A 224,149-nucleotide genomic window follows, 5' to 3' on the forward strand; every position below is an offset into this window, starting at 1 on the left:
GTGGCCGGCGGCGCCGTGCCCGCGCCCCGGCACGCCCCGGCCGCGGCCCCCGCGCCGCGGCACGCGGCGCCGCCCGCCCCCGGTCCCGGCCCGGCGGTGGCCGCCGTACCGTCCCGTACGGCGGGCCTGGCGCGCCTCGACGCGCGGGGCACGGCGCTGGCCCTGCCGGTGCCGCTGGTGGACCCGGCCGACCCCAACGCCGGGTTCCTGGCCGGCCTGCTCGCCTCCGCCCCGGCCGACCTGCTGGGCGCGCTGGGCTCGGCGCCCGCCGACTCGGCCGAGCTGCGGCTGCGCGAGCTGCGGGCCCGGCTGGAGCTGGGCGAGCTCCCGGCCGCCGGGAGCACGCTGGCGGAGCTGGAGGACCGGCACCCGGACGACTGGCGGGTGGTGTGGGCGCGCGGCATCGCCTCGCTGGCCGCCGGTGACGACGAGGTCGCGGCCCTGTCCTTCGACGCGATCTACGACGCCTTCCCGGGCGAGCCCGCTCCGAAGCTCGCCCTCGGGCTCTGCGCCGAGGTGCTCGGGCAGCTCGACAACGCCGCCGAGTACTACCGGCTCGTCTGGATCACCGACCCCGGGTTCGTGAGCGCGGCCTTCGGGCTGGCCCGGGTCCAGCTGGCCGCCGGAGACCGGGACGCGGCCGTGCACACGCTGGAGTCCGTGCCGGAGGCGTCCATCCACTACACCGCCGCGCGGGTGGCGGCCGTACGCGCACGTCTGCGCGACCGGTCGCCGCAGGAGCCGCTGCTGGCCGATCTGCGGGCCGCCTCCGACCAGGTGGAGGCGCTGCGGCGGTTCGGGCTGGACCCGGAACGGCAGGAGCGGCTGGCGACCGAGGTTCTGGGCTCGGCCCTGGACTGGGTACTGTCGGGTGGCCGGGGTTCCGACCCCGGCCGGACCTCGCTGCTCGGCAGTCAACTCGACGAGCGCGGACTGCGCTTCGGACTGGAGCGCTCGTACCGCGTCCTCGCCCGGCTGGCACAGCGGGGCGAGGAGAGGATCGAACTGGTGGAGCGGGCAAACCGTTTCCGTCCCCGGACGTGGGTGTGATTGATGTCGATGCATCGGCTGTCGGGCTGCCCCGGCTGCGCGGAACCCCTGGAGGACGGTGACCGCTTCTGCGGCGTCTGCGGCTACGCCGTCACCGCCCCTCCCCCGGCTCCGGCCGCGGACCACCCCACCGTTCCCCTCCCGCCGCCACCGGGAGCCGCGCCGGCGCCCGTGCCGGCTGCGGCTCCGGCCGCCGCACCCGCACCCGCTCCGGCTCCGGCTCCGCCCGGCGACGGCCACGGCGCGCCCGGACCGGCGCCCGGCTGGGGCAGCGCGGCCTCGGCCGCGCCGACCCTCGTCGGCGACCCCGCGGGCTGGACCGGCGCCCCGCCGGAGCCGGGCGCCGCGTACGGCACCGGCGGCGAACCGGCCTACGCCACCCCGCCCGCGGCCACCGCGCCCCCCGCGGCCCCGCCCGCCCCCGGCCCCGCACCCGCGGCCCGGTACGACCACCCCGGCAGACCTGCCGGGGACACCGGTCCGGAGCCCGGCGCCGACCCGGCGCGGGAGCACCACCGGTACGACGGCCCCCGGTCCGCCCCGCAGGGCGCGACCTCCGGGCACGAGGGCTCGTACGCCGCCCCGCAGGGGACGGCCCCGGGCCACGGCGACCCGTACGGCACCCCGCAGGCCGGCAACGGCACGCCGCCCGGGGGGACGCCCGCCGCCGGGAGGACCTGCGTCGCCTGCCGGGCGGGACACGTGGACACCGACGGGTACTGCGAGCACTGCGGGCACGCCCAGCCCCGGGAGCGGGACCACCAGGAGGAGGAGCTCGGCAGCGTCGCCGCCGTCAGCGACCGGGGGCTGCGCCACCACCGCAACGAGGACTCGTTCGCCGTGGCGGCCACCGCCCTGCCCGACGGCTCCGCCGCCACCGTGGCAATCGTCTGCGACGGCGTCTCCTCCGCGAGCCGCCCCGACGAGGCGTCGGCCGCGGCCGCCGCCGCCGCGAACGAGGCGCTGCTCGACGCGCTCCCCCGCGGCGCGCACCCCCAGGAGGCCATGCACGAGGCGATCCTGGCCGCCGCCACCGCGGTGAACGCGCTGGCCCCGGAGACCCCCGGCGCGCAGAACGCCCCCGCCTGCACCCTGGTCGGCGCGGTCGTCAGCAGCGGGCTGCTGACCATCGGCTGGGTGGGCGACAGCCGCGCGTACTGGGTCCCGGACGACCGGGCCGCCCTGCCCCGGCGCCTCACCGAGGACGACTCGTGGGCGGCGCAGATGGTCGCGGCCGGCCTGATGGGCGAGGCCGAGGCCTACGCCGACGTGCGCGCCCACGCCATCACCGGCTGGCTCGGCGCCGACATGTACGACCTCGAACCGCACACCGCCACCTTCAAGCCGGACCACCCCGGCGTGGTCGTCGTCTGCACCGACGGCCTCTGGAACTACGCCGAGTCCGCCCGGGACATGGCCCGGGTGCTCCCCGCGGACGCCGCCGTCCGCCCCCTGCACAGTGCGCAGGTCCTGGTGGGGCACGCGCTGGACGGCGGCGGCCACGACAACGTCACCGTGGCCGTCGTGCCGTTCGCGGCGCAGCCCGATCCCCGACCGGAACCGGGAGCCGGACCCGAAGCGGAACCGGAACCGCGCCCGCAGGCCTGACCCGCCTGCCCGAGCCTTCTAGGAGACCGACCGATGGCGAACTTCGCCAAGCCGAGCGCCCCGCGCTTCACGCTGGAGGTGTACCAGAACGAGTTCCTCCCCGAGGGCGGGCGGGACGTCCACGCGATCGTGACGGCCACCTCCACCGGCGGGGCCACGGCCACCCGGGCGGCGGCCCTCCAGGGCACGGCAGCCGTCGTGATCATGGTCGACTGCTCGGGGTCGATGGAGTACCCGCCCGAGAAGATGCGCGGGGCCCGCGAGGCCACGGCCGCCGCCGTGGACACGCTGCGCGACGGCACCTCCTTCGCGGTGATCGCCGGAACCCACGTGGCCAAGGAGGTGTACCCGGGCCAGGGCCGCCTCGCCGTCGCCGGGCCGGCGACCCGCGCCGAGGCCAAGGAGGCGCTGCGGGGCCTGCGCTCGGGCGGCGGCACCGCCATCGGCACCTGGCTGCGGCTGGCCGACGGCCTGCTGCGCCAGTCCGCCGCGGTCATCCGGCACGGCATCCTGCTGACCGACGGCCGCAACGAGCACGAGGAGCCGGCCGTGCTGCGCGCCACCCTCGACGCCTGCGCGGGCCGCTTCACCTGCGACGCCCGCGGGGTGGGCACCGACTGGGAGGTCAAGGAGGTCACCGGGATCGCGAGCGCGCTGCTCGGCTCGGCCGACATCGTGGCCGACCCCGCGCACCTCGCCGGGGACTTCACGCACATGATGGAGAACGTCATGGGCAAGGAGGTCGCGGACGTGGCGCTGCGCCTGTGGACCCCGGTCGGCGTGGAGATCCAGTACGTCAAGCAGGTGGCGCCCGCCGTGCAGGACCTGACGGACCGCCGCACCGAGGCGGGCCCGCGGGCCGGCGACTACCCGACCGGCTCCTGGGGCGACGAGTCCCGCGAGTACCACGTGTGCGTGCGCGTCCCGAGCGCCTCGGTCGGCCAGGAGATGCTCGCGGCCCGCGCCACGCTCGTCCTGCCGGGGGCGGCCGGCGAGCCGGCGTCCGTCCTGGCCCAGGGACTGGTCCGCGCGGTGTGGACGGACGACCTCGCCTCGTCGACCGCGATCAACCCGCAAGTCGCCCACTACACCGGGCAGGCGGAGCTCGCGCAGGCTATCCAGCAGGGTCTGGAAGCCCGCAAAATGGGCGACGTCGACGGCGCCACGGCCAAGCTGGGCCGGGCGGTGCAACTGGCGAACGTGTCCGGAAACTCCGACACCGCGAAGCTTCTGTCGAAGGTGGTGGATGTCGTGGATGCGGCGGCGGGTACTGTGCGGCTGAAAGCCAGGGTCACCGACGCCGACGAGATGACTCTCGAAACCCGGTCGATTCAGACCGTCCGAGTGAAGAAGACCTGAGAAGACCTGACGTGATGACGCAGGGAGAAGAAGGGGGAAGCGCCGCCATGCCGACCTGCCCGAACGGGCACCAGTCCGCCTCCGACGACTGGTGCGAGGTCTGCGGCCACCGCATGGCTGCCCGGGAGAGCGCCCCCGCCGCGCCCTCCTACGGCTACGGCTACCCCCCGACCTCCGGTGAGCCGACCACCCAGGCCGAGCTCTGCCCGCAGTGCCGGACCCCGCGCGAGGCCATGGCCCCGTTCTGCGAGGAGTGCCGGTACAACTTCCTGACCCGTACGCCGACTTCGTACGCGCCGCCGGCCACCCCGGACCAGGGGCAGCAGGGCCAGGGCGCGCACGGCCAGGGCCAGGGGTCGCACGGCCAGGGTCAGGGTCAGGGTCCGCAGGGTCAGGGGCCGCACGGCCAGGGCCAGGGCCAGGCTCCGCAGGGCGGCCGGCTCCCGCAGGGCAGCACCCCCGGTCCCGGCGTCACTCCCCTCCCCCCGCCGACGCCGCCCGCGCAGAACCCCGGCACGTACGCCCAGGACCACTTCGAGTACCAGGGCTCGCGGCCCTCCCGGGTGAACCGCGGGGCCGAGCCGCTCCAGCGCGAGGACGACTGGCTGCTCCCGCCTCCCGCGCACGAACCGCAGCAGGAGTACCAGCAGCCTCAGCAGCAGCACCAGTATCAGCAGCAGCCCCCGCAGCAGGAGTACCAGGAGTACGCGCAGCACCAGCACCAGCCGTCGTACCAGCAGCACCAGCCCCACCCGCCACAGTCCTTCGCGCCCCAGGGCGGCGGCTCGTGGTCGGCGACGATCGGCCCGGACCGCTCGTACTTCATGGCGATGATGCAGCGCAGCGGCCCGGAGGCGGCCGCGCTCAACCTGCCCGCGTACTCCCCGGAGCAGCACCTGCCGCTGTCCGGCGGCCAGATCACCATCGGCCGCCGCCGCGCCTCCACGGGCGAGTCCCCGGACATCGACCTGTCGGTGCCCCCGGAGGACCCGGGCGTCTCCCACCAGCACGCGGTCCTGGTCCAGCAGCCGGACCTCAGCTGGGCGGTGGTGGACCAGAACTCCACCAACGGCACCACGATCAACGGCGGCGAGGAGCCGATCCAGCCCTACGTCCCGGTCCCCCTGGCCGACGGCGACCGCGTCCACGTGGGCGCCTGGACCACGATCACCCTCCGCCGCTCCTGACCCCCGCGCCCGGTCCGCCGGGGCCGCTCGCCGGCCCCGGCAGGCCCGTGTGTCCCATCCACCGGGCCGGTCGACCGGCCTTACCCACTACGCTGCGGTGGTGCAGCGCCTCGCTCTCTTCGACCTCGACGACACGCTGATCGACCGTCGCCGCACCCTCAGCGCGGTGATCGCCCGGTTCGCGTGCCGTCACGGTCTCGACGACATCGACCGGGCAACGGTCCTGGACCGCCTGGCCGAGCGTGCCCGTCCCGAGGACTTCTCCGCGATCCGCAGCGCCTACGGTCTGGCCTCCCCCTCAGAGGACCTGTGGCGGGTCTACGTCGAAGACACGGCCGAGCTGACATCGTGCCCCCGAGACGTGCTGGAGGGCCTGGACACGCTGAGGGAGAGCGGCTGGCGCGTGGGCGTCGCGACGAACGGATCCGCTGACATCCAATGGGCCAAACTGCACGCCACCGGCATCGCGGGCCACGTCGACGCGGTGTGCGTATCCGGGGAAATCGGCGTGCGGAAGCCGGACCGAGGGCTGTTCGCGGCCGCCGCCGAACTCTGCGGGATGTCCGTGGAAGACGGTGGATGGATGGTGGGCGACGACCCGGTCAAGGACATCGCGGGCGGCAGATCCGCCGGTCTTCGCACCGTCTGGATCGGCAGCCTCTCCCACTGGCCCACCGCCCACGCCCCGCCCGACCGGGCTGCGCCCACCGCTGCGGCAGCACTGGAGCTGCTCGTGGAACACTCCCGATCGAGGAGGATCTGATGCCGGCCGCCGACATCACCGTGGGGCTGCTGCACCCCGGCAGCATGGGGGCGGCCTTCGGCGCCCAGCTCCGCGCGAAGGGGACGACCGTGCTGTGGTGCCCAGCGGGTCGCAGCGACGCGACGCGAAACCGGGCCGAAGCTGCCGGAATCGAACCGGTGGCCCTTCCGGAACTGCTGGACCGGTCCGACACCGTCCTCGCCCTCTGCCCGCCCGCCGCAGCCGAGGAGACCGCTGCCAAGGTCCATGCGTACGGCTTCGCCGACCGGACGTACATCGAGGCCAATGCGATCGCACCGGAGCGGATGCGACGCATCGCGGAACTCCTCGCCGGGGCGCACGTCGTCGACGCGGCGGTGATCGGGTCCCCTCCCGTCGGCGGCAAGAAGCCGGTCCTCTACTTGTCCGGATCAGAGGTCCACACCCAATGGGCCGCCCGTCTCTTCGACGGCACCGACATCGGCGCACGGGACCTGGAGAGGGAGATCGGCGCCGCATCCGCTCTGAAACTCTCATACTCCAGCTATCAGAAGGCCTCTCGTGTCCTGGCTGCCCTCGCCTATGCCGCCGCCCGGACACACGGTGTGGGCGAAGAACTCGTCTCCATCGCGGCCAAGCGCGCCGGCAGCTATCTCACGGAGACCGACTACATCCCCAAAACCGCCTCTCGGGCATGGCGTTGGGGGCCCGAACTCGCCGATGCCGGTGACCTGCTCAGGGACGCGGGCCTGCCCGACAACTTGATGCGGGCGGCTGCACGCACTCTGGAACACTGGGACGCCGCACGCGACAGTTCCTTGAGCGTCGAAGAGGCACTGGCCCTTCTGACATCGGACCCCCGTCAGAGCTGACGGTCCTCATCGCACGAGCTTGCGGATGACGATGCCGACGGTCAGCGTGGTGAAGAGCAGCCCGCCTCCGGTGCAGCCCACCGCCAGTGCGGTCCAGGCATGCGTCTTCAACTCGGACGGGGCGCCCACTCCGATGTTGAGCCAGAGGGCGCAGGCCAAGGTGAGGGCCTTGCCCGCGGCGACCGCGTCAAGCAGTCCACCGCCTGCTGAGCTGCCCCCCAAACCGGACAGATGCAGTACGGCGCCTGTGGACAGCATTGCGCCGCCGAGCGTGCGCGCCGGGTTGCGGGCCCGGACGCCCCAGCCCAGGACTCCGCCGAGCAGGCCGCGCCCGACGAGGCGATGGAGCAGGGTCCCGTCCTGCGCCTCCCGCTGGCGGGTGAAGTAGTAGAGCTGGTCGCCCTCCGACATCCGGCGCCGCTGCTGCAGAGTCGTGCGTACAGCCTCCAGCGCGCCCGGGCTCACGCGGGTGAAGACTCGTTCGAGGAACCCGGTGACCTGCTCGTCGTTGCGGAAGACCGCATCCCCGAGATCGACTTCTCGGATGCTGCTCGTTCCGGCCAGCCGGAACCGCGCCGGTCCGCTGGGCAGTGCGAGCGACTGCACCGCGCTGTCCGCCAGCTCCACCACCAGTGGAGAGACCTCGTCCGCCCCGGCGCGGAGCCGGGCGATGCTCGATGAGCGGATGGCCAGTTCTGCCGTACCGACCGTAGCGGCGGGCTCCGCTGTCCCGGGTTCGCGACGCTGCGCGGGAACGGTGGCCACATGGCGCAGCCCCCTCACCTCGGCGGTTCCCCGGACCTCGCTGTCCGAGAGGGCACTCGCCTCCCCCGGGACCACCATGCCGTTGATGCGGAGCCCGTCCCTGCAGCGCACTCCGGTGCCGCGGAAGGGGGCGTCCACACGGACGCGCCGGAGCAACAGAGTCGATACATCGACCTCGTCCAGCGTGAGACCGGCCAGCCAGAGGTCATCGAGCGAGATCGTCTCGGTGATGTTCAGGTTCTCCAGGGCAACCGTCGGGCGACGACGCCGTCCGACGGCCGCCTGACTTCGCAGGGTCACCGTCGCCGCCCGCAATCGCTTGAGGTGGACGGGGCCCCGCATGGCCACGATCTGGACCGAGTCCGTCACCCGTACGCCTTCGAACCGCGTCAGGCCGCACGAATGCACGTCCAGGACCTCGAGGGTCGATTCGCTGACGTCGATCTCACAGTTCAGCGGGGTGTTGCGGATGATCAGCCGGCCGATGCGCGAGTTGCTGACGAGCAGGGCGTCGGCCGTGCAGTGGTCGATGATCAGCTCTTCGACGACGCAGGAGCGTACGGCGATGATTCCGTCCGTGCTGACCCGGGTCAGAGCCAGCCGCCCTGCGGTCAGCGAGTCCAGGACGAGGGAGTCGTCGATGTCCCGCTGGCTGATCGCCAGGTTCCGCTCCCCGCCCGTCGGCACCTCCACGCGCGCGACCCGCGCCAGCGCGTCCAGCGTGCTGATCGCCCCCACCACTCCCCCTCCGTCCCGGCACGTGAGCGTCCGCCGGGCGATTCCCCCAAGGACTTCACGGGTGGACCGTGACGGTCCCTCCAAGCAGCTCGGTCAGCGCCCCGGGCCGCGCGTACTCCCACCCGGGTCGCGCGAAGGCCGTCTCCACCAGCTCGGCGACGCGCTCCGGATCGGATTGATCGGAACGCACCAAGAGGTGGAAGAGCCGCTCGCCCTCGGGCACTGCGGCGAGATCGGCCAGGGCTTCGTCCCAGGCCGCGAGGCGGTCGGCCGTATCGCGGTCGCCCCGTCCCAGGGACCTCTCACCGCACACCAAGCGAGGCACCCACAGCAGCACGCACAGCCAGGGTTCGTCGACGGCGGCGGTGAAGGAGCGCAGGTGGTCGACGCTCCCCATGTGCACCACGGGGATGCCCCCGCCTTCACGCATCGCTTCCATGTCGGCACGGTCGATGGCGTAGGTATTGCCGTAACGCTCCGTCTCCAGGACCACCCGTCCTGCGGAGCGGAGGGATACGAGCTCGTCCCGGTCGGCCATCCGGTACCCGGCGGTGCGCCCCGATCCGACCTTCACCTTCCGCAGTTGACCGAACCGTGCGTCGCGCCGCGCCAGGGCAGCGCTGATCGTGTCCTTCCCCGCTGCCGGCGGACCGAAGAGGACGACCCCTCCGCCCGTGGTGCCGATACGTCCGGCATCTTCCCCGTGTCCTGGTGCCACGGTCACTCGCCGGCCTCCTCGTAGCGATCGGCCAGCACCGCGGCAACCGATTCCACCTGTTCCGCGAGCGGAGTCATCGCGGTGACACGATTGTCGACCAGGTGGAAATCGCCGACGGGGCGCTGCTCCGATGGAATCGACGCCGCGTACTGCCGCCAGTTCGTGAGCTTCCACGTATCCCGTGAGGCATTGCGCGAGGTGAGCCGTTCCCGCATCGAGGACGCGTCACTGTCCACCCACACCATCTCCAGACCCGCGCCCAGTCGAGAACAGTGCCGACGAGTACGGCTGACCCATTGCGGGTCGGTGACCTCTCCCAGGAACGGCGCCACCGCGACGACGGTCACCCCGCATTCGAGGTTCTCCCAGCAGGCCTTCATCAGGGCCTCGTACTCGAGCGGCCGCACGGTCTCGACGTACAGGCGGCTCTGCCGGTCGTCGGGATCACCGTTGAGCTGTCTCAGCAACGACTCCGTCAGGGGCCTGGTCAGCGTGTCCTTGTCCAGCAGGGGCCAGCCGGTCGCCTGCGACATCATTTTCCCCGCCTCCGACTTCCCGGACCCGGCGTATCCGGTGACCAGGACGAGGGCGACCGTCCGACGGGACGGGACCGAACCAGTACTCAACGAGACTCCCCCAAGCGTGACCGTTGCACTCAGCGCACTCTAGTACCCAACCTCGTTGACCGGCGCGAGAGTTGACTGCCACCCATGGTGTCGAGCCGCGACAGCACCGCATGTCAGGGAGCGGGACGGCCTTCAGCGCACCGGCTCTCCCAGTGGCCACACGTACGGGCCCCCGGGGTCGTCGAGCCAGGACCACTGGCCTTCGGCGGTGACCGTGACGCCGAAGCGTTCGCGGGCCGGGCGGTCCTCGCGGCGCCACAGGTCCAGGGCTTCGCGGGGGTGCAGCACGCCCGCCGTGAGCACCAGCAGGAACTCGAACCGCTCGTTGTCCACGAGGTCGTACGGGTCCCCGTACGAGGTCCCGGCCCGCCCGGCCGGCGCCGCCGTGGCGCCGCGCAGCGGGACGAAGTAGGCCGGGGTCTGCAGGAAGCCGCCCTCGGCGAATTCCGCGTCGCGGATGGTGAGGGCGATCAGGCCGGTCGCCAGCGGGGCCAGGATCCGCGCCCCCGGCCGGCACTGGCCGAGCCAGGCGTACGGGACCAGCGGGAGCGTGCAGGTGGCCATGATCCGGTCGAAGGGGGCCCGGGACGGGCATCCGCGGGCTCCGTCGCCGGTGACCACGGCGGGCCGGTAGCCGAGCCGGGCCAGGTGGGAGCGCGCGGACTCGGTGATCTCCTCGTCGAGGTCCACGGTCGTCACGAGGTCCTGGCCGAGCCGGTGGCAGAGCAGGGCGGCGTTGTATCCGGTGCCCGCGCCGATCTCCAGCACGCGGTCGCCGTCGCGCACCCCGAGCGCCTCCAGCATCCTCGCCATCAGGGAGGGCTGGCTGCTGGAGGAGAGCAGCTCGCCGTCGCGCAGCCGGGTCGCCAGCGGGGCGTCGGCGTAGACCCCGCGCAGCCAGCGGGCCCGCCGCTCGGGGTCGGGGTCCTCGGACCAGAGGCGTTCGTGGCCCGCGCCCCGGCCGGTCCAGAAGTAGGGGACGAACACGTGCCGGGGCACCGCGGTGAACGCCGCCCGCCAGTGCGGATCGTCCAGCGCCCCGGCGGCGGACAGCTCGCGGACCTGGGCGGCGTGCGCGGCCTCCCGCAGATCGCGGGCCCCGGTGCCTGCGGTGTGTGCGGCCATGCCTCCACTGTCCTGCGCGGGGCGCGTGCGTGCGACCGCTCGGGGGCTCCTCGGGGCGCCGTCGCGGCTTCCGTCGGGAGGTCCTAGGACCCGGGACCTCCGTCCGGGCGTCTGAGACGATGGTCGGGTGAATGAGATTCCGCGGGGCACGCTTCAGGAGCAGACCTTTTACGAGCAGGTCGGCGGCGAGGAGACCTTCCGCCGTCTCGTCCGGCGCTTCTACCAGGGGGTCGCGGAGGACCCGCTGCTGCGCCCGATGTACCCGGAGGAGGACCTGGGTCCCGCCGAGGAGCGGTTCGCCCTGTTCCTGATGCAGTACTGGGGCGGCCCGACCACCTACAGCCAGCACCGCGGGCACCCGCGCCTGCGCATGCGGCACGCCCCGTTCCAGGTGGACGCGGCGGCGCACGACGCCTGGCTGAAGCACATGCGGGTCGCGCTGGACGAGCTGGGGCTGGCGCCGGAGCACGAGGCGCAGCTGTGGAAGTACCTGACGTACGCGGCCGCGTCGATGATCAACACCGCCGGCTGAATCGGCACCGCCGGCCGAGGCGCACTCCGTACGGGGAGCCCCGGACCGCGTACGGGGCGGGCTAGACCGGCCGTACCCCGAGCGCGCCGAGGCCGCCCGCGGCGCCCGGGCGGCGCAGGGCGACGGAGCCGTACGGGGTCCGCAGCCGCAGCCAGTTCCCGGCGGCGAGCAACGCCACGGGGGCGGGCGCGGGGGCGGAAGCGGACGCGGGGGCCGGGCCGGAAACGGAGGCGGGGGCAGCGGGCACCGGAACCCGTGCCGCCCGCAGGAAGCCCAGCGCCTGCGCGGCGTGCACGGCGCGCATCGGGAGCTCGGTGTCGCCCAGCGGGCGGGACCAGATCTCGCGGCCTATGCGGTCGCGCTCGGACCGGGTCCGGTGCTGCGGGGGCAGCGCCGCGTCCCGCGTGCGGAACTCGGCGACGGCGGCCGCCACGGCCGCCCGTACGGCCTCGGGGCCGGGCAGCCCGTCCAGCTGCCGCCAGCCGCCGCGGGGCGGGAGCACACCGGTCCAGGGCGGGCCGGTGACCGGCCCGGGGACCGCGGCCGAGGCGGAGGCCTCGTCCACGTGCTCCAGCAGCTCGCCGGCGGACACGGTCACGTCCAGCGGGGTGGTGACGGGTCCGGCGAGCCGGACCGTGCGGACGGCCAGCACGTCGAAGGAGGGCGGCCGCCCGAAGACGGCGACCGCGCCGCCGCCCGCCTGGAGGCGGACCGCGGCGGCGCGGTCGTAGTGCACCAGCCGGCCCAGGAAGGCGGCGAGGTCCGCCGCCTCCCCGGGATCGGCGAAGCGCAGCTGCCCGCTCATGCCGCGAGGCGCCCTTCGGCACGCTTCGGCGCCTCGGACCGGTCGAGGTACTCCTCCAGGAAGAGCTTCTCCTCGGCCGTGATGCGGCGGGGCCGCCCCTCGGCGAGGTTGTACGGCACGACCACGGTCTCGGCGCGCACGTAGACCGTCTCGGGCCGCTCGTCGGTCGCCTCGTCCTTGACCTCGTAGCGGATGGTCAGGGACGCGGCACCTATCCGGGTCACCCAGGACTCGATGAGCACCGGCTCGTGGCGGTGCACGAGGGGCAGCTTGTAGTCGATCTCGTGACGGGCCACGACGGAACCGCCCGTGAAGGACTCACTGCCCTCCCCCGGCGCCAGGCGGAACATGAAGTCGATGCGCGCCTCCTCCAGGTAGCGGAGGAAGACGACGTTGTTGACGTGCCCGAAGGCATCCATGTCCGCCCAGCGGAGGGGGCACCTGTAGTGGTGTCTGGCCATGGTCTTCGACCTCAGCCCCGGGTCAGCTTCTTGTAGGTGGCGCGGTGCGGGCGGGCCGCGTCCGCACCGAGGCGCTCGATCTTGTTCTTCTCGTACGACTCGAAGTTGCCCTCGAACCAGTACCACTTGGACTCGCCCTCGTACGCCAGGATGTGCGTGGCGACCCGGTCGAGGAACCAGCGGTCGTGGGAGATGACCACGGCCGCACCGGGGAATTCGAGGAGCGCGTTCTCGAGCGAGGACAGGGTCTCGACGTCGAGGTCGTTGGTGGGCTCGTCGAGGAGCAGCAGGTTGCCGCCCTCCTTGAGCGTCAGCGCCAGGTTGAGGCGGTTGCGCTCACCACCGGACAGGACGCCGGCCGGCTTCTGCTGGTCCGGGCCCTTGAAGCCGAAGGCGCTGACGTACGCGCGGGACGGCATCTCGACCTGGCCCACGTTGATGTAGTCCAGCTCGTCCGACACGACCGCCCAGAGGGTCTTCTTGGGGTCGATGTTGGCGCGGCTCTGGTCGACGTAGCTGATCTTGACCGTGTCGCCGACCTTGATGGCGCCGGAGTCCGGCGTCTCCAGGCCCTGGATCATCTTGAAGAGCGTGGTCTTGCCGGCGCCGTTGGGGCCGATGATGCCGACGATGCCGTTGCGCGGCAGCGTGAACGACAGGTCGTCGATGAGGACCTTGTCACCGAACGCCTTGGAGAGGTTGTTGACCTCGACCACGATCGAACCGAGACGCGGGCCCGGCGGGATCTGGATCTCCTCGAAGTCCAGCTTCCGCATCTTGTCGGCCTCGGCCGCCATCTCCTCGTAACGGGCGAGACGGGCCTTGGACTTGGTCTGACGCCCCTTGGCGTTGGACCGCACCCACTCCAGCTCTTCCTTGAGGCGCTTCTGGCGCTTCTCGTCCTTGCGGCCCTCGACCTTGAGGCGGGTCGCCTTCTTCTCCAGGTACGTGGAGTAGTTGCCCTCGTAGGGCAGGGCGCGACCGCGGTCGAGTTCGAGGATCCACTCGGCGACGTTGTTCAGGAAGTACCGGTCGTGGGTCACGGCCACCACGGCGCCCGCGTACTTCGAGAGGTGCTGCTCCAGCCAGTTCACCGACTCGGCGTCGAGGTGGTTGGTGGGCTCGTCGAGGAGGAGCAGGTCCGGGGCCTCGATCAGCAGCTTGCAGAGCGCCACGCGGCGCTTCTCGCCACCGGAGAGGTTGGTGACGGGCCAGTCGCCGGGCGGGCAGCCCAGGGCGTCCATGGCCTGCTCCAGCTGGGCGTCGAGGTCCCAGGCGTTGGAGTGGTCCAGGTCTTCCTGGAGCTTGCCCATCTCGTCGAGGAGGGCGTCCGTGTAGTCGGTCGCCATGAGCTCGGCGACCTCGTTGAAGCGGTGCAGCTTCTTCATGGTGTCGGCGGCGCCGTCCTGGACGTTCTCCAGGACGGTCTTCGACTCGTCGAGCTTGGGCTCCTGCATGAGGATGCCGACGGTGAAGCCGGGCGAGAGGTACGCCTCGCCGTTGGACGGCTGCTCCAGGCCCGCCATGATCTTCAGAACGGTGGACTTACCGGCACCGTTCGGGCCGACCACACCGATCTTCGCGCCGGGCAGGAAGTTCAGGGTGACGTCATCAAGAATCACCTTGTCGCCGTGCGCCTTGCGCGTCTTGCGCATGGTGTAGATGAACTCAGCCAAGAGAAACCGTCCGGCAGATCGATGGTGGGCAGATACACCCCATCTTGCCAGCCGTCCATACCTGCGGGCGAATGGGTAGGTCAGACCCCCTGAGCTGGGGCGAGACCACCCCCGAGTCTCACCCCCTGGTCACCACCCCCGGCTGTCCGGGCCGCCCGGACCCCATCGGGGTGTGTACGGAGGGGCGGGCCGACGACGCGCGGCCAAGGAGCCCCAGCCCCTGGCCCGGCTTGTTCGGATGCGGATGCGGATGCGGATGCGGATCCGGTCCGGATGCGGATCCGGTCCGGATGCGGGAAAGACCGGCCGCTCCGTCGGCTCGCCCGCCAGGATGGCGCTGAATCACCGCCGCACCGCTCGGAGGAACCGTGGACAGCACTCTGCTCGCGCTCGCCGGCACGACGATCGCCGTGGCAGGCACCCTCCTGGCGCCTGTCCTGTCGCAGCGCCTTCTCACACGCGCCCAGTCGGAACACTCCGAGCGCCAGGAACGTGCGGCCGATGCCCAGTGGGTGCGCGAGCAGCAGGTCATCGAGCTGGGCAAACGGCGCGATTGCTACGTGACGGCGAACGCCGCCTATCGCCGGTACCGCGTCGAGCTCATGAACTACCTGTGGCTCGTCCACAAGGCGGAGGTCACCCCGACCGGGCGAACGGCCCTGGAGGACGCGCGCCACGCGATGCACGCCTCGTTCGCCGAGGCGCAGATGGTCGCGTCCGATGCCGTACTGGACGAGCTGGACTCCATGGCCCAGACCCTCGCACGCATCTACAACCGGGTCATGCGGCTGGAGGAGGGCAATGCGGCGGCCGACGGCTCATTCGAGGAGATACAGGGCCGTCTCATGCGCGCCAATGACCGCTGGGTCGGCATGCGGAGCGCCATGCGGGCCGACCTGGGGGTGGACGTACGCCCCGCAGGCCCCTCCTCGATCGGCCCCGGCGCCCGTAGCGCGGCCGCCGACGGGTCTCAGGCGCCTACGGAGAGCTGAGGCGGACCCCGTGCCCGTTACCCCGGTACGTACGAACGGGCGTGCCCCGTGGGGCGCCGCCGGTGGGCGGCGCCCCCACGGGGCGGAGCGGGGCGGAGTGCGGGGTGTGTCAGGCGTCGGAGCCCTGGCGGCGCAGGCGGGTGGCGAGCACGAGGCCCGCGCCGGCCACGAGCGCGGTGCCCGCGCCGGTGGCGGCCCAGGTGGCCGCGGCGTCGGTGCCCGTGGAGGCCAGGGAGCTGCCCCGGCCGGCCAGGGCGGTCACGCTGCCGTTGCCGGTGGCTGCGGTGTCCGCGGTGCTGACGGTGCCGGTGCCGGTGCCGGACCCGGTGGTGACGACCTGCTGCGGGCCGGTGCCGGTGCCCGTGCTGCCCGTGGTGCCCGTCGCCGTGGTCGTGCCGGTGGTCCCCGCGGTCTTGTCCTTGGCCCGTGCCTCGTACTGCCCGGTCGTGAGGAACGCGGCACGGTCCTGCGCGGACCCCTTGAGGGCGGCGTTGCCCGCCTTCACCACTTCGGGACCGCCGTCGGCGACGATCTTCGCGATGCGCAGGCGGTTGTCCTCGTCGCGCAGCTCGAACCGGGTCACCTCGAGGAACCGGCGCAGTTCCTCCAGGGTCGCGTTGCCCCGCAGCAGCTCGCCGATCGCCTTGGAGAGGACCGGACCGTCCTCGGCATCGTCGATCCGGGCCAGCTCGACGCGGTAGTCGTCGGCCTGCGCCCGGGACCAGCCCGTCTTGAGGAACTCGGCACGGTCCTGCGGGGAGCCCTTGAGGGCGGTCTTGGCGGCCTCCTTCACCCCGGGGGTGGCGCCGGCGACGATCCGCGAGATGCGGACCCGGTTGTCGTCGTCGCGCAGCTCGTGCTGGGTGACCTCCAGGAAGCGGCGCATCTCGGCGGGAGAGGCGCTGCGGAACAGCAGGGCGTCCGCCGCGTCGCCCACGGCCCAGCCCTTCTCGCTCTCGGCGATCCCGGCGAGCAGGACGCTGTCATCGGAGGCGCGGGCCACGTGCTGACCGGTCTCCAGGAAGGCGCGGAGGTCGGCCGGCGTGCCGTTCAGTGCGTTCTGGGCCTCCTCGTACACCTCGGAGCCGCGCTTCGCGAGCGAGAGGATCCGCAGGACCGCGATCCGGTCGTCGGTGATGCGCGCCTGGAACTGGCCGGTCTCCAGGAAGGCGCGCATCGCGGCCGGGCCGCCGTCGATGGCCTTGCTGCCCTGCTCCCGGACGACCGATCCCGGCTCGGAGGCCGCCATGATCCGCAGGATGGCCATCCGGTCCGCCACGATCGGATCATCCTCGTCGCCGGACGTCTCGGCGAGCTTCCGAGCGGGCTCGCCGGCAGGCTCGTCGGCGGCCTTGGCCGCGAGCTTGGCCGCGGGCTTCTCGCCCTCGCCGCCCGCCGCACCCGTCCCGGCGGTCTTCTCCGCGGCCCGCTCGGCTGCGGGCCTCACCGCCGGCCGCACCGGTCCGGCGACGGCCTCCGCGGCCGGCTCCACCGGCGGCTTCACGGCAGCCTTCTCCACCGGCTTGCCCACCGGCTCCACGACCGGCTTCAGGACGGGGGCGTCCTCGGCAGCTCCGGCCGGAGCCAGGTCGGGAGCGGACGGCGACGACGGCGCCCCCGTCCCCGCCCCCGTTCCCGCGAAGGCGGCGTCGGCGGCGGAAGCCGGCGACGCGAGCAGTACGGCCGGAGCAATGGCGGCAGCGGCGACCACTGCGGCGATCCGGGACAACTTCACAGACAGACCCCATATGTCGGCATTACAAGATCTAAAGATCTTGATTTCGGGGTCACTGTAGACGGTTTGCCACCCAGAATCGAACGGGTTCAAACGGAGGAGTCACGTCCGCGGCCGGTACACCGTGAGCGCGTCCGGCAGCTCCTCCAGCACCAGCGCGGCCGGCGCCTCCGCGTACTCCCCGTCGTACGCCAGCGGGGTGCCGGCCGGGATGTCCCCGATGCGCAGGCTGCGCAGCCGGGTCGCCGTGTGGACGGGCGAGCGGCTCAGCGGGCCCGCGAACGCCGCGGCCAGCAGGCGGGGACCGGGCCGGCCGCCGCCGTAGACGAGACGGAGGTCGAGGAGGCCCTCGCCGAGGTTGTCGCGGCGGCGCGGCGTGGGGCCGGTGCCGTGGTAGGTGCCGTTGCCCGCGAAGAGCAGCCACACGCTCCGGGGCCGCCCGGCCAGCCGCAGCCGTACGGGCCGCTGGGCGCGCAGCACCTTCCAGGCCGCCAGCAGCGCGGCCGGGCCGCCGCCGATCCGCGGGGCCCAGCGGAGGCGGTGGCCGAGCAGTTCGGGGTACGCGCCGATGCTGAAGTTGTTCAGGAAGTAGCCGGAATCGCCGCCCCCGGGCCCGGGGGTGAACCGGCCCACCCCGATGTGCACGGCCTCGCCCGCGGCGACCGCGGCGCAGGTGTCCGCGGATCCGGCGAGACCGAGGTCGAGCGCGAAGTGGTTGAGGGTGCCGCCCGGGAACACCGCCAGCGGTACCCCGGCCCGCAGGGCGGCGGAGGCGGCGGCGTTGATGGTGCCGTCGCCGCCGCACACCCCGAGCACGGTCGCCCGCGAGGCCGCCGCGGCCAGCACGGCGGTCAGCTCGGCGGCGCCGCACTCCACCACCTCGGCCTTGGGGAGCCGGGAGCGCAGTACGTCGAGCCCCGCGGCGGCGGCCGTGCCCGAACCGGTGTTGACCACCACCGTGAGCCCCTCCCCGTCGGGCAGGGCCGGCGCGCCGGCGGCGGTCCGTTCGTCACCCGGCACGACCCGGGCCTCCTGCGCGTCCCGCGCGAGCCGCCGTACGACGAACCCCGCGGCCACTCCCAGCGCGGCGCCCGCGACGACGTCGGAGGGGTAGTGCACCCCCGTGTACACCCGGGAGAACGCGACCGAAGCCGCGACCGGGGCCACCACCGCGCCCCAGCCGGGGGACTCCAGGGCCAGCCCGGCGGCGAAGGCGAAGGCGGAGGCCGAGTGCCCGGAGGGGAACGAGGTGGTCTGCGGCTGCGTCGACAGCTGCCGTACGGCGGGCACGCCGTCCAGCCGCGGCCGGGCGCGGCGCACGGACCACTTGCCGACGGTGTTGATGGTCGCGGAGGCCAGCGCCAGGGAGGCCATTCCCCGGACGGCGGCCTTGCGCGCTCCGGCCGACCCGAACACGGCGATCGCCGCCGCGGTCCCGCCCCACAGCACCCCGTGGTTCGCGGCCCGTCCGAGTCTCGGCAGGACCCGGTCGGCTCCGGGCCAGTGCCGCCGGGCCACCATGTCGAACAGTCCGCGGTCCCACTGTGCGACCGCGCCTTGCCAGGTCAGTTCCTGATCAACCATCTCCCGCCCCTACCCCCGGCCGGCGGTCCGAAATCGGCCGGACAGGTGGCAGATCGGACAGGCGGCGGGCCCGGCCCCGTCGCCCCGCGGGGCGACGGGCGGCCGACCTGGGCGGCGAGGGGCCGACGGGGCCGGGTCAGGCCTGGTCCTCGCCCTCCAGCGGGCGCTTGCGGAGCACCAGGACGACCAGACCGCCGAGGACCACGAGCCCCACCGCCAGGGAGGCGATGACCGGGGTCGCCGCCGAGCTCCCGCTGGCGGCCAGCCGCTCCCCGTCCGGGGAGTCCGGCGAGAGCGCGTCCGACTGCGTGCCCAGGGTCATCGCCGACGGCCCGGAGCCCGTACCGGTGCTCGCCCCGGAGACGGTTCCGGCGCTCGCTCCGGAGGCCGTTGCGGCACCCGTCCCCGCGCCCGGCCCGGAGCCCGTGCCGGAGGTCGTGGCGGCCGTGGTCCCCGCCAGGGCCGGGTCGGCGGCGGGAACGGCCGGCCACATCGCCGAGGCCGTCGCCCTCGCCGCCGACTCGCTGGAGCCGGCCACGATCTGCGCCTGCGCCGGCACCCCGCTGGTGAAGACCCGCCCGACCGGCACCTTCGTCGCGCCCTGCACCGTGACCGAGGCGAACCCGTCGGGAGTGCCCGCGGGCACCTCGAAGTAGAGCCGGGTCCCGTTCGCGGCGCTCTCCAGCGGCTTCCCCTCGGCGTCCACCACCCGCACCCCCATCTCCACGGCCGCCGCGTCCGGGATCACCGACACGCTGCGCGCCCCGGTCCGCACGGTCACCGGGCCGAGCCGCGTGCCCACCGGCCCGGAGACGTCACCCGGATCCAGCGCGAGCGAGGCGGGCGGCTCCGGCAGCAGGCCCGCCGCCCGCTGGAGGTAGTCGGCCAGCTTCTCGGCCTCGGGGTCCGCGGCCTCCACCCGGGCGCCGTCGGCCAGGCGCCAGATCGCCACCTGGGTCCCCGCCGCGGCGCTCTCCGCGGTGAGCCCCGCGGCTCCGGCGGCCTTGGCGAGCCCCGCCAGGTCGTTCAGCTGGGGGTAGGAGTGCTCCAGGACCCAGCGGATCCGGCCCGCCTCGCCCTTGGCCGCCAGCGGGCTGCCGCTCCAGCCGCTCTCGGTGTACCGGGCCTGGGGCTGTGCGTTGCCCTCGACCCCGACCCCGTACGTCTGGAGCATGCCGCCGCCGTCGACCCGCATCTCGTAGAGCCCGGCCGGGATGCGGCGCACCGATCCGTCCCCGGAGTGCAGGACCGCCTGCCCGTACGTCTTCAGCCCGTCCAGGACGGCGCTCGCGCCCTCCGGTGTCCGGGAGCCCACCGGATCGGAGTCGGCCGCCGCCTGTGCGGCGGGGGCGCCGGCGAGGGCCGCGGCCAGCAGGGCCACCGCCAGCGGACGCCGCGCGCCGGACCGGGCGACCCCGGTCGCGGACGCGGCGGCAGAACACACCGCGGAGGCAGCGGAACCGGCCGGTGGAAGACCGCCGGGACGTGACGGAGCGGAATCAGGAGCGGAGGATGCGGGAACGGCAATCGACACAGTCTTCCCCTTCGGGCCGAAGGCCCAGGTGCCCGTGAGTACCGGGGAATCCTATCCACCTCGAACACTCAACCCACCGCCGCCCTCTGATTGACCATCAGGGGAGTGTCCGTCGTGACCACCCTGCGGAACGCCGCGGTACCGCGGTTCAGGTCGTGTCCGACGGCGGTCGCCTCGATGTCCGCCGAGAACCAGCGGTTGCCCTCCCCGTCGGGCGGGTCCTCCCGCACCCTCAGCCTGCCGTGCACCACCAGCGGTTCGCCGACCGACACCGACCCGGCGAGGTTCAGGGCGAGCGTCCGCCGCGCCCACACGGTGTAGAAGCTGGTCGCCCCGTCGGCCCAGAGCTCCTTGCGCCGGTCGAAGTACCGCGGCGTCACCGCGAAGCGGAACCTCGCCGACGGACCGTTCGGCGTCTCCTTGTAGTCGATCTGCGTGGCCACGTGGCCCACCAGCGTCACCAGGGTGTCGTTCATCCCGGCCGCCCTCCCCCGCGTTCCCCGCCGTGCGGACCGTCCGCACGGGGTGTGGGAACCATGCTGGGGGCGGCCGCCGCATCCTGCCGGAGCCTGTGGACTACTGACGGGTTGTGGACAACCGGCTCCCCCCTGCGGCCACCGTCGCGTACTGCTCGCGCACCTCCCGGTAGCGCAGCAGTTCCGCCGCCACCGGCTCCAGCACCCGGGCCCGGCCGCAGCCGGCCGCCGCCTGCCGCAGCCTGCGCTCCGCGTCCTGCCCGTACCGCCGGGCCGGTCCGCGCGCGGCGAGGGAGCAGGCCCACTCCACCAGCGGCCCGCCGATGATGCCCGCCACCATCAGCAGCACCGGCGGCATCAGCCGCGGTTCCAGGACCCCGACGATCTGACCGACCAGCCACAGCCCGCCGAAGATCTGCAGCAGGGTCATGGCCGCCTGCCCCAGCACGGCCGCCGGCCACCACGCGGGCCGCGGCGGCTTCACGCCGGGTACCGCGAGCGCCGCCCCGAGGGTCACGGCGATCTCGTCCAGCGCCTCCGGGAGGTGTTCGGCTCCGCGCACCGCCGTCTCGCGCACCGCCTGCGCCCACGGGTCGGGCAGACCGGTGACCGCCTCGTCGGCGACGACCCGTACGGCCTGCTCCACGCGCTGGCGCGCGGTCACCTCCTCCTCGACCGGCGCCTCCGGGGTCACCGGGCCCCGGCCCCCGATCGCCGCGAGGGCGGCCAGGCCCGCCAGGGTGCGCGGGGCGCGGCGGCCCTCGTACCAGCGCCACAGCCGCAGCCACGGGGTCCCGCACGCCTTTCCGGCGTTGCGCCGCCAGGCGCGCTCGGCCGCGAGCCCGGCCGCGTACGCGCCCACCGCCTCGGCGAGCCGGTCCTCGAACTCGGCGCGGGCCGTCTCGCCGATCTCGGGCCCGGGGTGGCCGTCGGCGACGTACAGCGGGCGCAGGCGCACGGCCGCACGGTCGACGTCGGCGGAGATGCGCCGGGTCGCGGCGCCCTTCTCCTGGGTGAACTGTCCGAGGAGTTCGCGCAGTTCCCCGACGCCCTCGCCGGTCAGCGCGGACAGGCCGAGGACCGTGGCGCCGGGCTCGTCGTGTTCGCCGAGCGCGATGCCGTCCTCGTCGAGGAGGCGCCGCAGGTCGTCCAGGACGAGGTCGGCGGACTCCCCGGGCAGCCGGTCCACCTGGTTCAGCACCACGAAGGTGACTTCCGCGTGCCCGGCCAGCGGCCGCAGATAGCGCTCGTGCAGGACGGCGTCCGCGTACTTCTCCGGGTCCACCACCCACACCACCGCGTCGACCAGCGCCAGCACCCGGTCGACGTGGTCGCGGTGCGCGCCGACCGCGGAGTCCAGGTCGGGCAGGTCGACGAGGACCATGCCGCGCAGCGCCTCGGCCTCCGAGGTCTCGCGGGGCCGGCGCCGCAGCCGTCCGGGGATCTCCAGCCGGTCGAGCAGGCCCGCCGCCCCGTCCGACCAGCTGCACGCGATGGGCGCGGCGGTCGTCGGCCGGCGCAGCCCCGTCTCGGAGATCTGTACCCCGGCGAGTGAGTTGAAGAGGGTGGACTTGCCGCTTCCGGTGGCCCCGGCGATCGCGACGACCGTGTGCTGCGGCGAGAGGCCGCGCCGTGCGGCCGCCTCGTCGAGCACCCGGCCGGCTTCGGCGAGGGTCTTGCCGTCGAGCCGGGTCCGGGACAGTCCGACCAGCTGGCGCAGCGCGTCGAGGCGCAGCCGCAGCGCCTGCCCCTCGGGGCTGAGCGGGGGCGAGGGTGCCTTGCCGCCGTCGCTTCCGGCGCCGGAGAGGGCCCGTACGAGCGCGTCGTCGCCCTCGTCGGCGCCCTCCCCCGGTTCGGAGCCGTTCTCCGGCCGGTCCACCGGTCGGGGGCGCGAGCGGGCGATGAGTCCGTCGTCCCAGCGGTCGTCGGTCCGGTCGGTCAGGGCGGTCACCGCGTCACCTCTCCTTCTGCAGTACGGACAGCGCGGCGATCAGCTCGGCCTGTGGTTCCGGGGTCACTTCGAGCGCCTCCAGCGGGGCGAGCCGCCGGTCGCGTTCGGCGCGCAGCACCTGGTCGAGGTGGTCGCCGACCAGCTCTCCGCCCCGGTCGCGCAGCCGTACGGCGGCTTGTACGCCGATGCGTTCGGCGAGCTTCTCCCCCGCGGGGCGGGCCCGCTTGCCGCCGAGGAGGGCGGCGACGAGGAGGGCGGCGACGCCGTCGGGGTCGGGCGCCGGCTGCTTGTCGAGCCGTGCCACCTCCTCCTCGGCGAGTTCCTCCAGGACGCGCCGCCAGCGCCTGACGGCCATGCCGATGCGCTCCCCCGCCTCCCGGTCGGGCGCGGGCAGCGGTACCGCTCCGGCGGCCGGCTCGCGCCGCCAGGCGTCGGCGATCCGTTCGTCGGCGGCGGCGACGGCGCACTGGAGCAGTGCGGTGAGGGACTCGGCGAGCGAGTCGAGGAGTTCGTCGGCGCTCGTGTCGAGCGGGTAGCCGCGCCACCGCGTGAGCGCGTCCCCGGCCAGCACGGCGCCGCGGTCGAGGCGGTTGCGCACCCGCTTGCCCTCCCGCTTGTACGCGTCCTCCACGGCCGACGTCAGCCGTACGGCGGCGGCGTGCTGGGCGGCGACGGCCGAGGCGAGCTCCGGCATCCGCCGCGCGAGGGAGTCCAGCGCGCCGAGCGCGGTCCGCCCGACGGCGTACTGCCGGGCGGCCGGGTCCTGCGCGTGGTGGGCGAGCCAGGCAAACAGCGGCGCGACGGCGCTGGCCGGCAGCAGCCCGCCCCCGCCGGTCGACTCGGGCAGTTCCGGCACCGTGAACCGCGGTACGTCGCCCAGCCCGGCCCGCGTGAGCAGCGCTCCGTACTGCCGGGAGACCTCGGCGAGCACCTGGTGCGGGACCCGGTCGAGGACGGTGACGAGGGTGGCCTTGTACTGCTTGGCGGTGCGCAGCAGGTGCCAGGGGACGGCGTCGGCGTACCGCGAGGCGGTGGTGACCATCACCCAGACGTCCGCCGCGCAGATGAGTTCGGCGGCGAGCGTGCGGTTCTCGACGACGAGGGAGTCGATGTCGGGGGCGTCGAGGATGGCGAGGCCGCGGGGGATGGCGGAGATGGTCTCGACCCGCAGCTCGCGGGTCGCGTGCGTGTCCCTGCGGCCGCGGTCGGGGAGCCGGGACGCGCCCACCGGGACGGCCTCCTCCTCCCCGTGCGGAACCCAGACCCGCATCAGGTCGGGGAGGATCCGCATCCCGGCGAACCAGTGGTGGTCATCCGGGTGGCAGACGAGCACCGGGGTGCGCGTGGTCGGGCGCAGCACGCCGGCTTCGCTGACCTGCCGTCCGACGAGGGAGTTGACGAGGGTGGACTTGCCGGCCCCGGTGGACCCGCCGACAACGGCGAGCAGCGGCGCCTCGGGCGCCTTCAGCCGGGGTACGAGGTAGTCGTCGAGCTGCGCGAGCAGCTCGGCTCTGGTCTGGCGGGCGCGCGGAGCGCCGGGCAGGGGCAGCGGCAGACGCACGGACGCGACCCGGTCGCGCAGGGCGGACAGGGCATCGAGCAGCTGAGGCCGAACATCCAAGGTCACCACATGCGAAGAATGCCCAATTTAGGACCATTTTTGAAGCTTATACGTCCCCTGCGCGCCGAGCGCCACCCCGGGAGGGACATCACGGGACACGAAGGACGAGTGGGGCGCAGGCATAACGAGTGCACAACACCCGGGGCGCCGCGGCGCAAAAGCGATGCGAGAATCGCACCTGCCTGCGATTATCGGGACCGCTTCACCGAACCTCCACATCGTGGCACGCGGGTGAAGCAACCGGGACAAGGCAACCGGAGCCCTATCCTTGACCCGGCACGGACCGCAGCCCCACCCCCACCAGGGGCTCCAGGCCCACCACGGCCACCTTCCGGCCCCCGTAGCTCAGTGGATAGAGCAGGTGCCTTCTAAGCACTTGGCCGCAGGTTCGAGTCCTGCCGGGGGCACCACTTCTCCACCCTTCGAAGCCCTCCCTCCGGGAGGGCTTTCGTGCAGGTCAGAGGCACCCTAGCGGGCCCGGTGTAGCACCGCCGTAAGCCCCGGGGCCGGTCGGCGGGAGCCGGAGTCCGACCGCCGGCGACCGGCGTCGGCCGGACCGGCCCCGGCGCACCCGTGCGGGATTTCGCGGCTGCGGCCGATCCGGTTCCGGCATCCCGGGGCCGGCCTCCGCCACCTCCCGCCGCCCCATCGGAGCCGCGACCTCCGAAGAGACACATCGGGCATAGCGGTCAGTAGGGCGGGAGCTCGGTCTCCCGCCCGGCCTCGGATCCGCACGGCCGGAACCCCGCCATTCGGCCAGTTCTCGGGCGCGCCTTCCGACGGGACGCGCCAGGCGCTCGCCGGACGGGGCATCAGGGGTCGTGCCGGGTCCGTCAGGTGCCCGTCTCCGCCACTCCGCACGGGGGATCACCGGGCTGCCCGGCGCGGGCCTAGGAGATGCCGAAGAGCCTGACGGCCTGGTAGTACGTCCACGCCGTGCCGTCGCAGGAGCCCTTGCGGGTGCCGGAGTACCGGGCGCAGACCCGGCTGAGGTCGGCGTGGAACGCCTGGTCCAGGCGGGCCTTGGCGGCCGGGAACAGACCCGCCGCCTTGTGGTTGCGGTAGCCGAAGTCGTGGCGGGCGCAGGCGTCGCCGAACGGGAAGCCGAGGGGGTTGTCCGGGGAGGACGTGCAGAGGTCCGTGGACCAGTCGAATCCGTACGCCGCCCAAGTGGACCGGTGCGCGCGCGCCTCGGCCCACGCCTCGTAGCTGGCGGCGCCGGTCTGGGTCCAGCGTTCGAGCACCAGGGGCTTGTCCGCGGGGACGGCCGCGGCTGCCGACGCGGGCGGGGCGAGGGCGAGCAGGGCGGCCGCGACAGCCGAGGCGAGGGCGGGGACGAGGCGACGGCGGCGCATGGGCATTCCTCGGGGCAGTGGGAGCGGGGCGGGGAGGTGGTCCGCACCCCCGCCAACTGCCGTGGGGGCCATGGGGTTACTGCACCGGCCGGCCGGCGGCCGCAGCTCTCAGGTATGACGCGTATGAGACTTCCGGCAGAGTCGGGATTCGTCCTGGGGAGGGACGCGCGCGTGGGGGTGGCCCGCCGAGACTGGAGGGCATGAACCGCCGTCCGCTCGTCATCGCCGCCGCCACCGTGGGAGTCCTCGCCATCGGCGCCTTCGCGCTGCCCAACCTCCCGCCCAACCCCGTGACCGACGTCGTCAACGACCGTGTGTTCCACGAGAAGGGCAGGCAGTTCGCGACCGCCGCGGACGCTCCCAGGCAGCGGGGCCGCAAGGAGAAGGAGTTCGACCTTCCGTCCTGGATACCCAAGGACGCCACGCACGTACGGATGAAGGTGCGCACCAGCGGCGAGACCCGTCTGATCCGGTTCACGCTCGGCAAGACCCCGCTGGACGGGCCGCAGTGCGCCTCGGGCACACCGGGGAAGGTCCAGGACCCGGATCTGGCGGCCCGCTGGTGGCCGGACGGCATACGGGCCGAGGCGCGGCCCGAGTGCCGGGACCTGCGTCAGTATCAGGTCGCCGTGCGCGGCAAGCGGGTCTACGCCTGGACCGACGGCACGCTCTCCCCCGGCGTGAAGGCCCAGCCCCGCGCCTCCGCCGGCGCCCCGGCCGGGACGTGGGCCGTGCACCCGGGCCGCTAGGCAGTGCCATCGTGGCGGGGCAGGTGCGTCAGGCGGAGGCCAGTGCCGTCGCCGTGGCGCGGGCGAAGGCCTCCGGGTTGTCGAGCATGATGTTGTGCCCGCAGTCGGCGACGGCCACCACCACGACCCCCGCGGCCTCCAGGGCTTCGGCGCCCGGGAGCGGGCCGTCGGCCTCGGGCAGCAGACAGGTGCGCGGGACCTTCAGCTCCAGCAGCAGCTCCCGCATGGTGGGAACCGTGCCGGTGACCACGCCAACGGCACTGCGGTACAAGGCGGTCCGCCCGGCGAGCCGCATCGTGGCCCACCAGTGGGCGCCGGCCCGGTCCCGCACCTCGGCCCAGCCGTCGGCCAGGAACTCGGCCTCCGTGTACGCGGCGATCCCGCTGCTCCCGGCCGCGCCCGGAGTCGACGGCAGCGGGTCGAGGTTGGCGTCGACGAGCACCAGCCGCGAGACCAGGCGGGGGTGCCGGGCGGCGAGCACGATGGCGACGGCGCCGCCCATGCTGTGCGCGATCACCTCGGCGCCCTCGACCGAGGCCTCCGCGAGGGCGGCCGCCAGCGCGTCGGCGTGCGCTTCGAGCGTGTAGGCGAAGTCCCCGGGCCGGTCGCTGTGCCCGTGGCCCAGCAGGTCGACCAGCAGCGACCGGTGGCCCGCGAGCAGCGGGTGCGCGGCGGCCGCCGCGAAGTAGGCGGGCGAGGTGGCGCCGAGCCCGTGCACGTACACGCGGGCCGGTTCCGTTCCGGGCAGCTCCGCCCAGCGGATGCGGTCGCCTTCCGCTGTGACCACGGCACTCTGCACGCTGCGCTCCCCCTGTGGGTCGGAAAGGAACGAGGGTAGCCAGTCAACCCCGCCGCCTCCTGGACTACCCTCGTCAGGTGATCGAGCACGTGAACCAACTCGGCAGTGACGCACCCCAGATCGGGGGGCTCCCCCGGGGCCGCGCCGTGGCCGTGTGGTCCCTGGACACCACGCTCGCCCGGGTCGCCGGCCGCCCGGTCGAGCGGGCGGGCGAAATCCTGGACGCGGGCGAACGGGACCGGGCCGCCCGGCTGGTGCGCCCCGGGGACCGGCTCCGCTACGTCGCCTCCCACCTGGGGCTGCGGGTGTTGCTCGGCGGCTACCTGGGGCTGGCGCCGGAACAGGTCGGGCTGGTCCGGGAGGACTGCCCGTGCTGCGGCGGCCCCCACGGGCGTCCCGCCGTGGCCGGGGGTGCGGTGCACTTCTCCCTCTCGCACAGCGGCGACCTGGCCTACTACGCCTTCGCCCGGCTGCCGGTCGGCATCGACGTGGAGCAGGTGCCGGACGCGAAGACGCTGGCCAGCGTGGTGAACAGCCTGCACCCGACGGAGACCGCCGAGCTGGCCGCGCTGCCCGGGTCCGCCCGGGAGATCGCCTTCGCCCGGCTCTGGTCCCGCAAGGAGGCCTACCTCAAGGGCACCGGTGCGGGCCTGGCGCTCGGGCTGGTCGACCCGTACATCGGCTCCGCTCCCGCCCCGGCGCCCCTGCCCGGCTGGACCCTGACGGACCTCGCCGCCCCGGCGGGCTACGCGGCGGCCGTGGCTGTCGCCGCCCCGGGCGGCGGCGGCGCCGCAGATGCCGTCGCGGCCGGGTCCGGATCCGCCGTCGGCGACCACCCGGCCTAGGCCGGTCGCGCTGTACGCCCCCGGCAGAGCGGGCGCGGGCGGGCTCCGTGCGTGTCCCGCCGCGCGTGTCCCGGGGCTTGGGCGGGGGCGCGGGCGGCGCTCAGGCGCCGGGGAGCAGCCGCCGGTCGCGGGCTTCGGCCCCGGCGTGGAGGCCCGGCCAGATGCCGTCGAGCCACTCCTCCACCGAGCGGTCCGTCGGCAGGCCCGGCGCCACCCGGTCGTACAGCGCCGCCGTCTCCGGCTCGGCGGTGCGCTGCCGCGTCAGGATCTCCGGCTCGCCCGGGCCCGCCGACGCCACCGACACGCTCCGCAGGAACATCACGTTCGCCGCCAGCAGCCACACCGCCTCGCCCAGCGCCTCCGCGCCCGACGCACCTGACGCACCACCCGAACCGTTCGTGCCCCGCGAGCCGCCCGCCGCTCCCGAGACGCCCGGCGCGCCGTTCGCCAGGGCAGCCCACGGGTCCGGGGCCAGGTACCGCACCGTGCCGACCCCCGTGAACCCCGCCGCGGCCGCGCACATCCCGCACGGCTCCTGCGTGCTCCACAGCACCGCCCCGCCGAGGTCCCAGCCGGTCCGGGCGGCGCCGAGCGCGTTCAGCTCGGCGTGGGCCAGCGGCGTACCGCGCAGCGGGCCCCTCCCCGGCCCCTCCTCGTACGCCTCGTTGCGTCCCTCGCACAGCACCGTGCCCGCCGCGTCCGTCAGCACCGCCCCCACCGCCAGGCCGCCCGCGGTCAGCGCCTCGTAGGCGAGCGCGAGCGATCTCCGTACCGCCGCCGGGGCCGTCCGCCACGCCGCGCCGAAATTCAACTGCCCTTGTGCCATGCGGCCATTATCGTCAGCCCCCATGGACATCCGCCGTGCCCTCTCCCCCGCCGAGCTCACCGCCGCCGAGGCCCTGTTCGACGGCCCCGCCCGCACGGACTGGTCGGAGCGCTTCCTCGCTGCCCCGGGCCACGTGCTGCTGATCGCCTATGTCGACGGCGTGCCCGCGGGCATGGTCTCCGGCGTCGAGATGACCCATCCCGACAAGGGCACCGAGATGTGCCTGTACGAGCTCTCCGTGGACGAGGGCCACCGGCGCCGCGGGATCGGGCGCGCCCTGACCCTGGCCCTGGCCGAGGAGGCCCGGGCCCGCGGCTGCTACGGCATGTGGGTGGGCGTGGACACCGACAACGAGGCCGCCCTGGCCACCTACGGCTCCGCCGGCGCGATCGACGAGGGCGTGTTCACGGTGCGCGGCTGGCCGCTGGCCCCGTAGCCGCCGCCCGCCACGAGCCGCCGCCGGGCCCCCGTGGCCGCCGCAGGCTCCGTAACCGCCGCCGGACCCCCGGCAGTAGCCCTCCCGGCGGCGTGTCGTGCGCCCAGTCGGCGCACCCTCCGCGCGCCCGCTCCCCCGTGCGCCGAGCATCGGCCGCATGACCGCACTGACGTCACCGACCGTGCTCCTCCCCGCCACCGCCGCTCTCCTCGCCGCGCTCACCACGGGCGCCGCGCCTCCGCAGACCGCCGGAGCCGCCTCCGGCGGTGCTCCCACCGCCCCCTACGTCGTCGTCCTCAAGGACACCACCCCCCGCGCGCCGACCCGTGCCCTGGCGGCCGAGGCGGCCGAGTCGGGGGACGCGGTCGGGTCCGTCTACGACACCGCCCTGAACGGCTTCGCCGTCCGCACCACCGCCGCCCGGGCCGCGGCCCTCGCCGCCGATCCACGGGTGGCCTCCGTGGAGCCGGACGCGGAGTTCCGCACCGCCGACACCCAGCCGCTGGCCCCCTGGCCGCTGGACCGGATCGACCAGCGCGAGCTGCCGCTCGACGGCGCGTACGCGTACGCCTCCACAGCCGAGGGCGTCACCGTCTACGTCGTGGACACCGGGATCAACGTCCGCCACCAGGAGTTCGGCGGCCGGGCCCGCGCCGGGTACAACGCGCTGTGGCTGGAGACCTCCGGCGACTGCAACGGCCACGGCACGCACGTCGCGGCGACCGTGGGCGGGACGACGTACGGGGTCGCCAAGGGCGTCTCGCTGGTCGGGGTGAAGGTGGCGAACTGCCGTGGATCCGGGCGGCTGTCGGGCATCCTGCGCGGTCTGGAGTGGCTGGTGAAGGACGCCGCGGCCGCGCCCGCCACCCCGGCGGTGGCGAACATGAGCATGGGCGGCACCCCCAGTTACGCCCTCGACGCCGCGGTGACGCGCGCCGTCGCCGGCGGGATCACCTTCACGGCGGCCGCCGGGAACGCGGGCGAGGACGCCTGCGCCGGCTCACCGGCCCGGGTCCCGCAGGCGCTCACCGTCGGCGCGACCGACGCCGCGGACCGGCGCGCGGGCTTCTCCAACCACGGTCCCTGCGTGGACCTCTCGGCGCCGGGGGTGGGCGTGGTGTCGGCCTGGAAGGGGTCCACCACCGCCACGGCCCGCGCCTCGGGCACGTCCATGGCCGCCCCGCACGTGGCGGGCGTCGCGGCGCTGGTCCTGGCGGGCGGTACGGCGCGCACCCCGGCGGAGGTCTCCCGCGCCCTGCTGAGCGGCGCCGTTCCCGACCGGATCGCCGCCCTGCCGGCCGGCACGCCGAACCTGCTGCTGCACGCGCCGACCGCCCGCTGACCCCGACCACGCACGCCGACCGCCCGCTGACCCCGCCCGCGCACCCGGCCGCACACCCGCCCGCACATCTGGCCGTTTCCAGCGGTTCCGGATCGCCCCACCGGCCGGAACCGCTGCCTCCGCGCGCTCCGGCGGGAACTCCTCCGCCGGACCCGACCTGATGGGACATCAATGTGTGTGTCCTTCGGGCGAAAGCAAGCCATTGACTTCTCATCACGGCGACGCGACCTTGTCGGCCACCGCACCGGCTCGGCCTCCCCCACACAGCGGGTGGGGGGAGGGGTTCGTCATGACGAAGGAGTCGCGACCCAGTGAGTACGAGAATGCTCAGACGAAGAGTGCTGGCCGGGGCGGGAGCCCTATCCCTGGCCCTGACGGGTGGGGCGGTGGGCCTCGCGGGCTCGGCGCAGGCCGCGACCAAGACCACCGCCGTCTTCGAGAACTGCGACGCCCCGGCGCCGCAGCCGGACGGCTCGGGCAACCAGAACTTCACGGTGACGCTGCCCGACGGCGCCAAGGCCGGTGACGTCGTCCCGATCACCATCGATCCGGGCGCGAGCCCGCTGATCCCCGGCTTCTCCGTCACCACGGTGAACACCTCGAAGATCACCCTCAAGGTCGGGACGACCACCCAGGTGGTCACCAGCCCGCCCGAGACCGTCAGCGTCGTGGCCGGGCAGCCGCTCGACCCCAAGGCGTTCTCCGGAACCATCAAGATCCCGGACGGCACCGAGGGCACCACCGTCAACGTGGCCCTCGACCTGGCGGTGACGGACGCGGACCTCTCCGGTTCCGTCTTCACCACGACGTGCACCCCGGCCCCCCGGCCGAGCGCCTCCCTCGGTTCCGTCGCGGTGGAGGCCCTGCCCAAGGACCCGATCACGACCAAGCTGACGCCCAACAGCGGCAAGGCCGGCACCGCGGTCGCCGTCACCGGCGCCAACTTCGCCCCCGGGGCGGTCACCTGTTCCGCCCTCCTGAACGACGTCCCCACCGGTGACACCGGCACCGGCACGGCCGCGGCGAACGGCGTCGCCGACTGCAGCGTCACCGTCACCAAGAAGGCCGACAAGATCCGCATCGACGGGGCGATCAAGCCGTACAAGGACTTCGTCTTCGTCGAGGACCAGCCCGGCGTGAAGAACCCGGTCGACGTCGAGGTCCTGCCCGGTCCGCTGGCGATCGGTCCGCAGGGCGGCAACCCTGCCGTCGACTTCGGCAAGGTGACCATCAACGGCAAGTCCCAGTCGGTCGTGGGCCAGTTCACGGCGATGTCCGTCCAGGACTTCCGCGGCGGCACCCTCGGCTGGGACGTCACGGCGACCCGTACCCCGTTCCTGAACGAGACCACGGGCCACTCGATGACCAAGGCGCAGCTCGGCATCCAGCCGTCCTGCACCGTGACCAACGCGGACAGCCCGAGCACCTGCTCGGCCGGTACGCCGGGTGCGATCTCCGACACCCCGATGAAGATCGCCTCCCAGGCGGCCGGCGGGGACGAGCTGACCGGCGGCGAGTTCGCGGTCGGCGGCGCGGGGATGATCCAGCTCCCGCCGTTCATGTTCGCCGACACCTACCAGTCGGTGGTCACCTTCTCCATCGCCTGACCCGTACGGCCCGCTCGCTCCAGGGTGGTGGGGGGGGGCGGGGCCGCCCCCCCCCGGCCCCCCCCCCCCCCCGCGGGGGCCCCCCCGGGCCCCCCCCCCCCCCCCCCCCCCCCCGCCCCCCCGGGGGGGGGGGGGCCCCCCCCCCCCCCACCACCTTCGCCCTGTCCGCCGCGACTGGAGACCCGCCCATGCGCACCCGCACCCGCACCCCTCTGTACGGTCTGCTCGTCGGCCTGCTCCTGCTGGGCGCGGGCCTGTTCCTCCCCGCCTCCGCCGCGAGCGCGGCGGACAACGGCACCTGGGGGGTCTTCCCGACCCCGCCGGCCGGTGCGGCCATGACCGACCGTGCGTACTTCTACCACCAGGGCGCGGCCGGGACGACCGTCGCCGACAGTGCGACGATCATCAACTCCTCCGACCGGGACCTGACGTTCCAGGTCTTCGCCACGGACGCCATGAACACCCCGGCGGGCGGCGCCTTCGCGCTGCTGCCCGTGGAGACGAAGCCCCGGGACGTCGGCACCTGGATCGCCCTTCCGCCGGAGACGGCGGGCACGGTGACGGTGCCCGCCAAGGGCCGCAAGGACGTTCCGTTCACCGTGAGGGTGCCGGCGGACGCGACGCCCGGCGACCACGTCGGCGGCATCGTGGTCCTGAACACCGCCGTGGAGGGCGTGCAGAAGGAGGGCAAGGTCCAGGTCGGGGTGAAGCGCTCGGTGGGCGCCCGGCTCTACTTCCGGGTCCCCGGGCCGGTGGCCGCGGGGCTGAGCGTGGAGGACGTACGGGTCAGCCGGTCCGCGCCGCTGCTGCCGTGGCTCCAGGACGCCCGCGCCACCATCACGTACGCCCTGGTCAACCGGGGGAACGTGGTCGTCGAGCCGCGCGTCACGGTCTCCGCCGAGGGTCTGTTCGGGCGCCAGGTGCTGGACCGGCCGGCCCGCGAGCTGAAGCTCGTCCTGCTGCCGGGGCAGCGCGTGGAGCTGACGGAGCCCTGGCCGGACGCGCCGCAGTCCGACTGGGTGACGGTCCGCGTCGCCGCGGGCGCGGCGGCCCACCCCGACCTGGCCACGGCGGCCGAGGCGGACTTCGTCGCCGTGCCGTGGCCGGCGGCGGGCGCGCTCCTGGTGCTCGCCGGAGCCGGCACCGCCCTGTGGGCGCTGCGCCGCCGCCGGGCCGCCCGCGCAGCGGAACTCCCCGCCTCCGCACCGGACCCGGTCCGGGTGCACTGACGGGGTCGGGGAGGGGGCAGCGGAAACCCCCGGCCGGTGAGGGTGGGCCGGGGGTCCGCGGTTCGGGGTGTCGGTGAGGCGCCCGGGTGGGCCGCGTCAGTGGTTGCGGGGGAAGCCCAGGTCGACGCCCGCCGGGGCGTCCGAGGGGTCCGGCCAGCGGGTGGTGACGACCTTGCCGCGGGTGTAGAAGTGGATGCCGTCGTTGCCGTAGATGTGGTGGTCGCCGAAGAGCGAGTCCTTCCAGCCCCCGAAGGAGTGGTAGCCCACCGGCACCGGGATCGGCACGTTGACGCCGACCATGCCCGCCTCGACCTCCAGCTGGAAGCGGCGGGCGGCGCCGCCGTCGCGGGTGAAGATCGCGGTGCCGTTGCCGAACGGCGAGGCGTTGATGAGGGCGACGCCCTCCTCGTACGTCTCGGTGCGCAGGACGCACAGGACCGGGCCGAAGATCTCGTCGCGGTAGGCGTCGGAGTCGGTCCTGACGTTGTCGAGCAGGGAGAGGCCGATCCAGTGGCCGTTCTCGTTGCCCTCCACCGTGTAGCCGGTGCCGTCCAGGATCACGTCCGCGCCCTGGGCGGCCGCGCCCTCGACGTACGAGGCGACCTTGTCGCGGTGGGCGGCGGTGATCAGCGGGCCCATCTCGGAGGCCGGGTCGTTGCCGGGGCCGATCTTGATCTTCTCGGCGCGCTCGCGGATCTTCTCGACGAGGGTGTCGGCGATGGATCCGACGGCCACGACCGCGGAGATCGCCATGCAGCGCTCGCCGGCCGAGCCGTACGCGGCGGAGACCGCCGCGTCGGCGGCCGCGTCCAGGTCGGCGTCCGGGAGGACGAGCATGTGGTTCTTGGCGCCGCCCAGCGCCTGGACGCGCTTGCCGTTGGCGGAGGCCGTCGTGTGGATGTGGCGGGCGATCGGGGTGGACCCGACGAAGGAGACGGCCGAGATGCCCGGGTGGGCGAGGAGCGCGTCGACGGCGACCTTGTCACCGTGGACGACGTTGAGGACGCCCGCCGGCAGACCGGCCTCGGTCGCCAGCTCGGCCAGCTTGTTCGCGGCCGACGGGTCCTTCTCGCTCGGCTTGAGGATGAAGGTGTTTCCGCAGGCCACGGCCAGCGGGAACATCCACATCGGCACCATCGCCGGGAAGTTGAAGGGGGTGATGCCCGCGACGACGCCCAGCGGCTGGCGGATCGAGGAGACGTCCACGCGGTTGGACACGGACGTCGACAGCTCGCCCTTGAGCTGCGTGGTGATGCCGCACGCCAGCTCGACGATCTCCAGGCCGCGGGCCACCTCGCCCAGCGCGTCCGAGTGGACCTTGCCGTGCTCGGCGGTGATCAGCTCGGCGATCGCGTCGCGGTTGGCGTCGAGCAGCGCACGGTAGGCGAACAGCACCTTGGTGCGGGCGGCCAGCGAGGACTGGCCCCAGGACGCGAACGCCTCCCGGGCGACCCGTACCGCCGCGTCGACCTCGTCGGCGGAGGCCAGCGCGACCTGCGTCGTGACCTCGCCGGTCGCCGGGTCGGTGACCGGGCCGTAGTTGCCCGACGCGCCCTCGACGGTCTTGCCACCGATCCAGTGGTTGACGGTCTTCATGCCTTGCTCCTTCACAGATGGCGACGTCGCTGCGCGGCTTGCCGGTCGTACGCTTCACGGGCTTCGACCGCCGCCTTGCGGGTCGCGGTCTCGGCCACAGGAACATCCCACCACGCCTGTGCCGGGGGTGGGCCCGACACAGTGTCGGGCGTTCGGGTCTGTACGTAGACACATGTGGGACGCGTCGCCGAACGCGCCTCGGCGAGGGCTTCGCGCAGGTCACGCACGGTGCGGGCACGGATGACGGCCATCCCGAGGGAGGCCGCGTTCGCCGCGAGGTCCACCGGAAGGGGGTCCCCCGTGTACGAGGCGTCGGGCGCCCGGAAGCGGTACGCGGTGCCGAAGCCCTCGCCGCCGACGGCCCCCGACAGGCCGCCGATGGAGGCGTAGCCGTGGTTGTCGAGGATCACCACCTTGACGGGGACGCCCTCCTGCACGGCGGTGACGAGCTCGGTCGGGTTCATCAGGTACGTGCCGTCGCCGACCAGCGCCCACACGGGCCGGCCGGGCGCGGCGAGGGCCACGCCGAGGGCGGCGGGGATCTCGTAGCCCATGCAGGAGTACCCGTACTCGACGTGGTACTGGTCCGCCGAGCGGGTCCGCCACAGCTTGTGCAGGTCGCCGGGGAGCGAGCCGGCCGCGTTGACCAGGATGTCCGTGCCGTCGACGAGGGCGTCGAGCAGCCCGAGCACCTGGGTCTGGGTGGGCGGGAGGTCCTCGTCCGCGGCGGGTACGGCGTAGGCCCCGTCGACGCGCGCCTCCCACCGGGCCCGGGCCCCCCGGTACGCCTCCTCGTACGCGGGGGCGACGCGGTGGCCGGACAGCGCCTCCCGGAGCTCGTCGAGGCCCTCGCGGGCGTCGGCGACCAGCGGCCGGGCGGCGAGCTTGTGGGCGTCGTACGGGTCCAGGTTGAGGCCGACGAACCGGACGGCCGGGTTCTGGAAGAGCGTCGCCGAAGCGGTGGTGAAGTCCGTCAGCCGGGTACCGGCGGCGATCACCAGGTCGGCCTCCCGGGCGAGGTCGGCGGCGGCCGCCGCGCCCGTGTGCCCGATGCCGCCCACGTCGGCGGGGTGGCCGTGCGGGAGGGCTCCCTTGCCCGCCTGGGTGGCGGCGACCGGGATGCCGGTGGCCTCGGCGAACGCGGCGAGGGCTGCCCGGGCGGCGCTGTGGCGGATGCCGCCGCCGGCGACGATCAGGGGGCGCGCGGAGCCCCGTACGGCAGCGGCGGCAGCGGCGAGCTCGGACCGGTCGGGCCGGGGCCGGCGCACGCGCCAGACCCGCTCGGCGAAGAACTCCTCGGGCCAGTCGTACGCCTGCGCCTGCACGTCCTGCGGCAGCGCGAGGGTGACGGCGCCGGTCTGCACGGGGTCGGTGAGCACCCGTACGGCCTGCAGGGCCGCCGGGATCAGCGCCTCGGGCCGGGTGACGCGGTCGAAGTGGCGCGAGACGGGCCGCAGGGCGTCGTTGACGGTGACGTCGCCCGCGTACGGCACCTCCAGCTGCTGCAGCACCGGATCGGCGGGGCGGGTCGCGAAGGTGTCCCCGGGCAGCAGGAGCACCGGGATCCGGTTGATCGTGGCGAGGGCGGCCCCGGTGACGAGGTTGGTGGCGCCGGGCCCGATCGAGGTGGTGACGGCGTGCGCGGAGAGCCGCCCGCACTGGCGGGCGTAGCCGACGGCGGCGTGCACCATGGCCTGCTCGTTGCGTCCCTGGAGGAAGGGCATGGCCTGCGGTCCGGCCTCCAGCAGCGCCTGCCCGATGCCGGCGACGTTGCCGTGGCCGAAGATCCCCCAGGTGGCGGCGATCAGCCGGTGGCGCTGCCCGTCGCGTTCGGTGTACTGGCGGGCGAGGAAGCGGACGAGGGCCTGCGCGACGGTGAGTCTCATCGGGGGGCCTCCGCGTCGGGGAAGGCCGCGTCGGGGAAGGCCGCCCCGGGGAAGGGCAGCCTGGGGTCGGTCTCCGCGCCCGGCCAGGTGGCGCGGATCCAGCCGTGGTCGGGGTGGTCCCGGATGAGCCACTCCCGGGTGCGGCCGGGGCCGGCCATCACGTTCAGGTAGTACATGTCGTGCCCGGGGGCGGCGATGGACGGGCCGTGCCAGCCGTCCGGGATGAGCACCGCGTCACCGGTGCGCACCTCGGTGAGGACGTCGGTCTTCCCGGCCGGGGAGGGGCTGACCCGCTGGTACCCGAGGCCCGGGGTGTCGCCGTGGGGGGCGATCTCGAACCAGTAGATCTCCTCCAGCCGGGACTCCTCGCCGGGACGGTCCTCGTCGTGCTTGTGGGGCGGGTACGAGGACCAGTTGCCGCCGGGGGTGAGCACCTCGACGGCGATGAGCCGGTCGCACGCGAAGGAGTCGGCGGCGGCGAAGTTGTTGACCTGCCGGGAGCAGTTGCCTGCGCCCCGCAGCTCGACGGGGACGTCCGCGGCCGGACCGTACCGGGCGGGCAGGCGGCGGTCGCAGCGCGCCCCGGCGAGCGCGAAGCGGCCGCCCGCGGCGGAGGTGACGGTGGCGTGCGCGTCCCGGGGCAGGTACGCGAAGTCGGTGGGCCCGGCGAACACCCCGGGACGGCCGCGCAGTTCGAAGGCGTACACCCCCTCGTCGGGGGCGGGGACGGCGCCCGGGACCTCGACCGGGTCGCGGCCGGGGCCGGGGACGGCGCCCGGGTCGCGGCCGGGGCCGGGGACGGCGCCCGGGTCCCGGCCCTCGACCCGGCAGGCCCCGGACAGCGGGAGCACGATCCACTCCGCCTCCCCGCACGGATGCGCGTACGTCTCACCCGGTTCAAGGGCGAGCACGAGCAGCCTCGTCCACTCCATCCGCCACTCAGACACCACCGGCACGGCCGAGCACCTCCTCCACCTCGTCGGGAAACGGCATCGCGGTGGAACAGGCCAGCCGCGCGGCAACGATGGCCCCGGCCGCGTTCGCGAACCGCACCGTCCGCTCCAGGTCCCATCCGGCGAGCAGCCCGTGGCACAGCGCGCCGCCGAACGCATCGCCCGCGCCGAGGCCGTTGACCACGTCCACCGGTACGGGCGGGACGTCGGCCACCGTGCCGTCCCGGTGGACCGCCAGCACGCCGTCCGGTCCCCGTTTGACGACCGCCAGCTCCACGCCGGCGTCGAGGAGCGCCCGCGCCGCCGCGTACGGCTCGGACGCGCCGGTGGCGATCTCGCACTCCTCCTGGTTGCCGACGGCCACCGTGGCCAGGGCCAGGGCCCGTTCGTAGTGCGCCTCCGGCTTCTCCCGCCACAGCGTCGGCCGCCAGTCCAGGTCGAAGACCGTCGTACGGGCGCGGCCGCGGGCCTCCAGCGCGGCGAGGGTGGCGGAACGGCTCGGCTCCTCGCTCAGGCCCGTCCCCGTCATCCAGAACACCCGGGCCGCCCGGACCGCCTCCAGGTCCAGCTCACCGGCGTCGATCTCCAGGTCGGGTGCCTTCGGCACGCGGTAGAAGTAGAGCGGGAAGCGGTCGGGCGGGAAGATCTCGCAGAAGGTGAGCGGGGTGGGGAGCCCCTGGACCTCGGACACCCACCGGTCGTCCACGCCGAGGCGGCGCAGCTCCGCGCGCAGGTACGCGCCGAAGGGGTCCGCGCCGGTACGGGTGACCACCGCCGTGCGGCGGCCGAGCCGGGCGGCCGCGACGGCCACGTTGGTCGGGGAGCCGCCGAGGAACTTGCCGAAGGTCTCGGCCTCGGCCAGCGGCACGCCGGTCGTCAGCGGGTAGAGGTCCACCCCGATCCGCCCCATCGTGATCAGGTCGAAGCCCGACGGGCCGCCCGTGACCGCCGGTCCTCCTCCTCGCTCGTGCACCTCGTCCACGCCGCCCACGCCGCCCACACCGTCCACCTCGTCGCCTTCCCTTCCGGTCACCTGCGCGCCCTCTCCCCCGTGTGCCCGCCCCGTGCGCCGTGCCGTGCGCGCCCTACGCCACCCCGCGCTCCGCCCCACGCCGTTCTGCGCACCGCCTTCACCGTCCTCTTCGCCGCCCCGTCGAGCCTCGCACCCTAAGGTGGCCGCTATGACGTCCTCCCCGCCCGCGTTGACCCGTATCCGCATCGGTTCGGCTCCGGACTCCTGGGGTGTCTGGTTCCCCGAGGACCCCCGCCAGACCCCCTGGGAGCGGTTCCTCGACGAGGTCTCCGACGCCGGGTACGAGTGGATCGAACTCGGCCCGTACGGCTACCTGCCCACCGATCCCGCCCGCCTCACCGAGGAGACGGCCCGGCGCGGGCTGCGGGTCTCGGCGGGAACCGTCTTCACCGGACTCCATCACGGGCCCGCCGTGTGGGAGGACACCTGGGAGCACGTGTCGCGGATCGCCGCGCTCACGCAGGCCGTGGGCGCGTCCCACCTCGTGGTCATCCCCTCCTTCTGGCGGGACGACAAGACCGGGGAGGTGCGCGAGGACCGCACCCTCACCGCCGGCCAGTGGCGCGACCTGACCTCCCAGACCGAGCGGCTGGGCCGCGAGGTCCGGGACCGGTACGGGCTGCGGATCGTCGTGCACCCACACGCCGACACCCACGTCGACACCCCGGAGAACGTGGCCCGCTTCCTGGACGCCACCGACCCCGAGCTGGTCTCCCTCTGCCTGGACACCGGGCACTACGCGTACTGCGGCGGCGACAGCGTCCGTGCCGTCGAGACCTTCGCGGAGCGGATCGGCTACCTCCACCTCAAGCAGGTCGATCCGCGCGTCCTCGCCGAAGTCGTCGCCGACGGCGTCCCCTTCGGTCCGGCCGTGGCCCGCGGGGTGATGTGCGAACCTCCGTCGGGAGTGCCGGACCTGGAACCGGTGCTGGCGGCGGCCCAGCGGCTCGGCGTGGACCTGTTCGCGATCGTGGAGCAGGACATGTACCCCTGCCCGCCCGACCGGCCCCTGCCGATCGCCCGGCGGACCCGGGCCTACCTGCGCTCCTGCGGCGCCCGCTGACCTTCCGGAAGGGACCTCAACGACATGAGCACGCTCGGCATCGCCGTCATCGGCACCGGGAAGATGGGCGCGGACCACGTCGGCCGGATCGGCCGGACCGTCGGCGGGGCCAGGGTGGTGGCCCTGGCGGATCCGGACGGGGACCGGGTCAAGGAGCTGGCGGGCACCCTGGACGGGGCGGCCGCGTACACCGACGCGGCGGCGGCGATAGCTGCGCCCGGGGTGGACGCGGTGCTGATCGCCTCGCCGGGACCGGCCCACGAGGAGGCCGTCCTGCGGGCGCTGGAGCGGGGGTTGCCGGTGCTGTGCGAGAAGCCGCTGACCCCGGACCCGGCGGGCGCCGTGCGGATCATGGAGGCCGAACAGCGGTTGGGGCGGCGCCTGGTGCAGGTCGGCTTCATGCGGCGGTACGACGCCGAGTACGAGCGGCTGAAGGAGCTGCTGGACGCGGGCGGGATCGGCCGGCCGCTCTTCCTCCACTGCCGGCACCGCAACGCGGCCTCCCCCTCCTTCTTCACCAGCGACATGCTGATCACGGACTCCGTGGTGCACGAGGTGGACGCGGCGCGCTGGCTGCTGGGTCAGGAGGTCACGGCGGTGTCCGTGCTCTCCCCCACGCCCTCCTCGGCGGCGCCGGAGGGACTGCGCGATCCCCGGCTGGTGCTGCTGGAGACCTCCGGCGGGGCCGTCGTCGACGTGGAGATCTTCGTCAACTGCGGTGTCGGGTACCAGGTGCGGTGCGAGGCGGTCGGCGAGTCGGGCAGTGCCCTGATCGGCGACGGGCACGCGATGGTCGTCCAGGCGGCGGGCCGGTGGGGCGGTGAGATCGCGCAGGACTTCACGGTGCGGTTCGCGGACGCCTACGACCGCCAGCTGCGGAGCTGGGTGGCCGCGGCCGCGCGCGGCCGGGTGACCGGGCCGGACGCCTGGGACGGGTACGCGGCGTCGGCCGTCTCGGAGGCCGGCCTGGCAGCGGCGCGCAGCGGCGTACGGACCCCGGTCGAACTGGTGGAACGCCCGCCCCTGTACCGCTGATCCCCCGCTCCGCCGCCCCGCGCGTGCCGGAGGCCGCGACCTCCCGACGCCCGCCCCGACCCGTCCCGGCCCCGCCCCGACCCGTCCCGGCCCCACCCCGCCCCGACCCGGCCCCGACCCGGCCCCTCGGCAACCGCCAGAGCCGGGGGGCCGGTGTGTCGCATCTGTCACAGGCGTCCCGCTTGTGTCACGCATATCCGCATTACGCGGGTTTTCCGTCACAGGCGGTCGACAGCCCCTCCCCTGCCCTCACCCTGCGTCGTTCCCCGGGCACAACTCGAGTGATCGTCAGTGTCCACGCGCCGGCTCCCCCGACGGCCTCCCGGCCGGCCCCGCGGCGTGGACAAGGAGGTGTCGTGCATGAGCGACCGACAGCTGTGGTCGTACAAGGAGATCGCCGCCCACATCCGGGTCCAGCCGGACACCGTCCGCTCCTACCGCAAGCACGGGCTGCTCCCCGCACCCGACCACGTGGAGGGCGGCAAGCCCTACTGGTACGCCGACACCATCCGCACCTGGGTGGCCCGCCGCCCCGGCAACCGGGGCCGCCGCGAGGACTGACCGCCCACCCCGGCCGTCCCCCCCGCCGTCCGCCCACCCCGGGCGGCCGGACCCGCCCCGGCCCCGCCGCCGGGGCGGGCGGCCCGCGCCGCCCCCGCCACCCTCGCGGCCCCCGCGGCCCGGGCTACCGGGCCCCGGCCGGTATCCGCTCCGCCTCTCCGGCCCCCGCCTCCGGTCCCGGATCCGTCTGCGGTTCCGGGCCCGCCTGCTGGCCCGTGCCCGGACCGGGCGCCGGAGCGGCGGCCCCGCCCTCGCTCAGCCCGAACCGCTCGTACAGCCGGCGCAGCGGCCCGGGCGCCCACCACGTGGCCTTCCCGGTCAGCTTCATGACCGCGGGGACCAGCAGGCTCCGTACGACCATGGCGTCCATCAGGACCGCCAGGGCGATCCCGAGCCCCAGCATCTTGGTGTTGGTCACCCGCGAGGTGCCGATGGCCACCATCACCACCGCCAGGATCACGGCCGCCGCGGTGATCAGTCCGCCCGTGCGGGCCAGTCCGGCGCGCACCGCCCCCTCGTGGTCCCCGGTCCGGTCGTACTCCTCCTTGATCCGCGATATGAGGAACACCCCGTAGTCCATGGAGAGTCCGAAGGCGATGCAGAACATCAGCACCGGCAGGGTGGTCTCGATGTCGCCGGTCGAGGTGAAGGAGAGCAGGCCCGAGAGGTTGCCCTCCTGGAAGACCCACACCACCGCCCCGAACATCGCGGTCAGGCTCAGCGCGTTGAGCAGGATGGCCTTTACCGGGATCAGGACGCTCCCGGTGAGCAGGAACACCAGCAGCAGTGTGGCCAGCACCACCAGGGCCAGGGCCGCGGGCAGTTCCTCCGCTATGGCGTCCTGGGCGTCCACGAGGACCGCCGCCTGTCCGGTCACGGACGTCTCGAAGGGCGCGTCCACCTTCCGCACCTCCCCGACGAGGTCCTGCGCCTGCGGCCCCACGGCCTCCCCCTCGGCGGCGACCGAGAAGTAGGCGTACGGCGAGCCGGGTCCCGCGCTCACCGGGCCGTCGATCCGGACCACGCCGGGCAGGGCGTCCACCCGGCCCCGGTACGCGGTCAGGTCCGCGGGTCCCGCCGCCCCCTCGGCGAGCACGATCAGCCCGCCCCCGGGGCTGCCGGGGAAGCCGTCCCGGATCTGCTGCTGGACCACGTGCGACTCGGCGGTGGCCGGCAGCTGCCGGTCGTCCACGGTGCCGAACTTCACCCCGAGGAACGGCAGGCCGAGCAGCAGCAGACCCGCCGTGGTGGCCACCGCGAACAGCGGGGCCCGCCGCATCACCAGCGCGGTGGTCCGCGCCCAGCCCCGGCCGGGCTCCCCGGCCCGCGGCGCCCCGTCGGCGCTCCGGCCCCGGCGCCACAGCGCCCGCAGGTCCAGGGAGTTGACCCGGTGGCCGAGCAGCACCAGGGCCGCGGGCAGCAGGATCAGCGCGGCGGCCGCCGCCAGCAGGACCACCGCGACCCCGGCGTAGGCGAAGGACCGCAGGAAGTACATCGGGAAGAAGAGCATCGCCGAGAGCGAGACGGCGACGGTCAGCGCCGAGAACAGCACGGTGCGGCCCGCGGTGCGCAGGGTGGCTCCGACGGCGCCGACCGGGTCGCGGCCCGCGGCGAGCTCCTCGCGGAACCTCCGCACGATGAACAGGGCGTAGTCGATGGCGAGTCCGAGCCCGAGGGCCGTGGTCAGGTTCTGGGCGAAGACGGAGACGTCGGTGAACTCGGTGAGCCCGCGCAGCACCGCGTTCGTCCCGAGGACGGCCACGATGCCGACGCCGAGCGGCAGCAGGGCGGCCACCGCGCTGCCGAAGACGAGGACGAGCAGGACGAGCGTCACCGGCAGGGCGATCAGCTCGGCCCGCAGCAGGTCCTCCTGGATCGTGGCGGTCACCTCCCGCTGGACGGCGGCCTGCCCGCCGAGCGAGACCCTGACCGGCCCGTGGTCCCCCTGGTAGTGCGGGGCGATCCGGTCGAGCACGCGGGTGGCGGTCTTCTCGTCGCCCGTGACCCGGGCGGCGATCAGTGCCCGCCCGCCGTCCTCGGAGCGCAGCGCGGGCAGGGGCGTGCGCCAGTAGGAGCCGACGCCGGCGACCCCCTGCTCGGCGGCGAGGCGGACCGTGAGCCGCTCCGCCTCGGCGGCGACGGCGGGATCGTCGACCCCGGCGCCGCCGTTGCGGACGTCGACGAGCAGCAGCAGGTTGGGCTGGGAGCCGGGGAACTCGCGTTCCAGCACGGTGGCCGCACGGGTGGACTGCGCGTCCGGGTCCTCCCAGCCGCCGCTGCCCATCCGCTCGGCGACACCTCCTCCGGCGAACACGGCCAGCGCCGTCACGACCAGGGCCAGCAGCAGCGAGAGCCGCGGCCGGGCCGTGACGATCCGGGTCCACCGGCCGCTCTCCCCGGGCGGCGGCGGATTCTTGACTTCGGACATGACTCGGTGTCCCCTTCACCTGATTGCCAGGCCGAATACACTGGCAAATACGAGCAGTCGCTCGCGTTCTCTCAGAATGCGAGCGATCCCTCGCGTTTGTCAATCACCCACGGGAAGCAAGGGATTGGACATGCCGGGGACACCCCAGGACAAAACGGCAGAAGAAGCAGGAGAGCCGGCGGAATCCGACCGGGCCGTGGCCGCGGCCGCCGCCCCCCGGCGCCGCCAGGCCCGCGGGGAGCGGCGGATCAGCCAGCTCCTGGCGGCCGCCTCGGGCGTGTTCTGCCGTACCGGATACGCCGCGGCCAGCACCAACGCGATCGCGCGCGAGGCCGGCGTCTCACCGGGCACGCTCTACCAGTTCTTCCCGAACAAGGAGGCCATCGCGATCGAGCTGGGCGGCCGGCTGCTCCAGCGCGCGCACGAGATGCACGGCCGGGCGTTCCTGCCCGAGAACCTGGACCGCCCCCTGCCGGAGCTGCTGGACGCCGTCCTGGACCCGGTCATCGCCTTCAACTGCGAGAACCCGGCGTTCTGGGCGCTGATGCACGGCTCCGGCGTCCCGGGGATCACGCAGGAGCACGAGGAGCTGCACTGCAACCTGCTCACCCGCATCGAGGCGATCCTGCACGGCTTCGCCCCCGCCGCCACGCCGGCCGAGCTCACCCACACCTCGAACATGATCCTGGGCATCTTCAAGTCGGCACTGGACCTGATCCTGGCCCACGAGGGCCCCGAGCGCGCCGCGTACGTGGCCGAGCTGAAGACCGTCCTGCTCCGCTACCTGGAGCCCCTGGTCACCACGGCTCGCTCCCGCTGACCCGGTCCGGGCTCCGGCCGTCCGGCCCCGGCCCCGGCCCCTTCCCCGCCCCCTCCCCGGAGCGGGCCCGCAGCCGCAGTCCCACCAGCGGGAACACCAGTACGGACAGCATCCCCGCACCCACCAGCGCCGCCGCCTCCCCCGGCTCGACCTTCCCGTCCTGCACCCCCATCGTGGTGATGGCGACGACCAGCGGCAGCGCGGTGGAGCCGAACAGCACCAGCGCCGAGCGGTCGCGCCGCCCCAGGTCCCGCGGGGCCAGCAGCCACATCGGCAGCCCGCGCACCACCAGGAAGAGCACCAGGAACACGGGGAGCAGCAGCAGGACCCCTCCGCCGCCGAGCAGGGCCGCCAGGTCGAACTCGATGCCGGTGACCACGAAGAACAGCGGCACCAGGAAGCCGAAGCCGATGGCCTCGACCTTCGACAGCACCGTCCCGCTACTCTCCGGCGCCGCCCCGTGCAGCACCAGCCGGGTGATCAGTCCGGCGGCGAAGGCGCCGAGCAGGATGTCGAGCCCCATCGCCTGGGCCAGCGCCAGCATTCCCACCAGCATCAGCATCACCAGCCGTACCGCGAACTGCGCACTGCTGTGCAGGGTCTTGGCGATGACGCGGGAGAACCACGGCGGCCTGGGCCGCAGCGCCCAGAACACCGCGGCCGCCGTCAGTACGCCGAAGGCCACGAGCAGCGCCGCCGAGCGGGCCGGCGCCCGCCCGCTCAGCAGCAGCGCCATGGCGATGATCGGCCCGAACTCGCCGACCGACCCCATCGCCATCATCACCGTCCCGAACCGGCTCTTGAGGTCCCCGGCGTCCCTGAGCACCGGCAGGATGGCGCCGAGCGCGGTGCTGGTGAGCGCGGTACCGATGTAGACGCCCTTGTCGAAGCCGCCCCCGCCGGAGAGCAGGATCCCCGCCCCCAGCCCCAGCGCGAGCGTGATCGCCCAGGCCCACACCGACCGCTTGAGGGTGTCCCCCTTGATCCGGTCGAACTCGACCTCGTAGCCCGCCAGGAAGATCAGCATGGCCAGCCCGAGCTGGCTCAGGACATCGATCACCTGTCCCGAGCTCGCCCATCCGAGCACGTCGGGGCCCATGAGGATGCCGAGCAGGATCTCGAAGATGACGAGCGGCACGGCCAGCCAGCGCGAGAACCCGTACGCGAGCAGCGGGGCGAGCACGGCGGCGGCCATGATCAGAACGAGGGTTCCCGGTTGATCCATATCCGCCATTTACATACAGCTCGCCCGTATCGTCCACCTCAAAAGAACGGGCGCGCATCCTCGCTTCGATACCCCCTAGGGGTATAGTCTCGACATGTCGGAGGAACAGGCTGGAGAAATCCACCGCCCCCGCGACCGGACCCACCCCTCATGAGGAGAACGACATGACCGCCGAGACGGACACCCAGACCACCACCGTCTACCGCGTGACCGGCATGACCTGCGGGCACTGCGAGGGCGCGGTGACCGCGGAGCTCTCCGCCCTGCCCGGCGTCAGCTCGGTCAAGGCCGTCGCCGCGACCGGCGAGGTCACCGTGGTCTCCGCCGCCCCGCTCGCCGACGAGGACGTGCGCGCGGCCGTGGACGAGGCGGGCTACGCGTTCGCCGGCCCCGCCCAGCCGTAACCGGCCCGGCGCCCACCGCCCCCCGCCCCGGGCTGCACCCTGCCCGCGCTGGAACCCGCAGAACCCGAAGCACCCCGCAGCACCCCGCCGGGCGGTACCGGCCGGCTCATACCGGTTCCGTGCCGCCCGGCCCTCCCCCTGGAGCACCGGAACATGACGAGCACAGTGCACGACGGACCCATAGCGGCGGTCGAGCTCACGATCGGCGGAATGACCTGCGCCTCCTGCGCGGCCCGCATCGAGAAGAAGCTGAACCGGATGGACGGGGTCACCGCGACGGTGAACTACGCCACCGAGAAGGCGAAGGTCTCGTACGCGGGTGACGTCCGGGTCGCCGATCTGATCGCGACCGTCGTGAAGACCGGGTACACCGCCGCGGAACCCCCGCCGCCGCAACCGCGGCCGGAGTCCGCGCCGGGCACGCCGGCCAACCCGGGAGCCGAAGCGGACGGGGCCCCGGAGGGGGCCGACCCCGAGTCGGCCGCGCTCCGCACCCGCCTGCTCGTCTCGACCGTCCTCGCCGCCCCCGTCGTCCTGCTCGCGATGGTCCCGGCGCTCCAGTTCGACAACTGGCAGTGGCTCTCCCTGACGCTCGCCTCCCCCGTCGTCGTCTGGGGCGCCCTCCCCTTCCACCGGGCCGCCTGGACCAACGCCCGGCACGGCGCCGCCACCATGGACACCCTGGTCTCGGTCGGCACGCTCGCCGCCTTCGCCTGGTCCCTGTGGGCGCTGTTCTTCGGCCACGCGGGCATGCCCGGCATGCGGCACGGCTTCGACCTCACGATCTCGCGGACCGACGGCTCCTCCGCCCTCTACCTGGAGGTCGCGGCCGGAGTCGTCACCTTCATCCTGCTCGGCCGCTACCTGGAGGCGCGCGCCAAGCGGAAGTCGGGCGCGGCCCTCAAGGCCCTGCTGCGGCTGGGCGCCAAGGACGTCGCCGTCCTGCGCGGCGGCGCCGAGGTCCGCGTCCCGGTGGGCACGCTCCGGACCGGCGACCGGTTCGTCGTCCGCCCCGGCGAGAAGATCGCCACCGACGGGACCGTCGTCGAGGGCGAGTCCGCCGTGGACGCCTCCATGCTGACGGGCGAGTCCGTGCCGGTCGAGGTGACCCCGGGGGACGCCGTCACCGGCGCCACCGTCAACACCTCGGGGCGCCTCGTCGTCGAGGCCACCCGGGTCGGTTCCGACACCCAGCTGGCCCGGATCGCGCGGCTCGTCGAGGACGCCCAGAACGGCAAGGCCGAGGTGCAGCGCCTCGCCGACCGGATCTCCGCCGTCTTCGTCCCCGTCGTCCTCCTCCTCGCGCTCGGCACCTGGGTCGGCTGGCTGCTCGCCACCGACAACCCCACCGCCGCCTTCACGGCCGCCGTGGCCGTCCTGATCATCGCCTGCCCCTGCGCCCTGGGCCTGGCCACCCCGACCGCGCTCATGGTCGGCACCGGCCGGGGAGCGCAGCTCGGCATCCTGATCAAGGGCCCCGAGGTGCTGGAGTCCACCCGCCGCGTGGACACCGTCGTCCTGGACAAGACCGGTACGGTCACCACCGGCCGGATGGCGCTGACCGGCGTCCACCCCGCCGAGGGCGTCGACCCCTCGCAGCTGCTCCGCATCGCCGGTTCGCTGGAGCACGCCTCCGAACACCCGATCGCCCGGGCCGTCGCGGCGGGCGCCGCCGACCTCCCCGGAGGGCTGTCGGTGCCGGAGGGCTTCGAGAACCTCGCCGGGCTGGGCGTGCGCGGTTCGGTCGACGGCCACGCCGTCCTGGTGGGCCGCGCCCGGCTGCTGGCCGAGCGCGCGATCGAGCTGCCCGCAGTGCTGGCGGCGGTCCTGGCCGACGCCGAGGCCGCGGGCGACACCGCCGTCCTGGTGGCCTGGGACGGGGCGGCGCGCGGGGTGCTGACCGTCGCCGACGCGGTCAAGGAGACCAGTGCCGAAGCGGTCGCCCGGCTGCGCGCGCTGGGCCTGACGCCGGTGCTGCTGACCGGTGACAACAAGGCCGTGGCCGAGACGGTGGCCCGCGCGGTGGGCATCGACGAGGTGATCGCGGAGGTGCTGCCGCAGGACAAGGTCGACGTGGTCAAGCGGCTCCAGGCCGAGGGCCGTACGGTCGCCATGGTCGGCGACGGGGTCAACGACGCGGCCGCGCTGGCCCAGGCGGACCTGGGCCTGGCCATGGGCACCGGCACCGACGCGGCGATCGAGGCGGCCGATCTGACCCTCGTACGGGGCGACCTCAGGGTGGCGGCGGACGCGATCCGGCTGTCCCGGCGGACCCTGTCCACGATCAAGGGCAACCTGTTCTGGGCCTTCGGTTACAACGTGGCGGCCCTGCCGCTGGCCGCCGCCGGACTGCTCAACCCGATGATCGCGGGGGCCGCCATGGCCTTCTCCTCGGTCTTCGTGGTGACCAACAGCCTCCGGTTGCGGTCGTTCCGCTAGTGGATCACCTTCGCATCCCCGCCACGATTCCTTCACACGAGACGCAGATCACAGTGATCGCGACGTAACCATCCGGGGTCGTCGTGGGTCTAATGGTGCGGTGCCAGGGATGTCTTGGGGGACGTCTCACGGACGTCTTGGGGGATGTCCGAGGCACCGGCCGGCCGGGACGCGTGCCCGCGGGAAGCTTTGAGCGGCCCACCCGACCCGAACGGGTCCCGGCAGACACCGACGCCCCGGTCGGATCCCGTGGGGGGAATCCGTACCGGGGAAAGGAAAGCGCCCCGACCGTCGACCCGTGGGGGGATCGACGGCGGGGCGCTTCTCCCTGCCTGTACGTCCTGCATGTGCGTGTGCGTCGCCGCTCCGCGCCCGGATGCCGCCGCGGCCCGTGGGCCCCGGTTCAGCGGTTCGCCGTGATCAGCGGTTCTCCACGGGGACGAAGTCGCGCAGGACCTCGCCGGTGTAGATCTGGCGCGGGCGGCCGATGCGGGAACCCGGCTCCTTGATCATCTCGTGCCACTGGGCGATCCAGCCGGGAAGGCGGCCGATCGCGAAGAGCACGGTGAACATCTCGGTCGGGAAGCCCATGGCCCGGTAGATGAGACCGGTGTAGAAGTCCACGTTCGGGTAGAGGTTGCGCGAGACGAAGTACTCGTCGGCCAGCGCGTGCTCTTCCAGCTTGAGCGCGATGTCGAGCAGCTCGTCGTTCTTGCCGAGCGCCGAGAGGACGTCGTGCGCCGCGGCCTTGATGATCTTCGCCCGGGGGTCGAAGCTCTTGTAGACGCGGTGTCCGAAGCCCATGAGGCGGACGCCGTCTTCCTTGTTCTTCACCTTGCGGATGAAGGCGTCGACGTCGCCGCCGTCGTTCTTGATGCCTTCCAGCATCTCGAGGACGGACTGGTTGGCGCCACCGTGCAGCGGGCCCCACAGGGCGGAGATGCCGGCGGAGATCGAGGCGAACATGTTCGCCTGCGAGGAGCCGACCAGACGCACGGTGGAGGTCGAACAGTTCTGCTCGTGGTCCGCGTGCAGGATCAGCAGCTTGTCGAGCGCCGAGACCACGACCGGGTCCAGGTCGTACTCCTGGGCCGGCACGGAGAACGTCATGCGCAGGAAGTTCTCGACGTAGCCGAGGTCGTTGCGCGGGTAGACCACCGGGTGGCCGACCGATTTCTTGTACGCGTAGGCCGCGATCGTCGGCAGCTTGGCCAGCAGGCGGATCGTCGAGAGGTGGCGCTGCTTCTCGTCGAACGGGTTGTGGCTGTCCTGGTAGAACGTCGACAGCGCGCTGACCACGGAGGACAGCATCGCCATCGGGTGCGCGTCGCGCGGGAAGCCGTCGTAGAAGCGCTTCACGTCCTCGTGCAGCAGCGTGTGCTGGGTGATCTCGTTGCGGAACGACGCGAGCTGGTCGACGGTCGGCAGCTCCCCGTTGATCAGCAGGTAGGCGACCTCGATGAAGGTCGAACGCTCGGCCAGCTGCTCGATCGGGTATCCGCGGTAACGCAGGATCCCCTGCTCGCCGTCGAGGTAGGTAATCGCGGACTTGTACGCCGCGGTGTTGCCGTAGCCACTGTCCAGCGTGACGAGCCCGGTCTGGGCCCGCAGCTTCGAGATGTCGAAGCCCTGGTCACCGACGGTGCTCTCGACCACCGGGTAGGTGTATTCACCGTCCGCGTACCGGAGTACTACAGAGTTGTCGCTCACGTCATCCCTCACCGACGTAGTGCCTCTTCTTCGAGGTGCCCTGACTGCCTCTACCTTCCCCCATTTGGCGCAGGAGAGTGCACTCGGGGTCGGCATTTGGGCTTTTCGACGGCACTGAGTGCCGCCAAGCTGCTCATCCTGCCCCTTCACGCGGGCGCCGGGAACCCCAAATGATCGATCATTTAGGTGATGTTTCCCACCGGTATCCGGCCGGACAGCCTCGGGGCGACCGCCGTGTACCTCCTGCCTGCGGAAACGGTACGCACGGCCTGCGCGAGAGCCTTGCGTGACCCGACGAGGACGACCAGTTTCTTCGCCCTGGTCACCGCCGTGTAGAGCAGGTTCCGCTGGAGCATCATCCAAGCCCCGGTGGTGACCGGGATCACCACGGCCGGATATTCACTCCCCTGGGAGCGGTGGATGGTGACGGCGTACGCGTGGGCCAGCTCGTCGAGTTCGGCGAACTCGTACACGATCTCCTCGTCCTCGTCCGTCCGTACGGTCAGGCGCTGTTCGTCCGCGTCGAGGGCGGTGACCACGCCGAGCGTCCCGTTGAAGACGCCGTTGGCGCCCTTCTCGTAGTTGTTCCTGATCTGGGTGACCTTGTCGCCCACCCGGAAGACGCGGCCGCCGAACCGCTTCTCCGGCAGGTTCGGCCGGGCCGGCGTGATGGCCTGCTGGAGCAGGGCGTTGAGGTTCCCGGCGCCGGCGGGCCCGCGGTGCATCGGGGCGAGCACCTGGACGTCCCGGCGCGGGTCGAGCCCGAACCGGGCGGGAATCCTGCGGGCCGCCACGTCCACGGCCAGCACCCCGGCCGCCTCCGTGTCCTCCTCGGGGAAGAGGAAGAAGTCCGGCAGCCCCTCGGTGATCGGCGGCAGGCCGGTGTTGATCCGGTGGGCGTTGGTGACCACCCCGGACTGCTGCGCCTGCCGGAAGATGCGGGTCAGCCGTACGGCGGGCACCGGGCCGCCCTCGGCCAGCAGGTCCCGGAGCACCTCCCCCGCGCCGACCGAGGGGAGCTGGTCGACGTCCCCGACCAGCAGCAGGTGCGCCCCCGGCGCCACCGCCTTGACCAGCTTGTTGGCCAGCAGCAGGTCCAGCATCGAGGCCTCGTCGACCACGACCAGGTCCGCGTCCAGCGGGCGGTCCCGGTCGTACGCCGCGTCCCCGCCCGGCTTGAGCTCCAGCAGCCGGTGCACGGTGGAGGCCTCGGCCCCGGTGAGCTCCGAGAGCCGCTTGGCGGCCCGCCCGGTGGGCGCGGCGAGCACGACCTTGGCCTTCTTCGCCCGGGCCAGCTCGACGATCGAGCGCACGGTGAAGGACTTGCCGCAGCCCGGCCCGCCGGTCAGGACGGCGACCCGCCGGGTGAGGGCCAGCTTCACCGCGTCCCGCTGCTCGGGGGCGAGCGCGGCCCCGGTCCGGTCGGCGAGCCAGCCCAGGGCCTTGTCCCAGTCCACGTCCCGGAAGCCGGGCATCCGGTCGTTCTCGGCGTTCAGCAGCCGGCGCACCTGCCCGACCAGCGACAGCTCCGCGCGGTGGAAGGGCACCAGGTACACGGCGGTCAGCGGGTCCGGCCCGCCCTGCGGATCGGGTACGGGCTCCCGTACGACGCCCTCCGGGTCGGAGGCGAGCTCGGCGAGGCAGTCGATGACCAGACCGGTGTCCACCTGGAGCAGCTTGACCCCGTCGGCGATGAGCCGCTCCTCCGGCAGGAAGCAGTGCCCCTGGTCGGTGGACTGCGACAGGGCGTACTGGAGACCGGCCTTGACCCGTTCGGGGCTGTCGTGCGGGATGCCGACGGCCTGGGCGATGCGGTCGGCGGTGAGGAACCCGATGCCCCAGACGTCGGCGGCGAGCCGGTAGGGCTGGTTCTTCACCACCGAGATGGACGCGTCGGCGTACTTCTTGTAGATGCGCACGGCGATGGAGGTGGAGACGCCGACCCCCTGGAGGAAGACCATGACCTCCTTGATGGCCTTCTGCTCCTCCCAGGCGGCGCCGATCAGCTTGGTCCGCTTGGGGCCGAGGCCCGGCACCTCGACGAGCCGCTTCGGCTCGTCCTCGATCACGTCGAGGGTGTCGGTGCCGAAGTGCTCCACGATCCGGTCGGCGATCTTCGGTCCGATGCCCTTGATCAGGCCGGAGCCGAGGTAGCGCCGGATGCCCTGGATGGTGGCGGGCAGCACGGTGCGGTAGTTCTCCACCGTGAACTGCCGGCCGTACTGCGGGTGGGAGCCCCACCGGCCCTCCATCCGGAGGGACTCGCCGGGCTGCGCGCCGAGGAGCGAGCCGACCACGGTCAGGAGGTCGCCGCTGCCGCGGCCCGTGTCGACGCGGGCGACCGTGTACCCGGTGTCCTCGTTGGCGTAGGTGATGCGTTCGAGCACCCCGTCGACCACCGCCAGTTGTACCGCCGCCGCCCCGTCCGCTGCCATGGACCGAAAGCTACCGTCCGGCGCCGACAGTGCGGCGCGCCTGTGGAGAACCGGGGGCGGAGCGGGCCCGGGACACCAGAAGGGGGTCCGGCCTCGCGGCCGGACCCCCTCACGGTTACCCCTCCCGTGTCGGACTTCCCGATCCCCCCAGATCCCCTCCCGAAAGTCCCGACGCACCATACGACCCGCGATTCCCGCGCGGGGTTGCACCGGGATCCGGAGCTTTATCGTTCCGTTACCCAATGCGGGTCCGAGGTGCCGTCAAATCACCGCAGAAGTAGCGTTTCCCGCATGAGCGAACCTTCATTCCAGGACGACGTGCTCCACGAACTCGGCGACGAGAAGCTGACCGAGATCGCCGGTCTCCTCGGCACGGACACCAACGGCGCCCGCGACACCGTCGCGGAGACGGTCGGCGCCATGACCGGCGGTCTGCAGGAGAAGGCGGCGGCCGACGACGACGACGGCGTCGAGGTGCGCCAGGCCTTCGCCGAGGTGGCGGAGCCCCCGCTGCAGGGCGTGTCCACCCTGGGCGGCGGCCTGGGCGGCCTGCTGTCCGGCGGGATGATGGCCGGGGTGCTCGCCAAGGTCAGCAAGCCGGTGGCCGGCGCCGTGTCGAAGAAGACCGGCATCCCCGCACCCACCATCAGCCGCGTCATCGAGATGCTGATCCCGGTGCTGCTCGCGGTCTTCGCCAAGCGCGCGGCCTCCGGCAAGGCGGGCGGGACCCCCGCGGCCGGCGGCGCCCCGGCCCCCGGCGCGGCCCCCGCGGCGGGCGGCGGACTCGGCGACCTGCTGGGCCAGATCCTCGGCGGCGGCAAGAAGTGACCCGTACGGCGTAGCACCCGCCGACGGGTGGCGCGATCACCCGGAGGGCGGTCCCGGGCGGCAGGAGCCGCACGGGACCGCCCTCCGGGTACATCCCCCCGCCACCGCCGCCGCGCTATCCTCGGGCGCCATGGACACGCCCGAGAAGGCACCCGTACGGCTGCGGTCCCCCGAGCCCGGCGACCTGGGCTGGATCGTGCAGCGGCACGGCGCGCTGTACGCCGCGGAGTACGGCTGGAACACCGAGTTCGAGGGCCTGGTGGCCCGGATCGTGGCCGGCTTCGCCGAGGACCACGACCCGTACCTGGAACGGGTCTGGATCGCCGAACTGGACGGCCGCCCGGTCGGTTCGGTGATGTGCGTCCGCGAGGACGCCGCGCCCGGCACCGCGCGGCTGCGGCTGCTCCTGGTGGAGCCCGCCGGCCGCGGCCACGGCGTCGGCACCCTCCTCGTCGACGCCGTCGTGGCCTTCGCCCGCTCGGTCGGCTACCGGGAGCTCGTCCTGTGGACCAACGACGTGCTGACCTCCGCGCGCTCCCTCTACCTGCGCGCGGGCTTCACCCTGGTCGCCGAGCGCCCGCACCGCTCGTACGGGGTCGCCCTCACGGGACAGGACTGGCGACTGCCGCTCCAGGAGGGCTCCCCGCGCTGACGTCCGGACCGACCCCCGTACGGTCCGGACGCCGCGCGGGCGTCAGCGAGGTCAGCGCCACCCCGCCGACCAGGAGCACCGCCGCCAGCCAGCGCGTTCCGGAGACGGCCTCGTCCAGCACCAGCGCGGCCGAGGACATCCCGAAGACCGGGACCAGCAGCGAGAAGGGCGCCACCGAGGAGGCCGGGTAGCGCCGCAGCAGGTAGCCCCAGGCGCCGAAGCCGAAGACGGTGGACACCCACGCGACGTACCCGATGACGGCGGCCCCGGACCAGTCCAGCGCCCGCAGCGCGGCCAGGTCCCGCTCCGGCCCCTCCAGCAGCAGCGAGAGCGCGAACAGCGGCAGCACCGGAACGGCGCACACCCAGACCATGAAGTTCAGGGCGTCGGGCGGCGAGGCCCTGCGGGTCAGCACGTTGGAGACGCCCCAGCAGGCGGCGGCCGCGACGACCAGGACGAAGCCGAGCACCGGCCCCGAGGTCCCCCCGTCGACGGCGGCGACGGCGATCCCGGCGAGCGCGACGCCCATGCCGGCCAGCCGCACCCGGCCGGGCCGCTCGCGCAGGACGACGGAGGCGAGGACCGCGGTGAACACGGCCTGGATCTGGAGCACCAGCGAGGACAGCCCGGCCGGCATCCCGGCGGCCATCCCGGTGAAGAGCAGGCCGAACTTGGCGATGCCCAGGGCCGCCCCGACCCCGAGGATCCACTTCCAGGCGACCTTGGGCCGGCCGACGAAGAACACGGCGGGCAGGGCGGCGGCGAGGAAGCGCAGGGCGGACAGGAGCAGCGGCGGAAAGTGGCCGAGTCCGATCTCGATGACGACGAAGTTGACGCCCCAGACGGCGGCGACGAGCACGGCGAGCGCGGTGTGTACGGGACGCATGGTCCGAGCATCGGCGCCCGGAGGATGTAGCACCAGCGCGAGTTCCTTCCGCCATGGATGAAGCATTGCTACCGAATGCCCGTGGTGCCACGATGGGGGCATGCTCGATCTCGCCCGGCTCCGCGCCCTGCACGCCGTCTCCGTCCACGGCTCGGTCGCGGGCGCGGCGGCCGCCCTCGGCTACACCCCCTCGGCGGTCTCGCAGCAGATCGCCAAGCTGGAGCGGGAGACCCGCACCACGCTGCTGGAGCGCCGCGGGCGCGGCGTCGCCCTCACCGAGGAGGCCCGCCACCTGGCCGACACGGCGCAGGAGTTGCTGGCGATCGTGGAGCGGGCCGAGACGACCCTGGAGGAGCGCCGCGGGCAGCCCGGCGGGCTGCTGACGGTGGCCGCGTTCGCCTCGGCGGCGCGCGGGCTGCTGCCGGGGGTGCTGGCCGACCTGGCCGTCCGGCACCCGGCGCTCGACGTGCGCCTCACCGAGGTGGATCCCCACCTGTCGGTCGACCTGGTGGTCCGGGGCGTCACCGATCTGGCGGTGGCCCACGACTGGGACATCGCCCCGCTGCCGGCGCCCGAGGGGGTCGAACAGGCGGTGATCGGCGACGACCGCTGCGACCTGGTGGTCCCGGCCGGACACCCCTTCACCCGGCGCGGGGCGGTCCTGCGCGCGGACCTGGGCGGGGAGCGCTGGATCTGCCAGCCGCCCGGGCGGGTCTGCCACGACTGGCTGGTGCGGACCCTGCGGACGGCCGGCTTCGAGCCCGACATCGCGCACGTCGCCGAGGAGAACCACACGATCGTCGCGCTGGTCGCGGCCGGGCTCGGCGTGGCCGTCGTCCCCCGCCTGGGCACGGGCGCCCTGCCGCCGGGCGCGGTGGCCGTACCGCTGGAGCCCGGGCCCGTGCGCCGGCTGTACGCCCTGTGGCGGACCGGGGCCGCCCGCCGGCCCGCCATCACCGAGGCCGTACGGACCCTGCGGGACCACTGGGCGGTGGCCGCGGCCCGTCCGGGGGACCTCCCGAGTGTCCGTCACTCCCCGGCCCCGGCCCGGCAGTAGGGTCCGGCGCGTGCCGAACCACGCCTCCCGCCGGACCCTGCTCGCCGCGGCCGCCCTGGCCGCCGTCACGGTGGCCGGGGCCGCCTCCGCCACCGCGGGGGCCCGCCGCGTCCCGGACGATCCGCGCTCCCCGGACCGCGCCCCGGGCGGGCCGCCGGGCGGCCGGCCCGACCCGGCCCGGCTGCGCGGGCTGGTGGAGGGGATGAGCCTCGCCGAGAAGGTCGGGCAGCTGTTCGTGTCCCGGGCGTACGGCCACTCGGCGACCGACCCCGACCCGGCGGACGCCGAGCAGAACCTGGCGCTGTTCGGGGTCCGCACCGCGGCCGAGCTGGTCTCCCGCTACCACCTGGGCGGGATCGTCTACTTCGCGTGGGCCCACAACACCCGCGACCCGGGGCAGATCGCGGAGCTCTCCGGCGGCCTCCAGCGGGCCGCCCTGGGCAGCGGCGCGCGGATCCCGCTGCTGCTCTCCACCGACCAGGAGCACGGGGCGGTCGCCCGCATCGGCCGGCCCGCGACCCTGCTGCCGGGGGCGATGGCGCTCGGCGCGGGCGGCTCCCCGGCCGACGCCCGCCGGGCCGCGCGGATCTCGGGCACCGAGCTGGCGGCCATGGGCATTCGCCAGGACTATGCGCCGGTGGCCGACGTCAACGTCAACCCGGCGAACCCGGTGATCGGCGTACGGTCCTTCGGCTCCGATCCGCGCGCCGTGGCCGCCCTGGTGGCCGCACAGGTCCGGGGCTACCAGGGCGCCGGGGTGGCCGCCACCGCCAAGCACTTCCCCGGCCACGGGGACACCGAGACCGACAGCCACGTCGGGCTGCCCGTGATGCGGCACACCCGGGCCGTCTGGGAGGAGCTCGACGAGCCGCCCTTCCGGGCGGCCGTGGAGGCGGGCGTGGACGCGATCATGACGGCGCACATCATGTTCCCCGCGCTCGACCCCTCCGGGGACCCCGCGACCCTCTCGCGCCCCATCGTCACCGGCATCCTGCGCGAACGCCTGGGCTTCCGCGGGGTCGTGGTCACCGACGCCCTGGACATGGCCGGGGTCCGCCAGAAGTACGGCGACGACCGGGTGCCGGTCCTGGCCCTGCTCGCGGGCTGCGACCAGCTGCTGAACCCGCCGGACCTGGGACTCGCGCACCGCAGCGTGCTGGCGGCCGTCGAGGCGGGCGAGCTGACCGAGGCACGGATCGACGCGTCGGTGCTGCGCATCCTGGAACTCAAGGCCCGGCGCGGCCTGTTCGGGGCGCCCCGGGCGACCGCAGCCCTCGCGGGTTCCGTCGTCGGCTCCCCCGAACACCTGGCGGCGGCCGACGAGATCGCGGCCGGCACGACCACCCTGCTGGCCAATCCCGTCGGGCTGCTGCCGCTCGACGCCGCGGCCGCGCCCCGGCTGCTGGTCACCGGGGCCGACCCGGTCTCCCCCACCGGCACCACGGGGCCCCCGACGGCCGTCCTGGCACGGGAGCTGACCGCGCTGGGCTGCCGGGCCTCCGCGGTGGCTCCCGAGCGGGCCGCGGCCGCGGCGCCGGGCCATGCGGCGGTGCTGGTGTGCACGTACAACGTCCCCGAGGGGGACGGTCCTCAGCGCGCGCTGGTGGCGGAACTCGTCGCGTCCGGGGTGCCGGTGATCGCGGTGGCGGTCCGCAACCCGTACGACGCGGCCCGGCTGCCGGCGTGCGCGGCGGAGCTGGCGACGTACTGCTGGACGGACGTGGAGATGCGCGCGGCGGCCCGGGTGATCACCGGTGCGGTACGCCCCGGTGGCCGCCTCCCGGTCCCGGTTCCGGGCCGCTACCCGCTGGGCCACGGACTGGCGTACCCCTGACGGCGGCGGCCCGGCGCCGATCGGCGCCCCGCGGGCCGCGCACGGCGCCGCGGGGGTTCACAGGCTTCCGGGACGGGTGAGGGCGTGTCCGCACCGTGTGCGGACACGCCCCGGGTTCACCTGACGGGTTACGGCCGCAGCTGCGGCTCGCGCTCCAGGTCGCGCTGGTCGAGCTGCGCGTCCGGCGCCGCCAGCGGCGCCGCCTTGCCCGTGTCGGCGAGCGCGGCGGCCGGGGCCACCCCGGCCCACTGGAGGATCTTCGCGGTGGCCAGCGTCCGCTCGCCGTCCAGGAGCTTGGCGACGTTGGCCCCGTGGTTGGCGCCGGGGGCGGTCATCACGTAGCTGTCGCGCACCCCGTAGCCGAGGCGGAACGGTTCGGCGCCCCACGGGTCGTTCTGCCCGTACACGAACAGCATCTGGTTCGCGTGCATGCGGACCCACTGGTCCACGTCCGCCATGGCCCCCGGCTGGAAGGTCATCGGGATCGAACGGGGGACGAAGTTGCGCGGCGGCTGGTAGCCGTAGCGGCTCAGACCCTTGAGGTGGGGCTGCTTGATGTCGGGAGAGCCCAGCTGGGTGCCCGCCTGGTAGTAGTACGGCGTGTACGTCTCCAGGCCCTGGTCGGCGTAGGCCGAGAAGCCGGAGATCGCGTCGATGCTGTCCCAGATCTCCTGGTCCGAAGCGGTCGCGGCGGCCGGGACCGTGGAGCAGTCGGCGAGCAGGCTGTACTGCCAGAAGGCCCACACGTAGTCGAGGACGACGGCCTCGTAGGCCTTGTCGAGGGTGCCGACGGTGGTGAAGGTCCAGCCGTTCTCGGCGGCGGCGGCCGCGTACTTGGCCTCCAGCGGCTCGCGGCGCACCAGCGCCTCGCGCTGCACGGCGTTCAGCCGGTCGCGGCACTCCTTGGTGCCGACCTTGTTGAAGAACCGGTCGTAGGCCGAGTCCTCCTTGTTGACGACGTCGTTGGGCGCGACGTACGCGACGATGCCGTCCATGTCGCGCGGGTAGAAGCGCTCGTAGTACGTGGCGGTCATGCCGCCCTTGCTGCCGCCCGTGGCGAGCCAGTTCTTCTTGTAGGTCTTCTTCAGCGCGGCGAAGAGGCGGTGCTGGTCACTGGCGGCCTGCCAGATGTCCAGGTTGGCCCAGTTGGCCGGGTCGGGCCGCGAGGGGGTGAAGAATCGATACTCCAGCGACACCTGGTTGCCGTCGACGATGGTCGTCGGCTCGCTCCGGCGCGGGCTGGTGTTGACGTTGTATCCGGAGGTGAAGAACACCGTGGGCCGGGAGACGTCCTTGTGGAGCAGGGTCAGGCGCTGCTTGAAGGTGCCCTTCCACGGCTGCCGGTGGTCGACCGGCTGCTCGTAGTTCAGTACGAAGAAGCGGTAACCGGGGTACGGCTTCTCCTCGATCAGGCTCATCCCCGGGATGCCGAGGATCTGGTCCTTGATGTCCGTGGCGGCGGCCGGCTCCGCGGCGGTGGCCGCTTGTGCCGTGGAGCCCGCAACACCCATGGTGCCGATCAGCACCACGAGTGACAGCAGCCATCCGAGCGTCTTGCGCATGCACCCTCCCCTTGAGTTCACTTCGGTCGCCGTGAACCTAGCCGGGCGAACGCGCGTCTGACCAGACCCAGTTGGGTCGGTCCGTCAGCACAGGATCCAGCCGGAATCGACGGATCCGGCCCCCACGCTCCCCCTTACGTACACGCAGCGGCTGATCGCACCGACCGTGACGGGCCCGGCGTACCGGGTGAACCGGCCCGCGTCGCGGACCGGAGCCCCGCCCCGCGGCTGGATGCTGACCTCCATCGGCCGGCGCTCGCCGGGAACGCGGGCCACCGCCATCGCGCAGGCCTGGGTGCGGCTCTTGTAGATCCGCACCTCACCCGTCGAGAAGGGCAGCGTCCGCGCCAGCCGGCCGCCGCAGCCCTCGCTCGCGGCCCGGACCTTCCCGGCCCGCACGGCCCCGGGCTGCGCCGACCCGGCCCGCTCCGCCCCGGCGGGCGCGGGTCCGGCGCCCCCGGTCCGGGCCTGCCAGGGCTGCACGGCCGCGGACCGGGCGGTCCCTGCCTCCGCGGGCGTCGCCGTGACCAGTCCGCCGGCGCACAGCGACAGCGCCGCCGCGAACACGACCGGCACGACGGCCCACCCTCCGCGTCCCCTCCGCACCTGCACCACCCAGTCCCCCGATCGGTCGTACGTACACCGCGCGCACGCACGTACGACGTTCCGGCCGCCCGGAAGGTTGCAACGCACAAGCATCCGCGGCACGGTGGCCGGTTCGCGCCCGTCCGAACCATGGCGAACCGCCAGATCACCCGCATGTCCGGCGCGCCGGGTCCGGCCACCGGATCCGCAGGTTCCGGGTCTGCGGGGCACACATCCCGCTCCCTCGTACGAGTGCATCAACAACTTCCCAGCGGCAGAGCGGGAGTTCACGATCACGGAGGAGATTACGCTAGGCGACCGGACGACCGCCCACCGTAGCCACGAAAGGCCACCCCCGTGACGAACGACCTGCTCGACCGCAAGCTGGAGCGCGCCTTCACGCACCTGGACGTCAACGACGACCGGGTCATCGACGAGCACGACATCATCGGGCTCGGCTCCCGCCTGCTGACGGCCCTCGACGAGCCGGCCGACTCGCCCAAGGCGGCGAAGGTCATGGGCGGCCTGGTCGACTTCTGGGTCGAGCTGTTCAAGGAGCTGGACGTCGACAAGGACCACAAGCTCACGCAGGCGGAGTACAAGCAGGGCATGACGCGCCTCTTCCAGGACGACGGCGCGGCGTACGACAGGTCCTTCCGCCCGATGGTCCAGGCGATCCTGACCGTCGTCGACACCAACGGCGACGGGCACATCAGCCCGGAGGAGTTCCACAAGGCCCAGCTGGCCTTCGACACGAAGCTGGACCCCGCCGACGCGGACGCGCTCTTCGCGAAGATCGACAAGAACCACGACGGGTACCTGACCGTGGACGAACTCCTCGACGCCGTGCGCGACTACTACACCGGTACGGACGAGGACGCCCCCGGGAACCTGCTGTTCGGCGAGCTCTGAGCCCGGACGGCGGCGGGCCGGGCTCCGGGTGCCGCCACCCCGAGCCCGGCCCGGCCGGAGCCTTGGCCCCGTGCCCCTGTCGTGGCCGCCTCGTCGGCCGCCTAGGCGGCGGCCGGCTCGTCCTCCCCGACGAAGGTGCGCCACAGGTCGGCGTACCGCCCGCCGCGGCCCAGGAGTTCGGCGTGGGTGCCGTCCTCCACCACCCGGCCGCGGTCCATGACCACGACCCGGTCGGCGCGGGCCGCGGTGGTCAGCCGGTGGGCCACCACCAGGGTGGTGCGCTTGCCCGCGAGCCGGTCGGTGGCCCGGTTGACCTGGGCCTCGGTGGCGAGGTCGAGGGCGGCGGTCGCCTCGTCGAGCAGCAGGACCTCCGGGTCGACGAGCTCGGCGCGGGCCAGCGCGATCAGCTGGCGCTGCCCGGCGGAGAGGTTGCGGCCGCGCTCGGAGACGGTGTGCAGGTAGCCGCCGTCGAGGGTCGCGATCATGGCGTGGGCGCCGACCGCGCGGGCGGCGGCCTCCACCTCGGCGTCGCTCGCGGCGGGCCGCCCGTAGGCGATGGCGTCGCGGACGGTCCCCGGGAAGAGGTACGGCTCCTGGGGGACGACGCCGAGCCGGTGGCGGTACGCCGTCAGATCGAGCTCCCGCAGGTCGGCGCCGTCGGCGGTGATCCGGCCGGAGGTCGGGTCGTAGAACCGGGCCACCATCTTGACCAGCGTGGACTTGCCCGCTCCGGTCTCGCCCACGAAGGCCACGGTCTGCCCGGCGGGGATCCGCAGGCTGATTCCGGCCAGCGCCTCCCCCTTCTCGCCCCGCTCCTCGGCCGTGCCGTACGTGAAGCGGACGTCCTCGAAGGCGATCTCCCCGCGCAGCTCCGGCACCTCGCGGGGGTCGGTCGGCCTCGGGGTGGAGGTGGGCTCCCGCAGCAGTCCCTGGATCCGGCCGAGCGAGACGGTGGCCTGCTGGTAGCCGTCGAAGACCTGGGAGAGCTGCTGGACCGGGGCGAAGAACAGGTCGATGTAGAGCAGGTACGCCACCAGCGCGCCGAGCGTGAGCGTGCCGGCGTCCACCCGGCCCGCGCCGACGATGAGCACGGCGGCCGCCGCGCCCGAGGACAGCAGCTGCACGAACGGGAAGTAGATCGATATCAGCCACTGGCCGCGGACCCGGGCCTCGCGGTACGCGTCGCTGCGCTCGGCGAACCGGGCGGCGCCGGCGCCCTCGCGGCGGAAGGCCTGGACGATGCGCAGCCCGGAGACGGACTCCTGGAGGTCGGCGTTGACCAGGCTGACCCGGTCGCGGGCGAGCTCGTACGCGGCGACCGACTTGCGGCGGAAGTAGACCGTGCCCACCACCAGCAGGGGCAGGGTCGCGAAGACGATCAGCGCCAGCTCGACGTCGAGGACGAGCAGGGCGACGAGGATGCCGAAGAAGGTGAAGACGGAGACGACGGCGGTGACGAGCCCGGTCTGCAGGAACGTGGACAGGGCGTCGACGTCCGTGGTCATCCGGGTCATGATCTTGCCGGTCAGCTCGCGCTCGTAGTAGTCGAGGCCGAGGCGCTGGAGCTGGGCGAAGATCTTGACGCGCAGGGCGTACAGCACGCGCTCGCCGGTACGGCCCGTCATCCGGGTCTCGGCGAACTGCGCGGCCCACTGGGCGATGACGATCACGAGGGCGAGTGCGGCGGCCACCCAGACGGCGCCCAGGGCGGCCTGCTCGACGCCCTGGTCGATGCCGTGGCGGATGAGGATGGGCAGCAGCAGTCCGGCGCCCGCGTCGACGGCCACGAGGCCGAGGCTGATGGCGAGCGGCGCCCAGAAGCCCTTGAGGAGGCGGCGCAGGCCGTAGCTCTCCTCGGCGGCCGCGGCCCGGGTCTCGTCCACGTCGGGCTCGTCGTCGGCGGGCGGCAGCGCGGCCACCTGTGCGAGCAGCTCGGGGGTCGCGGGCATCCCGGCCACCGCTCCGGCCATGGAGTGCCCGGCCCCGGGGGCGCGGATCCCGGCGGAGGCGGCGGGCGCGGCGGCGGAGGCGTTGTCCGCCTCCTCCTGGCGCCGCCACAGCTCGGGGGTGATCCCGCCCGCGACCCGGCGCTTGGCGTTGACGGGCTCGGAGTCGATCTCCGCTTCGAGCTCGATGCCCCGCTCCAGGTCGCCGTCCCGGTCCAGGTCGCGCTCGAACTCGGCCATCGGCGTGTCGGCGGGCGTGCGCGGCGAGCCGGCGCCGAGGGCGTCGGGGTCGGTGAGGAGCCGGCGGTAGAGGGCGGAGCGGCGTTCCAGCTCCTCGTGCGTACCGAGGTCGGCGAGCCGGCCGCGGTCGAGCACGGCGATCCGGTCGGCGAGCGCCAGGGTGGAGCGGCGGTGGGCGATCAGCAGGGTGGTCCGGCCGGCCATGACGGCGCGCAGCGCCTCGTGGATCTCGTGCTCGACGCGGGCGTCCACGGCGGAGGTGGCGTCGTCGAGAAGCAGCAGCCGGGGGTCGGTGAGGATGGCGCGGGCGAGCGCGATGCGCTGGCGCTGGCCGCCGGAGAGGGTGAGTCCCTGCTCGCCGACCTTGGTGTCGTAGCCGGCGGGGAGGGCCTCGATGAAGCCCTCGGCCTGGGCGGCGCGGGCGGCGGCGCGGATCTGCTCGTCGCCGGCCTCGGGGTGCCCGTAGGCGATGTTCGCGCGGATGGTGTCGGAGAAGAGGAAGGAGTCCTCGGGCACCAGGCCGATCGCCGACCGGAGGGACGCGTACGTCAGGTCGCGGACGTCGTGGCCGCCGACGCGGACGGTGCCGCGGTCGGCGTCGTAGAAGCGGGGCAGGAGGAGCGAGACGGTGGACTTGCCGCTGCCGGAGGCTCCGACGAGGGCGATGGTCTCCCCCTCGGCGAGCGAGAGCGAGAACCCGTCGAGCACGGGCCGCTCGCGGTCGTACCCGAAGGCGACGCCGTCGAACTCGACGGTGGCGGGCGCGTCGGCGGGCAGCTCGGTGGCGCCCTCCCGGATCTCGGGTTCGGTGTCGATGAGCTCGAAGACCCGCTCGGCGCCGGCGCGGGCCTGCTGGCCGACGGTGAGCACCATGGCGAGCATGCGGACGGGGCCGACGAGCTGGGCGAGGTAGGTGGAGAAGGCGACGAAGGTGCCGAGGGTGACCTGGCCGTTGGTGGCCATCCAGCCGCCGAGGGCCAGCATGGCGACCTGTGCGAGGGCCGGTACGGCCTGGAGCGCCGGGGTGTAGCGGGAGTTCAGCCGGATGGTGCGCATCCGGCCGGCGAACAGCCGGCGGCCGGCGGCGCGCAGCTTGCCGGTCTCCTGGTCCTCCTGGCCGAAGCCCTTCACGACGCGGACGCCGGTCACGGCTCCGTCGACGACGCCCGCGACGGCGGCGGCCTGCCCCTGGGCCCACCAGGTGGCGGGGAAGAGCTTCCTGCGGCTGCGCTTGGCGATGAACCAGAGGGCGGGGGCCATGAGAAGGGCGACGAGGGTCAGCAGCGGGGACAGCCACAGCATGATGCCGAGGGATATCCCGAAGAGGAGGAAGTTCCCGATGGTCATCGGGAGCATGAAGAGCAGGCCCTGGATCAGCTGGAGGTCGCTGGTGGCCCGCCCGATCACCTGGCCGGTGGACAGCTCGTCCTGCCGCCGGCCGTCGAGGCGGGCGATGGTGTCGTACATGTCGGTGCGCAGGTCGTGCTGCACGTCGAGGGCGAGGCGGCCGCCGTAGTAGCGGCGGATGTAGGTGAGCACGTAGACGAGGAGGGCGGCGGCTATGAGCATGCCGGCCCAGGGCGCCATGTCCTTGGTCTTGTCCCCGATGACGTCGTCGATGATCACCTTGGTGACCAGCGGTACGACCGCCATGACGGCCATGCCGCCCAGCGAGGATCCGAGCGCGAGGAGCACGTTCGCCTTGTAGCGCCAGGTGTAGGCGGTCAGCCTCCTGGCCCAGCCCTGTTTTTCCCCGCCCGCCGTCTTCGCCGCCGTCACGTCATGCCTCCCCGTAGCTCCTGCCCTGCCGCCTCCCCCAACGCGCCGACCGGCGGATTTCATCCCGCCGCAACAATCGAACGGGTTTACGCGCTGTTCGGCGAGCCGTCCTGAGCCGTACGGGTCACGGGGGCAGCGGGAGGCGCCGGGCGGCGCCCGGCCATACTCAGCCCATGACGATCAAGGACACCGAAGCCGACCCGGCCCCGTGGGTCCGCGCCTCGCACCCGTCGGCCGCGGCCCGGCCCCGGCCCGAGCGCCCCCGGGGCACGGAGGCGCACGCGGGCGCCGACACGGCCCGCGAACCGGACCGCGACGAGGACGACCTCCTCCTGTCGGGCTGGTTCGCCCCGGCGTAGGCCGCATCCGCCCCTAGCGGGCGTCGAACTCGTACTCCAGGACGTAGGCGGCTGAGTCGAGGACCATCTCGTTCACCTCGACCGCCTTCCCCTCGGCGGTGTAGGCCGTACGGCAGACCAGCACCACCGGGGTCCCCGCGGCCAGCCCGAGCCGGGCGGCCTCGTCCGGGCCCGGCATCCGCGACCGGATCTCCTCCCGGAACCGCGCGGGCCCGTACCCCAGCTCGGCGAGGCGGGCGTAGATCCCGCCGGGCCCGCTGTCGGGCTCCGCGACGGGCGTACCGGCCACGAGGGCGGCGTCGAGGTAGGAGGTGGCGAGCATGACGGGCTTCCCGTCGAGAAGGAACCGCCGCCGGCGCACGCAGGCCGTGGCCTCCTTGCCGAGCCCGAGCACGGCGGCGACGGGGTCCGGCGCCGGCTCCTCCGTGACACCGAGGATCTCTACGACGGGCTCGCGCCCCTTTCCGTCCACGTCCCAGATGGATCCCCCGGCACCCCACACCTCCACGGCCAACCGCTGGATCCCGCGGCGCCGGATGACGACCTGGTACTCCCGCACGAAGACCCCGGCACCCTTGCGCGCCTCGGCCAGGCCCTCCGCTTGAAGGACCCCGAAGGCCTGCCGTGCGGTCATCCGGGCCACGCCGTACCGGCTCATCAGGTCGCTCTCGCCAGGCAGCCGTGCGCCAGGACCGTACTCACCGGCCGCAATCGCGTCTTTCAGCTCAGCAGCAATGCGCTGGTACTTGGGCTGCCGCCCCACGACGTCCTTCGCCATACCGCCCTCTCCGATCATCTCCGAGCAGCCTAGGGGCGCGTCGGCACAGAACGGCGCTCCTCGCTCAACACCCGCCAGCATCGAACATATCTAGACATCTACTGGCGGAGCGGGGCGCCGGCCCGCTTCACTGATCGCAGGTAGGTATCTAGATAAGTGAGGCTCCCATGGCAGAGAACCCCGCTGACGAGGTCTTCTGGGTCGTGCCGCGCGGCCCCCGCGCCCCCGGTCGGGCCCGAATGCTGCTACGCGCGCAGCTCGCTGCCTGGAAGGTCGACGCGGGGCCCGCAGGAACGGCCGAGCTGGTCCTGTCCGAGCTGGTCACCAACGCCGTGCGCCACGCCCGCGCCCCACACGGCCGGGACATCGGGGTACGGCTGGTCCGCCGCCGAGGCACGCTGCGCGTAGAGGTGGCGGACGCGGGTTCCCCCGTCGAGCTCGCCGCGCGGGAGGCGGCCGAGGGGGACGAGCGGGGGCGCGGCCTCGCCATCGTGGAAGCGCTCTCCACACGGTGGGGCTGCCACCCCCGGCCCCACGGCATCGGCAAGGCCGTCTGGGCCGAGGTGGGCCTCAGGGGGTAGGCAGCGGCTTCACGACGGGGGGCGCGGCGAGGGGCTTGTTCTCGCAGCCGAGGGCGTCGGTGACCCGGCGGGCCATCAGGTACGTGAGAGTCATCCGCCGGTCTTTGGCCGCTTGATCCACGACCGGCCCATCCGGCCGGTCGAACATCGCGTCCGCCGAGAGCCGCACGTTTCGCGACGGTCCCCCGAGCTCACCGGGCAGGTCGCACTGGACGAGCAGGGTGGACTGGCCGGCGCTCGCCACGCCTCCCGCACCGTTCAACTCGTACGACGCGCCGTTGTGGGACGGGGACACCTCGGACGCCGCCCGGGGGGACCAGCCGAACGAAAAGATCGCGTATCCACGATGCGGCCGGTCATCCTCGTACCGGCACGCGGTGTTGAAGTACGAATCCTTGCCCGGCCGCATGTGCTGCAACGCCGCTTCCATCTTGTCCACCAGCTCGCTCGTGGACTTGTAGGCCTTCGTCTCGTAGCCCTCGGTGACGAGGATCTCCCGCACGAGCGCCTCCTCCTCCGAGGAGGCGATCCCGCACAGGTTTGCAGCCTTTCCCTCGGAGTCGCCCGAAGAGCACGACGTCAGCGTCAGCACGCAGACGAGCGCAGCCGTCGCACTTCCGAGGGCCTTGATCACATTACGGCTTGAGATGTGCACGAGCAGCGTCCCGTCCCGAGGTGTATCCCTCGCCCGCCTCGTTCTTGGCATGATCGAACGCAGGATCATTGCTGATCTTCCACTCGCGTCCCCACGCATCCAACAGGCCGGTGGTGCCCTCGACACCAGCCGCGTAGTTGTTGCTGGAATCCTTCTTGCTCTGCTCCTCGGCCGCCTCTTTGACTCCCTCGACCCACTCGTACTTGGCCGAGTCGATCAGTGAGCCGCCGACCGTGCCGACGACGGGGATTTCACCGATGAGCCCGTTCGCGACGGCTGCCGTGTGCTCGGACACGCCTTCCGCCCACGTGACCCGGTCCTCTTCCTTGTCCTTGTAGACGTCGGCCCCGATGCCGTTCAGGGCGCCCGTTGCGGCCCCTATGTCGTGCGCACGGTTGTCCCAGTCAGCGCTCACGGCATGCGGGGAGTCGGCCTTGAACGGGGCGGCGGTCGCCAGCTGTTCCGCCGAGTAGGCACGCTCCGCTTCGACCAACAGCGCGTAGGCCGGGCCGTCGTCCGCGATGCCGCGCATCACGCGGACCAGGCTGCCCTGGCCCACCGCGATCTGGGCCTGATCGCCCGAACCGTGGATGGAGTCCTTGCCGCTGACCTGGCCGAGGTCGCTCTCCTGACCTCCCAGGATGAGATGGGTGTCCGCCACGTAGTCGACCATGGCCTTGGCCATCGGCTGGCGGAACTTCTCCAGTTCCTCCGGGAATTCGTCGCCGCCCATCTCGTCGTCGAGGAGACGGATGGCGTGGTGCATGACGCGCGCCTGGCCCTCGGTGTGCGTGCCCGCCGGGCCCATCTTCTCCCCGGGCGCGTCGCCGGTGGCCGCCGCGTGGAAGGCCGCTGCGAAGCCGTCCATCTTGTGCGGGTTCTCCATCTCCATCGGAGGTCCGTACGGCCCCGACATCCACTGGTCGTGCCACTTGCGGTCGGTGAGCAGGTGGTCCAGGTGGTCGTTCTTGTTACCGGGCGCGTCCGGGTCGAGGAAGTAGGTGGCCGTGTCCGGGTCCTTGGCCATGATGCCCAGGATCGCGTCCAGCGGGTCCGAGACCAGATTGGGCCGCTGGGAGTCGTACGCGTGGGAGTACATGTTCGGCTTGGCCTTCTCGGCCTCGATGATGCCGTGCCCGACATCGTTGAGGAACTGCTTGCCGTAGCCGTCGCCGTGGCCCATGAGCGTCAGGAGCGCCTGGTAGCCGTGCGTGGGCCGCAGGCCCTTCGCGACCAGTTCCGGGCCCTGTTCCTTGAGGCCGTTGACGAACGGCTGGTAGGCGTAGCTTCCCGGATCCTTCGTGCCCGAGGCGATCGTCCCGGCGAGGCCGGAGTTGATCGACTCGTAGAGCTTCCTGTCGGCCGCCGACGCGCCGCGTTCGTTGGACGCCAGGTTCATCTGGTCGGCGAGCTGGAGCGTGTCCTTCGCGCCCAGCGCGTGCAGGTACGCCTCGCCGAAGTGCGGGTCCTTGGAGTTCTGCCGCAGGATCTCGTCGTAGTGCCGCAGTTCCTCCGGCGAGGCCTTGCCGTCACGGATCTTCGAGGTGAGCGCGAGCGCTTCGACGGCCTCGACGTCGTTGACCGGCTTGGAGTTGAAGCCGAACATCGCCGTGCCGTCCGCGCCGGACGCGTTCAGCAGGGCGACCTTCACGTCGGCGTCGAAGTCCGTGACCGCCTTGACCGTCTCGGCGATCCTGCGCGTCCAGGAGCGTTCGACCTCCGGGAGGTCGGGGTCGTGGCGGATCGCGTTCGCGGCGGCCGGGTCGGTCTTGCCGAAGTCGTAGCTGGCCACGCCCGAGTCCGAGACCTTCATGCCGGCGGCGACCGCGTCCGCGACGGCGGAGGTGACCCGCGACTTGAGGTTCACGAACTGGGCGTGCGCGTCGCGGAGCAGCGACTCCATGGCGAGCGCCTCGGTCTGGGCCGCGTCGAACTCCCCCCGCGTGATGCCGGAGTTCGTGCTCGCCACCTGGGCGCTGGAGCCCAGCCAGCCGTTGCCCGTGGAGACGCTCTGGACTTCCTTCTCGTACACGTCCTCCATGGTCTTGAACTGCTTCGCCATGGCCTTCCAGCCGTCGGCGGCCGTGGTGAGCGCGGAGAGGTCCGTCTGCAGGATCTGCTGGTAGGTCGGCACGTCTCCCTACACCCCCGAGATGTTGGACTTCACCGGCTGGAAGCCGCGGCCGGTGAGCTGGTCGTTCCCGGTGAACAGGTTCGACGCCCCGCGCAGTGCCGTCTTCTCGGAGTCCAGGCGGGACATCAGCCGCTTCACCTGGTCGTCCCAGTGGGTGTGCGCCTTGGTCAAGCCAGCTGCCGTGTCCCAGCCGTTGAAGGCGGTGACGGCGCCCTTCGTCGGTTCGTCGGCCGCGTCCGCGGCCTTCTTCGTACCGGGCTGGAGGACGTTCTCGATGGTGTTGGCCGCCTTCTTCTTGGCCGGCGGGGCGGTCGCCAGGACGCCCGGACCGCCGCCCCCCGGTTCGGCAGGAGCCTGGTTCAGCCGCATCTGCGGTGACGGGCCGGCGGCTGCGGCCTGCTTCTGCGCGGCCCACTCCTGCTCGAACGACACTGCTCCCCCTACCGAATGCCGGTACCTGATCACCACCACCCTAACCAGGGGCCCGGGCGGCCCTAAATGTGCGTCGGGGCGAACATCCTGAGGGTCGTCGGGAGGACCAGGACCGAGGGGCCCGGTTCCGCCAGGGACGTGGCGAGGTCCGCGCGCAGGGTCTCCGGGGTGGTCGTGGCCGCCGGGACGCCGAAGGACGCCGCCAGGGCCACGAAGTCGGGGCGGGTCAGCTCCGTGCCCGTGGCCCGGCCGAAGGACGCCGTCATGTACTCCCGCAGGATGCCGTAGCCGCCGTCGTCCACGATCAGCCACGTCACGTCGAGGTCGTGCTGGCGGGCCGTGGCCAGGTCCGCGAGCGAGTACATCGCGCCGCCGTCGCCGGACACGGCCAGCACCGGCGTGCCCGGTTCCGCGACGCAGGCGCCCAGGGCCGCGGGGAACGCGTAGCCGAGGCCGCCCGCGCCCTGCGCCGAGTGCATGGTGTTGGGGTGCTTCGGGTCGAAGGCGGACCACGCCCAGTAGGACAGCATCGTCATGTCCCAGAAGGACGGGGAGCGCGCCGGCAGCGCCGAGCGGACGGACCGCAGGAGGCCTTGTTCCAGGCCGACGTCCTGGGTGGACAGCCGGGCCGCGATGTCCGCCAGGACCATGCGGACGCGCTCGGGGGCGCCCGGGTCCTCGCGGGCGGGAACGGTCTCCAGCAGGGCCTGGAGCGCGAGCCGGGCGTCCGCGTGGATGCCGAGGGCCGCGTGGTTGGACTCCAGCTTGCCGAGGTCCGCCTCGATCTGGACGACCCGGCCCGTGGGGAAGAACGTGTGGTAGTTCGACGAGAGTTCGCCGAGGCCCGAGCCGACGACCAGCAGGACGTCGGCGTCCTCCAGGAAGTCGGTCATGTGGCGGTCCTCCAGCCAGGACTGGAGGGAGAGCGGGTGCGTCCAGGGGAAGGCGCCCTTGCCGCCGAAGGTGGTGACGACGGGCGCGTCGAGCCGCTCCGCCAGCTGCCTGAGCTTGCCCGCGGCGTCCGAGCGGATGACGCCGCCGCCCGCGACGATCACCGGGCGCTCGGCCCGCGCCAGCCAGTGGGCCGCCAGCGCCGTCAGCTCGGGGCGCGGGACCAGCTCGTGCGGGGTCGCGTCCATGCCCGTGACCTGCGGGACGATCGTTTCGGCGCGGAGCACGTCCTCCGGGATCTCCACCCAGACCGGGCCGTGCGGGGTGGTCAGGGCCGATTCCCAGGCCTCGGCCACCACCGACGGGATCTGGGAGGGGGTGCGCGCGGTGTGCACGGACTTCACCACGTCCCGGAAGGACGCGGACTGGTCGCGCAGCTCGTGCAGGTGGCCGTGCCGGCCACCGCCCAGTCCCGCGGCCGGCACCTGCGAGGAGATCGCCAGGACCGGGGCGGACGCGGCCGCCGCCTCCGCGAGGGCGGGCAGGGCCATGAGCGCGCCCGGCCCCGTGGAGAGCAGCAGCGGGACCGCCTCCCCGGTGATCCGGCCGTACGCGTCGGCGGCGAAGGCGGCGTTGTTCTCCGTACGGAGGCCGATCAGCCGCAGGTCGGAGCGGCCGACGGCGTCGAAGAGGCCCAGCGCGTGCTGGCCGGGCAGTCCGAAGACGGTCGTCGCGCCGAGCGAGCGCAGCGTCTCCACGACCAGGTCCCCGCCCGTGCGCCCCGGCGGCGGTGCGAGGGCGGCGGCCGTCTGGGCCTCGGTGGGACGGAGTACCAGGTCGTGGTCGTGCGTCACGTGCTCAGTTGCCCTTCGCCTTCGCCGCAGCGATCTGCCGGCTCATGATCGTGGTCAGCTCGTACGCGGTGTGCGAGGCCGCGACCGAGGTGATCTCCGCGTGATCGTACGCCGGGGCGACCTCGACGACGTCGGCGGAAACGAGGTTGCAGGAGGACAGGCCGCGGATGATCTCCAGCAGCTCGCGGGAGGTCATGCCGCCCGCCTCCGGGGTGCCGGTGCCGGGGGCGTGCGCCGGGTCGAGCACGTCGATGTCGATGGAGATGTAGAGCGGACGGTCGCCGATGCGCTGGCGCAGCTGGTCGGCGACCTCGTCGGCGCCGCGCCGGTAGACGTCGGCCGAGGTGACGATGCCGAAGCCCATCTTGGCGTCGTCCGTCAGGTCCTGCTTGCCGTACAGCGGGCCGCGGGTGCCGACGTGGGAGAGCGCCTCGGTGTCGAGGATGCCCTCCTCGACGGCGCGGCGGAACGGGGTTCCGTGGGTGTACTCGGCCCCGAAGTAGGTGTCCCAGGTGTCCAGGTGCGCGTCGAAGTGCAGCAGCGCGACCGGGCCGTGCTTCTTGGCGACCGAGCGCAGCAGCGGGAGCGCGATGGTGTGGTCGCCGCCGAGGGTCATCAGGCGGGAGCCGGCGCCGAGGAGCTCGTCGGCCGCGGCCTCGACCTGGTCGACGGCCTCGTTGATGTTGAAGGGGTTCACCGCGATGTCACCGGCGTCCGCGACCTGCGCGAGGGCGAACGGGGAGGCGTCCTGGGCGGGGTTGTACGGGCGCAGCAGGCGCGAGGCCTCGCGGATGGCGTTGCCGCCGAAGCGGGCGCCGGGGCGGTAGGAGACGCCGGAGTCGAAGGGCACGCCCACGACGGCCACGTCGGCGGCGCCGACCTCGTCCAGGCGGGGCAGCCGGGCGAAGGTGGCCGGGCCCGCGTAGCGCGGGATGCGGGAGGAGTCGACGGGTCCGCGCGGCTGCGTGCTCATGGGGGGTGCCCTTCTGGAGGTCCTGCTGGTGCGGTGATTCGAGCGTAAGCGGACACCTGCGACGGGCGAAGTGTACGTTTCATCCACTAAGGCCCCCCGATGTGTACGGAGTATCCATGGAAGCCGCCCCTCCGACCCCGCCGGTCGCCCTGGCGCGGCTCCTCGCCGACCCCGAGCTGGGTCTGCGGCTGCTGGCCGGGCCCGCCGGGGCCGAGGTGCACGGGGTGCACGCCTCCGAGATGGCGGACCCGTCGCCGTACCTGCTGGGCGGGGAGCTGCTGCTGACGGCGGGCGCCGAGCTGGGGGCGGATCCCGACCGGTACGCGGCCCGGCTCGTCGCGGCGGGCGCGGCGGCGCTCGGCTTCGGCGTGGCGCCCGTGCACGAGGCGGTGCCGCCCGGCCTCGCCGAGGCGTGCGGCCGGCACGGGCTGCCGCTGCTGGAGGTCCCGCCGGGGACCCCCTTCACGGCGGTGGCCCGTACGGTGTGGCGGCTGATGGAGCAGGCCCGTACGGGGGAGCTGCGCCGGGTCACCGAAGCCCAGCAGTCCCTCGCGGCGGCGGCCGCCCGGCCCGACCCCGTCCCGGCGGTGCTGCGGCGGCTCGCGGCGAGCCTCGGCGGCCGCGTCGAGCTGGCCCCGGACGGGCGGGCGGCGGGCGGGCCGGTGCCCGCCGTTGCCGCCGGGGCGCTGGCCGCGCTGCTGGCCCGGGTCGGGCGGGCGGGCGGCCCGGCCACGGCCACCGACGAGGCCGGGGGCTGGCACCTCGCGGCGTACGCCCTGTCCCGGCACCCGGAACCGCCGCCGAACCCCGCGCTGCCGGGCCCCGCGACGCCCGGCGCCCCGGACCCCGGACCCGCGCCCGCCGGAGCGGCGAAGCCCGACCCGGCGACGCGCGGCCCCGCCTCCGCCGGAGCGGCCGGAGCCGCCGCCGACCCGCCCGGAAGCCCGGGCCCGCCCGCACCCGGAACCCCCGCCCGGGCCCTCGGGACCGCCACGCCCGCGCGGGCCCCCGGCGACCACACGATCGCCTCGGTCGCGGCGGTCCTGCTGGCGCTGCTCACGGCCGGCCGGCCCGCCGGGGACGAGGCCGCCGCGCTGACCCGTCTGCTGCTCGGCGGCTCCCCCGCCGGCTCGCTGGCCGGGCCGGGGCCCTGGTACGCCGTCCACGCCCGGAGCACCGGCGGCGGCGACCCCCGGGCCCTCGCCGCGGCGCTGGGCACCGTACTGCTGGACCCACGCGGGGAGGCCGTACGCCTGCTCGCCGACCGGGAGCCCGGCCCGCAGCCGGGGTGGCGGCTGGGGGTCAGCGCGCCGGCGGCGGCCGAGGGGCTCACGACCGCCGACGCGCAGGCCCGGCGGGCCCTGGAGCGCGCCGAGGCCGCCCGGACCCCCCTCGCCCGGCACACGGCAGGGGGCCTGGGGGCCCTCCTCGACCCCGCCGAGGCCCGCGCGCACGCCGAGGCCCTGCTGGCCCCGCTGGACGGGGCCCGGACCGCCACCCTGCGCGCGTGGCTGGCCCACCACGGCAGCTGGGACCGGACCGCCGCCGCCCTCGGCGTGCACCGCAACACGGTCCGCCAGCGCATCGCCCGGGCCGCCGCGCTCCTGGAGCGGGACCTGGACGACGCGGACACGCGGATGGAGCTGTGGTTTGCGCTACGCGCTCTGGACATCGGCGACAACTCGCCGGTAACTTAGTCTGAGCAAGCGCTTAGGCATACGCCACCAATCGAGCAACGACGACGGCGCGCAACCACCTCCGCGAGAGCGGCGGCGGTTTAGCCGCATAAGGGAGGGCCGGCCGTGCGCCGTACCGTTTTCAACGAGGACCACGAGGCGTTCCGCGAGACCATCCGCGCCTTCATCGAGGCCGAGGTGGTCCCCGTCTACGACGAGTGGTTCCAGGCCGGCCAGGCGCCCCGCGACTTCTACTACAAGCTCGGCGAGCTGGGCGTCTTCGGCATCAACGTCCCCGAGGAGTTCGGCGGCGCGGGCCTGGACACGCACAAGTTCGAGGCCGTCCTCTACGAGGAGACCTCCCGCGCGGGCGTGAACTTCGGCGGCTCCGGCGTGCACGTGCTGCTCGCCCTCCCGTACATCAAGATGCTCTCCACCGACGAGCAGAAGAAGCGCTACCTGCCGAAGTTCGTCACCGGCGAGGAGATGTGGGCGCTCGCCATGACCGAGCCGGGCACCGGCTCCGACGTCGCGGGCATGAAGACCACCGCCAAGCTCTCCGAGGACGGCACCCACTACGTCCTCAACGGCTCCAAGACCTTCATCACCGGCGGCGTGCACGCCGACCGGGTGATCGTCTGCGCCCGCACCTCCGCCCCGCGCGAGGACGACCGCCGCTTCGGCATCTCCCTCTTCGCCGTGGACACCAAGTCCGAGGGCTACTCGATCGGCCGCAAGCTCGACAAGCTCGGCCTGCGCACCTCCGACACCGCCGAGCTGGCGTTCGTCGACGTGAAGGTCCCGGTCGAGGACCTGATGGGCGAGGAGAACAAGGGCTTCTACTACCTGGGCGCCAACCTGCCCTCCGAGCGCTGGGGCATCGCCTTCGGCGCCTACGCCCAGGCCAAGGCCGCCGTCCGGTTCGCCCAGCAGTACGTGACGGACCGCACCGTCTTCGGCAAGCCGGTCGCGCACTTCCAGAACACCAAGTTCGAACTGGCCGCCTGCCAGGCCGAGGTGGACGCGGCCGAGGCCGTCGCCGACCGCGCCCTGGAGGCCCTGGACGCCGGTGAGCTGACCGCGGCCGAGGCCGCGTCCGCGAAGCTCTTCACGACCGAGGTCGCGCACCGCGTCATCGACAAGTGCCTCCAGCTGCACGGCGGCTACGGCTACATGAACGAGTACCCGATCGCCCGCCTGTACGCCGACAACCGCGTGAACCGCATCTACGGCGGCACCAGCGAGGTCATGAAGTCCATCATCGCCAAGTCCATGGGCCTGTAAGGGATTCGGGACACCTACCCTTCCCCCATGAACGAGGCACTGACGACGCTCCTCGACCTGCTCGACCTGGAGCAGATCGAGGAGAACATCTTCCGCGGTACCAGCCGTTCGGCGCTGGTACCGCGCGTGTTCGGCGGCCAGGTCGCGGCCCAGGCCCTGGTCGCGGCCGGCCGGACCGTTCCCGAGGACCGCGCCGCGCACTCGCTGCACTCGTACTTCCTGCGCGCCGGGGACCCGGGCGCGCCCATCGTGTACTCGGTCGACCGGATCCGCGACGGACGCTCCTTCACCACGCGCCGGGTCGTCGCCGTCCAGCACGGCCAGCCGATCTTCCACCTCTCCGCGTCGTTCCAGACGTACGAGGACGGGCTGGACCACCAGGCCGCCATGCCGGCCGCCCCGGACCCGGAGACCCTGCCGACCGCCGCCGAGGCGCTGCCCGCCCACCGGTCGGCCTTCCGGGACCCGGGCACGGTGGAGCGGCTGATCGACGCCCGCGCCGCCGTGGACCTGCGCTACGCGACGGTCCCGCCGTGGGGCAGCGTCGGCGAGCCGGTGGAGCCCCGGTCGCAGGTGTGGTTCCGTACCGCCGGGAAGCTGGAGAGCGACGACCCCCTGCTGCACACCTGCCTGGCCACGTACGTCTCGGACATGACGCTGCTGGACTCGGTGCTGCTCGCCCACGGGCGGGGCGGCTGGGCGGTCGGCGACGTGGTGGGGGCCTCGCTGGACCACGCCATGTGGTTCCACCGGCCGTTCCGCGCGGACGAGTGGCTGCTGTACGACCAGGAGTCGCCGTCGGCGGCCGCCGGGCGGGGCCTGGGGCAGGCCCGGATCTGGACCCAGGACGGGCGCCTGGCCGTGACGGTCATCCAGGAGGGCGTCGTCCGCGTGCCGCGTGCGTGACGGGCACCCCGGCGGGCCGCCCCGGTGGCCTCAGTCCCACCAGAAGCCCCAGTGGTGGACACCGGTGACGCCCTCGTCCGCGTAGGCCCGGATGCTGCCGGAGCCCTGCCAGACGTTGTCGGGGCAGAACGCGAAGTGCTCCGCCGCGACGGGGAGCGCCCGGGCGGTCGTGCGCGGCGGGGCCGCCACGGAGACCTGGAGCTCGTCGAAGCCGAGGGCGACGACCCGGGCGCCGAAGCGGTCCTCCCAGGAGCGCAGGACCGCGCCGATGCGGGCGGTGTCGTTCTCGTGGTTCGTCGGTCCGCACCAGCCCGCCGCGGCGGGTACGTCGGCCGGGCGGCCCGCGGGGACCAGCGCGAGCCGCGGGCTCGGCAGGAACCCGCTCGCGATCAGCTCGTCGGCGAGCTCGCAGGCGGCGGCCTCCGCCTCGGCCTCGTCCGGCACGCCCTCCGGCCCCGGCTGCGCGAGGCCCGGCCAGTCCCTGCCGAACGGGGCGATCAGCTCCGCGCCCTCCGCCCCCTCCTCGGGATCGGGGACCGCCCCGGCCCAGAACGCGCGCAGCACCGGCTCGACGTGGTGGTCGTCGGGGTCGGACATCCGCTGCGGCGCGAACTCCCGTTCGTGCCACCACCGCTCCAGCCCCCGGCGGCCTTGGAACAGCACGGCCTGGAGCCCGGCGGAGGCCGTCGCGGCGTTGCGGTACGCGGCGAGCCCGCCGGCGCCCACGGGCTCGTCGGAGACCCACAGGAGCGGCTCGGGAGCCCTGCCCCACCTGCGCGGGCCGGGCGTGTCGACGACCGTGCCGGCGGGCAGTTCCAGCCCCAGGGAGCGCCCCCGGGGGTCGTCGGCGAGGGCGGACAGCGGGTTGCGGGCGCGCGGCGGCTTCGGCATGGGGGCGACCGTAGCGGCGGCCACTGACAGCCGGCGCCGGGCAGCGACGCCCGGACGGCCGCGGCCGCGGACCCCGGGGCAGCCCTAGGGGGTGTCGTCGAAGTCGACGACACGCCCTACGCCTCCAGCAGGCCCGCCGCGTCCAGCAGGTACGCCACCATCGGGTCGTAGTAGCGCGGGTCGCGCACGTGGTCGTCCAGGGGGATCGCCACCTGGAGCGTGCCCTCGGCCTCGGCGAGGAAGAGCGCCGGGTCGTTGCAGTCGGCGTACCCCACGGCGTCCAGGCCCCGCTGGGCCGCGCACCCCGCCCAGCCGTGGTCGGCGACGACGAGGTCCGGCTGCGGACGGTTCGACGCCGCCAGCCCGTCCAGGATCGCGGCCATCGGTTCCGGCGAATGGGTGTGCCACAGCGTCGCGCCCCGCTCCAGGACGGCGACGTCGGCGAACTGCCACACCGAGCCCTCGTCGGCGTGCAGCCCGGCCGGGACGACCACGATCTCGCAGCCCGCCGCCCGCAGCGCGGCCGCCGTCGCCCGGTGGACGTCCAGCAGTCCGCCCGGGTGCCCGGTGGCCAGGAGCACGCTCTGCCGGTCCAGGGCGGCCTTGCGCAGCCGCGCCGCCAGCCGGTCCAGGCCGGCCACGGTCAGCTCCGGGTCGATGGTGTCCTGCCCGTACCGGTGCTCGGCGTCGTCCACGACCCCGCAGCGCTCCGCCATCACCGCGAGGACGTCCTGCTCGTCGGTCCAGCGGTCGCCCAGCTCCAGGCCGAGCCAGTAGTGCCGGTCGCCGTTGGCGAGCTTGCGGTAGTGGGAGAGGTTGTTCTCTCGCGGCGTCGCGACCTGCCCCGCGATGCGGGTGCGCACCAGGTGGTCGACGAGCTCGGCTCGGCTCGGCGGTTCGACGGATCGGTCGGGCGTCTCTATCGGCTTCGGCATGCGCCCCATTCTGCCGCCGCCCGGGCGGAGGCGTCCCGTCCATCTCGGCCGCCGGACGCGCCCGCTCATGCGGACAGCGCCCCGAACGCCCCGTGGGCGAGCCGGCGCAGCAGCGACTCCGTCGCCTCCCGGCCCAGCGCGGCCAGGTGCGGGGTGGAGTTCAGCAGGCCGAAGACGGCGTGCACGGAGACCCGCACCTCGGCCTCGCCCACCTCGGGGTGCAGTTCGCGTACGACGTCGACCCACAGCTCGACGTACTGGCGCTGGAGCTGGCGCACGAGCTTGCGGTCGGCGTCCCGGAGCCGGTCGAGCTCCCGGTCGTGGACGGTGATCAGCGCCCGGTCGTCGAGCGCGAAGTCGATGTGCCCGTCGATGAGGGAGGACAGGACCCCCGGCGGGTCGCCGGCCGCCTCCGCCACCCGGTGGCGGCCGCCGGTGAGCAGCCGCTCGCTGATGCCCACGAGGAGCTCGGCGAGCATCGCGTCCTTGCCCGCGAAGTGCCGGTACAGGCCGGGACCGCTGATGCCCACCGCGGCCCCTATCTCGTCGACGCCGACCCCGTGGAACCCACGCGCGGCGAAGAGACGAGCGGCCTCACTGAGGATCTGCTCGCGACGGGTGGGGGCGGCCGCTCTGGTGCTCATGGGAAACCATTCTAGACAGGGCCGTTAGCGGTCGTTAACCTAAGTCCCACAAGCGTTAACGCTCATTAACACCGTGCACCGAGCAAGGGAGCTCGACCGATGCAGCAGGCACCAGTGCTGACGAGCGCCGCGGACCCGGCGGCCGAGGCCTGGCGGGCCAACGAGGCCGCCCACCGCGAGCTGGCCGAGGGCCTGCGCGCCCGGCTGGAGACAGCCCGGCTCGGCGGCGGCGAGAAGGCCCGCGCCCGCCACACCGCGCGCGGCAAGCTCCTCCCGCGCGACCGCGTGGACGCCCTCCTGGACCCCGGCTCGCCGTTCCTGGAGCTGGCCCCGCTGGCCGCCGAGGGCATGTACGGGGGCTCGGCCCCCGCCGCCGGCGTCATCGCGGGCATCGGCCGGGTCAGCGGCCGCGAGTGCGTGATCGTCGCGAACGACGCCACCGTCAAGGGCGGCACCTACTACCCGATGACCGTCAAGAAGCACCTGCGCGCCCAGGAGGTGGCCCTGGAGAACCGTCTCCCCTGCCTCTACCTGGTCGACTCGGGCGGCGCCTTCCTCCCCATGCAGGACGAGGTCTTCCCCGACCGGGAGCACTTCGGCCGCATCTTCTACAACCAGGCGCGCATGTCGGGGGCCGGCATCCCGCAGATCGCCGCCGTCCTCGGCTCGTGCACGGCCGGCGGCGCGTACGTGCCGGCGATGAGCGACGAGGCCGTCATCGTCCGCGGCCAGGGCACGATCTTCCTCGGCGGCCCGCCGCTGGTGAAGGCCGCCACCGGCGAGGTCGTCACGGCCGAGGAGCTCGGCGGCGGCGAGGTGCACTCCCGCGTCTCCGGGGTGACCGACCACCTCGCCGAGGACGACGCGCACGCGCTGCGGATCGTACGGAACATCGTGGCGACCCTGCCCGAACGCGGGGCCCTGCCCTGGTCGGTGGAGGCTCCCGAGGAGCCGAAGGTGGACCCGTACGGGCTGTACGGCGCGGTCCCCGTCGACTCCCGCACCCCGTACGACGCGCGCGAGATCATCGCCCGGGTCGTGGACGGCTCCCGCTTCCAGGAGTTCAAGGCCGAGTTCGGGCAGACCCTGGTCACCGGATTCGCCCGGATCCACGGCCACCCGGTCGGGATCATCGCCAACAACGGCATCCTCTTCTCCGAGTCCGCCCAGAAGGGCGCCCACTTCATCGAGCTGTGCGACCGGCGCGGGATCCCGCTGCTGTTCCTGCAGAACATCTCGGGCTTCATGGTCGGCCGCGACTACGAGGCGGGCGGCATCGCCAAGCACGGCGCCAAGATGGTCACGGCCGTGGCCTGCGCCCGGGTGCCGAAGCTGACCGTGGTCGTCGGCGGCTCGTACGGCGCGGGCAACTACTCGATGTGCGGGCGCGCCTACTCGCCCCGCTTCCTGTGGATGTGGCCGAACGCCAAGATCTCCGTGATGGGCGGCGAACAGGCCGCGTCCGTGCTGGCCACCGTCAAGCGGGACCAGATCGAGGGCGCCGGACAGGACTGGCCGGCCGAGGACGAGGAGGCCTTCAAGGCCCCGGTCCGCGCCCAGTACGAGGAGCAGGGCAACGCGTACTACGCGACCGCCCGGCTGTGGGACGACGGGGTCATCGACCCCATGGAGACCCGGCAGGTGCTGGGACTGGCCCTGACCGCGTGCGCGAACGCCCCCCTGGGCGACTCCGCTTTCGGCATCTTCCGTATGTGACGTGATGTGACGTGAGGACCTCTTCGATGTTCAGCACTGTTCTGGTCGCGAACCGGGGCGAGATCGCGGTACGGGTCATCCGCACGCTGCGGCAGCTCGGCATCCGCTCCGTGGCCGTCTTCAGCGACGCGGACGCGGACGCCCGGCACGTACGGGAGGCCGACACGGCCGTCCGGATCGGTCCGGCGGCGGCCGCGGAGAGCTACCTGTCGGTGGAGCGGCTGCTGGAGGCGGCCCGCCGCACCGGCGCCGAGGCCGTCCACCCCGGCTACGGCTTCCTCGCGGAGAACGCGGCCTTCGCCGCCGCGTGCGCCGACGCCGGACTGGCCTTCATCGGGCCGCCCGCCTCGGCGATCTCCCTCATGGGCGACAAGATCCGCGCCAAGGAGACGGTGAAGGCGGCCGGCGTCCCGGTCGTCCCGGGCTCCTCGGGCAGCGGGCTCTCGGACGCCGAGCTGGTCGCCGCGTCGCGCGAGATCGGCATGCCCGTACTGCTCAAGCCCTCGGCGGGCGGCGGCGGCAAGGGCATGCGGCTGGTGCGCGACGAGGCGGTGCTGGCCGAGGAGATCGCGGCCGCCCGCCGCGAGGCCCGCTCCTCCTTCGGCGACGACACCCTGCTGGTCGAGCGGTGGATCGACCGGCCGCGGCACATCGAGATCCAGGTGCTGGCGGACTCCCACGGGAACGTGGTCCACCTCGGCGAGCGGGAGTGCTCCCTCCAGCGGCGCCACCAGAAGGTCATCGAGGAGGCCCCGTCGGTCCTGCTGACGCCCCGGCTGCGGGCGTCGATGGGCGCGGCGGCCGTGGAGGCCGCCCGCTCGTGCGGGTACGTCGGCGCGGGGACGGTGGAGTTCATCGTCCCGGGCGGGGACCCGTCCTCGTACTACTTCATGGAGATGAACACCCGGCTCCAGGTCGAGCACCCGGTGACCGAGCTGGTCACCGGCCTGGACCTGGTGGAACAGCAGCTGCGGGTCGCGGCGGGCGGCGTCCTGGGCCTCGCCCAGGACGACGTCGTGCTGACCGGCCACGCGATCGAGGCCCGCGTCTGCGCCGAGGACCCCGCGCGCGGGTTCCTGCCGTCGGGCGGTACGGTCCTGGCCCTCGCGGAGCCGTCGGGCGGCCCGGTCCGCACGGACTCCGGCCTGCTGGCGGGCGTCCCGGTGGGCTCCGCGTACGACCCGATGCTGTCCAAGGTCATCGCGTACGGCCCGGACCGGGCGACGGCCCTGCGGGTGCTGCGCGGCGCCCTCGCCGACACCGTGATCCTGGGCGTCCAGACGAACACCGGGTTCCTGCGGCGGCTCCTCGCCCACCCGGACGTCGTCGCGGGCGACCTGGACACGGGCCTGGTCGAGCGGGACCTGGCCGGACTCCTGCCGGAGGGCGTCCCGCAGGAGGTGTACGCGGCTGCGGCGCTGCTCTCCCTGCCCCCCGCACCCGCGGGCGGCGGCTGGAGCGACCCCTTCGACGCGCCGAACGGCTGGCGCCTGGGCGGCACCCCGGCCTGGACCGTGCACCACTTCCGGCTGCCGGGCCAGGACCCGGTCACGGTCCGCGCCCGCCGCCGGGGCTCCGACACGGAACTCCTCCTCCCGGCCGCCGGCGATGGCGCCGACACCGGCAGCGGCCGGATCGTCGGCCGCACCCCCGACACCCTCACCCTCGAACTCGACGGCGTCACCCACCGGTTCAGCCACGCCGCCTCCCCGGAGGGGACCTGGCTGGGCCGCGACGGCGACAGCTGGCACGTCCAGGACCACGACCCCGTGGCGGCGGCGCTCGGCGGCCGGGGCCAGGGCGGCGCCGGAACCCTCGCCGCGCCCATGCCCGGCACCGTCACCGTCGTCAAGGTGGCCGTCGGGGACGAGGTCGTGGCCGGTCAGAGCCTGCTCGTGGTGGAGGCGATGAAGATGGAGCACGTCATCTCCGCCCCGCACGCCGGCACCGTCACCGAACTCGACGTCACCCCCGGCAGCACCGTCGCCATGGACCAGGTCCTGGCCGTGGTGACCCCGGACGAGGAGGAGGGCCGGTGACCGGGCTCCCGATGAAGGTCCCCGCCCCCGGCCTCCCGGCCCGGGTGCGCGTCCACGAGGTGGGTGCCCGCGACGGCCTGCAGAACGAGAAGACGGCCGTACCCACCGCCGTCAAGGCGGAGTTCGTCCACCGCCTCGCCGCGGCCGGCCTGACCACCATCGAGGCCACCAGCTTCGTGCACCCCAAGTGGGTGCCCCAGCTCGCCGACGCCGAGGAGCTCTTCCCGCTGCTGGCCGACGTGGACGCGGCGCTCCCCGTCCTGGTCCCCAACGAGCGCGGGCTGGACCGCGCGCTCGCCCTCGGGGCCACCCGCATCGCGGTGTTCGGCTCGGCCACCGAGACCTTCGCGTCCCGCAACCTCAACCGCACGGTCGCCGAGTCCCTCGCCATGTTCGGGCCCGTCGTGGCCCGGGCCCGGCAGGACGGCGCCCACGTCCGCGGCTACCTCTCGATGTGCTTCGGCGACCCGTGGGAGGGGCCGGTCCCGCTCCCCCAGGTCGTCTCCGTCGCCAAGGCCCTGCTGGACCTCGGCTGCGACGAGCTCAGCCTCGGCGACACCATCGGCGTCGCCACCCCGGGCCACGTCCAGGCCCTGCTGGAGGGCCTGAACGACGCGGGCGTCACCACCGACCGGATCGGCGTGCACTTCCACGACACGTACGGCCAGGCCCTGTCCAACACCCTCGCCGCGCTCCGGCACGGCGTGACCACCGTCGACGCGTCCGCCGGGGGCCTCGGCGGATGCCCGTACGCGAAGAGCGCCACCGGGAACCTCGCCACCGAGGACCTGGTGTGGATGCTCGACGGCCTCGGCATCGAAACCGGGGTCGATCTGGCCGCCCTCACCGCCACGAGCGTGTGGATGGCCGAACAGCTGGGCCGGCCCAGTCCCTCCCGCACCGTCCGCGCCCTCTCCCACAAGGAGTAGTCACACCATGCCCCTCGACCACCGGCTCACCCCCGAGCACGAGGAACTCCGCCGCACCGTCGAGGCGTTCGCGCACGACGTGATCGCGCCCAAGATCGGCGACCTGTACGAGCGCCACGAGTTCCCGTACGAGATCGTCGCCGAGATGGGCCGCATGGGCCTGTTCGGCCTGCCCTTCCCGGAGGAGTACGGCGGCATGGGCGGCGACTACCTCGCCCTCGGCATCGCCCTGGAGGAGCTCGCCCGCGTCGACTCCTCCGTCGCCATCACCCTGGAGGCCGGGGTCTCCCTGGGCGCCATGCCCCTCTACCTCTTCGGCTCCGAGGAGCAGAAGAGGGAGTGGCTGCCGAAGCTGTGCTCCGGCGAGGTCCTGGGCGCCTTCGGCCTGACCGAGCCGGGTGCGGGCAGCGACGCGGGCGGCACCCGCACCACGGCGGTGCGCGACGGCGACGAGTGGGTGATCAACGGCTCCAAGTGCTTCATCACCAACTCCGGTACGGACATCACGGGCCTGGTCACCGTCACGGCCGTGACCGGCCGCAAGGCGGACGGCCGCCCCGAGATCTCCTCGATCATCGTCCCGTCCGGCACCCCGGGCTTCACCGTCGCCGCCCCGTACTCCAAGGTCGGCTGGAACTGCTCGGACACCCGCGAGCTGTCGTTCGCCGACGTGCGGGTGCCCCTGGCCAACCTGGTCGGCGCGGAGGGCCGCGGCTACGCGCAGTTCCTGCGGATCCTCGACGAGGGCCGCATCGCCATCTCCGCCCTGGCGACGGGCCTCGCCCAGGGCTGCGTGGACGAGTCGGTGAAGTACGCCAGGGAACGGCACGCCTTCGGCAAGGCCATCGGCGACAACCAGGCCGTCCAGTTCAAGCTCGCGGACATGGAGATGCGCGCCCACATGGCCCGCGTCGGCTGGCGCGACGCGGCCTCCCGCCTGGTGGCGGGCGAGCCGTTCAAGAAGGAGGCGGCCATCGCGAAGCTGTACTCCTCGACGGTGGCCGTCGACAACGCCCGCGAGGCCACCCAGATCCACGGCGGCTACGGCTTCATGAACGAGTACCCGGTGGCCCGCATGTGGCGCGACTCCAAGATCCTGGAGATCGGCGAGGGCACCAGCGAGGTCCAGCGCATGCTGATCGCCCGCGAACTGGGCTTCTCCGCCTGACGGCACCCCGGCCCGCCCTCTCCCCCGGTCCGCCCGCGGCCCGGGGGAGAGCCGTTTCGGGACCCGCGACGGGTCGTTTCCCGCGCCGCTCGCCCGGCCTCGGCCGAGCCGCCGCGCCCGGCGGGAGACCCGCCCCTCTTAACCCTTTAGGCAAAGGTTAGGCTAACCTTCCCTCCAAACGGCCAGCGGCCGCCCTGACGTACGAAAGCGGACATCGACATGCCCAAGTCGCGGACCTCCCCCCTCACCCGTCGCGGCTTCATCGCCGTCGGCGGCGCCCTCGGCCTCGTCGCGGCGCTCGCCGCGTGCGGTGGCAACGACTCGGCGAAGGGCGACGGCGGCAAGGACAAGGGCGCGGCCGCCTCGGGCCCCTGGACGTTCAAGGACGACCTCGGCGTCGACGTGAGCACCAAGGCCACGCCGAAGAACATCGTCGCCTTCACCGGCACCGCCGCCGCGCTCCACGACTACGGCGTCCCGGTCAAGGGCGTCTTCGGCCCGACCAAGACCGCCGACGGCAAGCCGGACGTCCAGGCGGGCTCGCTGGACATATCCAAGGTCGAGATCCTCGGCAACGTCTACGACCAGTTCAACGTCGAGAAGTACGCCTCCCTCCAGCCCGACCTCCTCGTCACCAACACCTGGGACGGCAGCTACTGGTACGTCCCGGAGGCCTCCAAGGACAAGATCCTGAAGCTGGCCCCGGCCGCCGCGATCAGCGTCGGCAAGGACGCCACGATGGACAAGGCCCTCCAGCGCACCGCCGACCTCGCCAAGTCCCTCGGCGCGGACCTGGAGGCCAAGAAGACGGTCGACGCGAAGGCCCGCTTCGAGGCCGCCGCCGAGAAGGTCCGCCAGGCCACCAAGGCCAACCCGGGCATCAAGGTCCTCGTCGGTTCCGGCTCCCCGGAGGTCTTCTACGCCTCCAACCCGAAGACCTCCGCCGACCTGAGCTACTTCCAGCAGCTCGGCGTCGAGTTCATCACGCCGGACAAGCTGGACGAGGGCGACTTCTTCGAGAGCCTCAGCTGGGAGAACGCCGGCAAGTACAAGGCCGACCTCATCCTGCTCGACAACCGCAGCAGCGCCCTGCAGCCCGAGACCCTGAGCAAGGAGAAGCCCACCTGGGCCGAGCTCCCCGCGGTCAAGGCCGGCCAGGTCACCCCCCGCGTGACCGAGCCGATCTACTCGTACGACAAGTGCGCCCAGATCCTGGAGGACCTCGCGAAGTCCCTCCAGAGCGCCAAGAAGGTCGGCTGACCTTCCTTCCGTCCGGGCCGGTTCCGGCCGACGTCCCGGCCGGCGCTCCGGCCGAACCCCAGGGGGCCCTCCGCATGACCGCCGACGCGTCCGGCATCCCGGCCGCCGCCCACTTCCGGTTCTTCGAGCTCGAAGTGGTGCGCACCCTCCGGCTCGGGCACTCGTTCCTGCGCGTCACGTTCGGCGGGGCGGCCCTCGCGGGCTTGCGCTCGGGCGGCTTCGACCAGAGCCTGTCGCTGTTCCTGCCGCCCGCGCACCGGGAGCACACCGTGCTCCCGTCCACCGGCGAGGACACCTGGTACGCCGCCTGGCGCGGAATGCCGGACGAGGAGCGCCCGGCCATGCGCTCGTACACCGTGCGCGGGCAACGCCGTACGCCCGGCGGTGCGGACGAGGTCGACGTAGACTTCGTGCTGCACGACGCCGGGCCGCCGGCCGGTGGCCCGGCGGACTCGCCCGCGTCCCGCTGGGCGGCCCGCGCGGTCGCCGGCCGGCGGATCCTGGCGATCGGCCCGGCCGTCGCGGAGAACAAGTCCGTACGGTTCCGGCCCCCGGCCGGCGCCGACGCGTTCTTCCTGTACGCGGACGAGACCGCACTCCCCGCGGCGGCCGCGATCCTGGAGCGGCTTCCCGCGGGCCCGCCGGTACGGGCCTGGTTCGAGGTGCCGCACGCGGACGACCGGATCGACCTGCGGGCTCCCGCCGGTACGGAGGTCACCTGGATCGTGCGCGGGGACGCGGCACGGGAGCGGGCCGGGGCGGTGCCGGAGGCGCTGCGGTCGGCGCCGCTCCCGGAAGCGGCCGCCCCGTACGTGTGGGTGGCGGGCGAGGCCGGCACGGTCCGCGCGGTGCGCCGGCACTTCGTGCGGGACCGCGCGATCGACCGGCGCTCGGTCGGCTTCACCGGGTACTGGCGGCTCGGCGCCAGCGAGGAGCAGCTGCTCGCCGAGGCCGCAGCGGGCGCGGCGCCCGCCGAGGATCCGGCGTCCGAGCTGTAGTCAGCGGCCATCGGCCGTGGAAAAGTGTCGAGTTGGGCCCCGGTTCCGCACCGGGGCCCTTCGGTATTGCGCGCCAATTAAGGTTAGGCTAACCTAAGCATCGCACCGCCGGGGCGGGTGGTCGTCGATACGGTCCCTCGACGTCCCGCCCGCCCCTCAGCACCACGGCGCGGTCGCGAAGACCCCAGCGGCCCTCTTCGCGACCGCGCCGCCGCACGTTCACCCGCGGGCCCGCCGGCGCCCGCCGCCCTCAGGTCCAGGGCACGCCCGGCGCCCGGTGGAAGTTCACGTCCTGTGCGTCCAGCCGGGGCCCCTGCGCCGCGAGCCGCCGCCGGTAGCCGTCCCAGCCGAGCGCCCCGGCCTGCGACCACCCCAGCTCGGCCAGCCCGAGCACCCGCGGGAACGCCATGTACTCCCAGTCGGCCCGGGTCGCGATGGTCTCCGTCCAGAGCGGGGCCTCCACCCCCAGCACCGCGGACTCCGGCACCCCGGCCAGGTAGGTGCCCGGATTCCAGGAGTAGGCCCGCTCGACCGGCACGTGCCCCGCCCACGCCAGACCCGGCTTGGTCGTGGCGTCGTACTTCATGTCCAGGTACAGCCGGTCCGCCGGCGACAGGATCACCGGGTGGCCCGCCTTCGCGGCCGCCACCACCCCCGCCTTCTCCGCGGCCGGCGTCCTGTCGTGGCCCCAGTACTGGATGACCGCGCCCTCGGCGGGCCGGGCCGCCGCCAGCTGGTGCCAGGCGACCACCGTCTTTCCGTGCTTGGCGACCACGGCCTGGGCCCGGTCCATGAAGGCCGCGTAGTCCGCCGCCGGCGTCGTGTGCGCCTCGTCGCCGCCGATGTGCAGGTAGCGCCCGGGTGTCAGCTCCGCCAGCTCGCCGAGCACCTCGTCGACGAACTCGTACGTCCGCTCCCGGGCCACGCACAGCGAGCTGAAGCCGACCTTGATCCCGGTGTACCGCTCGGGAGCCTTCCCGTCGCAGTTCAGCTCCGGGTAGGAGGACAGCGCCGCGTTCACGTGGCCCGGCATGTCGATCTCCGGGACCACGTCCACGTACCGCTCCGCCGCGTACGCCACCAGCTCGCGGTACTCCTCCTTGGTCCAGTGGCCGCCGGGTCCGCCGCCGACCTCGCTGCCGCCGCCGTGCTCCGCGAGCCGCGGCCAGGAGTCGACCGCCAGGCGCCACCCCTGATCGTCGGTCAGGTGCACGTGCAGGGTGTTGACCTTGTACTGGGCGAGCTGGTCGAGGTACCGCTTCACCTGCTCCACCGTGAAGAAGTGCCGCGCGATGTCGATCATGGCTCCGCGGTACGCGAACCTCGGCCGGTCCTCGACCGTCCCGCCCGGCACCGTGCCGGGCCCGGCCACCGGGACCAGCTGACGCAGCGTCTGCCCCGCGTGGAACAGCCCGGCGGGCGTCCGCGCGGTGAGGGTGACGCCGTCGGGAGCGGACTCCAGGCGGTAGCCCTCGTCCCCCACCCCCTGCGCCTCCTCGTCGAGCCGGAGCCGGATGCCGTCCCCGGCCGCGCCGTCGACCACGGGCAGCGGCAGCCCGCTCGGGCCGCGCAGCTGCTCCGCGAGGAGCTCGCCGAGCTGCCGCACCTCCTCACCGGCGGCCGGGCCGGTACGGATCACCGTGCCGGCCCCGAAGGCGTACCCGGGGCCTTCGGCGCGGGCGGAGGCGGGCGCGGGCAGCAGCCGGTCGAAGGGGGCGAGGGCGGCGGGGGGATCGTCGCCGGGCCGGGCGTCGTCACCGTGGGCGGCGGTGCAGGAGACCGCGGCGCCGAACGTGCCGAGGACGAGGAGGGTGCCGAGCGTGCGTCGCAGGACTCTCATGCAGCCAGGTATAGACCAAGTGGACCGCGTCGGCCGGTGCGAGAATCGTCGGATGGCGGAAATCATCCAGAAGGACGGCACTTGGACCTTCGACGGGGACACGGTGCGCATCGTTCCGGGCCGCGACAAGGGGGTGGGGCTGCTGCGCCAGACCCTCGGCGAAGTCGTCGTCCCGCTGCGCGCGGTGGCCGGGATCAGCTACGAACCGGGCCGCCGCTCGGGGCGGCTCCGGCTGCGGCTGCGTGACGGCGCCGATCCCCTGCTGCAGGTGACGGGCGGGCGGCTGCCGGACGCCTCCGACCCGTACCGGCTCACCGTGGACTCGGACCGCAGCGGGGTCGCGGAGTACGTCGTGGACGAGGTGCGCAACGCCCTGCTGCTGGAGCAGGTGGAGTCGGGCCCGGCGGACTCCTACCTGCTGGCCGGCCCCTCGGTGCCGATCACCGTGGGCGCGGGCGACGGAACGGTCGCCTTCGACGGTGACCGCGTCACCCTGGAGTGGAACTGGACCGCGGAGGAGGCCAAGCGCTCCGGCGGGACCCGCACCGTCAAGCTCTCGGAGCTCCGGGCGGTGGAGTGGTCCCCGTCCAAGGGGCTGACGAACGGCTGGCTGCGCTTCGCCCCGACGGGGAACGCGGTCGCCACGCCGCCCAAGTACGACCCGTACACGGTGGAGCTCTTCGGGTTCCGGAACGACCCCCTGATGGCGCTGGTCGCCGCGGCGGTGGCCGCGCGCATGCCCCACCCGGCGGCCCCGGCGGCCGAGATCACCCCGGCCCTGGTCGCCGCGGCGACCGCGGCGCCGGCGGCGGAGGACGGACCGGCGGACCACGACACGCTGCTGCGGCGGCTGCGCGAGCTCGGCGAGCTGCACCAGTCGGGGATCCTCACGGCGGACGAGTTCACGGCGGCCAAGCAGTCCGTTCTGCGGCGTTTCTGACCGGATCCATGCATTCCGCTGGTACAGACCAGAGAGATCCTGCCCGATTCCGGGCAGGATCTTTGCATTCACTTCTGCGAGCCGCCACTATCTACGGGTGCTCGATCGCCGTCCGTCGCACGACGACCTCGTCGACCACCTGGTGCGCAGCACCGCGCTCCAGCGCGGCGAGGCAGCCCGGGTGGTGCTCGACGTGCTTGCGTACTTCGACGAGACGACCGAGGAGTTCGTCCGCCGCCGCCACCGGGAACTGCAGTCCGGCGGAGCGGTGAACGCGGAGATCTTCGAGCGGATCGCGGCGGAACTGCCGTACCGCGCCGTGGCGCCGCCGGAGCTCTCGCTCCGGCAACTGCGCCGCATCGTCTACGGCTGAGCACGGAACACCGGACTTCAGGAGGGGCAACACCGTATGTGCGGAATCGTGGGTTACATCGGCAAGCGTGACGTGGCACCGCTGCTGCTGGAGGGTCTGCAGCGGCTGGAGTACCGCGGCTACGACTCGGCGGGCATCGTGGTCAACAGCCCGAAGGCCAGCGCCCTGAAGGTCGTCAAGGCCAAGGGCCGGGTCCGCGAGCTGGAGTCCCGCGTGCCCAAGCGCTTCGCCGGCACCACCGGCATCGCCCACACCCGCTGGGCCACCCACGGCGCTCCGAGCGACATCAACTCCCACCCGCACCTGGACCCGGAGAACAAGGTCGCCGTCGTCCACAACGGCATCGTCGACAACGCCTCCGAGCTGCGCGCCAAGCTGGAGGGCGAGGGCGTCGTCTTCGTCTCGGAGACCGACACCGAGGTCATCGTCCACCTGGTCGCCCGCTCGCAGGCGGACTCCCTGGAGGAGAAGGTCCGCGAGGCGCTGAAGGTCATCGAGGGCACCTACGGCATCGCCGTCATGCACTCCGACTTCGCCGACCGCATCGTCGTCGCCCGCAACGGCTCCCCGGTCGTCCTCGGCATCGGCGAGAAGGAGATGTTCGTCGCCTCGGACGTCGCCGCGCTGGTCGCCCACACCCGCCAGGTCGTCACCCTCGGCGACGGCGAGATGGCCACCCTGAAGGCCGACGACTTCCGCACCTACACGACGACCGGCACGACCACGACCGCCACCCCGGAGACCGTGGAGTGGGAGGCCGCCTCGTACGACATGGGCGGCCACGACACCTACATGCACAAGGAGATCTCCGAGCAGGCGGACGCGGTCGACCGCGTGCTGCGCGGCCGGATCGACGACCGCTTCTCCACCGTCCACCTCGGCGGCCTGAACCTGGACCCGCGCGAGGCGCGCGGCATCCGCCGGGTCAAGATCCTGGGCTGCGGCACCTCGTACCACGCCGGCATGATCGGCGCCGGCCTGATCGAGGGCATGGCCCGGATCCCCGCGGACGCCGAGCCGGCCTCCGAGTTCCGCTACCGCAACCCGGTCGTGGACCCCGACACCCTCTACATCGCGGTCTCGCAGTCCGGCGAGACGTACGACGTCCTCGCGGCCGTGCAGGAGCTCAAGCGCAAGGGCGCCCGCGTCCTCGGCGTGGTCAACGTCGTGGGATCGGCGATCGCCCGCGAGGCGGACGGCGGCGTGTACGTGCACGCCGGCCCCGAGGTCTGCGTCGTCTCCACCAAGTGCTTCACCAACACGGTGGTGGCCTTCGCGCTGCTCGCCGTGCACCTGGGCCGCATCCGCGACCTGTCGGTCACCGACGGCAAGCGGATCATCGAGGGCCTGCGCAAGCTGCCCGCGCAGATCCAGGAGATCCTCGAGGGCGAGGAGGAGATCAAGAAGCTGGCGGCCGAGTACGCCGAGGCCAAGTCGATGATGTTCATCGGCCGGGTGCGCGGCTACCCCGTGGCCCTGGAGGCCTCGCTGAAGCTCAAGGAGATCTCCTACATCCACGCCGAGGCCTACCCCGCCTCCGAGCTCAAGCACGGCCCGCTCGCGCTCATCGAGCCCGCGATGCCGACCGTCGCGATCGTCCCCGACGACGACCTGCTGGACAAGAACCGCGCGGCACTGGAGGAGATCAAGGCCCGCAGCGGCCGGATCCTGGCGGTCGCCCACCGCGAGCAGGAGAAGGCCGACCACACGATCCTCGTGCCCAAGAACGAGGACGAGCTGGACCCGATCCTGATGGGCATCCCGCTCCAGCTGCTCGCCTACCACACCGCCCTGGCCCTGGGCCGGGACATCGACAAGCCGCGCAACCTGGCGAAGTCCGTCACCGTCGAGTAGCCGGCGACGGCGGGCGGGCGGGGCGCGCCGAGCGCACCGATCCGGCCCGCCGGGCCTGACGAGGGGAACGGCCCCCGGGACACCCCGGGGGCCGTTCCGCGTTCCGGGCCGTCGCGCCCGGCCGGCCGGGGCCGGCGCCGCCGCGCTCAGCTCGCGGCGACCGCGCTCCGGTTCGCCGCCCTGCCCCGGCCGAAGGCCGTCGGCCAGTGCGCCAGGGCCGTGGTGGCCCCGTACCAGGCCAGCAGGCCGGCGACCGCCGCCACCCAGCCGGCGGCCTTGCCCAGCACGCTGCTGTCCGCGAAGGCGCCGATCGCCAGGAGCAGCAGCGAGAGGGTGAACAGGCCGTACACGGCCTGTCCGAACAGCCCGCTCGCGGCGCCCACGGTGAGGGTGACGCCCAGCAGCACGAACAGGAGCAGGAACGTTCCGGCCGCGTCCGCCGAAACCTTCCCGTCCGCTCCCGCGGCCCAGGTGAACCAGAAGGCTCCGAGACCCGCGAACGCCGTTCCGTTGAAGCCGTCGCCGCCGCGGAACTCGAGGATCCCGAGGACGAAGAGGGCGATGCCGCCGACGTACGTCGCGAGCGACACGGAGTGGGCGGCGGTCACGCCGTCGACGACGCCGGTGTGACCGATGCCGAATGCCAGAAGGGTGAGACCCAGGGCGATGTGCCCGAGGGTCGAAGTCGAGGCCGTGCTTCCCGCAGAGACACCGTTGTCCACGGCGGGCTCCCTTCGATCTGCAGTTGTTTGCTGCGTCCCAGCGGCATTTATCTACCCTTTACATGGACGCACAACCGCACAAGCGCCGTACAGCCGGTTACGGAATGACAACGACCGGTCGCTGTGCGCGCTTGGCCAGCCGGCCCGCCACCGATCCGAAGATCCGGCCGACGATCCCGTGCGTGGAGCCGACCACGATGGCGTCGGCCGAATACTCCCGGCCGACCTCCTCCAGCTCATGGCAGATGTCCCCACCGCGCTCGACCAGGATCCATGGCACTTCCGCCAGGTAGTCCGCGCAGGCGAGCTCCAGCCCCAGCACCTCGGTCCGGTGGTCGGGCACGTCCACGAAGACCGGCGGCTCACAGCCGGCCCACACGGTGGTGGGCAGCCGGTTGGCCACGTGGACGATGATCAGGCCGGATCCGGAGCGTCTCGCCATGCCGATGGCGTACGCGAGCGCGCGCTCACTGGAGGTGGAGCCGTCGAATCCCACGACGACCCCGTGCCGGAAGGCCGGGTCGCAGGGAAGGCGCGTCTGTTCCACCGCGCGCAGATCGGCGGCCGACGCGGGGTCGGCGAGGCGCTTGCGCTTGCGGTCCGCGGGTTCGGAGAATTCGTGACCGGCCATGGGTGTCTCGGCGAAGAGGTCCTTGGAGGAAGCGACAGGGGGAAAGTGGCGACACTGTGTGACGGAGCTCTGTCCGGGAAGCATCTTCCCAAGCCCCTACCCACCAGGGTACGGCGACACTCTGATCCTGCACAGGGCTTGCCGCCCCTGGAGAGCGTCCCAGGGAGCATGCCGGAGAGAGCGCTCCTTGGCAATGACCGCTGCCCCCTACAGCCAGTGACGAGTCGGGGCGGAGCCACCCGTGCGCGCAGTGACCGAGGCCCGCCCGGGCGCGTTGGACATGCGTCCGACCGTCCAGGAAGAGCCCGCAGGGAGTACGCCGTGCCCGGCCATCCGGTTCACCCCGTCCAGCCCGCCCGGCGGACGCAGTCCGCCCCGTTCGCCGACACGACCCCACCTTCCGCCCCCGCCCCGCGGTCCCCCCTCCACCCGACCGCGCACCGCCCCGGACACCCCGCCGACGACCCCGCGGGCGACGTCGTGCGCTGGGCCGCCTTCAGCTGCCTGCTCGTACCGGTGGTGCTCGTCGTCTACGGGGCCTCCTACGGCGGGGCCGCCGTCGCGACCCTCGGACTGCTCGTCGTCACGGCCGCGTGCCGGGCGATGCTGCGCTACTCGGAGAAGGCGGACCGGGCCGCCGCCCGGGTCCTGGCGGAGGCGCGCACGCCGTCCGTCCACCGCGGCCGGCACTCGCGTTCCGGGACCGGAAGCCACCGCGGCTGCCACGGTTCCGAGACGGCGCCCCCGCAGGACTGACTTATTCGCACACCCACACCCGCATGTTTTCAGCCAACTTCCCGGCAGGGTGCCCCCCTTGCCGGAATGTCCCCCCGCTCCCCCTACCACCAGCGACGACGGAGCCCGGGGGGCGCCGTGACCGTACGGGTACTGGCCATGGCCGGACAGCGCGCTTCCCACCCGGGTAGCGGAGTGGAACGCTTCCTGATCGAATGCTTTTCGCCAAGTTGCCAAGTCGACATAGCGCTGCGTGCTGAACTTGTCACGCCGACACCACGGGACGCAGTAGATTCGATCATGTATTTACGGCGGGGGATCCACGTGCAAGGCCGAGGGGAAACGTGCAGGTGCGACCAGACCAAGGAGTCGCGACACCCAAGGGGGGCTTAGCGCCATGAGCCAGGATTCCACCGCCGTCGTCGCAGACGCCGGCCGGAAGCTCGCGGGGCGTCGCCGCAGGGAGATCGTCGCGGTGCTGCTCTTCAGCGGCGGACCGATCTTCGAGAGCTCCATTCCACTTTCCGTGTTCGGCATCGACCGGCAGGACGCGGGAGTTCCACGCTACCGACTGCTCGTGTGCGCCGGTGAGGACGGTCCGCTCAGGACCACCGGCGGACTCGAACTGACCGCGCCATACGGGTTGGAGGCGATCGCCCGGGCAGGCACGGTCGTCGTGCCCGCCTGGCGTTCCATCACCTCACCGCCGCCGCCCGAGGCGCTCGACGCGCTGCGTCTGGCGCACGAGGAGGGGGCCCGGATCGTCGGACTGTGCACGGGGGCCTTCGTGCTCGCCGCCGCCGGTCTGCTGGACGGCCGGCCCGCGACGACGCACTGGATGTACGCGCCGACGCTGGCCAAGCGGTACCCGTCCGTCCACGTCGATCCGCGCGAACTGTTCGTCGACGACGGCGACGTGCTCACGTCCGCGGGCACGGCGGCCGGAATCGACCTCTGCCTGCACATCGTGCGCACCGACCACGGCAGCGAGGCGGCCGGGGCCCTGGCCCGCAGGCTCGTCGTGCCGCCGCGCCGGACGGGCGGCCAGGAGCGCTACCTCGACCGGTCGCTGCCGGAGGAGATCGGCGCCGACCCGCTGGCCGAGGTCGTCGCCTGGGCGCTGGAGCACCTCCACGAGCAGTTCGACGTGGAAACCCTGGCGGCCCGCGCCTACATGAGCCGGCGCACGTTCGACCGGCGCTTCCGCTCGCTGACCGGCAGCGCCCCGCTGCAGTGGCTGATCACCCAGCGGGTGCTCCAGGCACAGCGGCTGCTGGAGACGTCCGACTACTCGGTCGACGAGGTCGCCGGGCGCTGCGGGTTCCGCTCGCCGGTCGCCCTGCGCGGTCACTTCCGGCGGCAGCTGGGGTCCTCCCCGGCCGCCTACCGCTCCGCCTACCGGGCACGCCGCCCGCAGGCGGAGGTGACGCAGGTCTCCGACCTCTCGGGAGGACCCCTGCCGCACCAGCGCACTCCGCAGCCCCAGCGGGCGGCGGCGGCCCTGGCCGCCGCGGGCCAGACGGTGACGGAGCTGTACGCCCCGGGCCGCGTCCTGCGGGAACACGCGTAACCCCCACAACGGGTACGTGAGGCGAAGGTCCTCCGTCGGTCACCGCCGACGGGGGACCTTCCGCATATGCGGTCCCGGCCCGAAGGGACCGCATAAGGTGGGACACATGAACGATCGCATGGTGTGGATCGACTGCGAGATGACCGGGCTCTCGTTGACGGACGACGCACTTATCGAGGTGGCCGCACTGGTCACCGACTCGGAGCTCAACGTGCTCGGCGACGGCGTGGACATCGTGATCCGCCCGCCGGACGCCGCACTGGAGACCATGCCCGACGTGGTGCGCGAGATGCACACCTCATCCGGACTGCTCGACGAGCTGGCCGGCGGGACCACCCTCGCGGATGCCGAGGCGCAGGTCCTGGCCTACGTACGGGAACACGTGAAGGAGCCGCGCAAGGCGCCCCTCTGCGGGAACTCGGTCGGCACCGACCGCGGCTTCCTGCTGCGCGACATGGCCGCGCTGGAGGGCTACATGCACTACCGGATCGTGGACGTGTCCTCGGTCAAGGAGCTGGCGCGCCGCTGGTACCCCAGGGCCTACTTCAACAGTCCGCCGAAGAACGGCAACCACCGGGCGCTCGCGGACATCAAGGACTCGATCGCCGAGCTGCGCTACTACCGCGAGGCGGTCTTCGTGCCGCAGCCCGGGCCGGACTCGGACACGGCGAAGTCCATCGCCGCCAAGCACGTCGTGCCGGGGCTGTAGGGCCGCAGCGGCGGGGCACACCGGAGGCGGGCGCGGGAAAAGGGTGGAGCGAGCACCCTCCCGGACCCTGTACGCTTTTCTTCGGCCGGTCGGTTCTCCGACCGGACATGGTGGGTGTAGCTCAGTTGGTAGAGCACCTGGTTGTGGTCCAGGTGGCCGCGGGTTCAAGTCCCGTCACTCACCCTGCGGGAAGGCCCCGGTACGCGAAAGCGGACCGGGGCCTTCTGCGTGCCCGGTACCGGGCCCGCGCCCGGAGTCGTCCTGACCCCGTACCGGGTCAGGACGACTCCCGGACCACGAGGCTGTTCGGCAGCACGACCGCCGTCACGCCCGGGCCGCTTCCGCCCGTCGCGCCCGGCTCCCCCGCGGGCTGCGGCTTCCCGGCGATCCGGTCCAGCAGGAGCCGCGTCATGGTCCGGCCCATCTCCTCGATCGGCTGCCGGACGCTGGTCAGCGGCGGGTCCATGTGGCGGGCCACCACCGAGTCGTCGAAGCCGACCAGCGCCACGTCCTGCGGGATCCGGCGGCCGGCGGCGCGCAGCTCGAACCGGGCTCCCGCCGCCATGACGTCGGAGGCGGCGAAGACGGCGTCGAGGGCGGGCCTGCGGTCCAGGAGCTCGCGCATGGCCCGGCGGCCGCCGTCCTCGGTGAAGTCGCCGACCGCGACCAGTTCCGCGTCGACGGGGTGTCCGGCGGCTGCCAGGGCGTGCCGGTAGCCGTCCAGACGGCACTGGGCCCCGTACACGTCCAGCGGGCCGGTGATCGTGGCGATCGCGCGGCGGCCCCGGCCGAGGAGGTGGCGCACGGCCTCGGCGGCGCCCGCGAGGTTGTCGGAGTCCACGCTGGGCAGCGTCTCGTCGGCCGAGCGGCGGCCGCTGATGACGGTGGGGATGCCGAGCTCGGCCAGCAGCTCGGGCAGCGGGTCGCCCGCGTGGACCGAGACGAGCAGCACCCCGTCGACGCGGTGGCCGGAAAGGTACTGCGCCAGGCGGCGCCGCTCGCGGTCGCTGCCGGCCAGGGTGAGCACGAGCTGCACGTCGGTCTCGGCGAGGGCGGCGCCGACCCCGCGGACCACGTCGGAGAAGTACGGCTCGGCGAAGAAGCGGGCCTCGGGCTCGGGGATCACGAGGGCGATGGCGTCGGTGCGGTTGGCCGCGAGGGCCCGGGCCGCGCGGTTCGGAACGTACGCCAGCTCGGCCACGGCCGCCTCCACGGCGGCCCTGGTGTGCTCGCTGACCTTGGAGGATCCGTTGATCACCCGGGAGACCGTGCCGCGCCCGACTCCGGCGCGCGCCGCGACCTCCTCCAGGGTCGGCCGTCCCCCACTGCGCCCGTGCCCGTTCATGGCTTCCTCCCGGTTGTGAATCTACCCCTTGACGACTGTGGGAGCGCTCCCACACTGTGTCACACGACACCCGGCACGTTTCGTCCTTCAGGGAGGATGCACATGCGAGCCCACACCCGAGCCCGAAGAACCCTTCTCACGGCAGGCACCGCGTTGGGGGCGGCGGCCCTCCTGCTCGCGGGATGCGCGCAGGACCCGGCCGAGAAGCCCGAGCCGGGCGCCCCGGCCGACGGCAAGGCGAAGACGACGCTGACCGTCGGGGTCTTCGGGGCCTTCGGGCTCCAGGAGGCCGGTCTCTACGACGAGTACACGGCGCAGAACCCCGGCATCCGCATCGAGCAGACCTCCATCGAGCGCAACGAGAACTACTACCCGCAGCTCCTCACCCACCTGGGCACCGGGAGCGGGCTCGCCGACATCCAGGCCGTCGAGGTCAACAACATCGCCGAGATCACCGCCACCCAGGCGGACAAGCTGGTGGACCTGGGCAAGACGGCGGGCGTGGACAAGTCCGCGTACCTGCCGTGGAAGTGGGCCCAGGGCACGGCGAAGGGCGGGGCGACGGTCGCCCTCGGGACGGACATCGGCCCGCAGGGCATCTGCTACCGCAAGGACCTCTTCGCGGCGGCCGGGCTGCCGACCGACCGGGCGGCGGTCGGGGCGCTGTGGGCGGGCGACTGGAACAAGTACCTGGAGGCGGGCAAGGCCTACAAGGCGAAGGCCGGCGAGGGCAAGGCGTTCGTCGACTCGGCGTCGGGCGTGATGGCGGCGGTGACCGGGAGCAGCGCGCAGCGGTTCTACGACGAGCAGGGCAAGGTCGTCTACAAGACCAACCCGGCGGTGCGCGGCGCGTTCGACCTCGCGGCCTCCTTCGCGACGGAGGGGCTCAGCGCCAAGCTCCAGCAGTTCACCCCGTCCTGGGACCAGGGCTTCTCCAACGGCAACTTCGCGACCGTCTCCTGCCCGGCCTGGATGCTCGGCTACATCCAGGACAAGGCCGGTCCGGCCGGGAAGGACAAGTGGGACGTGGCGCCGGCGCCCAAGCCGAGCAACTGGGGCGGCTCCTTCCTCGTGGTGCCCAAGGCGGGCAAGCAGGCCGAAGAGGCGGCCAAGCTCGCGGCCTGGCTGACGGCCCCCGCCCAGCAGGCGAAGCTGTTCGAGAAGCGCGGCAGCTTCCCGAGCGCGAGCGCCTCGTACAAGCTCCCGGCGGTGTCGGGCGCGCAGCACGCGTACTTCGGGGGCGCTCCGATCGGCGAGATCTTCGCGCGGGCGGCGGAGGGCGTGCCGGTGACGGTGATCGGCCCGAAGGACCTGGTGATCGCGCAGAACCTGGCGGACATCGGAATGCTCCAGGTCGACCAGAAGGGCCGCAGCCCGCAGGAGGGCTGGGAGGCCGCGGTGAAGGCGATCGACAACGCCCTGGAACAGTGAGGCTGCGGTGACGGACGATACGGCTGTCCTGTCCCCCTCCCCCTCCGCCGCCGGCGCGACGTCGCCGGCGGCGGAGGGGGGCCGCCGGGGGCAGGTGTGGCGCTCAAGGCGCTACCGGTGGGACCTTCGCTGGAGCCCGTACGCCTTCGTGGCTCCCTTCTTCCTGTTCTTCGCCGCCTTCGGGCTGTTCCCGTTGCTGTACACGGGCTGGGCGGCGCTGCACCAGGTGGAGCTGACCGACCCGGACGCCATGACGTGGGTGGGGCTGCGGAACTTCACCCGGTTGTGGGGCGACGAGTTCTTCTGGAACGCCCTGCGCAACACGGTCACCATCGGGCTGCTGTCGACCGTGCCGCAGCTGGCGATCGCGCTCGGCCTGGCCCACCTGCTGAACTACAAGCTGCGGGGGTCGGCCTTCTTCCGGGTCGCGGTGCTCACCCCGTACGCGACCTCGGTGGCGGCGGCCACCCTCGTCTTCGTGCTGCTCTTCGGGCGGGACTACGGGATGGTCAACTGGGCCCTGTCGGTGGTCGGCTTCGAAGCCGTGGACTGGCAGAACGACACCTTCGCCTCCCAGCTGGCGGTCTCCACCATCGTGGTCTGGCGGTGGACCGGTTACAACGCGCTGATCTACCTGGCGGCCATGCAGGCCGTACCGGGCGAGCTGTACGAGTCGGCGGCCCTGGACGGAGCCTCGCGCTGGCAGCAGTTCGTCCACGTGACCGTGCCCTCGCTGCGGCCGACGATCCTCTTCACCTGCGTGGTGTCGACGATCGGGGCGACCCAGCTGTTCGGGGAGCCGCTGCTGTTCAACGGCGGGGCGGGCGCCACGGGCGGCTCGGACCACCAGTTCCAGACGCTCGGGCTGTACCTGTACGAGCAGGGCTGGGTGAACCTGCACCTCGGCCGGGCCTCGGCCATCGCGTGGGCGATGTTCCTGATCCTGCTGCTGATCGCGGGCGCGGCGCGGCTGCTGCGCGGACGGGGGGACTCCCGATGAGGGCACTGCGCGCGGGCCGGCTCACCTACGTGGTGCTCGCCCTGTTCACCGCCGGGTCGCTGTTCCCGCTGGTGTGGACGGCGATCGCGGCCTCGCGGAGCAATACGCGCCTGGCCCAGACGCCGCCGCCGTTCTGGTTCGGCGGGAACCTGTGGCGCAACCTCCAGGTCGCGTGGACGGACGCCCACATGGGCACGGCCCTGCTGAACACGGTGGTCGTGGCGGGCACGGTCGCCGCCGGCACCGTGGCGTTCTCCACGCTGGCCGGCTTCGCCTTCGCCAAACTGCGCTTCCGCGGCCGCAGTCTGCTGATGACGCTGGTGGTCGGGACGATGCTGATACCGCCGCAGCTGAGCGTGGTCCCGCTGTACATGCTGATCGCGGAACTGTCGTGGACGGACCGGCTCCAGGCGGTGATCCTGCCGACGCTGGTCTCCGCCTTCGGGGTGTTCTTCATGCGCCAGTACCTGCTGCAGGCGCTGCCCACCGAACTGATCGAGGCGGCGCGGACGGACGGGGCGAGTTCGCTGCGGGTCGTGTGGCACGTGGTGTTCCCGGCGGCCCGGCCCGCGATGGCGGTCCTGGGGATGCTGACGTTCGTGATGGCGTGGAACGACTTCTTCTGGCCGATCGTCGCGCTGACCCAGAGCGGCAGCCCGACGGTGCAGGTGGCCTTGACCGGGCTGGGCCGGGGCTACATCCCGGACCAGTCGGTGATCATGGCGGGCGCGCTGCTGGGCACGCTCCCGCTGCTGCTGGTGTTCCTGGTATTCGGCCGACAGATCGTCGGCGGCATCATGCAAGGGGCGGTGAAGGGATGACGGACACGGATGCCGGACCTCGGTTCCCGGAGGGCTTCCTCTGGGGCGCGGCCACGGCGGCCTTCCAGATCGAGGGCGGCGCGGCACTGCGCGGGCCGTCCATCTGGGACACGTTCTGCCGTACGCCGGGCAAGGTGTACGGCGGCCACACGGGCGAGGTGGCGGTGGACCACCTGCGGCTGTGGCGGGAGGACGTCCGGCTGATGGCCGGGCTGGGGCTGGGGGCGTACCGGTTCTCGGTGTCCTGGCCGCGGGTGCTCTCCGGCGGGATCGGCTTCTACGACGCGCTGGTCGACGAGCTGCTCTCGTACGGGATCCGGCCCTGCCTGACCCTGTACCACTGGGACCTGCCGCAGGAGCTCGAAGCCGCCGGCGGCTGGCCGGAGCGGGAGACGGCCTACGCGTTCGCCGCGTACGCCGCGCAGGTCGCGGAGGCGCTGGGCGACCGGGTGGAGCTGTGGACCACCCTCAACGAGCCGTGGTGCAGCGCCTTCCTCGGCTACGCCTCCGGGGTCCACGCCCCCGGCCGCACCTCCCCCGCCGACTCGCTGCGCGCCGCGCACCACCTCAACCTGGCGCACGGCCTGGCCACGGCCGTCCTGCCGTCCACGGCGCGGGTCGGCATCGCACTGAACCCGAGCGCGGTGCGGCCGCTGACCGGCTCGGCGGCCGACCTGGACGCGCAGCGCCGGATCGACGCCCTGGCCAACCGGATCTTCACGGGGCCGCTGCTGCACGGCGCGTACCCGCAGGACCTGCTGGAGGACACCGCCTCCGTGACGGACTGGTCCTTCGTGCGCCCCGGCGACGAGGCGCTGATCCACCAGCCGTTGGGATTCCTCGGCGTGAACTACTACACCCCGGCGGTGGTCTCGTCGGCCCCGGGCCGCGTGGGACCGCGCGCCGACGGCCACGGGGCCACGTCCCACTCCCCCTGGCCGGCCGCGGACGACATCGCCTTCCACCAGCCTCCGGGCGAGCGGACCGACATGGACTGGTCGATCGACCCGACCGGCCTGTACGACCTGCTGCTGCGCTTCGCGGGCGAGGCGCCGGGCCTGCCGCTCATGGTCACCGAGAACGGTGCGGCCTACGCCCCGGAACTGCACGACCCCGCGCGCATCGGCTACCTGGAGGCCCATCTCGCTGCGGTCCACCGGGCCTTGGAGGACGGCGCCCCGGTGGAGGGCTACTTCCTCTGGTCGCTGCTGGACAACTTCGAGTGGTCCTACGGCTACAGCAAGCGGTTCGGGATCGTCCACGTCGACTACGACACCCAGGTCCGCACCCCCCGCTCCAGCGCCCGCTGGTACGCCCGGCTGGCCCGCACGGGAGCCTTGTGACGCCTGGAAGGGCGGGTCGACTCCCTCGCCCGAGGCCGCGGCGTCAGGCCAGGGGGGCGAAGGCGCCGGCGTGCTCCTGCGCCCAGGTGCGGAAGGTACGGGCCGGGTGGCCGGTGAGCCGTTCCACCGCGTCGGTGATGTCGGCCGGGAGGCCGTCCGCGGCGGCCCAGAGGTCGAGGAGCGCATCGGCGTAGGGGCCCGGTATGTATCCGCCGGCCTCGGCCTTCCATTCCGCGGCGGAGATCGTCTCGTACGGCACGGGTCGGCCGAGGACTTCGCCGAGTATCAGGAGCTGGCTCGCGAAGGTCAGCGACTGGGGGCCGGTCAGGGTGTAGGCCCGCCCCGCGAGGGCCGGGTCGGTGAGCACGGCGAGGGCCGCATCGGCGAGGTCGGCCTCGTGGACCGGATCGCAGAAGGCGCCGGGATACGGCAGGCGCACGGGCCGGCCGGACGCGAGCGACCGGGACCAGGCGCGGGCATTGCCCGCGAAGGAGCCGGGACGCAGCAGGGTGGTGCGCAGCGGCGACGCGGTCAGGGCCCGTTCGACGGCGAGGTGGGACGCGGACAGCGGGCTTCCGGCGGCGCCGGGGGCGAGGACCGAGGACGACGAGAGGAGGACGACGTGCTCGACTCCGGCGGCGACGGCTTCCGCGACGAACGGGCCGATCGCCGCCGCCTCGGCGTAGAGGAACACGGACCGGACGCCCGCGAGGGCGCCGGGAAAGGTGGTGGGATCTCCGAGGTCGCAGGGGACGGCGCCCGGGGTGTCCGGCGCGCGGGAGCCCAGGCGGTACGGCAGGGCGCGCGAGGCGAGGCGGGCGGCGAGGCCGCGGGCGACGGCGCCGCGGCCTCCGGTGACGAGGATCGACATGACCGGTTCCTTTTCCCTAGGATGCACATGTGACACAGATTCTGCGTGACGCATTCCCTGCGCCACACAGATAAATTTGGAGCATGGAGAAGCCGATGTCAACGGAGATCCCCCGCACGGGTGAGTCATGGAGCCGCGCCGAGCTGCTCGCGCGCATCGTCACCGAAAGCCAGCGGCACCACGCCGACTACTCGCTCTTCAGCCAGGCGATGGCCGACCACGTCGGTCTCCACCCCACCGACCTGCAGTGCGTCGCCCTCCTCGACATGGAGCCTGGCCCGGTCAGCACCGGCGACATCGCCCGCCTCACCGGCCTGACCTCGGGCTCCGCCACCCGCCTCGTCGACCGCATGGTCAAGGCGGGCATCGTCGAGCGGCACGCCGACCCGAACGACCGCCGGCGCTCACTCGTCTCCCTCGCACCCGAGGCCCGCGCACGCATCGGCGCGGCCTGGGACGGCCCCGGGCGCGCCTTCGGCGCCGTACTGGAGGGCTACTCCGACGCCGAACTCACCGTCATCGCCGACTACCTGCACCGTGCCGCGGAGGTCGGCCGCGCCCAGGCCGTGCGCCTGAACGCGGGCGACACCGACTGAGGCCCCGGGGCGGCCCGGACCCCCGCCCGGACCCCCGCCCCGGGCACCGAGCCCGTACCGTCAGGCGCCGCGCCGCTTGCGCCGGCCGCGCCGGACCCGCGGCCCGCCCGGGCCCCGGGTCCGCCCGTCCAGCGCGATCCACACCCGGATCTCGGTCCCGCCGAGCACCGAGCGCCCCAGCCGCACGTCGCCCCCGGTCGACTCCGCGACCCGGCGCACGATGTCGAGGCCGAGGCCCGTCGAGCCGTCGCGGCCGCCGTCGTTGCCGCGGCGCAGGGCGGCGTCCGGATCGGCGATACCGGGTCCCGCGTCCGAGACCAGCACGATGACCGCGTCCGGGGTGTCGTGGACGTCCACCGCGAACGGGGTGCCCTCGGGGGTGTGCCGGAAGACGTTGCCGAGCATCGCGTCGAGGGCGGCGGCCAGTTCGGGCCGGGCGACGGGGATGCGCACCGTACGGTCCACGCCCGCCAGCCGCACCTCGCGGCCCTCGTCCTCGGCCAGCGCCGACCAGAAGGCCATCCGGTCGCGGATCACCTCCGAGGCGTCGCAGCCGGCTCCCGCGCCCGGCCCGGCCGGGCCGGTGGCCGGGCGCTGTTCGCGGGCCGTGCGGATGATGGTGTCGACCTCCCGCTCCAGCTGCTCCACGGCCGCCCGGGTCTGTTCGGCGGCGGGACCGTCGCCGAGCGAGGCCGTGTTGAGCCGCAGCACCGTCAGCGGCGTCCGCAGCCGGTGCGAGAGGTCGGCGGCCAGCTCCCGCTCGTTGGCGAGGAGTTGCACCACCTGGTCCGCCATCGCGTTGAACGCGACGGCTGCCGAGCGCAGTTCCTTCGGCCCGTCCTCCGGGACCCGCGCCCCGAGCCGCCCCTCGCCCAGCTGGTGCGCGGCGTCCGCGAGCCGCTCTGCGGGGCGGACCAGCCGGGCACCGAGCCGGTCGGCGACGCCCACCGAGCCCACGATCAGGGCCAGTCCGACGCCCGCGAGGACCGCCCAGGCGGTGGTGACCCCGTTGCTGACCTCGCTCTCCGGCACGAGGATCTCCACCACCGCGATGTCCCCGGACCCGAGCGCGGTGGGCTGGAGCAGCGCCGATCCCCCGCCGGGCACCGACGCCGTCGTGGCCCGGCCCATGCGGCGGGTCTCGGCGACGACCCGCTCGCCCGCCCACCCGTCGCCGATGTCCGCGGGCGGGCTGTCGCCGATCGCGGGCAGGTGTACGGCCATCCGCCCGGCGGCGCCCATCTGCGTGGTCTCCACCGCCTTGCGCAGCTGCGCCGGGTCGGTGGTGATGGACAGGGTCGGCCCGATGGTGGCGGCCTGCCGCTCGGCGTTGGAGAACGCCCGGTCGCTGGCCATCTCCTGGACCACCAGCCCCAGCGGTACGGCGAACGCCACGACCACCATGGCGGTGACCGCGAGGCACACCTTGACCAGCGCCCACCTCACCGGGGCGGCTCCAGCTTGACCCCCACGCCCCGCAGCGTGTGCAGGTACCGCGGGCGGGCGGCGGTCTCGCCGAGCTTGCGGCGCAGCCAGGACAGGTGCACGTCGATGGTCTGGTCGTCCCCGTACGACTGCTGCCAGACCTCGGCGAGCAGCTCCCGGCGGGCCACGACCACCCCGGGCCGCCCGGCGAGGAAGGCCAGCAGGTCGAACTCGCGCCGGGTCAGGTCCAGTACGGCCCCGTCCAGCTCGGCCTGGCGGCGCAGCGGGTCGATGGCCAGCCCGCCGACGCGCAGCACCCGCGAGGGCGGTTCGGCGGCGGCCGCCTGCGAGCGGCGCAGTACGGCGGCCATCCGGGCGGAGAGGTGCTCCACGGAGAAGGGCTTGGTCAGGTAGTCGTCGGCGCCGTCGTTCAGCAGCCGGACGATCTCCGCCTCGTCGTCGCGCGCGGTCGCGATGATCACGGGGACGTCGGTGATGCCGCGGAGCATCTTCAGGGCCTCCGACCCGTCCAGGTCGGGCAGGCCCAGGTCGAGGATGACCACGTCGAAGCGGTGGTGGGCCACCTCGCGCAGGGCCTCCAGGGCGGTGCCGACGCTGCGCACGGTGTGCGAGGCCTCGGTCAGGTGCCGGATGAGGGCGGAACGTACGAACTGGTCGTCCTCGACCACGAGCACACTTGCCATGGGCCGCACCGTAGTCCATTCGAGGGACGCCGGGAGGTGCCGGGCGCCTCTTGGGGCGGGTGGTGCAGTATGTGCTCGATGCTACGAGGACTTGTACATGCCATGGCGTGGACGCTGGCGACCGGGGCCGCGGTGACCCTGTCGTGGTGGGGCGTGCACACCGTCATGTCGGGTACGGCCTACGATCCGCCGCTCGCGGTGCCGCTGACCACGCAGCCGCTGTCCTCGTCCACGCACCGGGACCAGCCCGACCCGCCGTCCCCGCAGCCGTCGCCCTCCCCGACGCCCTCACCGACCCCCAGCGCGTCCGCGTCGCCCGCACCGGGCGCCGCCGCGTCGTCCCCGGGCAAGCCGTCCCCGAAACCGCCGGGCGGCCGGCAGCCGCGGCAGACGGACGGGGACGACGGCACGGTGAAGTCGTACAGCACCTCCGGCGGCCGGGTCGTCTTCGACCTCGGGCCGTCCTCGGCCGAACTGGTCTCCGCGACGCCGGCGGCCGGCTGGCGCATGCAGGTGTGGAAGCAGGACCTGTGGATGCGGGTCACCTTCACCCGGGACGGCCGCGAGGTGTCGGTGTTCTGCACCTGGCACGACCATCCCCCGCGGGTCGAGCTCGTCGACCCCTAGGGGAGTGCCGTCAGGACGCCGTCCCGACCGTCAGGACGCCGTCCCGGCCCCCGGGACGTTGCCCACCAGCACGAACTCGTTGTACGGGAAGACCTTGCCCATCGGCCGGCCGAAGGGGAAGGAGAAGGTGTGCAGGACGGAGATGCCGGCCCGGTCCGCGTGGCTGCGGAGCTCCTCGAAGCCGACCCAGCGGATGTGGGTGGCGTCGGAGCGGAAGCCGACCTCCTGCGGGGTGATCATGACGACCTTGCCCCCGGGGGCGACGAGCGGGAGGTACTGCTCCAGCAGCTTCGCGGCGGTGTCCTCGTCGACGTGCTCCAGCACGTGGGCGACGAGGAGGCTGTCGAAGGAGCCGGGGCCGCAGTCCGGGGCGGCGGCGAGCTCGTCGGGGGTGTAGGCGGTCAGGCCGCGCTCGCGGCAGGTCTCCACCGAGTGCGGGTTGTGGTCGACGCCGACGCTGTCGGGGCCCAGGTTCAGGAGGTTGCGCCCGAGGCCGCACCCGATGTCGAGCACCCGGCCCAGCCGAAGCCTGCGCAGGTTCCACCGGTAGGGCGCCTGCGTGGGCAGCAGGCGCTTGATCCCCGACTGTTCGAGGCGGGCCAGCCGCTGCGTGTAGTCGGGGGTGGCGGTGCTGGGCGCGGGTGCAGATGAACCGGGCTCAGCAGGCAATTCGGACATCGTCGGCCGTCTCCTGACGCGTCGTAGAGGGGCACCCCTCCGATGGTTCCCCAAGGCTACGCACGATCGGGCCGGAGCCGATATTCGGTCGGCCGAATCCTTGCGGAAAGTGCGTCCCCATCCGTAGGGAAAACGGGACGCACCGGGCAACCGGGCGAGCGCCCTACCGGAACACCGAAGGTGGCGGTTCCGGGGAGGCTACCGCCGAGGCGTCGCGCACCGGAAGGGCTCCGCCCGCGAAGTCCGCGAGGGCCCGCCCGTGCTCGACCCTCCCCGGGTGCGGATCGCTCGCCACCCGGCGGGTGAACTCCGCGACGGGCAGCTCCCGGTCGGAGGCCACGAGCACGGCGTTGCCGAAGCGCTTCCCGCGCCACACCACGGGGTCGGCGGCCAGCGCCAGCTGCCCGAACCGGGACGCGGCCGTCGCGATCTGCCCCCGCAGGAACGCCAGCGGCGGACCGTCCGCGAGGTTCGCCGCGTACCACCCGCCGGGCGCGAGGGCACGGCGTACGTCGTCCAGGAACTCGGCGCTCGTCAGGTGCGCCGGGGTGCGCGCGCCGCTGAACACGTCCGCGATCACCAGGTCCGCCCAGCCGTCCGGCACCTTGGCCAGCCCCGCCCGCGCGTCCGCCGAGCGGACCCGGATCCGTGCCTGCGGGTCGAGCGGCAGGTGCTCCCGCACGAAGGCCGTCAGGGCCGCGTCGATCTCCACGACCTGCTGGCCGGAGCGGGGGCGGGAGGCGGCCGTGTAGCGGGCGAGCGTGAAGGCCCCGCCGCCCAGGTGCACCACGTTCAGCGGTTGGCGGGCCGGTGCGCAGAGGTCGACCAGGTGGCCGATCCGCCGCTGGTAGGAGAAGTCCAGGTGTCCGGGATCGCCGAGGTCCACATGGGATTGCGGGGCCCCGTCGATCAGCAGGGTCCAGGCCTCGGCGCGCTCCCGGTCGGGTTCCAGCCGGGCCAGGCCGCCGTCGACCTGCCCGGTGACCGCCTCGTCGCCGCCGCGTGCGCGCTGCCTGCCCTTGCCCTTTTCCTTGCCTGCCACCCCACCATTGTGACGGGGCGGCGGCCGGGCCCGGTCAGCGGCAGTTGTCCGCGGCCTCGATCAGCCGGGCCGCCTCGCCGAGCGCCGCGCGCAGCACCGCGGGATCGGTCACCGGGCCGACGGCCTCCGGGGGCAGCAGCCAGTCGGTGCCGCCCGCGGTGGGCGAGGCGGCCTCGCCGAAGCGCATCCCCCGGCCGTCGCTCTGCGTGCACGCGCTGCCCGGCAGGTCCCAGGCGTCGGCGGTTCCGGGCGGGACGAGGAAGCCGAGGGTGTCGCCCGACCCGTCGTGCAGGACCGGCCCGACCCCGTCGGCCCGGCAGGCGGCCCGGCGGATGATGTCCACCGCCTCCAGCCCCTGCCGGGTGGGCACGGTGACCAGGTCCGGCTCACCGCCCGGACCGGCACCGGGCCCGGGCGCGGTGTGCGTTCCAGTGCTCTCCATGCCGGCCTCCACCAAGGGAACCCCTCCTCGATCCGCGTACGGGCGGGAGCGGGAGTCGCCTCCCCCTCCGCACGGGTTCAACGCACGGGAACGTCAACGGGTGCGGCACCAAGACGCCGCAAAGGATGGCAGTTCATGGCGGATCACGGGTGAGATATCCGTTTTGTAGCCAAACACCGTGTGAACGTCCCGTCACTGACGGTACGTTCATGCGCGCCGGGCCACTCCCTCCACAGGCGGGCGGACACGGCGCTGCGTCCCTCGCCAGAGAGGCCACGTCCATGGCGGCGTCCCCCCACTCCCCCAACTCCACGTTCCGGCGGCTGCGCGGGCAGCGCTCCCCGGCCGAGTTCGCGGCCCTGGTGCGCCGGGCGGCGAAGGAGATCGGAGAAACGGTTTCCTGCGACGCCCGGTACATCGGCCGGGTCGAGTCCGGCGAGATCCGCTGTCCCAACTACGCGTACGAGCGGGTCTTCCTCCACCTGTTCCCCGGCCGCACCCTGGCCGACCTCGGCTTCCCGCCGCGCGAGGCCGTCCGGGGGCGCGCCGCGCACCGCGACCCCTTCTCGGCGAACGCCCCCGTCCCCGTCCCCGCCCACCACCGCCCCGGTCCCAGTCCCAAGGAGAGCGACGTGCTGCGTCGCGCGTTCATGGCGGGAGGCTCCGCGACCGTGGCGGCCGCCACCCTCGGTCTCACCCTGCTCGGCGACACCCGCCGCGTCCCCGCCCGCGCGGGCGAGTCGGAGGCCGCCGCCGTCGAGGACGCCGTGCGCCAGATCCGGCTGCTCGACGACCGGCACGGCGCGGACGCCCTGTACCGCAGGGCCGCCGAACCCCTGCGCACCGCGTACGCGCTGCTCGACGCGGGGGCGGCCCGGCAGTCCACCGAGGACCGGCTGCACGCGGGCGCGGGCGAGCTGGCCGTCTCGGTCGGCTGGCTGGCACACGACTCCGGCCGCTTCGACGACGCCCGCTCGCACTACGCGGAGGCCCTGGCGACGGCCCGGGTGTCGGGGGACGCGGGCCTGGAGGCGCACGCCTTCAGCAACATGGCGTTCCTGGCGCGGGACTGCGGCCGCTCCCGCGAGTCCGTACGGGCGGCGCAGGCGGGCCGGCGTGCGGCCCGCTCCCTGGGCTCCCCGCGGCTGCTGTCGCTGCTCGCGCTGCGCGAGGCCGGGGGCTGGGCGGGGCTGGCCGACCGCAAGGCCTGCCAGGAGGCGCTGGCCCGCGCCCACACGGAGTTCGCCCGGGGCGAGGGGGACACGGACCCCGAGTGGATGTCCTTCTTCGGCGAGGCCGAGCTGGAGTTCCTGGAGGCCCGCTGCTGGGCGGCGCTCGGGGAGTACGCCCGCGCGGCCCGGCACGCCCGCCGGGCCGCCGACCTGCAGGACCCGCACTTCGCCCGGAACGTGGCCCTCTACACCGCCGAACTGGCCGGCGACCTGGCCCGGGCGGGCGCCCCGGACGAGGCCGCCTGGGCGGGCGGCCGGGTGCTGGACCTGCTCGCCGGGGTGCAGTCGACGCGCATCCGGTCGATGCTCGCGGGGACCGCCCGCACCCTGGTCCCGCACCAGCGCTCCCCGCGCGTCGGCGCCTTCCTGACCCGGCACGCGACGGTCTGAGCCGGGCCGCCCGTCCCCGGCCGGGCGGGGACCGCGTTACGCGTCCAGGTGCCCGGTGTCGTTCCAGCGCTCCAGCGCGGGGGCCCCGTACGCCCACCCGAGGACGGACAGCGAGGTGGGTTCCAGGCGGATGCGGGCGCCGAAGGAGGCTTCGAAGCCGAGCCAGCGGGCGGCGAGGGTGCGCAGGATGTGCCCGTGCGCGAAGACCAGGACGTCGCGCTCCGCGGAACGGGCCCAGGCGACCACTTCGTCCGCGCGGGCGGCGACGTCGGCCACCGACTCGCCGCCCGGCACCCCGTCGCGCCAGATCAGCCAGCCGGGACGGACCGCCTGGATCTCGGCCGGGGTCATGCCCTCGTAGTCGCCGTAGTCCCACTCCATGAGCGCGTCCCAGGGCTCGGCCCGGACGCCGAAGCCCGCGAGGTCGCAGCTCTCGCTCGCGCGCACGAGCGGGCTGGTGCGGACCTCCAGGCCGCGCAGGCCCGCCCACGGGTCCCGGGCCAGCCGCTCGCCGAGCAGCTTCGCCCCGCGCCTGCCCTCCTCCAGCAGGGGCACGTCCGTGCGTCCGGTGTGCTTGCCGAGCTGGGACCACGCCGTCTGGCCGTGGCGGGCCAGCAGGATGCGGGGGGCCATGTGATTTCTCCCGGTATCTGAGAGTTCGCGCGTTTTACGGTGCTTCCGTCGCCCGACCATCATCCATCACTCGAACAGCAGGTCGCCCACCCCCTCCGCCCCACGGGCCACGGGCTCCCCCGGCCACCGGTTTCCGCCGTAAGTCCACGATTGTCAGTGGCGGATGGGACACTTCCGCCCGTGAGCTCCTACCCGCCCAGCGTCCCTCCGCAGAACAGCGCGCAGCAGCCCCCCCGGCCGGCGGTCCCCCACCCGGCGACCCTGCGGCAGCGGCTCGCCGGCCTGCGCGGTCCCGCCGTGCCGCCCCGCCCGCTCGACGCCCGCGCCCTGGCCGCCCTCGCCGCCAACCCCGGCTGCGGCAGACGCGCCCTGCTCGACGGCGCCGGAGTGGACAAGACCGCGCTGGCCTCGGCGCTCGGCTCCCCCGCACCCTTCGGACAGTCGCAGTTCGCCATCGTCCGCGGGAACTCCTTCGAGGCCAAGGTCAAGGGCGACGGCGGAGCCGCGCTGCTGCGGCTGGTCCACGAGCACCTCGGCGCCGGCGCCGAACCGCCGGGCCCGGACGCGCGCGTCCCCGACCTCACCGCCGCCGGACCCGAGGGCCGGGCCGCCCGCACCGCGCTGGCCCTGCGGGAGGCCACCGCCGCCGCGGCCTGGACGCTGCTCGACCATCCGATGCTGGCCCTGGAGGTGGCGGGCACCCCCGCCTACCTGGAGCCGGACGCCGTCGTGGTGCATCCCGACGGCCGCTGGACCGTCGTGGAGATCAAGTCGTTCCCGATGATCGACGGTGCGGCCGACGCGGCGAAGGTCGGCGCCGCGGCCCGGCAGTCCGCCGTGTACGTCCTCGCCCTGGAGAAGACCGCCGAGAAGCTGCCGGGCGCCGAGGCCGGGCACACCGTGCTGCTGGTCTGCCCGAAGGACTTCTCCAACCTGCCCGCCGCGGCGCCGGTCGACGTCCGCCGCGAGCGGGCCGTCACCCGGCGCCAGCTGGACCGGCTGACCCGGGTCGAGGAGCTGGCCGGGGCCCTGCCCGAGGGGCTCACCTTCGACCCGGCGCGGACCGCCGAGGAGCTGGCCGAGGCCGTGGCCGCGGTGGACGCCTCGTACGCCCCCGAATGCCTGGCCGCCTGCGAGCTGGCCTTCCACTGCCGGGAGAAGGCCCGCGCCGCCGACGAGCTGACCACGCTGGGCCGCTCCGTACGGGGCGAGCTGGGCGCGCTGACCACCGTCGAGGCGGCCCTCGCGGCGGCCCTCGGCCGCGGCCGGGCCGAGGATCCCGCGTCGGCGGCGCTGCACCACGCGGCCCGGCTGCGCGCCGAGGCGCTGGAGAGCACCGGATGAGCCTGCTGAACACCCTCGCGCGGCTGCAGGCCGTCCGGGCCGGCCGGGCCCAGCCGCTCGCGACCGTCCGGCACCGGCACCTGGCCGCGGGCCCGCTGGTCCTCGTGCCGCTGACGACGGCCGGTGAGGCCGGGGCCCCGCTGGGCGCGCTGGTGGGCACCGATCCGGCGGAGCCGAGGCTGCTGGTCGTGCCGCAGCCGCGCGACCGCGACCTGCGGTGGGCCTTCCTGGCCGACCTCGCGGACGTGGTCCTGCCGTACGTGGACGCGTACGCGGACGACGTGGAGTTCGTGGAACGGAGCGAGACCGACCCGGAGACGGGCCGCAAGACCAAGGTCGAGGCCGAGCTGTGCCGGGACGCTCCGCAGCTGATCGTGCCGAGCCGGGCGGGCGTGGAGTACGTACGGCTGCTGGGGCGCTCGATGCGGTTCCGGCGGACGGCCGAGGAGGATCCGGAGAACCCCTACCCGGCGCCCGCGCGGGTGCCGCTGCTGGGGCGCTGGTTCACCCACCTCGGCGAGCGCGCGCGGGTGCCCGGCTCCTCGATGCTGGTCTCGGCGACGGACCTGCTGTCCCGGCACTGGGCGACTGGCCAGAGCAACCTGGAGGACCAGCACCTGGGCGCGCTGCTCGCCTGGATAGCGCCTCCGCAGGGCACGTCGGGGCCTCAGGAGGCGCTGCGGGCGGAGCTCGGCCGCGACGGGGACGGGCAGTTGCTGGTCCCGCCCGCGGGACCGGCCACCGACCCGGCGTTCGACAACCGGGTGCTGGCGCCGGCGATGGCCCGCTACGACGCGGCGCGCACGGCGCAGCCCCCGGACGGGGCGGCGCTCGCCCGCGCCGAGGAGCACGTACGGGCGCTGGTGGAGGCGCAGATGCGGCCGGCCTGGGACGCGGTGTGGCACTCGCTGGAGCTGCTGCGCGCGCTGCCGGCCGGTGAGCGGGCCGAGGAGCGCTGGACCCGCGACCGCTGGTCGTACACCGGCCACCGGGACCGCGTACGGGCGGGCGAGCCGCCGCAGCCGCGCCGCGACGACGCGGTGACGGCGGCCCAGAAGCTCGCCACCCGGGAGACCGAGCAGGTCCGCCTCGACGCCCAGGAGGCGCTGGACGACCCGCTGGTGATGGCGGGCCGGCGCCTCGCGGGCGAGGCCTTCGCCGGCGAGGTCACCGAGGTGGTGATGGAGTGGACGGAGACGAAGCGGCCCAGTCCGCGCCCGCTGGTGACCGTGGCCACGGAGGACCGGCCGCAGCTCGCCGAGGAGGGCGGGACGAAGGTGTTCCGGTCGCTCGACGGCCGCCCGCAGTCGGCGCGCTTCGTCCGGTTCGACGAGGACGGGCGGCTCGTGCTGCGGCTGCTGGACAAGATGGGCCGCGGCCGGGACCCGGAGCCGGGTTCGGTGCCGGAGAAGGGCGACCGGGTGTGCTGGACGCTGTTCGAGCACGATGCCCGCGGCGGCCCGAAGCTCCCGGACCCGGAGCGGACCCCGTGGACGCACGGCGGGCCGCCCGCGCACCTGGCCTCCCCGACCGCCCCCGCGCCCGACGCCGTGACCGACGAGGACCTCCTGTGACCGCATTCGATCCGGGTGCGGCGGCCGCGCGGGCGACCGCCGCGATCCTCCACGACACCCTGCACGGGACCGAGCGGGGCGTCGTCGTCGATTCCCCGCCCGGCGCCGGCAAGTCCACGCTCGTGGTGCGGGCGGCGCAGGAACTGGCCGCGGCCGGGCGCCGGCTGATGGTGGTCGCGCAGACGAACGCGCAGGTCGACGACCTGGTGCTGCGGCTCGCCGAGAAGGATCCGGGGCTCAAGGTCGGCCGGCTGCACAGCAGTGACGGCGACGCGTACGACCCGGCGCTCCGCGAGCTGCCGTCCGTGACGCTCTCCGCCAAGCCGGGGGACCTGGCCGAGCTGCCGGTGACCATCTCCACGGCGGCGAAGTGGGCGTACGTCAAGGACGCCGAGCCCTGGGAGCACGCGATCGTCGACGAGGCGTACCAGATGCGCTCCGACGCGCTGCTGGCCGTGGCCGGGCTGTTCGAACGGGCCCTGTTCGTGGGCGACCCGGGGCAGCTGGACCCGTTCAGCGTGGTCGGCGCCGAGCAGTGGGCGGGCCTGTCGTACGACCCGTCCGCGTCGGCGGTCTCCACCCTGCTGGCCCACAATCCGCAGCTCCCGCAGCACCGCCTCCCCGTGTCCTGGCGGCTCCCGGCGACGGCCGCGCCGCTGGTCTCCCGGGCGTTCTACCCGTACACCCGGTTCCGCAGCGGTACGGGCCCGGGCGAGCGCACCCTCGCGTACGGGGTCCCCTCGGACGGTTCGGGTCCGGACCGGGTGCTGGACGAAGCGGCCGAGTCGGGCTGGGGCCTGCTGGAGCTCCCGGCGCGGCACACCCCGCGCACCGACCCGGAGGCGGTCCGGGCGGTGGCCGCGGTGGTCCGGCGCGCCCTGGACCGGGGGGCGGTGACCTCCGACGAACGGGACGGGGGCCCGGCCCCGCTCACCGCCGACCGCATCGCGGTGGGCACGGCGCACCGCGACCAGGCGGCCGCGGTCCGCTCGGCCCTGGCCGGGCTCGGGGTCACGGGGGTCACGGTGGACACCGCGAACCGGCTCCAGGGCCGCGAGTACGACCTCACGGTGGTCCTCCACCCGCTGTCGGGCCGCCCGGACGCGACGGCGTTCCACCTGGAGACGGGCCGGCTGTGCGTGCTGGCGTCCCGGCACCGGCACGCGTGCGTCGTGGTGGCCCGGGCGGGCATAGCGGAGCTGCTGGACGACCACCCCTCGACGGAGCCGGTGCAGCTCGGGGTGACGGTGAAGTTCCCGGACGGCTGGGAGGCCAACCACTCGGTCCTGGCGCACCTCGCCGAACACCGCGTGTCCTGGCGGCCGTAGAGGGGGCCGGCCGCCGCCCCTACCGCTTGCGGGTGACGTCCATCCGCGTGCGGATCACCTCGCCGACCTCCGCCAGGGTCCGCAGCTGCTCCGGGGTGAGCACGTCGATCAGGTGGCGGCGCACCGACTCCACGTGGAGCGGGGCGGCCGTCGTGATCGTGGCCACGCCCGCCGCGGTGAGGACCACCTCCGCGCCCCGGCCGTCGGTGGCGACGTCCTCGCGCCGGACGATGCCGCGCTGCTCCATGCGGGTGAGCTGGTGGGACAGTCTGCTGCGGGACCATTGCATCAGCACGGCCAGCGCGCTGATGCGCATGCGGTGTCCGTCCGTGGAGCCGAGGGCCGAGAGGACGTCGTAATCGGCCTCGGACAGGGCGCTGTCCTGGTTGAGGTCGCGCGCGATCTCGGCGTTGACCAGCGGGAACATCCGCCGCCACGCGTACCAGGCGTCCTGTTCGGGCTCGCTGAGCCATCGGGGCTCGGATGCGGTCATGGGGGCACTCTAGCCAGGACCTCCCCGGTTGATGACACATCACCTACCTTGTTGACACGTCACCCATCCCACCGCTTTCATAGATGACACGTCAACCATCCGAGCGATACCAGGGAGCCCCCGCCGTGACCCGTCTGCACGTCATCTCCGCCGCCACCCGCCCCACCTCCTCGGGCCGCCCCCTCGCCCACTGGGTGACCGGGCAGGCCCGCGCCCACGGCGGCTTCGAGGTGACCCCCGTCGACCTCGGCGAGGTCGCGCTGCCGTTCCTCGACGAGCCCGAGTACGCCTCTACCGGCGTCTACGCCCACCAGCACACCCGCGACTGGAGCGCCCTGGTCGACTCCGCGGACGCCTTCCTGTTCGTACTGCCGATGTACAACGGCGGCTTCACCGCCCCCTTCAAGAACGCCATCGACTTCCTCTACCGCGAGTGGAAGGGCAAGCCGGTCGGCATCGTCAGCTACAGCGCCGGCCCCACGGGCGGCGCCCCGGCCGCCGAGATGCTGCTGCCCGTCCTCACCCGGATCGGCATGCTCCCGGCCGCGCGCTCCCTCGCCGTCCCGGGGATCCCCGGGCTGATCGGGCCCGAGGGCTTCCGCGCCCCCGAGGGGCTCGCCGACGGGCTGGCCGGCGTGCTCGACGACGTGGCGGCGCTGGCCGCGGACCGCGCCGCGGAGCCCGCGGCCGTGTGACCCGGACCCCTCGGGCGCGGCGCCCGGCTGACGACCGGTCAGCGCCGTTCCGAGCGGCCGGCGGGCCGCCATCGCGGTCGGCCCCGGGGACGCCGGCCGCTCACCTGATCGACCCGTGCGCCACGGGACCGGCCGGGCTCCCCGTGCGCCCCACGGGCCGTACGGGCGTTCCCGGCGCCCGCGGTCCGCAGCGGTGCACTCTTGCGCGGCGTTGGACAATGGACGGTGGCCCGGAAGCATTTCGCACGCGCAGCAGCTGGAGGACACGTATGGCAGAGCCCGAGCGGACCGAGCGGAGGCTGCGGCCCGCGCCGCTGCTCTTCGAGCCGTCGGACGCCGCCACGGACCCGGAGCACTTCTTCGATCTGGAGTCGATCGACGACCCGCGCGAGCTCCTGGTCCGCGCGACGGAACTGACACTGGCCTTCCGGGCGGCACAGGAGCGCGCGGTGGAGTTCCAGGCCGTGGCCGCCGCACAGCTGGCGGACCCGCGGCGGTTCGACCGGCTGTCGCCCGCGGCGATCGCCGAGCAGGCGGACTGGACCGAGGACTACGCCCGCAAGATGATCGAGTTCGGCGTGACCCTCCAGCGCGACGCCGGCCCCGAGGGCCCCTGACCGCGACGGGCGGCCGTGCGCGCGGCATCTGGCATATGCGGCGCGCAACATACCGCAGCACGGCCCGCCCTGTCCCCGATTCCGGTAACTCCCGGGAATCACACCGCTACGGCCGGTAGACCTGGGTGCATGACGACCCTGACGACGGCATCCGGTTCCTCCGCCCTCGACGCCCGCGTCGCGCCCGCCACCCACGTCACCGCGCAGGGCGCCGCCTGGCTCGCCTCCGCGTCCGCCTCCCCGCGGACCACCCTCGCGCTGTGGCTGGCGCGCCCGGGAGCGAGCGCCGTGCTCCCGTGCGGGACCGCCTTCGACGTCGTCAACGTCCCCGTCGTCCTCGGCCGCCGGGTGCTGGACCTGCTCTGGGCCGAGGGCCCCGGCTGCGGGCCGGTCGCGGTGCACCGCGGCCGCCTGCTGCTCTTCGCCGCCCCCGGCACCGCCCACCGGCTGCCCGCCCTGCTGGCGTGGGAGGAGTGGGGCGGCTCCCGCACGGCGCCGGCCCCCCTGTGCCACGGCCTGGGCGACGCGGTCACCGTGCCGCCGCTGGCCGCCGCGCCCGGCCCCTCCCGGTGGCTCGTGGCCCCCGGGGCCCGGTCTCCGTGGCTGCCCGGCCCCGAGGCGCTGCTGTGGGCGTTCGTCCGCGCCGCCCGTACCGCCGGGCCCACCACCGACCTGGGGATATCGATTTTTCCTTCCGCGGATCAGGATGCTAATGTCTACGACGTCAGCAGGCGCCGCTAGCTCAGTTGGTTAGAGCAGCTGACTCTTAATCAGCGGGTCCGGGGTTCGAGTCCCTGGCGGCGCACAGACGGAAGAAGGCCTCCACGCGAGTGGGGGCCTTCTTCGTGTCCCGGTGCGGGCGGCGCCGCTCAGGTCGTGATCTTCACCGTGTAGGCCCCCGACTGGGTCCGGTCGGCCACCTCGATCGTGATCCGCTCGCCGGGCACGGTGTACGTCTCGCCCACCTCCAGCGGCGCGTCCGCGAGCGGCGGGTACACCGAGCGGTCCCAGCAGGCCTCCGTCCGCGGGTGCCCGTCGAGCACTTCGATCGGCCCGCCGCCCGACGCCGCCTCGTTGCGCACCCGGTAGACGAGGACCCCTTCCGTACAGGTGTCCCCGTCGTTCCCGGAGGAGCCGCGCGCCTCCACGGCGATCGCGCTGCCGGCGCCCGTCCGGATCACCGCGAGCCGGGTGCCACCCGTGCCGCCGGCCGGCGGGGCCTGCGCGAGCGGCTGGAGGGTGTGCATCGAGGAGCCGGACTGCACGCAGTCCACCTGGGAGGACTCCAGCCAGCCCAGCTTCCACTTGTGCCAGGCGAAGAGGTCGGGCGCCATCCCGAACTGGCTGCCCATGACGTCCCAGTCCCCGACGTACGTGTCCCAGTCGCCCTTGCCGTCCGTAGGCCGGTGGTAGAGGTCGGGGAGGTCGAAGACGTGCCCGGTCTCGTGGGCGAGGACGTTGCGGTCCGGCGGGTGCCGCTCGAATACGGTGACGATCCGGCGCAGGTCGGTGCCGTCCGCACGGATCGGGCGGTCGAAGTTGACGACCTTCGTGGCGTCGGAGTCCACCCCGGGCGCGTCCGGGTCGGCGACGAAGTACACGACGTCGTACTGCGAGAAGTCCACCCGGGCGTCCGCGGTGGCGACCGCGTCCCGCACGTAGGCCGCCCGGTCCTCGGGGGCCCAGTCGCGCTGTATGCCGTAGGCGGTCGACGGCCGGGGCATCTGGGCCCACTCGCGCTGCGGGTGCGGGACGAGGCGGAAGCGGCCGTACGAGGCGCGCTCGAAGAACTCGCTCGTCGCGGGGAAGTAGTCGCCGGTGACCTCCTCCGGGGTCACGGCGGGCCGGTGGTCGGGGAAGGAGAGGAAGACCATGACCGCGTCGAGGGTGCGCTCGGGGCGGGGGTAGGCGCCGTTCCAGCTGTCCAGGCCCAGGGAGTGGTGCGCCGCCGTACGGGTCAGCGCGCAGGGGCCGGCCCCGGGTTCGGCGACGGCGGGACCCGCGACGAGCGACATGGCGGCGAGCGCCGTCAGGGAGGTGAGCACGGCCCCGGTACTACGGACGCGGGAGCGGTCCACTCCCCCGGGTGTCTGCTGTCGCGGCACATCGACCTCCGGTGGTGGATTGATCCCATCTCGTCCACCTTGAGGCGATTGTCTTACTAATGCCCTGTTCCGCTGCCCCACACGAGTGAGCAGTGCGGCAACCCGGTGACCCCCGGGCTTGACGCGTCCGCCTACAGAACGTCACAAGCAGTCAGGGGAGGTCAGCAGGGGTCGGCGCACGTTCAGAGCCGCGCAGAAACGATCGCCCGACCTTTGGCCGATGATTCGTCATCACGGCGAACTACCCTGCTCCGCACGGCGATGCCGCTGGATAGCCCCTCCCGGCAGCCTCTATGATCGGCACACTTTCCTGCACGGACACTCACGAGCACTGCGGGAGCCAACGGTGAGCGGAACCTCAGAGGGAACCGGTTCGGCGGCCGACAGCATCCGATCGGCCATCACGGAGCGTCACCCCGTCGTACCGGCAGCCCAGTCGGCGCCGGCCGCCCCGGCCGCCACGGAACCGTCGTCGCGCGCACGGTCCGAGCTGCGCGACTACCGGGCCGCCTTCAACGCGGCCCACCTCGCCATGGCCGTCGTCGACCGCGACGGCTTCGTCGTCACCGCCAACCAGGCCTTCGCCGGACTGCTGGGCACCGAGCCGCACGCCCTCGCCCACCAGTGCGCCGCCGACCTGGTCGACCTGGCCGCCGAGGCCCGCACCTGGGCGGCGTACCAGGAGGTCCTCCGGGGCCGGCAGGCCCGGCTGCGCTGCACCCGCCGGCTCAAGCACCCCGACGGGCACTCGCTGTGGACCGAGGTCACGCTGGGGCCCGTCCCGGGAACCGGGGACGTCCTGCTGTCCGTCGCCGACATCAGCGACCGGCGCGACCTCCAGGCCCGGCTGCGGCACCTCCAGATGCACGACCCCGTCACCCGGCTCCCCAACCGGGCCCTCTTCTTCGAGCGCCTCTCCAGCGCCCTGGAGGCCTCCTCGTACGAGCGCGGCGGCGGGACCGGCCGGATCGGTCTCTGCTACCTCGACCTCGACGGGTTCAAGGCGGTCAACGACACCCTCGGCCACCGGGTCGGCGACCGGCTGCTCGCCGCCGTCGCGGCCCGGCTGAGCCAGTGCGCCGACCGGACCGGGTACGGGCGCACGGGCGGGCACCTGGTGGCCCGGCTCGGCGGCGACGAGTTCGCCCTGCTGGTCGAGGACTCCACGGGCACCGAGCAGCTCGCGGACCTGGCGCGGAGCGTGCTGACGGCCGTGCAGGAGCCGTTCGACCTGGCCGGACAGCGGCTGTCGGTCTCGGCGTCGATCGGCGTGGTGGAACGGGCCGCCGCCGGAACCTCGGCGACCGGCCTGATGCAGGCCGCCGACACGACCCTGTACTGGGCGAAGGCGGACGGCAAGGCCCGCTGGACCCTCTTCGACCCGGAGCGCAACGCCCACCGCATGACCCGCCAGGCCCTGTCCTCGACGCTCCGGCCGGCCGTGGAGCGGGGCGAATTCGCGCTGGAGTACCAGCCGCTGGTGGATCTGGAGAGCGGCGCGGTGCGCGGGGTGGAGGCGCTGGTGCGCTGGAAGCACCCGCAGTTCGGCACCCTGACGCCGAACCGGTTCATCGGCATCGCCGAAGAGGACGGCTCCATCGTCCAGTTGGGACGGTGGGTGCTGCGCACCGCCTGCCGCCAGGCCCGGCGCTGGCAGCTCGACCACCCCAGCGACGCCCCGGTCTTCGTGTCGGTCAACGTCGCGGTGCGCCAGGTGTGGGACTCGGACCTCGTCGGGGACGTCGCGGAGATCCTCGCCGAGACGGGGCTGGCCCCGCAGCTGCTCCAGCTGGAGCTGACCGAGTCGGCGGTGATGGGCTCCGCGGGCCGCCCGCTCCAGGCCCTCCAGGCGCTGAGCGACATGGGCGTGCGGATCGCCATCGACGACTTCGGCACCGGCTACTCGAACCTGGCCTACCTCAGCCGCCTGCCGGTCTCGGTCCTGAAACTGGACGGCTCCTTCGTCCGCGGCTTCCGCTACGACGAGGGCGCTCACCCCAACCCCGCCGACGAGACCATCGTCGAGGCCCTGGTCCAGCTCGCGCACCGGCTGGGCCTGACGGTGACGGCGGAGTGCGTGGAGACCGCCGGGCAGGCGGCCCGGCTGCGCGGCGTGGGCTGCGACACGGGTCAGGGCTGGCTGTACTCGCGGGCCGTGCCCCCGGACGTGATCGCGCGGATGATCGGCCGCCAGGCGGCCGCCGAGGGCGCCCCCGCCTTCGCCACCCCGGCCGCCGACGGACCCGCCCCGCACCCCCAGCTCTGAGGGGTACGGGGCGGTGTCCGGCCGCGCCGGACCGTACGTACGGTCAGAGGCTCCGGACGAACGCCCCGAACGCCTCCGGCGCCACGGTGAAGGCGGGCCCGTCGGGCCGCTTGGAGTCCCGCACGGCGACCCGGCAGGGCTGCGCGGCCACCTCGACGCACTCGCCGCCGTTGGTGCTGCTGTACGAGGCCTTGACCCAGGCGGCGGGGCCGAGGGGGGCGCACTCGACGCACTCGCCGCCGGTGTTACCGCTGTAGCTCGACTTACGCCACCGCGCGTTGGTCAGGTTCTGGCTGATGCCCATAACGTTCCTCCATTACGCGGATGATCAATGCCGCCGAGGCCTCCACAGAGAGAGCGGCGGCCTGCAGGTGAGCGTAACGAAGTGCGGCTTCCTTGACCGTGTCAGGGTTGGCCGTCATGTGTCCGGAGATGAGGTCCTCCGAGTAGACGATGTCGGGATCGTCATCGAACCTCATCGTGGTGAACGAGCCGATCAGACTCGCGTGTTCACCAGCCGAGAATGGCAGGACCTGGATTCTGGCCCAGCGCCTTTCACTAAAGCTCAAGAGGTGGACGAGTTGCTCCCGCATGGACTCCGCGCCGCCGATCGGCCGATACAGGGCGGCTTCGTCGAGCACCACCCAGACCATGGGCGGCTGATCCCGGCCCAGGATCCGCTGACGCTCCAAGCGGGCGGCCACCAAGTCGTCCAAACCATCCGGCAGGCCGGTGGCCAGCACAGCGCGCGCATAAGCGGGAGTCTGCAATAGCCCGTACACCAGCTGGGCTTGATACGTGGAGATGTACGCGGCCCGAGCCTCCATCTCCGCGAACGGCTGGAACCACGTCGGCAGCTGGCTGCGCAGCACCAGGCCCACCAGGCGGGAGAAGTGGCCGTCCGCGCCCAGCGCCGCGTCCAGCCGCTCCGAGAAGTCCCGGGTCGGGACCTTGCGGGCCGTTTCGATCTGGCCGATCAGTGAGCCCGTGCAGTAGATGATCTCGCCCAACTGGCCCTGCTTCAGCTTCGCGTCCTCCCTCAGCCTGCGCAGTTCGAAGCCGTAGTAGTCCAGCGGCGAGGCGCTGGGGTCGAGGTCGCGGATGTTGACCACGGGACGGTCACCCCCATGAGGACGCGGGTCGGATGCAGCCGTGGCCGAGCGTAGCGAGACCGGCACGCAGCGGTGTCCGGAATCCGGCAACCATGTGACACACCTCCGCCCCGCACCCGGGAAACAGGGTGCGGGGCGGAGTGTCGCTCGGCGCGGGGTGGGGGGATCAGCAGGCGCCGAGGTCCTTCCAGACTCCCCATTCACCGGTGGTGCCGGGCACCTCGTTCTGCGTCCACCACTGGGCCTTGTACTTGCGGCCGTTGTGGGCGACCTCGGTACCGCCGTTGTAGACGGTTCCCGCGACGTAGGCCGGGACGGAACCGCAGCCGGTGGTCGGCGGGGTCGTCGGCGGCGTGGTCGGGGGCGTCGTGGGCGGCGTGGTCGGAGGCGTCGTCGGCGGGGTGGTCGGCGGCACCGTGGTTCCGCCGAGGGCGTCCGAGATCTGGTTCAGCAGCGTGGTGTTGTTGTCCAGGCCGAGCAGCGAGTACATCATCGCGCCGGCCAGGCCGCGCTGCTTGCCGTAGTCGACCCGGGCCTGGATGGACTTCTGGTTCAGGCCGGTGAAGAACTCGCCGTCCTTGTAGAAGTACGAGGCCTTGGCCTGGTCGTCCCAGAAGGTGCTCGCCGGGTTGTCGACGATGCCGCCGAGCTCCTTGTAGTTGGCGATGCCGGCCTGCTGGCTGGTGGGCCGGGCGCCGGAGGCGCCGGTCGCGGACTGGGCGAGGCCGTTGTTCGCCCCTGCCGGGACGCCCTTCCAGCCGCGGTAGTAGAACTCGTAGCCCAGGGTCAGCTTGTTGGCGGGGAAGCCGCCGGTGATGCCGTAGGCCGGGTTGCCGTCGACCCAGGAGTCGATGGCGTTGTCGATGCTGTACTTCTGCGTGCCCGGGGCGATCGGGTCGGTCGGGTCACCGGCCGGGGAGTACAGCGGGGACTGGTGGTACGTCGGCCCGTCGCTGTCCCACGCGCCGTGCATGTCGTACGTCATGATGTTCGCGTAGTCGAGGTACGCGCCGATCTTGTCCGTCTCGATGTACTTGATCTTGTCCTGGCCGGCCGGCAGGGCCGAGGTCAGCAGGTACTTCTTGCCGCCGTTGGCCGCGCCGTGGGCGTCGAGCTGCTGGCGGAACTCCTTGAGCAGGAGCGTGAAGTTCTGCTTGTCCTCGGGGGCGTAGTGGTTGCCCAGGTGGCCGCCGGACGAGCCGGGGTACTCCCAGTCGATGTCGATGCCGTCGAAGATCCCGGCCGCCGCGCCGACGCCGCCGTAGCCGCCCTCGACCGGCAGGTTGCCCTTGATGTACTGGTCGATGCAGGAGGACACGAGCTTCTTGCGGGAGGCGTCGGTCTTCGCCGCGTCGCTGAAGTACTTCGAGTACGTCCAGCCGCCGAGCGAGATGTTGATCTTCAGGTGGGGGTACTTGGCCTTCAGCTGCTTGAACTGGTTGAAGACGCCCACGATCGGCTGGTCCCACTTGTCGGCTACGCCGCTGACGCTGTCGGCCGCACTGAAGGACTTCTGGTAGTCGGCGTACGAGTCGCCCGCACCGTCACCGGCGTTGGGGTTGTTGTCGTCGCCCGCCGCCTTGTTCGCCTCGAAACAGGTGAGGTTGGTGGGGTGGATGTTGCCGAACGAGTAGTTGATGACGTCCAGCTTGCCCGCTATGCCGCGGGTGTCGAGGTGCTTGGGGTAGAAGGCGCTCCCGTACACGCTCCACTGGTCGTAGTAGGCGATGCGGACACCGCCGGCCGCGGCTGCCGCGGCGGCGGGCGTCGCGCCGGCCGCCTGGGCGGTGCTGAGCCCCGCGAAGGAGGCCAGCGCTCCGGCGGCCAGTGCCGCCGTGGCGGCGGCGGCGATGAGGGGTTTACGGATGTGCATGAACTGCCTCCGGGGGGTGGGAGGGAAGAGCAAGAAGTTCAGGTGGGAGATTGATAGCGATCACCGGAGGCCCGAGTCAATGGTTTGGACCAAACAAGGACTAGACCACTCCCAACACAAATCCCCTCGTCAGAGACCTGAGCGCACATCAGAAACCGCTCGCCACCTAGGGTGACGAGCGGTTTAAGGCTGCCTTGAGCCACGTCCTGGCAAGGTTTTGGCAACAAACCAGCCAAACTCCGTTTGTGTACGGTCAGCCCGCCGCGGGCGCCTCCACGGGGAGGCCGTACGCATCTGCGATGAGCCCGTACGAGCGCAACCGCACCGCGCCGCCATGGGCGTTGGCGGTCAGCATCAGCTCGTCGGCGCCGGTCCGCTTCGCCAGGTCGTCCAGTCCGCTGCGGACCTCGTCCGGCGTGCCGTGGACGATGTCCACGAGCCGCGCCTCGACGAACTCCCGCTCCAGCGGGGAGTACGGGTACGCGGCGGCCTCCTGCGGCGTCGGGATCAGCCCGGGCCGCCCGCTGCGCAGCCGGAGCATCGACAGGGCCCCGGTGAGCACCTCGGCGCGGGCCTGCTCGGCCGTGTCGGCGGCGAGCGCGGCGACCCCGATGACGGCGTACGGGGCGTCGAGCACGGCCGAGGGCCGGAAGCTCTGCCGGTAGAGGTCGAGGGCGGGCAGGGTGCCGGCCGCGGAGAAGTGGTGGGCGTAGGCGAAGGGCAGGCCGAGCTCGCCGGCGAGGCGGGCACTGAAGCCGGAGGAGCCGAGCAGCCAGATCGGCGGCCGCCCGGCGGGCCCCTGGACCGGCCCGGGCACGGCGTGCACCCGGGCGTAGGGGTGGCCGTCGGGGAAGTCGTCGTCGAGGAAGCGGATGAGCTCGGAGAGGCTGCGGGGGAACTCGTCGGCGGCCTCGTCCAGGCGCCCGGCTCCGCGCAGCGCGGCCGCGGTCCGCGGATCGGTGCCGGGGGCGCGGCCGAGCCCGAGGTCGATCCGCCCGGGCGCGAGCGCCTCCAGGGTGCCGAACTGCTCGGCGACGGCGAGCGGGGCGTGGTTGGGCAGCATGACGCCGCCCGAACCGAGCCGGATGCGGGAGGTGTGCGCGGCGAGGTGGGCCAGGATCACGGCCGGTGACGAGCTGGCGACGCCCGGCATCGAGTGGTGCTCGGCGACCCAGTGGCGGTGGTACCCGCGGGATTCGGCCAGCCGGGCGATCTCCACGCTGGTGCGCAGGGCCTCGCCGGCGGTACTGCCGGCGCCCACGGTGACGAGGTCCAGAACGGACAGCGGCACGGGCGCCTGCCCTTGTGCGGCCCCGCGGATCCCGTCACGGAGGCCGTCCCGGCCACCCTCGGGCCGGCCGGCGTCCCCGGTGTCACTCATCGTCGCTCCCGTCTCGTTTTTCACGTCCGTACGACATCCCTACGACAGACGTACCAAGAACGTGAACCCCGGACGCCGCCCGGGCATTCCCGGCGCGCCGGGCCAGGGTCATGACGTGGGCATATGCCAGAGGAGTAGACACAGGCCGGACGACATGATTGAGCCATCAATCTCTCCAACAGCCGCTCCACCGCCGCCCCTTGGTGGTTACTGTGTTAGGGCAAGCGGTAACAACCTGCTAGGGGGAGAACCGTGGCGCTGAAGCCCGAGCCGACCGCGCCGTTCCACTCGGTGCAGTACGCACTGCGCGTACTCGAAGCGATCGCACGGCACGCCGGTGGCGTGACCGACGTGCAGATCGCGCGTGAGACCGGCCTGCCCGCAGCCCATCTCGCCCCGATGCTGCTCATGCTGCGCCGGGAGGGGTACGTCCTGCAGGTCGCCGACGGTGCCTATGCCATAGGGGACTCGCTCGTCCTCCTCGGCTCCGGCGCCGACCGCCGCCAAGCCCTGTCGGACAAGCTCCAGGACACCCTGGACCAGCTCCGCGACTCGGTCGGCGCGGCCGTCTACATCAGCCGGTACGTGGACGGCGAGGTCCGGATCACGCAGTTCGCGGACAGCCCCCGCACCCCGAAGGTGCACGAGTGGGTCGACTTCCGCGCCGCCGCGCACGCCAGCGCGGTCGGGAAGTGCCTGCTGACGCAGCTCGACCTGGACGGGCGCCGCGACCACCTGTCCCGGCACAAGATCGCCCGGCTCACGTCGAAGACGATCGTCAACGAGAAGATCCTGTTCTCCAAGCTGGACGCGCAGCCGGCCACCGTGCCCATGCTCGACCTGCAGGAGTACGCCGTGGGCACCGTCTGCGCGGCCGTCCCGATCACGGCCGGGAACGCGGTGGGCTGCCTGGCGCTGTCGATGCCCGTGGAGCACGCGCACCGGCTGCGGGCCGCGGCCGAGGCCCTGAACCGGAAGGCCGCGCCGCTGCTGCTGTCGCTCACGCTGTGAGCGGCGGGCGGGGGCCGCGGGGCGCGGCGCGGAAAGGGCGGCAAGGGGCGGAAAACACTTCGGGCGGTTCCCGGTGAACCGGAAACCGCCCGAAGGACAGGTGCGCCGCCAGGGACTCGAACCCCGGACCCGCTGATTAAGAGTCAGCTGCTCTAACCAACTGAGCTAGCGGCGCCTGCTGACAGAGAAAATACTACCCGGTCGTGCGGGGTGCTCAAAACCATTAGCCGGGGGGCGTGCGGGGCGGCGGGCGGGCCCGGCTCAGGGGTGGAGGAGGCGGGTGCGGTTCTGGGCCGCGTACTTCTCCAGGAGGGCCGCCAGCGCCGGGGCGTCCAGGGGGCGGTACGCGCCGTCGGGGGTGCGGTGCCAGACCGGGTCCGGGTCGCCCGGGGAGCCGTCCGGGGGCGGCTGGGGAAGGAACCCGGCGCGGCGCAGGGCGACCCGGTGGACCTTGTTCGTGGCCGTGACCGGCATCGACGGGACCACCCGGACGTACCGCGGCGGCATCTTCGTGCCCAGGTCCGGCTGCGCGGCCAGGAACTCCGCGAAGGCGTCCGGTGCGAACTCCGCGCCCTCGTTCAGGGCCAGCGCCGCCATCACCTGGTCCCCCGCCACCTCGTCCGGCACCGCGTAGACGGCGACCGCCGCCGCCCGCGGCCACCGGGCCAGGATGTTCTCGATCACCGCCGCCGCCAGGTTCTCGCTGTCGACCCGGAGCCGGTCGTCCGTACGTCCCGCGAAGTAGAGGAAGCCCTCCGCGTCGCGGAAGAAGAGGTCCCCCGTCCAGTACCAGCCGTCCCGGGTGCGGGCGGCCTCCGCTCCGGGGTTGCGCCAGTAGCCCTCGAAGAGGCTGCGGCCCCGGTTGACCAGCTCGCCGATGGCCTCGTCGCCGTTCAGCAGGCGGCCGTCCCCGTCGAAGAGGGCCGGCGGGCAGGTGCGGCCCGTCTCGGGGTCGATCACCGCGAGGTCGTCGCCCGCGCCCGCCCGGCCCAGGGCGCCCGGCGGGGTGTCCGGGGTGCGCTGGACGGAGGCCCCGCCCTCGGTGGCCCCGTACCCCTCCACCAGCCGGACCCCGAAGCGCTCGGCGAAGCGGGCCGCGTCCACCGCCCCGGCCTCGGTGCCGAAGCCGAGCCGCAGGGTGTGCTCGCGGTCGTCGGGGCGGGGGTCGGTGGCGAGGAGGTACTGGACGGCCCGGCCGACGTAGGTGAAGTAGGTCGCCCCGTAGGCCCGGACGTCGTCCAGGAAGGCCGAGGCCGAGAAGCGGCGGCGCAGCGCCACGGACGCGCCCCCGGCCAGGGCCGGCAGCCAGTCGGCGATGACCGCGTTGCCGTGGAAGAGCGGCATGCAGACGTAGTGGACGTCGTCCGGCGTCACGGAGAACTGGCGGGCCAGCGCCGCCCCGGCGGCGGCCAGCCGGCCCTGGGTGCAGATCGCGGCCTTGGGGGCGCCGGTGGAGCCGGAGGTGAAGTAGAGGAGGAGCCGGGAGGCGGGCCCCGGGCCGCCCAGTGTCGCCTCGCCCGGTTCGGCGGCCGCGTACGGGGCGAGCAGGGCCTCGTACTCCTCGGTTCCGGTGACGAGGAGGCGGACGCCGGGCAGGTCGAGGCCGCGGAGCAGCGGCAGGTGGGCGCGCTCGGTCACCAGCAGGCGGCAGTCGGTGTGCAGGATGTCGCGCGCGAGCTCGGGACCGCGCCGGGTCGGGTTGATCCCGGCGACGGCGGCCCCCGCGAGGGCCGCCGCGCCGAGCCAGAACGGGAACTCGGGGGTGTTGTCGAGCAGCACCCCCAGGTGCGGTTCTGCCTCCGGCGGCATGAGGTCGACGAGGAGCGCGGCGCGCGCGGCGGACTCCTGGGCGGTCCGGTGCCGGGTGAGGACGCGGCGTTCGCCGTCCTCGTACACCAGTCCGGGCCGGTGGTCGCCCCATTGGCGCGCTATGAGCTCCGCGACGGTTTCGGGTGCAGTCGACGTCCGCATGCCGCCGGAGAATAGCTGACGTTACGTCAGAACTTAACGTCCGAGCAGGAGTAGAAGGCCATCGGGGTGTCGTTGACCGACCAGACCGCCAGGATCATGTGGCGGCCGGACTTGCCACTGGGCATGGCGCCCTGGTGGACGGTGGTCATGGAGGGCCGGGCGCCGTTGTAGGCGACGGTGAGGAAGGGCTGGGGGTCGAGGGAGGCGCGGGTGAGGGGCTTGGTGGGGTCCCAGCCGTTCTTGGTGACGTAGTACTTGAAGTCGGTCGTCGAGTGGTTGGCGGTGAACTGCCACCGGAAGGAGTAGGCCTGGCCGCTGGTGACGGCGGTGGTGGGCCAGGTGCCGCCGCGCTGGTCGTCGAGCTCGGCGAACTGGGCGTTCCCGCCGGCACATATCTTGCCGTCGGCGGGGCCGGCGGCCGGGAAGCCCTTGAAGCCCTCGACGCTCTGCGGCTCCCACTGGATGGCGCCGCAGTTGGACACGGTCCTGTTGGCACAGAGCTTCTGGCGGCTGATGGCGGTGTCGGTGTAGCCGTGGCTGCTCGCGCTGGGGGCGCTGAGCAGGGTGATCCCGGCAACGAGACCGAGGCCGAGCGCGGCGGCGCCGGCCCGTCCGGGCATGCGGAAGTGACGCATGATGCTCCTTGAACGTGGGGGGAGTTCGGCGAGAGCGTGCGCACGCGTGGGGATGAAGTGATGGGCCCTTGATCGCCGTACGGGTTTCAGGTCTAGACCAACTCCCAGGTTATTGACGAGAGTTGTCCATGTCCATACCAAAGGGGGAACGGGTGGTCCGGTCCAACCGGCCACCCGTTCCCCACCGCTGCGGAATCCGCTATTCCGACCGGCCCGTGTAGAAGGCGACCGTGAGGTCCTTCACGAGGGCCTTGCGCTCGTAGTCGTCCAGCTCGACGATGCCGCGCGAGGTCAGCCGGTGGACGGTGTCGTCGACCGCGTCCACGACCGAGGTCAGCACGGTGTCGCGGTGCTTGGCGTCGATCGCCGCGACCCGGCGGCGGCGCATCGCCTCGGCGACCTCGGGGGCGTACTCGATCCTCGTCGGCTGGGCCGAGAACACCTCGACGCCCACGGCCTCGGTCTCCGCCGCCAGCATCCGGGTCAGCGCGTCGCCGACGGCCTCGGCGTCGCGCAGGGTCGGGGCGGCCTCGTGGAAGGCGTCGGCCGGGAGCTGGGACAGGACGCGGGCCATGGCCGACTCGACCTGTTCGGCGAGGTACTCGGTGTGGTCGGCGACGGCGAGCGTGGCACGGGCCGTGTCCTTGACCTGCCAGACGACCTGGACGACGACCTGGAGGGCGAGACCGCCCGAGTCCACGGCGGGCATCGGGTCGCTGCGCCAGTGGCGCAGCCGCACGTCGACCCGGCGGCGCAGCAGGAGCGGGCTGACCCACGTCAGGCCGGTGCGCCGGACCGTGCCCCGGTAGCGGCCGAAGAGGGTGAGCACCCAGGCGTGGCCGGTCCGGGCGCGGCCGAGGCCGCCGAGCGCGAGGAGCGCGACGATGCCGAGGAAGGCGAGCGGCGGCCAGTGGGTGGCCCGCAGCCCCTGGTAGGCGCGGGGGGCCGCACCGAACGCCGCCACCAGGGGCGCCGGGACGACCCCGGCCCGCCAGAGCACGGCGACGCAGCCGGCGAGGGCCAGGCCGCCGACGGCCACGCCGATCCAGCCGGGCAGCACGGGTCCGCGGTGCTCCCGGAGCCGGTCGTCGCCCCGGGGGACGCGGCGGCCGGGGGCGGGGCGCACCGATGCCGCGGCGGGCGCGGGCCGGGGGCGGGCGGGCCGGTCCGGGTCCGCGCCCGGGGGGACGGGTGCGGGGCCGGCGCGGAACGGCAGGTGGAGCGGCACCTCGGTGACCGCCGCGCCGCGCAGCGGCGCGGCGGGGGCGACGAGCGGCAGGTCCTGGGTGTCGTCCTCCTCCCGCTCCATCCCCCGGGCCACGGCCTGGGCGACGATCTCGGCCACCCCGGGCCCGGGCACGCCGGAGTGCGGGGGGCGGGGGTCGGCGGCCGGGTCCGGCTCCGGCTCCGGGTCGGCGGCCGGGTCGGTGGCCGCTTCCGCGACCGGGTCGCCGCCTTCGTGGGGCGGCTCGGGCGCCGGGTGCGGATACGGGTACGGCTCCGGGTGCGGGGCGAGGTCCGCGACGGGGTGCGGGTGCGGGGCGAGGTCCGCGAGCGGCTCCGTCTCCGGCCCGGTCCGTACGCGGGCTGCGGGGACCGGGGCCTCGGCGGGGCGGGCCTCCTGCTCCCCGGCGCCGTCGCGCGGGCCCGTGAGCACCGCGCCCGGGTGCTCGTACGGCGGCGCGGAGGCGGGCTCCGGCTCCTCGGCGGCCAGGGTCGGGCGGGTGTGCGGCAGCGCGGAGACGGCCTCGGCTCGGCGGGCGGCCGGGGCCTCCTGCCGCGCGGGACCGGACTCCGGGGCGGCCACGAGGACGGCATCGGCCCGCGCCGCCGGTACCGCTTCGGCCGGTACCGGAACCGGCTCGGAACGGCCGTACGGCGCCACCGGCTCCTGCGGCCCGGCCGGCGGCCCGTCGGCCCGGGCGGCGGGAACCGCGTCCACCGGAGCCGGAACCGAGAACGCGACCGGCGCGGGCTCGGACGCGGACGCCGACACCGTGACGGAAGCCGGAACTGGGGCCTGGGCAGGGGCAGGGAACGGCTCCGGAGCCGCGATCTGAGCCGCAACCGGAACCGGAACCGGCAGCGGAACCGGAACAGGGATCGGAACCGGCAGCGGCGCCTGCGCCGCGAACGGAACCGGCGCGGGTGCCGCGTACGTCGCGGGACCCGTGTGCGGCGCCGCCGGGGAGGCCTCGGTCCAGGCCGTCGGGGCCATGGGGGCGGCCGGGCCGGCCGGGCCGGCCGGCGCGGCCGGCGTCTCGGCGAGGAGCGCCGGGCGGACCGGCCGGGTGGCCACCGGGGGGATCCGGAAGGTGCCCGTCGTCGACGTGGTGCGCGTGGGGTACATCGTTGCCTCCGTCATGCGAACAGCCGGCGCCAGGTTTCCGGGCCCGGGTAACCGTTGGCCGCGGCGCCGCGCCAGCCCTGCGCGCGCTGGAACGCCTCGACGTTGCGGCGGTCGGCCTCGCCCCACTGGGGTCCGGGGCCGGAGGTGTAGTGCTTGCCGAAGCCCTTCTTCACCAACTGACGGCCGAGCGCCGTCACGGCCGCGTGGGACACGCCCGGGCGGAACACCGCCGCGCCCGGGTAGGCCCGTACGCCGCCGGGGCCCGGCGCGCCCGTCGCCGACGGCGGGATGTCCTTGCCCTGGCGCTCGACCAGCAGGCGCCAGGTCTGCGCGCCCGGCAGCCCGTCCGCGTCGGTGCCCGTCCAGCCCTGGGCGCGCTGGAAGGCCTGGGTGGCCAGCCGGTCGGCGTCCGTCCAGGTCCGGCTCGGGCCCTTCGGGTAGAACCGGGCGCCGCCCCGCTCGACCAGCATCCGGCCCAGGTGCTCGACGTACTCGTTCGCGGTGCCCGGGCCGAACTTCGCCGCTCCCGGGAAGGCCGTCGGGACCGTCGGCTTCGGTCCGGCGGCCGGGGCCTCCGGCGTGATCCCGCCGGTGATGCCGTTGTACCGGTACGGCAGGTACTTGGTGGAGTTGGTCCAGTAGCCGTAGGGCGTCGTCTGTTTCCGCGTCGTCGGCTTCGTCTGCTCGTACGCGACGTAGTGCGTCCGGGTCTGGTCCGCCCAGCCGCCGAAGAGGACCACGTGGGAGCCCTTGTTGGGGTCCGCCGGGTTGTGGAAGAGCAGCATGTCCCCCGGCAGCAGCTCGTCCTTGGTGATCTTCGTGGCGAAGGAGTCGAGGCTGCCGGTCCACTCGTTCGTGCCGAGGTTCCAGGCCATGGAGACGTAGCCCGAGCAGTCCTGCCGGTACCCGTCCGTCCAGTACTCGGTCATGCTGTACGGCACCTTCGCGTCCAGCCACAGCTTCGCCCGGTTGATGATCGTCGCCCGGTCGATCCGCTTCACCGCGCCGGGGGCCGCCGGGGCGCCCGGGGTGCCGGGCTTGCCGGCCTTCGGCCCGTGCAGCGGGGCCCGGCCGCCCTGCGGGGAGCCGGGCGGGTCCTCGTCCGCGGTCACCGTGCCGGCGGCCGGCGCGGCCGCCGCGACCGCGGCCGTACCGGCGCCGCCGAGGACCACGCCCGCGGCGGTGGCCAGGACGAGCGCGCGGCGTGCGCCGCGCGCCGCGGGGTGCCCCCCGTCCCGGAGCGGTATGGCCCGCGCACGGGCGAGGGCGCGACGGCGCTGGGCGCAGCCCGGGCACGCACAGTCGCCCGCGGGCTCGTACTCCTGGAAAACGGGCATCGACATCGGCCCATGCGGCGTCGGAGGCTGCATCGTCATGCGGTTCCGTCCACTCCCCTGCTCGTCCACTGGTCGGACCGTGCCGCATCTGGCGGGGCATCAGATGTGGCACGACCAAGACATATCGTGCACGATGAACCACCCAAACATGAGCTAATCGGACAATGCGGGCGTGGCTGGTCATGGGCACCGGCAGGAGTGGGGTAGAGTTTTGCCTGTCACCAAGCGCCGCTAGCTCAGTTGGTTAGAGCAGCTGACTCTTAATCAGCGGGTCCGGGGTTCGAGTCCCTGGCGGCGCACAGACGAAAGAAGGCCCCCACGCGAGTGGGGGCCTTCTTCGTGTCGTGCCGCGGGCGCGCGGGAGCCCTACGCCGGCGTTCCGGGGCGGACGCCCGAGCCCGTCAGGTAGGCGGAGACCACCACGTTCGCCGTGTACGCCTTGGCCGCCTTGTCGTACGAACCGCCGCAGGTGACCAGCCGCAGTTCCGCCCGGCCCGCGACCCGCTGGCCGTACGCCTTGTGCGGGTCGAAGCCCGCCCGCTCGTAGACCCGTACGTCCTCGATGGTGAACTCGGCCACCGACCCGTCGGCCCGCACCACCCGCACCTTCTCGCCCGGCTGCGCCGAGCTCAGCCCGAAGAACACCGCCGGCTTCGACTTGGTGTCCACGTGCCCCACCATCAGCGCCGTCCCGGCGACACCCGGCTGGGTGCCCGCGCCCCACCAGCCCACCGTGCCCGGGCTGCCGTACGGGGGCGGCTCGATCGCACCGTCCTTGTCCAGACCGCGGGAGATCACCGGGGCCTGGACGCCTATGGAGGGCACGTCGACCCGTTCGGGCGAGGACCCCGGCATCGGGGCGTGCGCGGCCGGCATGCCCGGACCCACCGCCCCGCCGGCCTGGCCGGCGAGGGGCGAGGGTATCCCGGTCAGCTGGCGGCCCCACAGCCACAGGCCGAGGACCAGTACGGACCAGGCGACGAAGGTCAGCAGCCGGCTGCCGGAGGTCGCCCCCGCCCCGCTCACTCGCCGCTTCGGCGGCGGCGCAGGGCCAGCGCGCGCCCCGCGACGGCCAGCGTGGCCACGGCCGCGAGCACGGCGCCGATCACCGTGTGCGGCACCCCCGGGCCGCCGCCCTCCTGCGCCTTCGACGCGGCGGCCAGACGGGACGTCTCGGCGAGTTCGGCGGACATGCCGCCGCCGCCCGCGTGGACCGGCCAGACCGGCGAGGGGTGGTGGGTCGGGCGGTGGTGGGCGATCTCGATGGAGCCGCTGACCTTGTCGTGCCCGTCACAGGTCACCCGGATGGAGTGCCAGCCGGGCGAGGCGTGCGAGCTGATCATCGCCTCGCCGTAGAGCGGGCTGCGGCCGCTGTCGCGGCCGTACAGGTCGGCGTCCTCCACGAAGACGGACGACTTGGCCGCCCCCCGGGTGCCGTCACAGCCCTGGACGCGCAGCTTGACCTGCGATCCGGGGTGGGCCGGGTTCGGATCGACCGAGATGCTCTCGCGGCCTCCGCGTTCCTCCTCGCCCGCGAGGGCGGTGGGCGCGGTCACCGCGGCGAACGCCGTCAGGGCGACGGCCACACCGGTGACACGGAGTGCGATGGAAATGCTGCGCATGGTGAACCTCCTCAACAAGGAGATTCACGCGCGGCGCGCCGCCCCGCATCCGGAGCGGCGCCGTACGTGTCAGCCGTACGCGCTACACCAGGTCGACCAGGTCGGCGATCGAGTCGACCGTCTTGGTCGGGCGGTAGGGGAACTTCTCGGTGTCGGCGACCGAGGTCAGGCCGGTGAGGACGAGGAAGGTCTGCATGCCCGCCTCCAGCCCGGCCAGGACGTCGGTGTCCATCCGGTCGCCGATCATCGCGCTGCTCTCGGAGTGCGCGCCGATGGCGTTCAGCCCGGTCCGCATCATCAGCGGGTTGGGCTTGCCGGCGAAGTACGGCTTCTTGCCGGTCGCCTTGGTGATCAGCGCGGCGACGGCGCCGGTCGCCGGGAGCGGGCCCTCGGCGGAGGGGCCGGTCTCGTCGGGGTTCGTGCAGATGAAACGGGCGCCCGCGTTGATCAGGCGGACCGCCTTCGTCATCGCCTCGAAGCTGTAGGTGCGGGTCTCGCCGAGGACCACGTAGTCGGGCTCGTGGTCGGTCAGGATGTAGCCGATGTCGTGCAGCGCGGTCGTCAGGCCGGCCTCGCCGATGACGTACGCCGTGCCGCCCGGGCGCTGGTCGTCGAGGAACTTCGCGGTGGCCAGCGCCGAGGTCCAGATGTTCTCGACGGGAACGTCGAGGCCCATGCGGCTGAGGCGGGCCTGCAGGTCGCGGGGGGTGTAGATGGAGTTGTTCGTCAGCACCAGGAAGGGCTTGCCGGAATCGCGCAGCCGCTTGATGAAGGCGTCGGCACCGGGGATCGGCGTGCCCTCGTGGATGAGGACCCCGTCCATGTCGGTCAGCCAGGATTCGATCGGCTTGCGCTCTGCCACGGGACTGTTCTCCGCTCTGCGGGGCCTCTGACCTCGGGGGCCTCTGGTCTGTACCACCCTATCCGGGCCGGGCCGCGGACGCGGAGGGCGTCCACGGCCCGGACACGGGGCGGTGTCCCGGGTCAGCCGAGGCCGGCGTCCCCGGTCAGCCGAGGCGGACGTCGTCGACGGTCCAGTACCAGTTGTTGTTGCCGCTGTAGCGGAAGCGGACCTGGACGTCGGTCGCGCCGGCCGGGACCTGGAGGGCGATCGACTCGGTCTTCGCGACCGCGTCGGCGGTGTAGTTCTTCACGACGGCCGGGGCGCCGCCGTTGTAGGACACCAGGACCTGGGCGGTCTGCCCGGCCTCCTGGCGGTAGTGGGTCTGGAAGGACAAGGTCCGCGTGGAGCCACCGGTGACCGGCCACTTGGGGGTGACCAGCGTGGAGTCGAAGGTGCCGGTGTGGCTCTTGTCGTCCCACTCGTCGGAGTCGGCGACGGCGAAGACGTCACGGGAGCGGACGTTCAGCTCGCGCCACTGGTCGCGCTGCGACTGGCTCCAGAACTCGTCGGTGGCGAAGGCCCATCCGGCCCACTCGGTGACGCCGCCGGTGCCCATCTTCGAGTTGTCCACGGACCAGCCGGCCGGCGGGGTGTGCGTGAACCCCTTGGTGCCGGCCGGGATCCCCGTCTCGTCCACGCGGGCCTGGAGGACCGGGCGCAGGCTGTCGAAGGGGTCGCCGTCCGGGGCGTTCAGCGGGACGCCGTCGAGGCCCGCGCCGCTGACGCCGACGTGGGCGAGGGCGGTCGCGGCGACGTCGACCAGGCGCACGTCGTCCCGTACCGAGCCGGCCGGGATGCCCGCGCCCCGGGCGATGACGAAGGTACCGCGCTCGGCGATGCTGGAGCCGCCGTGGCCGCCGCCACTGGTGTGGCCGTGGTCGGTGGTGACCAGGACCTTCCAGTTCTCCTGGGCGTACGTGGGGCGGCTCTGGACGGCGGTGAGGAGCTTGCCGACCAGGACGTCGACCCGGGCGATCGCGTTCAGGTAGGCCTGGCTGGCGGCCCCCGAGGAGTGGCCGGCCGCGTCGATCTCGCCGAGGTAGACGAAGGCGGCGTCGGGGTTCTGGTCCCGCAGCTCGGTGGCGGCCGCGGCGGCGATCTTGGGGTCCTCGCTGCCGTAGCCGTCGCGGTCTCCCTTGAGGGAGAGGCGCTTGTCGACCTTGGCCGAGAAGATCGGTCCGTTCTGGTCGGTGGAGGTGATCGGCTCCCAGTCGGCGGCCGCGTAGGTGTTGAGCGCCGGCCTGGCGTTCTCGATGCGGGTGAGGAAGTCCGGGTGGGCCGTGTAGTTCTTGCCGGTGAAGGAGTTGTCCTTCACGCCGTGCTTGTCGGGCCACACGCCGGTGGCGATGGTGGACCAGCCGGGGCCCGAGGAGGTGGCCGCCATCGGGTTGGCGTAGAGGGTGCTGCGGGCGGTCAGGCCCTGGGCCATCAGGCCGTTCAGATGGGGTGCGTTGGCCGCCTTGACGCGGTCGAGGACCGCGCCGTCGATGCCGATGACGAGGACCTTGTCGGTGGTGGCCGCCGACTCTCCGGCGGTGGCGGCGGTGGCGCCGAAGGTGGTGGCGAGCAGGGCGGCGGCGGTGGCCGCCACGGCGAGGGTGCGTCCGGGCAGGACAGCAGTGGGCACGTACTCCTCCGGGAGCGATCGTGGGGAAGGCGCGGCGGGACGGGGCAGGGGTGTTCGGGTGGGGCGGGGACGCTGCGTGCGCGGGGCCCGGACCGGGGGTGCGGTCCTCGGTCCAGACCCGTTATCCGGGTGTCACGGCGGGGCCGTGCCGGTGCAAGCGTCACTCTCGCGGCCGTGGGTGGCCAGGAAGTAACCGGTCAGCTTCCGGTTGCCGACTTCCACGCGTCCACGTAGCCGGTGAGGTTCTGGTCGATGTCGGCCCAGTCCGGCTCGAAGACCTCGACGCCCGCCAGGATCCTGGTGAGTTCGACGGCGTTGGCGTCGGTCGGCCGGACGTCGGCGCGGGCCGGGAAGCCGCCGCCGACCTCGCTGACCAGCTTCTGGGACTCCTCGCTCAGGAGGTGGTCGAGGAGCTTCTTGCCGTTCTCCGTGTGCGGGGCCTTGGCGACGAGGCCGGCGGCGTACGGGAGGGCGAAGGTGGTGGGCTTGCCGCCTTCGCGGGCCGGGAACCAGATGCCCAGGTTCGGCATGGACTTGGACTGCGCGAAGTTCATCTGGACGTCGCCGTTGGCCACGAGCAGCTCGCCCTTGTCGGTCTTCGGCGCGAGCTTGCTGGTGGAGGAGGACGGGCCGACGTTGTTGGCCTGGAGCTTCTTCAGGTACTCCATCGCCGGCTCCTTGCCGCCGAAGTCGTGCATCGATTTGATGAGGACGGCGGTGCCGTCGCCCGCGACGCCCGGAGTGGAGTACTGGAGCTTGCCCTTGTACGTGGGGTCGAGGAGGTCCTCCCAGGTCTTCGGGGGTCCGGCGAGCTCCTTCTTGTTGTAGACGAAGCCGAAGTAGTTGTTGACGACCGAGGTCCACTTGCCGCCGGCGCCCTTGTCCCCGCCGCTGACCTTGTCGGAGCCCTGCGGCGCGTAGGCCTGGAGCAGGCCCTTGCCGTCGGCCTGCTGGATGAAGGGGGGCAGGGTGATCAGCACGTCGGCCTGGGTGTTGGTCTTCTCGCGGACGGCGCGCTGGACCATCTCGCCCGAGCCGCCCTCGACGTACTTGACCTCGATTCCGGTCTTCCTGGTGAAGTCGGCGAAGACCCTGTCGTACCAGCCGTCGCCCTTCTCGCTCTTGAGGCCGTCGGCGCTGTAGACGGTGACGACCTTCTCGCCGTCGCCGGAGTCGGCGGAGGAGGCGGCGCCGCCGCAGGCGGTGAGGGCGGCGGCGAGGACGAGGCCGCCGGAGGCGGCGGCCGTACGGAGGAGGAGGGTGCGGGGCAGGGTCGTGCGGGGCAGGGGCGTGCTGGGCATGGAACTTCCTTACGGGGAAAGGGAGTCGGCAGAGGTTCAGCAGGGGCGGCGGTGCGGCGGTGGGGGCGCTCGGGTCGGGATGGGCGGTACGGGCGGTACGGGACCCGGCCGCGCCGGGGCAGCGGTACCCGGCCGCGCCGGGTCAGCGGTACGCGGCCCGGGTGCGGATCCGGGAGACGGCCAGCAGGACCGTCAGGGTCGCGGCCATCAGGACCACGGCGACGGCGGACCCGGTGAACAGCGCGCCCCGGTCGGTGGCGGTGAAGACGCGGACGGGCAGGGGCATCCAGTCCGGCGGGTAGAGCATCATCGTGGCGCTCAGCTCCCCCATCGACAGGGCGAAGCAGAGCCCGGCGGCCGCCGTGAGGGACGGCAGCAGCAGGGGCAGCCTGATCCGCCACAGCACGTACGCGGGACCGGCGCCGAGGGAGGCCGCGGCCTGTTCGTACGCGGGGTCGAGGCGGACGATCGCCGCGGAAACGGACTGGTACGCGAAGGCGGTGACCAGGACGGTGTGAGCCAGGACCACGATGGAGCCGGTGCCGTTGAGCAGCAGCGGCGGCCGGCTGAACGCGACGAGCACGGCGAGGCCCACCACCACCGACGGCACGGCGACGGGCAGCACGAACAGCGCGTCGAGCACCCGCTTCCCGCGCCGCCCGAGCGAGGCGGCGGCGAGCGCGGCCCAGGTTCCGACGACGAGGGCGAGCAGGCCGGCCGTCACCGCGGTGATCAGGGACGTGGTCAGGGCCTGGAGGGATTCGCCGCGGACGGCGGCGGCGTAGTTCCCGGTGGTCGGGCCGGAGGGGAAGGCGCCGGACCAGTGGGTGGCGAAGGAGGCCCCGACCACGACGAGCAGCGGCAGGGCGAAGAGGGGCAGGAAGAGGAGGGCGAAGAGGCCCCAGGCGGCCCAGCGGCCGGTCCGGCTATGCACCAGCACGCTTGCCCACCATCCGGTAGAGGCCGAACAGGCCGACGGAGATCGCGATGTTGACGACGGCGACCACGCAGGCGGCCTGGTAGTCGGATTCGAGGATCGCCTTGCCGTAGACGAGCATCGGCAGCGTCGCGACCCCCTTGGCGCCGGTGAACAGGACGATCCCGAACTCGTTGAGGCACAGGACGAGGACGAGGCTGCCGCCGGCGGCGAGGGCCGGGAGGGCCTCGGGCAGGATCACCCGGCGGACGATCCGTGCGGGGCGGGCGCCGAGGCCGGCGGCGACTTCGAGCTGCGCCGTGTCCAGCTGGGAGAAGGCGGCGAGCAGGGGGCGCATGACGAAGGGCGTGAAGTACGTGATCTCGGCGAGGAGGACGCCCCAGGGGGTGGTGAGGAACTGGAAGGGTCCCTCGGCGGTGCCCGTGAGGTCGGTCCAGATCCCGTTGGCCATGCCGACCCTGCCGTAGATGAAGAGCAGGGCGAGGGTGATGAGGAAGGAGGGGAAGGAGAGGAAGACGTCGATGAACTTCGCGACGGCCCGGGCCCCGGGGAACGGTACGAAGGCGATGACCAGCGCGAGCGCGAAGCCGAGGACGAGACAGCCGGCGGTGGCGCCGACGGCCAGCCAGACGGTGGTCCAGAGGGCCTCCCGGAAGGCGGTGGAGGCGAAGACGGCGCCGTAGGCGTCGAAGGCGCCGCCGCCGTCCTCAGGGGTCAGGGACTGCTGGACGACCAGGCCGAGGGGGTAGAGGAAGGCGAGCGCGAGCACGGCGACGGGCGGCAGGGCCCACACCCCGCGCGGCACGCGCCGGCCCGGCCGCGGGGCGGCGGTGCCCGTACCGGCCCTGTCCGGACCGGCCTTGTCCGTACCGGCCCTGTCCGTACCGGCCTCTTCCGGGGGTGCCGGGGCCGCCGGGGCCGCGCGGGCGGGGGTCCCGGCGGGGTGCTGTGGCGGTACGGACGCCGTGCGGCCCGGTGCGGGGCGGGCGGGGGCGGGGGCGGGCCGCGAGGGCTCAGGCATGGGACACGCCCGCCGCCAGGAGCACCGCGTCCCGCGGCTCGAAGTGCAGGGTGACCGGGTCGCCGAGGGCGGGGGTCTCGCGCAGTTCGGGCAGGTCCGCCTTGACGCGGTGGCCGTCGACGTCGACGTACAACCGGTGTGTGGAGCCCCGCCACTGGACCTCGGCGATGGTGCCGCTGAGGGGGTTGGGGCCGTCGCCGAGGCCGAGCAGGTGCGGCCGTACGCACAGGGTGGCGCGCGATCCGGGCACCGCGCGGCCGCGGTCGAGGTCCAGCGGGTGGCCTTCGAAGACCGCCCCGGTGTCCGCGACGGTGACCGGGAGCAGGTTGGCGTTGCCGACGAACGAGGCGGTGAACTCGGTGCGCGGGGACCGGTACAGCTCCTGCGGGGTGCCGCAGTCCCGGAGCCGGGCCCGGTCCATGACGGCGATCCGGTCGGCCAGCGTGAGCGCCTCCACCTGGTCGTGCGTGACGTACAGGAGGGACACCTCGGGCAACTCCCGGTGCAGCCGCGCCAGTTCCGCGAGCATTCCGGACCGCAGCTGCGCGTCGAGCGCGGACAGCGGCTCGTCGAGTAGGAGCACTCCGGGCCGGATCGCGAGGGCGCGCGCGATCGCCACGCGCTGCTGCTGGCCGCCGGAGAGCTCGCGGGGGTAGCGCTTGGCGTAGGCGGCCATGCCGGTCAGGTCCAGGGCTTCGGCGACCCGGCCGGGTATCTCCGCGCGGGGCGTCTTGCGGGCCTTGAGGCCGAAGGCCACGTTCGCCTCCACCCGCATGTGCGGGAAGAGCGCGTACTGCTGGACCACCATGCCGATGCCCCGCCGGTGCGGCGGGAGCGCCGTGACGTCCCGGCCGCCGATCAGCACCCGGCCCGCGGCCGGCCGTACGAACCCGGCGACCGCGCGCAGGGCCGTGGTCTTGCCGGAGCCGGAGGGGCCGAGCAGGGCCATGACCTCGCCGGGCTCGACGGTCAGGTCGAGGGAGTCCAGGACGGTGGTGCCGTCGTAGGCGACGGTCACCCCCTCGAAGCGGATGCCGCTCACGTCGGCTCCGCGCGGCGGGCCGGGCGGGCGGGGCGGGGCGCCGCGAGGACCGCGGGGAGCTCCGCGACGGAGCCGAGGACGTGGGTCGCGCCGTGCTCGGCGAGGGCGGCGCGGTCGTGGGCCCCGGTCAGGACGCCGGCCACGATCCCGGCACCGGCGCGGCTGCCGCTGAGCATGTCGTACGCGGTGTCGCCCGCGACCACGACGTCGCGCACGTCGGCCACGGCTCCGGTCCGCAGGAACGCGGCCAGCACCATGTCCGGGTACGGGCGGCCGCGGCCCCCCGCGTCGGCCGGGCAGAGGGTGAGGTCGGCGAGGTCGCGCCAGCCGAGGGCGTCGAGGATGGCGTCCTGGGTGACGCGGGCGAAGCCGGTCGTCAGGACGACGGTGCGGCCGTCGGCGCGCAGCTCCTCGATGGCTTCCCGGGCGCCGGGGAGCGGGGCGACGAGTCCGCCGTCGACGAGGTCCCCGTACGCCTCCTCGAAGGCGGCGTTCGCGCGCTGTGCGCGCTCCTCGCTGCCGAAGAGGTGGCGGAAGACGGAGATCTTCGACTCGCCCATGGTGTCGCGGACGTAGCGGAGCTTGTCCTCGTGGTCGGGGGTGCCCGGTGCGACGCCGAGGCGTTCGGCGGCGCGCTCGAAGGCGCGCTCGACCAGGCCCCCGTCGGCGACGGTGGTGCCGGCCATGTCGAGGACGACCAGCCTGCGGGGGTCGGCGGCGGTGCCGGAGCCGGCGTTGGTGTCGGCGGTGGCGTTGGTGTCGGCGTTGGCGTTCGCGTTCGCGGCGCCAGGGGTGTCGGTCATGTGGTTCACCAGCCCAGTTCGTTCGCTGTGGTCTCGGCTATGGCGGGCGAGCAGGTCATGCCGCGGCCGCCCGGTCCGGTCACCAGCCACACGTCCTCGGCCACCTGCTGGCGGTGGACGACGCGGGTGGTGTCGGTGCACTGCGCGTACACGCCCGCCCAGCGGCGCCGGATCTTCGGCAGGGGGCGGCCCAGGAAGGACTCGGCGACCTCGGTGAGGTGCTCGTACGGGTCTTCCAGCGTGTCGAACGCGAAGGGGTGCTCGTACTCGTGGGTGTCGCCGATGGTCAGTCCGCCGTCCTGGCGCTGGACCATCAGCAGCTGCATCTTGTGCGCGGCGGCGGTCGGCGCCTGGGCCTGCTCCGCGTTGAGCGCGTCGAGGGCGGGCGAGCCGTAGGCGGGGTAGTAGCGGAAGCTGTCGGCGTCCGCGACCGAGGTGGTCAGCGCCTCGCCGAGCGGCGCGGTCTGCATCATCTGGAGCCGTACGCGGCGCACGGGCAGGTCGTGGGCCAGCTCGCGGACCAGGCCGGACAGCCAGGCGCCGGTGGCGAGGACGACGACGTCACCGCGGTGGATGTACCCGTGGTCGTCGCGGACGGCGCCGGGCCCGGCCAGGGCGCGGACCTCCCGGCCGGGGACGAAGGTGTAGCGGCCGCTCGCCCGCAGGGCCTCGCGGAGGTGGAGCTGGGCGGTGCGCGGCTCGACGGCCGCGTCCCGCTCGCACCACAGGGCAGCCTCGAAATCGCCGCGCAGGGCCGGGTTGATCGTGCGCGCCGCGGCGGCGGTGACCAGCTCGTAGCCGCGGGCGGCGGCGTCGGGGCGGGCCACGGCGGCCTCGGCGACCGCGTACTCGCGGGCGTTGCGGACGGGGGTGAGGGAGCCGATGGCGCGGAAGCCCAGGCCGGGCACCTCCGCACCGATGTGCTCCCAGAGCTCGCGGGCCCGCAGCGCGGTGTCGAGCTCCTCGCCCCCGGCCCGCCCGCTGACCCAGATCTGGCCGAAATTGCGCAGTGACGCGCCGCGGGCCTCCGCCTCGCGCTCGATCTGGACGACCTCGTGGCCGCGTTGGACTGCTTGCCAGGCGTGCATGGTGCCGACCACGCCGCCTCCGACGACTATGACTCTCACGGCGTCCACGGTGGTGCGGGCCCGTGGCCCGAGGGGGTCGGGCCGGCGACGCGGCGGTGAACAGCCCTCGACGTTTGGACTAGACCCGTTATCTTTCTGTGACATTGATGCGCCCCTTTCCAGCTGGTACGGGTGGGTGTGCGGGCTCCTCCGCGACCCTATTCGGGCCGCAGGTGGGTCGTGAAGCTGAACCTGTCCCCACGGTAGAGGGAACGCACCCGCTCCAGCGGCCGGCCCTCCCCGTCGCGCGAGAGGCGGTGGATGAGCAGCATGGGGAGGGCGGGCGGCGTCCCGACGAGGAGGGCTTCGCGGGGGGTCGCGAGGACGGTCTCCAGCTTCTCGTCGGCGTCCCCGAAGACGATGCCGAGGCTGTCGCGGAGGTATCCGTAGAAGGAGGAGTCCGGCCGGAAATCGACGCCGAGGCGGGGGGCGCGGGCGACCCGGATGTACGTGCTCTCCAGGCCGACGCGCTCGTCGTCGGCGAGCAGGACGCGCTCCAGGTGCCAGACGGGCTCGCCGGGCTCGGCGCCGATGCCGGGGGCGAGGTCGGGCGGGCAGGGGAACTGCTCCAGGCCGATCAGGGTGCGGCCGGGACGCCGGCCCTGGCGGCGGACGCCCTCGGTGTAGCTGGCGAGGGCGAGCGGCTGCTCCAGCTTCGGCCCGGCGACGACGGTGCCCCGCCCGGAGCGGCGGAGCCGGCCCTCCAGCAGCAGCTCGCGCAGGGCCTGGCGGACGGTCTCGCGGGAGACCTCGTACCGCTCGGCGAGATCCCGTTCGGTGGGGAGGGTGCCGCCCTCGCCCAGCTCGTCGAGGAGGGCCGCGATGCGGGCCTTGACGGCGTAGTACTTCGGGATGCGGCCGTGTTCGGGGATCCCGGAGCGGACGGGCGAACCGGGGCGGTGGCGCGGGGTCTGGTCTTCCACGGTGGGACTCTATGCGGGCCGGGTGAACGGCTCCGGTACGGGGACCGGCGCGGGGGCGGGGCGCGTGGGCAGGGTGCATGGGCGGGGCGCGTGGGCGGGGTGCATGGGCACGGCGTACGGGTGGGGGCCGAGCCGGACGGGGCCCGTGCGGGCACGGTTCGGCCGGGGGTCAGCGGGCCTGGGTCGCGCGCAGGCGTCGGGCGGCCAGCAGGAGGCCCCCGCCGGCGACGACGGCCACGGCGGCGGCCGCCCCGGCACCGTACGCCCGGTCGCGCGGGCCGGTGTGCGCCAGCGCGCCCGCCTCCGTGGACCCGTCGCCCTGCGGCCCCTCCACGGTGAAGCGGTAGCCGCCGGCCTCGCCGACCCAGTCGCCGTCGTCGCCCTTGCGCTGGACGAGGGCCGCGTCGGCGAGGACCTCGCCGGTCGGGGCGTCGGGGGCGAAGGCGAGGCCGACCTTGACCGTGAGGGTGCCGCCGGCGCCGACGGTGAAGCCGGGGAACGCGTCGCCCCCGTCGAACACGGCGACGATCTCGTCGCGGTCGGTCCCCTCCAGGCTGACGGGGAAGGTGCCGCCCGGGGCGTCGAACTCCATCCGCAGGTGGGCGGGGCGCAGGGTGCGGTCCTTGCCGGTGAAGACGACGACGGGGTGGATGGCCGTGCACACGGAGGCCGTGGTGTTGGTCAGGTCCAGGTACCAGCTCTGCGGTCCGCCGCCCGTGCGGTACACGGCCGGGCCCCCGCGGATCCGTGCGCCGATGGGGAAGGCGGCGGCCTTCCCGTCCCCGCAGGTGGCCTGCGCCCGGGACGGCAGCGCGGGGGCGGGCCGCGCCCCGCCGCCGGTGCCGACGTCCGCGCCCGCGGCGGTCGCCGGGCCGGCGACGAGGACGGTGGAGAGGACGGCGGAGAGGACTGCGGTGAGGGCAAGGGCTTTGCGTGGTCGCATGGAAGGCCTTCGCTGCTCGCCGGACGGGACGATGATCGGACGAGGCGACAATCACCCCGGGCCGCGCTCGCACCGTGTCACGCACGCGCGACGCGCTGCCGGGCGCCGCGCCTGAGTCGTACTGGTTTACGCCCGATCGGAGCACGAGGTCAAGCCGGCCCCCGGTCCGGAGAGGGGCGGCCGGTCAGGTGTGGGCGAAGACCGGGGACAGGGCCAGTTCCGCCGCGCCCTCCGCCACGCCCCTCGGCGCCAGGGACACCGTCGGCGGGTCCGGGGTGAGGGCCCGGGCCGCGAGGACGGCCCGGACTCCGGCGACGAAGGTCTCCGGGGCCGCCGCCACCACCCGGCCGCCGAGGAGCACGTCGTCCACGTCCAGCAGTGCGACCAGGTTGGCGGCACCCTCGCCCAGGATCCGCGCCGCCCCGGAGAGGTCCCCGCGGGCCACGGCCGCCAGGCAGAGCACCTCCGCGCACCCCCGCGCCCCGCACCGGCACGGCGGGCCGTCCATCTGGAGCACCTGGTGGCCGAACTCCCCCGCCGCCGAGCGGGCGCCCCGGTAGACCCGGCCGCCCAGCCGCAGGCCCGCGCCGAGGCCGGTGCCGACGTGGAGGTACACCGAGGTACGGGACGCCGCCCCGGGGAGCGGCCCGCCGGGGGCCCCGGATCCGTTCGCCGGCGTGCCGGGCCCGGGGGCCCCGGCAGCGGCCGCCGCCGCGCCGGCGTTCGTGTCCTTGTCCAGCACGACCGGCAGGCCCAGCCGCCCCCGCAGGACCTCCCGCAACGGGTACCCCTCCCACCCCGGGAACCCCGTCACCCGCCCCATCACCCCGGTCCGGTGGTCGAGCGGCCCCGGCGCCGCCACCCCGACGCCCAGCAGCGGCGGACCGGCCGGGTCCGCGACCCGCGCGACGGCCCGTACGACCTCTTCGACCGCCGCGTCGGGACCGGCCGCGAAGTCCAGCGGGCCGCCGGCCGCGGCGAGCACGGTGCCCGCCAGGTCGACCCGTACCGCCCGGAGCTCGTCGCGGTCCAGGTGCACGCCGACCGCGTGGCGCGCCTGCGGAACCAGTCGGAGCAGCGTGCGCGGCTTGCCGCCGGTGGACGCGGCGCGGCCGGCCTCGGCGAGCAGCCCCTCGGCCCCGAGCCGCGCGGTGATCTTGCTGACGGCCTGGGGGGTCAGCCCGGTACGGGCGGCGAGCTCGGCGCGGCCCAGGCCCGCCGGCCCGGCGCCGCGCAGCAGGTCCAGCAGCAGCGCCTCGTTGTGCCCGCGCAGGGCCGGCAGGTTCACCCCGCCGCGGCCGTCGCGGTCGCCGCGCCCGACACGGCCGTCGCGGTCGCCGTGGCCGTCACGGTCGCCGCGGTCGCCGTGCCCGGCACGGCCGTCTCGGTCTCCGTGGCCGTGGCCGTCACGGTCGCCGCGCCCGGCGTTGCCGCAGGCGCCGTACGCGCTTCCGGGTTCGTCCCCGCTACCCCTGTTCACCTGCCCATTGTCCACCTTCCTTGCACTTTGGCAACGCTGTTGCCAAAGTGGACTCCATGAACGCCACCGCCCCCACCGATCCCCTCCGCGTCGGCCTCATCGGCTACGGCCTCGCCGGTTCCGTCTTCCACGCCCCGCTCGTGACCGCCACCGACGGGCTCGTCCTCGACACGGTCGTCACGTCCGATCCCGAACGCCAGGCCCAGGCGCGCGCGGCCTACCCGGACGTGCGGATCGCCGAGTCCGCCGACGAGCTGTGGGAGCGCGGGGACGCCCCCGCCCTCGACCTCGTCGTGATCGCCTCCCCGAACAAGACGCACGTCCCGCTCGCCACCGCCGCCCTCACCGCCGGTCTCCCCGTCGTCGTGGACAAGCCGCTGGCCGCGACCGCGGACGAGGCGCGCGCCCTGGCCGGGCTCGCCGAGCGGACCGGCACGTTCCTGTCCGTCTTCCAGAACCGCCGCTGGGACAACGACTTCCTCACCGTGCGCCGCCTCCTGGCGGACGGCGAGCTCGGCGAGATCCAGCGCTTCGAGTCGCGGTACGAGCGCTGGCGCCCGCAGCTCAAGGGCGGCTGGCGCGAGTCGGGGGCGCCGGAGGAGATCGGCGGCCTGCTCTACGACCTCGGCAGCCACGTCGTCGACCAGGCGCTGGTCCTGTTCGGCCCGGCCGTGCGCGTCTACGCGGAGGCCGACACCCGGCGCCCGGGCGCCGCGACCGACGACGACACGTTCATCGCCCTCACGCACGCGAACGGGGTCCGCTCCCACCTGTACGTCAGCGCGACCACCGCCCAGCTGGGGCCGCGGATGCGCGTCCTGGGCTCGCGCGCGGGCTACGTGAAGTACGGCCTCGACCCCCAGGAAGGCGCCCTGCGCGAGGGGCTGCGCCCCGGCGGGGACACGGCGTGGGGCGAGGAGCCCGAGCACCTCTGGGGGCGGCTGGGCTGCGGCGAATCCCCGCTGACCGGCGGCGGAACCCCGGTGCCGACGGTGCCGGGCGACTACCCGGCGTACTACGCGGCCGTGGCCGCCGCGCTGCGCGAGGGCGGACCGGCCCCGGTGACGGCGTACGAGGCCGCGCACTGCCTCGACGTCCTGGAGGCCGCGCGCACCTCGTCCCGCGAGGGCGTGGCGGTGGACATCCCGGCCGCCGGAACCGGCGCCGGGACCACCGCCGGGACCACCGCTCCGTAGCGGAGACGGGTGAGGGGCGGGGCCGCCGTCCGGCGACTCCGCCCCTCACCCGCGCCCGGCGTGCGGCGGGCTACGCCCGCTCGTGGGCTACGCGCTCTTGAACTCCTGGCGCTGGCGGCCCAGTCCCTCGATCTCCAGCTCCACGACGTCACCGGCCCGCAGGTACGGCTTGGGCTCGGGCTGGCCCATGGCCACGCCGGCCGGCGTGCCCGTGACGATGAGGTCGCCGGGGTAGAGGGTCATGAACTGGCTCAGGTACCGCACGACCTCACCGACCGGGAAGATCTGGTCCGCGGTGTTGCCGTCCTGCCTGAGCTCGCCGTTGACCCACAGCTTCACGTCCAGGACCTGCGGGTCCGGCACCTCGTCGGCCGTGAGCAGCCAGGGGCCGACCGGGGTGAACGTCTCGCAGTTCTTGCCCTTGTCCCAGGTGCCGCCGCGCTCGATCTGGAATGCGCGCTCGGAGACGTCGTTGACGAGCACGTAGCCGCCGACGTGCGCCAGGCCCTCCTCGGCGGAGGACAGGTAGCGGGCGGTGGCGCCGATGACGACGCCGAGCTCGGCCTCCCAGTCCGTCTTCACGCTGCCGCGCGGGATCAGCACGGTGTCGTCCGGGCCGCCCACGGTGTCGGCGGCCTTGAGGAACAGGATCGGCTCGGCCGGCGGCTCCGCGCCGACCTCGGCCGCGTGCCCGAAGTAGTTCAGCCCGATGCCCACGACCTTGCCGATGCGGCCGACCGGCGAACCGATGCGCAGCCCCTCGGCGCCCAGGACCGGAAGCCCGCCGGAGGCCGCCGCTTCCCGCACCCGGGACAGCACGGAGTCGTCGGCCAGCAGGCCGCCGTCCACATCCGTGATCAGGCCGGACAGGTCACGCAGGGTCCCGTCCTGGTCGAGCAGCGCGGGGCGCTCCGACCCGACCGGTCCGACACGCAGCAGCTTCATGGGCATTCTCCCGTGGTCGAGGGTGGTCGGCCCAAGGGCGTGCCCGGGGCCGGACGATGGGTTGCGGCCATCGGAAGGTTGGTCGATCCTCCAAGAAGTCGGCTCAATCCGCAAGACCCTGTTCACAGGGTGGAACGCCCGCCTCCACCAGCACGGGCCGCGCGGTCCTTGCGGTGCTGGAGCCAGATCCGCTCCGCCACCGTCCATGCGGTGGTGGTCAGCAGGTACAGCCCGGCGGCCAGCGGCACCACGGCGGCGGTGATCAGCGTGCCGAAGGAGAGCAGGGGCAGTACGCCACCCAGCTTGCGCATGACCTCCTGCTGCTCGGCGGTCATCTCGACCGGCCGGCCGGCGCCCGCCGCACCACGCGCCGTGCCCTTGACGCCGGCCTTGGTACCGGTCTCGGTACCGGTCTTGGTGCCGGTCTTGGTGCCGGTCTTGGTGCCGGTCTTGGCGCCGACCGCCGGTGCCGCGGAGGCGAGGGCGGCCGCCCGCCGCCCCCGTACCGCGCTCCAAGCCGCCACGGCCGCGATCGCCGCGAACAGCCCCAGGAACACCAGGCCCTGCGCCCCCACCGGGCCGCCCTCCCCGAGCGCCCCGGTCCACGTGGCGCCCAGCGGCGCCTCGAACAGCCGCTGCCCGAGCAGCTCGTTGGCCGCCCCGCCGACGTCCGCCGAGGAGAACGCCCGGTACATCACGAAGAACACCGGCAGTTGCAGCAGCATCGGCAGGCAGGCCGCCAGCGGGGTCGCCCCCCGGAAGGCGGCGCGGCTCAGCGGGTACAGGGCGAGCCGCACGAGGACGGTGAACAGCACGATCGCGGCGGCGGTCGCGGACTCGGCCAGCACCGGCTCCAGCAGCCGGCCCAACTGGGCGGCAAGGTGGGTGAAAGCAGACATGAGGGCCCTCCGGAGGGTCTCGTCGAACGTCGAAAGATCCGCATCGGACGACGCGTGCACGCACGGGGTGCATGGAGACGCGGAGATGCGAGGGGTGTGTTTCGGCGTGACGACCCACGAGGGGCACGAGCGGGCACCAGAGGGCACCGGCTGGGATCAGCGATCGGCGATCAGCGATCAGCGATCAGCGGGACAACGACCAGTCGGCGGGCGGCGCGTGCCGGAAGGCGACGGGCCGGAAAGCCGGATGGTGTGGTGACGCGCCCCTACGCGGCCGTCGGGACGGACCGCCCGGGAGCCCTGGGCCGGGAGCGGCCCGAGGCGTCGGGATCGCGCTGCGGCAGGAACGCCGTGCGCTGCTCGCGATCGCGGAGCGCGGTGCGTATGCGGTGCGGCGGTACCGGCCGCACGAGCCGCGCGGCGGCGGCCAGGGCCTCGGAGCCCACCGCGACGGTGGCCGCGAGGGCCAGCACCACGACGCCGAGACCGCTCTCCCCGGCGAACAGCCCGAGGACACCACCGAGCAGGATCAGGGAGAGCACCGGCAGCGCCGACACCCCCGCAGTCCGGGACAGGCGGGCGAGGAGGGACGACGGGAGACGGCCGCCGCTTCGTTGCCGAGCCACGCTGACCGCCCCCTTCCCTCTCCCGCGTACGAACTCCCGTACGGCACCGGTCACTCGGATCCGATCCTAACCGGCCCCGCCGACAACCGGTACGGATCCGGCCCCCGGCAGCGGATCCCGGGCCAGTACCTCCTCGTCCGGCCGCCCGTCCCCGGTCTCCGGCGGGCCGAGCCGGGACACCGCCAGCGCGACCGCCACGTTCACCACGAGGGCCACCGCCCCCGCGTTCACCCCCCACACCGGATCGTTCCCGGTGAAGACCAGCACACAGACCAGCCCGACGCCGACGGCCAGCCCGCTCACCGCACCCGCCGTCGTCAGCCCCCGCCACACCAGCCCCAGCAGCAGCATCGGCACCAGCTGCGCCATGCCCTCGTACGAGACGAGGGAGAGCCGCACCAGCGTGTTCGGGGCGACGTACGTCATCACCAGCGCGACCGCCCCGGCGATCACCACGACCGTCTGCGACGCCCGCTTCTGCCGCTCCCCCGCGCTCCACCCCGGGACCAGCGACAGCACGCTGCGCCCCCACATCGTGCCGATGACCAGCATGAACACCGCCATCGGCACGATCGACGACAGCGCGGCGGCCACCCCGACCAGACCCACCGCCCAGGCCGGCAGCGAGTCCACCACCAGCTCGAACAGCGCGAGGTTGGAGTCCGCCCCGGTCAGCCCCGGCACCACGAACAGCGCCGCCATGCCCAGCAGCATCGGCACGAGGAGCAGCACGTTGTAGGCGGGCAGCAGCACGGCGTTGCGGCGCAGCGCGTCGGCGTCGCGCGCACCCAGGTAGCCCGCGACGGTGGTGGGGAAGATGACGACGGTGAGCGCGTTCAGCACGGTCGTGGACGCGAACCAGGCGGTCCCCAGCTCACCGCGCCCGCCCGGGCCGGCCCCGTGCCCCGGCAGGGTCAGCCACTGCGGCCGCTCCGCCACGAGCCGGTCGAAGAGCTCCCCGTAGCCGCCGAAGTAGTGCAGGGGCACGTACACCGCCAGGAACGCGAGGGTCCCGATGACCAGCACGTCCTTGAGCACCGACACCCACGCGCTGCCGCGCAGCCCGCTGACGACCACGAAGCCGGTCGTGACCGCGAAGGCCACGAAGTACGCCCACCCCAGCGGGACGGCCCCGTAGGTGACCGTCGAGACCACGACGCCCATGCCGGTGATCTGGAGCTGGATGTAGGGCAGCAGGAAGACGGTCGCGAGGATGGCGACCGCGGCTCCCAGCCAGGGGCGCCCGTACCGGTGGGCCACCATGTCGGTGATCCCGACCAGGCCGTGGCGCCGCGCGTAGTCCCACAGCAGCGGGCCGACCACGTACCCGAGGGCGTAGCCGCAGGTCATGTACGCGATCACGTACATGACCGGCGCCCCGTACGAGTAGCCCCAGCCGGCCGCCCCGAGGTAGCTGAAGCTGGTGTAGCCCTCGCCGGCCATCAGCACCCAGATGAACACGGTCCCCAGCGAGCGCCCGCCGACCGACCACTCGGCGAGCCCGCCGCCGCCCCCGCCGCGCCCGCGCACCGCGAGCAGCCCGAGCGCGACGGTCGCCACCATGGACACGGCGAAGACGCCGGTCGCCACCGCGGCCCCGCTCACCGGTGGTCCCCCCGCCAGGCCAGCCACACGGCGAGCGGCGTCACCAGCGTGGCCCCGGCGCACCAGACGAGCAGGAACGGCACCCCGCCGATCCGCGGCTCGATCCGGTTCACGAACGGCAGGGCGGCGACGAACAGCACGAAGGGGACGGCCAGCCAGGCCAGATGGGGGCGCTTGGCCCGGTCGGAACGCACCGCCTCACCCTAAGCAGGCGGCAGCGGCCTGAGCGTCCCCCACACCACCAGCCGGTACCTGGAGGTGTATTCGGGCGTGCAGGTGGTGAGGGTGATGTACGCGCCCGGCTCGCCGTAGCCGTACTCCGGCTTGACCAGGCTGCGCGGCACCGGCGCGATCACCCCGGTGTCCCGCTCGGTGGTCTCGGCGAGGACCTTCCCGACCACGTACGTGTACCTGCGTCCCCGCACGTCGACCAGGAGCTCGTCCCCCGCCCGCAGCCGGTTCAGGTAGCGGAACGGTTCGCCGTGGGTGTTGCGGTGCCCCGCGAGCGCGAAGTTCCCGCGCTCCCCGGGCGCCGCGGTGCCCGGGTACTGGCCGGCGTACCCCTTGTCGAGGACGGTCCGCTTGTCGACGCCCCGGGCGACGGGGACGGAGAGGCCGAGGCGCGGGACGCGCAGGACGGCGTACGCGGACCCGCCGGCCGCCGGCGCTCCGGCGGCGGGCGCGGGGGCCTTGGGCGCGGGGCGGGACGCGGGGGCGGGAGCGGGGGCGGACGGCACGGCGGCCGGTCCGCCGGGGGAGGCCGACCCGCCGCCCGGAAGCCCGGTTTGAGGCGTTTCAACCATTTCATCTGATTCGACGGGTGGGGCGGCTTCACCGGACGTGGCGGGGGCGGAGCCCCACTCGCGCTCCAGGGCCCGCACCCGGTCCTGCGCGCCGGCGAGGGCCTGCCGGTTGGTCCACCACACCTGGTGCACCACCAGCAACGCCACCACCACCCCCACGGTGGTGACCACTTCGGCGCACACCCACAGCGCCCGCGCGAACGCCACCCGCGGGACCCGTCGTGCGCGCCCCTGCACCACCACCGGTATGTGATCTCTCACGGGCGGCACCATAAGACCTCCCCCGCCAACTGACCAGCGGCAGTACGGTGTGAACCATGCGCCCCGACACGCCTGCAGAGCACATCGCCGAAGCCGAGCGCCTCATCCGCACGGCGACCCGCTACCCCGAGGACCAGGAGCCGTTGCTCCTCCAGGCCGCGGCCCACCTGGAACTGGGTGACGCGCGCGATCGGGCGAGCGCCCTGTACGACCTGCTCCTGACGTCCGACCCCGCCGACCCGCTCCTGATCAAGGCCCTCCAGGCGGCCAACCTCTGGGAGTACGGCCACGAGGCGGAGGCCCGCGCCCTGATCTCGGGCATCCGCGCGGCCGCCCCCGCGGAACCGGCGCCCTGGGAGATCATCGCGGAGGCCCTGGAGGCCCACGACGAGCTGGAGGCCTCGCACGACTGCTTCACCGAGGCCGCCGCGCTCCTCATCACGGAGGACGCCCCGCTCACCCAGGCCACCACGGCCCTGCTGACCGGCCGCCACCGGGTCCGCCGCCTCCTGGGCCGGCAGCACGACGACTGGGACATGGTCGCCGACACCCGCCACATCGGCCCGATCCCGCTCGACGAACTCCACGACCCGAAGCGCATCTGGGCCCTGGGCTCCGACGACCCGGCGGAACTCCGCGCGGAGATCGCCCGCCTCCGCGCGGAACTGGGCGACCGCCGCGCGGCGCTCTCCCGCCCGTTCCCGGTGGCGATCCTGCACTGGCCCCAGCGCGAACTGGCCGAGCTCCTGACGAGCTACCCCACCCTGTCCGCGGAGTACCCCACCCACGGCACCCACCTCGCCCGCATCGAGGCGTCCCTGCGCGCCCTGGCCGCCTCGGGCACCACGAACCTCGGCATCGTCACGGCCAGCGTCCCCTCCTTCGAGGCCTTCGCCGCGTCGGAGAAGACCTCCCCGGCCTCCCCGTCCCTCCTGGCGGAGTACGCCACCACCCTGGCGGCCCGAGGCAAGGCCACCCCGTGGCCCCCGACCCCGACGGCCTCGTGCTGGTGCACGTCGGGCAAGCCGTACTCGGAATGCCACGGCACCTCCCCGGAGTGACCGTCGCGGACCCGCCCGCACCGGAACCCGGACAGTAATGCCATAGGCCTGCCCGAAGATCTTGCTATGCGCTAGCGTCATCACACATCCGCAGATATGGAGTGGAAGATCCTCCGCTGCCGGATTCCTCCGCCCCTGCGCTCCAGAGGTTTGCCGCTCACATGCCCTATTCACCTTCCGGCGACTGGCAGTTCGACATACCCACGCTGGGCAGCAAACAGCTCCCGCCAGCTGCCCGCTACGTCGAGTCGCTGGCACACCAGGGGTACGGCTTCGAGGCCGCCATCGCGGACCTCGTGGACAACTCGATAGACGCGGGAGCCCGCAACGTCGTCATCAGCTTCCTCCGCGACGGCGACCGGCTCGTCAGCCTCCTGGTCATCGATGACGGTTGCGGGATGGATGACGCCGCTCTTGACGTCGCAATGATCGTAGGAGGCCGCGAAGGCTACGCCGACGGGGCTCTGGGCCATTTTGGGGCTGGCTTGAAGGCCGCCTCGCTCTCGCACGCCGGGTCCCTGACAGTCGCCAGTCGCACCAAGCGCAGTCCCGCCGCCGGGCGACGCTGGCTGACCGCTCAAGCGCAGCACGACTTCAGCTGCGACATCGTGGACCCGAAGTACTGCCAGGAACTGGTCGACCGGTACGACGGCGTAATCGGCTGGCACGGGACCATCGTGCGGTGGGACAGCGTCCGCGCCTTTGACACGGTGCTGTCTGGTCAGACCGACCGGTTCCTCAACGAGCAGATCGAAAAGCTGGAGTCTCACCTAGGTCTGTACCTGCACAGGTTCCTGTCCCGGGATGACTTCCACATCGACCTCGTCGTCGAGGATGTCCTGACGAAGGAGGAACTCGATCACCGGGGTGTGGAGCCGATCGACCCCTTCGGGTACCGGGTCCCGGGGCGAGCCGGATACCCGCGGACGTTTGAGGTGCCCATCGAGGGCGTCGGCGCAGTAGCACTTGAGGCCCATGTGTGGCCGCCGCGCTCTCAGCTCGTTTCGTACCGCGGCGTAGGCCCCTTGGCAGACCGTCAGGGCTTCTACATCTACCGCAACGACCGCCTCGTCCAGGCTGGCGGCTGGAACGGCATTCGTGGCGCGGAGACGCATCACAACCTGGCACGGATTTCCTTCGATCTCCCCCCGTCACAGAATGACGTCTTCAGCCTGACGGTCAAAAAGGACGGTGTCGGCGTCACCCCGGCGTTCGCCCGCGGAATCGAGAAGGCCGTCGATTCCGGCGGCCAATCCTTCACCGCATTCCTTGCGGAAGCCGAGACGGTCTACCGCGAGGCTGCCCGGCGCTCAGCTGACGTACAGCGCACAAGTGCCGTTCCGCCGGGCAAGGGAATTGACCCCAAGCTCAAGCGTGCGCTACGCGATGAGCTGCCCCAGATCGAGGGTGAAGTCCCGATCACCTTCCGCTGGGAGGCTCTAGCCTCAGATGTCTTCTTCGACATCGACCGCGATGAACACGTCGTCAGACTTAACAGGACGTACCGCCCGGCTTTCAACAGCGGACGGCGCGCTGGAGCCAACGACGCCCCGGTACTGAAGGGGCTGCTCTACCTCATGCTCGAAAAGAACTTCCGGCTGGGACGTTCCAGTGCCCAGCGCAACGACGAAATGGCCCTTTGGAACAGCGTGCTGCTGTCTGCCGCTCGTTGTGAACTGGCCCGCTGACTGGAGCTGTAGCACTTGTGACTGACCACCTGCTCAATCTCCACACTGACGCACTCGGTGCCATGCGACGCGCTCCCAGGGACTTCAGCCGTCTGGCAGCCGGGCTCTCAGAAGCCGATGACGGCAGAGACCTCGATTTGGAAGCATTCCGGATGCGCATCGCGGGGGGCGATCCCGGGTTGACCACGATCTGGAGCCGTGCCCTATCCCCATGGGACGCCGCCCTGCATACCGACTGGTCGAGCGCTCCGGCCTGCTCGGACGAACGACGGGCCGACGCCTACACGCGGCTGGGATTCGATGCTGACCTGGCCAAGGCCCTGGACACTGCAGTCCCCGTCGACAAGGGCCCCCAGCCCGTCGTGATCAGCGATAGCAATCAAGCCTGGTACACACGGGACAAAGCGTTGTCCCGGGCCTTCTACTGGCCGGCGTACGAAAACCTGCTCCGCAACAAAGGCTGGGGTGAACCAGCTATCACGAGCCTCGGCGAGGCTGCCCACAACATCGTCGAGCGGCTGTCGGACCCCGCCCGGCCGGAGGCTTATGCAGCTCGGGGTCTGGTGGTCGGATACGTCCAGTCCGGCAAGACCGCCAACTTCACGGGCGTCATCGCCAAGGCCGTGGACGCCGGATACCGCCTCGTCATCGTTCTCGGCGGCACCCTAAACTTGCTGCGCGGGCAAACCCAGCGACGGCTCGACATGGAGCTGATCGGGCAGGAGAATATTCTCCGCGGTGCGGATCCTAACGATCTTGATGCACTCATTGGCGTCGACTACCAGGATGACGAGGACTGGCCGAAGAAATTCGTCTCGCACGGCGGGAGGCCGTCCCATCTCGGCGCATTCGACATCGAGCGTCTGACGACCAAGGACAAGGACTACCAGTCCCTGGAGCGGGGCATCCGTGCGCTGGACATCGAAAAGCTGGAGAAGGCACTGCCTCTCCACGACCCGGCAAATCTTCATCACGCTGCCGCCCGCATCATGGTCGTCAAGAAAAACAAGTCTGTACTGACTAAGCTCGTGAACGACCTCAAGAAGATCGGTCCCATTCTGGGAGAGATTCCGGCTCTCATCATCGACGATGAGTCAGATCAGGCGTCAGTCAACACAACGGACCCAAGCAAATGGGAAGAGGGTAAAGCGAACCGGTCCGCCATCAACAAGCTGGTCTGTGACCTTCTGGGCTTGATGCCGCGCGCGCAGTACATCGGCTACACCGCGACCCCTTTCGCGAACGTCTTCGTGGACCCGGACGACTCCGAGGACTTCTTCCCTCGCGACTTCCTGGTATCACTTCCCCGCCCTGTCGGGTACATGGGTGTGGAAGACTTCCACGATCTGAACTCTGAGCTGCCCATCGACGAGCGTACGGTGGCCAACTCACAGGCAGAGGCACATGTACGCGGGATCTACAGCAACACGGGGGACCGTTTGCTGGAAGCAATGGACGCCTTCGTCCTAGCCGGTGCCCTCAAGCTCTACCGGGCAGCGAACGGGGTCCCAAGCGGCTCGTTCCGGCACCACACCATGCTGGTTCACGAGTCCGTACGAGTAGCGGACCATGCCGCACTTGCCGACCGCATCAAGTCGCTCTGGGACTCGTCATACATGAGCAGTGAGTCCCACCTCCGCCTGGCAGCCCTCTTCGAAGAGGACTTCAAGTCTGTATGCGACGCAAGGGCCGAAGGGCTTCCGACCCCCGCCTCGTACGAGGGACTGCGCGCCCACGTCAGCCGCGCCCGGCAGCTGATCGGGTCCGGCGGGAATCCCGTCATCATCGTCAACGGCGCAAACGAGAAGGACTACGCACAGCCCGGCCTCGACTTCGACCGCACCCCGAACGTCTGGAAGATCCTCGTCGGTGGCACCAAATTGTCCCGCGGCTTTACGGTAGAAGGCCTGACCGTCACGTACTACCGCCGCAAAACGCAACAGGCCGACACCCTGATGCAGATGGGTCGTTGGTTCGGATTCCGTTCCGGGTATCGGGACCTCGTCCGGCTGTACATCGGCCGCGAGGAACCACATGGCAAAGACAAGACAATCGACCTGTACGAAGCCTTCGAAGCAATCTGCCAGGACGAGGAAGCTTTTCGCAGCGAACTCGCCCAGTACGCAGAGATGATCGATGGCGAGCCGCAGCTCACGCCCCGGAAGGTGCTGCCGCTGGTATCCCAGCATCTGGGCCTTGTCAAACCGACGGCGCGCAACAAGATGTTCAACGCCGAGCTGACGGAAATCCGTTCACCGGGGCGGCCAATAGAGCCTGCGGCGTATCCCCGCGACGCTTCCTCCATTGAGGCGAACGTCAGGCGCTGGAAGCCGCTCCTCCATGTATTCGGGGGCGCCAGTCGGACGCTGGACCTGCCTCCCGACGAGACGAGCCCTCTCAGGCGTACGTTCGAGGCGACAACCTCCCTCATCCCGCACGCCAGCCTAATCGGCGTTCTCCGTCAGCTGGAGTGGGAAGGTGATAACCACTTCGAGCCCCATCTGAACTACCTGTCCAAACTCAATGGCGAACTTGCCTTGGTCGATGAATGGCTGATTGTCGCACCGCGAATGACATCCGCCCGACGGGTAGAAGCAAGCGTGCTGGGATCCGGTCCGGCTTCACTGGTTCGACGCTCGCGCCAGTTGGACAAAGCCGCTTTTGGGCGCATCTCCGGCATGGAGCATCGCCGGTGGGCAGAGACACTTATCAAGAACGCAGGCGTTGGACGCGAGAATGCCCAAGCATGCGCACTCAGCGTAGGCCCGAGCACAGGCATCGTCCTCCTCTATCCGGTTGTCGAGGCGTCCAATGATGCCGGCCTCGTGTCAGCCGTCACGGATGGCATTGGCGACCCCAGGCGCATCATCATGGCGTTCACAGTGGTCTCACCCACCGCAGCCAACGATTCTTCCCGCCGGTTGCTGCGTTATCAGGCGAGGCGGTCAGGTAACTGACAGAACTAGCACGGGCTGCCCTGGCCGACAACAGAGGGCTGCTCGGTCTCATCATGACGAACCCCCGCGTGCACATCTTTCAGCGAAAGATCAACCACTTGCTGCCTCTGGACATTTCAGCCGCGACCAACATTCACTCCCAGGCTCTCCTGCAGGGCGATCCAGAGCTGGCAGCGGTGTACAGACACCTGCTCCGTATTGACCCAGCCGGCCAGCGGTTCGCATCTGTTCTCCGTGACACGATCGACCAACTGCTCAACGGCGAGGTCACCGGCCGGTACGACTGGAAGGCCCTCTTCAAGACGGAGAAGACCCACGCAGGGACGCTTGTCGAGATTAATCTCCAGCGGGAGTTCACGTTCGATGACGGTATCGACATGGACTACAAAATCGCGGACGCCGATGTTGACTGCAAATACTCTCAGCAGTTCGGCGGCTGGATGATTCCGCCGGAGGCCTTGGGACATCTATGCCTACTCGTCTGGGCGGACGACTACACGAGCCGATGGAGTGCTGGCCTGCTGCGCATAGAAGAACGATGGCTGAATCGCGGCAACAACCGGGACATGAAGCTGACGGTGAAGGCCGAGCATCGCGACAGGATCCTCTGGCTCTCACATCAGGCCGAACTTCCAGAGAACGTACTGCTGCACCTCTCCCCAGCCACGCGGGACGCCATCCTGTCGCCCTCATCTGGGCAGAAGCGGGTCAACGAACTCTTCCGGCGGGTACAGAACCGGAGGATCGGCCGTGGAGTAATCCGCACCGTGGCGCAGCAGAGTGATTACATGGCGCGCGTTCGAGAAGCTAAGGGGCGCGCACGCACCGTACTCCGCGAAGAGGGTGTTCTCATCCCTGGCCACTACAGCAGCCATCAGCACGTCGCCCGAGCTCTCGGGGCAGTGGTGCCCCGCCCTGGGGAGCTCGTCAGCTTCCGCGTCGCACGGGCGCAGGCACACCATGGCGACCGACCGCGGGTCAACCTCGATGGTCAGACCTGGGTGCTCGCCAATGACGACGATCCAGTGGAGACCGCACCCTTCCTTCCCAAGCACACAGAGAACGAGAACAGCTGAATACTCCCAGGGAAATGGGAGCCCGCCAACCTCGCCGGTATCAGTGATTCAATATTAAGAGGGCTGGCAGCGACACCCACGGGGCCCGAAGGCTGTCCATTCCGCGATCAAGAGCAGCAGAGGAAACGGGGGCAGGCGAAATGAAGGAAGACTGGACAGCTCCGGCCGGCTCCTGGGCCTCCTCAGCCGCACGACGCAGGAACATGCAGGCGATCCGAAGCAGGGACACCAAACCTGAACAGCTGGTGCGCCGCTTGGTACACGCTTACGGGCTCCGCTACCGGGTCGCAGCGAGACCGCTGCCTCACCTTCGCCGGACAGCGGACATGGTCTTCCGTCCGGCGAAGCTGGCTGTGTTCATCGACGGCTGCTACTGGCACGGCTGTCCAGAGCACTACGTGCCGCCAAAGACAAACAGCGGGTACTGGTCCGAGAAGGTGACGCGCAACGTGGCCCGCGACAGGGACACCGACCAGCACCTGAAGGCCGCCGGGTGGACCGTACTCCGCTTCTGGGAGCACGAGCCACCGGCGGACTGTGCGTTGAGTATCGTTGCGACCGTCAGTCGGCTCCGCCGCTGAAGGACGTTCGCCTGTTAGGCGCCCGGTTCCACCGTGATGGCCTTCTTTTCCAGAGCTGCCCGAATACGTCGGCCAACGGCTTCAGCCACCGGCGGCGGGAAGGCGTTCCCTACCTGGCGGTAGGCGGCCGTCTTCTTCCCACGGAACTGCCACGTCTCAGGGAAACCCTGAATGATCGCCGCCTGCTCGACGGTCAGCTTGGGACCAGCGGCCGCGAAGAGATCCCTGCTCTCGTCCGTGATCTTGTCCCAGTCGTTAGCCACACCCAGACCGCAGACTCCGAGCTTCCCCCACGCCTTCTTGGCCCGTGTGGGGCCAAGATCGGCCCCCCCGTGCTTCTTAGAGCCGCCGACAAGAGTTGGTGCAATGTCCGCTTCGGCTGCATCGAACCACTTCTTGAACGCCGCTTCAGCTCCGGGATCCGTGGACTGGTCAAAGCGGTGGCGCATCGTCTCCTCCAGCGCCTGCCCCACCGTGACCTTGACGATTTCGTTCTCGTCTACTTCGCTGGCCGGTTTGAAAGGAACGAAGAATGGCGCATATTCCGGCTGCAGCGCTACGAGGATGGCTCGCGGCCTGAGCTGCGGCACGCCGAAGTGCCACGCTTCCAAGACCCGCCACATACACACCTCGTAGCCTGCTTCCTTCAGGCGGCGCTCAATCGTGTTCTGACGGTACTCCCGGAACTTTTCCGGGGGCTCAAGCAGCCCACGCACATTTTCGATCATGACAGCCTTGGGGCGCAGGTCCTCGACCATCCTGAGCATCGTCGGGAACAGGTCCCGCTCGTCGTCCTCTCCGAGCTGCTTGCCGGCGGCAGAAAACGGCGGACACGGCACCCCGCCCGCAAGAAGAGAGAGCTCCCCTTCTGCCAGGGCAAGCTCAGCCACATCGAACTCGGTCAGGTCTCGCTGCAGAACCCGGCAGCCAGCCCACCCCGCGGTGTTCGCCTGGAGGGTCGTAACCGCGTTTGCGTCGATCTCGATCAAGGCATGATGCTTGAACCCGGCGCGGTGCAGTCCAAGGGCTTGCCCCCCTGCCCCGGCGCAGATTTCCACCGATGTGAACCCCGACTCCGGCTCTGACTCAGTGCTGGTCATGCACCCTCCTTCCAGATTTGCGCGACGGACACACCTTGCAATCCGCCCTCACCGAGGGTGACAGACCCCACTGACAACGCGACCTCCACAAGTGTGCGACACGATTCGGCCTGCCCAGTACTCTCTGCACGTCCCACCGAACGCTTATACGTTACTGACCATGCGAAGCCCTCCGTGGACATGGGATGAACTACTGCTGGCCTGCGCCCTCGTCGTCAGGAACGGCTGGCGCGAGCTGCGGGCCGGCGATCCCGCTGTGACCGAGCTCTCTGAGTTGCTCAGGTCTCTGCCCCTGCCCGATCGCGCCGGTCTGCCCGAGCGCCTTCCTGAGTACCGGTCTGTCGGTAGCGTCTCCCGCAAGACCACTGATCTTGCTTCCAATCATCCCGCCTACTCGGGCAAGCCCACGAAGGGCGGGAGCCTGGACAGACGAATCATCCAGGCGTTCCTCACAAACAAGTCCGTGATGCTCCAGGCCGCCCAGGCCATCGAAACCGGCATTGGGTCGGGTCAGCTTGCCCTGATCCCCGAGCAGCCGGACGAAGCTGCCGATGACGGAACAACCGCGGCTGAAGGCAGGCTGCTCGCCCGATGGGCAATCTCCCGGGAGCGTAACCCTGCCCTGCGAAGGCACAAGATCACCCAGGCTCGCGCATCTGGGCTGCCGCTGCGGTGCGCTGTTTGCAGCTTCGACTTCAGCTCCGCGTACGGATCGCTCGGAGACGGCTACATCGAAGTGCACCACGTGCAGCCGCTCCACGTTTCAGGGCCCTGCGAAACCAAACTGGACGATCTTGCCCTGCTGTGCGCCAACTGCCACCGCATGTGTCATCGCAGCCACAACGGGGTGCCTTGGCGCACCCCGGATGAGCTGAAAATGATGATGAACCCACACTCTGACCTGACACGTCCATCAGGTGCCGACAGGTCCCACGCTGGGTCCACGTCGACCTCATAGGGGGCTGGGGCAGTCCTGGATGCAATCACCATCTCAGCACTGTTCCCGCCTCCCCATTACGGCCGGACACTGGCACTGGCCCGTGTCCGCGCAGAGGTCGAACCCGACGGACCGTAGCCATGACTGCTCCTCCTGCCTCGAGCCGACTGCAGGAGCTTGCAATCCCTGCACCGAAGCGTGGGCATCTCAACCTCTCACGCGTCTAGTGAGGTTGGCCGCGGTGCATCGCACCGGCAGCAGCGTGTGTGAACCAGCCGGGTGACTTTCCAGTGATCAGGGCGAGACGCCTCGCCGATGACCAGTCCCCGCCCCCGGGAACAGGGGGAGTTGTTGGTGGCCGCGGGCCGTTGTCGTGGGTGGGGTGGGGCGGGTGGACGCGAGGGTGAGGAGGGTGCGGAGGGCCGTCACGACTTCCGCCGGGGTGTCGCGGATCATCGACGGGGTGACGCTCACGACCAGCACGCCGTGGGCCTCCAGGCGCAGCCGGCGGCGGAGCGTGGCGTGCCAGGCGTCGCGGGTGTAGTGGTACTCCGCCGAGTCGATCTCCAGGGCCACGCCCTCGTCGGGCCAGTACGCGTCCGGGCTGGCCAGGAACGCGCCGTCCGGAGTGTGGAGACGGGCGTTCCACAGGGGGGTCGGGAGGTCCGTCGCCGTGAGGGTGTCGCGGGCCCGGGCCTCGGCGATCGAGCGGACTCCGGCGAGCAGTTCCGCCGCCGCGGCGGCGATCGCGGGCCGGGTGAGGAGGCGGGAGGCACGGAGCTCGGCGTGCAGGTCGCGCGGGTGGCACCAGCCGGCCTGGACGACGCCCGCGAGGACGGACCGGACCCGGTCGGGGTCCTCCGTACGGGCGGCGAAGTCGGCGGCCGCCCGCACCGGGCGGGTGCAAGGGACGCCGGACACCGTGATGGTGCGCGGCCAGCGGGACGTCGGCAGCGGGCGGACGTGCCCGGCGGCGGCGAGCCGGCGCGGGGAGCGGATCAGGACGTCGACGGGGCTGCCGGGGGCGTACGGGGCTTCGCGGATGCCGAGCAGGGCGAGGGCCGCGCCGCCGGTGAGGGCGGCCGTGTCGCCGGCGAGGGGGTCCGCGGCGGGCTCGGCGGCGTACAGGACGGCGGAGAGGGCGCGTTGGCGCTGGTCCGGGGGGCCGGTCTGGAGGAGGTAGACCCGGGGCAGGAGGCGCTGCCAGGGGCCGCCGGGCCGGGAGCGGGAGGTGATCGTGCCGGAGGGGACGCCGGCGGCGGTGAGCTGGTGGCGCGTGGCCAGGTCCAGCTGCCGGCGCGCGGCCCGCGGGAGGTGGTCCCCACGGGACGTGCGCTGCGCGCCGGGGCCGGGGCCGGGGCCGGGGTCGGGCTGCCGGGGCTGCGCTAGCCGGTGCTCAGGGGCGGGCCCACGCTCGGGCTGGTGAAGCCGCGGGGGCCGGCGGCCGGGCTCGGGCCGGACTTCGGGCCCGGATCGGCGCTCCGGGCCGGGCCGCAGCTCGGGGTCGGACCCGGGCTCAGTCCGCAGCTCGCCTTCAGACCCGGGCCCGGGCCGCAGCTCGGGGCCGGGCGCCGGCCCATACCCCGGCGCGGCCCCCTGCCCCTGCCCCGGCGCCGGCCCATACCCCGGGCGCGGCCCCTGCCCCAGCTCGGGCTGCCCCGCCTGGTGGGGCCGGCGGGCCGGGGCGGCGTGGACGGGCCGGCGGTTCGGGCGGGGGTGGGGAGGGGAGTCGGAGTGGCAGGGTGCGTCGGAGCCGGGGTGGGGGTGGGGGTGGGGGTGGGGGTGCTCTGTAGTGATCATGCGGCCGGTATGCCCGGGCGCGGGGGCGGCATACCGCCCTCAGCGGCCCGGGTGCTCCGGCGACAGGAACACGACGACCCCGGTCTCGGTGCCCGGCCGGGCCGGGACCTCGTGCCAGCCCAGGCGGCGGTAGGTCGCCACCGTGTCCCGGGCCAGGCGGGACGTCAGCAGCCAGGCCCGCCGGTCCGGGGCGTCGGCGGTGATCTCGGTGAGCAGGGCCCGCCCGGTGCCGTGGCCGCGCGCGTAGGGGCGTACGGCGAGCTCGTCTATCTCCAGTGCGCCCGTCAGGAGCTCCTTCACCCGGGCCGCGCCGAGTTGGGCGGTCACCTGGGCGTAGCCGCGGACCTTGGGGAAGGCCGCCGGGGTGATCCAGCCCGTGGCGAAACCGTCGATGCCCGTCGCGGACTGGGCGAAGGCGGTACGGAACCCGCGGCGCCGGGCGTCGGCGGGGAGACGGGTCGCGAACTGGCGAATGGTTTCTTCATCCTCGTTCCACGGCGGGCCGGAGAAGACGTCGGCATAGACGTCGACCAGTTCGTCCGCGAGGTCGAGGACGGCCTGTCCGTAGCAGATCACGTTGTTCTGGCTCCTGAGGTCGGGGCGGGGGGTGCGGGCGTGAGCGCGCGAAGGGCGGCCCGGGGGCGCTCTGCCCTTGCGGGCCGGGCATTTTGCCCTTGTGGGGTGAGAGCGAATTTATTGGCTCCGCGTTCCCGTCGCGGACATCGCACGGATCCGGCGAGTATGCGACAAATCACCTTCCCGCCCTCCGTGTCGGGACGCCCGGCGACCGCGTTGAGCAGCCGTGGACAGAATGCTTCGTACGGTCGGCCGGTGCGCGCTCGCCTTCCTCCTCGCCCTGGGTGTTCTGGCGTTGCTCCCGCACGCCGTACGGGACGCGGTGCCGGACTCCGTGATCGGCGGGGCCGTGATCGTGCTGGTGTGGGTGCTCGGTACCCGTCGGGTGGCCGGTGACCGTCGAGTGGCCGGGCGATCGCGTTAGCCTCGTCCTCGTAGTCTCACAGTGAAGCTCATAGGACAAGAAGACCGAAGGAGTTGGACATGGCTCGGGTACCGAGTTCCGCCGTGGCGGCGGCCGGTCTGGTCGGCGGCTACGCCGTCGCCCGGTGGACCAAGAAGCGGCCCCTGGGGGGTGTCGTACTCGGTGCGGCCGGACTCGCCGCCGGGCGGGAGTGGCACCGCCGGGGCGGCGTGCCCGCGGCCGCCGGGCTCGGAGCGCTCTACATCGCCGCGTTCGCCGGTTCGCACCCGCTGGCCAGGAAGGTCGGCGCGTGGCCGGCCGTGTTCGGGGCCGCAGGCGTCGTCGCCGCCACCACCTGGGCCGTCGCCGACCGCGGCTAGACCGCCCACACCGGGCCGGCCCCGGCCACCCCGGGCCAGCCCCGCCCACCCCGGGCCGGCCCCGACCGCCCCCGCTACGCCCCGAACGCCTGTGACACCGAGTAGATCAGCAGGCCCGCCAGGGCGCCGACCACCGTTCCGTTGATCCGGATGAACTGCAGGTCCCGGCCGATGTGGGCCTCGATCTTGCGGGACGTGTGCTCGGCGTCCCAGCCGGCCACGGTGTCCGTGATCAGCGAGGTGATCTCGGTGCGGTAGGTCGTGACGACGTACACCACCGCCCCCTCGATCCAGCCCTCCACCTTGTCCTGCAGACGGCCGTCCGTCGCCAGCCTGGCCCCCAGCGTCATCAGCGAGGACCGGACCCGCAGGCGCAGCGCGCTCTGCTCGTCCTCCGCCGCCGAGATCATCATCGACCGCACCGCGGTCCAGGCCGAGGCGATGACGTCCTGCACCTCGTCGCGCGCCAGCAGCTCGGACTTGAGGCGCTCTATGCGCGCCCGGGTCTCCGTGTCGGACTGGAGGTCGGCCGCGAAGTCCGTCAGGAACCGGTCGACCGCCCCGCGCGCCGGGTGCTCCGGCATGTCGCGCATCTCCGTGACGAAGCGGAGCAGCTCCTTGTACACGCGGTCGCCGATCTTGCGGTCCACGAACCGCGGGGTCCAGCCGGGTGCCCCGCCCTGGACGGCGTCCATCACCGCTTCCCCGTGCGTGACCAGCCAGTCGTGGGCCCGCGCGCACACGAGGTCGACGGCCCGGTGGTGCCCGCCGTCCGCGACGACCCGCTCCAGCGTCTTGCCGATGCCCGGCGCGATCTCCGCCGTCTCGGCCCGCCGGGTGATGGCCTCGCCCACGACGGCCTGCACGTCGGAGTCGCGCAGTACGGTCAGGGCCCCGCGCAGCGCGGTCGCCAGCTCGGCCGTGACCCGGTCGGCGTGCTCCGGCTCGGCCAGCCACGCGCCGAGGCGGCCGCCGATGCCGAGGGCGTGCAGGCGGGCCTTGACCACGTCGGAGGAGAGGAAGTTCTCGCCGACGAACTCTCCGAGGGAGACCCCGAGCTGATCCTTCTTCGTCGGGATGATCGCGGTGTGCGGGATGGGAAGGCCCAGCGGCCGCCGGAAGAGGGCGGTGACCGCGAACCAGTCCGCGAGCGCGCCGACCATGCCGGCTTCCGCCGCCGCGGCGACGTACCCGGCCCAGCCGCCCGCGCCCCAGGCGTTCTGGGCGTACTTGGCCAGGACGTAGACCAGCGCGACCAGGAGCAGCAGCCCCGTCGCGGTGGCCTTCATCCGGCGGACGCCGTGGCGCCGCTCCTCGTCGGCCGCGCTGAACACGAACGCCCCGCGGGCGGGCGCCTCGGGCCGTGCCGCCCGCCCGGTCGCCGCCGGGCCGCCCGGCGGCGGTCCCCCGGGCGGGGGGTCGATCGGCGGCGGCTCGATCGGCGGCGGGGCACTGCCTCCGGCGGTGGTGCGGTTGTCCACGTGCTCCTGCTTTCCCCGGGGACGCCGGTTTGTCTGCATAGCATCCGACTCCCGGGAGGCGCGAGGAGTTCCCGGCACGCCGTGTCACTCCGGCCGGCATCGCCGCGCACCCCGTACGGACACCCGTCCGCGTACCCGCATCCGGACCGCTCAGCCGACGGGGAGCACCGGGCGCCCGCCCGGCGCCGAACCGGCCCGGCGCCCGCCGGCTCCGCCCGGGCACCGCACCCGCCACCACGACGAGCGGTCCGCCCCGTCCGTCAGTCCTTCTTGCGCAGCGACTTAGGGCCGTCGGCGCCCTTGGGGAGCTTCGGGGACTTCGGTGCCTTGACCTTGATCTCCACCCCGCCCCAGAACGCGAACCCGGTCACGACAACCCGCGGAGCGCCCGGCTCCGCCGGTCCCGGGGTGTCGCGCTGGTCGAAGGCACCCATGACGCCGATGCCCCGGACGTCCACCTCGACCCCCGGCGGCACCGTGATCTGGACGCCTCCCATGACCGCGACGCAGTTGATCACGACCTCGCGCTGGGCGAAGTCCGCCTCGCGCAGGTCCAGGTCCCCGCCGCCCCAGAACGCCACCGCGTGGAAGCGCGCGGGCACCGTCCACCGGCCCTTGCGCTGGAAGCCGGACATGACCGCGACCGCCCCGGACGAGCTGGCCGGCCCGCGGCCCACCCGCTCGGCCCAGGGCCGCACCGTTCCCCCGCCCGCGAACGGCGCCGGCACCGGCGAGGCCGCCGGGACGACACCCCCGGGGACGCCCGGCACGGCCGGCAGGTCGCGCGTCAGCGGTTCCAGCTGCGCGTACGTACGGGACGCGTAGGCCGCCTCCAAGCGCTCCTCGAACTCCTCCATGTCGAGCCGGCCCTCGGCCACCGCGTCGCGCAACCGCTCCACCACCCGGTCCCGGTCGGCATCGGACGCCCTCAGCTCCGGCAACGGCTTCTCCGGCCGCTCGTCACTCATGTGGCCCAGCCTATGCACTGATCCACGGGAGTTGTATGGCCCGCCGCCCCCCTGCACCCCGGTCTCGACCCTGATTTGTCCCTGACCCGCGGCGGGTTGCGTCCCTGACCCGCCGCGGCCTCACCCCCGACCCGCACAGGGTTCGCCCCCGACCCGCGGCGGGTTGCGTCCCCGACCCGCCGCGGCCTCACCCCCGGCCCGCGTACATCCGCGCGATCACGTCCTCGATGTCCGGCTCCCGCACCGACAGGTCCACCAGCGGGTACTCCGCCGCCACCGCCGCCACCAGCGGCGCCGCCGAGGCCCCCGCCGGGAACGCCAGCCACTGCCGCGGCCCGTCCACCTTCACCACCCGCGCGCCCGGCACGCTGATCGGCGCGAGCTCCCGCTCCAGGTCCACCACCAGCGTCCGCTCGCTCTCCCCGACCGACCCCGCCGAGTGCAGCCCCTGCAGCGGCCCGTCGTACATCAGCCGGCCGTGGTCGATGACCATCACCCGCTCGCACAGCTGCTCGATGTCCTGGAGGTCGTGCGTGGTCAGCAGCACCGTCGTGCCGAGCTCCTCGTTCAGCTGCCGCAGGAAGCCGCGCACCTTCGCCTTGCTCACCACGTCGAGCCCGATCGTCGGCTCGTCCAGGTACAGCACGTCCGGATCGTGCAGCAGCGCCGCCGCGATGTCCCCGCGCATCCGCTGCCCCAGCGAGAGCTGGCGCACCGGCACGTCGAGCAGCTCGGCCAGGTCCAGCCGGTCCACGCAGCGCTCCATGTTCTGTGCGAACCGCGCCGCCGGGATCCGGTACATCCGCCGCATCAGCCCGTACGAGTCCTTCAGCGGCAGGTCCCACCACAGCGTGGTCCGCTGCCCGAAGACCACCCCGATCCGGTGCGCGAGCCGCATCCGCTCCCGCGCCGGGTCGATGCCCGCGACCCGCAGCCGGCCGCCGCTCGGCGTCAGGATGCCGGTCAGCATCTTGATCGTGGTCGACTTGCCGGCGCCGTTGGGCCCGATGTAGCCGACCATCTCGCCCCGGGCCACCTCGAAGCTGAGCCCGTCGACGGCCCTGACCTGACGCTTCTCCCGGCGCATCAGCCCCACCCGGCGCCGTACGTCGAACACCTTCTCGACCCCGTCCAGCGAGATCAGTGCATCCGCCACAGCCCACTCCCTAGCTTCCCGTGCTTCGGTACGAACGGACACCCGCGCGCCACGCCAGCGACGCGGGCAGGAACACGGCGAACGCCACCAGCGGGCTCACGAACGCGACCCACTGCGGCAGCCCCAGCGGATCCGGCCGGCCCAGCAGGTACAGCGCGGGCAGCCAGTTGACGAAGGCCAGCGGAACGATGAAGGTCACCCCGCGCAGCAGGTCCTTGCCGAACACCGTCGGCGGGTACTGGAGCATCGTGCAGCCCCCGTACGTGAACGAGTTCTGCACCTCCGCCGCGTCCCCGGCCAGGAACTGGAACGCCGCGCCCGCCACCATCACCGCCCCGAAGATCGCCGCACCCGCCGTGATCATCACCGGCACCAGCAGCACCTTGCCGACCGTCCAGTCCAGGTCCAGCGCGGACACCGCCCAGGCCAGCAGCCCCAGCCCCTGGGCGATCCGGCCCAGCCGGCGCAGCGCGAACCGGTCCGCCGCGACCTGCGCGAGCACCGGGACCGGACGCACCAGCATGGTGTCGAGCGAACCGTCGCGGATGCGGGAGCCGATCCGGTCGGTGTTGCCCAGGAGCAGGTCCGCCAGGCCCAGGGAGGCCGAGCAGGACCCGTACAGCAGGGCGACCTCGGGCAGCGTGAAACCGCCCAGCACGTCCACGTGCGAGAACATGATCGCGATCGCGACGAAGTCGAGGAGCGTGATCGCCGCGTTCCCGAAGGTCGACAGGAAGAACGACGTCCGGTACGTCATCGTCGACCGGATCCACATCGTCACGATCAGCCCGTAGCCGCGCACCCCCTCCACCGCCCGGTTGCGCCGGGGCAGTTCCAGCTCCTGATCCTGCTCCGTCCGGCTCCGTGCCAGCACCGCCTCAGCCACCCTGGACCACCACCTTCCGCGTCGCCGCCGACTGCACCAGCCGGCCCGCCCCCAGCAGGACGGCCGCCCATCCGGCCTGGAACGCGAGCGCCCCGGCCGCCGACCCCGCCCCCGCGTGCTCACCGAGCAGCACGTCCATCGGGACCTGGAGCATCGCCGCCCACGGCAGGGCCCGGACGAGCTCGCCGAAGCCGCCCGGGAAGACGGTGAGCGGCAGCAGCATCCCGGAGAAGAAGATCGTGACCACCGTGGCCATCAGGTTGATCCCCGCCCCGTCCATCAGCCAGAACGCCGCCAGCCCCAGCAGGTAGCGCAGCGCGAAGCTCACCACCAGCCCGAGCGTGACGGAGACCAGGAACAGCAGCCAGCGCACCGGGTCCGCCGGCAGCGCCAGCGGGAACGCCAGCGCCCCCGCCAGCAGCGGCAGCGCCCCGCGCCCCGCCAGCTGGAAGGCGGCCCGGCCCAGATCGGCCGCCAGCCACCACATCTGGAGGTCCGCCGGCCGGTACAGGTCGACGGCGATGTCCCCCGTGCGGACCCGCTCCTGGATCTCCTCCTGGAACCCGCCGCCGATGAGCGCCGCCGCGGCGAGCAGCGCCTGGCTGACCCACACGAAGGTCAGGGCCTGCGCCTGGTCGTAGCCGCCGAGTCCGGGCCGCTCGTCCCACAGCGCGATGTACGTGTACGCGACGATGAAGCCGAACACGGTGTTCGTGAACACCCCTGCCGCCGTCGCCGTCCCGTAGGTGGCGTAGCGCCGGAATCCCCCGGCCGCGACCGCCAGGTAGAGACGCAACCACGACCGGGCTCCCCCGCCTGCTCTCTGACGCACCGTATCCCTCCGTTTCCCACGTCGTTCCTACGTCGGCCAAAGCGCGCGAGCTTAGTGCGGAGGGGCGATCCCCGCGACCGGTTTTACGCCCGTCCGGCTCGGAACCCGTGGCCATCGGGTAGACACCATGAGGTACAGAAGTGGATATTTCGCACGGCGCCGAGGAGTCCTGGAGATGAGCGACCCGTCACCACCACCGGGCTGGAACCCTCGCGACCCGGACACCCCGCCCGGAGACCCGCAGGCCCGGCAGTCCCCGCGACAGCCCGGCACGCCCCGGCAACCGGGCACCTCACCAGGCCAGGGACCACCCGGCAAGCCGGGAAAGCCCGGGAAGAAGGCGCGCCGCAGGCGGACCGGCGTGCGCCGCCTCCTCCCCACCTGGCGCATGGTCGCCGGCGGCGTCCTGCTGATCGCCCTGCTGCTCGGCGGCGCCCTCGTCGCCGGCTACCTCCTGGTCGACATCCCCCCGGCCAACGCCGCGGCGACCGCCCAGTCGAACGTCTACCTCTACTCCGACGGCTCCCTGATCGCCCGCGACGGCGAGGTCAACCGCGTCAACGTCGCGCTCTCCCAGGTCCCCCGCACCGTCCAGGAGGCCGTACTGGCCGCCGAGGACCGGGACTTCCACTCCGAACGGGCGGTCGACCCCAAGGCGATGCTCCGGGCCGCCTGGAACACCGCCACCGGCAAGGGCACCCAGTCCGGCTCGACCATCACCCAGCAGTACGTGAAGAACTACTACCTGGGCCAGGAACAGACGATCAAGCGCAAGGCCAAGGAGTTCTTCATCGCGATCAAGCTCGGCCGCGAGAAGTCGAAGGACTACATCCTGGAGGGCTACCTCAACACCAGCTACTTCGGCCGCAACGCCTACGGCATCCAGGCCGCCTCCCAGGCCTACTACGGCAAGGACGTCGACCGGCTCACCACCGCCGAGGGCGCCTACCTCGCCACCCTCCTCAACTCCCCCAGCGCCTTCGACGTCGTCTCCCACCCGCAGAGCCGCCCGCGCGCCGTCGCCCGCTGGAACTACGTGCTCGACGGCATGGTGAAGAAGGACTGGATGCCCGCCGCCGAACGCGCGGCCACGCAGTTCCCCGAGCCCGGCAAGGTCCGTACGGCCGCCGGACTGTCCGGGCAGCGCGGCTACCTCGTCGAGGCCGTCAGGGACTTCATCGTCGAGCGGAAGATCCTCGCCGACAAGACCCTCGCCGAGGGCGGCTACCGCATCACCACCACCATCGACCGGCGCCGCCAGAACGCCTTCGTCGAAGCCGTCGACGACGAGATGGTGAGCAAGCTCGAACCGGACAAGCGCAAGGCCGACCGCCTCGTACGGGCCGGCGGAGTCTCCATCGACCCGGCCACCGGCAAGGTCGTCGCCCTGTACGGCGGCATCGACTACACCAAGCAGTACGTCAACAACGCGACCCGGCACGACTACCAGGTCGCCTCCACCTTCAAGCCGTTCGTCTTCGCGGCCGCCGTCGAGAACGGCTCCCGCACCCAGGACGGCCGCCGCATCACCCCCAACACCGTCTACAACGGCGACAACAAGCGCCGCGTCGTCGGCACCCGCATCCCCTACGCCCCCGAGAACGAGGGCCAGGTGTCCTACGGGAACATCACCGTCACCACCGCCACCGACCTCTCCGTCAACGCCGTCTTCGCCCAGATGGTCGTCGACGTCGGCACCGACGAGGTCAAGAAGACCGCCGTCGCCCTCGGCATCCCCGAGGACACCCCCAACTTCGACTCCGGACCGGCGATGGCGCTCGGCACGATGCAGGCCAGCGTCCTGGACATGACCCATGCCTACACGACCCTCGCGGACCACGGCCGGCGCACCCCGTACACCTTCCTGGAGAAGATCACCAAGGGCGGCGACACCATCGGGCTCCCCGCCCGCGAGCCCGCCCAGGCCGTCAGCCGCGAGGCCGCGGACACCACCACCTCGGTGCTGGTCAGCGTCGTCGACAACGGCACGGGCACCGCGGCCCTCGCCGCCGGCCACCCGGCGGCCGGCAAGACCGGAACCGGCGAGCTGGACCGCTCCGCCTGGTTCGCCGCGTACACCCCGGACCTCGTCACGGTGGTGGCCATGATGGGCCAGGACCCCGACACCGGCACCCTCCAGTCCCTGTACGGCGCCCTCGGCGAACCCCGGATCGGCGGCGGCGGCTACCCGGCCCGGATCTGGGCCGCCTACACGAAGACGGCGCTGGAGGGCACCGACCCGCTCGACTTCGAACTCGACCTCCAGCCCGGCGCGGCCGACCCGCCGCCGCTGCTCCCGCCCTCCGAGTCCGACACCCCGCCGCGGACCCCGGGCGGCCGCACCCCGACGCCCCCGCAGCGGCCGGGCCGGCCGACGCCCCCCACCCCGTCCACGGGCGGACAGGACCAGGGCGGCAGGACGAACAACGGCCAGGGCGACGGCGGACAAACAGACGGCGGCCGCACGGACGGCGGCCAGGGCGACGGCGGACAGACACAGGGAGGCCAGACACAGGGAGGCCAGACGAACGGCGGCCAGACGGACGGCGGCACCACCCAGGGCAACCAGGGCGGCACCACCGCAGGCACCCAGGGCACGGACGGGGGCGCCACCGAGGGCCTGCGCCCCCCGCCGTCCGCGTTCCTGGAGTGACCCGGCGGCCGCACCGGGACCGGGGTGCGCCCCGGTCCCGGTCAGTGGCCGGAGGTCGCCTTCAGCCCCACGACGGCGACCAGCAGCAGACAGATGAAGAAGATCCGGGCGGCGGTGACGGGCTCACCCAGCACCGCCATGCCGAGCACGGCCGCACCGGCGGCCCCGATGCCCACCCACACCCCGTACGCCGTACCGATCGGCAGGGTCTTGGCGGCATAGGACAGCAACACCATGCTGGCGACGATCCCGGCGCCCGTGAACACACTGGGCCACAGCCGGGTGAAACCCTCGGTGAACTTCATTCCGATCGACCAGCCGACTTCGAGCAGACCGGCGACGAGCAGCAGGATCCAGGCCATGACGGCACCTCCGGGACGAGAGCGAACGGGGTGCGTCGTCTTGTCCTCAACCCGGTACGGCGCGTCTCGTCGGGGTACTCCCCCACCGTAGCAAAGGGCGGTGGGGGGGGGGGGGGGGGGGGGGGGGCCCCCCCCCCCCCCCCCCCCCCCCCCCCCCCCCCGCCGTCGCAAACGCCCCGCCGTCAGGAACTCAGAGGTACAGCCCGGTGGAGTCGTCCGACCCCTCCAGCCGCTCGGCGGCCACGGCGTGCAGGTCGCGCTCGCGCATCAGCACGTACGTCGCCCCCCGCACCTCCACCTCGGCCCGGTCCTCGGGGTCGTACAGCACCCGGTCGCCGGGCTCGACGCCCCGCACGTTCTGCCCGACCGCGACCACCTCGGCCCAGGCCAGCCGCTTGCCCACCGCGGCCGTCGCCGGGATGAGGATGCCGCCGCCCGAGCGGCGCTCGCCCTCCGGCAGGTCGGACTTCACGAGCACGCGGTCGTGCAGCATGCGGATGGGCAGCTTGTCGTGGGTGGTTTTCTCGCTCACGCCCCGAACCTACCCGCCCGCACCCGGCCCGTACGCCGGAGGGGTCGTCAGCGCTTGCGGCGCGCCGACACCACGATCAGGCCGACGACACCGACCGCCAGCAGGGCCACGGGCACGATCCGCTCGACGCGCGGAGCCCCGTCCTCGTCGCGGAACCGGCTCGTCACGTCCGTCACCAGACGGTTCACCGACACGTAGGCGCGCCCGGCGGTGTGGTCGACCGTCGAGGCGACCTTGGCCTTCGCGTCCCCGATGATCGTCTTCGGGTGCATGCGCACGCCGATCTCGTCGAGCGTCTCGGCGAGCTGGTCGCGGCGGCGGACGATGTCCGCCTCGATCTGTGCGGGGGTCCTGGCTTCCGGCACCGCGCTGCCTCCGTCGTCGTGTGGTCTGTGGGCATGATCCGTCATGGACACTCTGTCAGCTTAGGCTCATGCCGTACCGATCCCCTCCCGAGGAGACTGTCTGACATGAGCGAGCGACTCCAGCCGGGCGACACCGCCCCCGCCTTCACCCTGCCCGACGCGGACGGCAACGAGGTCTCGCTCGCCGGCCACAAGGGCCGCAAGGTGATCGTCTACTTCTACCCGGCCGCCCTGACGCCGGGCTGCACGAAGCAGGCCTGCGACTTCACGGACAACCTGGACGCCCTGGCGACGGCGGGCTACGACGTCATCGGCGTCTCCCCGGACAAGCCGGAGAAGCTGGCGAAGTTCCGCGAGCAGGAAAACCTCAAGGTCACCCTGGTCGGCGACCCGGAGAAGGCCGTCCTGACGGCGTACGGGGCCTTCGGCGAGAAGAAGCTGTACGGCAAGACGGTGACCGGCGTCATCCGCTCCACGGTGGTCGTGGACGAGGAGGGCAAGGTCGAGCACGCCTTCTACAACGTCAAGGCCACCGGCCACGTAGCGAAGATCATCAAGGACCTGGGCATCTGACGCGCCCCCGTCCCCGCCGGAGCGGCCCGCACCTCCCCGGTGCGGGCCGCTCCGCTTATCCGCCGATATCCCCCGTAACCGCCCGCCCACCACCCCGTTACTCCGTACGAGGGCCGCACACGCGGCCGGGGACGGAAATGGGAGGGGGCGGGGATGCCGGTCAGCCCGTACACGAGGGAACGCCTGGCGGAAGCGGCGCAGGGGGCCAGGACGCTGTCCGAGGCACTGGAGCGACTGGGGGTGGACCCCAAGGGACCGACGAGGCGGTATCTCCACGACCGTATGCGGAGGCTGGGGGTTGACGTCTCCCACTTCGAGCGGGAGGGGATGAAGTGGACCCGGGATGTCCTGGCCGAGGCCGTCGCCGCTTCGACGACCATGTGCGAGGTGCTCACGCGACTCGGCCTCGAGGTGGTGGGTGGTCACCACACCCACATCAGCCGCAAGGTGAAGGGCTTCGGCATAGACACCTCGCACTTCGCGCAGCCTTCCCCGGCAGGCCGGCCCAAGACGAGGCGTACGCCTGAGGCGCTGCTCGTGCAGCAGGAGGGACCGCACGCACGCCGAGCCCCGGGCGAACAGTTGAAGCGGGCACTCGGCTTGCTGGGCATACCCGAACGGTGCGCCAGGTGCGGCACCGAGCCCATCTGGCAGGGGCAGCCGCTGCCCCTGGAGGTGGACCACATCGACGGCGACTGGCGCAACAACCAACCGGCCAACCTGCGGTTGCTCTGCCCCAATTGCCATTCCACGACGGACACGTACCGGGGTCGGGGCCAGGGACGCCGATGACCGGTAAGGCCCGCTACACGCCGGAAGTCCTAGCCGAGGCCGCGGCGCGGTGCAAGGACCTCGACGAGGTCATCGTCCGCTACGGCATGGAGCCGCGCCCCCAGCGGCTGGGGCAGTACCTCATGAAGCGCTTCTCCGCCTACGGCATCGACGTCTCCCACTTCGGACAGCGGGCGCACCGGCGCCACGATAAACCGGACGAGGCCCATCTGCGGAACGCTGTCGCCGCCTCGCAGTCCTGGGCGCAGGCCCTGCGCCGCCTCGAACTGCCCGACAACGGCGGGTGGAGGGCGTCACTCAAGGCATGGGCCCTCGAATCGCAACTGGACACGTCGCACTTCCTGGGCCAGGCACACGGCCGAGGCAAGCGGGGCCAAGCACAGGCCAGGCCTCCGGAGGACATCCTCGTCAAGCACGACGGGTATCGGCGCACCCGCACCTCGTCCTTGCGGCGGGCCCTCCGCGAGATCGGGGTTGCGGAGTGCTGCGCCACCTGCGGGACACCACCCGAGTGGCTCGGCGACCCGATGACTCTGGAAATCGACCACATCAACGGCGACTGGAGCGACGACCGTCGGGAGAACCTGCGGCTGCTGTGCCCCAACTGCCACGCGATCACCAGCACGTGGTGCAGAGGAGGTCGACGCGCTCGTGGAAACCGCTCATCCGCACAGCGGGCCACGCAGTAGACTGTCACTGGCTTGCGCCCGTACGCCAACTGGTTGGAGCGGCGATCTTTAGGTGGTCGTGTATGTCGGTTCGAATCCGATCGGGCGTACCGAACGAATGAGGCCGGGCCCCCGCACGTGCGGGGGCCCGGCCTCATTTCATTAGCCCAGCAGTTCGCGGACTTCCGGGACCAGGGCGCGGAAGGCCTGGCCTCGGTGGGAGATGGCGTTCTTCTCCGCCGCCGTCAGTTCCGCGCACGTGCGGGACTCGCCCAGCGGCTGGAGGACCGGGTCGTAGCCGAAGCCGCCCGTGCCCGCCGGGGCGTGGCGCAGGGTGCCGAGGAGGCGGCCCTCGACGACGCGCTCGGTTCCGTCCGGGAGGGCCAGGGCGGCCGCGCAGAAGAAGTGCGCGCCGCGGTGCTCGTCGCCGATGTCGCCGAGCTGGGCCAGCAGGAGCGCGAGGTTCGCGGCGTCGTCGCCGTGGGCGCCGGCCCAGCGGGCGGAGAAGATGCCGGGGGCGCCGCCCAGGACGTCCACGCACAGGCCGGAGTCGTCGGCGACGGCGGGCAGGCCGGTGGCCCGGGCGAGGGCGTGGGCCTTGAGGCGGGCGTTCTCGGCGAAGGTGACGCCGGTTTCCTTCACGTCCGGGATCTCGGGGTACGCGTCCGCGCCGACCAGCTCGTGCGGCAGGCCGGCGTCGGACAGGATCGCGCGGAGTTCGGTGACTTTGCCCGCGTTGCGGGTGGCGAGGATGAGGCGGCTGGGCGTGGAGGTCATGCCCGCCATTATTCCGGCCCGCGCGGCCCGCGCCGGTGGCCGGGGCCCGTGCCGGGCCGCGCGCTGCCCGGGCCCGCGCCGCGGTACCGCGCTTCCCGCCCCGGTCGCGTCAGCCGGGGGTGCAGACCTTGGAGAGTTCGCTCGCCGCGTCGGCGACGGGCTGGATGTCCGGGGTGGCGTCGCCGCCCTCGATCGAGGTGCGGACGTTGTTGACCGCCGTCTCCATCGAGTCGATGGCCTTGCCCAGGTCGGCGTTGTCCGTCTGGTCGCCGATCTTCTTCAGGTTGGCCTCGATCGCGTCGAGCGCGTTCTGGGCGTCCTGGGGGCTGTTGCCGGCCTGGGAGACCGCCTGCTGGAGGTCGTTCGCGCCGTCCGTGATGGCCACTGCCGTGCTGGCGCAGTCCATCGCCGTGGAGATGGCGTCGCAGGCGGAGAGGCCGGGTATGGCCAGGGCCGCGGCGAGGGCCACGGCGGCGATGCGGTGCTTCGGCTTGATCGGCTTCACTTCGGGTCCCCCGGGAGTTCGGATGCGTGGACATCGGATACGTGGACGTCGGGTGCGCGGGTACGCGGGTATGCGGACGGGCGCACGGCTCTGACACCGTGCGCCCGTACCGGCATAGACGCCGGGTCGCGCCCGGCGGTTGCCGCCTACAGTTCCAGTGCGCCGCGCTGGATGGCCTCGAGGTCCGCGCAGCCGCCGGCGGCGAGGTCGAGGAGGGCGTTCAGTTCCTTGCGGTCGAAGGGCTCGCCCTCGGCGGTGCCCTGTACCTCGACGAAGCGGCCGTCGCCGGTGCAGACGACGTTCATGTCGGTCTCGGCCCGCACGTCCTCCTCGTAGCAGAGGTCGAGGAGGGGCTCGCCGTCGACGATGCCGACGCTGACGGCGGCGACGGTGCCGGTGAGCGGCTTGCGGCCGGCCTTGACCAGCTTCTTCTTCTGGCCCCAGGCGACGGCGTCCGCGAGGGCGACGTACGCGCCGGTGATGGCGGCGGTGCGGGTGCCGCCGTCGGCCTGGAGGACGTCGCAGTCCAGGACGATGGTGTTCTCGCCGAGCGCCTTGTAGTCGATGACGGCGCGCAGCGAGCGGCCGATGAGGCGGGAGATCTCGTGGGTGCGGCCGCCGATCTTGCCGCGTACGGATTCGCGGTCGCCGCGGGTGTTGGTGGAGCGGGGCAGCATCGAGTACTCGGAGGTGACCCAGCCTTCGCCGCTGCCCTTGCGCCAGCGCGGGACGCCTTCGGTGAAGGAGGCGGTGCAGAAGACCTTGGTGTCGCCGAAGGAGATGAGGACGGAGCCCTCGGCGTGCTTGCTCCATCCGCGTTCGATGGTGACCGGGCGGAGCTGTTCGGGCGTGCGGCCGTCGATGCGAGACATGGCTCCGAGCCTAGTCCCTGCGGGGGAACGCGAGGACCCCGTCCCGGGGGTCGGGGCGGGGTCTTCGGTGGTGCCGTGGTGGGTCCGGTCAGTGGGACCGGATCACATCATGTCTTCGATGTCGGCGGCGATCGGGTCGGCGTCGGTGCCGATGACGACCTGGATCGCGGTGCCCATCTTGACGACGCCGTGGGCGCCGGCGGCCTTGAGGGCGACCTCGTCGACGAGGGAGGGGTCCTTGACCTCGGTGCGGAGGCGGGTGATGCAGCCCTCGACCTCTTCGATGTTGTCGATACCGCCGAGCCCGGCGACGATCTTCTCAGCCTTGGTGGCCATGTGTTTCTCCCTGGGTGTGACGAAGAACGAGTCTCGGCGGCCAGTGCGGAATCCGCCCGTGTGGTCCGCTCGGTCACGGTAACGCACGGTTGGCCCATCTTCACGGGCGCGTGCCCGGTCTCTGCCGAATGATGACGATCAGCAGCAACCTGTCCACAACTGGTCTACACCAGTGTGCCGCAAGTGTTGCGGCTGCCAAAAACGAGCCGGTCAGGGAGGACGCCGATGAGCGCGAGCAGCGCCACAGGAGTGCCGCAGCAGAAGTGGTGGAACGGCTTGTTCCAGGGACTCCAGAAGATGGGGCGGAGCCTGCAGCTGCCGATCGCCGTCCTTCCGGCGGCGGGCATCCTGAACCGGCTCGGCCAGGACGACGTGTTCGGCAAGGACGGCCTGGGCTGGAACGACGTCGCGCGGGTGATGGCCGCCGCGGGCGGCTCCCTGCTCAACGCCGACCTCGGCCTCCCCCTCCTCTTCTGCATCGGCGTCGCGATCGGGATGGCCAAGAAGGCGGACGGCTCCACGGCGCTGGCCGCGGTGGTGGGCTTCCTCGTCTACCGGAGCGTGCTGCGGGCCTTCCCGCTGGCCTGCCCCGAGGGCACGAGGGACATCGGGGGCGGCTGCCTGGGGGCGGACAACACCTTCGCCGAGTACACCTTCCAGAACCCGGGGGTCTTCGGCGGCATCATCATGGGCCTGCTGGCGGCCTGGTTCTGGCAGCGCTACCACCGGGTGAAGCTGGTCGACTGGCTCGGCTTCTTCAACGGCCGCCGGCTGGTGCCGATCATCATGACCTTCGTCGCGATCGCGTTCGCCGTGCTGTGCCTGTGGGTCTGGCCGCCGATCGGCGACGCGCTGGAGAGCTTCTCGGACTGGCTGGTGGGCCTGGGCTCGTGGGGTGCCGGGATCTTCGGCATCGCGAACCGCGCGCTGCTGGTCATCGGCCTGCACCAGTTCCTGAACGTGCCGGTGTGGTTCCAGTTCGGCAGCTTCACCAAGCCGGACGGGCAGGTCGTGCACGGCGACATCCCGATGTTCCTGGCGGGCGACCCGAACGCCGGGCAGTTCCTCTCCGGCTTCTTCCCGATCATGATGTTCGCGCTCCCGGCGGCGGCCCTGGCCATCACGCACTGCGCCAAGCCGCTGCGGCGCAAGGAGGTCGGCGGGCTGATGCTGTCGGTCGGCCTGACCTCGTTCGTCACCGGGATCACGGAGCCGCTGGAGTACTCGTTCCTCTTCGTGGCGCCACTGCTGTACGTGATCCACGCGGTGCTGACGGGCGTGTCGATGGCGGTGACCTGGGCGCTGGGCGTGCACGACGGCTTCAGCTTCTCCGCCGGCCTGATCGACTACGTCATCAACTGGAGCCTCGCCACGAAGCCCTGGATGATCATCCCGATCGGCCTGTGCTTCGCGGTCGTCTACTACGCGGTGTTCCGCTTCGCGATCACGAAGTTCGACATCCCGACCCCGGGCCGGGAGTCGGACGAGGAGATCGAGGCGATGGAGTCGGAGAACACCCGGGCGTAGCCGAGCCGTGATGTAGCGGCGCACGACCCCCGCCGGGCCTTCGGTCCCCGCGGTGCGGGCCCTCGGATCCCAGGATCCGGGGGCCTTCGCCATGTCCGGAGGTCCGGGGTTCCGGATGCGCGGCCGGTTCGGGCCGGATGTGGCGTAGACCACAGGAAATTGAAGGTTCCTTATCTAACCCTCACCGTGTTACAACTGGTCTACACCACTTATTGGTGTAGACCATGCGGGCTTGTCCGGCCCCTGCGGTCCACCTTTCTGAGACGTCGCCATCTCCAGTTTCCTTGTCCCCTGGCGGCGCCTTGCCCACTGGAGGAACCACATGTCCACAGCGACCGCTGCGGAAAACAAGAAGGGCGCTGGCGTGATGGCCGTCATGCAGCGCATCGGCCGGAGCCTCATGCTCCCCGTTGCCGTGCTGCCTGCCGGCGCGCTCCTGCTCCGCCTGGGCGCCGACGACATGCTCGGCGACAAGGACGTGTTCCCGACCTTCATCCTGAAGATCGCCGGATACATGGCCGCCGGTGGTGGCGCGATCCTCGACAACATGGCGCTGCTGTTCGCCGTCGGCATCGCGATCGGCTTCGCCAAGAAGTCCGACGGTTCCACGGCGCTGGCCGCGGTCACCGGTTACCTGGTCTTCCAGAAGGTCCTCGCCACCTTCACCGACAGCAACCTGCCCAAGGTCGCGAAGGTCGTCGGCGGCAAGATCGTCAACGTCGACGCCCCGGTCAACGCCGGCGTGCTCGGCGGTGTCGTGATGGGCATCATCACCGCGCTGCTCTACCAGAAGTTCTACCGGACCAAGCTGCCGGACTGGGCGGGCTTCTTCGGCGGCCGCCGCCTCGTCCCGATCCTCTCCGCCCTCGCGGGTCTGCTCACCGGCATCGTCTTCGGTCTGATCTGGCCGGTCCTCGGCACGGGCCTGCACAACTTCGGTGAGTGGCTGACCGGTTCGGGCGCCGTCGGCGCCGGCATCTTCGGTGTCGCCAACCGCGCACTCATCCCGATCGGCATGCACCACCTGCTGAACTCCTTCCCGTGGTTCCAGGCCGGTTCGTACGACACCGCCAACGGGGCCGTCCACGGCGACATCGCCCGCTTCCTCGCCGAGGACCCCACCGCCGGACAGTTCATGACCGGCTTCTTCCCGATCATGATGTTCGCCCTCCCGGCGGCCTGCCTCGCGATCGTCCACTGCGCCCGCCCCGAGCGCCGCAAGGTCGTCGGCGGCATGATGTTCTCGCTCGCCCTCACCTCCTTCGTGACCGGTGTGACCGAGCCCATCGAGTTCACCTTCATGTTCATCGCCCCGGTGCTCTACGCGATCCACGCGGTCCTCACCGGTGTCTCCCTGGCCCTGACCTGGGCCCTGGGGATGCGCGACGGCTTCGGCTTCTCCGCCGGCCTCGTCGACTTCGTCCTCAACCTGGGCATCGCCGAGAAGCCGTGGATGCTGGCGGGCGTCGGCCTCTGCTTCGCGGTGGTCTACTACTTCGTCTTCCGCTTCGCGATCACCAAGTTCAACCTCCCCACCCCGGGCCGCGAGTCCGACGAGGAGCTCGCCGAGCTGGCGAAGGCCGAGGCGAAGTAAGCCTCAGCCCCACCCGCCGCACCCGGCACGTCAGGACCGAAGCCCCTGCCTTTCCCTACGAAAGGCAGGGGCTTCGGCGTGCCCGCGCTCCCTAGCGTGGAAGGCATGACTCCCTCCGCACAGCCCCGCATCCTCGACCTCGACCGCGACCGGCTCGCCGCCCTGCGCGGGCGCGCCCTGACCCGGGCCGTGGCCGCCGCCGAGGGGCGGACCATGGTCGCCGAGGTGTTCGCCGAGCGCGCCGCACTGTCCCCGCACCCCGACGGGAGCGGCGTGCACAACGCCGAGCTCGTCGCCGCCTTCGGCGCGGACGTCGTCGTGCTGAACCTGATCGAGCGGGCCTGGGACGGCGAGCGGCTGCGGCTGCCGGGGCTGGGCGAGTTCACCTCCTTCACCGAGCTGGCCCGGGTCATCGGCCGGCCCGTCGGCGTGAACCTGGAACCCGGTGACGTGCCGGAGATCCGGCGCGCGAAGCCCGAGTACGCCAAACGGCTCGTCGACATGGGCGCCGCCCTCCTGTGCATCACGGCGAACCCGGGCACGGGCGGCTCGTACGAGGCCATGGCCCGGGTCACCGACGAGCTGCGCCGGGGGCTGGGCGACGACGCGGCCCTCTGGTCGGGGAAGATGCACCACGCCGGGCACCCGGAGCGGATCACCACCGCGCGGCTGACGGCGCTGGTCGACGCGGGCGCGGACGGCGTGGTCATGCCGCTGCCGGGGACGCTGCCGGGGGTGACCCGCGAGCTGGCCGCGACGGCGGTGGCCGCCGTGCAGGACGCGGGCGCGATCGTGATGGGCGCGATCGGCACCAGCCAGGAGGGCAGTCACGCGAACGTGGTGCCGCAGCTCGCGCTGAACGCCAAGGAGGCGGGCTTCGACGCGCACCACTTCGGGGACTCGTACATCCCGGGCCTGTGCGACCCCGAGGTGATGTACGCGTACTCGGTGGCGATCCGCGGCCGCCGCCACACCTGGAACCGGATGGCGCTCGGCGGCCGGCACGCCCGGCGCGCGGCGGAGGCGGTCTAGGCCGTCTCCTTCGGATCTTGTCGGCCGAGCCCGCGGCGTCTGGCGCCGTGCCTGGTCGTGCTGTCGGGGCGCCCGTGTACTGGACGTACTCGGTTGCCCTGGCAGTGCGGCCGGGCGCGGTGCCAGGCGTCGCGGGCCCGGCAAGATCCGAAAGAGACGGTCTAGATGTCGTAGACGGCGCCCGCGTGGGCGAGGTCGACGGGGCCGCCGTAGACCGCGCGGGCGTCGGCGAGGTTGCGTTCGGCGTCCGTCCACGGCGGGATGTGCGTGAGCACGAGCCGGCCGACGCCGCCGGCGCGGGCGTACTCGCCGGCCTCGCGGCCGTTGAGGTGCAGGTCCGGGACGTCCTCCTTGCCGTGGGTGAAGGAGGCCTCGCAGAGGAACAGGTCGGTGCCCTCGGCGAGCAGGCCCAGCTCGGGGCAGGCGCCGGTGTCGCCGGAGTACGTGAGCGAGCGGCCGTCGTGCTCGACGCGGATGCCGTACGACTCGACCGGATGGCTGACCCGCTCGGTGCGCACCCGGAAGGGGCCGATGTCGAAGGTGCCGGACTTCAGGGTGCGGAAGTCGAAGACCTCGCTCATGGAGCGCTCGTCGGGAACGTCGTCGTAGGCGGTGGTCAGGCGGCGCTCGGTGCCCTCGGGGCCGTAGACGGGGAGCGCGGGGCAGCGGCCGCCCTCGTGCCGGTAGAAGCGGGCGACGAAGTACGCGCACATGTCGATGCAGTGGTCGGCGTGCAGGTGGCTCAGGAAGATCGCGTCGAGGTCGTAGAGGCCGCAGTGGCGCTGGAGTTCGCCGAGGGCGCCGTTGCCCATGTCGAGGAGCAGCCGGAAGCCCTCGGCCTCGACGAGGTAGCTCGAACAGGCCGATTCCGCGGACGGGAACGAGCCCGAACAGCCGACGACGGTGAGCTTCATGGAGCGTGAACCTCCGTGGACGGTCCGTGGACGGAATGCGGGCCGTGCGTGGGTCGAGCGTAAGGCGCGAAAGGGCGGGTCGCTCCTCCGCGGCGGGCCGTTGTGGGGGGAATCACCTGCGCTGTCACCCGGGGGAGCGACGGTGGGTACGGGCGTTGCCATGGCCGGGTGTTCCCTGCCGTGCCGGGGCCTTCCCACACGGCTACGGTCGAAACATGGACACCTCCTGGTGGCCCGCGGTGGCCGCGGTCGTGGCCGTCGCGCTGGTGGTGCTGGTCGCCGGAGGACGGCTGGGACTCCCCCGCCGGGCCCCGCCCGCACGGGGGACGGGTCCGCCGCCGCGGCCGCGGGCGGGCGAGCTGTGGCGACTGGCCGACGGCCGGCTGTGCCTGGTGCTGTCGGCGGGGCGGGCACGGGACCACCGGGCGCGGGTCGCGTGGATCACGGGGAAGTACGACGACCGGCGCGCCGGGGTGATCCCGCTGCCGCCGGGAACCGTGGGGGCGCAGGGCCGGGCGGGTTACCTGGAGGCGGACCGGCCGGCGGAGGTGTCGGTGTGGGAGTTCCGCGACCGGGCGGGGGTGCTGGACCCGACGGTGTGGGACGAGGTCAAGGGGCTGGGAGGCGGCCGGTGATCCGCGTACGGGGCGCGTGCGACCCGGCGGAGCCGGACGCGGACGGCGTGCGCGTGCCGGCGGACCGGCCGTGGCCGCGCGGGCTGCCGAAGGCGGCGGCGGGGCGGCGAGCGGCCCGGGGCGCCCCGCCCGCGGTCGGGCGGGGCGGGCCGGGGCGGCGCGTCCGGTCCCGCCGGCGGGTCAGGCGCGGGCGCGTCCGGCCCCGCCCGCGGGTCAGGCGCGGGGTCCGGGGCGGAGCCCCTGGGGCTTGAGGCCCGCCCCCGCCGAGGCGCGCCACGGGGGTCCGGGCAGCGCCCGGAGCGGAAGAGCCCCGAGCGGCAGCGCCCGGAGCGGCAGCGGGGGCGCCGCCCGGCCCGCTCCCGGCCCGCTCCCGGCCCGCCGCGGGGCGCCGGGCGTCAGGCCCAGAGCTGGCCCTGGAGGACCTCGATGGCCTCCTCCGTCGTCTCCGCCGTGTACACGCCCGTGGACAGGTACTTCCAGCCCCCGTCGGCCACGACGAACACGATGTCCGCCGTCTCGCCCGCGGCCACCGCCTTGCGGCCGACGCCGATCGCCGCGTGCAGGGCGGCGCCCGTGGAGACGCCCGCGAAGATGCCCTCCTGCTGGAGCAGCTCCCGGGTGCGGGTGACGGCGTCCGCCGAGCCCACCGAGAAACGGGTGGTCAGCACGGAGGCGTCGTACAGCTCCGGGACGAAGCCCTCGTCGAGGTTGCGCAGCCCGTACACGAGGTCGTCGTACCGCGGCTCGGCCGCGACGATCTTGACGCCCTCGACGTGTTCGCGCAGGTAGCGGCCGACGCCCATCAGGGTGCCGGTCGTGCCCAGGCCCGCAACGAAGTGGGTGATCGACGGGAGGTCGGCGAGGATCTCCGGGCCGGTGGTGGCGTAGTGCGCGCCCGCGTTGTCCGGGTTGCCGTACTGGTAGAGCATCACCCAGTCCGGGTGCTCCGCCGCCAGTTCCTTGGCCACCCGGACCGCGGTGTTCGATCCGCCCGCCGCGGGCGACGGGATGATCTCGGCTCCCCACATGCGCAGAAGGTCCCGGCGTTCCTGCGAGGTGTTCTCCGGCATCACGCAGACGATGCGGTAGCCCTTGAGCTTGGCCGCCATCGCCAGGGAGATGCCGGTGTTGCCCGAGGTGGGCTCCAGGATCGTGCAGCCGGGTGACAGCCGGCCGTCCTTCTCGGCCTGCTCGACCATGTGGAGCGCGGGGCGGTCCTTGATCGAGCCGGTCGGGTTGCGGTCCTCCAGCTTGGCCCAGATGCGCACCTCGTCGGAGGGCGACAGCCGGGGCAGCCGGACCAGCGGCGTGTTGCCGACCGCGGCCAGCGGGGAGTCGTAGCGCATTACTTCGATCCGCCGGCCACGGCCGGGAGGATGGTGACGCTGTCGCCGTCCTTGAGGGCGGTCGAGATGCCGTCGAGGAAGCGGACGTCCTCGTCGTTGAGGTAGACGTTCACGAAGCGGCGCAGCTTGCCGCCGTCGACGATGCGCTCCTCGATGCCCTTGTGGCGGGTCTCCAGGTCGGAGAACAGCTCGGACAGGGTCGCGCCCTGGCCCGACACGGCCTTCTCGCCGTCGGTGTAGGTGCGGAGGATGGTCGGGATGCGGACCTCGATGGCCATGGCGGGCTCCTGTGTCGTGAGTCTGGGTGTCGTGCGAGGGCGTGGGGCGGCGATGCTGGGCGCGCGGTTCTCGTGCCCCCGCGCGACGGGGCGGTGTGGTGCGTGGTGCTCAGGCAGCAGGACAGATGGCACTGGCGAGGCGGCACAGGTCGACGTGCAGCCGCGCCACGAGCAGCAGCCTGCCGGGCGTCTCGATGCTCACGTCGTGGGAAACCATGCGGTCATGTTAACGATTCCCGACCGGCGGTTTGGAGTGTGATCCCGCATCGTGGACTCCGACGGCTCACATACTGGTCAGTAGGCGGCTACGACCCGTACTTCCTCTTCGGTGATCGCTCCGTCGACGATGCGGTACGAGCGGAACTGGAACTCCCCGAGGCCGTCCTCGTCCGCCGTCGAGACCAGGACGTAGTGGGCGCCGGGCTCGTTGGCGTACGTGACGTCGGTGCGCGAGGGGTAGGCCTCGGTCGCGGTGTGCGAGTGGTAGACGATCACCGGCTCCTCGTCGCGGTCGTCCAGCTCGCGGTAGAGCTTCAGCAGGTCCTTCGAGTCGAACTCGTAGAACGTGGGCGAGCGGGCCGCGTTGAGCATCGGGACGAACCGCTCGGGGCGGTCGGTGCCGGCCGGCCCGGCCACGACGCCGCAGGCCTCGTCGGGGTGGTCCTGGCGGGCGTGCCCGACGATCTGGTCGTAGAGGGCCTGGGTGAGGGTCAGCATGAGCGACAGGATAAGCAGACGGGCCCTCCCGTACCGAGGGGCGGTACGGGAGGGCCCGAATGATGGACACACCGCCCCGGGGGCGGGGTGTCGGGAGCGTGGTTCCCGGCCGCGGCAGGCGGCCGGGACCCACGGTCGGCGGTGGGGCTACGAGGCCTGCGAGGACCCGGAGGACTCCGAGGACTGCGCGGGCTCCGGGGAGCGCGGCACCTTGTTGAAGGCGGCGCCCTGCGGGTTGCGGGACTTCAGGACCAGGTAGGAGATGCCGAGGAGCAGGCCCCACAGCGGGGCGCAGTACAGCGAGACCCGGGAGTCCTTGTCGACGCCCATCATCACGATGACCATGCCGATGAACAGCAGGGCGAACCAGCTGGTCCACGGGGCACCGGGGGCGCGGAAGCTCGACTGCGGCAGTTCGCCGCGGTCGGACTGGGCGCGGTACTTGATCTGGCAGACGAGGATCATGATCCAGGCCCACATGCCGGAGATGGTGGCGAAGGAGACGACGTAGTCGAAGGCCTTGCCCGGCGCGACGTAGTTGATCCAGACGCCGACCAGCATCAGCGCGGCGGAGAAGGTGGTGCCGACGAGCGGGGTGCCGCTCTTGGTGAGCCGGGTGAAGACCTTCGGGCCCTGGCCGTTGAGCGCGAGGTCGCGCAGCATGCGGCCGGTGGAGTACATGCCCGAGTTGCAGGACGACAGGGCGGCCGTCAGGACGACGAAGTTGACGATCGCGGCGCCGACGCCGAGGCCCATGCGCTCGAAGGCGGCGACGAAGGGCGAGACGCCGGGCTGGAAGTGCGTCCACGGGACGACCGACAGGATCATGATGAGCGCGCCGACGTAGAAGACGGCGATGCGCCACGGCACGGTGTTGATGGCCTTGGGGAGGGTCTTCTCCGGGTCCTTGGACTCGCCGGCGGTGACGCCGACCAGCTCGACCGCGAGGAAGGCGAACATCACGATCTGCAGGGTCATCAGCGTGCCGCCGATGCCCTTGGGGAAGAACCCGCCGTCGTTCCACAGGTTGGAGACGGAGGCGGTCGCGGCGGCGTCGGAGAAGCCGATGGTGAGGATGCCGGCGCAGATCAGGATCATGCCGACGATGGCGGTCACCTTGACCATGGAGAACCAGAACTCCAGCTCGCCGAAGAGCTTCACGGAGATCAGGTTGGCGCCGTAGAGGATGACCGTGAAGATCAGCGCGTAGGCCCATTGCGGGAAGCTGTCGTGGGTCCAGTACGACATGTACTTCGCGGCGGCGGTGACCTCGGTGATGCCGGTGACCACCCAGAACAGCCAGTACGTCCAGCCGGTGGCGTACCCCCAGAACGGGCCCAGGAACTCGCGGGCGTAGTCCGAGAAGGAGCCGGAGACGGGCCGGTACATGAGCAGCTCGCCCAGGGCCCGCATGATGAAGAAGATGACCAGGCCCGCGATCGCGTAGGCCAGGATCAGGCTCGGGCCGGCCTTGGAGATGGCCTTGCCCGCGCCCAGGAACAGGCCGGTGCCGATGGCGCCGCCGATCGCGATCATCTGGATCTGGCGGGCCCCGAGGGCGCGGTGATACCCCTCGCCGTCCTCGCCCCGCGCGCCCTCGCCGGGCGTCTTGCCGTGCTGCTCGACCTGCACAGAGGTCATGTCTGGTGCGCCTTTCTCCACGCCGACCCGCGCCCTCTACAGGCTGCGGATCGGGTCCTCGATCCCCCCGGATACGGATGGAGTTGCACGCCGGCGGTCCGCCGGTTCAAGCAGGCCGGGGGACATGGGTGGCGTCCCGTCGGCGATCGTGAAGATTTATCACGGGCTTACGGGGGATCCGGGCAGGAGAATGTGACACGGACCACGGGAAATTCAGGACATGGACCCCGAAACGCATCAGATCACCGCGTTGCGGTGATCTGATCGTTATCCGGATTTGAGCGTCCGCTGAGCGAACGTTGCGTCCCGTTGAGGATGAATTGAGGATCTTCCGGGGGTCCCCGGAGGCCGTGGCGGCCCCCGGAGCCTCAGAGGGTCTCGATGAGGGTCTCCTGGAGCCCGCCGAGCCAGAGGTACGCCATCACCATCGGCTTGCGCGGGTCGTCGTCCGGCAGCCGGAACAGCACCGCGCTCTCGTCGTCCTCGGTGATCTCCAGCCGGGCCGCGATCGTCAGGCGCAGGTCGTTGAGCGCACCGAGCCAGCGCAGCGGCAGCTCCCCCTCCAGCTCCAGGACCGCCGCCCCGTCGCCGGCCGGGGTGAGCCCGTCGAGGCTGCGGACGACGGCCAGCGCGTCCTCGCGCTTGCGGGTGCGCAGGTCGTTCTCGGTGAACCGGCGGAACTCCGCCGCCCGGGCCGTCAGCTCGGCCGCGTCCACGCCCTGCTCGGCGGCGCCGCCGGGGGCCCCGTACGCGTCGGGGAAGAGCCGGGCCAGCGCCGGGTCGGACGGGGGCTCCGAGGGGCCCTCGGCGAAGAGCGCGGCGAGCGGGTCGGCGTCCTCGGCGGGCTCCGGGGCGCCGGGGCCGATCAGCTCCAGCAGCTGGACGGCCAGCGAGCGCAGGATGGAGATCTCGATCTCGTCGAGCGCGATGGCGGCGCCGCCGCCCTTGCGGGTCTCGAACGTGCCCCCCATCAGCCGCGGTCCTGCGTCAGGGTCGCCCACAGGCCGTAGCCGTGCATGGCCTGCACGTCGCGCTCCATTTCCTCGCGGGTGCCGCTGGAGACGACCGCCCGCCCCTTGTGGTGGACGTCCAGCATCAGCTTGTGCGCCTTGTCCTTGGAGTAGGCGAAGTACGCCTGGAACACGTAGGCCACGTAGCTCATGAGGTTGACCGGGTCGTTGTGCACCAGGGTCACCCAGGGGACGTCGGGTTCCGGGACCGCGAAGGTCTCTTCGGCCGATTCGGTGCGTTCGATCTCTACAGGAGCAACACTCACTCGTCCCATGCTGCCACTGCCGGGGGCCCGTCGCACAAACGGGCCGCACATCTCGTCACTTTGACGAAATGTGCGCTAGCATCCGAGCCATGAACCCTGCGGACCTGGGCCTGCCGGTGGACGTGCCGTCGACAGCGCTCTTCACGGACCATTACGAGCTCACGATGCTGCAGGCCGCCCTGGCCAACGGCACGGCCGACCGCCGCTCGGTCTTCGAGGTATTCACCCGGCGGCTGCCCGAGGGGCGCCGCTACGGGGTGGTCGCGGGCACCGGCCGGGTGCTGGACGCGGTGGAGAACTTCCGCTTCGACGGCGCCGTGCTGGAGTTCCTGCGCGAGCGGGCCGTCGTCGACATGCGGACGCTCGACTGGCTGGCCTCCTACCGCTTCTCCGGCGACATCTGGGGCTACCCCGAGGGCGAGGTCTACTTCCCCGGCTCCCCCGTCCTGCGGGTGGAGGGCAGCTTCGCCGAGTGCGTGCTGCTGGAGACGGTGATCCTCTCGATCCTGAACCACGACTCGGCGATCGCGGCCGCCGCCTCCCGGATGTCCTCGGCGGCGGGCGGGCGCCCGCTGATCGAGATGGGCGCGCGGCGCACGCACGAACTGGCGGCGGTGGCCGCGGCGCGGGCCGCGTACGTCGGCGGCTTCACCTCGACCTCGGACCTGGCGGCCGGATTCCGGTACGGCATCCCCACCGTCGGCACCAGCGCCCACGCCTTCACCCTGGTCCACGACAGCGAGCGCGACGCGTTCACCGCGCAGGTCGCCTCGCTCGGCCGGGGCACGACGCTGCTGGTGGACACCTACGACGTCGCCGAGGCCGTCCGCACGGCCGTCGACATCGCCGGGACCGACCTGGGCGCCGTGCGCATCGACTCCGGCGACCTGCTGCTGGTGGCCCACCGGGTCCGGGCGCAGCTGGACGAGCTGGGGGCGACCGAGACGAAGATCGTGGTCACCTCGGACCTGGACGAGTACGCCATCGCCTCGCTGGCGGCGGCGCCGGTGGACGCGTACGGCGTCGGCACGCAGCTGGTGACGGGCAGCGGGCACCCCACGTGCTCGATGGTCTACAAGCTGGTGGCGCGGGCGACCTCGGCGGACCCGAAGGCGGCCCTGGCCCCGGTGGCGAAGAAGTCCTCGGGCGGCAAGACCTCGCTGGGCGGCCGCAAGTGGGCGGCCCGCCGCCTGGACGCCGAGGGCATCGCCGAGGCGGAGGTCGTGGGCCTCGGCCCGGTCCCGGCGGCGCTGGCCGACCACCAGCTGCTGACGCAGCTGGTCAAGGCGGGCGAGGTGATCGCGCGAGAGCCGCTGGAGACCGTCCGCGACCGGCACCGCACGGTCCTGGCCGGCCTGCCGCTGTCCGCGACGCAGCTTTCGCGGGGCGAGGCCGTGCTCCCCACCGAGTACGTCTGACCCCTCACCGGGCGTACCCCGCCCGGCACCGGGCGGGGTACGCCCCGCGCCCGGACCGGGGCCCCGCCGGCCGGGTCGGGGCCCCGGTTTCGGGAAGGGGCGGGGTGGGGGAGGAGCCTCCGCAGGCCCCGGCCCCGCACACCACCACGAACCGAAGGGCACGCGCCATGCACCGCGCACTGATCGTCGTCGACGTACAGAACGACTTCTGCGAAGGCGGCAGCCTCGCGGTCACCGGCGGGGCCGACGTCGCCGCCGCCGTCACCGAGCTGATAGGCCAGGCCACGCCCGGATACCGGCACGTCGTCGCCACCCGCGACCACCACGTCGACCCCGGCGCGCACTTCGCGCACCCCCCGGCGCAGCCCGATTTCGAGACGTCCTGGCCCGTCCACTGCGTCGCCGGGACCGAGGGCGTCGGCTTCCACCCGAACTTCGCGCCCGCCGTGGCGTCCGGGGCCGTCGCCGCCGTCTTCGACAAGGGCGCCTACGAGGCCGCGTACAGCGGGTTCGAGGGGGCCGACGAGAACGGGGTCACGCTCGACCGGTGGCTGCGGGACCGGAACGTGACCGAGGTGGACGTGGTCGGGATCGCCACCGACCACTGCGTGAAGGCCACCGCCCTCGACGCGGCCCGCGCGGGCTTCACCACCCGCGTCCTGCTCGACCTGACGGCCGCCGTCGCCCCGCACACCACCGCCCGCGCCCTGGACGAGCTCCGCGCGGCCGGGGTGGAGCTGGCCGGCGGCTGACCCCGGCCGAGGGGCCCGGCCGTGCCGGACGGGCCGGAGCGCGTGCTCCGGCCCGTCCGGCACGCCTGGCGCCTCAGCGTCTGGCGCCTAGCGCCCCAGGAGGGCCCGGATCGGGTGCCAGAGCTCCTCCGCCACGTCGGGGGCGCAGCGCCACAGCAGGCCGTCCGGGTGGTGCAGGACGGCCGTGACCTCGTCCGGGGTCGGGGGCTGGGCGTTGCCCCGCAGGTACACCGCGCGCATTCCGAGGTTCCGCAGCCTGGTCAGGGCGCGGGCCCGGTTCGCGGCGTGCACCAGCACGCGGACGCTTCCGCTGTCGCCGCCGTCACCGGACGACGGCCTCGGCAGCGTGAGCGCGACCACCACGCTGCCGCCTGGCAATCTGACGAAACCTCCACCGGGCATGATCTTCAGCTCCCCCGTCAATAAGAAAACTCAGCCCGTGCATCTAAACGCGAACGGCCGCCGCCCGCTAGAGGGCGACGGCCGATCATGCTTTGACCTGCGGTTTTGCTGAGAAACTACTTGGAGGGGGCGACTTCGACTGTCATCTGGAGACCGTCGTAGGCCTCCTTGAGGATCTTGATCTTCGTGTTGGTGTCAGTGACCTTCACGGAGCCGGTCGGGTTCTCGTCGTAGTAGTACTTGCCCTTGCGGTCGTCGAAGACCAGGTTCGTGGGCTTCGGCTTGACGAAGAGCTCTTCGCCGTTCTTGTGCAGCGTGAACGCGTCCGTCGAGTAGGCGCTGAACGTCGCGTCGTACGGCTGGATCTTGTTCCGCAGCAGCGTGCCGTCGGCCCACTTCATGGGCTTGGCGTTGGCGTCGATCGGAAGGATCAGACCCTGGCCCGGGTGTTGGCTGGTGTTGTTGTCCTTCTGGGAGGTGTCCCACTGCCAGATCAGCAGACCGTCCTGGTACGGGTAGTGCTCGACCCAGTCCGGACGGGTGTTGCCGAAGCCGAAGTTGTACGGGCCCACCTTGAGGGTGGAGTCGTACGACACGTAGCGGCGGTTCTCGGCCAGGTAGTACTGCGCGTACTCCTTGGTGAAGCCGGCGCCGATGCGGGAGAAGCCCTTGCCGGTCCAGCCGTTGTCGCCGTTCTCGGCGCCGTCGGCGAAGACGGTGGAGCCGTCCGCGGTGATGTTGACGGCGTCGGCGGTGAAGCCCTTGCCGCCCGCGCCGCCGTCCGTCTGGTAGCGGAAGCGGAGGTCGACCTTCTTGCCCGCGTAGGCGTCGAGCGGGAAGTTCAGCGACTTCCAGGCACCCGAGGCACCGGTGAGCGAGGGGCTGCCGCCCGCGTCGGCCGGGAGGGCCACGCCGTCGGCCGTGCCCGCGAGGGCGGTCCAGTTGGCGCCGCCGTCGGTGGACACCTCGGTGTAGAGGTAGTCGTACTCGGCCTCGATGTCCCACCAGCCCTTGAGGGACAGGGCGGCGGACTTCTTGCCCGTCAGGTCGACGGAGCGGGTGAGGGTGTTCTTGAGGTCGTCACCCATGTTGCTCCACCACTGCGAGGAACCCTCGGCGGGAGCGACGACGTCGGTCTGGACCTTCTTCTTGGGCAGCTCGACGACCAGCGCCTGCTTGTCCTTGGTGTTGTACGCGGAGACGCCCAGCTTGTGGGTGGACTTCGTCGCGGCCTTCGCCTTGTCGTAGTTCAGCCAGCCCAGCTGGAGCTTGTCCCAGGCCGTCATGTCGCCCGGGAGGTCGCCTATGGAGTCCTTGCCCTTGCCGAGCCAGGAGCCCGCCGACATCAGGGACCAGAAGCCGACGCCGTTCTCGCCGCCACCGGAGGTGTCGTAGAGGTCCGGCAGGCCCAGGTCGTGGCCGTACTCGTGCGCGAAGACGCCGAGGCCGCCGTTCTCCGGCTGCATCGTGTAGTCGCCGACCCAGATGCCGGTGTCACCGATCTGGGTACCGCCGGCCTTGTTGTTCGCCGGGCCGGTCTTGCCCGCGCTGGTGCCGTAGGCGTACCAGCGGTGGGCCCACAGCGCGGTGGTGCCCTGCACGCCGCCGCCGGCCGACTCGTCCTCGCCCGCGTGGACGATCTGGAAGTGGTCGATGTAGCCGTCGGGCTCGTTGAAGTTGCCGTCGCCGTCGAAGTCGTAGCGGTCCCAGAGGTCGTACTGGGCCAGCTGCGCCTTGATCTGCGCGTCGGTCTTCCCGGCCTTCTTCTGGGCCTCCGTCCACGCGAGGACGCCGTCCTTGACGGTGTCCCACACGTTGGAGCAGTTGGTCTGGCCGCAGTAGTTGGAGCCGTAACGGGCCTCGTTGTACGGGACCTTCACCCAGTCGGAGACCTCGCCCTCGACCGAGTAACGGCCCGAGGAGGTCTTCTCGTAGTAGGTCTTCAGCGAGTCCTTGCCCTTGCCGGTACCGAAGTACAGGTCCTGGAAGTAGCTGCGGCTGAAGTCCTTGCGCCAGGCCGTGCTGTTGTCCAGCTTCCGGTCGGGCTGGGCGATCGTGTTGTGCAGCGGACCGGGGGTGCCGCCGTACTTGGGCGCCTCGGGCTTGGGGCCCGGGCCGTCCGGGTCGTGCATGGTCGTGTTGTCGACCTGGTCGCCGAACTCCACGAGGATCGTGAAGATCTTGTCGGTCTTCTCCCGGCCGAGCTCGACGTACTTCTTCTCGTCGAGCTTGACGACCTTGGAGGCACCGCGCTGCTCGACGTCCTTCTTGCCGGTCAGCACCTGGTCCAGGGCGGCCTTGCGCTGCTGCGCCTGCTGCTCGCTGAACGGGCCCTTGAGGTCGTGCTCGGCCACCTTGGACGGGGCGGTCGGGTCCTGCCGGTCGGCAGCCGGGGCGCCGATCGGACCGGGATCGGCCTGGGCGGCGGTCACGCTGAAGAAGGTGACGCTGGTCGCGCAGGCGGCCATGGTCACGGTGACGGCAGCGGCGCGCAGCGCGCGTCGTCTGACGGAGTTGCTGGTCACTTGATGTCGTTCCCCTCCCGCGGCCGCGACGTAGGTCGGAACTTCTCCATAGGAGCGGGGGGTTCCGCGCGGCGCGCGTCTCAAGTGACGACATTTGACCGGAGAGACGCGAGAAAAGACAGACCTTGACTTGTCCGTTACAACTGCACTATGCGGGCAATGAGTTCCGCTATTCGGACGTTCCACAGCCATACGGGGCGAAGGGTGCTTCCCGACGGCACACCCGTCCGATTCAGGCCAGTTTCCTGCCCCGTTCGGGCCACATCGGGGCACGAGAAATGATGCCGTGCGCCCCCCGTGCTCCGGCACCGTGGGTTAGGTCACGCTTACTGGCGGTTCCCCACGGGCATCTCCCGTCGTAGAGTCACTTGACGCGCGACCTTGTTGAGCCGACTCCCCCTCCCCTCCCTGAGGACGGATATCGCCATGCCGCGTCCGACTGCCGCACAGCTTGCCTACGGGTCCGCCACCGTCATCGTGTCGACGATCGCCATGCTGCTGCTCTCGCAGACCAGCACGGGGCTCGGCGTCGGTGTCGTCTCCGCGGCCTCCCTCGCCCTCGGCCTGCTCGTCGCACTCAGCGTGCCCGTACCGAAACGCCGGGGCCGTCACACGGTCCGTGCGGCGCCGGCCGCCCGGGTACCCGAGCAGAGGACGGCGGCGTCCGAACACCCCGTACACCACTGAGGGTCACCCCCTCCGGCCGGCGCACGACGCGCCGCGGGCGGCCTCCCCGGAGGGAGACCGCCCGCTTCGTGCTGCGCCGTGGCGCTGCCGCGCCGTCGTACCGGTCGTCCTAGGCGGACCTGACCACCACGGTCTTGGCGACCTTGTCGTGCAGGCCCTGCTTGTACGGCTTGTCCACGAGGATCGAGATGATCAGCGCGATCGGCCACAGGCAGAAGCAGCAGATCAGCGTCGGCAGCCACAGCACGGCGGCGCGGCTCAGCGCCGGACCGGACTGGGGGACGCTGCCGTCGTTGAGCATCGCGACGCGCAGACCCATCGTCTTCTTACCGATCGTCTGGCCGTTCTTCTTGGTGAAGAACCAGTCGTAGCCGACGTAGGCCAGGATCGAGATCAGCGTCATGATCAGGCCGCTGCCGCTGTAGGACTTGGTGATGACCTCGGAGATGTCCTCGCCCTGGTCCGTCTCGACGGTGTAGCGGTTCGTGCCGAACGCCAGCTGGATCAGGAACAGCGGGATCGCCACGATGACCACGTCGATGACGCGGGCGGCGAGCCGCTTGCCGATGTCGGCGAGCGGGGGCATCCCGGCGAGCGGATCGGGCATGCCGCCGCCTCCGCCGTAGGGATCGCCGCCTCCGTACGGCGGGGGCGGGGGCGGGTATCCCCCGCCGCCGCCCGAGCCTCCGGGGGGCGGGGGCGGCGGGTAGCCGCCGCTGCCGGGGGGCGGTGAGCCGTACGGCGAACCGCCCGACGGAGGCGTCGGTTCCTGGGGCTTCTTGAGGAACGGGTCGTCCTCGGGCGGCTGGCCCTGCGGCGGCTGGTCGGTACTCATGGCCCGAGTCGAACCCGGCTCCGCACCCCCCGCAACGGGACGGCGTCCGTTCGGGGGACGAGCCGCCCCGGGTGGCTCACCGGGACACGTACGTCCCCGCCGCCCGGTCGTGCCAGCCGCGCCGGCGCGGGCGGTCGAACAGGCACCAGAGGCTGCCGGGGACGCCGAGGAGGGCGTACACCAGCCAGCGGCGCAGGGCGGCGCCGACGCCCGGCGGCCGCAGGGTGCCGGCCGCCAGGACCCGTACGCCGAGCAGCTTCTTGCCGGGGGTGCGGCCCCAGCGCGCGGTGGGCAGCACCTCGTAGAAGATCCCGAAGAGGAGGACGGCGCCGAGGACGAGGCCCGCGTCGGTGGCGATGGTGGTGTCGAACAGCCAGACGGTGGTGGTGCGCCCGCCGGCCCGGGCGGCGTCCACCTTGGCCTGGAGGTGCGCGGTGGCCGCGGGGACCAGGGGCAGGGCGACGGCGGCCGCGACGGCTCCGAGCACCAGCGTGTCCAGGACGCGGGCCACGAACCGGCGCCCCAGTCCGGCGGGGCGAGCGGCCCGCTCGGCCATCCGCTCGAAGACGGCCCGGGGGGTGGTGCCGCGGGACGTACGGGCCCCCTCCTCGGCCTGCGGCAGCGACGGGCGGGCTCCCCCGGCCCGCGGCTGCCACCCGTCCGCGGCGGCCGGCGCCTGGGCGGCGGATGCCTGGGCGGCGAGTGCCTGGGCAGCGGCGGGCCGCACGGGGGCCGGGCGCGGTACGGGTTTGGCGGCGGGGCGGGTTGACGCGGGGCGGGCGGCGGCCGGGCGGGTGGCCGCCGGGTTCGCGCGACGGGGCGGGGCCTCCTCGCGGGCGGGGGCGGCGGGCTGCGCGACCGACGGCCGGGCCGGGGCCTGGGCGGACGCCTGGGCGGCCTCGGCCGGACGCGGGGCCGCCGGGGCGGACGCCGCGGCGCGGGGGCTCGCCTCGGGCCAGGAGGACGTCAGGCCGGAGACCGCGCCGCTCCCGCTGCCGCCCGGGGCGTCGGGCCACGCCGGCGCGGAGGCGGCGGGAGCGGGTACGGGTGAGGAGTCGTCAGGGGCGGCCGGGGTGACCGGGGTGGCGGCGGAGGCGGCCGGCGAGCGCGCCGAGAGGATGCCCGCCGAGACCTGCGCGGGGAACCGGGCCGCCGGGGCGGCCGCCGCGGCGGCGGCCGGCGTACGGGCCAGGGAGACCCCGGGCCCGGCCGGCTCGTCGGCGGCCTCCGGACGGCGGCCCGCCGCCGGGACCCCGGCCGGCCGGACGGCGGACGCCCGGACGGCGGGCTCGTACCCGGCCGGCTCGCGCACGGGGCCGGCCTGGTGCCCGGCGGGCGCGTGCCCGGCGGCCGGCGCGGGCGCGGAGGCGGGCTCGTACCGGTCGGCGGACGCGTACCGGTCGGCCGGCTCGTACGCGGCGGCGGCCGGCTCGTGCGCCCCGGACCCGTGCGCCCCGGACTCGGGCGCGGCCTGCTCGTGCGCCACGGGCTCGTACGCGGCGGCGGGCTCCGCCGGGCTGCCCCACGACACCCGGTGGTCGCGCGGGCCGCCGAAGCCCGCCTGGTGGAGGCGGTCGGCCTGCCAGACCGGTTCGCCGCCGGATTCCGGTTCGCGTTCCGGTTCGCGTTCCGAGGCCCCTTCCGGCCCCCGCGCCGCGGCCGGCTCCGGTTCCGGCAGGGTCTCGGTCGCGGAGGTGTCGTCCAGGAACACCGGCCCGGTCTCCTCCATGGGAGCCGGCCCGGGCACCGGAACGGCCGGAGCGGGGCGGCTCGTACCCGGCACCCACGCGGCGCCGTTCCAGTACCGGACGAACCCGGGGATGGACGGATCCGGGTAGTAGCCCTCGCGGGCCGCGTGCTCGCCGTCACCAGGGGAGGCCGTCATGTCCCCAACTCCGATCGTGGCTTGAGGCTTGTCCAGGGAAGGACCATAGCCAAGAACCTCCCCCCGACAGGTCCGGTAACGGGAGAATGCACGCGTTCGGACAAACTCTGGCCCATACGACTGTTTTCAGTCAGCCGTCAGGATCCGGCCAATCTCCGCTCCACGGGCCGAAGTCGCGTCATACCCGGGCACCTCGACGCTCTCTCCGGGTGCGGGGCGCGATCCGGCCCCGCACACCGACGCGCGGCGCGCACCCAGCGCACGCGCAGTGCACCGAAGTGAGGCCGCCATGCACCACCCCGTCGTCGAGCGCGAGCTGGAACTGAAGCTGGTCCTGTCCCCCGAGCGCAGTGTCGCCGTCCCCGCCCGCCTGCTCTACCTCACGGACGACCCGTACGCCGTCCACATCACCTTCCACACCGGCTCCGCCGCTCCCGTCGAATGGACGTTCTCGCGCGAGCTGCTGGTCGAAGGGGTCTTCCGGCCGTCCGGACACGGCGACGTACGGATCTGGCCGACGAAGATCGAGAACAGGGCGGTGCTCTGCATGGCGCTCAGCTCCCCCGACGGCGACGCCCTGTTGGAGGCCCCCGCCGCCTCCGTGTCGGCCTGGCTGGAGCGCACCCTGCGGATCGTCCCGCCCGGCACCGAGGCCGACCGGCTCGGCCTGGACGCCGCGCTCGCCCAACTGCTCGCCCCCACCCCGGCCGACGAGCTGTGGCTGCGCGACCCGTGGCCGTCGGACGAGTCGGCGGACGGCGACCTGTGACGCCGGGCTCCGGACGCACGGGCCCGCGTCCGGACCGACGGGCCCACCCGCGTCAGAAGAGCTTGCCGGGGTTGAGCAGGCCCAGCGGGTCGAAGGCGTGCTTGACCGCGCGCTGCATCTCCATCCCCACCGGCCCCAGTTCGCGGGCCAGCCACTCCTTCTTCAGCACGCCCACCCCGTGTTCGCCGGTGATGGTGCCGCCCAGGGACAGGCCGAGCGCCATGATCGCGTCGAAGGACTCGCGGGCCCGGCGCGCCTCGTCCGGGTCGGCGGGGTCGAAGCAGACCACCGGGTGGGTGTTGCCGTCCCCGGCGTGCGCGCAGACGCCGATGAGCAGGTCGTACGCGCGGGCGATGGCGGCCGTGCCGTCCAGCATCTCGGCAAGCCGCGAGCGCGGTACGCACACGTCGTCGATCATCGTCGCCGGGCGCAGCGCGTCCAGGGCGGTCAGCGACATCCGGCGCGCCTGGAGGAGCAGTTCGGACTCGGCCTCGTCCTCGGCGGGCACGACGGCGGTGGCGCCGGCGGCCGTGCACAGCTCCGCCACGGCGGCGAGTTCCGCGGGGGCGTGGGGGGTGTCGAAGGCGGCGAGCAGCAGCGCCTCGGTGGTCTCGGGCAGGCCCATCTTCCCGAGGGCGTTGACGGCGCGGACGGTCGTGCCGTCCATCAGTTCCAGCAGCGAGGGGGTGAGGCCGGCCTCCATGACGGCGCACACGGCCGCGCAGGCCGCCGCGGCGGAGGGGAACTCTGCGGCCAGCGCGAGCTGGCGCGGCGGCGCGGGGCGCAGCGCCAGGACGGCCTGGACGACGATGCCGAGGCTGCCCTCGGAGCCGACGAAGAGCCGGGTGAGGTCGTATCCGGCGACGCCTTTGGCGGTGCGCCGGCCCGTGCGCAGCAGCCGCCCGTCGGCCAGGACCACGTCGAGGCCGAGCACGTACTCGGCGGTGACCCCGTACTTGACGCAGCACAGGCCGCCGGAGGCGGTGCCGATGTTGCCGCCGATGGTGCACTGCTCCCAGCTGGAGGGGTCCGGCGGGTAGTACAGGCCCCGTGCGGCGACGGCCCGCGACAGGACGGCGTTGACGACGCCCGGTTCGACGACGGCGATCCGGTCGACGGTGGAGACCTCCAGGATCCGGTCCATCTTCACGAGGGAGAGCACGATGCAGCCGTCGGAGGCGTTGGCGGCTCCCGACAGGCCGGTACGGGCGCCCTGCGGGACCACGGGGACCCGGAGCGCGGTGGCGGTGCGCATGACGTGCTGCACCTGTTCGACGGTGCGGGGCAGGACGACGGCGGCCGGGGTTCCGGCGGCGCAGAAGCCGGCCATGTCGGAGGCGTAGGAGACCGTCACCTGCGGGTCGGTGAGGAGCGCCTCGGCCGGGAGCCCTGCCAGCAGGCGCTCGGTGAGCTGTGCGGAGAGGTCTTCATCCATGGGACCAGCGTGGCAGCCGGGGCCATCGGTGTGAACACGCCCGCGCCCCTCTTCGGACACTCCGGCGAACTCTTCATATTGACGCACAGTGACCCCATGGACCGTATCGACGAGGAATCGCAGCCGGCGCCGCCCGTGACGTTCACGGGCCGCAAGACGCTCGTGGCGGCCGCGGTCGCCGTGGTCCTGATCGCCGGGGCCCTGCTGATCCGGCCGGCCCGCACCGGGGACGACGCCCGTCCGCCGGGGCCGAGCGAGCGGGCCGCCTCGGCGGTCGGCATGGGCGCGCCGGCGGCGGCGGTGGACCTGACGGCGCTGGTCGCGGACCGGGAGAAGTGGGTCGCGGCGCACCCGGACGACGACGCGTCGTGGTCGGTGCTGGGCGCGGCCTATCTGGAGCAGGCGCGGCGCACCGCGGACACGGGCTGGTACCCGAAGGCGGAGCGGGCGCTGAAGCGGTCGCTGGAGGCCCGCCCGGCGGAGAAGGGCAACTTCGACGCGATGACGGGCATGGGCACGCTGGCCAACGCCCGCCGGGACTTCGGCACCGGGAAGAAGTGGGGCGAGCTGGTCCGGGCGCAGGCGCCCCGGCGCTGGACGGCGTATCCGGTACTGGTGGACGCGTACTCGGGTCTCGGGGACTACAAGGCGGCGCAGGCGGCGGCGGACCGGCTGCTGGAGCTGCGGACGGGCCTGGTGGCGTACACGAAGGCCTCGCAGGTCTACCGGGACCGCGGCTGGCGCGAGGACGCGGTGATGGCGATGGAGCACGCGGCGGGCGCCGCCAAGGCTCCGGCGGAGAAGGCCTACGCCCTGTTCCGGCTCGGGGAGCTGTCCTGGGAGCGGGGGGAGACGGCGGAGGCCCTGCGGCAGTACGAGGCCGCGCTGCGGACGGATCCGGCGCAGGCGCAGGCCCTCGGCGGGCGGGCGCGGGCGCTGGCCGGGCTGGGGCGCGGCGGGGAGGCGGTGCGGGACTACCGGATGGCGCTGGGGCGGACACCGGTTCCGCAGCTGGCGCTGGAGCTGGGCGAGCTGCTGGACGCGCTGGGCCGGGAGCAGGAGGCGCGGGTCCCGTACGACCTGCTGGGCGCGCTGGCGGCCCGGGACGGCTCGAACGGGGTCGACGACGACGTGGTGCTGGGCCTGTACGAGGCGGACCACGGCGATCCGGCGGCGGCGGTGCGGCGGCTGTCGCAGGAGTGGTCGCGGCACAAGAGCGTGCAGGTCGCGGACGCGCTGGGCTGGGCCCTGCACAAGTCGGGCGACGACGTGGCGGCGCTGGAGTACGCGAAGAAGGCCGCGGAGCCGGGGGTGCGGAGCGCGGACTTCGCGTACCACCGGGCGATGATCGAGCGCGGCCTGGGCGACGAGGCGGCGACGCGGCGGCACTTGCAGGAGGCGATGCGGACGAACCCGCGGTTCTCGCCGCTGCGGGCCCCGGCGGCGAAGGAGGCGCTGGCGGCGATCGCGGAGCCGGCGGCCGGGGGGCCGGAGAACCTGCTCCCGACGAAGCCGTGGGTGGCTCCGGAGCTGCCGAAGCCGAACCCGCCGAAGGCGAAGCCTTCCAAGCCGAAGCCGAAGCCGAAGCCGCCTGCGGCGAAGCCCTCCCCGCCTGCGGCACCGTCCGCGAAGCCCCGGTCCGACTGACCCGGCCCCGCGGGGCTGCGCCCCGGACCCCTACGGCGCTCCGCGCCGCGCCTCAAACGCCAGGCGGGCAGATCCGGCCTCGCCTGCGTGTGAGGCGCGCGCCCGGGGCGGAGCACCGATCCAGCCTCGCCGGCGTTTGAGGCGCGGGGTCTGGAGTGGAACCAACACCCTGGGTTCTACTCGGTAGCGGGCCGTTTCCGCAGGTCACAAAGGCTTTCGCATGTCTACGAGCGCCCTCGCACGTCTCTCCGGGAACTCTCCCCTCCCTACCAAGGGCATGAACCAGAGTACTGACGGGCTGTGCCCGTGCCACGGACGACCGTACGTTGACCTGTTGCTCCGTAAGTCGAAGATCGTTCGCGAGGGCGAGCGTGCACTGTCCATCCGGGCGCAGGAGGAGCGGGGCCGGGCATGGGCGGACGAGCACGGATATTGCGTGCGGAAGGTGTGGCGAGAGAACCTGTCCGCGTGGTCGGACGTGCAGCGCCCGAAGTACGACGCAGCCATGACCGCAGTCCTCGCCGGCGAAGTGCCCGCGCTCTGGTGCTACGCGCTCGACCGTTTCAGCCGCAAGGGTGCCGAAGCGGTAGTGCCGATCCTCGGCAAGGCTCGCGTCATCTTCGACTACGAGCGTCTCGACTCGCTGGACGAGCGGGACCGCCGATGGATCATCGACCGTGCCGAGAACGCACGCGAGTACTCGCAGCGGCTGAGCTACAACGTGCGGGGCACAAAGTCTCGGCAGCGCACCGAGGGCAAGTGGCTGTCCAAAGCCCCGTTCGGGCTTGTCGCGGTCCCCGGTACGCGGAAGCTGATCCCGGATCTCACCCCGTACGTGTGCACCGTTGCCGACAAGCGGGAAGTCACCCCGTGGGAGATCGTCCAGCGGGTGTTCAAGGCCATCGGCGAGGGCATGTCCTCCCGCGCGCTGACACGGAAGCTGAACAGCGAGGGACTGCGGACCGGTATCGGGGTCCCGTGGCGAGCCGACGCGGTGCGAGCGATCATCATTCACCCCGTCTACGAGGGATGGCTTACGCACTGCCCCGGCGGTAAGGCTCACCGAGACCGCGTGCCCTTCCTGAACAGCGAGGGCGAGCGGATTCGTGTGGTCACGGCCGAGACGCTGCCGCACATGATCCCGTCCGAGCTCGCCGAGCGCGCCCGCCGCGTGCTGTCCGGGAACCAGACCATCAGCAAGGCTGCCCCGACTCCGGGCCGCGCTGTCCGGGCGCTGACGAGCCGCATGCGGTGCGCATCCTGCAAGAGCGCTATGACGCTAGAGGGAACGTCGTACGCATGCAGCCGCTACGGCGACGGGGACCAGGCATGCGCCGAACCCGCGTTCGTCACCCGCAAGGCCATCGAAAAGTACGTCGTACAGACCTGGTCTGAGCGGCTCGCAGTAGCCGACGATGACGACCCGCTGTTGGTTGCCGTGGCCGAACGCTGGCAGGCCATTACCCGCCCCGAGGAGACACAGGTCATCAGGGACGCACGCGCCGAACTGAAAGCCGCACAAGCCAAGCTCGACAAGTTCCACGCGGACGACGCAGCCGACTTCTACACGGGCCGCTCCGCCCGCTACCGCATCCCCCACAAGAACGCTGCCGAAGCGAGGATCAGCAAGGCTGAGACCGCCCTCGCCGAACTCGTCGGCAACAGCGGACCCGTGTCCCTCTCGTTCCTGCTGAGCGGCAGGGGTGAGGCGTACTGGAACACTGCCGACGCACGGATGCAGCGTGACCTACTCGGACTCGCCATAGACACCGTGACCGTGACGAAGTCTCCGGGGCGCGGACGGCGCTTCGACGGGATGAAGCGCGTCACCATCGCATGGGCCACCCCCGAGGGTGCCGCAGACGACTACATGGAAGCCGCGTAACGGCCCTGCAAGGCTCGAACGGCCCCGGACGGTTCCCGTGACCATCCGGGGCTTTCCGTATGCCGCGTAGGGCCGTATAGGCTCTCCGCACTCCGCACCGACATGGGCGTGCGGAGTAGGACCGTGCTTTGACAGGCTCACACCCTCGAATAGCAGTACAACCGGTCCGCACCGCCCCGGCATCCCTCGGGACCGCCGGGGCTTTCCCATGCCCGCAGACGGGCGTACAGGGCCCCTCGTGCCCCTCGCCGGCTGCGTCCTCGGGGCTTGGGTCGGGACTGTCCTACAGCGGGACGAGCGATGTTGAAGTGACGGTTACAACCGGTTTTTTAAAACACGTAAAAAAATATAGAAGAAGAGAGACAGCCGTCTCGTTCGGCACCGCATCACTGTTCGAGCCTCCGGGAATTCGTCCCTCCCTACTACTCCCAGGAAGAGAGGGAGACGACGAGCCCCCCGAGTCAGCCACACGGCAGGCTGGGGCGCGGGAATTCGTCCCTCCCTACTACTCCCAGGAAGAGAGCGGGACTACCGCGCACCCCACCGCAGAGTGAACGGCGGACCGAGTGCCCACTCTCTCTACCAGCGTTGCCCGTGCACCACGCACCCTCCCGTTACGGGGGTGGCCGCAGGAGTCGTGAGGCAGCGCGTGCGGGGACCACACCGCCCATGAGTAACCCACCCTCCGGGGTGCGCCGAAAGGGGTTGTAAGCGCGTGTGGTCCCCACCCTGTCCAGACCGGTCCGCCGGCGAGGACAACGAGCACCAGGAGCACGGCGAGCACACAGCTTGTCACCCAAAACTGACGCTACCTGGTAGCGCCCTTACGGCCCGCTGACCCAACGGTGAGAGGTGCGCGGTACCGGCCCCGACTCGGGGATATCGGCCGCAGAGTTCCGGGGTTCAAGTCCTCGGGCGGGCACTAGTCGACGACGTGCATCCCACGTACCGGCTCGCAGTACGTCTGTCCGTTGCTGTCGACAAGTGCGGTTCGGCTGTACGCCTCCCACTGGAGACCGAGACCGCACGTTTGGCAGCGTCCGGCAAAACGGCGGTAGCCCGGAGCGGGCTCGGCTGCCTCATTGGTTGTAGTCATCCGACCAACCTAAGACATGACTCCGACAAGGGGGCCGCATGCGCTGTATCGACTGTCCGGAGCCTGCGACCCATCGGGGCCGCTGTGAGCCCCACTACCGGGCGTACGAGGACCGTCCTGCGGTACGGGCTCGGCGGAAGCGTCGGGAAGTCCTCGCACGGGGCAACTCGGCTGCCGCTCGGCTCCGCCGGATCATCCGGAAGTCGGGACGCTGGAAGTGCGTGCGCTGTGGTCGGCATGTCCTCGCGTCAGCCATCGACATAGACCACGTACAGCCGCTCGCGTTGGGCGGGACGGACACGGACGGGAACGTTCAGCCGCTGTGCCGTGCGTGCCATCGGCTCAAGACGCGTGAGGACTTCGGGGCCGCAGGTCCGCCGTTCTGAGACTGCCCCGGCACGGAAGTCACGAGGTCCGTACCGGGGCGCCGGGTTACTTGCTCAGCAACAAGTCTGAATGTGGATGCTACTTCCCGGCGTCCGAAGCATCGCTCGGGCTGGGCTCGCCATAGCGGTTGTCGTATACGCCCCAGGCCGAAGAGTAGGTAGCAAGTTTGTGGGCCTTGTCTGTGCCAGGCTCGGCGATCTCGTCAGGCTCAGGGGCTTCGTCACCGAGCAGATTGGCCCCAGGCTTTTCGGCATCCTTGGGTGTTCCCCATACGTCTGTCATTTTTCGCCCCTCTATACGTGCTGATGGCTCTACCGCCGATGTAGACAAGCATGCTCGTGCCGATCCTCGCATGACCGCACGTCACCGCACCACTACCCCTTGACATGAGGTGACCCCCCCATGCCCCGACGGAGCCGTTTTCCGTGCTTGATACCGGGTTGCCCCGAGGCGGACAGCGAGGCGCCCCGACACGGCCCCAGAGAGGTTCGTTCCGGCACGTTCTGCGACGCGACTCGTGTGAATTAGTCCCTGACCTTCTTCAGCGCACCGAAATCGAACGTGGTTGGCACTTCCTTCCCCAACACCTCAAGGTTGACGACGGCAATCCCTTTGTCATCGTCCAGCGAAGTGACGTGGCCCGCGAAGCCTTTGAAAGCGCCGAGCAGGATACTCACATAGTCGCTTACCTCAAAGTCGCGATAACTGATCGGCACAACTGCCCCTTCCTGGCCGGCGATCTGCCCGCCCCGCGTGGATCTTGCCATGGCATCACACCAGCGGACCAGAGCGCTTGACAGGAGGTGATCCCCCCATGCCCCGAAAGCCTCGCCCCCCGTGCTCGGTACCCGGCTGCCCCGAGCTCACCCGAGCCGGCGGACGCTGCGCCGAGCATGAGCGCGAGGCGAACGCGGACCGTGCTTCACGTGGTGCTGTCTATGACACACGGTGGCAGCGCGTACGGCGTGCCTACCTGTACCGGCATCCCTGGTGCGTGCTGTGTGGGCGCCTCGCCAACGTGGCGGACCATTTCCCTTTGCCCCGACGCGAGTTGATCGCACGGGGCGATGCGAACCCTGATGCATCACGTCATCTGCGTCCGCTGTGCGTCGCGTGCCACAACCGCGAGACAGCGAGGCATCAACCCGGCGGATTTGCCGCTGAAGCACGTTCACGGCGCGAATCGCGCGAGGCTCCGCCGTTCTGACCAGGGGGAGGGGGTCAACCCCTCTCCTTCCCGAGCGGCAGGGAGGCAAAAAACTCGCATGGCTAATTAGACCGCTTTCACGGGGCGAAATCGAACTCCCATTTCGCTGCCAATTTCAACGCAATCAATTTTGGAGAAATTCATGAGTCTCACGCTTGCTGAATCCGCCAAGCTCTCGCAGGATCAGTTGCAGCGCGGCGTTATTGAGACGTTCGTCCAGGAGTCTCCCCTTCTGGACCGGCTCCCACTGATGCAGATTGCCGGAAACGCATACCGCTACAACGAGGAGTCCGCCCTCCCTGGTGTCTCGTTCCGCGCAGTCAATGAGGCGTACCCGGAGAGCACTGGAACGCTTAATCAGAAGATCGAGACACTCGCCATCCTGGGTGGTGACGCCGATGTGGACAAGTTCATAGCGCAGACCCGAGGAAACCTGAACGACCAGCGAGCCATTCAGGTCATGATGAAGGTCAAGGCTGCTTCCATTCACTTCTCGGATCAGTTTTTCAACGGTGACGTGATGGTGGACCCGAAGGGGTTCGACGGTCTGCGCAAGCGGCTGTTCGGCACTCAGGTTGTCGACGCCAAGGGTCTCGGTCCGGTGGCCAACGGCTACGAGTTCTTTGATGCGCTGGACACTCTGACCGCGCGGGTCCGTGGCATCAACGGTTCCAACGGGGCGCTCTACATGAACGCCGACGTCCGGGCCAAGATCGCGTCAGGGTTCCGCCGGCTCGGCGGTTCCGAGCTGCTGACATCCGAGATAGCCGGTAAGCGGGCGGTGATGTGGAACGGGATTCCGATGCTCGACGCGGGTCAGAAGCTGGACGGTACCGATGTATTGCCCCTGACCACCGGTACTGGCGGCAAGCAGACCGGCGATATCTACGCCGTCCGCTTCGGCTCCACTGAGGCCGACGCGGGGGTAACCGGGCTGACGCATGGCGGGGTGCAGGCCACCGACCTCGGCGAGTCCCACGACAAGCCCGTCTACCGGACCCGCATCGACTTCTACTGTGGTCTTGCCCTGTTCGGCGGGAAGGCCGCAGCCCGACTGACCAACGTGCTGAACGGCTGATCAAGTACCTGAGCCCCCGTGCTCGTCTCCCTTTGCCGGGTGACGGGTGCGGGGGCTTTTGTCGTGCGTGCCGTCAGGACTCTTCGATTTCCGACATCAGAAGTCTGAGCGTCAGGGAGTGCTTCTCCGGCGGCAGCGCGTCCAACGCTCCCCGTGCGTAGGTCACTCCGCCGGAAACATCGCCGGAGCGTGCGAGCATCAGACCTCTATGCATTTCAAGGTGGGTAGCGAACCGGGGAAGCTCTGCCGGGAGTTCGCGGCGCGCAGCTTCCTGTGCCTGAACGGCTCCCTGCTCGTCGCCCAAGCGGGCTAGGAGGAGCGACAGGAAGACGTTCATACGCCACCAGGGCACGGCATAGTCGCTGGTCTGTTCGTAGGACCCCGACTTGTCGAAGATGCGCCGGCCATCGTCGGCGAGCTTGAGTGCTGAGGCGCGGTCACCTCGAAGTGCTGCGGCGTGTGCCTTGCCCATTACGGCGTTCAGGAGACCTAGGGAAGGTCGATCCGATATGGCCAAGGCTTGGTCCGCCAGTACGTCAGCGATGCCCAGCGATGCCCCTTCGTACCCCAGGGCGATGGCTGCACGTCCACGTACCCAAACGCGCGCTTCGTCGTCTCCGGACTCGTCAGCAGCCTTAGCTGCCATGCGGTACCAGTGAACGGCCTTCGATCCGTCCGACCCCGGAAACGTCTTGGCGTACAGGGTCATCAGTCGGGAAGCCACTGACCAAAGTCGGGGGTCTTCCAGTTGTTGCTGCACGGTGACGAGTTCGCCGGACACCCGACGCTGGATGTCCGCAGCGCCCATCGACATGTACTCAGTGCCGTACGTGGTCAGCTTGGCTTCCCACTCATCCGATGACGGCCCGCCCCGTAGTCGGGCGGCGAATCCTGCGCTGATCAGATCAGAGGCAACCACTGGAGCTATGGCAGCCCCGGCGATGTCGGTAAGGAACTCGCGTCGGTCCACTTCACCTTCAAGGACAGCTAGGGGAACGTCGAGAACGGCAGAAAGCGCGGCAAGGTAGAACGGGCCTGGCCTGACCTTGGAACACTCCCAGTTGCTGACGTACTCCCGCGTCAGCGTTGTGCCGTGCGCGCTGTTGATCTCAGAAGCTAACCGCCCTTGGCTCCAGCCGCGAGCCTTGCGGAGATCCCGGATCAGTTCCCCGATGTCCATGCGCCCATCTTGCTACTAGGGATGCCACTAGACCGAGAGATTCTTCGCCTTCCGAGCTGGTTGCCACTACGGATCACACTAGGCCCCGCTTCCTCGGCGGCGAGACGATCCCGAGCACCGAACGCGACGCAAGGGGTGCGCATGGTGACGGCAGCACGGCAACAAACGGCTCGGCCAGACCCGCTCGAACCGGTCCCCGTACCCGGATGCGGGGTGTGCCTCGCACTGGCCACAGCCCGTGAGATCTCGCGGGAAGCCGACGACCCTTTCTCCGTAGCGGTGCAGAACGAGGAGCTCCGCAATCACCCGCACGGCCGGGACGCGGCATGAGCGTGATCTCGGTGATGCGCTACATCACCTACAGCATGCGGCGGCATCCCTCCGCCGAGACGACCGCGACCGCACGGTGTCTGAGCTTTGAGTGCGACTGGACAGCGGAACCGACCCCGAACGCCGACGTGTGCAGCGACATGTGCATTAAGCACACGGGGCGGACAGGCCACATGACGTTCGTCCGGGAGTTCTCGGAAGTCGCTGTAGTGGAGCGCGTCCAGTGACCGACGACAACGAGCACCAGGCGCACGCGCAGTCCAGCCGGCGAAGCGCCTTAGCCGTGACCCTGGGGGCCGTCGTGTGGGTCGGGGTCGTCGTCTGCATCGTGGCCAAGGGCTGGGGCGCGTGATCGTGTCCAGCGTCCGGGACCTGTTCATGCACCGGTCGGCCGCTGGCACCGCCCGGTTTCGGTCTCCCCAGAACTCCCACCCCTCTGAGGGTCGGGCAGCGAAACAACTCCCATTAGAAACGGAGCCCGTATGTCACAGCTTGCTGTACGCGAGGCCGCGTTACCGCTCTCCGTCCGCCTCCCGTCCGCAGGGTTCGCCACCGCCGTGCGCACCGTCGAACGGGCGAACCCTCACCTTCCGGAGGGCATGGCCGAGCGGATCGTTCGTGAGGCGGTGAAGTTCGTTACGGCGGCAGCGCATAACCGGACCCCGGGTCTCGCCCTGCGCCCGTCCAGGCTCGTGGACGAGGGGTGGCACGCGCTCCTCACGGACACGAGGACCTACGACAACCTGTGCCGGCTGCTCGGCCGGTTCGTACACCACGTCCCTGAGGTGCCTGCGGCGAAGAAGCACGACACGGCAACCGTAGCCCGCACGCTCAAGGCCATCCGCGAAGCGGGAGACGAACCCGACGAGTACCTGTGGACCGTGGAGGCACAGTCTGCCGTTCTGGTCTCTGCCGACTGCATGCACAGCGAATGCACAGAAGGCGGGTCAGCCTGTACTGCTCCGCCAAGCTAGGAGGCACGGAACGCTCACGACGACAGCCCACACCCACTACCGTTGGTGACTTACTGCTGTCAGGAGGATGCGGTGAGCGAAGAGCGTAGGGCTGATTGGATCGACCCTCGGTATCGCGAGGCGGTCGGGCTACTGACTGCTTGCCGAACCGCGAGAAGCCCTAGTCGTCGCTGGCGGCGGGTCTGCCCGCACGGCGAGGGTGTGACCGTGATCGTTGACCCGGCTACCGGGCAGGCTCGCAACGTGGCATGTGCGGCTTGCTGCCCGTGCGAGAGCTGAGCCCCTGGGCCCGCTGGCCGCTATCCCTGCGGTTAAGCGGGCTCAGTCGTTCGTACTCGCGGTTTGATCCGCAACGAAGGAACCCATGCCGGGCGTGGTGACGATGAGACCTTCCTCCCGCAGCGCGGCAGTCACCTTGCGAATGGTGACGCGGGTGACCGCGAACTCCTCTGCCAACTGAACTTCTGAGATCAGATGGTGCTGCGGATACTCGCCCGACGCCATGCGCGCCCGGACGACTTCCGCGATCTGTACCCACTTCGGGCGGGTCGGGTCGTACTCCACAGGTCGGACGCTACACAAGACCAGCCATGCACTCATAGATACGCCTGTCCATATTCAGCTATAGACAGGTGGATACAGGCTGGCTACCGTCGGAAACGAAAACGCCCCGGAAGACCGCTGTAACGGTCCCCCGGGGCTTCGCCGAACCAGCTTTTGGGAGCTGACCGACATGCGCGAGCTTATCGCCCCCATGGTCCTCGGACTGACGTCCGTCACCGCCCTACTCCTCGTACTCCTGCCGAGCCGGCGAGCCCCGGGGAAGCACTCCAGCGCCTACCGCCCCGAGCCTGCCCCCGCCGTAAGCGTGAGCCCGTGGTCTCGCCCGTGGACCGGGCCTAGCAGTGCGGACGCACGCAGGATCTTCCGGCCCGAGACCGACGCGGAAAGCACCCTCGTTCTCTCGCCGGTACAGCGGGAACGGCGGTACGCGGCAGAGTTCGCAGCCATCGGCGTGGACTACCCGTACACATACAAGGGGGCACCCTTCCCGCGCTCCGCGTTCGCTGCGGCGGTGTCGGCATGACGCGCGACGGACTGACGGACGCGCCCCCGGTCGGTGACTCGGCCCTGTGCATCCTCTGTAAGAGGCTCACCACAGCCCCCGTAGCGGTACGCGAGATCCACAGCACCAGCGGCCCCGGAACGACGCTGTGGGCGTGCGCTGAACACGCCGAGGGACTGGCCCCGGGCCCCATGCCTGGTGAGCTTCACTGGCCGTAGCGACCCACAACGAGCCCCGTCCGACCACGTGTCGGGCGGGGCTTTTCGCATGCCCGGACCTGGTGTTTTTCTAGGTCCCGGGGTGTAGGGTCCACCGGGGCGGAGCCCCAGGGCCGGCCCCCCGGGCGCCGTGACTCGGGCCGGGGCGGACCCCCGGTGGACGGCGGGCGGAGCGCCCCAGGACGGAGAGCCCCGGGGCGGAGTGGCGGCTAGAGGTTGCCGCGCTTTTCCTGCTCCCGCTCGATCGCCTCGAACAGGGCCTTGAAGTTGCCCTTGCCGAAGCCCATCGACCCGTGCCGCTCGATCATCTCGAAGAAGACCGTCGGCCGGTCCTGCACCGGCTTGGTGAAGATCTGCAGCAGGTAGCCGTCCTCGTCGCGGTCGACGAGGATCTTCAGCTCGCGCAGGGTCTCCACCGGGACCCGCGTCTCGCCCGCCCACTCGCCGAGCGTGTCGTAGTACGAGTCCGGGGTGTCGAGGAAGGTGACGCCGGCGGCCCGCATGGCGCGCACGGAGGCGACGATGTCGTTCGTGGCCAGCGCGATGTGCTGGACGCCCGCGCCCCCGTAGAAGTCCAGGTACTCGTCGATCTGCGACTTCTTCTTCGCGATCGCCGGCTCGTTGATCGGGAACTTCACCTTCAGGGTGCCGTCCGCGACGACCTTCGACATCAGCGCCGAGTACTCGGTCGCGATGTCGTCGCCCACGAACTCCTTCATGTTCGTGAAGCCCATGACCTTGTTGTAGAACGCGACCCACTCGTTCATCCGGCCGAGCTCGACGTTGCCCACGCAGTGGTCGATGGCCTGGAAGGTCCGCTTGGCCGGCGGCTCGACCATCGGGGCGACGGCGACGAAGCCGGGGAGGTACGGGCCCGAGTAGTCGCGGCGCTCGACCAGGGTGTGGCGGGTCTGGCCGTAGGTGGCGATGGCGGCCAGCACGACGGTGCCGTGCTCGTCCTTGACCTCGTGCGGCTCGTCCAGGCCGCGCGCGCCGTGCTCGACGGCGTACGCGTAGGCCGCGCGGGCGTCCGGGACCTCGATGGCGAGGTCGACGACGCCGTCGCCGTGCTCGGCGACGTGCTCGGCGAGGAAGCGGCCGCGGTCGGTCGACGCCTTGATGACCGAGGTCAGGACGAAGCGGGCGGCGCCGTTGGTGAGGACGTAGCTCGCGGTCTCGCGGACGCCGTTCTCCGGTCCGGAGTAGGCCACGAGCTTCATGCCGAAGGCGGTCGAGTAGTAGTGCGCGGCCTGCTTGGCGTTGCCGACGGCGAAGACGACCGCGTCCATTCCCTTCACCGGGAAGGGGTCTGCCTCACGCGCGGTGTGCGGGGTGGTTTCGAGGTTCGCCAGAGACTCAGTCATGAGCGCAGAGTCCCGCCGATCCACAAGCTGCGCAATAGTTTCAATTTTTGCTGTACATACTGACCAGTTGCGCCGCAACATTGCTGAAACATCTGCGCACTATGACCACCCCGGAGACCCCATGGGCATCGACGAACTCGACGGCCGGCTCATCGTCCTGCTCGCCCGCGAGCCCCGGATCGGGGTGCTGGAGGCCTCCCGCCGGCTCGGGGTGGCGCGCGGGACCGTGCAGGCCCGCCTGGACCGGCTTCAGTCGAACGGAGTCATCCGCGGCTTCGGCCCCCAGGTCGATCCGGCCGCCCTCGGATACCCGGTGACCGCCTTCGCCACCCTGGAGATCAAGCAGGGCCAAGGCGCGGACGTACGGGCCCACTTGGACGGGGTGCCGGAGGTGCTGGAGCTGCACACCACGACCGGCCACGGGGACATGCTGTGCCGGCTCGTGGCGCGGTCCAACGCCGATCTCCAGCGGGTGATCGACCGGGTTGTCGGCTTTGATGGCATCGTGCGGGCTTCGACGGCGATCGTGATGGAAAATCCCGTTCCGCTGCGGATCATCCCGCTCGTCGAACAGGCGGCCGAGGACGACACCCGCTGACCACCCCCGACCAGTGCGGGCCGAAGGCGGCCGGACCCAGGAAGAGGCGATGCGGCGTGAGCTTCTGGAGCTATCTGTCCGCCCGCCACGAACAGCTCCTCACCGACGCCTTCCAGCATGCCAGCGCCGTCTTCCAGTGCATGGTGATCGCGACCGCCCTGGGCATCGCCATCGGCCTGGTGAGCTACCGCAGCGCGTGGGGCGGGCACCTGGCCATCACCTCCACCGCCACGATGCTGACCATCCCCTCCCTGGCCCTGATCGGCCTGCTGATCCCGCTGGTCGGCCTCGGCGTCCCGCCGACCGTGATCGCCCTGACCCTGTACGGGCTGCTGCCGATCGTCCGGAACTCGATCGTGGGCCTGCGCGGCGTGGACCCGGCCCTGGTCGACGCCGCCAAGGGCATCGGGATGTCCCGCAGCGCCCGGCTGCTGCGGGTGGAGCTGCCGCTCGCCTGGCCGCCGATCCTGACCGGCATCCGCGTGGCCACCCAGATGCTGATGGGCATCGCCGCCATCGCCGCGTACGCCTCCGGGCCCGGCCTGGGGAACGAGATCTTCCGCGGGATCGCCTCGCTCGGCAGCGCGAACGCCCTGAACCAGGTGCTGGCGGGCACGATCGGCATCGTCATCCTGGCGCTGCTCTTCGACTCCGCGTACGTCCTGCTCGGCCGTCTCACCATCCCGAGGGGTATCCGTGTCTGAGACCGACGGCCCGGGCAGCACCTCCGGCGCGACCATCCGGCTGGAGAACCTCACCAAGCGCTACCCCGGCAACCCGAACCCCTCCGTCGAGGACGTCTCGATGGACATCAAGGCGGGCGAGACGGTCGTCTTCGTCGGCCCCTCGGGCTGCGGGAAGTCCACCACCCTGAAGATGATCAACCGGCTGATCGAGCCGACCTCCGGCCGGATCCGGATCGGCGACGAGGACGTCACCGACATGGACCCGGTCAAGCTGCGGCGCAAGATCGGCTACGCGATCCAGTCCTCGGGGCTGTTCCCCCACATGACGGTCGCCGAGAACATCGCCCTCGTCCCGAAGATGACCGGCTGGTCCAAGTCGAAGGTGAAGGACCGGGTGGAGGAGATGCTCGACCTGGTCGGGCTCGACCCCCGCGAGTTCCACGGCCGCTACCCGCGCCAGCTCTCCGGCGGCCAGCAGCAGCGGGTCGGCGTGGCCCGGGCCCTGGCCGCCGACCCGCCCGTCCTGCTCATGGACGAGCCGTTCGGCGCCGTCGACCCGATCACCCGTGACCACCTGCAGGACGAGCTGATCCGGCTCCAGCACGAGCTGCACAAGACCATCGTCTTCGTCACGCACGACTTCGACGAGGCGATCAAGCTCGGCGACCGGATCGCGGTGCTGCGCGAGCGCTCGCACATCGCCCAGTTCGACACTCCCGAGGCCATCCTCACCAACCCGACCGACGACTTCGTCTCCGGGTTCGTCGGCGCCGGCGCGGCCCTCAAGCGGCTCAACCTGACCCGCGTACGGGACGTGGAGATCGCCGACTTCCCCACCGTGTCCGTGGACGACCCGCTCCAGCGGATCTTCAACGCGCTGCGCGGCGGTGCCAGCAACGAGCTGCTGATGCTGGACCGGCGCGGCCGGCCGTACAAGTGGCTCCGCCGTGGCGACCTGATGCGCGCCAAGGGGTCCCTGGCGCGGGCCGGCCAGCTGGTGCACGACACCGTGACCCGGGACGCGACCCTGCACGACGCCCTGGAGGCCGTCCTCACCGACAGCGGCGGCCGGGTGGCCGTCACCGGGCGGCGCGGCGAGTACATCGGCGTCGTCGACATGGAGACCCTGATGAACTCGGTGCACGAGATGCTGGAGGCCGACCGGCTGGCGGCCGCCGAACACCGCCACGACCTGGAGGAGCTGCGCCACCACCGGACGGAACAGGAGCTGGAGGGCGGTGCGGACAGCCCGTGAACGCCACCTCCCCGCAGCGCCCCTCCGGCGAGCGCCCGCCCGGCGAGCACGACGTCAAGGGCCACGCGTTCCGTGACGGGATCGCCGCCGGCGCCGAGGAGCCGGCGGCCGCCCCGCAGGCTCCCGCCCGCCGGCTCACCTGGTCCAAGCTGCTGGTCACGCCCGCCGTCCTGGCGCTGGTGCTGCTGGCCACGTACCTGTGGATCACCAACATCCCCCTCGACCCCATCGAGGAGAACTCCCTCGGCGACGGCAACGTGAAGCTGCGGCTGTGGCAGCAGGTCCGGCTCGTCGCCATCTCCACGTTCTGGGTGCTGATCATCGCGATCCCGCTGGGCATCGCGCTCACCCGCGGCGGGATGCGCCGGACCGCTCCGCTGTTCACGGCGGTCGCCAACATCGGGCAGGCGACCCCGGCGATCGGCCTCCTCGCCCTGCTCGTCATCTGGCTGGGCATCGGCCCGTCCACGGCGATCGTCGGCATGGTCGCGTACGCCGTGCTGCCCGTGCTGTCCAACACGATCGCGGGGCTGCGGGCCATCGACCCGCAGCTGGTGGAGGCGGCGCGCGGGATCGGGATGTCCGGGACGGGGCGGCTGGTGAAGGTGGAGCTGCCGCTGGCCGTCCCGCTGATCCTGGCGGGCGTACGGACGGCCCTGGTACTGAACGTGGGCACCGCCACCCTGGCCACCTTCGGCGGCGGCGGGGGCCTCGGCGACCTGATCACCTCCGGCATCCAGACGCAGCGGATGCCGGTGCTGGTGCTGGGCTCGGTGCTGACCGTGGTGCTGGCCCTGTTCGTGGACTGGCTGGCGTCGCTGGCGGAGACGGTCATGACCCCGCGCGGGCTGGAGGCGTAGATGCGTACCTTCCGCGTACGGGCGGCCCTTCGCACGGCGGCAGCGGCGGCGCTGGCCGGGCCGGTGCTGGCGCTGGCGCTCGCGGGCTGCGGCCTCAAGAGCGGTTCCCCGATGGCCGACGACGTCCAGCCGGGCTCGGTCGGACAGGGCCGGCCCCTGGAGGGGGCCTCGCTCACGATCACCTCGAAGAACTTCAGCGAGAACATCGTGCTCGGCCAGATCCTCGGCCTCGTCTTCAAGGCGGCCGGCGCGGAGGTCCTGGACCGCACGAACCTGCCCGGCTCGATCAGCGCGCGCGAGGCGATCCGCAAGGGCGACGCGGACGCCATGTACGAGTACACGGGCACCGCCTGGATCACCTACCTGGGCAGAACCGAGCCCATCGACGACCCGCGGGAGCAGTGGGCGGCACTGCGCGCGGCGGACGCGAAGAACGGGGTGGTGTGGCTGCCGCCGGCCACGCTCAACAACACGTACACCCTGGCGATCAGCAAGAAGAACAACGCCAAGTACGGGCTGAAGACGATGTCGGACGTGGCGGAGCTGGCCGCGAAGGATCCGGCGGCGGTGACGCTGTGCGTGGAGAACGAGTTCGCCGCCCGCGAGGACGGGCTCCCGGGCATGGAGAAGGCGTACGGGATGAAGATCCCGGCCGGCAACATCCGGAAGATGGACGCCGGGATCATCTACACGCAGGTCTCGAAGTCCGACTCGTGCCTGCTGGGCGAGGCGTTCACGACGGACGGCCGGATCAGGGCCATGGACCTGGACACCGTGGCGGACGACCGGCGCTTCTTCCCCAACTACAACGCGGCGCCGGCGGTCAACGCGAAGACGCTGGCCGAGTTCCCGGTGATCGCGGAGCTGCTGGCCCCGGTGACGGCGAAGCTGACGACGGCGGTGGCGCAGGAGCTGAACGCCAAGGTGGACGTGGAGGGGCAGGACCCGCACGCGGTGGCGAAGGACTGGCTGGTGAAGGAGGGCTTCATCAAGGAGGGCTAGAGGGTGTCGTGCGGCGGGGCGGGGGCCGGTCAGCCGATCCAAAGAAGACGTTGCAAAGAAACCCTTGCATAGGAGTCTTTGGAACTCTATCGTCGAGGCATGCCCGAGACGCCGGAAGCCCCGCAGACCCCGCAGCACTCCCCCGAACAGGACAAGGACCAGGCGCCGGAGGTCCGGACGCTCGACGCCCGCTCCCTGCGCGGCCTGGCCCATCCGCTGCGCATCCGGATGCTGGCCGACCTGCGCCACCAGGGTCCGGCGACCGCCTCCCAACTGGCCGAGCGGCTCGGGGAGTCGAGCGGGTCCACCAGCTACCACCTGCGCCAGCTCGCCGCCCACGGCTTCGTCGAGGACGCGCCGGAGCACGGCAAGGGCCGTGAGCGCTGGTGGCGGGCTGCGCACGACGGCACCCGGTTCGACGAGAACCTGATGTACAGCGACGACCCCGCCACCCGGGGCGCGGCGGACCTCTTCCTGCACGAGATCGCGACGATCCACACGCAGGAGATGAGCACCTGGCTCGGCAACGCCCACCACTGGTCGCAGGACTGGCGGCGCGGCTCGGACCTCAGCGACTTCACGCTGCACCTGACCGCCGCCCAGAGCCACGAGCTGATCCACAAGATGCACGACCTGGTCAACGGCTACCGCGACCTGCAGCCCGCCGAGGGCACGGAGGCGGTCCGCGTCCACACGCACGTCCTCCCGGGCACGTTCACGCCCACCGCCCCCCGGCCCGCCGCCGGCTAGGCCGCGACACTTCCCCCCCCTCACCCCCGGGCCCCCGGCCCCGGGGCCGCCCCGCCCTGCCCTCGCCTGCTCCGCCCCGATCCTCCACAGAAGGAGTCACCTGCCATGCACGCCTTCGACCACCTCCGCACGCACGCCGCCCGCACCTCCGAGCTGGCCGCCGAGGCCGCCGAGCGCCGCCTCGTCCGGGAGGCCGCGCCGGTCGCCGGGGCGGTCGCCGGGGCGGTCGCCGCCGCACTGCCCGCCCTGCGGAACCGGCTGGGCGAGGCCCTGGTCACCGCCGGGATCCGGCTCATGGAGCCCGCCCGCGTCCACGCCCGGCACCAGCGGGGCGCCGCGTGAGCAGGCGTCCGTTCGTCGCGGTCCTGGCCGCCAACACCATTTCCATAGCGGGGAGTTCACTCACCCTCATCGGCGTCCCGTGGTTCGTGCTGGAGACCACCGGAAGCGCCGCCCGGGCGGGCGTCGTCGCCTTCTGCGCCACCCTGCCGGTCGTGGTCGCCGCGCTCGTCGGCGGCCCGGTCATCGACCGCGCCGGCCGCCGCCGGGTCGCGGCGGCCTCCGACCTCGTCTGCGGCCTCGCGGTGGGGGCGGTCCCGCTGCTGCACCACGCGGGGCTCCTGGAGTTCTGGATGCTGTGCGCACTGATGGCCGTCAGCGGCCTCGTGCACACGCCGGGGCTGACCGCCCGGTACGTGCTGCTCCCCCACCTCGCCGAGCACGCCGGGACGTCCGTGACCCGGGCGGCGGGACTCTACGACGCCGTCTCGCGCGGCGCCCGGATGATCGGGGCGGCGGTGGCGGGCGTCCTCATCGCGGCCTTCGGCGCCGAGACCGTACTGCTCCTGGACGCGGCGACCTTCGGGGTGTCGGCGCTGCTGCTCACCGCGTTCCTGCGCGGGATCCCGGCGGCCGAGCCCCAACGCGGTCTCGGCAAGGTGTCGTTCGCCTCCTACCGGGCCGAACTCGCCGAGGGATGGGCCTTCCTGACCCGCTCGCGGCTGCTGATGGGCATCACCGTGATGGTGATGATGACCAACGGCCTGGACCAGGGCTGGTCTTCCGTCCTGCTGCCCGTGCACGCCGGCGGGAGCCTCGGCGGCGCCGGCGCACTGGGCCTGCTGATCTCGCTCTTCGGCGGCTTCGCACTGCTGGGCGCCCTGCTCTACGGGGCGTGGGGCGAGCGGTTCCCGCGCCGGACCGTGTTCGCGGCGGCCTTCCTGGCCTCCGGAGCGACCCGCTACGCGGTGGCGGCCGTCACCGACACGGCCCTCCCCCTCGCGGTGACGATGGCGCTGGCCGGTCTGGGCGCGGGCATGCTCAACCCGATCCTGACGACGGTGCTGTACGAACGGGTGCCGGAGGAGCTGCGCAGCCGCGTCTCCGGGGTCACGACGGCGGGCTGCGAGCTGACCATGCCGCTGGGCGGGCTGGCCGCCGGTCTGCTCGTCGAGGGGTTCGGGGCGACGAGGGCGCTGCTGCTGTTCGGCGGCGCCTACCTGCTGACGACGCTCGCCCCGCTGGTCTTCCCCGCGTGGCGCGGGCTGGCGGCCCCGGCGCCGGCCGCGGACCTCAGCAGGACGGAACGGGCCCTCCCCGGTTCAGCGCGCGCAACGCGTTGACCGCGTCCGTCAGCGAGGTGACGGGGACCAGCCGCAGCCCCTCGGGAAGTTCCGATTGCGCGTCGGAGCACTCCGCCTTCGGTACGAGGAACACGCTCGCCCCGTCGCGGCGCGCGGCCTGCGTCTTGAGGGGGACGCCGCCGACCGGGCCGACCGTGCCGTCGGCGCTGATGGTGCCCGTACCGGCGATGCTTCGGCCGCCGGTGAGGTCGCCGCCGCTGCCGTCCCCGTCGAGCTTGTCGACGATGCCGAGGGAGAAGAGCAGCCCGGCGCTCGGGCCGCCGACGTCGGCGAGGTTCAGCTCGACCTTCACGTCCTCGGGGTCCTTGCGGAGGAAGCCGAGGGCGGCGTCGGTGGCGCTCGACTGCGACTTGGCCATTTCCTCCAGGTTGTGCGCCTCGATCTCCTCGTCGCTTCCGCCACCGGAGTAGACGGCCTCCTTGGGCATGACGGACCGGGCGGGGTCGAACCAGTGGTCGACGAGCTCCGGCAGGGTGACCGTCGTGGAGGGTCCGGTCGCCTGGATGGTGGTCATGCGGAGCTGGCCCTCGGTCTGCCGGGTCGGGGCGCCGCTGACCGCGATGACGGCCTTGCCGTCCCGCTCGCCGAGCACGTCGGCCGTGAGGCCGGGCTGGGCGATCACGAAGGGCAGCGGCGCGAGCGCGGCGACGGCGAACAGCGCGGCGACGGGCACGGCGCAGACGGCCAGGGCGGCGGGAAGCGGCAGACGTGTGAGGCGAGAGAGCACCCGCCCAATCTATCGGCCCGCCCGCACCGTGCGGCGTCGCCGGTACGCGGGCCCCTGCGGCGCCGGTACGCGGGCCTTGCGGCGCCGCCGGCCGGCGGGCGCACGGACCGGTCCCCCGCAGCGGCGGACGGGCCGGACCCGGCGCACTGCCGCGCCCGGTCCGGCCCGTCCCGCGTCGGCGGGTCACGGGGTCAGCGCAGGGCGTCCGCGACCTCGCGCGCGGCGTCGACCACCCGCGGCCCGACCCGTTCCGGTACCGCGTCGGCCAGCATCACGACGCCGACGCTGCCCTCCAGCCCCGTGATGCCCACGAGGGGCGCGGCGGCGCCGCTGGCGCCCGCTTCCAGCTCCCCGTGGGTCAGCGTGTAGCCCGGCTCGATCAGGGTGCCCTGGCGGGCCGCCAGGATGGCCCGTCCGGCGGCCCCGCGGTCCAGCGGGTGGCGGAAGCCGGGCCGGTAGGCCACGTGGTAGTCGGTCCAGGTCGGTTCCACGACGGCGACGGCGAGCGCCTCGGTGCCGTCGACGAGGGTCAGGTGCGCGGTGGCCCCTATGTCCTCGGCGAGGGACCGCAGCGCGGGCAGGGCCGCCTCGCGGACGAGCGGGTGGACCTGGCGGCCCAGGCGCAGCACGCCGAGGCCGACACGGGCCCGGCCGCCGAGGTCGCGGCGGACCAGGGCGTGCTGTTCGAGGGTGGCCAGAAGCCGGTAGACCACGGTGCGGTTGACACCGAGGCGGTTGGAGAGCTCGGTGACGGTCAGACCGTGGTCGGTGTCGGCGAGCAGTTTGAGGACTCTGAGCCCTCTGTCGAGAGTCTGGGAGGTTTCCGCGGTCACGACGCCTCTCCCTCTTTCGGTGGGCGGCGGTGACTCTCGGGGTGGCACGCCGCCGGTCCCGCGGCGGCGCACGGAGAGGCCGCCGGTAGCGGCCATGGCACCGGCTGCGCTCCCGCGGCGGCGCTGCCACGGTGCGTTCGATGCGGGGACAGTAGCGAGCGGGTCCGCTCAGCGGAAGGCCTCGTCCAGAATCCGGGCGCCTACTACCTGTTTATGACGGTTCCTGATCGACCTCGGTGTCAATTTGTGACCTCGCGGCGCTCCGGACGTCCCCGGAACCCCCTCCCGCCGCGGGCGTTCGAAAAGTCGACTCCGTCGGCCCGACCGGGTGCGCCCGGCGCACCCGGAGCGTGCCGCGGGCGGACCGCCCGCCCGCCCTGCGCGGCGTCCCCGGACCGGCTGCGGCAGGGCCCCCGCCGGACCGCCCGGCCGCCCCGGCGAGCGCTCCGGCGACCGTACGGGCGAGGTCCGCACCGGCCCCCGCCCTGCCCCGTCCCGGGGCCCGGCGCCCCGGGACGGAGGGACCGGCGGTGGCTCGAAACCGCCGTTCGGGGGGACCCGCGACACGGGACGGGCCGGGGTCCGTGCGATGCCCCGCACGAACCCCGGCCCGTCTCCTGTACGAACGTCACGAACGGGGCGAACCGCACGAACGGCTCACCGCATGCGGGTGGCCCACTCCTGCACCTTCTTGATCCGCTCGCGCAGCTGCCCCGCCGTGGCCTCAGCGCTCGGCGGGCCGCCGCACACCCGGCGCAGCTCCGTGTGGATCACCCCGTGCGGCTTGCCGCTCTGGTGGACGTACGCGCCCACCATCGTGTTCAGCGACTTGCGCAGCTCCAGCAGCTCCTTGTGCGAGACCACGGGCCGCCGGTCGGCCGGCAGCTCCAGCAGGTCCGCCTCGGAGTCCGGCTTGCGGCGGCTGTGCGCGATCTGCCGCGACTGCCGCTTCTGGAGCAGCATCTGCACCTGGTCCGGTTCCAGCAGTCCCGGGATGCCGAGGTAGTCCTGCTCCTCTTCGCTGCCCGGGTGGGCCTGCATGCCGAACTCGGCGCCGTCGTAGAGGACCCGGTCGAAGACGGCGTCGGACTCCAGCGCCTCGAAGGACATCTGCTCCTCGTCGCCGGTGTCCTCGTCCTCCTGCTTGTTCGCCTCGTCCATTTCCTTCTCGGACTCGGCGTACGGGTCTTCCTCGCCCTGCTTCTTCGGCTTGTCGAGCACGTGGTCGCGCTCGACCTCCATCTCGTTCGCGAAGCCCAGCAGGTAGGGAATGGTCGGGAGGAACACCGAAGCCGTCTCGCCGCGCCTGCGCGATCGCACGAAGCGCCCGACGGCCTGCGCGAAGAACAGCGGCGTCGAGATGGTCGTCGCGTAGACGCCCACCGCCAGCCGCGGCACGTCGACGCCCTCCGACACCATGCGGACGGCGACCATCCAGCGGCTGCCGTCCACGCTGAACTCGTCGATGCGCTTCGACGCGCCGGTGTCGTCGGACAGCACCACGGTCGCCTTGCTGCCCGTGATGTCCTTCAGCAGCTTGGCGTACGCGCGCGCCGACTCCTGGTCGGAGGCGATGACGAGCCCGCCCGCGTCCGGGATGCCCTTCCTGACCTCCGTGAGGCGCTGGTCGGCGGCGCGCAGCACGTTCGGCATCCAGTCGCCGCGCGGGTCCAGGGCCGTGCGCCAGGCCTGCGAGATGGCGTCCTTGGTCATCGGCTCGCCGAGCCGGGCGGCGATCTCGTCGCCCGCCTTGGTGCGCCAGCGCATGTTGCCGCTGTAGGACAGGAAGATCACCGGCCGGACGACGCCGTCGCCCAGCGCGTTCCCGTAGCCGTAGGTGTAGTCGGCGGAGGACCGCCGGATGCCGTCGTTCCCCTCCTCGTACGCCACGAAGGGGATCGGGTTGGTGTCGGACCGGAAGGGGGTACCGGTCAGGGCGAGGCGCCGCGT

General features: G+C 72.6%; 205 protein-coding genes, 6 tRNA genes, 1 pseudogene and 1 riboswitch (2 of these 213 only partly in view). Of the genes and pseudogenes, 98 read left to right on the top strand and 114 right to left on the bottom strand.

The window, feature by feature from the left end; translation table 11 throughout:
• The 6 genes from ACZ6S8_RS14440 to ACZ6S8_RS14465 all read left to right on the top strand — a co-directional run.
• Positions 1–1,050, top strand: the 3' end of a protein-coding gene (locus ACZ6S8_RS14440; RefSeq protein WP_469455548.1) for a serine/threonine-protein kinase. The gene continues 1,866 nt to the left of window position 1, outside the view; 1,050 of the gene's 2,916 nt are visible here — the last part of the coding sequence; the start codon falls outside the window, past its left edge; it ends in the stop codon at positions 1,048–1,050.
• A 3-nt stretch (positions 1,051–1,053) separates the two neighbouring features.
• Positions 1,054–2,658: a PP2C family protein-serine/threonine phosphatase gene (locus tag ACZ6S8_RS14445; RefSeq protein WP_469455550.1), complete on the top strand. Its 1,605-nt coding sequence runs from the start codon at positions 1,054–1,056 to the stop codon at positions 2,656–2,658.
• Between the two features lie 33 nt (positions 2,659–2,691).
• Positions 2,692–4,017 carry a vWA domain-containing protein gene (locus ACZ6S8_RS14450; RefSeq protein WP_469455552.1) on the top strand — a complete coding sequence of 442 codons (1,326 nt, stop codon included), beginning with the start codon at positions 2,692–2,694 and terminating at the stop codon, positions 4,015–4,017.
• 47 nt (positions 4,018–4,064) lie between these two features.
• Positions 4,065–5,204, top strand: a complete 1,140-nt coding sequence (locus tag ACZ6S8_RS14455) for an FHA domain-containing protein (RefSeq protein WP_469455555.1) — start codon at positions 4,065–4,067, stop codon at positions 5,202–5,204.
• A 100-nt stretch (positions 5,205–5,304) separates the two neighbouring features.
• Positions 5,305–5,967 carry an HAD family hydrolase gene (locus ACZ6S8_RS14460; protein WP_469455557.1) on the top strand — a complete coding sequence of 221 codons (663 nt, stop codon included), beginning with the start codon at positions 5,305–5,307 and terminating at the stop codon, positions 5,965–5,967.
• Positions 5,967–6,818: a DUF1932 domain-containing protein gene (locus tag ACZ6S8_RS14465; RefSeq protein WP_469455559.1), complete on the top strand. Its 852-nt coding sequence runs from the start codon at positions 5,967–5,969 to the stop codon at positions 6,816–6,818. Before ACZ6S8_RS14460 ends, ACZ6S8_RS14465 begins: the two co-directional genes overlap by 1 nt.
• 6 nt (positions 6,819–6,824) lie before the next feature.
• Here the strand turns inward: ACZ6S8_RS14465 and ACZ6S8_RS14470 are convergent, their stop codons facing one another.
• The 4 genes from ACZ6S8_RS14470 to ACZ6S8_RS14485 form a co-directional block, all read right to left on the bottom strand.
• Complete coding sequence (locus tag ACZ6S8_RS14470) at positions 6,825–8,321, bottom strand: hypothetical protein (RefSeq protein WP_469455561.1); 1,497 nt, start codon at positions 8,319–8,321, stop codon at positions 6,825–6,827.
• A 55-nt stretch (positions 8,322–8,376) separates the two neighbouring features.
• Entirely contained in the window at positions 8,377–9,045 is a 669-nt protein-coding gene (locus ACZ6S8_RS14475; RefSeq protein WP_469455563.1) for a guanylate kinase, read from the bottom strand.
• Complete coding sequence (locus ACZ6S8_RS14480; RefSeq protein ID WP_469455565.1) at positions 9,042–9,665, bottom strand: P-loop nucleotide/nucleoside kinase family protein; 624 nt, start codon at positions 9,663–9,665, stop codon at positions 9,042–9,044. Before ACZ6S8_RS14480 ends, ACZ6S8_RS14475 begins: the two co-directional genes overlap by 4 nt.
• Before the next feature lie 132 nt (positions 9,666–9,797).
• Complete coding sequence (locus ACZ6S8_RS14485) at positions 9,798–10,790, bottom strand: methyltransferase domain-containing protein (protein WP_469455567.1); 993 nt, start codon at positions 10,788–10,790, stop codon at positions 9,798–9,800.
• Between the two features lie 127 nt (positions 10,791–10,917).
• Here ACZ6S8_RS14485 and ACZ6S8_RS14490 point away from each other — a divergent pair, with 127 nt between their 5' ends.
• A complete protein-coding gene (locus ACZ6S8_RS14490) occupies positions 10,918–11,322 on the top strand; it encodes a globin (RefSeq protein ID WP_351277494.1) in 405 nt (134 codons plus the stop codon).
• Between the two features lie 61 nt (positions 11,323–11,383).
• On the opposite strand, the gene ACZ6S8_RS14495 is transcribed toward ACZ6S8_RS14490, so the two are convergent.
• The 3 genes from ACZ6S8_RS14495 to ettA are packed head-to-tail and all read right to left on the bottom strand — an operon-like array spanning position 11,384 to position 14,264.
• Positions 11,384–12,127 (bottom strand): DUF8010 domain-containing protein, encoded by a 744-nt coding sequence (locus tag ACZ6S8_RS14495; protein WP_469455569.1) that lies wholly within the window; start codon positions 12,125–12,127, stop codon positions 11,384–11,386.
• A complete protein-coding gene (locus ACZ6S8_RS14500) occupies positions 12,124–12,588 on the bottom strand; it encodes an acyl-CoA thioesterase (RefSeq protein WP_469455571.1) in 465 nt (154 codons plus the stop codon). The genes ACZ6S8_RS14495 and ACZ6S8_RS14500 overlap by 4 nt, the downstream gene beginning before the upstream one ends.
• Positions 12,589–12,599: 11 nt before the next feature.
• The gene (ettA, locus tag ACZ6S8_RS14505; RefSeq protein WP_386526984.1) at positions 12,600–14,264 is read right to left on the bottom strand and encodes an energy-dependent translational throttle protein EttA; all 1,665 of its coding nucleotides are present in this window, start codon (positions 14,262–14,264) and stop codon (positions 12,600–12,602) included.
• 368 nt (positions 14,265–14,632) lie between these two features.
• On the opposite strand from ettA, the gene ACZ6S8_RS14510 reads away from it, so the two are divergent.
• Positions 14,633–15,256 (top strand): hypothetical protein, encoded by a 624-nt coding sequence (locus ACZ6S8_RS14510; protein ID WP_469455574.1) that lies wholly within the window; start codon positions 14,633–14,635, stop codon positions 15,254–15,256.
• Positions 15,257–15,365: 109 nt separating this feature from the next.
• On the opposite strand, the gene ACZ6S8_RS14515 is transcribed toward ACZ6S8_RS14510, so the two are convergent.
• From ACZ6S8_RS14515 to ACZ6S8_RS14540, 6 genes are all read right to left on the bottom strand, one after another.
• On the bottom strand, positions 15,366–16,991 hold the full coding sequence (locus tag ACZ6S8_RS14515) for an ALF repeat-containing protein (protein WP_469455575.1): 1,626 nt from the start codon (positions 16,989–16,991) through the stop codon (positions 15,366–15,368).
• Positions 16,992–17,093: 102 nt separating this feature from the next.
• The gene (locus ACZ6S8_RS14520; protein ID WP_469455577.1) at positions 17,094–18,575 is read right to left on the bottom strand and encodes a phosphatase PAP2 family protein; all 1,482 of its coding nucleotides are present in this window, start codon (positions 18,573–18,575) and stop codon (positions 17,094–17,096) included.
• Positions 18,576–18,711: 136 nt separating this feature from the next.
• Complete coding sequence (locus tag ACZ6S8_RS14525; RefSeq protein WP_469455579.1) at positions 18,712–20,019, bottom strand: thioester domain-containing protein; 1,308 nt, start codon at positions 20,017–20,019, stop codon at positions 18,712–18,714.
• 158 nt (positions 20,020–20,177) lie between these two features.
• Positions 20,178–20,585 (bottom strand): single-stranded DNA-binding protein, encoded by a 408-nt coding sequence (locus tag ACZ6S8_RS14530; protein ID WP_469455581.1) that lies wholly within the window; start codon positions 20,583–20,585, stop codon positions 20,178–20,180.
• 100 nt (positions 20,586–20,685) lie between these two features.
• Positions 20,686–22,536, bottom strand: coding sequence for a GTPase (locus tag ACZ6S8_RS14535; protein ID WP_469455583.1), 1,851 nt, complete (start codon positions 22,534–22,536; stop codon positions 20,686–20,688).
• Between the two features lie 4 nt (positions 22,537–22,540).
• On the bottom strand, positions 22,541–24,157 hold the full coding sequence (locus ACZ6S8_RS14540; RefSeq protein ID WP_469455585.1) for a dynamin family protein: 1,617 nt from the start codon (positions 24,155–24,157) through the stop codon (positions 22,541–22,543).
• A 334-nt stretch (positions 24,158–24,491) separates the two neighbouring features.
• Between ACZ6S8_RS14540 and ACZ6S8_RS14545 the strand changes: the two genes are divergently transcribed.
• Positions 24,492–24,567, top strand: a tRNA-Arg gene (locus tag ACZ6S8_RS14545).
• A 480-nt stretch (positions 24,568–25,047) separates the two neighbouring features.
• Here the strand turns inward: ACZ6S8_RS14545 and ACZ6S8_RS14550 are convergent.
• A complete protein-coding gene (locus ACZ6S8_RS14550; protein ID WP_469455587.1) occupies positions 25,048–25,512 on the bottom strand; it encodes a phospholipase in 465 nt (154 codons plus the stop codon).
• Between the two features lie 200 nt (positions 25,513–25,712).
• Here ACZ6S8_RS14550 and ACZ6S8_RS14555 point away from each other — a divergent pair, with 200 nt between their 5' ends.
• Positions 25,713–26,261: a hypothetical protein gene (locus tag ACZ6S8_RS14555; RefSeq protein ID WP_469455589.1), complete on the top strand. Its 549-nt coding sequence runs from the start codon at positions 25,713–25,715 to the stop codon at positions 26,259–26,261.
• 28 nt (positions 26,262–26,289) lie between these two features.
• On the opposite strand, the gene ACZ6S8_RS14560 is transcribed toward ACZ6S8_RS14555, so the two are convergent.
• Positions 26,290–27,060 (bottom strand): alpha/beta fold hydrolase, encoded by a 771-nt coding sequence (locus ACZ6S8_RS14560; RefSeq protein ID WP_469455591.1) that lies wholly within the window; start codon positions 27,058–27,060, stop codon positions 26,290–26,292.
• Positions 27,061–27,137: 77 nt separating this feature from the next.
• Here ACZ6S8_RS14560 and ACZ6S8_RS14565 point away from each other — a divergent pair, with 77 nt between their 5' ends.
• The gene (locus tag ACZ6S8_RS14565) at positions 27,138–27,905 is read left to right on the top strand and encodes a 4'-phosphopantetheinyl transferase family protein (protein WP_469455593.1); all 768 of its coding nucleotides are present in this window, start codon (positions 27,138–27,140) and stop codon (positions 27,903–27,905) included.
• Positions 27,906–28,005: 100 nt separating this feature from the next.
• On the opposite strand, the gene ACZ6S8_RS14570 is transcribed toward ACZ6S8_RS14565, so the two are convergent.
• On the bottom strand, positions 28,006–28,731 hold the full coding sequence (locus ACZ6S8_RS14570; protein ID WP_469455594.1) for a nucleoside deaminase: 726 nt from the start codon (positions 28,729–28,731) through the stop codon (positions 28,006–28,008).
• Between the two features lie 22 nt (positions 28,732–28,753).
• Between ACZ6S8_RS14570 and ACZ6S8_RS14575 the strand changes: the two genes are divergently transcribed.
• The 4 genes from ACZ6S8_RS14575 to ACZ6S8_RS14590 all read left to right on the top strand — a co-directional run bounded on the left by ACZ6S8_RS14575 (position 28,754) and on the right by ACZ6S8_RS14590 (position 33,345).
• A complete protein-coding gene (locus tag ACZ6S8_RS14575) occupies positions 28,754–29,167 on the top strand; it encodes a GNAT family N-acetyltransferase (RefSeq protein WP_469455596.1) in 414 nt (137 codons plus the stop codon).
• A gap of 157 nt (positions 29,168–29,324) precedes the next feature.
• Entirely contained in the window at positions 29,325–30,509 is a 1,185-nt protein-coding gene (locus tag ACZ6S8_RS14580) for a S8 family peptidase (protein ID WP_469455598.1), read from the top strand.
• Positions 30,510–30,820: 311 nt separating this feature from the next.
• Positions 30,821–32,116, top strand: coding sequence for a hypothetical protein (locus ACZ6S8_RS14585; protein WP_469455600.1), 1,296 nt, complete (start codon positions 30,821–30,823; stop codon positions 32,114–32,116).
• Between the two features lie 188 nt (positions 32,117–32,304).
• Positions 32,305–33,345 (top strand): WxL protein peptidoglycan domain-containing protein, encoded by a 1,041-nt coding sequence (locus tag ACZ6S8_RS14590; protein ID WP_469455602.1) that lies wholly within the window; start codon positions 32,305–32,307, stop codon positions 33,343–33,345.
• A gap of 96 nt (positions 33,346–33,441) precedes the next feature.
• On the opposite strand, the gene ACZ6S8_RS14595 is transcribed toward ACZ6S8_RS14590, so the two are convergent.
• The 4 genes from ACZ6S8_RS14595 to iolC are packed head-to-tail and all read right to left on the bottom strand — an operon-like array spanning position 33,442 to position 38,690.
• Entirely contained in the window at positions 33,442–34,941 is a 1,500-nt protein-coding gene (locus tag ACZ6S8_RS14595; RefSeq protein ID WP_469455604.1) for a CoA-acylating methylmalonate-semialdehyde dehydrogenase, read from the bottom strand.
• 11 nt (positions 34,942–34,952) lie between these two features.
• The gene (gene iolD / locus ACZ6S8_RS14600) at positions 34,953–36,827 is read right to left on the bottom strand and encodes a 3D-(3,5/4)-trihydroxycyclohexane-1,2-dione acylhydrolase (decyclizing) (RefSeq protein ID WP_469455606.1); all 1,875 of its coding nucleotides are present in this window, start codon (positions 36,825–36,827) and stop codon (positions 34,953–34,955) included.
• Complete coding sequence (gene iolB / locus ACZ6S8_RS14605; protein WP_469455995.1) at positions 36,824–37,759, bottom strand: 5-deoxy-glucuronate isomerase; 936 nt, start codon at positions 37,757–37,759, stop codon at positions 36,824–36,826. The genes iolD and iolB overlap by 4 nt, the downstream gene beginning before the upstream one ends.
• 7 nt (positions 37,760–37,766) lie before the next feature.
• Positions 37,767–38,690, bottom strand: coding sequence for a 5-dehydro-2-deoxygluconokinase (gene iolC / locus ACZ6S8_RS14610; protein ID WP_469455996.1), 924 nt, complete (start codon positions 38,688–38,690; stop codon positions 37,767–37,769).
• Positions 38,691–38,961: 271 nt separating this feature from the next.
• On the opposite strand from iolC, the gene ACZ6S8_RS14615 reads away from it, so the two are divergent.
• From ACZ6S8_RS14615 to ACZ6S8_RS14625, 3 genes are all read left to right on the top strand, one after another.
• Complete coding sequence (locus tag ACZ6S8_RS14615; RefSeq protein ID WP_469455608.1) at positions 38,962–39,876, top strand: sugar phosphate isomerase/epimerase family protein; 915 nt, start codon at positions 38,962–38,964, stop codon at positions 39,874–39,876.
• Between the two features lie 24 nt (positions 39,877–39,900).
• Entirely contained in the window at positions 39,901–40,911 is a 1,011-nt protein-coding gene (locus ACZ6S8_RS14620; RefSeq protein ID WP_469455610.1) for a Gfo/Idh/MocA family protein, read from the top strand.
• Positions 40,912–41,271: 360 nt separating this feature from the next.
• Entirely contained in the window at positions 41,272–41,472 is a 201-nt protein-coding gene (locus ACZ6S8_RS14625; RefSeq protein ID WP_030297784.1) for a helix-turn-helix transcriptional regulator, read from the top strand.
• 124 nt (positions 41,473–41,596) lie between these two features.
• Here ACZ6S8_RS14625 and ACZ6S8_RS14630 read toward each other — a convergent pair whose 3' ends face one another.
• Positions 41,597–43,900 (bottom strand): MMPL family transporter, encoded by a 2,304-nt coding sequence (locus ACZ6S8_RS14630; protein WP_469455612.1) that lies wholly within the window; start codon positions 43,898–43,900, stop codon positions 41,597–41,599.
• A 130-nt stretch (positions 43,901–44,030) separates the two neighbouring features.
• Here ACZ6S8_RS14630 and ACZ6S8_RS14635 point away from each other — a divergent pair, with 130 nt between their 5' ends.
• A complete protein-coding gene (locus ACZ6S8_RS14635; RefSeq protein ID WP_469455614.1) occupies positions 44,031–44,720 on the top strand; it encodes a TetR/AcrR family transcriptional regulator in 690 nt (229 codons plus the stop codon).
• On the opposite strand, the gene ACZ6S8_RS14640 is transcribed toward ACZ6S8_RS14635, so the two are convergent.
• Positions 44,698–45,945, bottom strand: coding sequence for a cation:proton antiporter (locus tag ACZ6S8_RS14640; RefSeq protein ID WP_469455616.1), 1,248 nt, complete (start codon positions 45,943–45,945; stop codon positions 44,698–44,700). The two genes, ACZ6S8_RS14635 and ACZ6S8_RS14640, sit on opposite strands and share 23 nt — an antisense overlap.
• A gap of 164 nt (positions 45,946–46,109) precedes the next feature.
• Here ACZ6S8_RS14640 and ACZ6S8_RS14645 point away from each other — a divergent pair, with 164 nt between their 5' ends.
• Together ACZ6S8_RS14645 and ACZ6S8_RS14650 are read left to right on the top strand one after the other, a co-directional pair.
• Positions 46,110–46,349, top strand: a complete 240-nt coding sequence (locus ACZ6S8_RS14645; RefSeq protein WP_469455618.1) for a heavy-metal-associated domain-containing protein — start codon at positions 46,110–46,112, stop codon at positions 46,347–46,349.
• A gap of 153 nt (positions 46,350–46,502) precedes the next feature.
• A complete protein-coding gene (locus ACZ6S8_RS14650) occupies positions 46,503–48,788 on the top strand; it encodes a heavy metal translocating P-type ATPase (RefSeq protein ID WP_469455620.1) in 2,286 nt (761 codons plus the stop codon).
• 420 nt (positions 48,789–49,208) lie between these two features.
• On the opposite strand, the gene ACZ6S8_RS14655 is transcribed toward ACZ6S8_RS14650, so the two are convergent.
• On the bottom strand, positions 49,209–50,498 hold the full coding sequence (locus tag ACZ6S8_RS14655) for a citrate synthase (RefSeq protein ID WP_469455622.1): 1,290 nt from the start codon (positions 50,496–50,498) through the stop codon (positions 49,209–49,211).
• Between the two features lie 182 nt (positions 50,499–50,680).
• Positions 50,681–52,933 carry an SF1B family DNA helicase RecD2 gene (gene recD2 / locus ACZ6S8_RS14660; protein ID WP_469455623.1) on the bottom strand — a complete coding sequence of 751 codons (2,253 nt, stop codon included), beginning with the start codon at positions 52,931–52,933 and terminating at the stop codon, positions 50,681–50,683.
• A 291-nt stretch (positions 52,934–53,224) separates the two neighbouring features.
• Between recD2 and ACZ6S8_RS14665 the strand changes: the two genes are divergently transcribed.
• Positions 53,225–53,761 (top strand): DUF937 domain-containing protein, encoded by a 537-nt coding sequence (locus ACZ6S8_RS14665; protein WP_469455624.1) that lies wholly within the window; start codon positions 53,225–53,227, stop codon positions 53,759–53,761.
• Positions 53,762–53,915: 154 nt separating this feature from the next.
• Positions 53,916–54,413: pseudogene (locus ACZ6S8_RS14670) on the top strand (GNAT family N-acetyltransferase); the annotation flags it as partial.
• On the opposite strand, the gene ACZ6S8_RS14675 reads toward ACZ6S8_RS14670, so the two are convergent.
• Positions 54,364–55,299 (bottom strand): EamA family transporter, encoded by a 936-nt coding sequence (locus ACZ6S8_RS14675; RefSeq protein ID WP_469455626.1) that lies wholly within the window; start codon positions 55,297–55,299, stop codon positions 54,364–54,366. The pseudogene ACZ6S8_RS14670 and the gene ACZ6S8_RS14675 overlap by 50 nt on opposite strands.
• 100 nt (positions 55,300–55,399) lie before the next feature.
• Here ACZ6S8_RS14675 and ACZ6S8_RS14680 point away from each other — a divergent pair, with 100 nt between their 5' ends.
• Both ACZ6S8_RS14680 and ACZ6S8_RS14685 read left to right on the top strand, forming a co-directional pair.
• Positions 55,400–56,356, top strand: a complete 957-nt coding sequence (locus ACZ6S8_RS14680; RefSeq protein WP_469455628.1) for a LysR family transcriptional regulator — start codon at positions 55,400–55,402, stop codon at positions 56,354–56,356.
• 10 nt (positions 56,357–56,366) lie between these two features.
• On the top strand, positions 56,367–58,190 hold the full coding sequence (locus tag ACZ6S8_RS14685) for a glycoside hydrolase family 3 protein (protein ID WP_469455630.1): 1,824 nt from the start codon (positions 56,367–56,369) through the stop codon (positions 58,188–58,190).
• 128 nt (positions 58,191–58,318) lie between these two features.
• Here ACZ6S8_RS14685 and ACZ6S8_RS14690 read toward each other — a convergent pair whose 3' ends face one another.
• Together ACZ6S8_RS14690 and ACZ6S8_RS14695 are read right to left on the bottom strand one after the other, a co-directional pair.
• The gene (locus tag ACZ6S8_RS14690; protein WP_469455632.1) at positions 58,319–59,752 is read right to left on the bottom strand and encodes an aminopeptidase; all 1,434 of its coding nucleotides are present in this window, start codon (positions 59,750–59,752) and stop codon (positions 58,319–58,321) included.
• An 84-nt stretch (positions 59,753–59,836) separates the two neighbouring features.
• A complete protein-coding gene (locus tag ACZ6S8_RS14695) occupies positions 59,837–60,328 on the bottom strand; it encodes a hypothetical protein (protein ID WP_469455634.1) in 492 nt (163 codons plus the stop codon).
• A gap of 366 nt (positions 60,329–60,694) precedes the next feature.
• Between ACZ6S8_RS14695 and ACZ6S8_RS14700 the strand changes: the two genes are divergently transcribed.
• Positions 60,695–61,249 carry an EF-hand domain-containing protein gene (locus tag ACZ6S8_RS14700; RefSeq protein ID WP_469455635.1) on the top strand — a complete coding sequence of 185 codons (555 nt, stop codon included), beginning with the start codon at positions 60,695–60,697 and terminating at the stop codon, positions 61,247–61,249.
• 101 nt (positions 61,250–61,350) lie between these two features.
• On the opposite strand, the gene ACZ6S8_RS14705 is transcribed toward ACZ6S8_RS14700, so the two are convergent.
• The gene (locus tag ACZ6S8_RS14705; RefSeq protein WP_469455638.1) at positions 61,351–65,214 is read right to left on the bottom strand and encodes an ABC transporter ATP-binding protein; all 3,864 of its coding nucleotides are present in this window, start codon (positions 65,212–65,214) and stop codon (positions 61,351–61,353) included.
• Between the two features lie 173 nt (positions 65,215–65,387).
• On the opposite strand from ACZ6S8_RS14705, the gene ACZ6S8_RS14710 reads away from it, so the two are divergent.
• Positions 65,388–65,573, top strand: a complete 186-nt coding sequence (locus ACZ6S8_RS14710; RefSeq protein ID WP_469455640.1) for a hypothetical protein — start codon at positions 65,388–65,390, stop codon at positions 65,571–65,573.
• A gap of 13 nt (positions 65,574–65,586) precedes the next feature.
• Here ACZ6S8_RS14710 and ACZ6S8_RS14715 read toward each other — a convergent pair whose 3' ends face one another.
• The gene (locus ACZ6S8_RS14715) at positions 65,587–66,351 is read right to left on the bottom strand and encodes a GntR family transcriptional regulator (RefSeq protein WP_469455641.1); all 765 of its coding nucleotides are present in this window, start codon (positions 66,349–66,351) and stop codon (positions 65,587–65,589) included.
• Between the two features lie 167 nt (positions 66,352–66,518).
• Between ACZ6S8_RS14715 and ACZ6S8_RS14720 the strand changes: the two genes are divergently transcribed.
• Positions 66,519–66,932 (top strand): ATP-binding protein, encoded by a 414-nt coding sequence (locus tag ACZ6S8_RS14720; protein WP_469455643.1) that lies wholly within the window; start codon positions 66,519–66,521, stop codon positions 66,930–66,932.
• Here the strand turns inward: ACZ6S8_RS14720 and ACZ6S8_RS14725 are convergent.
• From ACZ6S8_RS14725 to speB, 5 genes are all read right to left on the bottom strand, one after another.
• A complete protein-coding gene (locus ACZ6S8_RS14725) occupies positions 66,922–67,566 on the bottom strand; it encodes a hypothetical protein (protein ID WP_469455645.1) in 645 nt (214 codons plus the stop codon). The genes ACZ6S8_RS14720 and ACZ6S8_RS14725 overlap by 11 nt on opposite strands.
• A gap of 1 nt (position 67,567) precedes the next feature.
• Positions 67,568–69,721 carry a hypothetical protein gene (locus ACZ6S8_RS14730; protein ID WP_469455647.1) on the bottom strand — a complete coding sequence of 718 codons (2,154 nt, stop codon included), beginning with the start codon at positions 69,719–69,721 and terminating at the stop codon, positions 67,568–67,570.
• Between the two features lie 6 nt (positions 69,722–69,727).
• Positions 69,728–70,153, bottom strand: coding sequence for a hypothetical protein (locus ACZ6S8_RS14735; RefSeq protein WP_469455649.1), 426 nt, complete (start codon positions 70,151–70,153; stop codon positions 69,728–69,730).
• Between the two features lie 62 nt (positions 70,154–70,215).
• Positions 70,216–71,898 carry a thiamine pyrophosphate-binding protein gene (locus tag ACZ6S8_RS14740; RefSeq protein WP_469455651.1) on the bottom strand — a complete coding sequence of 561 codons (1,683 nt, stop codon included), beginning with the start codon at positions 71,896–71,898 and terminating at the stop codon, positions 70,216–70,218.
• A 4-nt stretch (positions 71,899–71,902) separates the two neighbouring features.
• Positions 71,903–72,871 (bottom strand): agmatinase, encoded by a 969-nt coding sequence (gene speB / locus ACZ6S8_RS14745; RefSeq protein ID WP_469455653.1) that lies wholly within the window; start codon positions 72,869–72,871, stop codon positions 71,903–71,905.
• A gap of 116 nt (positions 72,872–72,987) precedes the next feature.
• Between speB and ACZ6S8_RS14750 the strand changes: the two genes are divergently transcribed.
• The 3 genes from ACZ6S8_RS14750 (at position 72,988) to ACZ6S8_RS14760 (ending at position 76,737) form a co-directional block, all read left to right on the top strand.
• On the top strand, positions 72,988–74,568 hold the full coding sequence (locus ACZ6S8_RS14750; protein WP_469455655.1) for a PucR family transcriptional regulator: 1,581 nt from the start codon (positions 72,988–72,990) through the stop codon (positions 74,566–74,568).
• A 105-nt stretch (positions 74,569–74,673) separates the two neighbouring features.
• Positions 74,674–75,831: an acyl-CoA dehydrogenase family protein gene (locus ACZ6S8_RS14755; protein WP_383901135.1), complete on the top strand. Its 1,158-nt coding sequence runs from the start codon at positions 74,674–74,676 to the stop codon at positions 75,829–75,831.
• A 27-nt stretch (positions 75,832–75,858) separates the two neighbouring features.
• On the top strand, positions 75,859–76,737 hold the full coding sequence (locus ACZ6S8_RS14760; protein ID WP_469455657.1) for an acyl-CoA thioesterase: 879 nt from the start codon (positions 75,859–75,861) through the stop codon (positions 76,735–76,737).
• A gap of 30 nt (positions 76,738–76,767) precedes the next feature.
• Here the strand turns inward: ACZ6S8_RS14760 and ACZ6S8_RS14765 are convergent, their stop codons facing one another.
• The 3 genes from ACZ6S8_RS14765 to ACZ6S8_RS14775 form a co-directional block, all read right to left on the bottom strand.
• Positions 76,768–77,628 carry a DUF4253 domain-containing protein gene (locus ACZ6S8_RS14765; RefSeq protein ID WP_469455658.1) on the bottom strand — a complete coding sequence of 287 codons (861 nt, stop codon included), beginning with the start codon at positions 77,626–77,628 and terminating at the stop codon, positions 76,768–76,770.
• A gap of 116 nt (positions 77,629–77,744) precedes the next feature.
• The gene (locus ACZ6S8_RS14770; RefSeq protein WP_469455660.1) at positions 77,745–78,572 is read right to left on the bottom strand and encodes a phosphatase; all 828 of its coding nucleotides are present in this window, start codon (positions 78,570–78,572) and stop codon (positions 77,745–77,747) included.
• Positions 78,573–78,628: 56 nt separating this feature from the next.
• The gene (locus ACZ6S8_RS14775) at positions 78,629–79,207 is read right to left on the bottom strand and encodes an SACE_7040 family transcriptional regulator (RefSeq protein WP_469455662.1); all 579 of its coding nucleotides are present in this window, start codon (positions 79,205–79,207) and stop codon (positions 78,629–78,631) included.
• Between the two features lie 99 nt (positions 79,208–79,306).
• Between ACZ6S8_RS14775 and ACZ6S8_RS14780 the strand changes: the two genes are divergently transcribed.
• The 6 genes from ACZ6S8_RS14780 (at position 79,307) to ACZ6S8_RS14805 (ending at position 87,317) form a co-directional block, all read left to right on the top strand.
• Positions 79,307–80,923 (top strand): carboxyl transferase domain-containing protein, encoded by a 1,617-nt coding sequence (locus ACZ6S8_RS14780; protein ID WP_469455664.1) that lies wholly within the window; start codon positions 79,307–79,309, stop codon positions 80,921–80,923.
• 26 nt (positions 80,924–80,949) lie between these two features.
• Entirely contained in the window at positions 80,950–82,962 is a 2,013-nt protein-coding gene (locus tag ACZ6S8_RS14785) for an acetyl/propionyl/methylcrotonyl-CoA carboxylase subunit alpha (protein WP_469455666.1), read from the top strand.
• An 11-nt stretch (positions 82,963–82,973) separates the two neighbouring features.
• The gene (locus ACZ6S8_RS14790) at positions 82,974–83,891 is read left to right on the top strand and encodes a hydroxymethylglutaryl-CoA lyase (protein ID WP_469455997.1); all 918 of its coding nucleotides are present in this window, start codon (positions 82,974–82,976) and stop codon (positions 83,889–83,891) included.
• 7 nt (positions 83,892–83,898) lie between these two features.
• Positions 83,899–85,059 (top strand): acyl-CoA dehydrogenase family protein, encoded by a 1,161-nt coding sequence (locus ACZ6S8_RS14795; protein WP_469455668.1) that lies wholly within the window; start codon positions 83,899–83,901, stop codon positions 85,057–85,059.
• A gap of 219 nt (positions 85,060–85,278) precedes the next feature.
• On the top strand, positions 85,279–86,319 hold the full coding sequence (locus ACZ6S8_RS14800; RefSeq protein ID WP_469455670.1) for an ABC transporter substrate-binding protein: 1,041 nt from the start codon (positions 85,279–85,281) through the stop codon (positions 86,317–86,319).
• A gap of 74 nt (positions 86,320–86,393) precedes the next feature.
• A complete protein-coding gene (locus ACZ6S8_RS14805) occupies positions 86,394–87,317 on the top strand; it encodes a siderophore-interacting protein (protein WP_469455672.1) in 924 nt (307 codons plus the stop codon).
• Between the two features lie 250 nt (positions 87,318–87,567).
• Here the strand turns inward: ACZ6S8_RS14805 and ACZ6S8_RS14810 are convergent, their stop codons facing one another.
• Positions 87,568–89,157 (bottom strand): beta-N-acetylhexosaminidase, encoded by a 1,590-nt coding sequence (locus ACZ6S8_RS14810; RefSeq protein WP_469455674.1) that lies wholly within the window; start codon positions 89,155–89,157, stop codon positions 87,568–87,570.
• Positions 89,158–89,209: 52 nt separating this feature from the next.
• Here ACZ6S8_RS14810 and ACZ6S8_RS14815 point away from each other — a divergent pair, with 52 nt between their 5' ends.
• The 3 genes from ACZ6S8_RS14815 (at position 89,210) to glmS (ending at position 92,324) form a co-directional block, all read left to right on the top strand.
• The gene (locus tag ACZ6S8_RS14815) at positions 89,210–90,097 is read left to right on the top strand and encodes a DUF4429 domain-containing protein (RefSeq protein WP_469455676.1); all 888 of its coding nucleotides are present in this window, start codon (positions 89,210–89,212) and stop codon (positions 90,095–90,097) included.
• 97 nt (positions 90,098–90,194) lie between these two features.
• The gene (locus ACZ6S8_RS14820; protein WP_469455678.1) at positions 90,195–90,470 is read left to right on the top strand and encodes a hypothetical protein; all 276 of its coding nucleotides are present in this window, start codon (positions 90,195–90,197) and stop codon (positions 90,468–90,470) included.
• Between the two features lie 36 nt (positions 90,471–90,506).
• Positions 90,507–92,324: a glutamine--fructose-6-phosphate transaminase (isomerizing) gene (glmS, locus tag ACZ6S8_RS14825; RefSeq protein WP_469455679.1), complete on the top strand. Its 1,818-nt coding sequence runs from the start codon at positions 90,507–90,509 to the stop codon at positions 92,322–92,324.
• Between the two features lie 146 nt (positions 92,325–92,470).
• On the opposite strand, the gene ACZ6S8_RS14830 is transcribed toward glmS, so the two are convergent.
• Together ACZ6S8_RS14830 and ACZ6S8_RS14835 are read right to left on the bottom strand one after the other, a co-directional pair.
• Positions 92,471–93,046, bottom strand: a complete 576-nt coding sequence (locus ACZ6S8_RS14830; protein WP_469455682.1) for a GPR1/FUN34/YaaH family transporter — start codon at positions 93,044–93,046, stop codon at positions 92,471–92,473.
• A 97-nt stretch (positions 93,047–93,143) separates the two neighbouring features.
• Positions 93,144–93,677 (bottom strand): universal stress protein, encoded by a 534-nt coding sequence (locus tag ACZ6S8_RS14835; protein ID WP_319722977.1) that lies wholly within the window; start codon positions 93,675–93,677, stop codon positions 93,144–93,146.
• A gap of 321 nt (positions 93,678–93,998) precedes the next feature.
• On the opposite strand from ACZ6S8_RS14835, the gene ACZ6S8_RS14840 reads away from it, so the two are divergent.
• The 4 genes from ACZ6S8_RS14840 to ACZ6S8_RS14855 all read left to right on the top strand — a co-directional run bounded on the left by ACZ6S8_RS14840 (position 93,999) and on the right by ACZ6S8_RS14855 (position 96,874).
• The gene (locus tag ACZ6S8_RS14840) at positions 93,999–94,433 is read left to right on the top strand and encodes a hypothetical protein (RefSeq protein ID WP_469455684.1); all 435 of its coding nucleotides are present in this window, start codon (positions 93,999–94,001) and stop codon (positions 94,431–94,433) included.
• 376 nt (positions 94,434–94,809) lie between these two features.
• Entirely contained in the window at positions 94,810–95,982 is a 1,173-nt protein-coding gene (locus ACZ6S8_RS14845) for a helix-turn-helix domain-containing protein (RefSeq protein ID WP_469455686.1), read from the top strand.
• A 106-nt stretch (positions 95,983–96,088) separates the two neighbouring features.
• Positions 96,089–96,691 (top strand): oligoribonuclease, encoded by a 603-nt coding sequence (gene orn, locus ACZ6S8_RS14850; RefSeq protein WP_469455688.1) that lies wholly within the window; start codon positions 96,089–96,091, stop codon positions 96,689–96,691.
• A gap of 110 nt (positions 96,692–96,801) precedes the next feature.
• A tRNA-His gene (locus ACZ6S8_RS14855) sits at positions 96,802–96,874 on the top strand.
• A gap of 94 nt (positions 96,875–96,968) precedes the next feature.
• On the opposite strand, the gene ACZ6S8_RS14860 is transcribed toward ACZ6S8_RS14855, so the two are convergent.
• Positions 96,969–98,036, bottom strand: coding sequence for a LacI family DNA-binding transcriptional regulator (locus ACZ6S8_RS14860; protein WP_469455690.1), 1,068 nt, complete (start codon positions 98,034–98,036; stop codon positions 96,969–96,971).
• Positions 98,037–98,138: 102 nt separating this feature from the next.
• Here ACZ6S8_RS14860 and ACZ6S8_RS14865 point away from each other — a divergent pair, with 102 nt between their 5' ends.
• From ACZ6S8_RS14865 to ACZ6S8_RS14880, 4 genes are read left to right on the top strand one after another with little or no spacing between them, the layout of a single operon-like run.
• Complete coding sequence (locus tag ACZ6S8_RS14865; RefSeq protein WP_469455692.1) at positions 98,139–99,467, top strand: ABC transporter substrate-binding protein; 1,329 nt, start codon at positions 98,139–98,141, stop codon at positions 99,465–99,467.
• 7 nt (positions 99,468–99,474) lie between these two features.
• Positions 99,475–100,467 carry a carbohydrate ABC transporter permease gene (locus ACZ6S8_RS14870; RefSeq protein ID WP_469455694.1) on the top strand — a complete coding sequence of 331 codons (993 nt, stop codon included), beginning with the start codon at positions 99,475–99,477 and terminating at the stop codon, positions 100,465–100,467.
• On the top strand, positions 100,464–101,288 hold the full coding sequence (locus ACZ6S8_RS14875; RefSeq protein ID WP_386526831.1) for a carbohydrate ABC transporter permease: 825 nt from the start codon (positions 100,464–100,466) through the stop codon (positions 101,286–101,288). Before ACZ6S8_RS14870 ends, ACZ6S8_RS14875 begins: the two co-directional genes overlap by 4 nt.
• Positions 101,285–102,631: a GH1 family beta-glucosidase gene (locus tag ACZ6S8_RS14880; protein ID WP_469455696.1), complete on the top strand. Its 1,347-nt coding sequence runs from the start codon at positions 101,285–101,287 to the stop codon at positions 102,629–102,631. The genes ACZ6S8_RS14875 and ACZ6S8_RS14880 overlap by 4 nt, the downstream gene beginning before the upstream one ends.
• A 43-nt stretch (positions 102,632–102,674) precedes the next feature.
• Here the strand turns inward: ACZ6S8_RS14880 and ACZ6S8_RS14885 are convergent, their stop codons facing one another.
• On the bottom strand, positions 102,675–103,502 hold the full coding sequence (locus tag ACZ6S8_RS14885; protein ID WP_469455698.1) for an NAD(P)H-binding protein: 828 nt from the start codon (positions 103,500–103,502) through the stop codon (positions 102,675–102,677).
• An 83-nt stretch (positions 103,503–103,585) separates the two neighbouring features.
• Between ACZ6S8_RS14885 and ACZ6S8_RS14890 the strand changes: the two genes are divergently transcribed.
• On the top strand, positions 103,586–104,098 hold the full coding sequence (locus ACZ6S8_RS14890; protein ID WP_469455700.1) for a MarR family winged helix-turn-helix transcriptional regulator: 513 nt from the start codon (positions 103,586–103,588) through the stop codon (positions 104,096–104,098).
• A gap of 60 nt (positions 104,099–104,158) precedes the next feature.
• Here ACZ6S8_RS14890 and ACZ6S8_RS14895 read toward each other — a convergent pair whose 3' ends face one another.
• The gene (locus tag ACZ6S8_RS14895) at positions 104,159–105,544 is read right to left on the bottom strand and encodes a sensor histidine kinase (protein ID WP_469455702.1); all 1,386 of its coding nucleotides are present in this window, start codon (positions 105,542–105,544) and stop codon (positions 104,159–104,161) included.
• Positions 105,541–106,227 (bottom strand): response regulator transcription factor, encoded by a 687-nt coding sequence (locus ACZ6S8_RS14900; RefSeq protein ID WP_150519499.1) that lies wholly within the window; start codon positions 106,225–106,227, stop codon positions 105,541–105,543. Before ACZ6S8_RS14900 ends, ACZ6S8_RS14895 begins: the two co-directional genes overlap by 4 nt.
• 78 nt (positions 106,228–106,305) lie before the next feature.
• On the opposite strand from ACZ6S8_RS14900, the gene ACZ6S8_RS14905 reads away from it, so the two are divergent.
• Complete coding sequence (locus ACZ6S8_RS14905) at positions 106,306–106,854, top strand: hypothetical protein (protein WP_469455705.1); 549 nt, start codon at positions 106,306–106,308, stop codon at positions 106,852–106,854.
• Between the two features lie 30 nt (positions 106,855–106,884).
• Here ACZ6S8_RS14905 and ACZ6S8_RS14910 read toward each other — a convergent pair whose 3' ends face one another.
• From ACZ6S8_RS14910 to ACZ6S8_RS14920, 3 genes are all read right to left on the bottom strand, one after another.
• Positions 106,885–107,532, bottom strand: coding sequence for a class I SAM-dependent methyltransferase (locus ACZ6S8_RS14910; protein WP_469455706.1), 648 nt, complete (start codon positions 107,530–107,532; stop codon positions 106,885–106,887).
• 163 nt (positions 107,533–107,695) lie between these two features.
• A complete protein-coding gene (locus ACZ6S8_RS14915; protein WP_469455708.1) occupies positions 107,696–108,574 on the bottom strand; it encodes a spermidine synthase in 879 nt (292 codons plus the stop codon).
• 34 nt (positions 108,575–108,608) lie between these two features.
• Positions 108,609–109,016 carry a hypothetical protein gene (locus ACZ6S8_RS14920; RefSeq protein ID WP_469455710.1) on the bottom strand — a complete coding sequence of 136 codons (408 nt, stop codon included), beginning with the start codon at positions 109,014–109,016 and terminating at the stop codon, positions 108,609–108,611.
• A gap of 281 nt (positions 109,017–109,297) precedes the next feature.
• Here ACZ6S8_RS14920 and ACZ6S8_RS14925 point away from each other — a divergent pair, with 281 nt between their 5' ends.
• A complete protein-coding gene (locus ACZ6S8_RS14925; RefSeq protein WP_469455712.1) occupies positions 109,298–110,638 on the top strand; it encodes a tetratricopeptide repeat protein in 1,341 nt (446 codons plus the stop codon).
• Between the two features lie 36 nt (positions 110,639–110,674).
• Here the strand turns inward: ACZ6S8_RS14925 and ACZ6S8_RS14930 are convergent, their stop codons facing one another.
• Entirely contained in the window at positions 110,675–111,271 is a 597-nt protein-coding gene (locus ACZ6S8_RS14930; protein ID WP_469455715.1) for a histidine phosphatase family protein, read from the bottom strand.
• Positions 111,272–111,451: 180 nt separating this feature from the next.
• Here ACZ6S8_RS14930 and ACZ6S8_RS14935 point away from each other — a divergent pair, with 180 nt between their 5' ends.
• From ACZ6S8_RS14935 to ACZ6S8_RS14945, 3 genes are read left to right on the top strand one after another with little or no spacing between them, the layout of a single operon-like run.
• Positions 111,452–112,615, top strand: a complete 1,164-nt coding sequence (locus ACZ6S8_RS14935) for a hypothetical protein (protein WP_469455717.1) — start codon at positions 111,452–111,454, stop codon at positions 112,613–112,615.
• Positions 112,612–114,189, top strand: coding sequence for a hypothetical protein (locus ACZ6S8_RS14940; protein ID WP_469455719.1), 1,578 nt, complete (start codon positions 112,612–112,614; stop codon positions 114,187–114,189). The genes ACZ6S8_RS14935 and ACZ6S8_RS14940 overlap by 4 nt, the downstream gene beginning before the upstream one ends.
• Positions 114,186–115,517, top strand: a complete 1,332-nt coding sequence (locus ACZ6S8_RS14945; protein ID WP_469455721.1) for an AAA domain-containing protein — start codon at positions 114,186–114,188, stop codon at positions 115,515–115,517. The genes ACZ6S8_RS14940 and ACZ6S8_RS14945 overlap by 4 nt, the downstream gene beginning before the upstream one ends.
• A gap of 19 nt (positions 115,518–115,536) precedes the next feature.
• Here the strand turns inward: ACZ6S8_RS14945 and ACZ6S8_RS14950 are convergent, their stop codons facing one another.
• On the bottom strand, positions 115,537–116,010 hold the full coding sequence (locus tag ACZ6S8_RS14950) for a MarR family winged helix-turn-helix transcriptional regulator (protein WP_469455723.1): 474 nt from the start codon (positions 116,008–116,010) through the stop codon (positions 115,537–115,539).
• Positions 116,011–116,135: 125 nt separating this feature from the next.
• Here ACZ6S8_RS14950 and ACZ6S8_RS14955 point away from each other — a divergent pair, with 125 nt between their 5' ends.
• The 4 genes from ACZ6S8_RS14955 (at position 116,136) to ACZ6S8_RS14970 (ending at position 118,127) form a co-directional block, all read left to right on the top strand.
• Complete coding sequence (locus tag ACZ6S8_RS14955) at positions 116,136–116,705, top strand: NADPH-dependent FMN reductase (protein ID WP_469455725.1); 570 nt, start codon at positions 116,136–116,138, stop codon at positions 116,703–116,705.
• A gap of 269 nt (positions 116,706–116,974) precedes the next feature.
• Entirely contained in the window at positions 116,975–117,322 is a 348-nt protein-coding gene (locus ACZ6S8_RS14960) for a hypothetical protein (protein ID WP_469455727.1), read from the top strand.
• A gap of 129 nt (positions 117,323–117,451) precedes the next feature.
• Complete coding sequence (locus ACZ6S8_RS14965) at positions 117,452–118,063, top strand: bifunctional DNA primase/polymerase (protein WP_469455729.1); 612 nt, start codon at positions 117,452–117,454, stop codon at positions 118,061–118,063.
• Positions 118,054–118,127 (top strand) — tRNA-Lys (locus ACZ6S8_RS14970). Before ACZ6S8_RS14965 ends, ACZ6S8_RS14970 begins: the two co-directional genes overlap by 10 nt.
• A 64-nt stretch (positions 118,128–118,191) precedes the next feature.
• Here ACZ6S8_RS14970 and ACZ6S8_RS14975 read toward each other — a convergent pair.
• Entirely contained in the window at positions 118,192–119,427 is a 1,236-nt protein-coding gene (locus ACZ6S8_RS14975) for a M6 family metalloprotease domain-containing protein (RefSeq protein WP_469455730.1), read from the bottom strand.
• Positions 119,428–119,773: 346 nt separating this feature from the next.
• Between ACZ6S8_RS14975 and ACZ6S8_RS14980 the strand changes: the two genes are divergently transcribed.
• Positions 119,774–121,693, top strand: coding sequence for a putative bifunctional diguanylate cyclase/phosphodiesterase (locus ACZ6S8_RS14980; RefSeq protein WP_469455732.1), 1,920 nt, complete (start codon positions 119,774–119,776; stop codon positions 121,691–121,693).
• Positions 121,694–121,736: 43 nt separating this feature from the next.
• On the opposite strand, the gene ACZ6S8_RS14985 is transcribed toward ACZ6S8_RS14980, so the two are convergent.
• From ACZ6S8_RS14985 to ACZ6S8_RS15000, 4 genes are all read right to left on the bottom strand, one after another.
• The gene (locus tag ACZ6S8_RS14985; RefSeq protein ID WP_469455734.1) at positions 121,737–121,997 is read right to left on the bottom strand and encodes a DUF397 domain-containing protein; all 261 of its coding nucleotides are present in this window, start codon (positions 121,995–121,997) and stop codon (positions 121,737–121,739) included.
• Positions 121,957–122,805, bottom strand: a complete 849-nt coding sequence (locus ACZ6S8_RS14990) for a helix-turn-helix domain-containing protein (RefSeq protein ID WP_469455736.1) — start codon at positions 122,803–122,805, stop codon at positions 121,957–121,959. Before ACZ6S8_RS14990 ends, ACZ6S8_RS14985 begins: the two co-directional genes overlap by 41 nt.
• 166 nt (positions 122,806–122,971) lie before the next feature.
• On the bottom strand, positions 122,972–124,678 hold the full coding sequence (locus tag ACZ6S8_RS14995) for a glycosyl hydrolase family 18 protein (protein WP_351279971.1): 1,707 nt from the start codon (positions 124,676–124,678) through the stop codon (positions 122,972–122,974).
• Between the two features lie 253 nt (positions 124,679–124,931).
• The gene (locus ACZ6S8_RS15000; RefSeq protein ID WP_469455739.1) at positions 124,932–126,059 is read right to left on the bottom strand and encodes an LLM class flavin-dependent oxidoreductase; all 1,128 of its coding nucleotides are present in this window, start codon (positions 126,057–126,059) and stop codon (positions 124,932–124,934) included.
• A 252-nt stretch (positions 126,060–126,311) separates the two neighbouring features.
• Between ACZ6S8_RS15000 and ACZ6S8_RS15005 the strand changes: the two genes are divergently transcribed.
• A complete protein-coding gene (locus ACZ6S8_RS15005; protein WP_469455741.1) occupies positions 126,312–127,070 on the top strand; it encodes an IclR family transcriptional regulator in 759 nt (252 codons plus the stop codon).
• 101 nt (positions 127,071–127,171) lie between these two features.
• Here the strand turns inward: ACZ6S8_RS15005 and ACZ6S8_RS15010 are convergent.
• From ACZ6S8_RS15010 to ACZ6S8_RS15030, 5 genes are all read right to left on the bottom strand, one after another.
• Positions 127,172–127,245 (bottom strand) — tRNA-Lys (locus ACZ6S8_RS15010).
• 86 nt (positions 127,246–127,331) lie between these two features.
• Positions 127,332–129,041 carry an AMP-binding protein gene (locus ACZ6S8_RS15015; protein ID WP_469455743.1) on the bottom strand — a complete coding sequence of 570 codons (1,710 nt, stop codon included), beginning with the start codon at positions 129,039–129,041 and terminating at the stop codon, positions 127,332–127,334.
• 26 nt (positions 129,042–129,067) lie between these two features.
• Complete coding sequence (locus ACZ6S8_RS15020) at positions 129,068–129,661, bottom strand: lytic polysaccharide monooxygenase auxiliary activity family 9 protein (protein WP_469455999.1); 594 nt, start codon at positions 129,659–129,661, stop codon at positions 129,068–129,070.
• A gap of 214 nt (positions 129,662–129,875) precedes the next feature.
• Entirely contained in the window at positions 129,876–132,026 is a 2,151-nt protein-coding gene (locus ACZ6S8_RS15025) for an SPFH domain-containing protein (RefSeq protein WP_469455744.1), read from the bottom strand.
• A gap of 11 nt (positions 132,027–132,037) precedes the next feature.
• Positions 132,038–133,369, bottom strand: a complete 1,332-nt coding sequence (locus ACZ6S8_RS15030; RefSeq protein ID WP_469455746.1) for a peptidoglycan-binding protein — start codon at positions 133,367–133,369, stop codon at positions 132,038–132,040.
• Positions 133,370–133,588: 219 nt separating this feature from the next.
• Between ACZ6S8_RS15030 and ACZ6S8_RS15035 the strand changes: the two genes are divergently transcribed.
• A tRNA-Lys gene (locus tag ACZ6S8_RS15035) sits at positions 133,589–133,662 on the top strand.
• A gap of 67 nt (positions 133,663–133,729) precedes the next feature.
• On the opposite strand, the gene ACZ6S8_RS15040 is transcribed toward ACZ6S8_RS15035, so the two are convergent.
• The 13 genes from ACZ6S8_RS15040 to ACZ6S8_RS15100 form a co-directional block, all read right to left on the bottom strand.
• A complete protein-coding gene (locus ACZ6S8_RS15040) occupies positions 133,730–134,389 on the bottom strand; it encodes a class F sortase (protein ID WP_469455748.1) in 660 nt (219 codons plus the stop codon).
• Positions 134,386–134,985 (bottom strand): hypothetical protein, encoded by a 600-nt coding sequence (locus tag ACZ6S8_RS15045; protein WP_469455750.1) that lies wholly within the window; start codon positions 134,983–134,985, stop codon positions 134,386–134,388. The genes ACZ6S8_RS15040 and ACZ6S8_RS15045 overlap by 4 nt, the downstream gene beginning before the upstream one ends.
• Positions 134,986–135,067: 82 nt before the next feature.
• A complete protein-coding gene (locus ACZ6S8_RS15050; RefSeq protein WP_469455752.1) occupies positions 135,068–135,847 on the bottom strand; it encodes an HAD-IIA family hydrolase in 780 nt (259 codons plus the stop codon).
• A 145-nt stretch (positions 135,848–135,992) separates the two neighbouring features.
• The gene (locus ACZ6S8_RS15055) at positions 135,993–137,516 is read right to left on the bottom strand and encodes an alkaline phosphatase family protein (RefSeq protein WP_469455754.1); all 1,524 of its coding nucleotides are present in this window, start codon (positions 137,514–137,516) and stop codon (positions 135,993–135,995) included.
• A 197-nt stretch (positions 137,517–137,713) separates the two neighbouring features.
• Positions 137,714–138,817, bottom strand: coding sequence for a 2-aminoethylphosphonate ABC transporter substrate-binding protein (locus ACZ6S8_RS15060; RefSeq protein ID WP_469455756.1), 1,104 nt, complete (start codon positions 138,815–138,817; stop codon positions 137,714–137,716).
• 142 nt (positions 138,818–138,959) lie between these two features.
• Positions 138,960–139,757 (bottom strand): ABC transporter permease, encoded by a 798-nt coding sequence (locus tag ACZ6S8_RS15065; RefSeq protein ID WP_469455758.1) that lies wholly within the window; start codon positions 139,755–139,757, stop codon positions 138,960–138,962.
• Positions 139,744–140,775 (bottom strand): 2-aminoethylphosphonate ABC transporter permease subunit, encoded by a 1,032-nt coding sequence (locus ACZ6S8_RS15070; protein ID WP_469455760.1) that lies wholly within the window; start codon positions 140,773–140,775, stop codon positions 139,744–139,746. Before ACZ6S8_RS15070 ends, ACZ6S8_RS15065 begins: the two co-directional genes overlap by 14 nt.
• Positions 140,768–141,817 (bottom strand): ABC transporter ATP-binding protein, encoded by a 1,050-nt coding sequence (locus ACZ6S8_RS15075; RefSeq protein WP_469455762.1) that lies wholly within the window; start codon positions 141,815–141,817, stop codon positions 140,768–140,770. The genes ACZ6S8_RS15070 and ACZ6S8_RS15075 overlap by 8 nt, the downstream gene beginning before the upstream one ends.
• Complete coding sequence (locus ACZ6S8_RS15080) at positions 141,814–142,620, bottom strand: phosphonatase-like hydrolase (RefSeq protein WP_469455764.1); 807 nt, start codon at positions 142,618–142,620, stop codon at positions 141,814–141,816. The genes ACZ6S8_RS15075 and ACZ6S8_RS15080 overlap by 4 nt, the downstream gene beginning before the upstream one ends.
• Before the next feature lie 5 nt (positions 142,621–142,625).
• Positions 142,626–143,747: a TIGR03364 family FAD-dependent oxidoreductase gene (locus ACZ6S8_RS15085; RefSeq protein WP_469455766.1), complete on the bottom strand. Its 1,122-nt coding sequence runs from the start codon at positions 143,745–143,747 to the stop codon at positions 142,626–142,628.
• Between the two features lie 158 nt (positions 143,748–143,905).
• Positions 143,906–144,670 (bottom strand): GntR family transcriptional regulator, encoded by a 765-nt coding sequence (locus tag ACZ6S8_RS15090; RefSeq protein ID WP_469455768.1) that lies wholly within the window; start codon positions 144,668–144,670, stop codon positions 143,906–143,908.
• A gap of 169 nt (positions 144,671–144,839) precedes the next feature.
• The gene (locus ACZ6S8_RS15095) at positions 144,840–145,613 is read right to left on the bottom strand and encodes a hypothetical protein (RefSeq protein WP_469455770.1); all 774 of its coding nucleotides are present in this window, start codon (positions 145,611–145,613) and stop codon (positions 144,840–144,842) included.
• A 184-nt stretch (positions 145,614–145,797) separates the two neighbouring features.
• Positions 145,798–146,901: an ROK family transcriptional regulator gene (locus tag ACZ6S8_RS15100; RefSeq protein WP_469456001.1), complete on the bottom strand. Its 1,104-nt coding sequence runs from the start codon at positions 146,899–146,901 to the stop codon at positions 145,798–145,800.
• A gap of 248 nt (positions 146,902–147,149) precedes the next feature.
• Here ACZ6S8_RS15100 and ACZ6S8_RS15105 point away from each other — a divergent pair, with 248 nt between their 5' ends.
• Positions 147,150–148,289: a Gfo/Idh/MocA family protein gene (locus tag ACZ6S8_RS15105; protein ID WP_469455772.1), complete on the top strand. Its 1,140-nt coding sequence runs from the start codon at positions 147,150–147,152 to the stop codon at positions 148,287–148,289.
• An 87-nt stretch (positions 148,290–148,376) separates the two neighbouring features.
• Here ACZ6S8_RS15105 and ACZ6S8_RS15110 read toward each other — a convergent pair whose 3' ends face one another.
• From ACZ6S8_RS15110 to ACZ6S8_RS15135, 6 genes are all read right to left on the bottom strand, one after another.
• Positions 148,377–149,234 (bottom strand): fumarylacetoacetate hydrolase family protein, encoded by an 858-nt coding sequence (locus tag ACZ6S8_RS15110; protein ID WP_469455773.1) that lies wholly within the window; start codon positions 149,232–149,234, stop codon positions 148,377–148,379.
• Between the two features lie 122 nt (positions 149,235–149,356).
• On the bottom strand, positions 149,357–150,133 hold the full coding sequence (locus tag ACZ6S8_RS15115) for a YidC/Oxa1 family membrane protein insertase (RefSeq protein ID WP_469455775.1): 777 nt from the start codon (positions 150,131–150,133) through the stop codon (positions 149,357–149,359).
• 266 nt (positions 150,134–150,399) lie between these two features.
• Positions 150,400–150,663 (bottom strand): DUF6412 domain-containing protein, encoded by a 264-nt coding sequence (locus ACZ6S8_RS15120; protein ID WP_469456003.1) that lies wholly within the window; start codon positions 150,661–150,663, stop codon positions 150,400–150,402.
• Positions 150,664–150,825: 162 nt separating this feature from the next.
• Positions 150,826–152,322 carry a sodium:solute symporter family protein gene (locus tag ACZ6S8_RS15125; RefSeq protein ID WP_469456005.1) on the bottom strand — a complete coding sequence of 499 codons (1,497 nt, stop codon included), beginning with the start codon at positions 152,320–152,322 and terminating at the stop codon, positions 150,826–150,828.
• Positions 152,323–152,360: 38 nt separating this feature from the next.
• Positions 152,361–152,558, bottom strand: a complete 198-nt coding sequence (locus ACZ6S8_RS15130; RefSeq protein WP_469455777.1) for a DUF3311 domain-containing protein — start codon at positions 152,556–152,558, stop codon at positions 152,361–152,363.
• A gap of 9 nt (positions 152,559–152,567) precedes the next feature.
• Positions 152,568–153,428, bottom strand: coding sequence for a class E sortase (locus ACZ6S8_RS15135; protein ID WP_469455778.1), 861 nt, complete (start codon positions 153,426–153,428; stop codon positions 152,568–152,570).
• 56 nt (positions 153,429–153,484) lie between these two features.
• On the opposite strand from ACZ6S8_RS15135, the gene ACZ6S8_RS15140 reads away from it, so the two are divergent.
• The 5 genes from ACZ6S8_RS15140 to ACZ6S8_RS15160 all read left to right on the top strand — a co-directional run bounded on the left by ACZ6S8_RS15140 (position 153,485) and on the right by ACZ6S8_RS15160 (position 160,791).
• Positions 153,485–154,489, top strand: a complete 1,005-nt coding sequence (locus tag ACZ6S8_RS15140; protein ID WP_469455779.1) for an SEC-C domain-containing protein — start codon at positions 153,485–153,487, stop codon at positions 154,487–154,489.
• Positions 154,490–154,650: 161 nt separating this feature from the next.
• Entirely contained in the window at positions 154,651–156,177 is a 1,527-nt protein-coding gene (locus ACZ6S8_RS15145) for an ATP-binding protein (RefSeq protein ID WP_469455782.1), read from the top strand.
• A gap of 17 nt (positions 156,178–156,194) precedes the next feature.
• Entirely contained in the window at positions 156,195–159,134 is a 2,940-nt protein-coding gene (locus ACZ6S8_RS15150) for a Z1 domain-containing protein (protein ID WP_469455784.1), read from the top strand.
• A 98-nt stretch (positions 159,135–159,232) separates the two neighbouring features.
• Positions 159,233–160,210 carry a NaeI family type II restriction endonuclease gene (locus ACZ6S8_RS15155; RefSeq protein ID WP_469456007.1) on the top strand — a complete coding sequence of 326 codons (978 nt, stop codon included), beginning with the start codon at positions 159,233–159,235 and terminating at the stop codon, positions 160,208–160,210.
• 140 nt (positions 160,211–160,350) lie between these two features.
• Entirely contained in the window at positions 160,351–160,791 is a 441-nt protein-coding gene (locus ACZ6S8_RS15160) for a very short patch repair endonuclease (RefSeq protein WP_469455786.1), read from the top strand.
• A gap of 14 nt (positions 160,792–160,805) precedes the next feature.
• On the opposite strand, the gene ACZ6S8_RS15165 is transcribed toward ACZ6S8_RS15160, so the two are convergent.
• Positions 160,806–161,891, bottom strand: coding sequence for a DNA cytosine methyltransferase (locus ACZ6S8_RS15165; RefSeq protein ID WP_469455787.1), 1,086 nt, complete (start codon positions 161,889–161,891; stop codon positions 160,806–160,808).
• Between the two features lie 160 nt (positions 161,892–162,051).
• Here ACZ6S8_RS15165 and ACZ6S8_RS15170 point away from each other — a divergent pair, with 160 nt between their 5' ends.
• Positions 162,052–162,849, top strand: coding sequence for an HNH endonuclease (locus ACZ6S8_RS15170; protein WP_469455789.1), 798 nt, complete (start codon positions 162,052–162,054; stop codon positions 162,847–162,849).
• 273 nt (positions 162,850–163,122) lie between these two features.
• On the opposite strand, the gene ACZ6S8_RS15175 is transcribed toward ACZ6S8_RS15170, so the two are convergent.
• Both ACZ6S8_RS15175 and ACZ6S8_RS15180 read right to left on the bottom strand, forming a co-directional pair.
• Positions 163,123–164,628 carry a hypothetical protein gene (locus ACZ6S8_RS15175; RefSeq protein WP_469455790.1) on the bottom strand — a complete coding sequence of 502 codons (1,506 nt, stop codon included), beginning with the start codon at positions 164,626–164,628 and terminating at the stop codon, positions 163,123–163,125.
• A 39-nt stretch (positions 164,629–164,667) separates the two neighbouring features.
• Positions 164,668–165,204, bottom strand: a complete 537-nt coding sequence (locus tag ACZ6S8_RS15180; protein WP_383920631.1) for a GNAT family N-acetyltransferase — start codon at positions 165,202–165,204, stop codon at positions 164,668–164,670.
• Between the two features lie 226 nt (positions 165,205–165,430).
• Here ACZ6S8_RS15180 and ACZ6S8_RS15185 point away from each other — a divergent pair, with 226 nt between their 5' ends.
• Positions 165,431–165,628, top strand: coding sequence for a hypothetical protein (locus ACZ6S8_RS15185; RefSeq protein ID WP_469455792.1), 198 nt, complete (start codon positions 165,431–165,433; stop codon positions 165,626–165,628).
• A gap of 59 nt (positions 165,629–165,687) precedes the next feature.
• Positions 165,688–165,987, top strand: coding sequence for a hypothetical protein (locus ACZ6S8_RS15190; RefSeq protein ID WP_469455795.1), 300 nt, complete (start codon positions 165,688–165,690; stop codon positions 165,985–165,987).
• 74 nt (positions 165,988–166,061) lie between these two features.
• On the opposite strand, the gene ACZ6S8_RS15195 is transcribed toward ACZ6S8_RS15190, so the two are convergent.
• The 5 genes from ACZ6S8_RS15195 to ACZ6S8_RS15215 all read right to left on the bottom strand — a co-directional run bounded on the left by ACZ6S8_RS15195 (position 166,062) and on the right by ACZ6S8_RS15215 (position 171,274).
• Positions 166,062–167,321 carry a DUF445 domain-containing protein gene (locus tag ACZ6S8_RS15195; protein WP_384076712.1) on the bottom strand — a complete coding sequence of 420 codons (1,260 nt, stop codon included), beginning with the start codon at positions 167,319–167,321 and terminating at the stop codon, positions 166,062–166,064.
• Between the two features lie 407 nt (positions 167,322–167,728).
• The gene (locus ACZ6S8_RS15200) at positions 167,729–168,436 is read right to left on the bottom strand and encodes a DUF1707 SHOCT-like domain-containing protein (protein WP_469455797.1); all 708 of its coding nucleotides are present in this window, start codon (positions 168,434–168,436) and stop codon (positions 167,729–167,731) included.
• A gap of 187 nt (positions 168,437–168,623) precedes the next feature.
• A complete protein-coding gene (locus ACZ6S8_RS15205) occupies positions 168,624–169,634 on the bottom strand; it encodes an ABC transporter ATP-binding protein (RefSeq protein ID WP_469455799.1) in 1,011 nt (336 codons plus the stop codon).
• Positions 169,603–170,478 (bottom strand): ABC transporter permease, encoded by an 876-nt coding sequence (locus ACZ6S8_RS15210; RefSeq protein WP_469455801.1) that lies wholly within the window; start codon positions 170,476–170,478, stop codon positions 169,603–169,605. The genes ACZ6S8_RS15205 and ACZ6S8_RS15210 overlap by 32 nt, the downstream gene beginning before the upstream one ends.
• A complete protein-coding gene (locus ACZ6S8_RS15215) occupies positions 170,471–171,274 on the bottom strand; it encodes an ABC transporter permease (RefSeq protein ID WP_469455803.1) in 804 nt (267 codons plus the stop codon). The genes ACZ6S8_RS15210 and ACZ6S8_RS15215 overlap by 8 nt, the downstream gene beginning before the upstream one ends.
• A 211-nt stretch (positions 171,275–171,485) precedes the next feature.
• On the opposite strand from ACZ6S8_RS15215, the gene ACZ6S8_RS15220 reads away from it, so the two are divergent.
• On the top strand, positions 171,486–173,963 hold the full coding sequence (locus ACZ6S8_RS15220) for a transglycosylase domain-containing protein (protein WP_469455805.1): 2,478 nt from the start codon (positions 171,486–171,488) through the stop codon (positions 173,961–173,963).
• Between the two features lie 41 nt (positions 173,964–174,004).
• Here ACZ6S8_RS15220 and ACZ6S8_RS15225 read toward each other — a convergent pair whose 3' ends face one another.
• The 3 genes from ACZ6S8_RS15225 to ACZ6S8_RS15235 all read right to left on the bottom strand — a co-directional run bounded on the left by ACZ6S8_RS15225 (position 174,005) and on the right by ACZ6S8_RS15235 (position 175,222).
• The gene (locus ACZ6S8_RS15225; protein WP_150519451.1) at positions 174,005–174,325 is read right to left on the bottom strand and encodes a DMT family transporter; all 321 of its coding nucleotides are present in this window, start codon (positions 174,323–174,325) and stop codon (positions 174,005–174,007) included.
• Between the two features lie 29 nt (positions 174,326–174,354).
• Positions 174,355–174,422, bottom strand: a riboswitch (guanidine-III (ykkC-III) riboswitch).
• 93 nt (positions 174,423–174,515) lie between these two features.
• The gene (locus tag ACZ6S8_RS15230; RefSeq protein ID WP_469456009.1) at positions 174,516–174,818 is read right to left on the bottom strand and encodes a GroES family chaperonin; all 303 of its coding nucleotides are present in this window, start codon (positions 174,816–174,818) and stop codon (positions 174,516–174,518) included.
• An 86-nt stretch (positions 174,819–174,904) separates the two neighbouring features.
• Entirely contained in the window at positions 174,905–175,222 is a 318-nt protein-coding gene (locus ACZ6S8_RS15235; protein ID WP_386526533.1) for a DUF3618 domain-containing protein, read from the bottom strand.
• Positions 175,223–175,327: 105 nt separating this feature from the next.
• Between ACZ6S8_RS15235 and bcp the strand changes: the two genes are divergently transcribed.
• The 4 genes from bcp to ACZ6S8_RS15255 all read left to right on the top strand — a co-directional run bounded on the left by bcp (position 175,328) and on the right by ACZ6S8_RS15255 (position 177,365).
• Positions 175,328–175,795, top strand: a complete 468-nt coding sequence (bcp, locus tag ACZ6S8_RS15240; RefSeq protein ID WP_469455807.1) for a thioredoxin-dependent thiol peroxidase — start codon at positions 175,328–175,330, stop codon at positions 175,793–175,795.
• A 153-nt stretch (positions 175,796–175,948) separates the two neighbouring features.
• Complete coding sequence (locus ACZ6S8_RS15245; protein WP_469455810.1) at positions 175,949–176,587, top strand: HNH endonuclease signature motif containing protein; 639 nt, start codon at positions 175,949–175,951, stop codon at positions 176,585–176,587.
• Positions 176,584–177,276, top strand: a complete 693-nt coding sequence (locus ACZ6S8_RS15250) for an HNH endonuclease signature motif containing protein (RefSeq protein WP_469455812.1) — start codon at positions 176,584–176,586, stop codon at positions 177,274–177,276. The genes ACZ6S8_RS15245 and ACZ6S8_RS15250 overlap by 4 nt, the downstream gene beginning before the upstream one ends.
• A 14-nt stretch (positions 177,277–177,290) precedes the next feature.
• Positions 177,291–177,365: transfer RNA gene (locus ACZ6S8_RS15255), tRNA-Leu, on the top strand.
• A 52-nt stretch (positions 177,366–177,417) separates the two neighbouring features.
• Here ACZ6S8_RS15255 and rdgB read toward each other — a convergent pair.
• The 4 genes from rdgB to ACZ6S8_RS15275 form a co-directional block, all read right to left on the bottom strand.
• Positions 177,418–178,032, bottom strand: a complete 615-nt coding sequence (rdgB, locus tag ACZ6S8_RS15260) for an RdgB/HAM1 family non-canonical purine NTP pyrophosphatase (RefSeq protein WP_469455814.1) — start codon at positions 178,030–178,032, stop codon at positions 177,418–177,420.
• Positions 178,033–178,141: 109 nt separating this feature from the next.
• Positions 178,142–178,537 carry a hypothetical protein gene (locus tag ACZ6S8_RS15265; protein ID WP_469455816.1) on the bottom strand — a complete coding sequence of 132 codons (396 nt, stop codon included), beginning with the start codon at positions 178,535–178,537 and terminating at the stop codon, positions 178,142–178,144.
• 146 nt (positions 178,538–178,683) lie between these two features.
• The gene (gene rph / locus ACZ6S8_RS15270) at positions 178,684–179,409 is read right to left on the bottom strand and encodes a ribonuclease PH (protein WP_386526522.1); all 726 of its coding nucleotides are present in this window, start codon (positions 179,407–179,409) and stop codon (positions 178,684–178,686) included.
• Positions 179,410–179,511: 102 nt separating this feature from the next.
• Positions 179,512–179,745: a PTS sugar transporter subunit IIB gene (locus ACZ6S8_RS15275; protein ID WP_386526519.1), complete on the bottom strand. Its 234-nt coding sequence runs from the start codon at positions 179,743–179,745 to the stop codon at positions 179,512–179,514.
• Positions 179,746–179,970: 225 nt separating this feature from the next.
• On the opposite strand from ACZ6S8_RS15275, the gene ACZ6S8_RS15280 reads away from it, so the two are divergent.
• The 3 genes from ACZ6S8_RS15280 (at position 179,971) to ACZ6S8_RS15290 (ending at position 183,898) form a co-directional block, all read left to right on the top strand.
• A complete protein-coding gene (locus ACZ6S8_RS15280) occupies positions 179,971–181,272 on the top strand; it encodes a PTS transporter subunit EIIC (RefSeq protein WP_469455818.1) in 1,302 nt (433 codons plus the stop codon).
• 322 nt (positions 181,273–181,594) lie between these two features.
• Positions 181,595–182,866, top strand: a complete 1,272-nt coding sequence (locus ACZ6S8_RS15285) for a PTS transporter subunit EIIC (RefSeq protein WP_469455820.1) — start codon at positions 181,595–181,597, stop codon at positions 182,864–182,866.
• Between the two features lie 105 nt (positions 182,867–182,971).
• Entirely contained in the window at positions 182,972–183,898 is a 927-nt protein-coding gene (locus ACZ6S8_RS15290) for a DUF7916 family protein (protein WP_469455822.1), read from the top strand.
• Positions 183,899–184,059: 161 nt separating this feature from the next.
• Here the strand turns inward: ACZ6S8_RS15290 and ACZ6S8_RS15295 are convergent, their stop codons facing one another.
• Positions 184,060–184,812 carry an MBL fold metallo-hydrolase gene (locus ACZ6S8_RS15295; protein WP_469455824.1) on the bottom strand — a complete coding sequence of 251 codons (753 nt, stop codon included), beginning with the start codon at positions 184,810–184,812 and terminating at the stop codon, positions 184,060–184,062.
• Between the two features lie 215 nt (positions 184,813–185,027).
• Between ACZ6S8_RS15295 and ACZ6S8_RS15300 the strand changes: the two genes are divergently transcribed.
• Positions 185,028–185,447, top strand: a complete 420-nt coding sequence (locus ACZ6S8_RS15300; RefSeq protein ID WP_469455826.1) for a hypothetical protein — start codon at positions 185,028–185,030, stop codon at positions 185,445–185,447.
• Between the two features lie 395 nt (positions 185,448–185,842).
• On the opposite strand, the gene ACZ6S8_RS15305 is transcribed toward ACZ6S8_RS15300, so the two are convergent.
• From ACZ6S8_RS15305 to clpS, 7 genes are all read right to left on the bottom strand, one after another.
• On the bottom strand, positions 185,843–186,793 hold the full coding sequence (locus ACZ6S8_RS15305; protein WP_469455828.1) for a PLP-dependent cysteine synthase family protein: 951 nt from the start codon (positions 186,791–186,793) through the stop codon (positions 185,843–185,845).
• A complete protein-coding gene (locus tag ACZ6S8_RS15310) occupies positions 186,793–187,071 on the bottom strand; it encodes a MoaD/ThiS family protein (protein WP_267841723.1) in 279 nt (92 codons plus the stop codon). The genes ACZ6S8_RS15305 and ACZ6S8_RS15310 overlap by 1 nt, the downstream gene beginning before the upstream one ends.
• A gap of 109 nt (positions 187,072–187,180) precedes the next feature.
• The gene (locus ACZ6S8_RS15315; protein ID WP_311736929.1) at positions 187,181–187,288 is read right to left on the bottom strand and encodes a putative leader peptide; all 108 of its coding nucleotides are present in this window, start codon (positions 187,286–187,288) and stop codon (positions 187,181–187,183) included.
• 77 nt (positions 187,289–187,365) lie between these two features.
• Positions 187,366–187,788 (bottom strand): M67 family metallopeptidase, encoded by a 423-nt coding sequence (locus tag ACZ6S8_RS15320; protein WP_469455831.1) that lies wholly within the window; start codon positions 187,786–187,788, stop codon positions 187,366–187,368.
• Between the two features lie 147 nt (positions 187,789–187,935).
• A complete protein-coding gene (locus tag ACZ6S8_RS15325; protein ID WP_469455832.1) occupies positions 187,936–189,429 on the bottom strand; it encodes an amino acid permease in 1,494 nt (497 codons plus the stop codon).
• A 368-nt stretch (positions 189,430–189,797) separates the two neighbouring features.
• Positions 189,798–190,400, bottom strand: a complete 603-nt coding sequence (locus tag ACZ6S8_RS15330) for a DUF2017 domain-containing protein (RefSeq protein WP_469455834.1) — start codon at positions 190,398–190,400, stop codon at positions 189,798–189,800.
• Positions 190,400–190,714: an ATP-dependent Clp protease adapter ClpS gene (clpS, locus tag ACZ6S8_RS15335; RefSeq protein ID WP_267841727.1), complete on the bottom strand. Its 315-nt coding sequence runs from the start codon at positions 190,712–190,714 to the stop codon at positions 190,400–190,402. Before clpS ends, ACZ6S8_RS15330 begins: the two co-directional genes overlap by 1 nt.
• Positions 190,715–190,794: 80 nt before the next feature.
• Here clpS and ACZ6S8_RS15340 point away from each other — a divergent pair, with 80 nt between their 5' ends.
• Both ACZ6S8_RS15340 and ACZ6S8_RS15345 read left to right on the top strand, forming a co-directional pair.
• Positions 190,795–192,123 (top strand): nicotinate phosphoribosyltransferase, encoded by a 1,329-nt coding sequence (locus ACZ6S8_RS15340; protein ID WP_469455836.1) that lies wholly within the window; start codon positions 190,795–190,797, stop codon positions 192,121–192,123.
• A 167-nt stretch (positions 192,124–192,290) separates the two neighbouring features.
• Positions 192,291–192,875 (top strand): isochorismatase family protein, encoded by a 585-nt coding sequence (locus ACZ6S8_RS15345; RefSeq protein WP_469455838.1) that lies wholly within the window; start codon positions 192,291–192,293, stop codon positions 192,873–192,875.
• A gap of 87 nt (positions 192,876–192,962) precedes the next feature.
• Here ACZ6S8_RS15345 and ACZ6S8_RS15350 read toward each other — a convergent pair whose 3' ends face one another.
• Positions 192,963–193,277 (bottom strand): hypothetical protein, encoded by a 315-nt coding sequence (locus ACZ6S8_RS15350; RefSeq protein WP_351276442.1) that lies wholly within the window; start codon positions 193,275–193,277, stop codon positions 192,963–192,965.
• 116 nt (positions 193,278–193,393) lie between these two features.
• On the bottom strand, positions 193,394–195,745 hold the full coding sequence (locus ACZ6S8_RS15355; protein ID WP_469456011.1) for an immune inhibitor A domain-containing protein: 2,352 nt from the start codon (positions 195,743–195,745) through the stop codon (positions 193,394–193,396).
• A gap of 483 nt (positions 195,746–196,228) precedes the next feature.
• Here ACZ6S8_RS15355 and ACZ6S8_RS15360 point away from each other — a divergent pair, with 483 nt between their 5' ends.
• The gene (locus ACZ6S8_RS15360) at positions 196,229–196,489 is read left to right on the top strand and encodes a hypothetical protein (protein WP_469455840.1); all 261 of its coding nucleotides are present in this window, start codon (positions 196,229–196,231) and stop codon (positions 196,487–196,489) included.
• A 109-nt stretch (positions 196,490–196,598) separates the two neighbouring features.
• Here the strand turns inward: ACZ6S8_RS15360 and ACZ6S8_RS15365 are convergent, their stop codons facing one another.
• Positions 196,599–197,324, bottom strand: coding sequence for an RDD family protein (locus ACZ6S8_RS15365; protein WP_469455842.1), 726 nt, complete (start codon positions 197,322–197,324; stop codon positions 196,599–196,601).
• A 76-nt stretch (positions 197,325–197,400) separates the two neighbouring features.
• Positions 197,401–199,209, bottom strand: a complete 1,809-nt coding sequence (locus ACZ6S8_RS15370; protein ID WP_469455844.1) for an RDD family protein — start codon at positions 199,207–199,209, stop codon at positions 197,401–197,403.
• A 289-nt stretch (positions 199,210–199,498) separates the two neighbouring features.
• On the opposite strand from ACZ6S8_RS15370, the gene ACZ6S8_RS15375 reads away from it, so the two are divergent.
• Positions 199,499–199,978: an SsgA family sporulation/cell division regulator gene (locus ACZ6S8_RS15375; RefSeq protein ID WP_469455846.1), complete on the top strand. Its 480-nt coding sequence runs from the start codon at positions 199,499–199,501 to the stop codon at positions 199,976–199,978.
• A gap of 52 nt (positions 199,979–200,030) precedes the next feature.
• On the opposite strand, the gene ACZ6S8_RS15380 is transcribed toward ACZ6S8_RS15375, so the two are convergent.
• The gene (locus ACZ6S8_RS15380; protein ID WP_469455848.1) at positions 200,031–201,413 is read right to left on the bottom strand and encodes an FAD-binding oxidoreductase; all 1,383 of its coding nucleotides are present in this window, start codon (positions 201,411–201,413) and stop codon (positions 200,031–200,033) included.
• A gap of 96 nt (positions 201,414–201,509) precedes the next feature.
• Between ACZ6S8_RS15380 and ACZ6S8_RS15385 the strand changes: the two genes are divergently transcribed.
• The 3 genes from ACZ6S8_RS15385 (at position 201,510) to ACZ6S8_RS15395 (ending at position 206,427) form a co-directional block, all read left to right on the top strand.
• Complete coding sequence (locus ACZ6S8_RS15385) at positions 201,510–203,060, top strand: tetratricopeptide repeat protein (protein WP_469455850.1); 1,551 nt, start codon at positions 201,510–201,512, stop codon at positions 203,058–203,060.
• Between the two features lie 334 nt (positions 203,061–203,394).
• Positions 203,395–204,945, top strand: coding sequence for a recombinase family protein (locus ACZ6S8_RS15390; protein ID WP_469455852.1), 1,551 nt, complete (start codon positions 203,395–203,397; stop codon positions 204,943–204,945).
• Positions 204,946–206,079: 1,134 nt separating this feature from the next.
• The gene (locus ACZ6S8_RS15395) at positions 206,080–206,427 is read left to right on the top strand and encodes an HNH endonuclease (protein ID WP_469455854.1); all 348 of its coding nucleotides are present in this window, start codon (positions 206,080–206,082) and stop codon (positions 206,425–206,427) included.
• 79 nt (positions 206,428–206,506) lie between these two features.
• Here the strand turns inward: ACZ6S8_RS15395 and ACZ6S8_RS15400 are convergent, their stop codons facing one another.
• Positions 206,507–206,710, bottom strand: a complete 204-nt coding sequence (locus tag ACZ6S8_RS15400) for a hypothetical protein (protein WP_469455856.1) — start codon at positions 206,708–206,710, stop codon at positions 206,507–206,509.
• A gap of 242 nt (positions 206,711–206,952) precedes the next feature.
• Entirely contained in the window at positions 206,953–207,195 is a 243-nt protein-coding gene (locus ACZ6S8_RS15405; protein ID WP_469455858.1) for a hypothetical protein, read from the bottom strand.
• A 582-nt stretch (positions 207,196–207,777) separates the two neighbouring features.
• Here ACZ6S8_RS15405 and ACZ6S8_RS15410 point away from each other — a divergent pair.
• Positions 207,778–208,713, top strand: a complete 936-nt coding sequence (locus ACZ6S8_RS15410; RefSeq protein WP_399454539.1) for a major capsid protein — start codon at positions 207,778–207,780, stop codon at positions 208,711–208,713.
• Between the two features lie 73 nt (positions 208,714–208,786).
• Here ACZ6S8_RS15410 and ACZ6S8_RS15415 read toward each other — a convergent pair whose 3' ends face one another.
• The gene (locus ACZ6S8_RS15415; RefSeq protein WP_327305329.1) at positions 208,787–209,893 is read right to left on the bottom strand and encodes a helix-turn-helix domain-containing protein; all 1,107 of its coding nucleotides are present in this window, start codon (positions 209,891–209,893) and stop codon (positions 208,787–208,789) included.
• Between the two features lie 326 nt (positions 209,894–210,219).
• Between ACZ6S8_RS15415 and ACZ6S8_RS15420 the strand changes: the two genes are divergently transcribed.
• The 3 genes from ACZ6S8_RS15420 to ACZ6S8_RS15430 all read left to right on the top strand — a co-directional run bounded on the left by ACZ6S8_RS15420 (position 210,220) and on the right by ACZ6S8_RS15430 (position 211,197).
• Positions 210,220–210,450, top strand: a complete 231-nt coding sequence (locus ACZ6S8_RS15420; RefSeq protein ID WP_399384585.1) for a DUF7848 domain-containing protein — start codon at positions 210,220–210,222, stop codon at positions 210,448–210,450.
• On the top strand, positions 210,447–210,575 hold the full coding sequence (locus ACZ6S8_RS15425; RefSeq protein WP_469455860.1) for a hypothetical protein: 129 nt from the start codon (positions 210,447–210,449) through the stop codon (positions 210,573–210,575). The genes ACZ6S8_RS15420 and ACZ6S8_RS15425 overlap by 4 nt, the downstream gene beginning before the upstream one ends.
• Positions 210,576–210,705: 130 nt before the next feature.
• Positions 210,706–211,197 (top strand): glycine-rich domain-containing protein, encoded by a 492-nt coding sequence (locus tag ACZ6S8_RS15430; RefSeq protein ID WP_469455862.1) that lies wholly within the window; start codon positions 210,706–210,708, stop codon positions 211,195–211,197.
• Between the two features lie 321 nt (positions 211,198–211,518).
• On the opposite strand, the gene ACZ6S8_RS15435 is transcribed toward ACZ6S8_RS15430, so the two are convergent.
• Together ACZ6S8_RS15435 and hppD are read right to left on the bottom strand one after the other, a co-directional pair.
• A complete protein-coding gene (locus tag ACZ6S8_RS15435; protein WP_469455864.1) occupies positions 211,519–211,761 on the bottom strand; it encodes a GntR family transcriptional regulator in 243 nt (80 codons plus the stop codon).
• A 929-nt stretch (positions 211,762–212,690) separates the two neighbouring features.
• Entirely contained in the window at positions 212,691–213,845 is a 1,155-nt protein-coding gene (gene hppD, locus ACZ6S8_RS15440) for a 4-hydroxyphenylpyruvate dioxygenase (protein WP_469455866.1), read from the bottom strand.
• A 121-nt stretch (positions 213,846–213,966) separates the two neighbouring features.
• Here hppD and ACZ6S8_RS15445 point away from each other — a divergent pair, with 121 nt between their 5' ends.
• The 8 genes from ACZ6S8_RS15445 (at position 213,967) to ACZ6S8_RS15480 (ending at position 220,618) form a co-directional block, all read left to right on the top strand.
• Positions 213,967–214,443: an Lrp/AsnC family transcriptional regulator gene (locus ACZ6S8_RS15445; protein ID WP_469455868.1), complete on the top strand. Its 477-nt coding sequence runs from the start codon at positions 213,967–213,969 to the stop codon at positions 214,441–214,443.
• Positions 214,444–214,499: 56 nt separating this feature from the next.
• Positions 214,500–215,147: an ABC transporter permease gene (locus ACZ6S8_RS15450; RefSeq protein ID WP_469455870.1), complete on the top strand. Its 648-nt coding sequence runs from the start codon at positions 214,500–214,502 to the stop codon at positions 215,145–215,147.
• Complete coding sequence (locus tag ACZ6S8_RS15455) at positions 215,140–216,384, top strand: betaine/proline/choline family ABC transporter ATP-binding protein (protein WP_469455872.1); 1,245 nt, start codon at positions 215,140–215,142, stop codon at positions 216,382–216,384. Before ACZ6S8_RS15450 ends, ACZ6S8_RS15455 begins: the two co-directional genes overlap by 8 nt.
• Positions 216,381–217,244: an ABC transporter permease gene (locus ACZ6S8_RS15460; RefSeq protein ID WP_469455874.1), complete on the top strand. Its 864-nt coding sequence runs from the start codon at positions 216,381–216,383 to the stop codon at positions 217,242–217,244. Before ACZ6S8_RS15455 ends, ACZ6S8_RS15460 begins: the two co-directional genes overlap by 4 nt.
• Complete coding sequence (locus tag ACZ6S8_RS15465; protein ID WP_469455876.1) at positions 217,245–218,246, top strand: glycine betaine ABC transporter substrate-binding protein; 1,002 nt, start codon at positions 217,245–217,247, stop codon at positions 218,244–218,246.
• A gap of 99 nt (positions 218,247–218,345) precedes the next feature.
• On the top strand, positions 218,346–218,996 hold the full coding sequence (locus tag ACZ6S8_RS15470; RefSeq protein WP_469455878.1) for an ArsR/SmtB family transcription factor: 651 nt from the start codon (positions 218,346–218,348) through the stop codon (positions 218,994–218,996).
• Positions 218,997–219,101: 105 nt separating this feature from the next.
• Entirely contained in the window at positions 219,102–219,338 is a 237-nt protein-coding gene (locus ACZ6S8_RS15475; RefSeq protein WP_469455879.1) for a hypothetical protein, read from the top strand.
• Positions 219,335–220,618, top strand: coding sequence for an MFS transporter (locus ACZ6S8_RS15480; RefSeq protein ID WP_469455881.1), 1,284 nt, complete (start codon positions 219,335–219,337; stop codon positions 220,616–220,618). Before ACZ6S8_RS15475 ends, ACZ6S8_RS15480 begins: the two co-directional genes overlap by 4 nt.
• On the opposite strand, the gene ACZ6S8_RS15485 is transcribed toward ACZ6S8_RS15480, so the two are convergent.
• The 3 genes from ACZ6S8_RS15485 to ACZ6S8_RS15495 form a co-directional block, all read right to left on the bottom strand.
• Positions 220,569–221,366, bottom strand: coding sequence for a S16 family serine protease (locus ACZ6S8_RS15485; RefSeq protein WP_469455883.1), 798 nt, complete (start codon positions 221,364–221,366; stop codon positions 220,569–220,571). The two genes, ACZ6S8_RS15480 and ACZ6S8_RS15485, sit on opposite strands and share 50 nt — an antisense overlap.
• Before the next feature lie 191 nt (positions 221,367–221,557).
• Positions 221,558–222,199 (bottom strand): IclR family transcriptional regulator, encoded by a 642-nt coding sequence (locus ACZ6S8_RS15490; protein ID WP_054222485.1) that lies wholly within the window; start codon positions 222,197–222,199, stop codon positions 221,558–221,560.
• Between the two features lie 657 nt (positions 222,200–222,856).
• On the bottom strand, positions 222,857–224,149 hold the 3' portion of the coding sequence (locus ACZ6S8_RS15495; protein WP_469455885.1) for a DEAD/DEAH box helicase. Its footprint extends 492 nt past the window's final position; only the last 1,293 of its 1,785 coding nucleotides appear in the window; its start codon lies beyond the right edge, outside the window — the gene reads right to left on this strand; the stop codon is at positions 222,857–222,859.

It is taken from the genome of Streptomyces sp. NPDC048461 (assembly GCF_055587105.1).

Bases quoted from the DNA above. Each gene is read 5' to 3' on its own strand.
- ACZ6S8_RS14445 (WP_469455550.1), top strand. From the start codon at position 1,054: ATGTCGATGCATCGGCTGTCGGGCTGCCCCGGCTGCGCGGAACCCCTG.
- ACZ6S8_RS14450 (WP_469455552.1), top strand. From the start codon at position 2,692: ATGGCGAACTTCGCCAAGCCGAGCGCCCCGCGCTTCACGCTGGAGGTG.
- ACZ6S8_RS14455 (WP_469455555.1), top strand. From the start codon at position 4,065: ATGCCGACCTGCCCGAACGGGCACCAGTCCGCCTCCGACGACTGGTGC.
- ACZ6S8_RS14465 (WP_469455559.1), top strand. From the start codon at position 5,967: ATGCCGGCCGCCGACATCACCGTGGGGCTGCTGCACCCCGGCAGCATG.
- ACZ6S8_RS14485 (WP_469455567.1), bottom strand. From the start codon at position 10,790: ATGGCCGCACACACCGCAGGCACCGGGGCCCGCGATCTGCGGGAGGCC.
- ACZ6S8_RS14495 (WP_469455569.1), bottom strand. From the start codon at position 12,127: ATGAGCGGGCAGCTGCGCTTCGCCGATCCCGGGGAGGCGGCGGACCTC.
- ACZ6S8_RS14500 (WP_469455571.1), bottom strand. From the start codon at position 12,588: ATGGCCAGACACCACTACAGGTGCCCCCTCCGCTGGGCGGACATGGAT.
- ACZ6S8_RS14520 (WP_469455577.1), bottom strand. From the start codon at position 18,575: ATGGTTGATCAGGAACTGACCTGGCAAGGCGCGGTCGCACAGTGGGAC.
- ACZ6S8_RS14530 (WP_469455581.1), bottom strand. From the start codon at position 20,585: ATGAACGACACCCTGGTGACGCTGGTGGGCCACGTGGCCACGCAGATC.
- ACZ6S8_RS14550 (WP_469455587.1), bottom strand. From the start codon at position 25,512: ATGCGCCGCCGTCGCCTCGTCCCCGCCCTCGCCTCGGCTGTCGCGGCC.
- ACZ6S8_RS14555 (WP_469455589.1), top strand. From the start codon at position 25,713: ATGAACCGCCGTCCGCTCGTCATCGCCGCCGCCACCGTGGGAGTCCTC.
- ACZ6S8_RS14570 (WP_469455594.1), bottom strand. From the start codon at position 28,731: ATGGCACAAGGGCAGTTGAATTTCGGCGCGGCGTGGCGGACGGCCCCG.
- ACZ6S8_RS14575 (WP_469455596.1), top strand. From the start codon at position 28,754: ATGGACATCCGCCGTGCCCTCTCCCCCGCCGAGCTCACCGCCGCCGAG.
- ACZ6S8_RS14580 (WP_469455598.1), top strand. From the start codon at position 29,325: ATGACCGCACTGACGTCACCGACCGTGCTCCTCCCCGCCACCGCCGCT.
- ACZ6S8_RS14590 (WP_469455602.1), top strand. From the start codon at position 32,305: ATGCGCACCCGCACCCGCACCCCTCTGTACGGTCTGCTCGTCGGCCTG.
- ACZ6S8_RS14595 (WP_469455604.1), bottom strand. From the start codon at position 34,941: ATGAAGACCGTCAACCACTGGATCGGTGGCAAGACCGTCGAGGGCGCG.
- iolD (WP_469455606.1), bottom strand. From the start codon at position 36,827: ATGAGACTCACCGTCGCGCAGGCCCTCGTCCGCTTCCTCGCCCGCCAG.
- iolB (WP_469455995.1), bottom strand. From the start codon at position 37,759: ATGGAGTGGACGAGGCTGCTCGTGCTCGCCCTTGAACCGGGTGAGACG.
- iolC (WP_469455996.1), bottom strand. From the start codon at position 38,690: ATGGGGCGGATCGGGGTGGACCTCTACCCGCTGACGACCGGCGTGCCG.
- ACZ6S8_RS14615 (WP_469455608.1), top strand. From the start codon at position 38,962: ATGACGTCCTCCCCGCCCGCGTTGACCCGTATCCGCATCGGTTCGGCT.
- ACZ6S8_RS14620 (WP_469455610.1), top strand. From the start codon at position 39,901: ATGAGCACGCTCGGCATCGCCGTCATCGGCACCGGGAAGATGGGCGCG.
- ACZ6S8_RS14625 (WP_030297784.1), top strand. From the start codon at position 41,272: ATGAGCGACCGACAGCTGTGGTCGTACAAGGAGATCGCCGCCCACATC.
- ACZ6S8_RS14630 (WP_469455612.1), bottom strand. From the start codon at position 43,900: ATGTCCGAAGTCAAGAATCCGCCGCCGCCCGGGGAGAGCGGCCGGTGG.
- ACZ6S8_RS14635 (WP_469455614.1), top strand. From the start codon at position 44,031: ATGCCGGGGACACCCCAGGACAAAACGGCAGAAGAAGCAGGAGAGCCG.
- ACZ6S8_RS14640 (WP_469455616.1), bottom strand. From the start codon at position 45,945: ATGGATCAACCGGGAACCCTCGTTCTGATCATGGCCGCCGCCGTGCTC.
- ACZ6S8_RS14645 (WP_469455618.1), top strand. From the start codon at position 46,110: ATGACCGCCGAGACGGACACCCAGACCACCACCGTCTACCGCGTGACC.
- ACZ6S8_RS14650 (WP_469455620.1), top strand. From the start codon at position 46,503: ATGACGAGCACAGTGCACGACGGACCCATAGCGGCGGTCGAGCTCACG.
- recD2 (WP_469455623.1), bottom strand. From the start codon at position 52,933: ATGGCAGCGGACGGGGCGGCGGCGGTACAACTGGCGGTGGTCGACGGG.
- ACZ6S8_RS14665 (WP_469455624.1), top strand. From the start codon at position 53,225: ATGAGCGAACCTTCATTCCAGGACGACGTGCTCCACGAACTCGGCGAC.
- ACZ6S8_RS14675 (WP_469455626.1), bottom strand. From the start codon at position 55,299: ATGCGTCCCGTACACACCGCGCTCGCCGTGCTCGTCGCCGCCGTCTGG.
- ACZ6S8_RS14680 (WP_469455628.1), top strand. From the start codon at position 55,400: ATGCTCGATCTCGCCCGGCTCCGCGCCCTGCACGCCGTCTCCGTCCAC.
- ACZ6S8_RS14690 (WP_469455632.1), bottom strand. From the start codon at position 59,752: ATGCGCAAGACGCTCGGATGGCTGCTGTCACTCGTGGTGCTGATCGGC.
- ACZ6S8_RS14710 (WP_469455640.1), top strand. From the start codon at position 65,388: ATGACGATCAAGGACACCGAAGCCGACCCGGCCCCGTGGGTCCGCGCC.
- ACZ6S8_RS14715 (WP_469455641.1), bottom strand. From the start codon at position 66,351: ATGGCGAAGGACGTCGTGGGGCGGCAGCCCAAGTACCAGCGCATTGCT.
- ACZ6S8_RS14720 (WP_469455643.1), top strand. From the start codon at position 66,519: ATGGCAGAGAACCCCGCTGACGAGGTCTTCTGGGTCGTGCCGCGCGGC.
- speB (WP_469455653.1), bottom strand. From the start codon at position 72,871: ATGAGCACGCAGCCGCGCGGACCCGTCGACTCCTCCCGCATCCCGCGC.
- ACZ6S8_RS14750 (WP_469455655.1), top strand. From the start codon at position 72,988: ATGGAAGCCGCCCCTCCGACCCCGCCGGTCGCCCTGGCGCGGCTCCTC.
- ACZ6S8_RS14760 (WP_469455657.1), top strand. From the start codon at position 75,859: ATGAACGAGGCACTGACGACGCTCCTCGACCTGCTCGACCTGGAGCAG.
- ACZ6S8_RS14765 (WP_469455658.1), bottom strand. From the start codon at position 77,628: ATGCCGAAGCCGCCGCGCGCCCGCAACCCGCTGTCCGCCCTCGCCGAC.
- ACZ6S8_RS14770 (WP_469455660.1), bottom strand. From the start codon at position 78,572: ATGGGGCGCATGCCGAAGCCGATAGAGACGCCCGACCGATCCGTCGAA.
- ACZ6S8_RS14775 (WP_469455662.1), bottom strand. From the start codon at position 79,207: ATGAGCACCAGAGCGGCCGCCCCCACCCGTCGCGAGCAGATCCTCAGT.
- ACZ6S8_RS14780 (WP_469455664.1), top strand. From the start codon at position 79,307: ATGCAGCAGGCACCAGTGCTGACGAGCGCCGCGGACCCGGCGGCCGAG.
- ACZ6S8_RS14785 (WP_469455666.1), top strand. From the start codon at position 80,950: ATGTTCAGCACTGTTCTGGTCGCGAACCGGGGCGAGATCGCGGTACGG.
- ACZ6S8_RS14790 (WP_469455997.1), top strand. From the start codon at position 82,974: ATGAAGGTCCCCGCCCCCGGCCTCCCGGCCCGGGTGCGCGTCCACGAG.
- ACZ6S8_RS14795 (WP_469455668.1), top strand. From the start codon at position 83,899: ATGCCCCTCGACCACCGGCTCACCCCCGAGCACGAGGAACTCCGCCGC.
- ACZ6S8_RS14800 (WP_469455670.1), top strand. From the start codon at position 85,279: ATGCCCAAGTCGCGGACCTCCCCCCTCACCCGTCGCGGCTTCATCGCC.
- ACZ6S8_RS14805 (WP_469455672.1), top strand. From the start codon at position 86,394: ATGACCGCCGACGCGTCCGGCATCCCGGCCGCCGCCCACTTCCGGTTC.
- ACZ6S8_RS14810 (WP_469455674.1), bottom strand. From the start codon at position 89,157: ATGAGAGTCCTGCGACGCACGCTCGGCACCCTCCTCGTCCTCGGCACG.
- ACZ6S8_RS14815 (WP_469455676.1), top strand. From the start codon at position 89,210: ATGGCGGAAATCATCCAGAAGGACGGCACTTGGACCTTCGACGGGGAC.
- glmS (WP_469455679.1), top strand. From the start codon at position 90,507: ATGTGCGGAATCGTGGGTTACATCGGCAAGCGTGACGTGGCACCGCTG.
- ACZ6S8_RS14835 (WP_319722977.1), bottom strand. From the start codon at position 93,677: ATGGCCGGTCACGAATTCTCCGAACCCGCGGACCGCAAGCGCAAGCGC.
- ACZ6S8_RS14845 (WP_469455686.1), top strand. From the start codon at position 94,810: ATGAGCCAGGATTCCACCGCCGTCGTCGCAGACGCCGGCCGGAAGCTC.
- orn (WP_469455688.1), top strand. From the start codon at position 96,089: ATGAACGATCGCATGGTGTGGATCGACTGCGAGATGACCGGGCTCTCG.
- ACZ6S8_RS14860 (WP_469455690.1), bottom strand. From the start codon at position 98,036: ATGAACGGGCACGGGCGCAGTGGGGGACGGCCGACCCTGGAGGAGGTC.
- ACZ6S8_RS14865 (WP_469455692.1), top strand. From the start codon at position 98,139: ATGCGAGCCCACACCCGAGCCCGAAGAACCCTTCTCACGGCAGGCACC.
- ACZ6S8_RS14875 (WP_386526831.1), top strand. From the start codon at position 100,464: ATGAGGGCACTGCGCGCGGGCCGGCTCACCTACGTGGTGCTCGCCCTG.
- ACZ6S8_RS14880 (WP_469455696.1), top strand. From the start codon at position 101,285: ATGACGGACACGGATGCCGGACCTCGGTTCCCGGAGGGCTTCCTCTGG.
- ACZ6S8_RS14885 (WP_469455698.1), bottom strand. From the start codon at position 103,502: ATGTCGATCCTCGTCACCGGAGGCCGCGGCGCCGTCGCCCGCGGCCTC.
- ACZ6S8_RS14890 (WP_469455700.1), top strand. From the start codon at position 103,586: ATGGAGAAGCCGATGTCAACGGAGATCCCCCGCACGGGTGAGTCATGG.
- ACZ6S8_RS14900 (WP_150519499.1), bottom strand. From the start codon at position 106,227: ATGGCAAGTGTGCTCGTGGTCGAGGACGACCAGTTCGTACGTTCCGCC.
- ACZ6S8_RS14905 (WP_469455705.1), top strand. From the start codon at position 106,306: ATGCTACGAGGACTTGTACATGCCATGGCGTGGACGCTGGCGACCGGG.
- ACZ6S8_RS14910 (WP_469455706.1), bottom strand. From the start codon at position 107,532: ATGTCCGAATTGCCTGCTGAGCCCGGTTCATCTGCACCCGCGCCCAGC.
- ACZ6S8_RS14920 (WP_469455710.1), bottom strand. From the start codon at position 109,016: ATGGAGAGCACTGGAACGCACACCGCGCCCGGGCCCGGTGCCGGTCCG.
- ACZ6S8_RS14925 (WP_469455712.1), top strand. From the start codon at position 109,298: ATGGCGGCGTCCCCCCACTCCCCCAACTCCACGTTCCGGCGGCTGCGC.
- ACZ6S8_RS14930 (WP_469455715.1), bottom strand. From the start codon at position 111,271: ATGGCCCCCCGCATCCTGCTGGCCCGCCACGGCCAGACGGCGTGGTCC.
- ACZ6S8_RS14940 (WP_469455719.1), top strand. From the start codon at position 112,612: ATGAGCCTGCTGAACACCCTCGCGCGGCTGCAGGCCGTCCGGGCCGGC.
- ACZ6S8_RS14950 (WP_469455723.1), bottom strand. From the start codon at position 116,010: ATGACCGCATCCGAGCCCCGATGGCTCAGCGAGCCCGAACAGGACGCC.
- ACZ6S8_RS14960 (WP_469455727.1), top strand. From the start codon at position 116,975: ATGGCAGAGCCCGAGCGGACCGAGCGGAGGCTGCGGCCCGCGCCGCTG.
- ACZ6S8_RS14965 (WP_469455729.1), top strand. From the start codon at position 117,452: ATGACGACCCTGACGACGGCATCCGGTTCCTCCGCCCTCGACGCCCGC.
- ACZ6S8_RS14985 (WP_469455734.1), bottom strand. From the start codon at position 121,997: ATGGGCATCAGCCAGAACCTGACCAACGCGCGGTGGCGTAAGTCGAGC.
- ACZ6S8_RS14995 (WP_351279971.1), bottom strand. From the start codon at position 124,678: ATGCACATCCGTAAACCCCTCATCGCCGCCGCCGCCACGGCGGCACTG.
- ACZ6S8_RS15000 (WP_469455739.1), bottom strand. From the start codon at position 126,059: ATGAGTGACACCGGGGACGCCGGCCGGCCCGAGGGTGGCCGGGACGGC.
- ACZ6S8_RS15015 (WP_469455743.1), bottom strand. From the start codon at position 129,041: ATGCGGACGTCGACTGCACCCGAAACCGTCGCGGAGCTCATAGCGCGC.
- ACZ6S8_RS15020 (WP_469455999.1), bottom strand. From the start codon at position 129,661: ATGCCCGGACGGGCCGGCGCCGCCGCGCTCGGCCTCGGTCTCGTTGCC.
- ACZ6S8_RS15025 (WP_469455744.1), bottom strand. From the start codon at position 132,026: ATGTACCCCACGCGCACCACGTCGACGACGGGCACCTTCCGGATCCCC.
- ACZ6S8_RS15030 (WP_469455746.1), bottom strand. From the start codon at position 133,369: ATGTCGATGCCCGTTTTCCAGGAGTACGAGCCCGCGGGCGACTGTGCG.
- ACZ6S8_RS15045 (WP_469455750.1), bottom strand. From the start codon at position 134,985: ATGCGCAGCATTTCCATCGCACTCCGTGTCACCGGTGTGGCCGTCGCC.
- ACZ6S8_RS15060 (WP_469455756.1), bottom strand. From the start codon at position 138,817: ATGCCCAGCACGCCCCTGCCCCGCACGACCCTGCCCCGCACCCTCCTC.
- ACZ6S8_RS15070 (WP_469455760.1), bottom strand. From the start codon at position 140,775: ATGCCTGAGCCCTCGCGGCCCGCCCCCGCCCCCGCCCGCCCCGCACCG.
- ACZ6S8_RS15080 (WP_469455764.1), bottom strand. From the start codon at position 142,620: ATGACCGACACCCCTGGCGCCGCGAACGCGAACGCCAACGCCGACACC.
- ACZ6S8_RS15095 (WP_469455770.1), bottom strand. From the start codon at position 145,613: ATGCGACCACGCAAAGCCCTTGCCCTCACCGCAGTCCTCTCCGCCGTC.
- ACZ6S8_RS15105 (WP_469455772.1), top strand. From the start codon at position 147,150: ATGAACGCCACCGCCCCCACCGATCCCCTCCGCGTCGGCCTCATCGGC.
- ACZ6S8_RS15110 (WP_469455773.1), bottom strand. From the start codon at position 149,234: ATGAAGCTGCTGCGTGTCGGACCGGTCGGGTCGGAGCGCCCCGCGCTG.
- ACZ6S8_RS15115 (WP_469455775.1), bottom strand. From the start codon at position 150,133: ATGTCTGCTTTCACCCACCTTGCCGCCCAGTTGGGCCGGCTGCTGGAG.
- ACZ6S8_RS15125 (WP_469456005.1), bottom strand. From the start codon at position 152,322: ATGGTGGCGACCGTCGCGCTCGGGCTGCTCGCGGTGCGCGGGCGCGGC.
- ACZ6S8_RS15140 (WP_469455779.1), top strand. From the start codon at position 153,485: ATGCGCCCCGACACGCCTGCAGAGCACATCGCCGAAGCCGAGCGCCTC.
- ACZ6S8_RS15145 (WP_469455782.1), top strand. From the start codon at position 154,651: ATGCCCTATTCACCTTCCGGCGACTGGCAGTTCGACATACCCACGCTG.
- ACZ6S8_RS15160 (WP_469455786.1), top strand. From the start codon at position 160,351: ATGAAGGAAGACTGGACAGCTCCGGCCGGCTCCTGGGCCTCCTCAGCC.
- ACZ6S8_RS15165 (WP_469455787.1), bottom strand. From the start codon at position 161,891: ATGACCAGCACTGAGTCAGAGCCGGAGTCGGGGTTCACATCGGTGGAA.
- ACZ6S8_RS15170 (WP_469455789.1), top strand. From the start codon at position 162,052: ATGCGAAGCCCTCCGTGGACATGGGATGAACTACTGCTGGCCTGCGCC.
- ACZ6S8_RS15175 (WP_469455790.1), bottom strand. From the start codon at position 164,628: ATGATCACTACAGAGCACCCCCACCCCCACCCCCACCCCCACCCCGGC.
- ACZ6S8_RS15190 (WP_469455795.1), top strand. From the start codon at position 165,688: ATGGCTCGGGTACCGAGTTCCGCCGTGGCGGCGGCCGGTCTGGTCGGC.
- ACZ6S8_RS15200 (WP_469455797.1), bottom strand. From the start codon at position 168,436: ATGAGTGACGAGCGGCCGGAGAAGCCGTTGCCGGAGCTGAGGGCGTCC.
- ACZ6S8_RS15220 (WP_469455805.1), top strand. From the start codon at position 171,486: ATGAGCGACCCGTCACCACCACCGGGCTGGAACCCTCGCGACCCGGAC.
- ACZ6S8_RS15225 (WP_150519451.1), bottom strand. From the start codon at position 174,325: ATGGCCTGGATCCTGCTGCTCGTCGCCGGTCTGCTCGAAGTCGGCTGG.
- ACZ6S8_RS15230 (WP_469456009.1), bottom strand. From the start codon at position 174,818: ATGCTGCACGACCGCGTGCTCGTGAAGTCCGACCTGCCGGAGGGCGAG.
- bcp (WP_469455807.1), top strand. From the start codon at position 175,328: ATGAGCGAGCGACTCCAGCCGGGCGACACCGCCCCCGCCTTCACCCTG.
- ACZ6S8_RS15245 (WP_469455810.1), top strand. From the start codon at position 175,949: ATGCCGGTCAGCCCGTACACGAGGGAACGCCTGGCGGAAGCGGCGCAG.
- ACZ6S8_RS15250 (WP_469455812.1), top strand. From the start codon at position 176,584: ATGACCGGTAAGGCCCGCTACACGCCGGAAGTCCTAGCCGAGGCCGCG.
- rdgB (WP_469455814.1), bottom strand. From the start codon at position 178,032: ATGACCTCCACGCCCAGCCGCCTCATCCTCGCCACCCGCAACGCGGGC.
- rph (WP_386526522.1), bottom strand. From the start codon at position 179,409: ATGTCTCGCATCGACGGCCGCACGCCCGAACAGCTCCGCCCGGTCACC.
- ACZ6S8_RS15275 (WP_386526519.1), bottom strand. From the start codon at position 179,745: ATGGCCACCAAGGCTGAGAAGATCGTCGCCGGGCTCGGCGGTATCGAC.
- ACZ6S8_RS15280 (WP_469455818.1), top strand. From the start codon at position 179,971: ATGAGCGCGAGCAGCGCCACAGGAGTGCCGCAGCAGAAGTGGTGGAAC.
- ACZ6S8_RS15285 (WP_469455820.1), top strand. From the start codon at position 181,595: ATGTCCACAGCGACCGCTGCGGAAAACAAGAAGGGCGCTGGCGTGATG.
- ACZ6S8_RS15290 (WP_469455822.1), top strand. From the start codon at position 182,972: ATGACTCCCTCCGCACAGCCCCGCATCCTCGACCTCGACCGCGACCGG.
- ACZ6S8_RS15295 (WP_469455824.1), bottom strand. From the start codon at position 184,812: ATGAAGCTCACCGTCGTCGGCTGTTCGGGCTCGTTCCCGTCCGCGGAA.
- ACZ6S8_RS15300 (WP_469455826.1), top strand. From the start codon at position 185,028: ATGGACACCTCCTGGTGGCCCGCGGTGGCCGCGGTCGTGGCCGTCGCG.
- ACZ6S8_RS15305 (WP_469455828.1), bottom strand. From the start codon at position 186,793: ATGCGCTACGACTCCCCGCTGGCCGCGGTCGGCAACACGCCGCTGGTC.
- ACZ6S8_RS15310 (WP_267841723.1), bottom strand. From the start codon at position 187,071: ATGGCCATCGAGGTCCGCATCCCGACCATCCTCCGCACCTACACCGAC.
- ACZ6S8_RS15315 (WP_311736929.1), bottom strand. From the start codon at position 187,288: ATGGTTTCCCACGACGTGAGCATCGAGACGCCCGGCAGGCTGCTGCTC.
- ACZ6S8_RS15320 (WP_469455831.1), bottom strand. From the start codon at position 187,788: ATGCTGACCCTCACCCAGGCCCTCTACGACCAGATCGTCGGGCACGCC.
- ACZ6S8_RS15325 (WP_469455832.1), bottom strand. From the start codon at position 189,429: ATGACCTCTGTGCAGGTCGAGCAGCACGGCAAGACGCCCGGCGAGGGC.
- ACZ6S8_RS15330 (WP_469455834.1), bottom strand. From the start codon at position 190,400: ATGGGGGGCACGTTCGAGACCCGCAAGGGCGGCGGCGCCGCCATCGCG.
- clpS (WP_267841727.1), bottom strand. From the start codon at position 190,714: ATGGGACGAGTGAGTGTTGCTCCTGTAGAGATCGAACGCACCGAATCG.
- ACZ6S8_RS15340 (WP_469455836.1), top strand. From the start codon at position 190,795: ATGAACCCTGCGGACCTGGGCCTGCCGGTGGACGTGCCGTCGACAGCG.
- ACZ6S8_RS15345 (WP_469455838.1), top strand. From the start codon at position 192,291: ATGCACCGCGCACTGATCGTCGTCGACGTACAGAACGACTTCTGCGAA.
- ACZ6S8_RS15350 (WP_351276442.1), bottom strand. From the start codon at position 193,277: ATGCCCGGTGGAGGTTTCGTCAGATTGCCAGGCGGCAGCGTGGTGGTC.
- ACZ6S8_RS15355 (WP_469456011.1), bottom strand. From the start codon at position 195,745: ATGGCCGCCTGCGCGACCAGCGTCACCTTCTTCAGCGTGACCGCCGCC.
- ACZ6S8_RS15360 (WP_469455840.1), top strand. From the start codon at position 196,229: ATGCCGCGTCCGACTGCCGCACAGCTTGCCTACGGGTCCGCCACCGTC.
- ACZ6S8_RS15365 (WP_469455842.1), bottom strand. From the start codon at position 197,324: ATGAGTACCGACCAGCCGCCGCAGGGCCAGCCGCCCGAGGACGACCCG.
- ACZ6S8_RS15370 (WP_469455844.1), bottom strand. From the start codon at position 199,209: ATGACGGCCTCCCCTGGTGACGGCGAGCACGCGGCCCGCGAGGGCTAC.
- ACZ6S8_RS15375 (WP_469455846.1), top strand. From the start codon at position 199,499: ATGCACCACCCCGTCGTCGAGCGCGAGCTGGAACTGAAGCTGGTCCTG.
- ACZ6S8_RS15380 (WP_469455848.1), bottom strand. From the start codon at position 201,413: ATGGATGAAGACCTCTCCGCACAGCTCACCGAGCGCCTGCTGGCAGGG.
- ACZ6S8_RS15385 (WP_469455850.1), top strand. From the start codon at position 201,510: ATGGACCGTATCGACGAGGAATCGCAGCCGGCGCCGCCCGTGACGTTC.
- ACZ6S8_RS15395 (WP_469455854.1), top strand. From the start codon at position 206,080: ATGCGCTGTATCGACTGTCCGGAGCCTGCGACCCATCGGGGCCGCTGT.
- ACZ6S8_RS15400 (WP_469455856.1), bottom strand. From the start codon at position 206,710: ATGACAGACGTATGGGGAACACCCAAGGATGCCGAAAAGCCTGGGGCC.
- ACZ6S8_RS15405 (WP_469455858.1), bottom strand. From the start codon at position 207,195: ATGGCAAGATCCACGCGGGGCGGGCAGATCGCCGGCCAGGAAGGGGCA.
- ACZ6S8_RS15410 (WP_399454539.1), top strand. From the start codon at position 207,778: ATGAGTCTCACGCTTGCTGAATCCGCCAAGCTCTCGCAGGATCAGTTG.
- ACZ6S8_RS15415 (WP_327305329.1), bottom strand. From the start codon at position 209,893: ATGGACATCGGGGAACTGATCCGGGATCTCCGCAAGGCTCGCGGCTGG.
- ACZ6S8_RS15420 (WP_399384585.1), top strand. From the start codon at position 210,220: ATGAGCGTGATCTCGGTGATGCGCTACATCACCTACAGCATGCGGCGG.
- ACZ6S8_RS15430 (WP_469455862.1), top strand. From the start codon at position 210,706: ATGTCACAGCTTGCTGTACGCGAGGCCGCGTTACCGCTCTCCGTCCGC.
- hppD (WP_469455866.1), bottom strand. From the start codon at position 213,845: ATGACTGAGTCTCTGGCGAACCTCGAAACCACCCCGCACACCGCGCGT.
- ACZ6S8_RS15445 (WP_469455868.1), top strand. From the start codon at position 213,967: ATGGGCATCGACGAACTCGACGGCCGGCTCATCGTCCTGCTCGCCCGC.
- ACZ6S8_RS15465 (WP_469455876.1), top strand. From the start codon at position 217,245: ATGCGTACCTTCCGCGTACGGGCGGCCCTTCGCACGGCGGCAGCGGCG.
- ACZ6S8_RS15470 (WP_469455878.1), top strand. From the start codon at position 218,346: ATGCCCGAGACGCCGGAAGCCCCGCAGACCCCGCAGCACTCCCCCGAA.
- ACZ6S8_RS15475 (WP_469455879.1), top strand. From the start codon at position 219,102: ATGCACGCCTTCGACCACCTCCGCACGCACGCCGCCCGCACCTCCGAG.